This window comes from Methylobacterium sp. 285MFTsu5.1 (genome assembly GCF_000383455.1).
GTDB lineage: Bacteria > Pseudomonadota > Alphaproteobacteria > Rhizobiales > Beijerinckiaceae > Methylobacterium.
In genome coordinates this window covers 112,254-306,629 of sequence record NZ_KB911274.1, presented here as the reverse complement: position 1 = coordinate 306,629, position 194,376 = coordinate 112,254, and the positions used below count along the sequence as shown (strand labels likewise).

General features: G+C 72.3%; 180 protein-coding genes and 1 pseudogene (1 of these 181 cut by a window edge). 97 read left to right on the top strand and 84 right to left on the bottom strand.

The genetic code is table 11. From position 1 onward, the window contains the following. Nucleotides 1–407 (top strand): annotated as a pseudogene (locus H288_RS0111590) (sugar transporter); the annotation flags it as partial. Nucleotides 408–557: 150 nt separating this feature from the next. After that, entirely contained in the window at nt 558–1,694 is a 1,137-nt protein-coding gene (locus tag H288_RS0111585; RefSeq protein WP_026604861.1) for a branched-chain amino acid ABC transporter substrate-binding protein, read from the top strand. Nucleotides 1,695–1,718: 24 nt separating this feature from the next. Here the strand turns inward: H288_RS0111585 and H288_RS0111580 are convergent, their stop codons facing one another. Further along, nucleotides 1,719–2,288, bottom strand: coding sequence for a protein-tyrosine-phosphatase (locus H288_RS0111580; protein WP_020092750.1), 570 nt, complete (start codon nt 2,286–2,288; stop codon nt 1,719–1,721). Between the two features lie 147 nt (nt 2,289–2,435). On the opposite strand from H288_RS0111580, the gene H288_RS0111575 reads away from it, so the two are divergent. From H288_RS0111575 to H288_RS0111550, 7 genes are all read left to right on the top strand, one after another. Next, on the top strand, nt 2,436–3,569 hold the full coding sequence (locus H288_RS0111575; protein WP_234081260.1) for a TRAP transporter substrate-binding protein: 1,134 nt from the start codon (nt 2,436–2,438) through the stop codon (nt 3,567–3,569). 136 nt (nt 3,570–3,705) lie between these two features. Beyond that, the gene (locus H288_RS0111570; protein WP_020092748.1) at nt 3,706–5,118 is read left to right on the top strand and encodes a phosphatase PAP2 family protein; all 1,413 of its coding nucleotides are present in this window, start codon (nt 3,706–3,708) and stop codon (nt 5,116–5,118) included. Nucleotides 5,119–5,714: 596 nt separating this feature from the next. Beyond that, nucleotides 5,715–7,103: a deoxyribodipyrimidine photo-lyase gene (locus H288_RS0111565; protein ID WP_020092747.1), complete on the top strand. Its 1,389-nt coding sequence runs from the start codon at nt 5,715–5,717 to the stop codon at nt 7,101–7,103. A 268-nt stretch (nt 7,104–7,371) separates the two neighbouring features. Beyond that, a complete protein-coding gene (locus tag H288_RS33900; protein ID WP_081636466.1) occupies nt 7,372–7,689 on the top strand; it encodes a hypothetical protein in 318 nt (105 codons plus the stop codon). A 119-nt stretch (nt 7,690–7,808) separates the two neighbouring features. Beyond that, nucleotides 7,809–9,188: a chloride channel protein gene (locus H288_RS0111560; protein WP_020092746.1), complete on the top strand. Its 1,380-nt coding sequence runs from the start codon at nt 7,809–7,811 to the stop codon at nt 9,186–9,188. A 136-nt stretch (nt 9,189–9,324) separates the two neighbouring features. Continuing rightward, complete coding sequence (locus tag H288_RS0111555; RefSeq protein WP_010685332.1) at nt 9,325–9,504, top strand: DUF1328 domain-containing protein; 180 nt, start codon at nt 9,325–9,327, stop codon at nt 9,502–9,504. A 10-nt stretch (nt 9,505–9,514) separates the two neighbouring features. Then, a complete protein-coding gene (locus tag H288_RS0111550; RefSeq protein ID WP_020092745.1) occupies nt 9,515–10,369 on the top strand; it encodes an SDR family oxidoreductase in 855 nt (284 codons plus the stop codon). Nucleotides 10,370–10,396: 27 nt separating this feature from the next. Here H288_RS0111550 and H288_RS0111545 read toward each other — a convergent pair whose 3' ends face one another. Together H288_RS0111545 and H288_RS0111540 are read right to left on the bottom strand one after the other, a co-directional pair. Beyond that, the gene (locus tag H288_RS0111545) at nt 10,397–10,795 is read right to left on the bottom strand and encodes a nuclear transport factor 2 family protein (RefSeq protein WP_020092744.1); all 399 of its coding nucleotides are present in this window, start codon (nt 10,793–10,795) and stop codon (nt 10,397–10,399) included. A 53-nt stretch (nt 10,796–10,848) separates the two neighbouring features. Continuing rightward, nucleotides 10,849–11,571 carry an SDR family oxidoreductase gene (locus H288_RS0111540; RefSeq protein ID WP_020092743.1) on the bottom strand — a complete coding sequence of 241 codons (723 nt, stop codon included), beginning with the start codon at nt 11,569–11,571 and terminating at the stop codon, nt 10,849–10,851. A gap of 107 nt (nt 11,572–11,678) precedes the next feature. Between H288_RS0111540 and H288_RS0111535 the strand changes: the two genes are divergently transcribed. Further along, nucleotides 11,679–12,638: a LysR family transcriptional regulator gene (locus H288_RS0111535; protein WP_020092742.1), complete on the top strand. Its 960-nt coding sequence runs from the start codon at nt 11,679–11,681 to the stop codon at nt 12,636–12,638. A gap of 34 nt (nt 12,639–12,672) precedes the next feature. Here the strand turns inward: H288_RS0111535 and H288_RS0111530 are convergent, their stop codons facing one another. After that, nucleotides 12,673–13,632: a cation diffusion facilitator family transporter gene (locus H288_RS0111530; RefSeq protein ID WP_020092741.1), complete on the bottom strand. Its 960-nt coding sequence runs from the start codon at nt 13,630–13,632 to the stop codon at nt 12,673–12,675. Between the two features lie 161 nt (nt 13,633–13,793). Between H288_RS0111530 and H288_RS0111525 the strand changes: the two genes are divergently transcribed. Continuing rightward, nucleotides 13,794–14,231, top strand: a complete 438-nt coding sequence (locus tag H288_RS0111525; RefSeq protein ID WP_020092740.1) for an HIT family protein — start codon at nt 13,794–13,796, stop codon at nt 14,229–14,231. Nucleotides 14,232–14,247: 16 nt separating this feature from the next. Here H288_RS0111525 and H288_RS0111520 read toward each other — a convergent pair whose 3' ends face one another. From H288_RS0111520 to H288_RS0111510, 3 genes are all read right to left on the bottom strand, one after another. Beyond that, nucleotides 14,248–14,658: a PilZ domain-containing protein gene (locus tag H288_RS0111520; RefSeq protein WP_020092739.1), complete on the bottom strand. Its 411-nt coding sequence runs from the start codon at nt 14,656–14,658 to the stop codon at nt 14,248–14,250. A gap of 272 nt (nt 14,659–14,930) precedes the next feature. Next, entirely contained in the window at nt 14,931–15,161 is a 231-nt protein-coding gene (locus tag H288_RS0111515; protein ID WP_020092738.1) for a hypothetical protein, read from the bottom strand. A gap of 115 nt (nt 15,162–15,276) precedes the next feature. Next, entirely contained in the window at nt 15,277–17,340 is a 2,064-nt protein-coding gene (locus H288_RS0111510; RefSeq protein WP_020092737.1) for an NAD(+) synthase, read from the bottom strand. 485 nt (nt 17,341–17,825) lie between these two features. Here H288_RS0111510 and H288_RS0111505 point away from each other — a divergent pair, with 485 nt between their 5' ends. Next, nucleotides 17,826–21,152, top strand: a complete 3,327-nt coding sequence (locus H288_RS0111505) for a DNA translocase FtsK (protein WP_020092736.1) — start codon at nt 17,826–17,828, stop codon at nt 21,150–21,152. Nucleotides 21,153–21,420: 268 nt separating this feature from the next. Beyond that, nucleotides 21,421–22,329, top strand: a complete 909-nt coding sequence (locus H288_RS0111500) for an outer-membrane lipoprotein carrier protein LolA (protein WP_020092735.1) — start codon at nt 21,421–21,423, stop codon at nt 22,327–22,329. Nucleotides 22,330–22,341: 12 nt separating this feature from the next. Here H288_RS0111500 and H288_RS0111495 read toward each other — a convergent pair whose 3' ends face one another. Further along, the gene (locus H288_RS0111495) at nt 22,342–23,076 is read right to left on the bottom strand and encodes a lysophospholipid acyltransferase family protein (protein ID WP_020092734.1); all 735 of its coding nucleotides are present in this window, start codon (nt 23,074–23,076) and stop codon (nt 22,342–22,344) included. Nucleotides 23,077–23,235: 159 nt separating this feature from the next. Here H288_RS0111495 and xth point away from each other — a divergent pair, with 159 nt between their 5' ends. The 7 genes from xth to H288_RS0111450 all read left to right on the top strand — a co-directional run bounded on the left by xth (nt 23,236) and on the right by H288_RS0111450 (nt 28,207). Then, nucleotides 23,236–24,045 (top strand): exodeoxyribonuclease III, encoded by an 810-nt coding sequence (gene xth, locus H288_RS0111490; RefSeq protein ID WP_020092733.1) that lies wholly within the window; start codon nt 23,236–23,238, stop codon nt 24,043–24,045. 268 nt (nt 24,046–24,313) lie between these two features. Continuing rightward, the gene (locus H288_RS0111480; RefSeq protein ID WP_020092731.1) at nt 24,314–25,192 is read left to right on the top strand and encodes an SDR family oxidoreductase; all 879 of its coding nucleotides are present in this window, start codon (nt 24,314–24,316) and stop codon (nt 25,190–25,192) included. A 315-nt stretch (nt 25,193–25,507) separates the two neighbouring features. Next, on the top strand, nt 25,508–26,290 hold the full coding sequence (locus tag H288_RS0111470; protein WP_026604859.1) for an SDR family oxidoreductase: 783 nt from the start codon (nt 25,508–25,510) through the stop codon (nt 26,288–26,290). A gap of 105 nt (nt 26,291–26,395) precedes the next feature. Then, a complete protein-coding gene (locus H288_RS0111465; RefSeq protein ID WP_020092729.1) occupies nt 26,396–26,662 on the top strand; it encodes a hypothetical protein in 267 nt (88 codons plus the stop codon). Between the two features lie 101 nt (nt 26,663–26,763). Continuing rightward, the gene (locus H288_RS0111460) at nt 26,764–27,078 is read left to right on the top strand and encodes a hypothetical protein (RefSeq protein WP_020092728.1); all 315 of its coding nucleotides are present in this window, start codon (nt 26,764–26,766) and stop codon (nt 27,076–27,078) included. A gap of 139 nt (nt 27,079–27,217) precedes the next feature. After that, on the top strand, nt 27,218–27,538 hold the full coding sequence (locus tag H288_RS0111455) for a hypothetical protein (protein WP_020092727.1): 321 nt from the start codon (nt 27,218–27,220) through the stop codon (nt 27,536–27,538). Nucleotides 27,539–27,739: 201 nt separating this feature from the next. Further along, the gene (locus H288_RS0111450) at nt 27,740–28,207 is read left to right on the top strand and encodes a hypothetical protein (RefSeq protein ID WP_026604858.1); all 468 of its coding nucleotides are present in this window, start codon (nt 27,740–27,742) and stop codon (nt 28,205–28,207) included. A gap of 193 nt (nt 28,208–28,400) precedes the next feature. Here the strand turns inward: H288_RS0111450 and ssb are convergent, their stop codons facing one another. Next, nucleotides 28,401–28,970, bottom strand: a complete 570-nt coding sequence (gene ssb / locus H288_RS0111445; RefSeq protein ID WP_020092725.1) for a single-stranded DNA-binding protein — start codon at nt 28,968–28,970, stop codon at nt 28,401–28,403. A gap of 168 nt (nt 28,971–29,138) precedes the next feature. Beyond that, nucleotides 29,139–30,158: an NADP-dependent oxidoreductase gene (locus tag H288_RS0111440; RefSeq protein WP_020092724.1), complete on the bottom strand. Its 1,020-nt coding sequence runs from the start codon at nt 30,156–30,158 to the stop codon at nt 29,139–29,141. A gap of 123 nt (nt 30,159–30,281) precedes the next feature. On the opposite strand from H288_RS0111440, the gene H288_RS0111435 reads away from it, so the two are divergent. Together H288_RS0111435 and H288_RS35620 are read left to right on the top strand one after the other, a co-directional pair. After that, nucleotides 30,282–30,680 carry a DUF4174 domain-containing protein gene (locus H288_RS0111435; RefSeq protein ID WP_026604857.1) on the top strand — a complete coding sequence of 133 codons (399 nt, stop codon included), beginning with the start codon at nt 30,282–30,284 and terminating at the stop codon, nt 30,678–30,680. A 137-nt stretch (nt 30,681–30,817) separates the two neighbouring features. Next, on the top strand, nt 30,818–30,994 hold the full coding sequence (locus H288_RS35620; RefSeq protein WP_012320668.1) for a hypothetical protein: 177 nt from the start codon (nt 30,818–30,820) through the stop codon (nt 30,992–30,994). A gap of 14 nt (nt 30,995–31,008) precedes the next feature. Here H288_RS35620 and H288_RS35090 read toward each other — a convergent pair whose 3' ends face one another. The 3 genes from H288_RS35090 to H288_RS0111420 form a co-directional block, all read right to left on the bottom strand. Next, on the bottom strand, nt 31,009–31,401 hold the full coding sequence (locus H288_RS35090; protein ID WP_139307692.1) for a hypothetical protein: 393 nt from the start codon (nt 31,399–31,401) through the stop codon (nt 31,009–31,011). Between the two features lie 110 nt (nt 31,402–31,511). After that, nucleotides 31,512–31,910, bottom strand: a complete 399-nt coding sequence (locus H288_RS0111425) for a hypothetical protein (RefSeq protein ID WP_020092722.1) — start codon at nt 31,908–31,910, stop codon at nt 31,512–31,514. 68 nt (nt 31,911–31,978) lie between these two features. Beyond that, a complete protein-coding gene (locus H288_RS0111420; protein WP_026604856.1) occupies nt 31,979–32,908 on the bottom strand; it encodes a protein-methionine-sulfoxide reductase heme-binding subunit MsrQ in 930 nt (309 codons plus the stop codon). Nucleotides 32,909–33,115: 207 nt separating this feature from the next. Between H288_RS0111420 and H288_RS0111415 the strand changes: the two genes are divergently transcribed. The 10 genes from H288_RS0111415 to H288_RS0111370 all read left to right on the top strand — a co-directional run bounded on the left by H288_RS0111415 (nt 33,116) and on the right by H288_RS0111370 (nt 47,075). Then, nucleotides 33,116–34,126: an aldo/keto reductase gene (locus H288_RS0111415; RefSeq protein WP_020092720.1), complete on the top strand. Its 1,011-nt coding sequence runs from the start codon at nt 33,116–33,118 to the stop codon at nt 34,124–34,126. A gap of 337 nt (nt 34,127–34,463) precedes the next feature. Continuing rightward, on the top strand, nt 34,464–35,225 hold the full coding sequence (gene rimP, locus H288_RS0111410; RefSeq protein WP_020092719.1) for a ribosome maturation factor RimP: 762 nt from the start codon (nt 34,464–34,466) through the stop codon (nt 35,223–35,225). A 64-nt stretch (nt 35,226–35,289) separates the two neighbouring features. Beyond that, nucleotides 35,290–36,915 carry a transcription termination factor NusA gene (nusA, locus tag H288_RS0111405; protein WP_020092718.1) on the top strand — a complete coding sequence of 542 codons (1,626 nt, stop codon included), beginning with the start codon at nt 35,290–35,292 and terminating at the stop codon, nt 36,913–36,915. A gap of 25 nt (nt 36,916–36,940) precedes the next feature. After that, nucleotides 36,941–37,663: an RNA-binding protein gene (locus tag H288_RS0111400; protein ID WP_020092717.1), complete on the top strand. Its 723-nt coding sequence runs from the start codon at nt 36,941–36,943 to the stop codon at nt 37,661–37,663. A 76-nt stretch (nt 37,664–37,739) separates the two neighbouring features. Continuing rightward, on the top strand, nt 37,740–40,658 hold the full coding sequence (infB, locus tag H288_RS0111395) for a translation initiation factor IF-2 (protein WP_020092716.1): 2,919 nt from the start codon (nt 37,740–37,742) through the stop codon (nt 40,656–40,658). 104 nt (nt 40,659–40,762) lie between these two features. Beyond that, the gene (rbfA, locus tag H288_RS0111390) at nt 40,763–41,191 is read left to right on the top strand and encodes a 30S ribosome-binding factor RbfA (RefSeq protein ID WP_020092715.1); all 429 of its coding nucleotides are present in this window, start codon (nt 40,763–40,765) and stop codon (nt 41,189–41,191) included. 54 nt (nt 41,192–41,245) lie between these two features. Further along, nucleotides 41,246–42,274 (top strand): tRNA pseudouridine(55) synthase TruB, encoded by a 1,029-nt coding sequence (gene truB / locus H288_RS0111385; RefSeq protein ID WP_103984957.1) that lies wholly within the window; start codon nt 41,246–41,248, stop codon nt 42,272–42,274. A gap of 128 nt (nt 42,275–42,402) precedes the next feature. Continuing rightward, the gene (locus H288_RS0111380) at nt 42,403–43,788 is read left to right on the top strand and encodes a dihydrolipoyl dehydrogenase (RefSeq protein ID WP_026604855.1); all 1,386 of its coding nucleotides are present in this window, start codon (nt 42,403–42,405) and stop codon (nt 43,786–43,788) included. An 84-nt stretch (nt 43,789–43,872) separates the two neighbouring features. After that, nucleotides 43,873–46,485 (top strand): histidine kinase dimerization/phosphoacceptor domain -containing protein, encoded by a 2,613-nt coding sequence (locus H288_RS0111375; RefSeq protein ID WP_020092712.1) that lies wholly within the window; start codon nt 43,873–43,875, stop codon nt 46,483–46,485. Then, a complete protein-coding gene (locus tag H288_RS0111370; RefSeq protein WP_020092711.1) occupies nt 46,482–47,075 on the top strand; it encodes a biliverdin-producing heme oxygenase in 594 nt (197 codons plus the stop codon). The genes H288_RS0111375 and H288_RS0111370 overlap by 4 nt, the downstream gene beginning before the upstream one ends. 5 nt (nt 47,076–47,080) lie before the next feature. Here the strand turns inward: H288_RS0111370 and H288_RS0111365 are convergent, their stop codons facing one another. Then, the gene (locus H288_RS0111365; protein WP_020092710.1) at nt 47,081–47,974 is read right to left on the bottom strand and encodes a LysR family transcriptional regulator; all 894 of its coding nucleotides are present in this window, start codon (nt 47,972–47,974) and stop codon (nt 47,081–47,083) included. Between the two features lie 100 nt (nt 47,975–48,074). Between H288_RS0111365 and H288_RS0111360 the strand changes: the two genes are divergently transcribed. Next, nucleotides 48,075–48,521, top strand: a complete 447-nt coding sequence (locus tag H288_RS0111360; RefSeq protein WP_020092709.1) for a DMT family transporter — start codon at nt 48,075–48,077, stop codon at nt 48,519–48,521. Between the two features lie 109 nt (nt 48,522–48,630). Here H288_RS0111360 and gmk read toward each other — a convergent pair whose 3' ends face one another. Both gmk and H288_RS0111350 read right to left on the bottom strand, forming a co-directional pair. Continuing rightward, nucleotides 48,631–49,293, bottom strand: coding sequence for a guanylate kinase (gmk, locus tag H288_RS0111355; protein WP_020092708.1), 663 nt, complete (start codon nt 49,291–49,293; stop codon nt 48,631–48,633). Nucleotides 49,294–49,357: 64 nt separating this feature from the next. Beyond that, nucleotides 49,358–50,215, bottom strand: coding sequence for a YicC/YloC family endoribonuclease (locus tag H288_RS0111350; protein ID WP_042671436.1), 858 nt, complete (start codon nt 50,213–50,215; stop codon nt 49,358–49,360). Nucleotides 50,216–50,568: 353 nt separating this feature from the next. On the opposite strand from H288_RS0111350, the gene H288_RS0111345 reads away from it, so the two are divergent. Continuing rightward, on the top strand, nt 50,569–51,204 hold the full coding sequence (locus H288_RS0111345; RefSeq protein WP_043712453.1) for a PAS domain-containing protein: 636 nt from the start codon (nt 50,569–50,571) through the stop codon (nt 51,202–51,204). A 49-nt stretch (nt 51,205–51,253) separates the two neighbouring features. On the opposite strand, the gene mltG is transcribed toward H288_RS0111345, so the two are convergent. The 5 genes from mltG to H288_RS0111320 all read right to left on the bottom strand — a co-directional run bounded on the left by mltG (nt 51,254) and on the right by H288_RS0111320 (nt 56,394). Then, a complete protein-coding gene (gene mltG / locus H288_RS0111340; protein WP_020092705.1) occupies nt 51,254–52,669 on the bottom strand; it encodes an endolytic transglycosylase MltG in 1,416 nt (471 codons plus the stop codon). A 150-nt stretch (nt 52,670–52,819) separates the two neighbouring features. After that, nucleotides 52,820–53,710, bottom strand: a complete 891-nt coding sequence (gene mutM / locus H288_RS0111335; protein ID WP_020092704.1) for a bifunctional DNA-formamidopyrimidine glycosylase/DNA-(apurinic or apyrimidinic site) lyase — start codon at nt 53,708–53,710, stop codon at nt 52,820–52,822. A 124-nt stretch (nt 53,711–53,834) separates the two neighbouring features. After that, nucleotides 53,835–54,467, bottom strand: coding sequence for a Smr/MutS family protein (locus H288_RS0111330; protein ID WP_020092703.1), 633 nt, complete (start codon nt 54,465–54,467; stop codon nt 53,835–53,837). After that, the gene (locus tag H288_RS0111325) at nt 54,464–55,648 is read right to left on the bottom strand and encodes an MltA domain-containing protein (protein ID WP_026604853.1); all 1,185 of its coding nucleotides are present in this window, start codon (nt 55,646–55,648) and stop codon (nt 54,464–54,466) included. The genes H288_RS0111330 and H288_RS0111325 overlap by 4 nt, the downstream gene beginning before the upstream one ends. A gap of 32 nt (nt 55,649–55,680) precedes the next feature. Next, nucleotides 55,681–56,394 carry a Tim44/TimA family putative adaptor protein gene (locus tag H288_RS0111320; RefSeq protein WP_020092701.1) on the bottom strand — a complete coding sequence of 238 codons (714 nt, stop codon included), beginning with the start codon at nt 56,392–56,394 and terminating at the stop codon, nt 55,681–55,683. A 346-nt stretch (nt 56,395–56,740) separates the two neighbouring features. Between H288_RS0111320 and secB the strand changes: the two genes are divergently transcribed. Next, nucleotides 56,741–57,241, top strand: coding sequence for a protein-export chaperone SecB (gene secB, locus H288_RS0111315; RefSeq protein WP_026604852.1), 501 nt, complete (start codon nt 56,741–56,743; stop codon nt 57,239–57,241). A 22-nt stretch (nt 57,242–57,263) separates the two neighbouring features. On the opposite strand, the gene H288_RS0111310 is transcribed toward secB, so the two are convergent. Then, entirely contained in the window at nt 57,264–58,142 is an 879-nt protein-coding gene (locus H288_RS0111310; RefSeq protein WP_020092699.1) for a LysR family transcriptional regulator, read from the bottom strand. Between the two features lie 87 nt (nt 58,143–58,229). On the opposite strand from H288_RS0111310, the gene H288_RS0111305 reads away from it, so the two are divergent. From H288_RS0111305 to H288_RS0111295, 3 genes are all read left to right on the top strand, one after another. Next, a complete protein-coding gene (locus H288_RS0111305) occupies nt 58,230–58,790 on the top strand; it encodes a DUF4865 family protein (RefSeq protein WP_020092698.1) in 561 nt (186 codons plus the stop codon). Nucleotides 58,791–58,816: 26 nt separating this feature from the next. Beyond that, nucleotides 58,817–59,209, top strand: a complete 393-nt coding sequence (locus H288_RS0111300) for a tautomerase family protein (RefSeq protein WP_020092697.1) — start codon at nt 58,817–58,819, stop codon at nt 59,207–59,209. 114 nt (nt 59,210–59,323) lie between these two features. After that, on the top strand, nt 59,324–60,556 hold the full coding sequence (locus H288_RS0111295) for an MFS transporter (protein WP_020092696.1): 1,233 nt from the start codon (nt 59,324–59,326) through the stop codon (nt 60,554–60,556). A gap of 152 nt (nt 60,557–60,708) precedes the next feature. On the opposite strand, the gene H288_RS0111290 is transcribed toward H288_RS0111295, so the two are convergent. The 8 genes from H288_RS0111290 to H288_RS0111255 all read right to left on the bottom strand — a co-directional run bounded on the left by H288_RS0111290 (nt 60,709) and on the right by H288_RS0111255 (nt 69,109). Then, complete coding sequence (locus tag H288_RS0111290) at nt 60,709–61,584, bottom strand: RNA polymerase factor sigma-32 (RefSeq protein WP_012320644.1); 876 nt, start codon at nt 61,582–61,584, stop codon at nt 60,709–60,711. 315 nt (nt 61,585–61,899) lie between these two features. Continuing rightward, entirely contained in the window at nt 61,900–62,505 is a 606-nt protein-coding gene (locus H288_RS0111285; protein ID WP_020092694.1) for a CarD family transcriptional regulator, read from the bottom strand. A 503-nt stretch (nt 62,506–63,008) separates the two neighbouring features. Further along, nucleotides 63,009–63,347: a ferredoxin FdxA gene (gene fdxA, locus H288_RS0111280; RefSeq protein WP_020092693.1), complete on the bottom strand. Its 339-nt coding sequence runs from the start codon at nt 63,345–63,347 to the stop codon at nt 63,009–63,011. Nucleotides 63,348–63,564: 217 nt separating this feature from the next. Continuing rightward, nucleotides 63,565–63,873, bottom strand: a complete 309-nt coding sequence (locus tag H288_RS0111275; protein WP_020092692.1) for an RNA-binding S4 domain-containing protein — start codon at nt 63,871–63,873, stop codon at nt 63,565–63,567. 10 nt (nt 63,874–63,883) lie between these two features. Continuing rightward, on the bottom strand, nt 63,884–67,111 hold the full coding sequence (locus tag H288_RS0111270) for a helicase-related protein (RefSeq protein ID WP_020092691.1): 3,228 nt from the start codon (nt 67,109–67,111) through the stop codon (nt 63,884–63,886). A gap of 212 nt (nt 67,112–67,323) precedes the next feature. Beyond that, nucleotides 67,324–67,638 (bottom strand): hypothetical protein, encoded by a 315-nt coding sequence (locus tag H288_RS0111265; protein ID WP_020092690.1) that lies wholly within the window; start codon nt 67,636–67,638, stop codon nt 67,324–67,326. Between the two features lie 157 nt (nt 67,639–67,795). After that, nucleotides 67,796–68,086, bottom strand: a complete 291-nt coding sequence (locus H288_RS0111260) for a DUF1330 domain-containing protein (RefSeq protein WP_020092689.1) — start codon at nt 68,084–68,086, stop codon at nt 67,796–67,798. 81 nt (nt 68,087–68,167) lie between these two features. Then, entirely contained in the window at nt 68,168–69,109 is a 942-nt protein-coding gene (locus H288_RS0111255; RefSeq protein WP_234081223.1) for a DUF3108 domain-containing protein, read from the bottom strand. 354 nt (nt 69,110–69,463) lie between these two features. Between H288_RS0111255 and rpmB the strand changes: the two genes are divergently transcribed. Continuing rightward, entirely contained in the window at nt 69,464–69,766 is a 303-nt protein-coding gene (gene rpmB, locus H288_RS0111250; RefSeq protein WP_012320636.1) for a 50S ribosomal protein L28, read from the top strand. Between the two features lie 349 nt (nt 69,767–70,115). Here the strand turns inward: rpmB and cobT are convergent, their stop codons facing one another. The 4 genes from cobT to H288_RS0111230 all read right to left on the bottom strand — a co-directional run bounded on the left by cobT (nt 70,116) and on the right by H288_RS0111230 (nt 74,356). Continuing rightward, nucleotides 70,116–72,020: a cobaltochelatase subunit CobT gene (gene cobT, locus H288_RS0111245; protein ID WP_020092686.1), complete on the bottom strand. Its 1,905-nt coding sequence runs from the start codon at nt 72,018–72,020 to the stop codon at nt 70,116–70,118. A 5-nt stretch (nt 72,021–72,025) separates the two neighbouring features. After that, a complete protein-coding gene (locus H288_RS0111240) occupies nt 72,026–72,532 on the bottom strand; it encodes a DUF29 domain-containing protein (RefSeq protein WP_020092685.1) in 507 nt (168 codons plus the stop codon). 5 nt (nt 72,533–72,537) lie between these two features. Next, nucleotides 72,538–73,521 (bottom strand): cobaltochelatase subunit CobS, encoded by a 984-nt coding sequence (cobS, locus tag H288_RS0111235; protein ID WP_012320633.1) that lies wholly within the window; start codon nt 73,519–73,521, stop codon nt 72,538–72,540. 208 nt (nt 73,522–73,729) lie between these two features. Then, nucleotides 73,730–74,356 (bottom strand): DnaJ domain-containing protein, encoded by a 627-nt coding sequence (locus H288_RS0111230; protein ID WP_020092684.1) that lies wholly within the window; start codon nt 74,354–74,356, stop codon nt 73,730–73,732. Between the two features lie 108 nt (nt 74,357–74,464). On the opposite strand from H288_RS0111230, the gene H288_RS0111225 reads away from it, so the two are divergent. Then, nucleotides 74,465–74,761: a BolA family protein gene (locus tag H288_RS0111225; RefSeq protein ID WP_020092683.1), complete on the top strand. Its 297-nt coding sequence runs from the start codon at nt 74,465–74,467 to the stop codon at nt 74,759–74,761. A 168-nt stretch (nt 74,762–74,929) separates the two neighbouring features. Beyond that, nucleotides 74,930–75,361, top strand: coding sequence for an alternative ribosome rescue aminoacyl-tRNA hydrolase ArfB (gene arfB, locus H288_RS0111220; protein ID WP_020092682.1), 432 nt, complete (start codon nt 74,930–74,932; stop codon nt 75,359–75,361). Nucleotides 75,362–75,388: 27 nt separating this feature from the next. Here the strand turns inward: arfB and H288_RS0111215 are convergent, their stop codons facing one another. Then, a complete protein-coding gene (locus tag H288_RS0111215; protein ID WP_020092681.1) occupies nt 75,389–76,183 on the bottom strand; it encodes a YoaK family protein in 795 nt (264 codons plus the stop codon). 69 nt (nt 76,184–76,252) lie between these two features. Then, nucleotides 76,253–77,200 carry a methyltransferase domain-containing protein gene (locus tag H288_RS0111210; protein ID WP_020092680.1) on the bottom strand — a complete coding sequence of 316 codons (948 nt, stop codon included), beginning with the start codon at nt 77,198–77,200 and terminating at the stop codon, nt 76,253–76,255. A gap of 68 nt (nt 77,201–77,268) precedes the next feature. On the opposite strand from H288_RS0111210, the gene H288_RS0111205 reads away from it, so the two are divergent. The 4 genes from H288_RS0111205 to H288_RS0111190 all read left to right on the top strand — a co-directional run bounded on the left by H288_RS0111205 (nt 77,269) and on the right by H288_RS0111190 (nt 81,446). Continuing rightward, nucleotides 77,269–78,324, top strand: coding sequence for a ligase-associated DNA damage response exonuclease (locus H288_RS0111205; RefSeq protein ID WP_020092679.1), 1,056 nt, complete (start codon nt 77,269–77,271; stop codon nt 78,322–78,324). Then, entirely contained in the window at nt 78,321–80,039 is a 1,719-nt protein-coding gene (locus H288_RS0111200) for a cisplatin damage response ATP-dependent DNA ligase (protein WP_020092678.1), read from the top strand. Before H288_RS0111205 ends, H288_RS0111200 begins: the two co-directional genes overlap by 4 nt. Beyond that, the gene (locus H288_RS0111195; RefSeq protein WP_020092677.1) at nt 80,036–80,518 is read left to right on the top strand and encodes a secondary thiamine-phosphate synthase enzyme YjbQ; all 483 of its coding nucleotides are present in this window, start codon (nt 80,036–80,038) and stop codon (nt 80,516–80,518) included. Before H288_RS0111200 ends, H288_RS0111195 begins: the two co-directional genes overlap by 4 nt. A 136-nt stretch (nt 80,519–80,654) precedes the next feature. Then, a complete protein-coding gene (locus tag H288_RS0111190) occupies nt 80,655–81,446 on the top strand; it encodes a flagellar hook basal-body protein (protein WP_020092676.1) in 792 nt (263 codons plus the stop codon). Nucleotides 81,447–81,456: 10 nt separating this feature from the next. Here the strand turns inward: H288_RS0111190 and H288_RS0111185 are convergent, their stop codons facing one another. From H288_RS0111185 to H288_RS0111175, 3 genes are all read right to left on the bottom strand, one after another. After that, a complete protein-coding gene (locus tag H288_RS0111185; RefSeq protein WP_020092675.1) occupies nt 81,457–82,992 on the bottom strand; it encodes an efflux transporter outer membrane subunit in 1,536 nt (511 codons plus the stop codon). Between the two features lie 143 nt (nt 82,993–83,135). Next, on the bottom strand, nt 83,136–86,285 hold the full coding sequence (locus tag H288_RS0111180; protein ID WP_020092674.1) for a CusA/CzcA family heavy metal efflux RND transporter: 3,150 nt from the start codon (nt 86,283–86,285) through the stop codon (nt 83,136–83,138). Nucleotides 86,286–86,296: 11 nt separating this feature from the next. Beyond that, complete coding sequence (locus tag H288_RS0111175; RefSeq protein WP_020092673.1) at nt 86,297–87,619, bottom strand: efflux RND transporter periplasmic adaptor subunit; 1,323 nt, start codon at nt 87,617–87,619, stop codon at nt 86,297–86,299. A 293-nt stretch (nt 87,620–87,912) separates the two neighbouring features. Between H288_RS0111175 and H288_RS0111170 the strand changes: the two genes are divergently transcribed. The 3 genes from H288_RS0111170 (at nt 87,913) to H288_RS0111160 (ending at nt 93,686) form a co-directional block, all read left to right on the top strand. After that, nucleotides 87,913–88,920, top strand: coding sequence for a GTP-binding protein (locus H288_RS0111170; RefSeq protein WP_020092672.1), 1,008 nt, complete (start codon nt 87,913–87,915; stop codon nt 88,918–88,920). Nucleotides 88,921–89,029: 109 nt separating this feature from the next. Continuing rightward, nucleotides 89,030–90,304, top strand: coding sequence for an O-antigen ligase family protein (locus H288_RS0111165; protein WP_020092671.1), 1,275 nt, complete (start codon nt 89,030–89,032; stop codon nt 90,302–90,304). A 46-nt stretch (nt 90,305–90,350) separates the two neighbouring features. After that, on the top strand, nt 90,351–93,686 hold the full coding sequence (locus H288_RS0111160) for a GAF domain-containing hybrid sensor histidine kinase/response regulator (protein ID WP_020092670.1): 3,336 nt from the start codon (nt 90,351–90,353) through the stop codon (nt 93,684–93,686). 136 nt (nt 93,687–93,822) lie between these two features. Here H288_RS0111160 and H288_RS0111155 read toward each other — a convergent pair whose 3' ends face one another. The 4 genes from H288_RS0111155 to maiA form a co-directional block, all read right to left on the bottom strand. Next, nucleotides 93,823–94,140, bottom strand: coding sequence for a hypothetical protein (locus H288_RS0111155; RefSeq protein ID WP_020092669.1), 318 nt, complete (start codon nt 94,138–94,140; stop codon nt 93,823–93,825). Then, the gene (locus H288_RS0111150; protein WP_020092668.1) at nt 94,137–94,448 is read right to left on the bottom strand and encodes an EthD family reductase; all 312 of its coding nucleotides are present in this window, start codon (nt 94,446–94,448) and stop codon (nt 94,137–94,139) included. The genes H288_RS0111155 and H288_RS0111150 overlap by 4 nt, the downstream gene beginning before the upstream one ends. Before the next feature lie 65 nt (nt 94,449–94,513). Further along, nucleotides 94,514–95,845: an NAD(P)/FAD-dependent oxidoreductase gene (locus tag H288_RS0111145; protein ID WP_020092667.1), complete on the bottom strand. Its 1,332-nt coding sequence runs from the start codon at nt 95,843–95,845 to the stop codon at nt 94,514–94,516. 140 nt (nt 95,846–95,985) lie between these two features. Further along, the gene (maiA, locus tag H288_RS0111140) at nt 95,986–96,633 is read right to left on the bottom strand and encodes a maleylacetoacetate isomerase (protein WP_020092666.1); all 648 of its coding nucleotides are present in this window, start codon (nt 96,631–96,633) and stop codon (nt 95,986–95,988) included. Nucleotides 96,634–96,774: 141 nt separating this feature from the next. On the opposite strand from maiA, the gene moaB reads away from it, so the two are divergent. Next, nucleotides 96,775–97,332, top strand: a complete 558-nt coding sequence (gene moaB / locus H288_RS0111135; protein WP_020092665.1) for a molybdenum cofactor biosynthesis protein B — start codon at nt 96,775–96,777, stop codon at nt 97,330–97,332. Nucleotides 97,333–97,341: 9 nt separating this feature from the next. Here the strand turns inward: moaB and H288_RS0111130 are convergent, their stop codons facing one another. Together H288_RS0111130 and H288_RS0111125 are read right to left on the bottom strand one after the other, a co-directional pair. After that, nucleotides 97,342–98,790, bottom strand: coding sequence for an amino acid permease (locus H288_RS0111130; RefSeq protein ID WP_020092664.1), 1,449 nt, complete (start codon nt 98,788–98,790; stop codon nt 97,342–97,344). 163 nt (nt 98,791–98,953) lie between these two features. Next, a complete protein-coding gene (locus tag H288_RS0111125; protein ID WP_020092663.1) occupies nt 98,954–99,484 on the bottom strand; it encodes a hypothetical protein in 531 nt (176 codons plus the stop codon). A 158-nt stretch (nt 99,485–99,642) separates the two neighbouring features. On the opposite strand from H288_RS0111125, the gene H288_RS0111120 reads away from it, so the two are divergent. Together H288_RS0111120 and H288_RS0111115 are read left to right on the top strand one after the other, a co-directional pair. Then, nucleotides 99,643–100,758 carry a PA0069 family radical SAM protein gene (locus H288_RS0111120; protein WP_020092662.1) on the top strand — a complete coding sequence of 372 codons (1,116 nt, stop codon included), beginning with the start codon at nt 99,643–99,645 and terminating at the stop codon, nt 100,756–100,758. 671 nt (nt 100,759–101,429) lie between these two features. Beyond that, nucleotides 101,430–103,532: a HAMP domain-containing methyl-accepting chemotaxis protein gene (locus H288_RS0111115; protein WP_020092661.1), complete on the top strand. Its 2,103-nt coding sequence runs from the start codon at nt 101,430–101,432 to the stop codon at nt 103,530–103,532. A gap of 13 nt (nt 103,533–103,545) precedes the next feature. Here H288_RS0111115 and H288_RS0111110 read toward each other — a convergent pair whose 3' ends face one another. From H288_RS0111110 to H288_RS0111100, 3 genes are read right to left on the bottom strand one after another with little or no spacing between them, the layout of a single operon-like run. Further along, nucleotides 103,546–104,220, bottom strand: coding sequence for a ribonuclease HII (locus H288_RS0111110; protein WP_020092660.1), 675 nt, complete (start codon nt 104,218–104,220; stop codon nt 103,546–103,548). Nucleotides 104,221–104,258: 38 nt separating this feature from the next. Beyond that, on the bottom strand, nt 104,259–105,305 hold the full coding sequence (locus tag H288_RS0111105) for a glycosyltransferase family 1 protein (RefSeq protein WP_020092659.1): 1,047 nt from the start codon (nt 105,303–105,305) through the stop codon (nt 104,259–104,261). Between the two features lie 10 nt (nt 105,306–105,315). Further along, nucleotides 105,316–106,131 (bottom strand): UDP-2,3-diacylglucosamine diphosphatase, encoded by an 816-nt coding sequence (locus H288_RS0111100; protein WP_020092658.1) that lies wholly within the window; start codon nt 106,129–106,131, stop codon nt 105,316–105,318. A 519-nt stretch (nt 106,132–106,650) separates the two neighbouring features. Between H288_RS0111100 and H288_RS0111095 the strand changes: the two genes are divergently transcribed. From H288_RS0111095 to H288_RS0111060, 8 genes are all read left to right on the top strand, one after another. Then, on the top strand, nt 106,651–107,859 hold the full coding sequence (locus H288_RS0111095) for an aminotransferase class V-fold PLP-dependent enzyme (protein WP_020092657.1): 1,209 nt from the start codon (nt 106,651–106,653) through the stop codon (nt 107,857–107,859). A 103-nt stretch (nt 107,860–107,962) separates the two neighbouring features. Beyond that, the gene (locus H288_RS0111090) at nt 107,963–108,907 is read left to right on the top strand and encodes a D-2-hydroxyacid dehydrogenase (protein ID WP_020092656.1); all 945 of its coding nucleotides are present in this window, start codon (nt 107,963–107,965) and stop codon (nt 108,905–108,907) included. A 209-nt stretch (nt 108,908–109,116) separates the two neighbouring features. Further along, a complete protein-coding gene (locus H288_RS0111085) occupies nt 109,117–109,980 on the top strand; it encodes an NADP-dependent methylenetetrahydromethanopterin/methylenetetrahydrofolate dehydrogenase (protein WP_020092655.1) in 864 nt (287 codons plus the stop codon). 10 nt (nt 109,981–109,990) lie between these two features. Further along, entirely contained in the window at nt 109,991–110,632 is a 642-nt protein-coding gene (gene fchA, locus H288_RS0111080; RefSeq protein WP_020092654.1) for a methenyltetrahydrofolate cyclohydrolase, read from the top strand. Between the two features lie 400 nt (nt 110,633–111,032). Then, nucleotides 111,033–112,211 carry a malate--CoA ligase subunit beta gene (locus H288_RS0111075; RefSeq protein WP_020092653.1) on the top strand — a complete coding sequence of 393 codons (1,179 nt, stop codon included), beginning with the start codon at nt 111,033–111,035 and terminating at the stop codon, nt 112,209–112,211. 16 nt (nt 112,212–112,227) lie between these two features. Further along, entirely contained in the window at nt 112,228–113,118 is an 891-nt protein-coding gene (gene sucD / locus H288_RS0111070; protein WP_010687110.1) for a succinate--CoA ligase subunit alpha, read from the top strand. 167 nt (nt 113,119–113,285) lie between these two features. Then, entirely contained in the window at nt 113,286–116,036 is a 2,751-nt protein-coding gene (locus H288_RS0111065) for a phosphoenolpyruvate carboxylase (RefSeq protein ID WP_020092652.1), read from the top strand. A 187-nt stretch (nt 116,037–116,223) separates the two neighbouring features. Further along, nucleotides 116,224–117,195: a CoA ester lyase gene (locus H288_RS0111060; protein ID WP_012320599.1), complete on the top strand. Its 972-nt coding sequence runs from the start codon at nt 116,224–116,226 to the stop codon at nt 117,193–117,195. 187 nt (nt 117,196–117,382) lie between these two features. Here the strand turns inward: H288_RS0111060 and H288_RS0111055 are convergent, their stop codons facing one another. The 4 genes from H288_RS0111055 to H288_RS0111040 form a co-directional block, all read right to left on the bottom strand. Next, entirely contained in the window at nt 117,383–118,234 is an 852-nt protein-coding gene (locus H288_RS0111055; protein ID WP_020092651.1) for a galactosyltransferase-related protein, read from the bottom strand. Further along, entirely contained in the window at nt 118,231–118,824 is a 594-nt protein-coding gene (locus H288_RS0111050) for an SAM-dependent methyltransferase (RefSeq protein ID WP_020092650.1), read from the bottom strand. Before H288_RS0111050 ends, H288_RS0111055 begins: the two co-directional genes overlap by 4 nt. Then, a complete protein-coding gene (locus tag H288_RS0111045) occupies nt 118,821–119,558 on the bottom strand; it encodes a PIG-L family deacetylase (RefSeq protein WP_020092649.1) in 738 nt (245 codons plus the stop codon). The genes H288_RS0111050 and H288_RS0111045 overlap by 4 nt, the downstream gene beginning before the upstream one ends. A 192-nt stretch (nt 119,559–119,750) precedes the next feature. After that, complete coding sequence (locus tag H288_RS0111040; RefSeq protein WP_020092648.1) at nt 119,751–120,074, bottom strand: XRE family transcriptional regulator; 324 nt, start codon at nt 120,072–120,074, stop codon at nt 119,751–119,753. 222 nt (nt 120,075–120,296) lie between these two features. Here H288_RS0111040 and H288_RS0111035 point away from each other — a divergent pair, with 222 nt between their 5' ends. Then, complete coding sequence (locus tag H288_RS0111035) at nt 120,297–120,812, top strand: META domain-containing protein (protein ID WP_026604848.1); 516 nt, start codon at nt 120,297–120,299, stop codon at nt 120,810–120,812. Between the two features lie 94 nt (nt 120,813–120,906). Then, nucleotides 120,907–121,071, top strand: coding sequence for a hypothetical protein (locus H288_RS35615; RefSeq protein ID WP_020092646.1), 165 nt, complete (start codon nt 120,907–120,909; stop codon nt 121,069–121,071). Between the two features lie 29 nt (nt 121,072–121,100). Here H288_RS35615 and H288_RS0111025 read toward each other — a convergent pair whose 3' ends face one another. Beyond that, nucleotides 121,101–121,316, bottom strand: coding sequence for a hypothetical protein (locus H288_RS0111025; RefSeq protein WP_020092645.1), 216 nt, complete (start codon nt 121,314–121,316; stop codon nt 121,101–121,103). A gap of 108 nt (nt 121,317–121,424) precedes the next feature. Continuing rightward, complete coding sequence (locus tag H288_RS0111020) at nt 121,425–121,703, bottom strand: hypothetical protein (protein WP_020092644.1); 279 nt, start codon at nt 121,701–121,703, stop codon at nt 121,425–121,427. Between the two features lie 158 nt (nt 121,704–121,861). Here H288_RS0111020 and H288_RS0111015 point away from each other — a divergent pair, with 158 nt between their 5' ends. Next, on the top strand, nt 121,862–122,395 hold the full coding sequence (locus tag H288_RS0111015) for a gamma carbonic anhydrase family protein (protein WP_020092643.1): 534 nt from the start codon (nt 121,862–121,864) through the stop codon (nt 122,393–122,395). 40 nt (nt 122,396–122,435) lie between these two features. Here H288_RS0111015 and ppa read toward each other — a convergent pair whose 3' ends face one another. Continuing rightward, nucleotides 122,436–122,969 carry an inorganic diphosphatase gene (ppa, locus tag H288_RS0111010; protein ID WP_020092642.1) on the bottom strand — a complete coding sequence of 178 codons (534 nt, stop codon included), beginning with the start codon at nt 122,967–122,969 and terminating at the stop codon, nt 122,436–122,438. A gap of 111 nt (nt 122,970–123,080) precedes the next feature. Continuing rightward, nucleotides 123,081–123,587, bottom strand: coding sequence for an N-acetyltransferase (locus H288_RS0111005; RefSeq protein WP_020092641.1), 507 nt, complete (start codon nt 123,585–123,587; stop codon nt 123,081–123,083). A 205-nt stretch (nt 123,588–123,792) separates the two neighbouring features. Here H288_RS0111005 and H288_RS0111000 point away from each other — a divergent pair, with 205 nt between their 5' ends. Then, nucleotides 123,793–124,518, top strand: coding sequence for a tyrosine-protein phosphatase (locus H288_RS0111000; RefSeq protein ID WP_020092640.1), 726 nt, complete (start codon nt 123,793–123,795; stop codon nt 124,516–124,518). A 3-nt stretch (nt 124,519–124,521) separates the two neighbouring features. On the opposite strand, the gene H288_RS0110995 is transcribed toward H288_RS0111000, so the two are convergent. After that, nucleotides 124,522–125,379: a prephenate dehydratase gene (locus tag H288_RS0110995; RefSeq protein WP_020092639.1), complete on the bottom strand. Its 858-nt coding sequence runs from the start codon at nt 125,377–125,379 to the stop codon at nt 124,522–124,524. 24 nt (nt 125,380–125,403) lie between these two features. Further along, nucleotides 125,404–126,147, bottom strand: coding sequence for a 3-deoxy-manno-octulosonate cytidylyltransferase (locus H288_RS0110990; RefSeq protein ID WP_020092638.1), 744 nt, complete (start codon nt 126,145–126,147; stop codon nt 125,404–125,406). Between the two features lie 323 nt (nt 126,148–126,470). On the opposite strand from H288_RS0110990, the gene H288_RS33895 reads away from it, so the two are divergent. Beyond that, a complete protein-coding gene (locus tag H288_RS33895) occupies nt 126,471–127,442 on the top strand; it encodes a cytochrome c family protein (RefSeq protein WP_020092637.1) in 972 nt (323 codons plus the stop codon). Between the two features lie 143 nt (nt 127,443–127,585). Continuing rightward, nucleotides 127,586–128,767 (top strand): multidrug effflux MFS transporter, encoded by a 1,182-nt coding sequence (locus tag H288_RS0110980; protein ID WP_234081219.1) that lies wholly within the window; start codon nt 127,586–127,588, stop codon nt 128,765–128,767. Nucleotides 128,768–129,035: 268 nt separating this feature from the next. Here the strand turns inward: H288_RS0110980 and H288_RS0110975 are convergent, their stop codons facing one another. Both H288_RS0110975 and H288_RS0110970 read right to left on the bottom strand, forming a co-directional pair. After that, entirely contained in the window at nt 129,036–129,539 is a 504-nt protein-coding gene (locus H288_RS0110975) for an N-acetyltransferase (protein WP_020092635.1), read from the bottom strand. Nucleotides 129,540–129,603: 64 nt separating this feature from the next. Then, nucleotides 129,604–130,800, bottom strand: a complete 1,197-nt coding sequence (locus H288_RS0110970; RefSeq protein ID WP_020092634.1) for an MFS transporter — start codon at nt 130,798–130,800, stop codon at nt 129,604–129,606. Between the two features lie 62 nt (nt 130,801–130,862). Here H288_RS0110970 and H288_RS0110965 point away from each other — a divergent pair, with 62 nt between their 5' ends. Then, nucleotides 130,863–131,678: a helix-turn-helix transcriptional regulator gene (locus H288_RS0110965; protein ID WP_026604847.1), complete on the top strand. Its 816-nt coding sequence runs from the start codon at nt 130,863–130,865 to the stop codon at nt 131,676–131,678. Between the two features lie 7 nt (nt 131,679–131,685). Here H288_RS0110965 and hmpA read toward each other — a convergent pair whose 3' ends face one another. Continuing rightward, entirely contained in the window at nt 131,686–132,927 is a 1,242-nt protein-coding gene (gene hmpA, locus H288_RS0110960; RefSeq protein WP_020092632.1) for an NO-inducible flavohemoprotein, read from the bottom strand. Nucleotides 132,928–133,119: 192 nt separating this feature from the next. Between hmpA and H288_RS0110955 the strand changes: the two genes are divergently transcribed. Beyond that, nucleotides 133,120–133,611 (top strand): Rrf2 family transcriptional regulator, encoded by a 492-nt coding sequence (locus H288_RS0110955; protein WP_020092631.1) that lies wholly within the window; start codon nt 133,120–133,122, stop codon nt 133,609–133,611. Nucleotides 133,612–133,630: 19 nt separating this feature from the next. On the opposite strand, the gene H288_RS0110950 is transcribed toward H288_RS0110955, so the two are convergent. The 7 genes from H288_RS0110950 to H288_RS0110920 all read right to left on the bottom strand — a co-directional run bounded on the left by H288_RS0110950 (nt 133,631) and on the right by H288_RS0110920 (nt 145,839). Continuing rightward, nucleotides 133,631–134,734, bottom strand: a complete 1,104-nt coding sequence (locus H288_RS0110950; RefSeq protein ID WP_020092630.1) for a microcin C ABC transporter permease YejB — start codon at nt 134,732–134,734, stop codon at nt 133,631–133,633. A gap of 4 nt (nt 134,735–134,738) precedes the next feature. Then, a complete protein-coding gene (locus H288_RS0110945; RefSeq protein WP_020092629.1) occupies nt 134,739–136,586 on the bottom strand; it encodes an extracellular solute-binding protein in 1,848 nt (615 codons plus the stop codon). A 14-nt stretch (nt 136,587–136,600) separates the two neighbouring features. Next, nucleotides 136,601–138,526 (bottom strand): extracellular solute-binding protein, encoded by a 1,926-nt coding sequence (locus H288_RS0110940; protein WP_020092628.1) that lies wholly within the window; start codon nt 138,524–138,526, stop codon nt 136,601–136,603. A gap of 151 nt (nt 138,527–138,677) precedes the next feature. Beyond that, nucleotides 138,678–140,759, bottom strand: a complete 2,082-nt coding sequence (locus tag H288_RS0110935; RefSeq protein ID WP_020092627.1) for a membrane protein — start codon at nt 140,757–140,759, stop codon at nt 138,678–138,680. Between the two features lie 334 nt (nt 140,760–141,093). Further along, a complete protein-coding gene (locus H288_RS0110930; RefSeq protein ID WP_020092626.1) occupies nt 141,094–143,913 on the bottom strand; it encodes a DUF4159 domain-containing protein in 2,820 nt (939 codons plus the stop codon). A 7-nt stretch (nt 143,914–143,920) separates the two neighbouring features. After that, entirely contained in the window at nt 143,921–144,832 is a 912-nt protein-coding gene (locus H288_RS0110925; protein WP_020092625.1) for a DUF58 domain-containing protein, read from the bottom strand. Nucleotides 144,833–144,834: 2 nt separating this feature from the next. Then, on the bottom strand, nt 144,835–145,839 hold the full coding sequence (locus tag H288_RS0110920; protein WP_026604846.1) for a MoxR family ATPase: 1,005 nt from the start codon (nt 145,837–145,839) through the stop codon (nt 144,835–144,837). A 336-nt stretch (nt 145,840–146,175) separates the two neighbouring features. On the opposite strand from H288_RS0110920, the gene H288_RS0110915 reads away from it, so the two are divergent. The 5 genes from H288_RS0110915 (at nt 146,176) to H288_RS0110895 (ending at nt 153,706) form a co-directional block, all read left to right on the top strand. Continuing rightward, nucleotides 146,176–149,310 (top strand): rhamnan synthesis F family protein, encoded by a 3,135-nt coding sequence (locus H288_RS0110915; RefSeq protein WP_026604845.1) that lies wholly within the window; start codon nt 146,176–146,178, stop codon nt 149,308–149,310. Nucleotides 149,311–149,329: 19 nt separating this feature from the next. Continuing rightward, nucleotides 149,330–150,862: a glycosyltransferase gene (locus H288_RS0110910; protein ID WP_026604844.1), complete on the top strand. Its 1,533-nt coding sequence runs from the start codon at nt 149,330–149,332 to the stop codon at nt 150,860–150,862. 132 nt (nt 150,863–150,994) lie between these two features. Beyond that, nucleotides 150,995–151,498 (top strand): cupin domain-containing protein, encoded by a 504-nt coding sequence (locus H288_RS0110905; protein WP_020092621.1) that lies wholly within the window; start codon nt 150,995–150,997, stop codon nt 151,496–151,498. A 133-nt stretch (nt 151,499–151,631) separates the two neighbouring features. Further along, on the top strand, nt 151,632–152,678 hold the full coding sequence (locus H288_RS0110900; RefSeq protein ID WP_020092620.1) for an acyltransferase: 1,047 nt from the start codon (nt 151,632–151,634) through the stop codon (nt 152,676–152,678). Between the two features lie 74 nt (nt 152,679–152,752). Then, entirely contained in the window at nt 152,753–153,706 is a 954-nt protein-coding gene (locus H288_RS0110895; protein WP_020092619.1) for a phosphatase PAP2 family protein, read from the top strand. 21 nt (nt 153,707–153,727) lie between these two features. On the opposite strand, the gene H288_RS0110890 is transcribed toward H288_RS0110895, so the two are convergent. Then, a complete protein-coding gene (locus H288_RS0110890) occupies nt 153,728–154,993 on the bottom strand; it encodes an FAD-dependent monooxygenase (protein WP_020092618.1) in 1,266 nt (421 codons plus the stop codon). Between the two features lie 98 nt (nt 154,994–155,091). Between H288_RS0110890 and tesB the strand changes: the two genes are divergently transcribed. The 3 genes from tesB to H288_RS0110875 all read left to right on the top strand — a co-directional run bounded on the left by tesB (nt 155,092) and on the right by H288_RS0110875 (nt 158,211). Further along, nucleotides 155,092–155,991, top strand: coding sequence for an acyl-CoA thioesterase II (gene tesB / locus H288_RS0110885; protein ID WP_020092617.1), 900 nt, complete (start codon nt 155,092–155,094; stop codon nt 155,989–155,991). Nucleotides 155,992–156,291: 300 nt separating this feature from the next. Next, nucleotides 156,292–156,630, top strand: coding sequence for a P-II family nitrogen regulator (locus H288_RS0110880; RefSeq protein WP_010683623.1), 339 nt, complete (start codon nt 156,292–156,294; stop codon nt 156,628–156,630). Nucleotides 156,631–156,711: 81 nt separating this feature from the next. Further along, entirely contained in the window at nt 156,712–158,211 is a 1,500-nt protein-coding gene (locus tag H288_RS0110875; protein WP_026604842.1) for an ammonium transporter, read from the top strand. Between the two features lie 213 nt (nt 158,212–158,424). On the opposite strand, the gene H288_RS0110870 is transcribed toward H288_RS0110875, so the two are convergent. Both H288_RS0110870 and trmD read right to left on the bottom strand, forming a co-directional pair. After that, entirely contained in the window at nt 158,425–159,594 is a 1,170-nt protein-coding gene (locus H288_RS0110870; protein WP_020092614.1) for a phosphoserine transaminase, read from the bottom strand. Between the two features lie 351 nt (nt 159,595–159,945). Continuing rightward, nucleotides 159,946–160,710: a tRNA (guanosine(37)-N1)-methyltransferase TrmD gene (gene trmD, locus H288_RS0110865; protein ID WP_020092613.1), complete on the bottom strand. Its 765-nt coding sequence runs from the start codon at nt 160,708–160,710 to the stop codon at nt 159,946–159,948. Between the two features lie 75 nt (nt 160,711–160,785). On the opposite strand from trmD, the gene H288_RS0110860 reads away from it, so the two are divergent. Further along, on the top strand, nt 160,786–161,520 hold the full coding sequence (locus H288_RS0110860) for a methyltransferase domain-containing protein (protein ID WP_020092612.1): 735 nt from the start codon (nt 160,786–160,788) through the stop codon (nt 161,518–161,520). 7 nt (nt 161,521–161,527) lie between these two features. Here H288_RS0110860 and H288_RS0110855 read toward each other — a convergent pair whose 3' ends face one another. Beyond that, nucleotides 161,528–162,661, bottom strand: coding sequence for an aromatic ring-hydroxylating dioxygenase subunit alpha (locus H288_RS0110855; protein ID WP_051123736.1), 1,134 nt, complete (start codon nt 162,659–162,661; stop codon nt 161,528–161,530). Between the two features lie 340 nt (nt 162,662–163,001). Next, on the bottom strand, nt 163,002–163,631 hold the full coding sequence (locus H288_RS0110850; RefSeq protein ID WP_020092610.1) for a hypothetical protein: 630 nt from the start codon (nt 163,629–163,631) through the stop codon (nt 163,002–163,004). 300 nt (nt 163,632–163,931) lie between these two features. Between H288_RS0110850 and H288_RS0110845 the strand changes: the two genes are divergently transcribed. From H288_RS0110845 to rimM, 5 genes are read left to right on the top strand one after another with little or no spacing between them, the layout of a single operon-like run. Next, nucleotides 163,932–164,150: a glutathione S-transferase gene (locus H288_RS0110845; RefSeq protein ID WP_026604841.1), complete on the top strand. Its 219-nt coding sequence runs from the start codon at nt 163,932–163,934 to the stop codon at nt 164,148–164,150. Between the two features lie 18 nt (nt 164,151–164,168). Further along, complete coding sequence (gene ffh, locus H288_RS0110840; RefSeq protein ID WP_020092608.1) at nt 164,169–165,728, top strand: signal recognition particle protein; 1,560 nt, start codon at nt 164,169–164,171, stop codon at nt 165,726–165,728. Further along, nucleotides 165,725–166,057 (top strand): chorismate mutase, encoded by a 333-nt coding sequence (locus H288_RS0110835; protein ID WP_012320554.1) that lies wholly within the window; start codon nt 165,725–165,727, stop codon nt 166,055–166,057. Before ffh ends, H288_RS0110835 begins: the two co-directional genes overlap by 4 nt. A gap of 7 nt (nt 166,058–166,064) precedes the next feature. Further along, nucleotides 166,065–166,427 carry a 30S ribosomal protein S16 gene (rpsP, locus tag H288_RS0110830; RefSeq protein WP_020092607.1) on the top strand — a complete coding sequence of 121 codons (363 nt, stop codon included), beginning with the start codon at nt 166,065–166,067 and terminating at the stop codon, nt 166,425–166,427. 12 nt (nt 166,428–166,439) lie between these two features. After that, a complete protein-coding gene (rimM, locus tag H288_RS0110825; protein WP_020092606.1) occupies nt 166,440–167,135 on the top strand; it encodes a ribosome maturation factor RimM in 696 nt (231 codons plus the stop codon). Between the two features lie 66 nt (nt 167,136–167,201). On the opposite strand, the gene H288_RS0110820 is transcribed toward rimM, so the two are convergent. Further along, the gene (locus H288_RS0110820; protein WP_103984984.1) at nt 167,202–168,872 is read right to left on the bottom strand and encodes a DHA2 family efflux MFS transporter permease subunit; all 1,671 of its coding nucleotides are present in this window, start codon (nt 168,870–168,872) and stop codon (nt 167,202–167,204) included. A 5-nt stretch (nt 168,873–168,877) separates the two neighbouring features. Further along, complete coding sequence (locus H288_RS0110815) at nt 168,878–170,155, bottom strand: HlyD family secretion protein (protein WP_020092604.1); 1,278 nt, start codon at nt 170,153–170,155, stop codon at nt 168,878–168,880. 194 nt (nt 170,156–170,349) lie between these two features. Here H288_RS0110815 and H288_RS0110810 point away from each other — a divergent pair, with 194 nt between their 5' ends. Both H288_RS0110810 and H288_RS0110805 read left to right on the top strand, forming a co-directional pair. Then, nucleotides 170,350–171,012 (top strand): DUF308 domain-containing protein, encoded by a 663-nt coding sequence (locus tag H288_RS0110810; protein ID WP_020092603.1) that lies wholly within the window; start codon nt 170,350–170,352, stop codon nt 171,010–171,012. A gap of 160 nt (nt 171,013–171,172) precedes the next feature. Then, complete coding sequence (locus tag H288_RS0110805; protein WP_020092602.1) at nt 171,173–173,632, top strand: PBP1A family penicillin-binding protein; 2,460 nt, start codon at nt 171,173–171,175, stop codon at nt 173,630–173,632. Between the two features lie 4 nt (nt 173,633–173,636). Here H288_RS0110805 and H288_RS0110800 read toward each other — a convergent pair whose 3' ends face one another. Beyond that, nucleotides 173,637–174,065, bottom strand: coding sequence for a DUF1810 domain-containing protein (locus H288_RS0110800; RefSeq protein ID WP_020092601.1), 429 nt, complete (start codon nt 174,063–174,065; stop codon nt 173,637–173,639). A gap of 113 nt (nt 174,066–174,178) precedes the next feature. On the opposite strand from H288_RS0110800, the gene H288_RS0110795 reads away from it, so the two are divergent. Then, entirely contained in the window at nt 174,179–174,559 is a 381-nt protein-coding gene (locus tag H288_RS0110795; protein ID WP_020092600.1) for a hypothetical protein, read from the top strand. Here H288_RS0110795 and H288_RS0110790 read toward each other — a convergent pair. Further along, nucleotides 174,546–174,815 carry a hypothetical protein gene (locus H288_RS0110790; RefSeq protein ID WP_026604840.1) on the bottom strand — a complete coding sequence of 90 codons (270 nt, stop codon included), beginning with the start codon at nt 174,813–174,815 and terminating at the stop codon, nt 174,546–174,548. The genes H288_RS0110795 and H288_RS0110790 overlap by 14 nt on opposite strands. Before the next feature lie 206 nt (nt 174,816–175,021). Here H288_RS0110790 and H288_RS0110785 point away from each other — a divergent pair, with 206 nt between their 5' ends. Further along, nucleotides 175,022–175,294 (top strand): DUF2061 domain-containing protein, encoded by a 273-nt coding sequence (locus tag H288_RS0110785; protein ID WP_020092598.1) that lies wholly within the window; start codon nt 175,022–175,024, stop codon nt 175,292–175,294. An 89-nt stretch (nt 175,295–175,383) separates the two neighbouring features. Then, nucleotides 175,384–176,181, top strand: coding sequence for a 3-oxoadipate enol-lactonase (gene pcaD / locus H288_RS0110780; protein ID WP_020092597.1), 798 nt, complete (start codon nt 175,384–175,386; stop codon nt 176,179–176,181). 58 nt (nt 176,182–176,239) lie between these two features. Here pcaD and H288_RS0110775 read toward each other — a convergent pair whose 3' ends face one another. The 7 genes from H288_RS0110775 to H288_RS0110745 form a co-directional block, all read right to left on the bottom strand. Further along, on the bottom strand, nt 176,240–176,554 hold the full coding sequence (locus H288_RS0110775; protein ID WP_020092596.1) for a hypothetical protein: 315 nt from the start codon (nt 176,552–176,554) through the stop codon (nt 176,240–176,242). Nucleotides 176,555–176,903: 349 nt separating this feature from the next. Then, the gene (locus H288_RS0110770) at nt 176,904–177,317 is read right to left on the bottom strand and encodes a histidine kinase (RefSeq protein WP_020092595.1); all 414 of its coding nucleotides are present in this window, start codon (nt 177,315–177,317) and stop codon (nt 176,904–176,906) included. Nucleotides 177,318–177,511: 194 nt separating this feature from the next. Further along, nucleotides 177,512–177,757 (bottom strand): hypothetical protein, encoded by a 246-nt coding sequence (locus H288_RS0110765; protein WP_020092594.1) that lies wholly within the window; start codon nt 177,755–177,757, stop codon nt 177,512–177,514. Between the two features lie 98 nt (nt 177,758–177,855). Continuing rightward, nucleotides 177,856–179,475: an ABC transporter substrate-binding protein gene (locus H288_RS0110760; RefSeq protein ID WP_020092593.1), complete on the bottom strand. Its 1,620-nt coding sequence runs from the start codon at nt 179,473–179,475 to the stop codon at nt 177,856–177,858. A gap of 153 nt (nt 179,476–179,628) precedes the next feature. Then, nucleotides 179,629–180,690 (bottom strand): MBL fold metallo-hydrolase, encoded by a 1,062-nt coding sequence (locus H288_RS0110755; protein ID WP_020092592.1) that lies wholly within the window; start codon nt 180,688–180,690, stop codon nt 179,629–179,631. Nucleotides 180,691–180,831: 141 nt separating this feature from the next. Next, entirely contained in the window at nt 180,832–181,068 is a 237-nt protein-coding gene (locus H288_RS0110750; protein ID WP_020092591.1) for a hypothetical protein, read from the bottom strand. 308 nt (nt 181,069–181,376) lie between these two features. After that, entirely contained in the window at nt 181,377–182,633 is a 1,257-nt protein-coding gene (locus tag H288_RS0110745) for a transglycosylase SLT domain-containing protein (RefSeq protein ID WP_043712477.1), read from the bottom strand. A gap of 349 nt (nt 182,634–182,982) precedes the next feature. On the opposite strand from H288_RS0110745, the gene H288_RS0110740 reads away from it, so the two are divergent. From H288_RS0110740 to H288_RS0110690, 11 genes are all read left to right on the top strand, one after another. Beyond that, nucleotides 182,983–184,173 carry an inositol-3-phosphate synthase gene (locus H288_RS0110740; RefSeq protein WP_020092589.1) on the top strand — a complete coding sequence of 397 codons (1,191 nt, stop codon included), beginning with the start codon at nt 182,983–182,985 and terminating at the stop codon, nt 184,171–184,173. A 40-nt stretch (nt 184,174–184,213) separates the two neighbouring features. Next, nucleotides 184,214–185,143 carry a hypothetical protein gene (locus H288_RS0110735; protein WP_020092588.1) on the top strand — a complete coding sequence of 310 codons (930 nt, stop codon included), beginning with the start codon at nt 184,214–184,216 and terminating at the stop codon, nt 185,141–185,143. Between the two features lie 44 nt (nt 185,144–185,187). After that, entirely contained in the window at nt 185,188–186,369 is a 1,182-nt protein-coding gene (locus tag H288_RS0110730) for a methyltransferase domain-containing protein (protein WP_020092587.1), read from the top strand. Then, nucleotides 186,369–187,364 (top strand): Gfo/Idh/MocA family oxidoreductase, encoded by a 996-nt coding sequence (locus tag H288_RS0110725; protein WP_020092586.1) that lies wholly within the window; start codon nt 186,369–186,371, stop codon nt 187,362–187,364. The genes H288_RS0110730 and H288_RS0110725 overlap by 1 nt, the downstream gene beginning before the upstream one ends. Nucleotides 187,365–187,583: 219 nt before the next feature. Then, complete coding sequence (locus H288_RS0110720; RefSeq protein ID WP_020092585.1) at nt 187,584–189,185, top strand: YcaO-like family protein; 1,602 nt, start codon at nt 187,584–187,586, stop codon at nt 189,183–189,185. Continuing rightward, complete coding sequence (locus H288_RS0110715) at nt 189,182–190,054, top strand: sugar phosphate isomerase/epimerase family protein (RefSeq protein WP_020092584.1); 873 nt, start codon at nt 189,182–189,184, stop codon at nt 190,052–190,054. Before H288_RS0110720 ends, H288_RS0110715 begins: the two co-directional genes overlap by 4 nt. A gap of 85 nt (nt 190,055–190,139) precedes the next feature. Further along, on the top strand, nt 190,140–191,378 hold the full coding sequence (locus H288_RS0110710) for a glycosyltransferase family 4 protein (RefSeq protein WP_026604838.1): 1,239 nt from the start codon (nt 190,140–190,142) through the stop codon (nt 191,376–191,378). Nucleotides 191,379–191,418: 40 nt separating this feature from the next. Beyond that, the gene (locus H288_RS0110705; RefSeq protein WP_020092582.1) at nt 191,419–192,177 is read left to right on the top strand and encodes a PIG-L family deacetylase; all 759 of its coding nucleotides are present in this window, start codon (nt 191,419–191,421) and stop codon (nt 192,175–192,177) included. Further along, a complete protein-coding gene (locus H288_RS0110700) occupies nt 192,167–192,796 on the top strand; it encodes a uracil-DNA glycosylase (protein WP_020092581.1) in 630 nt (209 codons plus the stop codon). Before H288_RS0110705 ends, H288_RS0110700 begins: the two co-directional genes overlap by 11 nt. Nucleotides 192,797–192,948: 152 nt before the next feature. After that, a complete protein-coding gene (locus tag H288_RS0110695; RefSeq protein WP_020092580.1) occupies nt 192,949–194,037 on the top strand; it encodes a lysylphosphatidylglycerol synthase domain-containing protein in 1,089 nt (362 codons plus the stop codon). A 19-nt stretch (nt 194,038–194,056) separates the two neighbouring features. Then, on the top strand, nt 194,057–194,376 hold the start of the coding sequence (locus tag H288_RS0110690; protein WP_020092579.1) for an ATP-binding protein. 952 nt of this gene lie beyond the right edge of the window; the window shows 320 of its 1,272 coding nt (coding positions 1–320); the start codon lies at nt 194,057–194,059; its stop codon lies beyond the right edge, outside the window.

Below are 194,376 nucleotides of genomic sequence, written 5' to 3'. Positions count from 1 at the left end.
ACCCGCAGACCTTCATCGCGGTGGGCGCGCTGGGCAACAGCACCGAGCTGCCGTTCCAGGCCGACGGCATCACGCTGGCGCAGGCGCTGGCCAAGGCGCGCGGCCTGTCGGACTTCGCCGCCGACCCGGCCGGGACGTTCATCTTCCGGTTCGAGCCGGCCAGCGTCGTGCGCCGGCTCAGCCCCGGCTCGAAGCTTCTGGGCACGCCTCTGGTGCCGGTGGTCTACCGGATCGACATGCGCGACCCCAACAGCCTGTTCGTGTCCCAGGCGTTCCGGATGCGCAACCGCGACCTGATCTACGTGTCGAACGCGCCCTTCACCGAGGTCCAGAAGGTCCTCACCGCCTTCAACGGCGTCACCGGACCGGTCGCCTCCGCCGCGACGGCCTACGCCTACGCCAAGTAGGGACCGGGTCGTCGACAGGACCGCCGCGGAAAAAAATCGCGTTTCGCCGCGTCCTCGCGTATGGGCACTGGGTGCGGGGCGGGATCGAGGCTATGGAGCCGCATCCGCCGTCGCGCCGACGTGTCGCGCAAGGATGCCCAGAAGAGCCCGATGAAGATCGGACGTTTCGTCCCCGCCCACGGGCCGCTCCGGCCCGCACTGATCGCCCTGAGCCTGTGTCTCGCGCTCCTGCCGGCCACCCAAGCGGTGGCCGACGTGGTGGTCGGCGTCGCGGTTCCGCGGTCTGGTCCCTACGTGGCGGTCGGCGAGCAGGTCCTGCGCGGCGTCGAGGCCGCCGCCCGGGACGCCAACGCCATGGGTGGCCTCGACGGCCAGCCCGTGACCCTCGACGTGCAGGACGATGCCTGCGACTCGAACACCGCCATGGCGGTGGCCAACCACTTCGTCCGGTCGAACGTCCGTCTCGTCGTCGGCCATGTCTGCTCCAACGCCTCCATCGCGGCCTCCGACATCTACGCCCAGAACGGGGTGGTGATGATCACCGCGGCCTCGGTGGCGGCCCGGCTCACCGACCGGGGGCTGCCGAACATCTTCCGGGTCTGCGGCCGCGACGACGACCAAGCCCGCCTGTCCGCCGCCGTGCTGGCCGAGCGGTTCCGCGACCGGAAGATCGCGCTGATCCAGGACCAGACGCCGGCGGCGCGCAGCCTCGCCGCCGCCACCAAGGACAACCTCAACCGCATTGGCGTGAACGAGGCGCTGTTCCTGTCGTTCTCGCCGAGCGACGCCGACGACGCCGCCCTGGTCGACCGCCTCAAGGGCGCGGGGATCGAGGTCGTCTACTACGGCGGCGACGCCGCCGAGATGGGCCGCCTCGTGAAGATCGCGGCGGACCGGGGCTTCCGGCCGCAATGGTTCGGTACCTCGGCCATCGCCACGCCGGACTTCGCCAAGATCGCCGGATCGGCCAGCAACGGCGTGCTGATGACCTTCTACCTCGACCCGAGCCGGCAGCCCGCCGCCGCGGCCGTCGTGAAGGCCTTCAAGGCCGAGGGCGTCGATCCCACGGGCTCGACGATCTACGGGTACGCGGCCATGCAGGCGCTGGTGGCGGCCGGCAACTTCGCCCACTCCACCGAGCCGAGGCCGATCGCGCAGGCGCTGCACACCGAGCGCTTCGATCTCGTGCTCGGCACCGTCGGCTTCGACGCTAAGGGCGACGTCACCGCCCAGGGCTACGTGCTCTACGTGTGGAAGGACGGGAGCTTCACGCCGGCCGGCAAGTGAGGGGCGGACCCCGCACAGGCAACCTCACAAGGTCTCTGCGGCCTCGACCTCCGCGCCGCGGCCGAGGCCGCGCAGCAGCTCTGCCAGATGCGGGCGGACCCGCAATTGCAGGGCGTGCAGCCGCCGCACCGCCGCGCTGAGTTCCCCGTCCCGCCCGAGCATCGCGTCGGCGTAGCCGATCATGCGCGCGTTCGGCCAAGCCGGCTCGCGCAGGGCGTGGAGCCGCTCCACCAGGGCGGCGGCGGACGCGTCCGGCTCGGCCTGCGCGAACAGGGTCAGCAGCGCCGCCGTGGAGCGCGACAGGCCGTAATGGCAGTGGACCAGGAGATGGCCGGCCCCGTCGAGCGCCCGCCCGAAATCCAGGATCGCCGCGACGTGCTCCGGCTCGGGCGGGACGAGACCGTCGCCCGGGCCGAGGCAGTCGTGGAACCGGAGGGTCGTGCGGGCGTGGGCGCCGTAGGCGGTGAAGGCCGCGGGCTCCGGCGTGCCGGGATCGAGCAGCGACAGGACGTGGCTCACGCCGCGCGCGCCGTGGCCGGCCAGTTCCTCCAGGCCGCAGACGGTGTGCAGGGTGACGGCTGGCTCGGTTCGCATCCCGGGCGCCTAGCACGGGCACGGTCCGGTTTCGAGGCGCCACGGAACTGCCCGGGCCGCCCGCGGCTTTCGAGAACCGGCACGCACGTGCTACCTGCGACCCCCGATCCGGCCCGGACGGGTCGGACCTGCTCGGACGAGATGCCGTTGGACGAACCTCACCTCGCGCGATCCCCCGCGGCCGGGACGCGGCGCCGCAGCGTGCTGACCGCCAGCCTCGGCGCCGCCGCGGCCCTGACCGGGCCGCTCGCCGCGCCGGCCCGGGCCGAGTCCGCCCCGGAGCTGCGCTGGCGCCTGTCCTCCGCCTACCCGAAGACCCTCGACATCCTGTACGGCGCCCCCGAGGCGCTCAGCCGGATCGTCGCGGAGGCCACCGACGGGCGCTTCCAGATCCAGGTCCAGGGCCCCGGCGAGCCGGTCCCGGCCGAGGGCCTGCTCGACGCCGTGGCCGCCGGCACTGTCGAGATGGGACACGGTCCTGCGACCCTCGGCATGGCCAAGGATCCGACCTTCGCGCTGGCCACCGCGGTGCCCTTCGGCCTGAACGCCCGGGGCGCCGCCGCGTGGTGGCAGGCGGGCGGCGCCGCCGAACTCTTCGCCGAGGTCTTCGCCAAGGCCGGGCTGGTCTGCCTGCCGGGCGGCAACACCGGCGCCCAGATGGGCGGCTGGTTCCGTCGCGAGATCAAGACCCTCGCGGACCTGCAGGGCCTGAAGTTCCGGATCGGCGGCATGGGCGGCCAGGTGCTCGCCAAGTTCGGCGTCCAGCCGCAGGCGGTGCCGGGCCCGGAGATCTACGCGGCCCTGGAGAGCAAGAAGCTCGACGCCGCCGAGTGGATCGGGCCCTACGACGACGAGCGGCTCGGCCTGCAGAAGGTCGCACCGATCTACCATTATCCCGGCTTCTGGGAGGGCGGCGCCCTGCTGCACTTCTGGTTCAACGCCGAGAAGTGGAAGGCGCTGCCGAAATCCTACCAGGGGATCCTCCGGGCCGCGGCGGCCGAAGTCGGCGCCGACGTCCAGGCCAAGTACGACGCCCGCAACCCGCAGGCCCTGCGCCGGCTGGTGGCCGGGGGCGCGCAGCTGCGGCCGTTCCCCCAGGACGTCATGGAGGCCGCCCTCAAGAACGCCAATGACGTCTACGCCGAGATCGCCGCCAAGAACGCCGATTTCCGCCGCGTCTACGAGGCGATGCGGACCTTCCGCAACGAGGAGTACCTCTGGTTCCAGGTGGCAGAGTACACCTACGACAACTTCATGATCCGCGCCCGGGCGCGGGGCTGAGGCGCGCGCCGCCGCCGGAGGCCGGCGCGGCGCCCCGGGGGCGCTTCAAAGATGGGGACGTCGGGGCCGCGCCCGATTGCCACGCGATCGGGAACGGCTCTAGCGTCCGGCACGGCATCGGCGAGGGGAGGGCTGCATGTTCGGGACGCTGCGGGTCGGATTGGCTCTGCTCGGGGCGGCGCTGCCCCTCCAGGCCTTCGCACAGTCGGCCGCCAACCTGTCGGCCCTGCGCGGGCTGGTCCCGGTGGCCCGGCTGCAGACGACGCCCGACGGCAAGGCGGCGCTCGACGCGAACCTGCGGGTCACCGGCGACATCCAGAGCGGCGCGCTGCAGCAGCCGACGCTCCTGCCGTTCCCCGAGCAGCAGCAGCTCGCCCTCCGGGACTGCTTCATCACCGACGGCAACGCCGCCAACCTCGCCGACGGCCTCGGCACCACGCTGGCCCAGGCCTACTACGCCAAGGCGACCTACAGCGACTACAAGACCTTCACCAGCATCGCGCCGGCGGTCGCCAACCTGATCGGCTACACCAACAACGTGACCAAGTCGGATTCGAATTCCGGCAAGTACTTCTTCGCCAACGCCACGACCAACGGCAAGCATCCGGTCTCGGACGAGGCCGCCGCGATCCTGTCGAACGGCGCCGTCACCGACGTCTTCGGCAAGGCCTACGACCGGCCGGCCGGGAGCCCCGGCGCCGACCGCTACGGCAATTCGCGGCCGTTCCAGACCCTGCCACGCCTCCTCTCGTATCGCGGCAAGGACTATTTCGGTGACGCGTCCGACAGCCTCGACTGGCTGCGCGGCCCCTCGCAGGACCTCGTGAACAGCCCGTCCTACCCGAGCGGGCACACCACCTACGGCTACACCGAGTCCATGGTGCTCGCGCTCCTCGTGCCCGAGCGCTACCAGCAGATGGTCGCCCGCGCCGCCGAGTACGGCAACGACCGGATCATCGTCGGCGCCCACTACGCCATGGACGTGCTGGGCGGCCGGGCGACCTCGCTGCACGCCCTCGCGCACCTGCTCGCCAACGATCCGGCCTATGTCGGCCAGATCCGGAAGAACCCGGCCGTCCTCGACAAGGCGTCCGCCGAGGCCGACAGGACGGTCGGCGTGACGGATTACCGGGCGCTCCTGACGGAGGCCCGCGCGGCGATGACCGAGGCGCTGAAGGCCGGCTGCGGCGACACGGTGGCGGCCTGTGCGGCGAAGGATAGCGGCCGGTTCAAGGACGCGGCCGCCAACGCCGCCTTCTACGCGGCGACCCAGACCTACGGCCTGCCCGTGGTGCATCCGGACACCGCCGGCCGGCGGGAGGACGTGGGCAAGATCGCGCCGGAGGCCGGCCACCTGCTGACCGCGGCCTTCCCGGCGCTGACGCTCGACGAGGCCAACGCGATCCTCACCGAGACGCAGGGGCCGGGCGGCGGTTTCCTCGACGACGGCTCGGAATTCGGCGTCTACGCGCGCCTCGACCTCTACACGGCGGGCGGCAAGGCCGCCGCGCTGGCGGCGAGCCGGGCGGGGTCCAGCGCGACGCGCTGACACGCCGTGGCCGAGGGCCTGTCGGATCGCCGGCGGGCGCGGATGTCCTAGAGAGGCAGAGCCGCCGGAGAGGGGTCCGTCGCGCCCCGGGCGCCCCGCCTGCGCGGGAAGCGCGCTGCCCCTCAACGCGCCCGTAGAAGGGCCGGACCGGGGCCCGCGCCTGCTCCGGACAGAAAAAAGGCCACTCCCGAAGGAGCGGCCCGAAGTCTAGGGAGGAAACGCCCAAGAAGGGCTGCGGAAGGGCGACGCCATCGCCTTCCCGCGCTGCACAATCTGCGCTCCTCGACGGAAAATTCAAGAGCATCAGGACAGCAGGGCTGTCCTTTCGTGCGCTCGCGCACGCGTCACTTCCCGCCTGTGTTGAAAATGTCGCAGGCCGTCGAGCGCGATCGAAACCTGCATTGTCGCGGGCGGGACCGATCGATCGCCGTGCAAGTCCCTGATGAGGCGGGGTTTTGGCGGCTGGCGCCGGAGTTCGGCCCGTCGCCTCGACTGCGGCTTTTCATCCGTCCGGTCCGGACGGACGAAAATCCCGCCCGCTCTACCTTCTCCGGCCAAGGTTCCGGCGCGGCGCGCCAAGCAAGGAGCAGGTGAGCATGGCGATCCAGGGCGAACGGATCCGGATCCTCAACGATGTCGAGCCGCGCGAAGACGGCGCCTACGTCCTGTATCTCCTGCAGCAGGCCAACCGGGCGACGTTCAATCCCGCTCTCGAACTCGCCATCGAGGAGGGAAACCGCCTCGATCTGCCGGTCGTCGCCTGCTTCGGCCTGCTGGACGGCGCGAGCGGCTTTCCCGAGGCCAATGCCCGGCATTACGCCTTCCTGCTCCAGGGTCTCGCGGACGCGAAGGCAGGCCTGGAGAAGCGCGGGATCGGCTTCGTCATGCGCAAGTGCTCGCCCGCCAAGATCGCCATCGCCCTCGCCGAGGACGCCGCGCTCCTCGTGCTCGACCGCGGCTACCTCGCGATCCAGAAGGGCTGGTACCGGGAGATCGCCAAGTCGGTGAAGACGCGGATCGTCCAGGTCGAGGGCGACGTCGTCGTGCCCGTCGAGACGGCCTCGCCGAAGCACGAGTACGCCGCCCGGACGCTGAGGCCGAAGCTGAACCGGCTGTGGGACCCGTTCCTCGCGGCGCTGAAACCCCGCCGGGTGAAGTGCGCGGCCGATCGCCTGACGCTGAAGAGCGCGATCGACGTCTCCGATCCGGAGGCGGTGCTCGCCGGGATGACCCTCGACCGGGAGGTCGGCCCGGTGAAGCGCTTCACGGGCGGCGAGACGCAGGCCCGCAAGCGCCTGAAGGCGTTCCTGAAGGACGGGTTCTCGGGCTACGGCGCGGGGCGCAACATGCCGGAGGCGGCCGCCGCCTCGCACATGAGCCCCTACCTGCATTTCGGGCAGATCTCGCCGGTGGAGATCGCCCTGGCGGTGCGGGAGGCCAAGGTCGGCGATGCCGACGACCGCGGCGCCTACCTGGAGGAGCTGATCGTCCGGCGCGAGCTCGCCATGAACCACGTCTTCTACACGGAGGGCTACGACGCCTACGACAGGGCCGTGCCGGACTGGGCGCGCAAGACCCTGGCCGAGCACGCGAAGGACGAGCGCCCCCACGCCTACTCGGAGGCGCAGCTCGCCGCCGGCGAGACCCACGACCGCTACTGGAACGCCGCGATGCGCGAGATGCGCGAGACCGGCTACATGCACAACCAGCTGCGGATGTACTGGGGCAAGAAGATCCTCGAATGGTCCCCGTCGCCCGAGGAGGGCTTCGCGCGGACGCTCCGCCTGAACAACCGCTACTTCCTCGACGGGCGCGATCCGAACTCCTTCACCAACGTCGCCTGGGTGTACGGCCTGCACGACCGGCCCTGGCAGAGGCGCGAGATCTTCGGCACGGTCCGCTATCAGAGCGAGAACTCGCTCAAGAAGTTCGACGCCAAGGCGTATGTGCGGGCGGTGGAGAAGCTCTGCGCCGCCGAGGGCTGAGGCGGGACGGCCGCGCGGCCGCTGGGGCGCTTCGGTATCCTCGCAATCGTCGCACGATGACCGGACCGGGCGGCAGCGTATTGCGACGCTTATCTCCGCGGAGGCTCAGTCGTCTCGCGCGCACAGGTTCGTGAAGAAACGCTTCCCCGGCCTCGGATGTTTCGAGCCCACTTCCGGCCCGTCGCGGACGGCCGGACATGATCCGGCGACAACTCGGTCGGACCGGGGCCGGATCATCGCGCTGCTCGAAACTGAACGGAGGACGACGATGCGGATGAAGCTGGCAGGCGCAGCACTCCTCGCGCTCGGAACCTTGGCCGCCACGGCCGGTACGGCGGAGGCTGCCCAGGGCTGCGGCCCGGGCTTCCACCGGGGCTGGTCAGGCTGGTGCAAGCCGAACTGGCGCCCCTACGCGTACCGCCCGGTCTACTACGCCCGGCCGGTGGCCTACGGCTGGGGCCGTCCCTGGGGCCGTCCCTGGGGCTGGCACCATCGGTGGGGCTGGCGCCACGCGGGCTGGCATCGCCCCTGGGGCTGGCACCATCACGGCGGCTGGCATCGGGCCGCCTGGCACCACAGGTGGTGATCGGTTGAGCGGCGGGGCCGGCACGCCGGTGCCGGCCCTCGGCCGTCCCGCGCAGGGGGCCTTTCCTTGACCATTGCGCTATAGCGTCCGCTCTCACTGCGCGGACGAGGTGCTCTTTCATGGTCGAGAAGCGGGACGAGGTGCGGGACACGACGGATGCTCCGCCCCCGCAACGGTCGCGCTACCGCCGCTCGATCATGCGCCTGCGGTCGGCCTCGATGGAGGCCTATCCGCTCTGGCGCGGGCGGCTGCTCTTCCTCGTGGGCGGCATCGGCGTGGGCCTCGCCGCCGTGCTGATGGCCAAGGGCGCCGACCTCGCGCAGGACGGGTTCCGGCGGCTCACCGCGCCGTCGCCGCTCATCGCCCTGGTGCTGACGCCCGCGGGCTTCGCCCTCGCGGCGCTGCTCGCCCTCACGGTCTTCCCGAACTCGCAGGGCTCGGGCATCCCGCAGGTGATCGCCGCCCGCCACGCCCGGGATACCGGCTTCCGCTACTCGCTGATCTCGCCGCGCGTGGCCTTCGGCAAGGTGCTGGTCCTGTTCCTGGGCCTGTTCTGCGGCGCCTCCGCGGGCCGCGAGGGGCCGACCGTGCAGGTCGGCGCCGCGATCATGGCCGCCTTCGGCCGCCTGACCCCGGAGCGCCTGCCCGGGCTGCTCCTCGCGGGCGGCGCGGCCGGGGTCGCTGCGGCCTTCAACACGCCCCTCGCCGGCATCGTGTTCGGCATCGAGGAGCTGGGACGCGCCTACGAGGCGCGCTCCTCCGGCCTGATCGTGGCCGGGATCGTGGCCGCGGGCCTGACCTCGCTCGGGCTCCTCGGCAACTATACCTATTTCGGGACGACCGACGCCGCCCTGCCGCTGGCGGCCAGCTGGATCGTGCCGCTGATCGCCGTGGTCGGCGGCCTCGCGGGCGGCCTGTTCAGCCGCCTCGTCATCCTGTTCGCCCGCGGCCTGCCGGGCGCGGCCGGACGGATGATCCGGAAGCGGCCCGTGATCTTCGCGGCGGCCTGCGGGCTGTGCGTCGCCCTGTGCGGCCTCGCCTCCGGGGGCGCCGCCTACGGGACCGGCTACGAGGAGGCCAAGGCCATCCTCCACGGCGACGCGACGGCCGGCTGGACCTACGCGCCCCTGAAATTCGCCGCCACCGTGCTCAGCTCGATCAGCGGTATCCCGGGCGGCCTGTTCGCGCCGTCCCTGGCGGTCGGGGCCGGCCTCGGCGGCACGGTCCACGGATTCCTGCCGGGCATGCCCGTCGGCGCCGTCGTGCTGATCGGGATGGTGGCCTACCTGACGGGCGTGCTGCAGGCGCCGATCACCAGCTTCGTCATCGTCACCGAGATGACCCAGAACCACGCGATGGTGATCCCCCTGATGGTCGCGGCGCTCCTGGCCGACGCGGCCTCGAAGGCGATCTGCCGCGGCGGCCTCTACCACACGCTGGCGGAGATCATGCTGGAACGGGCCGACGTGCCGGCGCAGCCCGTGGCGAAGACCGGCTGACCGCGTCCCCGACCGAGCGGCCGGACGCGGGTAAGAATAAAAGCGGACCGGTCCGGAATCCGCGGAACGGTCTCGCTTGGCGTCGGTTGAGGCAGCAGCATCAGGCCCCGCGCCGGGGCGCAGCCGGAGTGACGCCATGACCCTTCTGAAATGGGCCCTCATCTGCTTCGTGATCTCGCTGATCGCCGGCGGTCTCGGCTTCACCGGCATCGCCTCCGGCGCCGGCTCGCTGGCCCGAATCCTGTTCGGCCTGTTCCTGCTCATCGCCATCGTGATCGTGGTCATTGCCTTCGCGGTCGGCCAGGCGGTGTTCTGAGGCCGGCGCGGTGCGCGGCGCGGTCTGCCTCGTCACCGGGGCGACCGGCGGCATCGGCTACGAGACGGCCCTCGGTCTCGCGCGCCTCGGCGCGCGGGTCGCCATGGTCGGCCGGGACAGCGGGAAGCTGCAGGCCTGTGCCGACAGGATCCGCGCCGCGGTGCCCGGCGCCGCCGTGGAGCCGCACCGCGCGGACCTGTCCGCGCAGGCCGAGATCCGCCGGCTCGCCGGGATCCTGCGGGCGGCCTATCCGCGCCTCGACGTGCTGGTGAACAATGCCGGCGCGATCTTCGACCGGCGCACGCTGACCGTCGACGGGATCGAGCGGACCTGGGCGCTCGACCATCTGGGCTACGTGCTCCTGACCCTCGAACTCCTCGACACGCTGAAGGACGCGGCGGCGGCGGGCGGGAAGCCGCGGATCGTCAACGTCGCATCGGCGGCCCATTACCGGGGGCACATCGACTTCGACGACGTCGAGGGCGCCCGGCGCTACCGGTCGATGGGCGCGTATGCCCAGGCCAAGCTCGCCAACGTGCTGTTCACCTACGCGCTCGCCCGGCGCCTGCGCGACAGCGGCATCACGGCGAACGCCGTCCATCCGGGGGTGGTCAATACCGGCTTCGCCAAGAACACCGGCGGCCTGCTCGGCGCGGCCTGGGCGCTGATGCGGCCGTTGCTGATCACGCCCGAGAAGGGCGCGCGGACCTCCCTCCACGTGGCCAGCGACCCGGGCCTGGACGGGGTCACGGGCCGATACTTCTCCCACGGTCGGCCGAAGGTCTCCTCGGCCGAGAGCCGCGACGAGGCCGTCCAGGAGCGGCTCTGGGCGCTGAGCCTCCGGCAGGTGGGCCGGAGCGACTGAAGATCGGAGCGTTCGGTGGCGGCGGTCTCAGGGGGGCGGCGGGTCGAGCAGCACCCAGAGTCGCGCGATCCTGCCGTCCACGATCTCGGCAACGTCCGTCCCGGTGACCGCGACCGGGCCGCCCGCCGGACCGGCTTCCCAGCGCAGCGATCCCACGCCGTGGTGTCCGGCGGCCGTGCCGACGGGCACGAAGCGGAAGGTCGGCCCGAACCGGTCCAGGAGCGCCCCGGCGACCGCGGCGATCGCGGCCCGCCCGCGCACGACGTTGTCCGGCTCGAACAGGGTCGGCTCGGCCACGTAGAGCTCGGCCAGGGCGGCCGCCCGCGCGCCGGCGTCCCGCGCGTTGAAGATCCGCGCGAGATTGGCGCGCAGCAGCCGGTCGTAGTCGGGCTCTGCCGCCGGCGCGGCCTCCGTGCCGTCGGACATCGCGCGTCTCCTTCGAAGGGGGTTGTCGGGCGTGCCGCGCGGCGGCCGGCGGCTCATATCAGGCGGCCGCCGCCGTCGATGTGCAGGGTCTCGCCGTTCATGAAGCCGTTGCACATCAGGAAGACGACGGCGGCACCGGCCTCCTCGGCGGTGCCGAGGCGTCTCTGCGGCAGCCTCTCGGTCAGCCCGGCCACGTAGGCGTCGCGGTGGGCGCCGAGTGTGCGGGCCAGGAGCGGGGTGTCGGTGGTGCCGGGCGAGAGCGCGTTCACCCGCACCGGTGCCAGTTCGAGCGCGAGGCCGCGGGCGAAGGCCTCCATCGCGGCCGACGCCGCCGCCAGCACGGCGGTCCCCTGCGCGCTCGGGCGGTCCGCCAGGGCGCCGGAGATGAGGGTGACCGAGCCGTCCCCGGCGAGCCGGCCGCCGAGGGCGCGCAGGGCATGAATGGCAGCCCAGATTCGCTCGTCGAAGGCCCGCGCGAGGTGCTCGACCTCGGCCTCGAGGACCCTGCCGGCCACGAAGGTCCCGGCCAGCAGCGCGAGGTGGTCGACGCGGGGGATGTCGGCCAGAGCGGTCGCGATCGTCTCGGGCCGCGTCACGTCGGCGGCGCGCCAGCCGGCGAAGCCGTTCTCCGCCGCGGCGCGCTCGGCGCCCGCCGCTTGGCGGCCGATGACGACGACCTCCGCGCCCGCCGCCCTGGCCTGGCGGGCGGCCGCGAGGCCTATGCCCGAGGTGCCACCGAAGACCACGACGGTGCGATCCTGAAGGGTGCTGCTCATGGCGGGAAACCTGGCCGGTCGTCGCCAGCGCGGCGCCGATGGACGGGAGATTGGGCCAGCGACCCCTCCTTGATAATCGGTCCGCTCTTCGCTTCAGTCGTGCCGTCATGGAACAGATCGGCCTCGACCGGCTCACGGGCATCGTCGCCTTCGCCCGCTCCGCCTCCCTCGGCAGCTACTCGGCGGCCGCCCGCTCCCTCGGCATCTCGCCCTCGGCGGTGAGCAAGAGCGTGCAGCGGCTGGAGGCGCGGCTCGGCGTGAGCCTCTTCACCCGGACCACCCGCTCGCTGACCCTGACGCCGGAGGGGCGCGACCTGCAGGAGCGCGCGCTGCGGCTCCTCCGCGAGGCCGAGGCGATCGAGCAGGCGGCGGTCGCGGCACGCTCCGAGCCCGCCGGCACCCTGAAGGTGGCGGCGTCGATCCCGGTCGGCGTCCACCTGCTCGCGCCGGCCCTGCCGCGCTTCCGCGCGCGCCATCCGAAGCTGTCGGTCGACCTGCGCCTGAGCGACCGCTTCGTGGACCTGATCGAGGAGGGCATCGACGTCGCGATCCGGGTCGGCGACCTCGCGGATTCCCGGCTGGTCTCGCGCCGCCTCGCGCCGCACCGGGTCTGCGCCTTCGCGGCCCCGGCCTATCTAACGCGGCGCGGCACGCCGCGGCATCCAGACGATCTGGTCCACCACGACTGCGTGAACTTCCGCTTCCAGAGCACGGGGCAGGCCCTGCGCTGGCCGTTCCACGTGGGCGGCCGCAGGGTCGAGATCACGCCGGATACCGGCATCGTCGCGGATTTCAGCGACGCGGTGACGGCGGTGCTGGTGGCCGGTGGCGGTATCGGCATCTCGCCGACCTACATCGCCGCACCGCATGTCGGGCGGGGCGCGCTCATCCCGATCCTGCAGGACTTCGCGGTCGAGCGCTCGGCCTTCACGGCGCTCTGGCCGGAGAGCCGGCGCGGCAGCCCGAACGTGCGGGCGTTCCTCGCTTTCCTCGACGAGGTCTTCCCGTCGCCTGTCCCCTGGGACGGCGTGCTCGCGCCGGCCCCGACGCCCGGTGCGGCCGCCTGACAGAGGTCCGTGCGCGCCGGCGAGGCGGCACCCCTCAGGCCGCCGCCCGGACCTTGTGGTCGCCCTGCTGCTGGATCTCGATGAAGACCCGGGTCACGTCGGGGCTGCGCGCCTTCAGCGCCCGGTCGAGGCGCGTGACGAGGCTCTCGACCTCGCCGGCGCTGAGATCGTCGGTCATGTCGATGCTGAGATTGACCAGGATGTCGGACGGGCCGAGGTGCTGGGTCAGCACCTCGTTGACGTGGACCACGCCCGGCTCGCCGCGGACCAGCTCCGCGATCGCCGCCACGACCTCGGGATCGGCCGCCTCGCCGATCAGCAGGCCGTGGGTCTCGACCATCAGGAACGCCGCCATGCCGATGAGCACGAGGCCGATGCCGACCGACGCCCAGCCGTCGAGGCTCGGCATCTCCAGGAGGTGTGACAGGGCCACGCCGGCGAGCGCGATCAGGAGGCCGATCAGGGCGGCGGTGTCCTCCGCGAGCACGGTGAACAGGGTCGGATCCTTGCTGCGCCGGATCGCCCGCACGGCCGAGTGCTTGCCCTTCTCGGCCCAGAACTGGCGCATCGCAACGAAGAACGACGTACCCTCCGCCGCGATGGCGAAGCCCAGGATCGCGACGTTCACCCAGAGGCCGGGCAGGCGGTAGCCGAACAGCTCGGCATCGACGTCCGGCTCGGGATGGCGGACCCGCTCGATCCCCTCGTAGACGGCGAACAGTCCGCCGCCGAGGAAGATCATCAGCGCGACCACGAAGGCGTAGAAGTAGATCTCGCGGCCGTAGCCGAACGGGTGGCGGGCGTCGGCCGGGCGCTCGGCCCGCTTCATGCCGACGAGGAGCAGCACCTGGTTCGCCGTGTCGACCACCGAGTGCACGCCCTCGGCGAGCATGGCGGTCGAGCCGGTCAGCGCCCCGCCCACGAACTTCGCCGCCGCGATGGCGAGGTTGGCGCCCGCCGCCGCGTAGATCGCTCCCGTGCTCTCGTGCGCCATCCGGAACTCCCTGCGCGGTCTGGGGGACACCGGGCTCTCGGACCCCGGCACGGCGCCGCCGCCGCGGCGATGCAAGCGTCGCGGCGCGCAGGTTGTTCCCGTGTGGACGCGGGCCGGTGCCCCGTGCAACCTGCGGCCGCTCAAGGAGTCCCGGAGGCAGCATGGCCGACGCCCGCTACGATCCCGACAACATCTTCGCCAAGATCCTGCGGGGCGAGATCCCCTGCCACCGCGTCTACGAGGACGCCCACACCCTGGCCTTCATGGACGTGATGCCCCAGGGCGAGGGCCACACGCTGGTGATCCCGAAGGCGCCGGCCCGGGGCCTGCTCGACGCCGACCCGGACTCGCTCGGCGCCCTGATGGCGAGCGTCCAGAAGGTCGCCCGCGCCGTGAAGGCGGCGTTCCGGGCCGAGGGTCTGACCGTGTTCCAGTTCAACGAGCCGGCCGGCGGCCAGACCGTCTTCCACCTGCACGTCCACGTCATCCCGCGGCGCGAGGGCGTGCCGCTGAAGCGCCACGAGGGCGGGATGGCCGATAGCGGGGTCCTCGCCGAGCACGCCGCCCGCATCCGCGCGGCGCTCGAGGCTCAGGCCTGACGCCCAGGCCTGAGGATCAGGCCGCGCTCGCCGAGTCGCCCGACTGGGCCATGCTGGCGAGCAGCCGGCGCAGGGCGGCGTTCTCGGTCTCGAGCTCGCTGATGCGCTTCAGCAGCAGGGTCACGGAGGCGTCCGTCGCGGCCGGATCGGGCGAAGCGGGCGCGGTGCCGGCCCGGGCCGGCGCCTCGAAGGTCACGCCGATTCCGTCCTCCCGGCGCCAGCGCAGGGTGGCCCGGTAGGTCCGGTCCTTCTGCGGGATGTAGAGATCGAACGCGTCCGGAAGCGTGGTGGCCTCGCTCATCACGAGGCGCGCGCCGGTGGGGGACATGTCGCGCACCAGGCAGTCGAGGCTCGACGACCCGTTGTTGAAGACGATGCGGCCCTTGAGGAAGACCCTCTGGCGCGCCTCTCTGCGATGCTCCGACATGCGGGTGGCTCCGGACAGCTGACGGTTCCGCGAAACCTGCACGCGAGCCCTTAAGGAATCTTGGTCGCGATCGCCGAGTCGAGGCCCGCTATAGGGCTCGATACCGGTAACGTGCTGCCGCCAAGGCTCCGGAAGAGCGAGTCCGCGCCCCGGGCCGGTCCAATTTACCCGCGACGACTTCGGTTCGTCGTTCCGTGGCCGGAGCGGCGACCCGGCAGCGCCGCGCCGATCGTCCCGACGCCGGCCTGCTCGCCGTGACGGACGGGGCCCGCTCAGGCGATAAAGCGCCGGTCCACGGTCTGGAACAGGTAGAAGCCGTTGAAGCGCACCGCGGTGTCGGCGGCCCGCCCGTCGAAGTCGAGGGGCTGCCGGCCGCCGTCGCCCAGCTTGCCGCCGAAGGTCCAGCGACCCGCGCCGATGAAGGGCGGGACCGTGCTGGCCTCCGGCACCGCGCAGCAGAGGCCCTCCTCGCCTTTGAGCTGGAACAGGTTGTAGCTTCGCATCCGAAGTCCTCCGCCTGGCCGCCCTCGAAGCCAATTTTCCCAATACAAGATTTCGCATTGCGAAGAATCGGCTTGACCGTGCTCATAATGGCACAATCGGTCGAGTTTGTGACGGTCAAGTTTCAGGGACGTTTCGGTTCAACTCGTCGATCCAGATCCGCGCCGACCCGTCGGAGGGCGCGCGCCAGTCGCCCCGGGGCGACAGGGAGCCCCCCGCCGAGACCTTCGGCCCGTTCGGGAGCGCCGAGCGCTTGAACTGGCTGAAGCCGAAGTAGCGGCTCAGGAACACCCCGAGCCAGCGGCGGATCTCCGGGAGGTCGTAGGCGACCCGCTTGGTCTCCGGGAAGTCGGGCGCCCAGGTGCCGCGCTCCCGGTCGCCCCAGGCGTGCAGCGCCAGGAAGGCGATCTTCGAGGGCCGGAACCCGTACCGGAGCGTGTAGAACAGGTTGAAATCCTGCAGCGCGTAGGGGCCGATCGTCCCCTCGGTGCTCTGCGGGCTGTCGTCCTGGTCGACCGGCACCAGCTCGGGGGAGATCTCGGTGTCGAGGATCGCCTGGAGCGTGCGCGCCTCGTCCGGGCCGACCTCGCCGTTGCCGATCACCCAGCGGATCAGGTGCTGGATCAGCGTCTTCGGCACGCCGGCATTGACCGCGTAGTGGCTCATCTGGTCGCCGACGCCGTAGGTGCACCAGCCGAGCGCCAGCTCCGAGAGGTCGCCGGTGCCGACCACGATGCCGCCGGCGTGGTTGGCGAGCCGGAACAGGTAGTCGGTGCGCAGGCCCGCCTGCACGTTCTCGAAGGTCACGTCGTAGACCGCCTCGCCCTTGGCGAAGGGGTGGTCCATGTCGGCGAGCATCTGCTTGGCGGCCGGGCGGATGTCGATCTCGGCGGCCGTGCAGCCCAGCGCCTTCATGAGCGCGTGGGCGTTGGTCTTGGTGGCGTTCGAGGTGGCGAACCCCGGCAGCGTGTAGGCCAGGATGTCCGAGCGCGGGTATCCCAGGCGGTCGAAGGCCTTGGCGATCACGATCAGCGCGTGGGTCGAATCGAGGCCGCCCGAGACGCCGATGACGGCCTTCCGGGTGCCGGTGGCCTCCAGGCGCTTGGCGAGGCCGGCGACCTGGATGTTGTAGGCCTCGTAGCAATCCTGCGCGAGGCGCGACGGGTCGGCCGGCACGAACGGGAACCGCTCGATCCGCCGGATCAGGCCGAGATCGGCCTCGGGCGGGTTGAGCCGGAACGGCACCCGGCGATAGGGCAGGGCGCGGCCGCGCGCGTCGTCGTCGAAGCTGCCCGCCTGCAGGCGCTCCTGGGCGATCAGGTCGAGGTCGATGTCGGCCAGCGTCGTCACCGGCTTCTCGGGGAAGCGCTCGCCCTCGGCGAGGCGCACGCCGAGCTCGTCGACGCTGGTCTGGCCGTCCCAGGACAGGTCGGTGGTCGATTCGCCCTGGCCGGCCGCCGCGTAGACATACGCGCAGGCGCCCCGCATCGAGGCCGCCCGGGACAGGAGCGCCCGCGACTCGGCGCGGCCCACCGTGATCGGGCTGCCCGAGAGGTTCGCCAGCACGGTGGCGCCGGCGAGCGCGGCGCGCATGCCGGGGGGCTCGGGCACCCACAGGTCCTCGCAGATCTCCACCCCGACCACGAGGCCCGGCAGGTCCTCGGCCGGGAACAGCAGGTCGGTGCCGAACGGCGCGTCCTGACCGGCGACCCGGACGGTCTCGCCGACGATCCCGGCGCCGGAGGCGAAGTGGCGCTTCTCGTAGAACTCCCGGTAGTTCGGCAGGAAGGTCTTCGGGACGACGCCGAGCAGGCGGCCGCCCTGGATGGCGAGCGCGCAATTGTAGACGCGGTGCCGCCAGCGCAGGGGCGCGCCGACGATCAGCAGCGGCCGGAGACGGGCCGAGTCGGCGATCACGCGGGCGGCCGCGGCCTCGACCGCGTCGAGCAGGGTCTGCTGGAGCAGCAGGTCCTCGATCGCGTAGGCCGAGAGGCCGAGCTCGGTGAAGACCGCCAGCACCGCGCCCGAATCGTGGCAGGTCCGGGCGAGGTCGAGGACGACGTCGGCGTTGCGCTCGGGCTCGGCCGGATGGCTCCGGCCGGTGCAGGCCGCGACCCGGGCGAAGCCGTGGCGGTAGAGGGAGCGGAAGCGCGCCGGCGATTCGGAGGTGGCTGGAGACACGGGCACCTGTCCGGGTGAGGGGTGGCTGCGGGTTACTATAGCGGACGCGGGCGGGGGGCAGCGCGGAGTCTGTTCGCGCCCTGGCCGGTTCCCGACGTCATCGCGAGAGACTGCGCTGCGGCGGATCGGGACGGGGCCCAGATCGCGATTTCCAGTCCATGGGGCGTCGTTACCTCGAAATTTCGTGGTCGAAACGGCCCCCGGCGGCGGTCACGGCACGGTCGCGGCGATGCGGGGGCCGGCCGGAGCGCCGGGCCGATCGTCCCGCATGGTTTCCGCACCGCGACCGGCGGCAAGCCTCCATTAACGACGAATGGCCTAACTCAGGAACAGCCGCCGCGCGTCGGCGGATCCCTGTTTCGAGTATCGTCTGAGAACCCATGCGCGCATCGGGACGGCCTCCGTACTCCCACCGTGACCCCGCCCGCCCTGTCCGCGGCGGCGACCGCTCGGGCCTCTCCCTGGGAGCCCTGGCGCACCGGCTGATGGCGCTCCGCGCGAGCCTCACCCGCCGCCTCTCCGGCTCTCCCGCGGGCCTGCCCGCCCGTCCGTCCTACGGCGCGCCCGGGCGCCGGGCCGAGCCGAGCTGGCTCACCCCGCCGGGCGCGATGGTCGGCCGCGAGGGCTCCGAGCGCGCCCCGCGCGCCGCGGCACCCGAGCCGCACTGGCCGGCCCAGGTCTTCGACGACCGGGCGAGCCTCGACGCCCTGGACGCCCCGATCTTCGAGAGCCGGATCGACCGCAGCGCCTCGTCGCCGGGCGTGCTGGTGCGCCAGCCGCGCCGCCCCGCCGCCATCGCCCCCGACTACGCGCCGGCCGCGGCTCCGCTCGCGGGCCATGCGGCCGGCCATGTGGCCCACCAAGTGACCGACCACGTCGCGACGCCGGCCGCCGCGCCGGCGCCGGCCGCGCCCTCGGCGGTGCGCTACACCCGCACCCCCGATTCGGTTCTGCAGGAGCGCCGCCAGCGCGCCCTCGAGGCCGAGCGCGTCGCCCTGGAGCGCGCCCGTGCCGAGGCGCAGGCCGCTGCCCTCGCCCTGGAGACCGAGCGGGCCGCCCGCGAAGAGGCCGAGCAGGAGCGGGTCGAGCGCGCGCGGATCTCGGCCGAGGCGGCCGAGCGCGCCGCAGCCGTGCCGGCCCTGCCCGAAGCCGCCGCGCCGGACGCGGAGCCGGTGCCGCTGTGGCGCCAGCCCTTCGTCGCGCCGCCGGGCGTCCGCTTCTTCCGCACGCCGGACCGCCGCCCGGTCCGGCCCGCGGTCGAGCTGGCCGCCTCCACGGCGGCGATCGCCCCGGTCGCGGCCGCGTTGGTCGCCGCCGCGCCGGTCGAGACGGTCGCCGAGGCCCCGGCCCGCGACTGGTCGGACCTGCCGGACTGGTCCGAGGTCCAGCCCTGGTTCGACGGCGCCGACTGGTCGTCCGTCGATGCCTGGTCGGCCCTGGAGGCGCAGCCCGCCGAGGTCGCGCCGACCCCGGCCGCCGTCTCGGCGCCGGCGGCGTCCGACGAGCGCTTCGTCTCCATGCCCCTCGATATCTCGCACCTGCGGTCGCTGCCGCCGCGGCCGGTCTACGTGCTCGACCGGCTCGTCCGGTTCGACCAGCCGCCGCGTCCCGCCGACGGGCAGGATAACGGGACGGAGACCGGCCAGCGGATGGACGAGGCCGCCTCGATCCGGAGCGCCTTCCTGCCGCCCGTCGCGCCGCCGGCCGCGTCCGGCCTGTCGCTGGTCTTCGGCCCCGGCAGCGCCGCGGCGGAGCCTCCGGCCGCCCCCGCGTCCGAGGCGCCCCGCCGCGCGCCGGCTCTCAGCGCCATGGCGGCCCGGGCGGCGATCCGCGCGGCTGGCCAGCCGACCGCCGTCCCGCCAGCACCCCCGGCCGTGCCCGAAGCCGGTCCCGCCCCGGTCGTTGCCGCGCCGGTCGCCGCGCGCGCCGAGGCCGAGCGCGTTGTGATCCCGATGACGCCGCGCCCGGTCCTGCTCCGCGGCAAGCTGGCGCCGCAGCCGGAGCCGGTCGAGACGGAGATCGAGGCGGAGATCGGGGTCGAGGCCGAGCCGGTCGCCGCTGCCGTCGAGGCGATCGAGGTCGCGACCCTGCCGGCCCCCGCGCCGGCGTCGGTCCCCCTGGTGGCGCCGCGGGCACACCTGATCCCGGCCGGCCGCCACCTCGAGATCGCGCCGATCGAGAACGCCGATTACGAGCTGCCGTCCCTCGAACTGCTCGCCCTGCCGGCCCCCGGCGGCAGCGAGGAGGTCGACGCCGACGTGCTGGAGCAGAACGCCCTCAACCTGCAGCAGACGGTCCAGGATTTCGGCGTGCGCGGCGACATCCTGGCGGTGCGGCCGGGCCCGGTCGTCACCCTCTACGAGCTCGAGCCCGCCCCCGGCACCAAGTCCAGCCGCGTGATCGGCCTGTCGGACGACATCGCCCGGTCGATGTCGGCGGTCTCGGCCCGCGTCGCGGTCGTGCCCGGCCGGAACGTTATCGGCATCGAGTTGCCGAACGAGACCCGCGAGACCGTGTTCCTGCGCGAGCTGCTCTCGTCGGCCGACTTCGCCGAGAGCAAGCACAAGCTGGCGCTGTGCCTGGGCAAGAACATCGGCGGCGAGCCGATCATCGCCGACCTCGCGCGCATGCCGCACCTCCTGGTCGCCGGCACCACCGGCTCGGGCAAGTCGGTGGCGATCAACACCATGATCCTCAGCCTGCTCTACCGGCTGAAGCCCGAGGAGTGCCGCCTGATCATGGTCGATCCGAAGATGCTGGAGCTGTCGGTCTACGACGGCATCCCGCACCTGCTCTCCCCGGTCGTCATCGACCCCAAGAAGGCGGTCATCGCCCTCAAGTGGGCCGTGCGCGAGATGGAAGAGCGCTACAAGAAGATGGCCAAGATCGCCGTCCGGAACATCGACGGCTACAACGCCCGCATGAAGGAGGCCCGCGACCGGGGCGAGACCATCACGCGCACAATCCAGACCGGCTTCGACCGCCACACCGGCGAGGCGGTGTACGAGGACGAGGCGATGGACCTGGCGCCGCTGCCGTACATCGTGATCGTGGTCGACGAGATGGCCGACCTGATGATGGTGGCCGGCAAGGACATCGAGGGAGCGATCCAGCGCCTGGCGCAGATGGCGCGGGCGGCGGGCATCCACCTGATCATGGCGACCCAGCGCCCGTCGGTGGACGTGATCACCGGGACGATCAAGGCGAACTTCCCGACCCGGATCAGCTTCCAGGTGACGAGCAAGATCGACAGCCGCACGATCCTGGGCGAGATGGGCGCCGAGCAGCTTCTGGGCCAGGGCGACATGCTGTTCATGGCCGGGGGCGGGCGCACGACGCGGGTGCACGGGCCGTTCTGCTCGGACAGCGAGGTCGAGAGCGTGGTCGCCCACCTCAAGCGCCAGGGCCGCCCCAGCTACCTCGACGCCGTCACCGCCGACGATTCGCCCGAGGAGCCCGCCAAGGAGGGCGGCCGGTCCGGCCGGGGCAAGGCGGCCGCGGCCGACAAGGCCGAGCGGTCCGACGAGCCCGAGGAAGAGGCCCCCGTCTTCGACATCGGCGCCTTCGCGGCGGCGAGCGGCGGCGACTCCGACGACCTCTACAAGCAGGCGATCGAGGTGGTGCTGCGCGACCAGAAGGCGTCGACGAGTTACATCCAGCGCCGCCTGCAGATCGGCTACAACCGCGCCGCCTCCATCATGGAGCGGATGGAGATCGAGGGCATCGTCGGCCCGGCCAACCACGCCGGCAAGCGCGAGATCCTGGTCGCCGGGGCGACGCACAGCTCGGCCGGGATGTACGACGACGAGTGAGACGCTGTCAGGGCCGCCTCGCCACGGGGCGGCCCGGACGTCGCATCTTCGCCACAGGGCGAGGTTCTAAAAAGGGGGCTGCGAAACCCGCCCCGTCTCTGCGAGCGGAGCGAAGCAACCCAGAGTAGCGCTACCTCCGGTATCGTGGCGCACCTGGATTGCCTCGCTCCGCTCGCGAAGACGAGGGGACGGCAAGGCGTCCGCAGCGGCCCGCCCACCTCTGTTTCGCCGCCGGAGCTTGCCCGCGGCTCCTCAGGAGACTCTGCCGATGATCGGCCGCCGCACCCGCACAGCCGGCTCCGTGATCGCCGCCGGGCTGTGGCTCGCGACAGCCAACCCGGCCCACGCGCAGGTCGGCGCCTTCATCGACAGCCTGTTCGGCCACAAGGAGGAGCCCGCCCCGCAGCCGGAGGCCGCCCCGGCGGCCCCTGCGCCGGCCAAGAAGGCCGCGCCCAAGGCCAAGGAGGCGAGCAAGGAGACGAAGCCCGGCACGGCCAAGTCCGGCAAGGGCGGCGACAAGGCCGCCGATAAGGCGGACCACAAGGCGCCCGAGCCGAAGGTCGCGGCGGTGGGCGCGCCGACGGCGATCGTCACGGCCGACTCGGCCGATCCCGCCGCGCTGCTGGCGCAGGCCAACGCCTACTTCAACGGCATCAACACCCTGACGGGCAATTTCGTGCAGATCGGCGCCGACGGCCGCCGGATCGGCGGCAAGCTGACGCTCGTCAAGCCCGGCCGCCTGCGCTTCGACTACGACCAGCCCTCGCCGCTGGAGGTGGTCGCCGACGGGACCTCGGTGGCGGTGCGCGACCGCAAGCTGAACACCCAGGACCTCTACTTCATCGCCCAGACGCCGCTGAAATTCCTCCTGCGCGAGAAGATCGACCTCGCCCGCGACCTCACCGTCACCGACGTGGCGAGCGATCCAGGCAGCGTCCGCATCAGCCTGGAGGACCGCGCCACCCTCGGCGGCACCTCGAAGATCCAGCTGTTCTTCGACGCCGAGATGAAGACCCTGTCGCAGTGGCGGATCACCGACCCGCAGGGCTACGTCACCACGGTGACGCTCTCGAACCTGCAGAAGGGCAAGAGTGTCGACGGCAGCCTGTTCTTCATCAATTACGGACGGTCCGAGGACAAGGCGATGCAGCAGCAGATCCAGCAATCGCAGAAGTGACGGGGTCGCCCCTCAGGGGGCGCCGAGCCCGGCCGCGGCGCCCGGCCGCCACCGGTTCAACTCCCGATCGATCGCGCCCTCCGTCCCGTGCAGGAACTCCGCGGTCGACAGGCCGGGGGCCAGGGCCGCGAGGTAGCTCACCACCACCGTGCCGGACCGGGTCGCCGCGCCCCCGGGCCAGAACAGGCCGGAATTGAGCGCCACCGGCACCACCGGCAGGCCGAGACGGCCGTAGAGCAACTCGACGCCGCGCTTGAAGCGGAGCGGCTCGCCGATCGCGCCGCGGGTACCCTCGGGGAAGATCAGGACCGACCGCCCCGCCGCGACCGCCTCCCGACCGCCGTCGATCATGGTGCGCAGGGCCTGGGTGCCCTTGGCCCGGTCAATGACGATCATCGGCGAGCGTCGGAGGAACCAGCCGACCACCGGGATCGCCAGCAGCTCCCGCTTCGCGACGATCGCCACGTCCGGCACCAGGACCAGGAAGGCCAGCGTCTCCCATGTCGACTGGTGGTTGGCGACGATCAGGCAGGGCTCGTCCGGCAGGTGCTGGCGGCCCTCCTCGACGTAGCGCAGCCCCACGATGCGCCTGAGCCCGCCCAGGATCCCGCGCGCCCAGAGCCGCGTCGCCCGGCGGATCGGCCGCTGCGGCGATCCGGACAGGAGGAAGATCGCCAGCGGCGCGAGGAACAGGGTCGTCCAGGCGGCCCAGTAGACGGCGAACAGGAGCGAGCGGGCGTGCGCCATGACGGGCCTCGACGAGGGGCCCGGGACAGGGCAGGGCCCGGACATAGCGCCTGCCGGCCGGGCGCGCACGGCCTTTCGCCGGGCGGGCGGTGAGCGGACTGTCGCGGGCCGCGAAATCGGCTATCGGAGCGCAACGCCGTCAGAACCCCAGCGCCGCCCGTGCAATTCACCGTCACCACCTGGAACATCAACTCGGTGCGCCTGCGCATCGACCTCGTGCTGCGCTTCCTCGCCGAGCACAGGCCGGACGTGCTCTGCCTGCAGGAGACCAAGTGCCCGGACGACGCCTTCCCGCTGAAGGCCCTGCGCGGTTCGGGCTACGAGCACGTGATGTTCGCCGGCCAGAAGGGCTACAACGGCGTCGCGATCCTCTCCCGCTTCCCCCTGCACACCCGCGCCGTGATGGGCTTCTGCGAGCGTCAGGACGCCCGCCACATCTCGGCGGTGCTGGGGCCGGAGGCCGGGGCGGCCTCGGGCATCGTGCTGCACGATTTCTACGTCCCGGCCGGCGGCGACGTGCCGGACCGCGACCTGAACCCGAAATTCGCCCACAAGCTCGACTTCCTGTCCGAACTGCGCGCCTGGGGCGGCAGGCGCATCTCCGGGCCGGCGATCCTCGTGGGCGACCTCAACGTCGCGCCCCTGGAGCACGACGTCTGGTCGCACAAGCAGCTCCTCGACGTGGTCAGCCACACGCCGGTGGAGACCGAGGCGCTGGAGGTGCTGCGCGGGGAGGCGGGCTGGATCGACGCGGCGCGCCACCTCACCCCGGAGCCGGAGAAGATCTACACGTGGTGGAGCTACCGCTCCCCCGACTGGTCGGCCGCCAACAAGGGGCGGCGCCTCGACCATGCCTGGGTGTCGCCCGACCTCGCCGGGACCGTCCGCAAGGTCGAGGTGCTGCGCGAGGCCCGCGCCTGGGAGCGCCCCTCCGACCACGCCCCGGTGACCCTCACGCTGGAGCTGTGACCGGGCGCGGAACTGCGGCGCGGTCCGAGCATTGCCCGCTCACGAACCCGTGACGCGAGCGAGCCCCGATGCGCAAGATCCTGATCGCTTTCCTGCTTCCCAAGGTCGTGTCCTACCTGCGCCGCCGCTACGGCGGCCCGCACGCCAACCGCAACCGGGCCTTCTGAGACGGCCCGGTCGCGGCCACCGCCTGTGACCCCCGGGCGCAGGCGGTGGCCGCGGCGACGGCCCTAGATCCTGCGGGTCCCAAGCCGAGGAGCCGCACCCGATGACCCAGGACCCGCGCGAGGCCGGCCCCCGGCCGCCCTTCCCCCGCGACCAGCAGCAGACCCGCCCGGGCCTCACCACGAAGATGACGCCGCGCCCCGACCACGGCGAGGAGAGCTACGTCGGCAAAGGCCTGCTGACGGGTCAGGCGGCGCTGATCACCGGCGGCGATTCCGGCATCGGCCGGGCGGTGGCCATCGCCTACGCCCGCGAGGGCGCCGACGTGGCGATCTCCTATCTCGAGGTCGAGCAGGAGGATGCCGAGGACACGAAGGCCTGGGTCGAGAAGGCCGGCCGCCGCTGCCTGCTGCTCCCCGGCGACATCCGCGACGAGGCCCGGTGCCGAGATCTCGTGGCGCGCACCGTCGCGGCCTTCGGGCGCCTCGACATCCTCGTGAACAACGCCGCCGCCCAGGTGGTGAACGAGGGCCTCGACGATCTGGCGGCGTCCGACATCGAGGGCTCGTTCCGCGCCAACGTCTTCGCCATGTACTACCTCGCCCAGGCGGCGGTGCCGCACATGAAGCCGGGCGGCGCGATCGTGAACAGCACCAGCGTGCAGGCCAAGGTCGCCGGGCCGAACATGCTGATCTACGCCGCCACCAAGGGCGCGATCGCGAGCCTGACCATCGGCCTGTCGAACCTGCTGGCGCCGCAGGGCATCCGGGTGAACTGCGTCGCCCCCGGGCCGGTCTGGACGCCGATCCAGCCGATCGTGAAGAGCCCGGAGCAGATGGAGCAGCTCGGTGCGCAGACGCCGCTCGGCCGCGCCGGCCAGCCCGCGGAGCTGGCCCCGGCCTACGTGCTGCTCGCCTCCCGCGAGGGCAGCTACATGTCCGGGGCGCTGGTGCCGGTCACCGGCGGCATGCCGATGCTCTAATCCCGCACCCGTCGCCGCTCTTTGCGGCGGCACCACGCCGTCGTCCCGAGCGCTGCGACGTGCCCCGGACCCGCGGGACATCCGCCGGGCGTGGCGCTCCCGGGCCGCTTCGCTGACGCGGGTCATCGCCGGGCGGATGTTCGGGCAGACCCTCGACGGCGCGCGCGCGATCCATCAGACGTTGAGGGCGGATCGGTTCACAACGGCGGGACGGCCCGGAAGGCCGCCCGGGTCCGGCGCGCGGTGATGGCACCGCCGCGGACCCGAACGCTGACCCGCGCCATCCGGGCGCCGCCGATCCCGACGGAGACGACCATGAGCGACGCCCAGGCCCGGACCGCGCTGGTGACGGGGGCCGCCCGCGGCATCGGCCTCGCCACCGCGACCCGCTTCCTCGCCGACGGCTGGAACGTCGCCCTTCTCGACATCGACGGCCCGGGCGCGGCGGCGGCGGCCGAGCGGCTCGGCCGTCCGGAAGCCACGCTCGCGGTGACGGCCGACGTCTCCGACCCCGAGGCGGTGGCGGCGGCGATCCAGCAGGTCGCCGACCGGTTCGGCCGCCTCGACGCCCTGGTCAACAATGCCGGCATCGCGATCTTCAAGCCGCTGACCGAGACCACCTTCGCCGACTGGTCGCGGGTGCTCGCCGTCAACCTGTCCGGCCCGTTCCTGTGCACGCAGGCGGCCGTCCCGCTCCTGTCCGAGCGCGGCGGCGCCATCGTGAACATCACCTCGATCTCGGGCCTGCGCGCCTCGACGCTCCGCACCGCCTACGGCACCAGCAAGGCGGGCCTCGCGCAGCTCACCAAGCAGCAGGCCGCCGAGCTGGCGCAGTACGGGATCCGCGTGAACGCCGTCGCTCCCGGTCCGGTGGACACCGCGATGGCCAAGGCGGTGCACAGCCCCGAGATCCGGGCGGATTACCACGACGCCGTCCCGCTCGGCCGTTACGGGCTGGAGACGGAGCTCGCGGAGGCGATCGTGTTCCTCTGCTCGGAGCGCGCCTCCTACATCACCGGTCAGCAGCTCGCCGTCGACGGCGGCTTCGAGTCGACGGGAATCGGCCTGAAGACGCTGCGCGGCGCGCGCAACATCTGAACGCGTCGGCCCGATCCGCCGGGTTCGGACAGGGTTCGTTAACCCTGCCGCCGTAGCCCGGAGGCTTGGTCAACAGGCGCGGGCACCATGCCGAGACTCGGCTCCATGATCGTCGACGGTCTAGCGTTCGTCCTCGTGGCGATCGCCCTCGCGGCGGTCGTCGCCGGCTACGAGCGGAACCTGCCGGATCCGTCCGCGTCACCCGCGCTGGTCGCCGCGGGCGCCCCCGTCTGGACCGACCCCGAGACGACGGGCTCGATCGCGCCGGCCGCGGGCCCGGTCGCCCGCTGGGCGGACGCGCGACCCCCGTTCGCGGCGCCGGAGTCGGATCGCGCCGCCGGCGGAACCTGGGTGAGCCCGCCCCGCCGCTGAGGCGCCGCGGGGCGGCTCACCGAGGCTCCCGCCGCGATCACAACTGATCGTTAACTATGGTTGCCGAACCTTCCACCGCACAGCGAAGCGGAGAGGCACCCATGGCGCGCGACGGCAACCGACCCCACCCGAGCGCCCTGGCGCGGTATCCGGTTCCGATCGAGCTGATCTCGGCCCTGTTCCGCGCCGACGACGCGGAGCGCGACCGGCTGCTCGCGCCGATGCCGGCCTACGGCCGCGCCCGGATCGCCGCCTACTGCGCCGAGCACGCGCGGCTCGAGGCGCTCGGCCTGAAGGTCGCGCGCTCCTGCGACGAGGCCACGCTGGTCAGGGCTGCGGGCGTGACGGTCGGCGCCGACCTCTTCGCGCGCTCGCGGGCGCCCGCACCGGCGCCGATCCAGCTCCAGGCCGCCTGACCGACCCGCCGCGCGGAGGCCCGGCCGGCCGAGAGTGTCGGCTCGATGAATGCCCGAGCCTGTCCGGGTTCACAGCGGCCGGCGCATCCTCCTGTCATCGGCCCGGCGCGTCCGGGCCGCAGGTTCAGGAGATCGTGTCATGATGCGCGCCAAGGTGATCGGCCTCGTCGCGGTGGCCGCCGCGGCTCTCGCGACCGCCACGACGGCCAACGCGGCGCCGTTCGGCTACGGGCCGCCCGATGCCGGATCGGTGATCGAGCGCGTGGCCGGAGGCTGCGGTCCGGGCTTCCATCCCAATCCCTGGGGCCATTGCCGGCCGAACGATCGCGGCTGGGGCTGGGGCGGACCGCGGGGACCCTACGGCGGCCGGCCCGGCTACGGCGGCTACGACCGCGGTTACGGCGGCTATGGCGGCTATGGCGGCTACGAGGGCCCGCGCCGGTCCTACGGCGGCTGGTGATCCGCGTCGGCGACCCGAGTTCGGGTCGCCGCGTCCAGAGCTCGGCCCGCCGCGCGCGATCCGGATCCGCGGCCGGCCGGTGCCGGGTCAGTGCTCGGCCATCGCGTTGTCCCCTGGAACGGACAAACCCATATTCACGACGGCATAGAGCCGTATTAATCTCTTTCGGGACGCAACATAGTGTCCCGGAGATTCTTCGTCATGAGTCGCTATGTATTTGCATCCCTGATGATCGCCGGCCTGGTGGCCGGCGCCGCGCCGGCTTCCGCGCTCTCCGCGAAGGATTGCTCGGTCAAGTATCAGGCCGCCAAGCAGGCCGGCACGCTCAACGGCCAGAAGTGGAACGACTTCCGCAAGGCCGAGTGCGGTGCGGCGGCCGACAACGCCCCGACGACCGCGCCGAACCCTGTCTCGCCGACCGCGACGACAGCTCCGGCCGCGCCGCCGGCCGCCCCGCGCGCCGGGACGACGTCCGCCGCCGCGGCGTCGGCCACGTTCCCCCGCGCCGTCGATCCGAAATACGCCAAGGAATCGGCCGGCAAGGCCCGGATGCACACCTGCCTCGACAGCTACAACGCCGCGAAGGCTGCCGGCACGCTGGGCGGCATGAAGTGGATCGAGAAGGGCGGCGGCTACTACTCGGCCTGCAACCGGCAGCTCAAGGGTTGAGCGGCGGCGCTCCGGGGCGCCGAAGGCGGGCGGCCCGAGACGTACGCCGGCGGATCTGGATCCCGGGCACCGCCGCGCGGTCCCGGGATGCTGCCTTGAAACGGCTGCGCTGACGCAGCCCAGATGTCCGCGTCACCCGGGTCGGGCAGGCCGACCCGGGTGACGGTACAGGGCCTCCGGATCGTGGGCGGTCCTAGAAGGGGATGTCGTCGTCGAGGTCGTAGCCGCCGCGGCTGCCACCGCCACCGCCGCCACCCGAGGAGGCCGGGGCCGGACGCCGCTCGCCGCCCTGGGCCCGACCGCCGCCGAAATCGCCGCCGCGATCACCACCCCGACCACCGCCGAAGTCGCCGCCACGGCTGATCTGGCCGCCGCCCTCGTCCTCGCCGGCGAAGTCGCCGCCGCCGCCGCCGCGCCCGTCGAGGATCGTCATCTCGCCGCGGAAGCGCTGGAGCACCACCTCGGTCGTGTACTTCTCGACGCCGGAATTGTCGGTCCACTTCCGGGTCTGGAGCTGGCCCTCGATGTAGACCTTCGAGCCCTTGCGCAGGTACTGCTCGGCCACCCGGGCGAGGTTGTCGTTGTAGATCACGACCGAGTGCCACTCGGTCTTCTCCTTGCGCTCGCCGGTCGCCTTGTCCTTCCACGACTCCGACGTCGCGAGCCGGAGGTTGCAGACCGGGTCGCCCGAACCGAGGCGGCGCATCTCGGGATCGCGCCCGAGATTGCCCACCAGAATCACCTTGTTGACGCTGCCCGCCATCGCTCTCTCCTAGTCGTACGGATCTCACAGGGCATCTGCCCGGCGGCGCGCGAACCATGCGCCCGGGCCTCCGGAGCGGCAACCGGCGGGGCGGGCTTGTGCCCGCTTTCCGCAGCGCCGACGGATCGATTTGTTCTATATCTGTTCCGTTTGGGCAGCAAGCCGCTCTCAGGCGACGCGGACGACGAGCTTGCCGAAATTCCGACCTTTCAACAGGCCGATGAACGCCTCGGCGGCGTTCTCCAGCCCCTCGACCACGTCCTCGCGGTAGCGGACGCGCCCGTCCTGGATCCAGCCGGCGACCTCCTTGCGGAATGTGTCCGCCTGCTCGGCGAAGTCCCAGACGATGAAGCCCTGGATGTGCAGCCGGTTGGTCAGGACCGCGCGCATCAGGCTGGGCAGGCGGTCCGGGCCGGGGGGCACCTCGGTGGCGTTGTAGGCGGAGACGAGGCCGCAGACCGGGATCCGCGCGAACGGGTTGAGCAGCGGCAGCACGGCGGCGAAGACCGCGCCGCCGACATTCTCGAAGTACACGTCGATGCCCTTCGGGCAGGCGGCCGCCAGCGCGCCCGGCAGGTCGGACCCGCGATGGTCGATCGCGGCGTCGAAGCCGAGCTCCTCGGTGAGGTAGCGGCACTTCTCGGGGCCGCCCGCGATCCCGACGGCGCGGGCGCCGTGGATCTTGGCGATCTGGCCGACCAGGGAGCCCACGGGGCCGGCGGCGGCGGCCACCACGACGGTCTCGCCGAATTTCGGCCGGCCGATGTTGAGGAGGCCGGTATAGGCGGTCATGCCCGGCATCCCGAGCACGCCCAGCGCCGTGGAGGGCGGGGCGGCATCGGGGTCGACCTTGCGCGAGCCCTTGGCGTCGGTGACGAAGTACTCCTGCCAGCCCGCGAAGGCTGTCAGCAGGTCGCCCACGGCGTGATCCGGGTGGTTGGAGGCGACCACCTCGCCCACCGTCTCGGCGGTGATCGGCGCGCCGATCTCGACGGGCGCCGCGTAGGATTTCGCGTCGCTCATCCGGCCGCGCATGTAGGGGTCCAGCGACAGCCAGCGGGTGCGCAGGAGGACCTGGCCGGGTCCGGGCTGCGGCACCGGCACCTCCTCCAGGCGGAAATTCTCGGGCCGCGGCTCGCCGTGCGGGCGCGAGGCCAGGACGATGCGGCGGTTCATGGCGGTGGTCATTCCGGACTCCGGGACACGGGCTTCCGCCCCGATCTGGGGCGCCGGGCCCGCGAGGCAAACGCGCCGCCGCGATCGCGCGGCCGAGTCGCGCGTTGTCCCGACTCGAGAGCGCGGAGCGGCGGCATGCGGGAGACGGCACTGGGACTCGGGCTGGCAGCTATGGCGGCGGGGGCCGCCCTGGCCGGTCCCCTCGATAGCTATCGCGACCGGGCGCGGGTGCTGGTGCTGTCGGCGCCCGAGGCCGGGGACGCGCAGCTCCGGGCGCAGCGGGCGGCGCTGGCCTCGGTCCGCACCGGCGTCGCCGAGCGCGACCTCGTGGTGCTCGAAGCGGTCGGCGCGGGGGCCGAGGCGCGGGCCCTGCGCGAGCGCCTCGGCCTGCCCGCGGACAGCTTCCGCGCGGTCCTGGTCGGCAAGGACGGGGGTGCCAAGATCACCGAAGCGGCGCCGATCGCGCCGCAGAGGCTGTTCGCCACCATCGACGCGATGCCGATGCGCCGCAGCGAGATGCGCGAGCGCCGCTAGGGCCCGATCCCCTGTGAACGGCGGGGCCGCGGACACCATCGGTTAAGCCTACCGGCCTATCACCGAAACGTGTCGACGGCCGCGTACCGGCCGTCCGTTGAGGCCCGCCAGGACGCTCGGACGAGACGCTCGAATCGATGACCCGACAACAAGTCGCCACCGCCATCCGCCGCCTCGTCGACCTGCAGGTCGAGGATATCGAGCGCGCGGTCCGCGACGGCCACAAGACCATCGCGCTGAACGAGCTGGCGGATCTGAACCGCCAGCTCAAGGCCTTCGCGGCCGCCCTCAGGAAGGCGCCGGCCCGCATCTGAGCCGGATTCCCACGCTACCAGCGCGGCCCGCCCCAGCGACGGGGCGGGATGTCCTCCGGCGGCGGGGGAGGCGGCGGCGGCCCGCGGTCGACGACCGGCTCGTCGCAGACCCGCACTCGTCGCAGCACCGGCTCCCCGTCCGGACCGAAGCGCCGCCGCACGAATTCCCGGCACGCCTCCGGGGACGCTTCTGGGGGCGCCGCTGTGAAGCGGGGACCGCGGACTTCGGATTCGGGCCGCGGTCCCGGAGAGGGCGGCGGTGGCCGGCGCTCCGGCTCGTCGTCCTGGGCGGGCCCGCCGTCGCCGTGCGGCGGGTAGGGGCCGTCGAAATCGGCGGCCAGGGCCGGGCCGGCGGCGAGGAGCAGGGCGCAGAAGCCGGTTCGTAAGAGGAGACGACGAGCGGGCACGGTGGCCTCGGCGTGAGCGGGCACGCGGGGATCGCGGCCATCATCGCCGGAGGATGCGACCGGGCGCATGAACCGCCTCCGAGCCGCGGTGTCGGCCGCCGTTCAGCCGGCTACTTCTGCATCGCGTTCACTTCGCACTGGGCGTAGTCCGCGCTCGCCTTCACGTAGGCATTGAGCTTCTGCAGGTAGGCCTCGGCGATCGGCCGGAAGGCCTGCGCCTGCAGGTTATAGGCCTTGATCGCGTCGTTGTAGCTGTAGGCCTCCCAGCCCGGGCAGCCCTCCTTGGCGTCGAGGCAGGCGGGCTTCGGCGGCAGCTCCGGCTTGGCCGGGCGCGCGGAGGCCGGCGGCGGCGCGGGCGGCGTGCAGGCCGCGGCTGCCGGTGCGGCGGCGGCCGGCGGCGCGGCGGGCGCCGCCTTGGCGGCCGGCTTCGCGGCCTGGGTCGCGGGGGGCGTCGCGAAGGCGAGGGTCGGCGCGAGCAAGCCCGCGATCAGGAGAGGCGTGCCGCGCATGGCGTCTCGAAAGCTCCGCTGGGCCCGGGGCCGCCGGCGGCGGAGGACCGGGAGCGGGTTCTGCGGCATCAGGCCGACGGCGACAAGGGCTCCCGGACGGGCTCCCGGATAGGCTCCCGGCGGGCCGCCCGGGCCGGTCGCCTGCCCGGTGCCGGGGCCTTCGGGCAGCGCACGAGCGCCACGAGCGGGAGCGACAGGCCGACGGCCAGCACCCACCAGGCCGGCCGGATCGGCCCGGAGAAGTCCAGGTTGGCGGCGAGGACGAGGTTGGCCGGCACACCGCTGGCGAGGCCGTACCACGCGGCCTCCAGGCCGGCGGTCGCGAGCCCGGCGACGATCGCCAGGAGGAGGAGCGACCAGGGCCGCTCCGGCCACTGGAAGCGCCGCATCACCCGCCAGCCCATCAGCAGCAGGAACAGGCCCGCCGAGAAGACCGGGTCGGTGACATCGATCTTCGACTGCAGGAAGTAGTGGACCAGGGCCGCCACGGCGATCGTGTAGGTGAGGCGGTGCAGGCGATTCCAGTTCGGGCCGAGGTTGCGGATCGCCGCGTCCGTGGAGGTCAACCCTAAAGCGATCAGGCCGATCAGGGCCACGAAGCCGATCGTCAGGTAGAGCCGGAGCGCGATCTCGGAGATCACCTTGGTGAGGATCAGGTTCTGGTCGACGGCGTAGAGGGTCAGATGGGCCACCGCGTAGGCCATCACGGTGACGCCGAGCATGCGCCGCACGACGAGGACCTTCGGCCAGTCCGCGAGGCGGCGCAGCGGCGAGATCGCCAGCGAGAAGAGCAGGAAGCGCACCGCCCACTCGCCGGTGGCGTGGATCAGCGCGGTGATCGGCTTCGCCCCGAGGGCGTCGAGCCGGTAGGCGGCCGCGAGGTAGAGCGCGGGCGCGACGCAGCACGCGAACACCGCGAGCTTCAGCCAGGAGAGGCGGCCGGCCCGGTCGAGCCAGGGGAGGGGGATGCCGAGGGCGGCGGCCGAGCGATCGATCATGGGTCCGAACGGAAGCTTCGCGGTGGACGACGGCGCCGCGCCGGTGGCCCGGGCCACCGGCGGGAACGGCTGCCCGGGCCATCGGTGCCGTCACGGGTCGGTTCGCCGCGGGCGTTCGCGGGTTACAGGGCGGCGTTGACCTGTGTTGTGGTTGACCGCGCCGTTCCCGCGGCGAGATAGCGGGACGACGGACGTTGGAGGGATCCCATGCAGTATCGCACGCTCGGCCGCTCGGGCCTCAAGGTCTCGCCGATCTGTCTCGGCACGATGATGTTCGGCGGCCCCACCGACGAGGCCACGGCCGGCCGCGTCGTCGCCAGCGCCCGGGAGGCCGGGATCAACTTCATCGACACGGCCAACGTCTACACGGAGGGCCGCTCGGAGGAGATCACCGGCCGGGCGATCCGGGCAGAGCGCGACGCCTGGGTCCTGGCCACCAAGGTTGCCAACCCGACCGGGCCGGGCGTCAACGACCGCGGCCTCTCGCGGGTCCACGTGATGAAGGCCGCCGAGGACAGCCTGCGCCGCCTCGGCACGGATTTCATCGACATCTACTACCTCCACAAGGAGGACCACGACACGCCGCTGGCCGAGACGGTCCGGGCGATCGCCGACCTCGTGCGGGCGGGCAAGATCCGCCATTTCGGCGTCTCGAATCACCGCTCCTGGCGGGTCGCCGAGATCTGTCGGCTCTGCGACGAGGCCGGGATCGACCGGCCGGTGGTGAGCCAGCCCTACTACAACGCCTTCAATAGGATGCCGGAGACCGAGCACCTGCCCGCCTGCGCGCATTTCGGGCTCGGCGTGGTGCCGTACTCGCCGCTCGCGCGCGGCGTGCTCACCGGCAAGTACGACCCCGACGCGCCGCCGCCGGCCGAGTCGCGCGCCGGCCGCCAGGACGCCCGGATGATGCAGACCGAGTGGCGCCCGGAATCCCTGCGCATCGCCCGGACCCTGAGGGAGCACGCCGAGGCCCGCGGCATCACGGCCGGCCAGTTCGCCACCGCGTGGGTGCTGAACAACCGCCTCGTCACCGGCGTGATCGCCGGGCCGCGCACGGAGGCGCAGTGGCAGGAATATCTCGGCGCCCTGGACTACGCCTTCACCCCGGAGGACGAGGCGCTGGTCGACGGGTTCGTGGCCGCGGGGCATCCGACGACGCCGGGCTACAACGATCCGGCCTATCCGCTGGAGGGGCGGGTGCCGCGCAGCGGCTGAGCAAAGGCGATCTCCGACCGAACCCCTCGTCCCGGGGTGCAAGCGCGGCGAGCCTCGAAGGAGGGCTCCTTCGAGGCCTCCGCGACGCTCCGGCACCGCGGGATAAGGCCGAGGACGGGACGAGCGGGCTCGCGCGGCGCGGCGGATCCACCTTGCGCTCCGGGCCGAGGGCCGCTATCTAGCTCTCAACAGTTCTGATGGCAGTCGAGAGGCTGCGGTTCGGGAGTGGGCCCCACCGGGTCCGCTCTTTTTTTTCGCCGCACATCCTCTCGCCGCACGAGGCCCCACGCCGCGGGCGGCCAGGCAGAACGCCGCGAAGGTTGCGCGCTGAACACCCATGTCGTCCGAGATTGAAGCGGATCTGTCCGAGAAGCGCCTCGTCCGCGAGGCCGGAGTCGCCGCGCGCGTCGCGCAGGCGATCGAGGGGCCGCTCGCGGGCCTCGGCTTCCGGCTGGTCCGGGTGCGGATGTCCAACGTCAACGGCTGCACCGTGCAGATCATGGCGGAGCGTCCGGACGGCACCTTCACGATCGACGATTGCGAGGCGGTGAGCCGCGCGATCTCGCCGATCCTCGACGTCGACGATCCGGTGGGCGGTGCCTACAACCTCGAAGTATCCTCGCCGGGGATCGACCGGCCGCTGGTGCGGGTCTCGGACTTCGCCCGCTGGGCCGGCTACGAGGCCAAGGTCGAGCTGAGCCCGCCGCTGGACGGGCGCAAGCGCTTCCGCGGCATCCTCGGCGCGCCGGACCCGACGGGCGCGACCGTCCCGATCGACCTGCCCGACGTGAAGGAAGGGCTGCCGAGCCGCATCGACCTGCCGCTGAAGGACCTCGCCGAGGCCCATCTCGTCCTCACCGACGAGCTGATCTGCGAGTCGCTGCGCCGCGGCGGGCCGCCCGCCACGGATGAGGCCGACGAGGCCGAGGACGAGGAGGACGCCGCGGAGAGCGCGCCGCCGGCGCGCGCGCCCTTCCAGCCGAAGGGCCCCCGCAAGGCCAGCCCCGCGGCGAAGCCCAAGCATCCGGCCCGGACCGGTCCCAAGAAGCCGGTCGTGACCAAGGCATCCCGGCTCAAGGACCGCGACTCCCTGCACTGAGACCCCAGCGTCGGCCGCCCAGCGGCCGGCCCGAAGATTTGACGGAAGAGAAGGACCGACACCGATGGCCGTCGTCAGCGCCAACAGGCTCGAACTCCTCCAGATCGCCGACGCGGTCGCCCGCGAGAAGGTGATCGACCGCTCCATCGTGATCGACGCGATGGAGGAGGCGATCGCCAAGGCGGCCCGCTCCCGCTACGGCGCCGAGACCGACGTTCACGCCGAGATCGACTCCAAGACCGGGGCGCTGCGCCTCTCGCGTCACCTCCTGGTCGTCGATCAGGTCGAGAACGATGCCCGCGAGATCACCCTCGATCAGGCCCGCCGCTACAACCCGGGCGCGCTGGTCGGCGACGTGATCTCTGACACCCTGCCGCCCTTCGATTTCGGCCGCGTGGCCGCGCAGTCGGCCAAGCAGGTCATCGTCCAGAAGGTCCGCGACGCCGAGCGCGCCCGCCAGTTCGACGAGTACAAGGACCGGATCGGCGAGATCCTCAACGGCATCGTGAAGCGCGTCGAGTACGGCAACGTGATCGTCGATCTCGGCCGCGGCGAGGGCATCGTGCGCCGGGACGAGATGATCCCGCGCGAGACCTTCCGGCCGGGTGACCGGATCCGCTCCTACCTGTTCGACGTGCGCTCGGAAGTGCGCGGCCCGCAGATCTTCCTGTCGCGCTCGCACCCGCAATTCATGGCCAAGCTGTTCGGCCAGGAAGTGCCGGAGATCTACGACGGCATCGTCGAGGTGAAGGCGGTGGCCCGCGATCCGGGCTCCCGCGCCAAGATCGCGGTGATCTCGCGCGACGGCAGCATCGACCCGGTCGGTGCCTGCGTCGGTATGCGTGGCTCGCGCGTGCAGGCCGTCGTTGGCGAGCTGCAGGGCGAGAAGATCGACATCATCCCGTGGTCCGAGGACGAGGCGACCTTCATTGTCAACGCGCTCCAGCCCGCCGAGGTGGTGAAGGTGGTGCTCGACGAGGAGGCCGACCGCATCGAGGTGGTGGTGCCGGACGACCAGCTGTCGCTGGCGATCGGCCGCCGCGGCCAGAACGTGCGCCTCGCCTCGCAGCTCACCGGCTGGGACATCGACATCCTGACCGAGGCCGAGGAATCGGAGCGCCGCCAGAAGGAGTTCGCCGAGCGGACCCAGGTCTTCATGGAGGCGCTCGACGTCGACGAGACCGTCGGCCAGCTGCTCGCCGCGGAAGGCTTCCGCAACGTCGAGGAGATCGCCTACGTCGACATCCAGGAGCTCTCCGGCATCCAGGGTCTCGACGAGGAGACCGGCACCGAGATCCAGGCCCGCGCCCAGGACCACCTCGCCCGGATCGAGCAGGCGCACGACGCCCGCCGCACCGAGCTCGGCGTCGCCGACGAGCTGCGGGAGATCGAGGGCATCACCACGCCCATGATGGTCGCCCTCGGCGAGAACGACGTGAAGACCGTCGAGGATCTGGCGGGCTGCGCCACCGACGACCTCGTCGGCTACACGGAGGGCCGCGGTCCCGAGGCCGTGCGCCACGCCGGCTACCTCGACGGGTTCGACCTGTCCCGCGCCGAGGCCGAGGCCCTGATCATGGCCGCCCGCCTGAAGGCCGGCTGGATCGAGGCCCTGCCGGAGCCGGAGGCCGAGGAGGGTGCCGAGGCGGCCGAGGGCGACGAGGCCGCCCCCGCGCAGGTTGAGGCCTGAGGCGGGCGCCGGCGGCGGAGGCGCGATGGTCGCGGTCGACACGACCCTGCCCGAGGACGGGCTGGATGCCGGGGGGCTCGATGCCGGCCCCGGCCGCCGCTCGCCCGAGCGGACCTGCATCGTCACGCGCGTCGTCCAGGCGCCGGACGCGATGATCCGGTTCGTGCGCGGGCCGGACGGCAGCGTCGTGCCCGACCTGCGCGCCAAGCTGCCGGGCCGCGGCGCCTGGATCAGCGCCCGGCGCGAGGCTGTCGCGACCGCGGTGCGGAAGAACCTGTTCTCGCGGGCGTTCAAGGGGCCGACCCCGGCCGCCCCCGACCTGCCGGACCGGATCGCCGCCGGGCTGCGGGACGACCTGCGGCAGGCCATCGCCATGGCCAACAAGGCGGGCTGCGTGGTCGCGGGCTTCTCGAAGGTCGAGGCCGCGATCGGCGGGCAGCCGGGCGCCATTGCGGTGATTCATGCCGCCGAGGCGAGCCCGGACGGCCGGCGGAAGATCGCGTCGGCCTTGCACAGGCGCCACGGCGGGGCCATGTCAAGGATCCCGATCATCGATGACCTGTCCGAGGACGAATTGGACATGGCCTTAGGTCGGGATCATGTGATACACGCTGCGCTCGTCGCAGGAGCCGGAGCCGCCGGCTGCCTGTCGCGTTGGCGTCGGCTACGCTCCTTCGAGGGCGCCGCCGCGGCGACCGGGGAGCCCGATCCAGCCCGAATCGGCGGGATCGACGAAGCCTCACGTTGACGACGCAGGACTATTTTGACCGGCGCCACCGGGTGTCGGTTCACGGGACGATGGAAACCCTCAGGGTTCAGGCTGAATGAGCGATACGAACAACCCGGGCGACAAGACTCTGAACCGGACTTCCCCGAAGCCGCTCGGCCTCAAGCGGCCGATCGAGGCGGGCACCGTGCGTCAGAGCTTCTCCCATGGCCGCTCCAAGCAGGTCGTGGTCGAGACGGTGAAGCGCCGCGTCATCGGTGCGGCGCCGGCCGCCCCTGCCCGTGAACCCGCGCCGGCCCCACGCCCGGCGGCCCCCGCGCCGACGGCGCCGGCTCCGCGTCCGGCGCAGCGCGCCGCTTCGGGGGTCGTCCTGCGCACCCTGAGCGAGCAGGAGAGTGCGGCCCGCGCCGCCGCCCTCGCCGACGCGCAGCGCCGCGAGGCCGAGGCCCGCCGCAAGGTGGAGGCCGAGGCCGAGGCGCGCCGTCGCGAGGCCGAGGAGCAGGCCCGCCGCGAGCGCGAGGCCGCCGAGGCCCGCCGTCGCGAGGACGAGGAGCGCAAGGCCGCGGCTGCGGCCGCCGCTGCCGCGGCGGCTGACGCTGCCAAGGCCGCCGAGGCTCAGGCCGCCGCCCCCGCACCCGCGGCCGACGCCCCCGCCGCGACACCGGCCCGTCCGGCCGAGGTGCCGGCCCAGCCGGCCGCTGCCCGTCCCGCCGCCGCGGCGCCGGCGCGCCCCGCGGCAGCGCCGGCCCGTCAGCCCGAGGCGGCCCGTCCGGCCGCCGCGCGCCCAGCTGCCTCCGCCGCGGCTCCGGCCGCTCCGCGCCCGCCGCTGACGCCGCGCCCCTCCACGGGCGAGCCGCGCAAGACCATCACGGCCGACTCGCGCAAGCCGCGCGACCTCAACTTCATGGCCCGTCCGGCTCCGGCGCCCGAGCCCGAGAAGAGCGCGACGCCGGCGACCGCCGCGCGTCCCGCCGGCGCGGGGGCCGCGGCGCGCCCCGCCGGTCGCGGTGCCCAGACCAACGAGGACGAGTCCGAGACCAAGCGGGTGATCCGCCGTCCCGGCATGCCGCTCAAGATCATCGCGCCGCCGAAGACCCCGAAATCTCCGGGCGGCGACCGCAACCGCGGCCGCCTGACCATCGCCAACGCGACCTCGGGCGAGGACGAGCGCACGCGCTCGGTCGCCTCGTTCCGCCGCCGCCAGCAGCGCATGAGCGGCCGCGGCCACGTGGAGCAGAAGGAGAAGCTGTCCCGCGAGGTGACGATCCCCGAGACGATCACCATCCAGGAACTCGCCAACCGCATGTCGGAGCGGGCCGTGGACGTGATCCGTCTGCTGATGAAGCAGGGCCAGATCCACAAGATCACCGACGTGATCGATTCGGACACCGCCCAGCTCATCGCCGAGGAACTCGGCCACACGGTGCGCCGCGTCGCCGAGTCCGACGTCGAGGAGGGCCTCTCCTCCGACGAGCCGGATCTGGAGGAGGATCTCGATCCCCGTCCGCCGGTGGTCACCATCATGGGCCACGTCGACCACGGCAAGACGTCGCTGCTCGACGCGATCCGCAAGGAGAACGTGGTCGAGGGCGAGGCCGGCGGCATCACCCAGCACATCGGCGCCTATCAGGTCGCGTCGCCCTCCGGCGACATGATCACCTTCATCGACACCCCGGGCCACGCGGCGTTCACGTCGATGCGCGCCCGCGGCGCCAAGGTCACCGATATCGTGGTGATCGTGGTGGCGGCCGATGACGGCGTCATGCCCCAGACCATCGAGGCCATCCAGCACGCCAAGGCAGCCGGTGTCCCGATGATCATCGCGGTCAACAAGATCGACAAGCCGGATGCCAAGCCGGAGCGGGTCCGCACGGAGCTGCTGCAGCACGACATCCAGGTCGAGTTGATGGGCGGTGAGACCCTCGAGTTCGAGGTCTCGGCCAAGACCGGCGCCGGCCTGCCGCAGCTCCTGGAGGGCATCCAGATCCAGGCCGAGATCATGAACCTGCGCGCGAACGAGAAGCGCGACGGCGAGGGCACGGTCATCGAGGCCCAGCTCGACCGCGGCCGCGGCCCCGTGGCCACGGTCCTGGTCCAGCGCGGCACCCTGTTCACCGGCGACATCGTCGTGGCGGGCGCCGAGTGGGGCCGCGTGCGCGCCCTGATCGACGATCTCGGCGAGAACGTGCAGTACGCCGGGCCGTCGGTGCCGGTGGAGGTGCTGGGCTTCAACGGCACGCCGGATGCCGGCGACCGCGTGATCGTGGTGCCGAACGAGGCCCGCGCCCGCGAGGTCACCGAGTACCGCGCCCGTCAGAAGCGGGAGCGCCAGAACGCGCGGACCGGCGGTGCCAACCGCTCGCTGGTCGATATGATGCGCGACCTCAAGGAAGGCGCCGGCCGCAAGGAGCTGCCGGTCGTCATCAAGGGCGACGTGCAGGGCTCGGTCGAGGCGATCTCGGGCGCCCTGGAGAAGCTCGGCAACGACGAGGTCGCGGCCCGCATCCTCCTGGCCGGCGTCGGCGGCATCACCGAGTCGGACATCACCCTGGCGCAGGCGTCGAAGGCCGTCGTCATCGGCTTCAACGTGCGCGCCCACAAGGAGGCCCGCGAGGCCGCCGAGCGGGCGGGCATCGAGATCCGCTACTACAACATCATCTACGACCTCGTGGACGACATCAAAGCCACGCTGTCGGGGATGCTGCCGCCGACGCTCCGCGAGGAGCGCCTGGGCGAGGCGACGATCCAGGAGGTCTTCGAGGTCTCCAAGGTCGGCAAGGTCGCGGGTTGCCGCGTCACCGACGGCATCGTGGAGCGCGGCGCGCATGTCCGCCTCATCCGCGACAGCGTCGTGATCCACGAGGGCAAGCTCAAGACGCTCAAGCGCTTCAAGGACGACGCGAAGGAAGTCACCTCCGGTCAGGAGTGCGGCATGGCCTTCGAGAACTTCGAGAACATGCGCGCGGGCGACGTGATCGAGTGCTACCGGGTCGAGGAGATCCGCCGCACCCTCTGACGCTCCGGACTCATCCGGACAGGGCGGCCGCGGCACCTGCCGCGGCCGTCTTTTCTTTTTTCAGGACGTGCGCCGTCCGCTCCGGCGGGCCGGCCCGAGACAGAATGGCCCAGAAACCGACCTCCACCGGCCCCTCGCAGCGCCAGCAGCGCGTGGCCGAACTCGTGCGCCACGCGCTGGCCGAGGTGCTCCAGCGCGGCGATATCCAGGATCCGGTGCTCGGCACGCATGTCGTGACCGTGCCGGAGGTGCGGATGTCGCCGGACCTGAAGCTCGCCACGGCCTACGTGATGCCGCTCGGCGGCCTCGACGAGGCGCCGGTGATCGCCGCCCTGGAGCGCCACCGGAAGGTGCTGCGCCAGGAGGTGGCCCGGCGGGTGAACCTGAAATTCGCGCCGGAATTGCGGTTCCGGCGGGACGAGACCTTCGACGAGGCCGCGCGCATCGACCGGCTGCTGCGGGACGAGCGGGTCCAGCGGGACCTCGAGTCCGGGCCCGAGGACGACGAACCGGAGACCGGGACGGGGCATTGAGTCCCGATACCAAGCAGAAAGGGACGGGGCATCGACCCCGGGGGACACGCGGACATGACGGTTTCCATGGAAGATTTTCCGCCGGCCGAGCGCCAGGCTCCCCCGCCGAGCGCTGAGCGCCGCGGGCCGGAGGGGCGCCGTCCGCAGCGCGGGCCGCGTCCGGACCGGCCGAAGCGCCGGGACGTCTCGGGCTGGGTGATCCTCGACAAGCATGTCGGCATGACCTCGACCCACGCGGTCGCGGTGGTGAAGCGCGCCTTCAACGCCAAGAAGGCCGGCCACGCCGGCACCCTCGACCCGCTGGCCTCCGGCATCCTGCCGATCGCCCTCGGCGAGGCGACCAAGACCGTCCCGTTCGTGATGGACGGCCGCAAGGCCTACCGGTTCACCGTCCAGTGGGGCATCGAGACCGACACCGACGATGCCGAGGGGCGTCCCGTCGCGACGAGCGACGCCCGCCCGGACCGGACGGCGGTCGAGGCGGCGCTGCCGGCTTTCGTGGGCGCGATCGAGCAGGTACCGCCGCGCTACTCGGCCATCAAGATCCAGGGCGAGCGCGCCTACGACCTCGCCCGCGAGGGCGAGACCGTGGAGCTGGTCGCCCGGCCGGTGCAGATCGACCGACTCGCCATCGTCGAGCACGACGGCGAGCGCACCGTGATCGAGGCCGAGTGCGGCAAGGGCACCTACGTGCGGGCCCTGGCCCGCGATCTCGGCCGGATGCTCGGCTGCTACGGCCACGTGGCCGCCCTGCGCCGGACCCGCGTCGGCCCCTTCTCGGAAGCCGAGGCCTGCCCGGTCTCGGCCCTGACCGACGGCAGCCCCGAGGCGGCCCTCGCCTACCTGCGACCGGTGGAGACGGCCCTCGACGCCATCCCGGAGGTCGCGGTGTCGCGCGATCTGGGCCTGCGCCTGATGCGGGGGCAATCGGTCATCCTGCGGGGCCGCGACGCCCCGGTGGAGGGCAAGGCCTTCGCGACCTGCGCCGGGATCCTGGTCGCCGTAGGAGATGTGGAGCGCGGCGAGCTGGTCCCGCACCGGGTGTTCCACCTCGGCGGCACCGCCCCGGGCCGCAGCGCCTGACACGCCGGCTCCGCGCCGCCTGAGCGCGCGGGGCCCCGGCCGGTCCAGGCCGGGCTGAGACGAGAGCGCGCAGGCGGAACGAACCTGAGCCGTGACGCTTTGGCCCCGGCGGACGGTCCGGAATGCTGATGCGTGAACTCGACTACGACGTGGCAGTGATCGGTGCCGGGACCGCCGGAATCGCGGCCCATCGCGCCGCGACGGCGGCGGGGGCGCGGTCGGTCCTGATCGAGCGCGGCCCCGGCGGCACGACCTGCGCGCGGGTCGGCTGCATGCCCTCGAAACTCCTGATTGCCGCGGGCACCGCCGCCCACGTCGCCCGCACCGCCGACCTGTTCGGCATCCGGGTTCCGGACGTCGCGGTGGACGGGCCCGCCGTGCTGCGGCGCCTCCGCGAAGAGCGCGACCGGTTCGTCGGCAGCGTCCTCGAAGGTCTCGACGATCTCCCCGAAGACGAGCGCCTCGGCGGCACGGCGCGGTTCGAGAGCGACCGCACCCTGCTGATCGACGACGCGATCCGGATCCGCTTCCGGGCCGCGGTCATCGCCACGGGCTCGAGTCCGATCGTCCCGGAGCCCCTGCGGGTCCTCGGGGCGCACGTCCTCACCACCGACACGCTCTTCGAGATCCCCGATCTCCCGGCCTCGCTGGCCGTTCTCGGGGCCGGTGCCGTCGGGATCGAGATCGCCCAGGCCATGGCCCGGCTCGGCGTCGCCGTCACGGTCATCGACGCGGGCGACACCGTCGCCGGCCTGACCGAGCCCGACCTCGCCCGGCAGGCCGCCGCGATCTTCGGTTCGGAGATGGATCTTCACCTCGGCGCCGAGGTTCGGGACGCCGTTGCGGACAGCGACGGCGTGCGTCTCGGCTGGGTCGACCGCCACGGTCGCGACCAGGTCACGCGGGCGGCGCGGGTGCTGGCCGCCACCGGCCGTTCTCCGAACCTGGAGCCCCTCGGGCTGGAGGCGACCGGCCTTCGAATCGGCGAGACGGGCGTGCCGGACTTCGACCGGCGCAGCCTCGTCTGCGCCGGGGCACCGATCCTGATCGCCGGCGACGTCGACGGCTGGCGACCGGTGCTGCACGAGGCGAGCCGCCAGGGCACGATCGCGGGCGCCAACGCGGCCGCCCTCGTGGCGGGCCGCCCGGTCGCGACGCCGGAGCCGTGGACGAGCCTCGCGATGGTCTTCACCCATCCCCAGGCGGCGGTGATCGGCGCGCCCTACGACCCGGAGGACGATCGACGGATCGTCGGCGCCCTGGATTTCTCCGACCAGGGGCGCGCCCGCGTGGAGGGACTGAACCGCGGCGGCATGCGGATCTGGGCCGATCGGTCCGGGCGACTGCTCGGGGGCGAGATGCTCGGGCCGGCCGTGGAACACCTCGCGCACCTGCTCACGTACGCCGTCGCCGAGAAGCAGACGGCCCAGGCCGTGCATGATCGCCCGGTGTACCATCCTACGGTTGAAGAAGGGCTTATCAGTATTATGTCTAAGATCATACAGAGAAGCTGAGGCGTTGATCTTGCTGACATCACTAGCATTGCGCTCGGCCATTTCGGTCGCCATACCCGTCTGAATGAGCCGGTTTCGCTCCTGATGCCGCCCAGCCAGGCCCCCGATACGGACGTCGATCTCGACGTCATCGCGCCGGACGCGCTCGACCGCCTCGACCAGGGGGTGATCGGGCTCGATGCGGCCGGCACCGTCGTGGCCTTCAGCGAGGGCGCGAGCGCGATCTCCGGGCTGTCGCGCGATGCCGTCCTCGGGCGCGACTATTTCCGCGACGTGATGCCGGGCACCAACGTGCCGAGCTTCCGCGGCCGGTTCCTCGCGGGCGCGCGCCGCGGCGCCCTGGACGAGACCTTCGACTACGTCTTCGGCCGGCTACCGCAGCCGCTCCGGGCCCGGATCCACATGCGTCACGGCCGGATCGGCGGCACGCGCCCGGTGACGTGGCTGACCATCGATCCGGTCGAGAGCCTCGGCGCCGACCTGTCGCGCGAGGCCGTGATGGCGGCGATCGGCCGGCGGGTGCGCGCCGAGCCGGTGGATGCCAGCCTCTGCGAGCGCGAGCCGATCCACATCCCGGGCTCGATCCAGCCCAACGCCGTGATGCTCGCGGCCGATGCCGGAACCCTCCTGGTCGCGGCCTACTCGGCCAATGTCGGCGAGATCATCGACCCGATCGAGCCGCCGCTGGCGGGCCGGCCCCTGGCGGACGTGCTGCCGGCGGAGGTCGTCGCGGCGATCCGCGCGCGGCTCGCGAGCGGGACCCTCGAGGACGGCGCCTCCATCCGCCGGACCCTGACCTTCCCGGATCGCGGCGCCTATCACGCCGTCGTCCACGCCCATGCCGGCCGCGTCATCGTCGAGATGGAGCTCGAGCCGGACTCGGCCGACGATTTCGCTACGGCAAGTCAGGTCGATACCGAGCTGGCCGTCGGTCGCCTGCGCGAGGCCGGGACCCTGGCCGAGGCCGCCCGGATCGCGGCTCTCGAGATCCGGGCCCTGACCGGCTTCGAGGCGGTGCTGGTCTACCGCTTCGACCCGGACTGGAACGGCGAGGCCGTGGCCGAGGACAAGGTGCCGGGCTGGTCGCGCAGCCTGCTGGGCCTGCGTTTCCCCGCCTCCGACATTCCCGCCCAGGCCCGGGCCCTCTACACCAAGGCCAAGAGCCGCTTCGTCATCGACCGTGACAGCGTCCCGGTCGGGCTGGTCTCGGCCCCTGGCGCCGGCAACGGCCCGATCGACCTGACCTTCGCCCAGCACCGCACGCTCTCGCCGATCCACTTGGAGTACCAGCGCAACCTCGGCGTGAACGGGTCCATGTCGATCTCGATCATGGTCGAGGGGCGGCTGTGGGGCCTGATGATCGGCCACCACCGCCGCCCGCACTACGTCACGCCGGAGACGCGCGCGGCCGCCACGGTGCTCACCGACGCCTTCGCCATGCGGGTGCAGGAGATCGAGTCGCGCCGCCTCTGGGCCGAGCGGCAGGCGCATCTCGACGTCGAGGGGCGCCTCGTGCGCGGCCTGACGCGATCCGACGACTTCGTGGCCGCCCTGACGGCCGGGACGACGACGCTGCTCGACCTGTTCAGCGCCACCGGCGCCGGCATCGTCTCGGGCGAGCGGGTCACGCTGATCGGCCGGACGCCGCCGGCCGAGATGGTGGCGGCGATCGCTAGCTGGCTGCGGGCGCGCGTGCCGGAGGGCGAGGTCGTCTACAGCAGCGACAGCTTCGGCGCCGATTTTCCGGAGGCCGGGCCGCATCGCGAGATCGCCAGCGGCCTGCTCGCGGCCTTCGTGGACGATTCGCGCGAGAACTTGCTGGTTTGGTTCCGGCCCGAGGTGCCCAGCACGGTCACGTGGGGCGGCGACCCGCGCAAGCCCGTGCTCGCCGGAAGCGGTCCCGTGGCGGTGCTGCCCCGCCGCTCGTTCGAGCGCTGGGTCGAGGAGCGCACCGGCTTCGCCGCGCCGTTCGCGGAATGGCAGGTCCAACTGGCTGGCTCCCTGGCCGAGGCGGTCGAGGGCGTGGTGCTGCGCCAGCGGCGCAAGATCGACGAGCTCACCGGCCTGCTCGCCGAGAAGGAGCGTCTGCTCGAGCAGAAGGACCTGCTCACGCGGGAGATCGACCACCGGGTCAAGAACTCCCTGCAGATCGTCTCGGCCTTCCTGCAGATGCAGCGGCGCCAGATCGCCGACGGCGAGGCCCGGCAGGCCTTCGCCGACACCTCCGCGCGGGTGATGAGCGTCGCGCGGGTGCACGACAGCCTGTACCAGGCGGATCGGTTCGACGAGGTCGATCTCGGCCAGACCATCGAGAGCCTGTGCAACGACCTCGCGGGGCTGGCCGGCGACGGGCACGCGGTCGACCTGTCGGCGGAGCCCGGACTGATGGTGCCCTACCGCAAGGCCGTGGCGCTCTCGCTGATCGCCACGGAACTCGTCACCAACGCCTTCAAATACGCGGCCAACCCGGCGGGCATCGGCCGCGTCGAGGTCAGAGTCTCGGCCTCCGGCCCCGGCGAGATCCAGCTGCGCGTCTGCGACGACGGGGCCGGCCTGCCCGACGACTGGGCGGACGCCAAGGCGCGGAGCAAGGGCTCCGGCCTGGGCATGAAGCTGATCCGGGCGATGCTCGACCAGATCAACGCCAAGCTCACCGTCGCCAACACTCCCGGCGCCTGCTTCACGATCACCGCGTGAGATCCCGCGAAGGCCTGCACGCGCGGCTGCGCGCCGCGACCGATCCGGCCCACCGGGCGCTGGAGGCGTCCCTCGACTGGCAGGCGCGGGTGGCGACGCTCGGCGGCTACCGGGAGCTGCTGGGACGCCTCTACGGCTTCCACGCGGTCTGGGAATCGGCCATCGGGTCCGGGCTCGCCGACGAGCCGTTCCTGGCGCCGCGCCGCCGACTCGCGCTCCTCGCGGCCGACCTCGTCCATCTCGGCCTTCAGCCCGGCGCGGTCGCGGCGCTCCCGAGACCGGCCGCTCCGGTTCTCCGCGGGCCGGCCGCCGCCACGGGCGCGCTCTACGTGCTGGAGGGATCGACCCTCGGCGGGCAGCTGATCGGCCGCCACATCGCCGGCCTGCACGGCTTCTCCGACGCGGGGCTCGCCTATTACCGGGCGCACGGGCCCGCCGCGGGGGCGATGTGGGCCGCCTTCCGCACGCGCCTGGACGCGTTCGGCGACGACCCGGCCGCGGAGGCCGCGCTCACCGGCGCGGCCTTGTCGACCTTCGCGGCGATGCGCGCGTGGCTCTGCCCGGTCCCGGAGCTGCCGGCCGCCGCCTGAGCCGCTCAGGCGGCGACGAGGGCGTCCCGCTCCGCCGCCAGATGGAGCATCAGCCGCTCGACGAGCCGCCCCGGTGGCCGGCCCGCCGGCCGGAGCAGCAGCGTCTCGATGGGAATCTCGGGCCGGAACGGCCGCAGCACGATGGGCAGCCCGCCGAGCGCCCGTGCCGGGACCGGATCGACGATGGCGGCGCCGAGTCCCTCGGCGACGAGGCCGCAGCGGGCCGCCGTGTACTCGGCCATCAGGGCGAAGCGCGGCGTCGCGCCGGCGCTCGCGAAGGCCGCCTCGGTGGCCGCCTGCACGGGGCTCGACCCGGCCGCGATCAGCGGCACCCCGGCGAGATCCGCCGCCGTGACGACGCGCCGGCGGACCAGGGCGTGCCCGCGGGGCAGCGCGCACACGGCCGCGACCCGCAGGAACGGCTCGGCGCTCACCCCGGCATGGCCGGAGCGCGGCCGGGCGAGGCCGAGGTCACACTGGCCCGAGGCGGTCCACGACCAGATCGTGTCTGGGCTGGGGACGTGGACCGAGATGCGCAGATCCGGGCATTCCGCGTCGAGGCGGCGAATGGCGCGCGGCAGCAATCCGGCGGCCAGGGAGGGCTGGCAGGCGACGCGCAATCCGCCGGTGCCGCGCTCGCGGATCCGGCGCGCGGCCTGCTGCAGGTGATCGAGGCCCGCGTAGGTCTGCGCGACCTCCTGGGCGAAGGCCTCGCCCTCCGGGGTCGGGAACGCGTTGCCGTGCCCGCGCACGAACAGCGCGAAGCCGAGGGCCGCCTCCAGCTGCGCGATGGCGCGGCTGATATGGGGCTGCCCGATGCCCAGGACCTCGCCGGCCCGCGTCATGCCGCCGTGGCGCATCACGGCGCGGAAGAGGTCGAGATGTGCGGGGTTCATCATGCCGAAACTGCATGGACGCGGGTCAGCGCGGCATTTGACGGCATCGGCCGGGACGGTTGTCAATGCCGCCCGCCGTCCCGACCCCGAGGCCCGTCCCGCAATGCTCGCCTTCGCGCTCTCCGCCCTGCTCGCCGTGCTGGCGGGCGCCGGACTCGTCTTGCAGCAGATCCTGAACGCGAATCTCCGCGCGGGCCTCGACTCCGCGTCCTGGGCCGGCGTCTCCAGCTACGCGGTCGGGCTCGCCTGCATGGCGCTCCTCGCCGCCGCCTTGCGCGACCCGGTGCCGACGGCCGGCGTGGCGGAGCGCATCCCGTGGTGGACCTGGAGCGGCGGCCTGTTCGGCGCGGTGTTCATCGGCCTCGCGATCCTGCTGGTCCCGAAGCTCGGCGCCGCGACCTTCTTCGCGCTCCTCGTCACGGGCCAGATGGTCGCCTCGGTGCTGTTCGACCACGCCGGCCTGCTCGGCCTCGCGCAGCGGCCCGTCGACCTGCCGCGCCTCCTGGGGATCGCGCTCCTGATCGGCGGCGTCGTGCTGATCCGCCGCTAGAGCCGTGCGCGATCGCGCTGCAACCGAGCACGGCTCCAAGCCTTTGTCTTGACACGCTCTCTTGCGCCGGACCGGTATCCACTTCGGCGGAGAGCGCTCCAGGGCCGGATCACGGCGTCTCGGCCAGCAGGCCCTCGACGAAGGGGGCGAGGCCGGTGCGGCGCGCCCGCCGGAGGCGCTCGGCCGCCAGGATCCCCTGGAGGGCCCGGAAGGCGTTCTGCAGATCGTCGTTGACGATGACGTAGTCGTACTCGACCCAGCGCTGGATCTCGGTCCGGGCGTTGGCGAGACGCTTCTCGATCGTCTCGGCGGAATCCTCCGCCCGGCGCTCCAGGCGCTGGCGCAGCTCGGCCATGCTGGGCGGCAGGATGAAGACCGTCACCACGTCCTGGGCGAGCTTGGAGCGCACCTGCCGCGTGCCCTGGTAGTCGATGTCGAAGATCATGTCCCGGCCGGAGCCGAGCACCTTCTCCACCGGCCGCCGGGGCGTGCCGTAGAAGTTGCCGTGGACCTCGGCCCATTCGAGCAGGTCGTCGCGCTCGCGCAGGTCGTCGAACGCCTCGCGCTCGATGAAGTGGTAGTGCCGCCCGTCGATCTCGGAGGGCCGCCGCCCCCGCGTGGTCACCGAGATCGACAGGTCGAGCGCCCAGCTCGGATCCTGCGCGATCGCCCGCGTCAGGGTGGTCTTTCCCGCGCCCGAAGGCGAGGAGAGGATCAGGATCAACCCGCGCCGCGCGATCGAGTCGGAGACGCTCCCGGCCGGCTCGGTCATGCGCGTGGCTCCCCGACGTTTCGCATCCGTATCCTCACGTCCCGATCCGGCATCGTGCCCGGCATCATTCGATGTTCTGCACCTGCTCGCGGAACTGCTCGACCACGGCCTTCAGGTCGAGTCCGATCCGCGACAGGCTGATATCGTTGGCCTTGGCGCACAGGGTGTTGGCCTCGCGGCCGAATTCCTGGGCCAGGAAGTCCAGCCGCCGGCCGATCGCGCCACTGGCCGCCAGCAGGTCCCGGGCGCTCGCCACGTGGGCGCGGAGCCGGTCCAGCTCCTCGCGGACATCTGCCTTGCCGGCGAGCAGCATCGCCTCCTGGTGCAGGCGGTCCGGGTCGAGGCCGCTGCCGCCGAGGGCCGCGACGGCCGCCTCCAGCCGTGCCCGCACGGCCTCGGGCTGGCGGGCCGGGTTCTCCTCGGCCGCCTGGGTCAGCGCGGCGATCCGGTCGACCTGAGCGGTGACGACCTGCTCGAGCTGGCGCCCCTCGGCGCGGCGCGCCTCGACGAGATCCGCGACCAGCTGGACCACGCCCGCGGCCAGGTCCCGGGCGAGGGTGTCGGTGTCGGCCGCCTCGTCCTCGACCTCGATCACGCCGCGCACGCCGAGCAGCCCGTCCATCGTGGCGGGGGCCACGCCCTCGGGGACCGGCACCCGGGCCACCGCCTGGGCGAGGCTCGCCAGGAGGGTCTCGTTGATCCGCACCCGCGCGGTCGTCTCCGGCTTGGTGAGGGTCAGCGTCAACTGGCACTGCCCGCGGGTGAGTGTCTTCTGGAGCGCGGTGCGCGCGGTCTCGCCGAGCCCGTCATAGCCGGCCGGCACGCGGGTGCGCACGTCGAGGCCGCGCCCGTTGACGCTGCGGACCTCCCAGGCCCAGTGCACCGGTCCGGCACTGCCCGCCGTCCGGGCGAAACCGGTCATGCTCGCGATCTGGGCCACGCCGACCCCCGTCCCCGTGAAGATCGGGGCCTGTAGCACGGATCACTCCGGTGGGAAGAGGCCGGTCGCCGCCGTCGCCGCGTCGCGAGGCGCGTCGGGCGCGCGTCGGACGCGCCGCGCGCCCGGCCATCTCGGGCGGCGCCGTGCAGTCGAGCGGCACCCGGCACGCTGTTGGGACCGGTAGGGCCGCCCGCCCGCGACGCGGGCCCCGTCCGCCGTCGCCCGCGCGGTCGCGGTGGTCACGTTTTCACTTTCGTGTCGCGCGGCCGACGTTGCATTCCGCAGTGAAGGTGTGCTCGAAATCCCGCTCGTCTGCACATGAACTCGGATGGCGCATGCCGCGATCAGTATTGGGGAGGACCGCGCTCACGCCGTTCGGGATGTCCGCGCTGGGCGTCGGCATCTGGGAGGATGCGCCGCACACGGGATGCGTGCGCGGGGACGCGACGATGGCGCGGATCTTCGGCCTGACCGAGACCGAGGCGGCGGACGGCATCACCTGGGAGCAGCTCTCCGCGCTCTTCCACCCGGAGGACCTCGCCCGGGACCAGAGCGAGCGCCGTCGCGTCCGCGAGGAGGGCGGTCTCTTCGCCTGGGAGCACCGCATCGTGCCCGCGCCGGGCGTCGTGCGCTGGGTCCTGGCGCGGGGCCGGTTCGAGCGCCGCGCGGACGGGCACATCTACGGTCGGGGCATCGTGATCGACATCACCGACAGCCGGGTCGACGGCCCGTACGAGCCGCCGGTCGGTTTTCTCGGGGCTCCGACCGAGCCGGGGACCGCCGTCGAGCGGATGGCCGATTACGCGATGCGCCTGTGGGAGCTGGTCGGCGATCTTGGGCCCGGGGAGGCGACGCGGGTGCAGCCGCTGCTCGAGGCGCTGCTCTACGAGCTGGGACGGCAGATCGCGGCCTCGCTGTCGGGCGAGCCGCCAGAGGCGCCGCGGCGCCCGCGGAACCCGCGGGCGCATTGAGGGCGGCCCCGACGGCGCCGAAGCCGGCGGCGCGGACCGGCGCCGCTGCCTAGCGGCGGCCGCGCGGCGCCGGTGCCGGCTCGCTCAGGGTCGGGACCGTCTTGGGCGAGCCCAGATCGTAGCTGCGGTTCTTGAGGGGATCGAGGCGGGTGCCCTCGGACGCGTCGAAGGCGCGCGTGCCCGGTGTGCCGGTATCCAGGGCGAAGGCCGCGTTGGTGTTGATCCCGTTGCCCGCGGGGGCGCCGCCCGGCGCGTAGGCCGAGGCGCGGCCCGGCGTGGTCGAGTCCGGGCCCGGCTCGACCTTGTCGACGGCGTCCGGCGGCGCCTGCCGGCTCTTCTCGACCGCCCGCCAGCGGGCGACGTTGCGCTGGTGCGCCTCGAGGGAATCGGCGAAGGCGTGGCCGCCGGTGCCGTCCGCGACGAAGTACAGGTCCTTGGTCCGGGAGGGGTTGGCCACTGCCTCCAGGGCGGCGCGGCCGGGATTGGCGATCGGCCCCGGCGGCAGGCCCTCGATCACGTAGGTGTTGTAGGGGGTCGGCCGGTCGATCTCGGAGCGCAGGATCCCGCGGCCGAGGGTGCCGCGCCCGCCCACGAGCCCGTAGACGATCGTGGGATCGGATTGCAGCTTCATCCGCTTGTTGAGGCGGTTGATGAAGACGCCGGCCACCCGGGGCCGCTCGTCGGCGCGGCCGGTCTCCTTCTCGACGATGGAGGCGAGGGTCACCATCTCGGCCGGGGTCCGCACCGGCACGTCGGCGCTGCGCCGCAGCCAGATCTGGTTCAGGACCTCGCGCTGCTTGGCCTTCATCAGGTTGACGATCTGCTGCCGGGTGGCGCCGCGCTCGAACTTGTAGGTGTCCGGCAGGAGCGAGCCTTCCGGGGGGATCTCGTTGATCTCGCCAGCGAGCACGTCGTTGTCGTTGAGGCGGGTGACGATCTGCTCGGAGGTCAGGCCCTCCGGGAAGGTGATGGCGTGCTGGACCTGCCGGCCCGTGGCGATCGTGTCGAGCGCGTCGGAGATGCTCGCGTGCGCCTTGAAGACGTACTCGCCGGCCCGCAGCGCCGGCCGGCCGCCGAAGCGGGCGGCGAACTCGAACAGGCCGGTATGGTCGATCACGCCCTCGCGCTTCAGGGTCTCGGCGATCTCGGCCGTTCCGCTGTGGGTCGGGATGACCACGACCTTGTCGGCCGCGAGCGGGCCCGGCTCGCGCACCTGCCGCTGGAACAGCGTGATCCCGATCATCGCCGCGATGGCGATGACGACCGCGAAGGTCAGGGCGCCGCTGATCAGGCCCACGAGGCCGCTCCGCTCGCGCTCGGGCTTCTCCGGCGGCGGGGGCGCGACGGTCGGCTTGATCGCCTCGCCGGGCGAGCGCGGCGACAGCCGCTGCGGCAGGGCGGGCTCGTCCGTCGGATCCTGCGCGGCGGTCTCGGGCGCGGGCGTCTTTGAGCGGCGGAAGAACATCGGGATCCTGTCTGGGCCCGCGCGACCCGTCACGCGTCGCGGGCCGGGATCGGCTGCCCGCAACCGGGTGCGCACGTCGAGGGGCGTAACCCTAGTCGGGTTTGTGGCGAAATTGCCGTTCCGCGGCGCGATAGGCGCCGATCGGCGCGCTCAGCCTGGAGGCTGGCAGGTGGCGCAGTAGAAGGTCGAGCGGTTCGCCTGCACGATGCGGGTGATCGCGCCGGCGCATCCGGGCCGGCTGCAGGGCAGGCCGACCCGGTCGTAGACCCGGAAGGCGTGCTGGAACGCGCCCGCGCTGCCGTCCGTGTGGGCGTAGTCGCGCAGGGTCGAGCCGCCGGCCTTCACGGCCTCCTCGAGGACCTGCACGATCGCCTTGGCCAGGGCGTTGGCCTTGGGCGTCGGGCGCCCGTCCGGCCGGGCGAGGCTCCCGGCCGGCGCTTCCGGATGCAGGCGCGCCCGGTGCAGCGCCTCGCACACGTAGATGTTGCCAAGGCCCGCGATCAGGCGCTGGTCGAGCAGGGCGGCCTTCAGCGGCGCGATCTTGTGGCGGAAGAGCTGCGCGATCACAGCCCCGGTCAGCCCGTCGAGGGGCTCCACGCCCATCCGGGCGAAGTGGCGGCAGGCCGCGAGCTCCGCGCTCGGGACCAGATCCATGAAGCCGAAGCGGCGGGCGTCGTTGTAGGTCACCGTGGCGCCGGTGCTCATCGCCATGACCACGTGGTCGTGCCGGGGCGTGCCCTGGGCGCCTTCGAGGTAGAAGTCTCCCGGCGACAGGTTGCTGCCGTCGGGCAGAGCCACGTCGAACCGCCCGCTCATGCCGAGATGCATGACCAGCGTCTCGCCCGAGTCGAGGGCGGCGGTGAGGTACTTCGCCCGGCGCGCGAGGCTCGTGACGGTCCGCCCCTCGAGGCGGGCGGCGAAGCGCTCGGGGAACGGGAAGCGCAGGTTGGGCCGGCGCAGGGTGACGCGGCTGAACCGCGCGCCGACCAGGGCGGGCGCCAATCCCCGCCGCACGGTCTCGACCTCGGGAAGCTCCGGCATCTCTCTCGCGATTTCTGCGTCCGCGGCGCCCCGTGCGCCGGATCCGGATATCGGCGGGATCGGTCCGGGCCGCAACCGCGGGGAACCGGCGCGGTTTGCCGCGCGTCCCGCGCCGAGGCCCGTCCTAGCGGCGGCGCAGGCGGACGTAGAGGGCGCCGCCGCCGCCATGGTGGCGGGCGGCCTCCTCGAAGCCGAGGACGATGCCGCGCAGATCCGGCCCCCGCAGCCAGTGCGGCACGCTGCGGCGGAGGACGCCCCGCTCGGAGAAGGCGTCCGCGTGGCCCGGGCCGCCCTTGCCGGTGACGACCAGCACGTAGGAATGCCCAGCGGCCCGGGCGCGGAGCAGGAAGCCCGTCAGCGCGGCGTGGGCCTCGGCCTGCACCATCCCGTGCAGGTCGATCCGCGCCTCGATCGCGAGCCGCCCCCGGCGCAGGCCGAGCTTGGCGTTCCGCTCCAGCCCGGCACTCGGCGCGTGCCGCTGGGGCGGCGCCTGGTAGGGAGCGGCGGTGGCCGGGCGCGCCGGCTCCGAGGCCGGCTTCGGCGGGTGCTTCGCCCGCGGCCTCTTGGCGGCCGGCGGCGCGCTGGGCTTCAGGATCGGCGCCGAGAGGGCCGGCATGGTGGCGGTCGGGCCCGGCGGCGGAGGTGTCTCGGGCACCGGGGCGGCGCGGCCCGGCAGCGGCGTGACCAGCTTGGCGATCGCGTCCCAGAGGCGGGTCTCTCCCGCGGTGAGGCGGCGCCCGCGGCGCGGGGCCCTCACGGCGCGGCTCCGGGCACCGCCGCGCGGCGCGGCAGCAGGACCACGAAGCCGATCGCGTCGCGGAGGTTGCCGGCGGCCACGCCGGCCTCCGCACCGGTACCGACGAAGAGGTCGCCGCGGGCGGGGCCGACGATCGCCGAGCCGGTATCGGCGGCGATGACGAGGCGCCCGGCCTCACCTGGTGTCGCGCCGGGGAGGGGGCCGGCGAGCCAGAACGGCAGGCCGTACCGCCAGAGGGTCGAATCCACCGCCAGGCTGCGGCCCGGGTTGAGGGGGGCGTTCGCGGCGCCCGGTGGCCCGAGGGCCGGATCCGCGACCGGAGCGAGGCGGAAGAAGATGTAGGAGGCGTTGGCGCGGATCAGGCGCTTGGCGGTCTCGGGATGGGCGCGCAGCCAGCCGGTCCAGCGGGCGAGCGTCAGGCCCTCCAGGGGCAGGTGGCCCTCTTGGACGATCAGCTTGGCCACCGCCGTGTAGGGGCGGCCGTTGCGGCCGTCGTAGAGCACCCGCACCGCGCGCCCGTCCGGCAGCCGGACGCGCCCGGAACCCTGGACCTGCAGGACCAGCAGGTCGACCGCGTCGCGCAGCCACAGGATCGGCTTCGCCCGCGCGCCCAGGGCGCCGTCGTCGATCGCGGCGCGGTCGGGGTAGGGGGCGAAGCCGTCCGCGGTGGCGCGGGCGGCGCGCAGGCCCGGGTCGAGCCCCGGGCGGGTCTCGCCGGGGCCGAGGGAGATCAGGTCATCGGGGCGGGCCAGGACCGGCGTCGGGAAATCCGGGCCGGGCTCCAGGGAGCCGGTGAGTTCCGGCTCGAAATAGCCGGTCAGGAAGCCGGGCCGGTCCGCGCCGGGCCGCGCGACGCGGAACGCCTCGAACCGCTCGCGGAAGAAGGCGGCGGCGTCGGGCACGGGGCCGGCGGCGGCCGCGCAGGCCTCGGCGAGGGCGGCCGGATCTCCCGCGACGCCGTCGGGCTGGGGCAGGGCGGGCGGCGGGGCCGCGCAGACGCGGCGGAAGGCGTCGAGCGCCGCCTCAGCCCCCGCGCCGGGGAAGCCCGGCAGGTCCGCCGCGGCCACGGGGGTCAGCACCGCGCCGCCGACTGCCGTCGGCGCGGCGGACACGGCATGACTCAGGAGGGACGCGAGGAGGGCGGCCGGGACTGCTCCGGACCGGGCGCGGGACATCGGCACGGCAAGATCGTCACGGAACGCCGGTCACGGACTCAGGCGCCGGCCTCGGTGGCCACGAGCTGCCAGTTCGGGTCCCGCGAGCCAAGCGTGCGGGCGAAGGTCCAGACATCCGGCACCTCGACCACCGTCTCGGCGCTGCCGTCCACCACCTTGCCGTCGGCGTCGCGGGTGGCGGTGATCAGGTTCGACAGGAAGCGGACGGTGACGTGCGCCACGCGGTTGCGCACCTCGACGGCGACGATCTCGGCCTTGTCGATCGACACGAAGGTGGTCTCGAGCGTCTGCCGGTTGCGCTCGCGCTCGGCGATCGCCCGCTCGAACGCCTCGCCGACCTCTTTCGAGAGGAGGCCGCGCAGGGTCTTCCGGTCACCCTTGGCGAAGGCGATCATGATGGCTTCGTAGGCCGACTTGGCGCCCTCGATGAAAGCGCGGGGATCGAAGCTTGGCTCCGCCTGGATGCAGGCCTCCAGGCCGCGCGCGACCTCGGATCCCGGCTCGGCGATCCCGCGCCAGTCCCGCGGGGCGGCGGCGGGCTGCGGCGCGGCCTGGACCCGGTCGGCGCCGGGCAGGCGAACGACGTTGTCGCCGTCGGAGCGCGCCTGGGGCTCAGTCCGGCTGCGGTCGACCGGTTTGAACGGCGAGCGCTCGGCCCCCGTCTTCTGACCGAGCACCGAGCGCAGACGCCAGATCACGAAGACGGCCAGCGCGAGGAAGATGATCGTCGTAACGTCGAAACTGTCCTGCATCACCGATCCGATGGTGGCCGCGGCGAGACCCTGTGCCCCTTGCTCAGGTCGCGCGCGGTGCGGCGCCGGCTAAGCGCGCAGAGGTCTGGCCGACTCATATCCGACCAACGCGTCGGGAGCGAGCCGGTTGTGTCGGCCGGACGATCGAACCCACGCGTCAATTGCGATCCGGTCGATATGGGTCGTGGGGGCCGCCGGCGCCAGCGCCGCGCCCGCTCGCTTGTCCAGGCCCGGCCCGCGTGTTAGCGGCCCTGCCGTTTGGGCAGTTCCGCGGCGTGATCCAGCCGCTCCCGCCGCGACAACAACCCGCGCCGGCCCTGCCGGTCGATCGAGAAGGATGATCCGCATGGCCGATTCCCCGGCAGCGAACGGCAACGGCGGCGGCATGCCGCAGGGCGATGCGCCGACCATCAACGCCCTGGCGCAGTACACGAAGGACCTGTCCTTCGAGAATCCGAACGCACCGCGCTCGCTCCAGCCCAAGGAGGGCCAGGGGCCGCAGATCAACATCCAGGTGAACGTCAACGCGCAGCAGCTCTCGGAGACCGATTTCGAGGTCGAGTTGAAGCTCGAGGGCGACGCCAAGATCCAGAACGAGGTGCTGTTCGCCTTCGAGGTGACCTATGCCGGCGTTTTCCGGCTCCTCAACATCCCGGCCGACCAGATCCATCCGGCGGTGATGATCGAGTGCCCGCGCCTGCTCTTCCCCTTCGCCCGCCAGATCGTGGCCGAGGCGGTGCGCAACGGCGGCTTCCCGCCCCTGTACATCGACCCGATCGATTTCGTCGGCCTCTACCGGCAGAAGGTGATGGAGCAGCAGGGCGCCCAGGGCCCGCTCGCCTCCTGAGGCAGGACGAGCCGGCGGCCGCTCAGCGGCCGCCGGGACCGCGATACGCCGCCGCCAGGGCGCGCAGCGCCTCGGCGGGGCGCCCGGCCAGGCGGCGGGCGCGCAGGACCACGAAGGTGCGCGGCAGTTCGGGTAGCCCGAACCGGCCGCCGACCTCCACGGCGCCGGCCGGTGCCGTGCTCGGCGCCAGGGCCGCCACCGCCAGCCCCGCCATCACGGCCGCCCCCACCGCCAGCACGCCGCCGCCGACGAAGACCTCGGTCCAGGGGAGCCCGGCCGCGTCGAGAACCCGCGTCGCCGCGCCCCGGACCGTGCAGGGGCCCGCGAGTCCCGCCAGCCGCAGCGTCTCGCCCGGCCGGGGCGCCGGGAAATCCGGTGCGGCGAACCAGCCCAGCCGCTCCTCCGCCAGGACCGCGCCGCCGTGGCCGGCCTCGTCTTCCGTCCGGAAGATCACCGCGTCGTAGCCGCCCTCGCCGGAGGATCCGAACGCGGCCGCGAGATCGCGCGACGGGACGATCCGCACCTCCGTGATCAGCCCGGCCCGATCCAGGCCCAGGCGCCGCAGCAGCACCGGCAGATCGGGGCCGGCGACGTGGTCGCTGATCCCGAGGCTGAGCCGGGCGGGCTGCGCCGTCGCCGCGTCGGCCACGGCGCTGTCATGGGCGTCCAGGAGGCGCCGAGCGGCCGGCAGGAACAGGGCGCCCTGGCGCGTCAGGTCCACGTGCCGCGGGGTCCGGTCCAGGAGGCGCGTGCCGAGCCGGTCCTCGAGCCGCTTCAGCCGCAGGCTGATCGCCGCCTGCGACGTGGCGAGCGCCTCGGCGGCACGGGTGAAGCTGCCGAGATCGACCACGCGCACGAAGGCCAGGACGCCTTCGAGGTCGAGGGGACGATCGGCGACCATAACGCACTCTTATCGTAGATATCAGCGCCGATATGTCCCCGTTATCGAGGCGGCGTGCAAGCCTGCGGGCCTCTTCGGGAGTGCCCCATGCTGATCACCCGCTACCGCCATCGTCTGCCGGCCGACTACGCCATGGACAGGATCCGCGCGCGCGTCGCCGCCCGCGCGCCGGCCTGGGACGCGGTGCCCGGCCTCGTCTTCAAGGCCTTCACGGTCGAGGACCGGGCGCGCGGGGCCGCCGCCAACGCCTACAGCTCTCTCTATCTCTGGCAGGATGCCGGCGCCGCCGCCGCGTTCCTGGCCGGGGCTGGGTTCGGCGCCGTGATCGCGAGCTTCGGCCGGCCGCGCATCGAGACGTGGCTGGCGGTCGCAGCCGCGTTCGGGCCGGGGGACGCGGCGGGCGCCCTCTCGGAGGAGACGCGTCTCGTCGGGCCCGCGGAGGATCTCGCCGCCCTGCGCGACGACGAGCGGGGACGCGGGCGCGACATCGCGGCCGGGCGCGACGTCCTCGCCACCGTGGCCGGGCTCGATCCCGACGGATGGCGCCTCACCCGCTTCACCCTCCGTGCCGAGGCGGCCGCCGGACTGTCCGGAACCGCGATCGCCCATCTCGCCGCGCCGGGCCTCGCCGCGGCGCGCGGCCGCTGATTTCCCACTCATCGAGGAGCCAGACCATGCCTCTGACCCGCATCTCCCTGCGTGCCGGGACGACCGAGACCTACCGGGCCGCTCTCGTCGCGGGTGTCTACGACGCCATGCGCGAGACCTTCGCGGTGCCGGAGGGCGACCTGTTCGCCCTGGTGCACCAGCACGACGCGTCGGACTTCGTCTACGGTCCCGACTATCTCGGGATCCGGCGCAGCGACCGCCTCGTGATCGTCCAGATCACCGCCAACGCGACGCGCGGCACCGCGCAGAAGCGCGCCCTCTACGCCGCCGTGACCCGCAACCTCGCCCGCGATCCCGGCGTGGCGCCGGGGGACGTCTTCATCAACCTCGTCGAGGTCAACCCGGAGAACTGGTCATTCGGGGAGGGGCTGATGCAGTACGGCCCGCGGGAGCCGTGAGGCCGGTGCAGCGAGTCCGCCGCGGGAGCGGTGCGGCGATGATGGCGGCGATCCGGGCTTGACCGTTCCGGGGGGGGAGTACAGGTCCGGGGCCCGAAACGGCTCCAGGATCGCATGGCCCCCACCGCAAACCTCGCCCTGATCAACCTGTTCATCGGGGACATCCAGGGCGGCCTCGGACCCTTTCTCGGGACCTGGCTGGCAGAATCGGCCTCGTGGAGCCCCGCGCGGGTCGGGTTCGTCATCACGCTGGTCGGCATCGGCACGCTGTTCCTGAGCGGACCGTTCGGTGCCCTGGTCGATCGGTTCCCGCGCCCGCGCCTGCTGATCGCGCTGGCCTGCGGGGCGATCCTGGTGGGAACGCTGCTGCTCCTGCCGGCCCGCAGCTTCCCGGCGGTGCTGTGCGCGCAGCTGTTCGCGGCGGCCGGCGGCACCCTGCTGCTGCCGGCCGTCGCGGCGCTGACTCTGGGTATCGTCGGCAAGGACCGGTTCCCCGCGCAGCAGGGGCGCAACCAGGCCTTCAATCACGTCGGTATCCTGATCGCGGCGGGCGCCATCAGCCTCGGCACCGGCTATTTCGGCCCGGCGATCGCCTTCTGGGTGCTCGGCGGCATGGCGCTGGCGGCGATCGCCGCGACGGCGACGATGCCGGCCAAGGCGTGGAGCCGCCGCCGCGCCGTCGGCTGGAAGGAGGACGACTCGGACGAGCCGGAGCGCAGCGGCCTCCGCCAGGTCCTGGGGAACCGTCGCCTGCTGGTGCTGACCGTGGCGCTGACCCTGTTCAATCTCGGGAACGGCGGCATGCTCTCGCTGCTCGGCCAGAAGCTGGTCGCGACCGCGGCCGACGCCACAACCTGGACGGCCCGCTACGTCATGGTGGCCCAGCTGGTGATGGTCCCGGTGGCGCTGTTCGCCGGATCGCTCGCCGACAAGCGCGGCCGCCGCCAACTGCTGATGGTCGCCTTCGCGGTCCTGCCGGTGCGGGCGCTGCTGTCCGGCCTCATCGACGATCCGGTCTGGCTGATCGCCGCCGAGGTGCTGGACGGCGTCGCCTCCGGCATCGTCGGGGTGGCGGTGCCGGTCATCGTCGCCGACCTGACCTGGGGATCCGGCCGGACCCAGACGGCCATCGGCAGCGTCAACGCCGTGCAGGGCGTCGGCGGCGCCCTGTCGGGCTGGTACGGCGGCCTGTCCTACGGGATGTTCGGCTGGACCGGCGCCTTCCTGGCTCTCGGCCTGCCGGCGCTCATCGCCCTCGCGCTGGTGATCTGGCTCGACGCGACGCCCGAGCCCGGCCGGCGCAGCCGCCGGCGGGAGCGGCGCAGCACCGCCGCTCAGGGAGCCTGAACCGGCCGCGCGACCGAAGCCCGCGTCGACCCGCTATAGGACCGGATCGGGGCGCCCCCGCGCGTTGCGGTGCCGCCGGACGCGGGGCCCTCTGAAACGCGAAAACCCGGCCTCGGGGCCGGGCTTCGCGTCGGTGTCGCTACCGCGTGGGCTCAGCCGATATGCGGGCTGCCGGTCGCGGCGGGGAAGCGGTCGGCCAGGGCGCGGCGCAGCTTCTCCAGGGCCCGGTTCTCGATCTGGCGGACGCGCTCCTTGGAGATGCCGAGCCGCTGGCCCAGGGCCTCCAGGGTTGCCTGATCCTCGGCGAGGCGGCGCTCGCGCAGGATGCGCAGCTCGCGCTCCGACAGCACGGTCAGGGCCTGCTGGAGCCAGCTCAACCGACGCTCGCCGTCGACCGTGGCGCTCACGGTCTCGTCCGGCAGGTCGGCGCCGTCGACGAGGAAGTCCATCCGCTCCGACGAGGCGTCGCTGTCCTCGCCCACCGGGGCGTTGAGCGACATGTCGGGACCGGAGAGGCGCGCGTCCATCAGGGCGACGTCGTCCCGCGACACGCCGATGGCGCTGGCGATGCGGCGGTGGATCTCGTCGCCGACATGCTCCTCGGTGGATTGCATCAGCCGGGCGCGCAGCCGCCGCAGGTTGAAGAACAGGGCCTTCTGCGCGGAGGACGTGCCGCCGCGCACGATCGACCAGTTGCGCAGGATGTAATCCTGGATCGACGCGCGGATCCACCACGTCGCGTAGGTCGAGAAGCGGACGTCCCGCTCGGGCTCGAACCGGGCGGCGGCCTCCATCAGGCCGACATGCCCTTCCTGGACGAGGTCGGCCATGGGCAGGCCGTAGTGACGAAAACGCCCCGCCAGGGCGATGACGAGGCGCATATGGGCGGAGATCAGACGGTGGAGGGCCCGCTCGTCGCGCTCGTCCTTCCAGCGGACGGCGAGGCCGCGCTCTTCTTCCCGGGCCAGGAAGGGTGCCTCCATGGCAGTCCGTATGAACTGCCGTCGAATTCCCGCGATCTCAGCCATCCGCCTGCCTCTTGTTGTCGAGTGCTGTTGCGGCGTCGAGCCGATAGCCCGACGCGCAGGCGCCACCGAGAGGCGACGCCAGGCAACCGACAACGGAAGGCAAAACGCGAAAGTTCCGTCCCGATGCCCCACAATGCGACAACCGGGCGGCCACGAAATCGTGTTCCGTTCCGATCAGATGGGATCCGGCCGCGCGCCGTCCAGCCCGGATGTCCCGAAACGACCGGGCCGGCGCGCCGGGTCGGAACGGTCCGGGCACAAAAAACCCGGCCAAAGGGGCCGGGTTCGATGTCGTCCGCGGGGGGGAAGCGCGCCTCAGGCGGCCTCCTCCTGAATGTCGTCGCCCTCGCTGTCACCGTCGGCCTCGGCCTCGGGCTCCGCCTCGTTCTTCGCCCTACGGGGCGACTTGGCGAGGCTCTGCTCGATCAGCTTCAGGGCCTCGGTCTCGGTGATGCGGTTCACCGACGAGATCTCGCGCACGATCCGGTCCAGGGCAGCTTCGTAGAGCTGGCGCTCGGAGTAGGACTGCTCCGGCTGAGCCTCGGACCGGAAGAGGTCGCGCACGACCTCGGTGACGGCGAGCAGGTCGCCCGAGTTGATCTTGGCCTCGTATTCCTGCGCGCGGCGCGACCACATGGTGCGCTTGATCCGGGCGCGGCCGGTCAGCAGGTCGAGCGCCTTCTTGACCAGTTCCGGCTCGGCGAGCTTGCGCATGCCCACGCTGTTGGCCTTCGCGGTGGGGACGCGCAGGACCATCTTGTCCTTCTCGAACGATACGACGAACAGCTCAAGCTTGTAGCCGGCGATCTCCTGCTCCTCGATCGCGGTGATGCGACCGACGCCGTGGGCCGGATACACGACAGCCTCGCCGGTCTTGAAGCCCTGCCGGCCTGCGGTCGTCGTCTTCTTGGCTGTGGTCATGCGAGAAGGGCCTCCACTGGCGCGCAGCGTTCGGCGCCGCGCGAAACCGTGTTCTTCCGGGCGGGACACCCGGTCTGCCTCGCCGCTCCCGGACCCGGCGCCGAGCGCACGAATCCGGGCGTTCCCCGGCGCGGCCGTGCGAACGCCTAGCCCGCCCGCCGAAGTCGCCTCCAGCGGTCGAGCGCGTACTACTCCTAACCCACGAAAAGCGAAGGCGTTTCAGCCGGAGGGAGCACGTCAGGCGCGAGCGACGGCAGGCGGATTGTCTACCACAATCCGGCGCGCAGATCAAAGCATCCCTGAAGACGCACGCGCGGACCAAGCGCGGCGCCAAAGAGTTTTACACTGGTGCGGCGGGACAGGAATGACCTGGCCGCGTATCAGGCCCTCGTATGACGCAGCCCCGCCGCGGGGTTCAGCGGCGGCAGGGGCCCGACAGATCTTCCCGCAATCTGGGAAGCGGGCCGCGGGCCGGCGTCAGAACCTGCGGGGCCGGCGCGGGGTCAGTCGCCCGAGCCGGGGTTGGGCGAGAAATGCGCCTCGAGCTTCCCGCTCTTGCCGTCCCAATCCTTGGCGTCGGCCGGCGCTTCCTTCTTCTGCGTGATGTTGGGCCAGGACTTGGCGTAGTCGGCGTTCAGCTTCAGCCACGTGTCGAGATTCGACTCGGTGTCGGGCTTGATCGCCTCGGCGGGGCATTCCGGCTCGCAGACGCCGCAATCGATGCACTCGTCCGGATGGATGACGAGCATGTTCTCGCCTTCGTAGAAGCAGTCCACCGGACAGACCTCGACGCAGTCCGTGTACTTGCACTTGATGCAATTGTCGGTGACGACGTAGGTCATCGGATGTCTTCGTCCTAAAACTCGACTTGGCCCGGGCGGAGCCTGGAGACGGCCCGCGCGCCCGGAGGGTGCTGCGAGGGGAACGCCGGTGAGACCCGACACGGGGACGGATCTCGGAGGCCCACGGCTCTAGACGCTGCCTCCCGGACTGACAAGCGTGCGGGCGCCGCAAGGGTTCGCGTCGGGTCGCTCGCGCGGCCGCTGTGGCGCGACCTCATCACTCGGACGGCCCGTCCGGACCGTCCTCGACCGACAGGGTGCCGCCCGACAGGTCGTCGTAGAGGAGCCGCGCCTCCGACGCCGGGCCGCGGCGCAGGCCGAGACCGAGGACCCGCACGGCCAGGGTCGCGTGGGGCGCCGCCACCGTGACCACGTCACCGATGCCGATGGCCTTCGCGGGGTTCTCGGCCCGGCTGCCGTTCACCCGCACGAAGCCGTCGGAGGCCAGCCGCGCCGCGAGCGACCGGGTCCGCGCGAAGCGCGCGAACCACAGCCACTTGTCGAGGCGCTGCCGGTCCTCGCGCATCCGCCGCGGATCAGCGCTTCCCGCCGTCGCCGGCCTCGAGCTGCGCCTTCAGGGCCGCGAGCTTGGCGAAGGGCGAGTCCGGATCGGGCGCCCGCTCGCGCCGCGGCGGCCGCTGGTCGGGCCGCGGGCCGGAATGGCGCTGCTCGGCGCCGCGCTGGTCGTCGCGGCGTTCCGGACGGCCGCCCTCGAAGCGGTCGCGGCGCGGGCCGCGGTCCCGGCCGGGGCGCGGGCCACCGTCGCCCTCGGCCCGGCGCTGCTCCGGCCGGCCACCGTCGGGACGCCCCTGTCCCGAATGCTGGCCCTGCTGGCCGCCGTCGCGCCCCCGACCAGCCCCGCGGGGACGGTTCTGCGGGCGCTGGTGGGCCGGGCGCTGGTGGCGCTGCAGGCGCCAGACCTCGATCTGCGGGATCTCGGCTGCGCCCTCGCCCTCGGCACCAACGGCCTCGGCCGTCTCGGCCGACTCGGCCGCGTCGGGCTCCACCTCGGCGGCCGCGTCGGGCGCGGTCTCCTCGGCGATGGGTTCGGCCGCCGGCGCGGCGTCCGCCTCGGCCGGCTGCTCCGCCTCGGCGTGGGGCGACTCGGTCGCAGATGTCTCGGTCGCGGGCGCCTCGGTGGCCGCGTCGACCGGCGTGCCGGCCGACTCGTCCGCAGTCTCGCCCTCGGCGGGCTCCGCCTCGAGGGCGGCCGGGGCTTCCTCGGCCGCGTCAGCGTGATCGGCGGTGGTCTCGACACCCTCGGCGGCCGGGGCCTCGTCGCCGACCGGCTCGGCGGCATCAGCCTGCGCGGCGACAGCCTCCTCGGAGGAAGCCTCGGCGGCGGTCGGCGCCGCCGGCGCGGTGGCGGCAGCGGGGACGAGCGGCACCGTGATGGCCGGGCCGGGGCGCGCCTCGGAATTGTAGCCGAGCGACTTCAGGATCGAGGCGAAATCCTCGCCCGAGCATCCGACCAGCGAGGTCATGCCGACGGTGGCCACGAAGCCGTCGCCGTCGGCGGTGCCGTCCGGCGGGGCGCCCGGGGTGGTACCGGGCCGGTAGGCGATCGCCGGGCGGATAAGGTCGGCGAGCCGCTCCAGGATGTCGACCCGCACCGCCCGCTCGCCGCTGACCCGGAAGCCGGCCGCGCGGTAGAGGCCCTTGGCGATCTCGCGGTCGACCTTGATCGAGGTGCGGCCGGAGCCGGCGAGATGCGCGATCTCGTCGAGGCCGCGCTGGTCGAGGCCGCCGTTGCGCAGGGCCCAGAGCTGAGCCGCGAGCGTGCGGGGCGCCGGCTTCAGCAGCGCCGGCAGGAAGATGTGGTAGGCGCCGAACCGGACGCCGTGGCGGCGCAGGGCGCCGCGGCCCTCCTGGTCGAGGCTGCGCATCTCGTGCGCCACCTTCGAGCGCTCCAGCACGCCGAGCGCCTCGACGACTTGGTAGCCGATTCCCTTGGCGAGGCCAGTCAGGTCTGCCGCGGTCTCGATCTCCATCAGCGGCCCGAGCAGCCGCACGATGTAGGCCTTCAACCACGCTTCGAGGCGCGCCTCGACCTTCTCGCGATGCGCGCCGGTCAGGCTGTCGTCCGCCAGCAGACGGATCTGCGGGGCGAACAGCTTCTCGCCGGGGGTGAGCTTGGCGACGGGCGCGCCGGTCCAGCGGATCGTGCCGTCGTGCGAGAGCACGAGGGTCGAATCGGCCGTTGCCGAAAACCGCTCGGCCCGGGACTCGATCTCCCCGGCGAGCGCCTTCTCGGCGGCGCTCCTCAGGGTTTTGGCCTCGTGCCCCTCGGCGCTGGCATCGGGAACGAACAGAAATCCGTGAAGGTGGCCGACATGCTGACCCTCGACGGTGACGTCACCGTCGGCGGTGATCTGGGCTTCGAGCATCGTGTTCTCTCTCAGGCGCCGCATCAGGACGCTTGTGCGCCGGTCGACGAAGCGGCTCGCGAGGCGTTCGTGCAGGGCGTCGGACAGCCTGTCCTCTACCCGACGCGTCTCGCCCTGCCAATGTTCTGGGTCGCGCAGCCAGTCGGGACGGTTCGCCACGAAGGTCCAGGTGCGTCCCTGGGCAATCCGGCGGGACAGCGTGTCGATGTCGCCGTCGGTCCGGTCGATCATCGCGACCTGCTCGGCGAACCACGTGTCGGGGATGCGGCCCGCCATGCCCTTCATGAGGAATCGGTAGAGCTGCGCCACGAGGTCGGCGTGCACCTGCGGGTGGACCTTGCGGTAATCCGGCACGCCGCAGACGTCCCACAGGCGGCGCACCGTAGCGGCGCTCCGCGCCATGTCGCGGATGTCGTCCTCCTTCATGAGGATCTCGAGGGCCTGCTGGTCCTCCCCCATGGGCGCGCGCGTCAGGCCCGATTCGCGCGGGTGCTCGTCGAGGCTCGCCTGCAGGCCCTCCAGGCTGCCGAAGCTGAGATCCGGATTGCGCCACTGCAGGATGCGCAGGGGATCGAAGTCGTGGCTCTCCAGCCGCTCCACCAGCTCGGCCTCGAAGGGCGGGCAGCGTCCGGTCGAGCCGAAGGTACCGTCCGCGAGGTGGCGGCCGGCGCGCCCCGCGATCTGGCCCATCTCGGCGGGGGTGAGCTTGCGGAAGCGGGTGCCGTCGTACTTCCAGTTGGCCGCGAACGCGACGTGATCGACGTCGAGGTTGAGGCCCATCCCGACCGCGTCGGTGGCCACGAGGTAGTCGACGTCCCCCGCCTGGTACATCTCGACCTGGGCGTTGCGGGTCCGCGGCGACAGGGCGCCCAGCACCACCGCGGCGCCCCCGCGCTGGCGGCGGATCAGCTCGGCGATCGCGTAGACCTCCTCGGCCGAGAACGCCACGATGGCGGTGCGCCGGGGCAGGCGCGACAGCCGCTTCTCCCCCGCGAAGGTGAGCTGCGAGAGCCGCGGCCGGGTCGTGGTGTGAACGTTCGGAATCAGGTCCTGGACCAGCGGCAGCATGGTCGAGGAGCCGATCAGCAGGGTCTCCTCCCGGCCGCGGACGTAGAGCAGGCGGTCGGTGAAGACGTGGCCGCGATCCATGTCGGCGGCGAGCTGGATCTCGTCGATGGCGACGTACGCCACGTCGAGGTCACGCGGCATCGCCTCGATGGTGCAGATCCAGTAGCGCGGACGGTCCGGCTTGATCTTCTCCTCGCCCGTGACGAGGGCGACCTTCTCGGGGCCGACCTTCGCGACGACGCGCAGGTAGACCTCGCGGGCGAGCAGCCGCAGGGGCAGCCCGATCATGCCGGTCGGGTGGGCGAGCATCCGCTCGATGGCGAGATGCGTCTTGCCGGTGTTGGTCGGCCCGAGGACCGCGGTGACGCCGCGGGCGCGGGCCTCGCGGGACAGCGAGCGGCTGGGCGTGGGGCGGAGCAGCGCGTCGATGGTCGGCGGTTCCTTCGAGCGGGAAGGCCGTCGCGGCGCCGTCGCGGCGCGGGCGGGGAGGCGGGTTCGACCGGCCGACCGCGTCAGGGACGCTAGGGCCGGTACGGTCCTCCCCCATATGGGATGCCGCCGCCGCCAGGTCCAATCTGCGGCGTGATCATCGGGTAGACGTCGATCTGCGTCGTCGGCGTGCCCGGCTGCGGCGCGAGGTCGGCGCAGAGCGTGTCGGGGGTCGCGACGAGGGGGCCGCGGCGGGGCGGCCTGTTCTCGACGACCTCGGCCGACGAGAAGGCGTCACCGCCGCACCCTGGATCGGCGGACCCGGCACTGAGGGACTGCGCCGCGGCCGGCCCCGCGAGCGCGGCCAGGGCGAGGGCGAGGGCGATTCGGAGGGCAGGCGAGCACATCCGGGCATTATCGCCGGGAACGTGAAGATTCCCTCCACCCGCGCGGCCGCGGTCCCCGCCGCGAGGGTTCCCACCGGCCCGGCGCCTCCCTGGGTCATCTCGCAGCACGCGCCGATGGCGCGGGCCGCGTCGAGCCCGGCTGCGACCGGTACGTCGATCAGTCGACGCCCTCGACGAGCACCACCTCGCCGATGCCCGCGGGCCGGCGCTTGGCTACGGCAGCCTGGTACTCGGGCGAGAAGTAGTAGGTGCGCGCCGCCTCGTAGGACTCGAATTCCAGCACGACGTTGCGCGGACGGCCCTCGCCCTCCAGCGCCTCGCAGCGGCCGCCGCGCACCAGCGGCTTGCAGCCGTACTTGCGCATCGCCTCGGAGGCCATGGCGGCGTAGTCCTTGTAGGTGTCCGGGTCGGTGACCGTCATCCGGACGATGATGTAGCCCTTGGGCACTGCTGACCTCCCCGCGCGGCTGCCGCGCCGCGCCGAGGTGCCGGGAAACCGGCCGCCGGTCAAACGCTCCCTGACGCGCCGCTACTGCCCGGACAGGCTCGCCTGCGCGACACTGTTGCCGGCGGCGCCGGCCGTGCCGGTGGTCGTCGGCGTGCCGCTCTGGCTCCAGCGTGTGGCCTCGATGATGTTGGTGCCGATCGTGGTGAGCACCGAGATGCGCAGCGGGATCAGGACGCGCGTCCCCTCGACGGGGGCGAGCCAGACCGACATCTCGCGGTTCTCCTCCATGAACTTGACGCCCGGCCGGTCCGGCCGGTGGCCGGCGACCGCCTGGTAGCGGGCGTTGCATACGAGGACTTGCCCCGCATAGCCGGGCTTCTGCACCGGGCGGGTCTCGGCGTAGCTCAGCACCACGTTGAAGCGGGTGGCGCCGTCGAAGACCGGCAGGGTCCGGTTGCAGTTCTCCGGGTCGAGGGGCTCGCCGCGCCCCTGGGTCGGCATCAGCAGCGCGCTCACCGGGTCGATGATGCCGCGCTTGTTGGCCGGGGTGACCGGCACGCGGTCCTGCATGTCGACGAGCGGCGGCGTGATCTCGGCCTGGACGACGTTGCCGCGCGCCAGGGCCATGCGCACCGCGATGCCGGAACTCGCCGTCTGGGTCGCGATGGCGAAGGCGCCGGGCTGCGGCGCGGCCGAGAAGCTTCCCGAGGCCCGGGCGGAGCCCTTGCCGCCGGTGATCGCGCCGACGAGGCCGGTGAGCACGGCCGACACGTCCATCATGTAGCGGTCGCGGTCGAAGGAGCCGGCCAGGCGGGCCGTGCCGATCGGGAGACCGGCGAGGTTGATACCGTAATCCACCGCCACGGTCGCGGCGGCGGGCGCGGCCCGCTTGGCCCGCGACGTCCGCGCGCCGGCATCGGTCGGGGCCGCGAGGACCGCGACCGCGAGGAGGCTGCCCGCGAGGCGCCCGGCAGCGTGCTTCTTCGACGGCTTGATCATTCGACGGATTGGCGTGGCGCTCATGATCCGGATCGCATCCCAGGGCGGGCGGGCCAAGACACTCGCTCGAACGCACCCTCTCGAACACACCCGCTCGCCGACGTCCTCTGCGACGCACGGAGCGGGGAGAGGCGCCTTCCTGCAGGTGGAAGAAGGCTATATCCCGGCATCGTGGTTAACAGACCGTTGGTCGTCCGGCGCGATGCTGAACCCCGCCGGCACCTTGACGCACCGCGCCTTCGTCGCCTATAGGCTCGCGCCTTCAACAGGACTCCGCCGGACCTGGAACACGCAATGGGCGCCGCCCGCTGCGACGATGATCGCGCCGGCCGCGATCGGGTCTTCACCGGGCGGAACGAGACGGGATCGTTTTTTATCATGGCGCGCCGCTGCGAACTCACCGGCAAGGCCGTTCAGGTCGGCCACCTCGTGAGCCACTCGAACCGCAAGACCAAGTGCCGGTTCCTGCCGAACCTGTGCAACGTCACCCTCCAGTCCGACGCGCTGGGCAAGCGCGTCCGCCTGCGTGTCACGGCGCACGCCCTGCGCTCGGTGGAGCACCGCGGCGGCCTCGACGCCTTCCTGATCAAGGCCGGCGAGGGTGACCTGTCGCAGACTGCCCGCCTCCTGAAGCGCGAGATCCATAAGAAGCTCGCCGAGACCCCGGCCGCCGCGGCCTGAGTCGTCGGGCTTCACGCCCCTATCGGACGGTTTGAACCGCCGTGGCCGTCGAGGCCGCGGCGGTTTCCGCTTGTTTGCGGCTGGCATGCCACTTCAAGCAATCCAGAGCTCGGCCGCAGGCTGCCGTCAATGTCCGGCCGATGCCCCTGCGCCGTCGTTGCGAGCGGAGCGAAGCAATCCAGGCGGCGCCACGTGGACAAGCCCCGCGCCGCCCTAGGTCACTTCGCTGCGCTCGTGATGACGGAGGGGGCTTCGCCGTCCAAGTTGCGAACATGAACCGTGTCGAGGTTCGGATCTGCCAGCTTCCTCGACGCGGATCGTCTGTTGCGCGCGGCAGCGCGCGGCGTGATTACCGCCGCCCGCCCGCTGCGCGCAGCATCCGCCCCGTCGGCGCCGCGCCGTCCTCCTCGAACAGCTCGGCGAGCTTCTCGGTCATCGCCCCGCCGAGCTCCTCGGCGTCGATGATCGTCACGGCGCGGCGATAGTACCGGGTCACGTCGTGGCCGATGCCGATGGCCAGCAGTTCCACCGGCGAGCGCGTCTCGATCTCCTCGATCATCCAGCGCAGGTGCCGCTCCAGGTAGTTGCCGGCATTCACCGACAGGGTCGAATCGTCCACCGGCGCGCCGTCGGAGATCACCATCAGGATCTTGCGCTGCTCCGGCCGTCCGAGCAGGCGCTTGTGCGCCCAGTCCAGGGCCTCGCCGTCGATGTTCTCCTTGAGCAGCCCCTCGCGCATCATCAGCCCGAGGTTCTTCCGCGCGCGCCGCCAGGGCGCGTCGGCCGACTTGTAGACGATGTGGCGCAGGTCGTTCAGGCGGCCGGGATTCGGCGGCTTGCCGGCGGCGAGCCACGCCTCGCGGCTCTGGCCGCCCTTCCAGGCGCGGGTGGTGAAGCCCAGGATCTCCACCTTCACGCCGCAGCGCTCCAGTGTCCGCGCCAGGATATCGGCGCAGGTCGCCGCCACGGTGATCGGCCGGCCGCGCATCGAGCCCGAATTGTCGAGGAGCAGCGTGACCACCGTGTCGCGGAAATTGGTGTCCTTCTCCTGCTTGAAGGAGAGCGGCTGGTACGGGTCGATGACCACGCGCACGAGCCGCGCCGGGTCGAGCTGCCCCTCCTCTAGGTCGAACTCCCAGGCGCGGTTCTGCTGGGCGAGGAGGCGGCGCTGGAGCCGGTTGGCGAGGCGGCCGACCACACCCTGCAGGTGCGAGAGCTGCTTGTCGAGGTAGGAGCGCAGGCGCGACAGCTCGTCGGCGTCGCACAGCTCCTCGGCGTGGATGACCTCGTCGAACCGCGGATTGAACACTTTGTACTCGGGCCCGCGCGCCTCGTTGCCCTGCCGCTGCGGCGGGCGCGAGGCCTCCGAGGCCTCCTCCGACTCCGCGTCCTCGGCCTCCTCGGGCAACTCACCAGACGGTGCGTCGGCGGATTCCTGGGCGCCCTCCTCGATCTCGTCGGAGGCCTCCTCGGAGGTCTCGATCTCGGCGCGCTCGCCCTGGCTCTTCTCCTCCGAATCGCCCTCGCTGGGGTTCTGCTCGTCGTCCTGGGCGTCGTTCTCGTCGTCGTTCTCGTCGTCCTCCGCGTCGAACGGCGTCTCGTCCGACATGTCGAGGGAGGTGAGGAGGTCGCGCACCGAGCGGGCGAACTTGCGCTGATCCTCGATCGAGCCGAGCAGCCCGTCGAGGTTCGGGCCGGCCTTGGCCTCGATATGCTCGCGCCACAGCTCGACGATCTTGGTCGCGGCCTCGGGCGGCTTCTGGCCGGTCAGGCGCTCGCGCACCATCAGGGCGACGGCATCCTCCATCGGAGCGTCGGCCCGGTCGGTGATGGACTCGTACTTGCCGCCGCGATGGTAGCGGTCCTCCAGCATCGCCGAGATGTTGCTGGCCACGCCCGCCATCCGGCGCGACCCGATCGCCTCGACCCGGGCCTGCTCGACCGCGTCGTACACGGCGCGCGCGGGTGCGTTCTCGGGGGCGAGACGGCGGTGGACGGCCACGTCGTGGCAGCCCAGCCGCAGCGCCATGGCGTCGGCGTTGCCGCGCAGCACCGCGACGTCCTGCGCCGAGAGCTTGCGCGGGGGCTCAGGGAGGCGGGCCTTGTCGCCGGTGAGCGCCGGCCGGTCGGTCGCGTAGGTGACCTCGACCTCGGAGCGCCGGGCGATGGCGCGCAAGCACCCGGCCACCGAGCGCTTCAGGGGCTCGGCCACGGGTTCGCGGCGCTCGCCGGGCTTGCGGTTGGAGATGGACATCAGCGCTACCGGTCGTCCTCGAACGCGAAGGGGCGGTTCAGGATCTCGTCCCAGCTGTAGGGACAGTCCGCGGGCAGGGTTTCGGGCGATCGCTTCATCTCGCGAGCGGCTCGGATCCGACCGACCCGGTAGCCTTCGCTGGCGGCTTCGGCGATGCGCGGCTTGAGACCTGGATTTTTGCGCACCTGCCTGTCGATCCGCACGCGCTGTTCCGCAATCGTCAGCGACCCGCTTCGGCTGCGCCGCTCGGGCTGGTGATCCCATTTGAGGGCGTGGGCGAGAAGCACCTCGATCGCGCTCTCGAGCTTATCGTACTGCTCCGAACCCACGTCGCTCAGCTCCTCGGCGATGTTGTCGAGGTCGAGCGCGTCCACCCGGCCGGCGCGGAGCAGCGCCACCTGCTCCTGAACCCAGGTGTAGAGATCGTCCGCGTGGCGGGTCCGTCCCCGCGCGTGCGCAGTCGCCGGGGCGTCCTCGCGCGTCGGGGCCGGATGCGCCATCGCGTCCTCCATGCGGGTCAGCTCAGCGCGACGTTCACCGCGCTCTCGGGCAGCTCCTTGCCGAAGGCGCGCTGGTAGAACTCGGCCACCAGCGTCCGCTCCAGCTCGTCGCACTTGTTGAGGAACGTCACCCGGAAGGCGAAGCCGATATCCTTGAAGATGTCGGCGTTCTCGGCCCAGGTGATCACCGTGCGCGGGCTCATGACGGTGGAGAGGTCGCCGTTCATGAAGGCGTTGCGGGTGAGATCCGCCACGCGCACCATCCGGTTGACGATGTCGCGGCCCTGGTCGCCCCGGTAATGCGTCGCCTTCGAGAGCACGATGTCGACCTCGCGGTCGTGCGGCAGGTAGTTCAGCGTGGTGACGATCGACCAGCGGTCCATCTGGCCCTGATTGATCTGCTGCGTGCCGTGATAGAGGCCCGACGTGTCGCCGAGGCCCACCGTGTTGGCGGTGGCGAACAGCCGGAAGGCCGGGTGCGGGCGGATCACGCGCTTCTGGTCGAGGAGCGTCAGCCGGCCCGAGAGCTCCAGCACGCGCTGGATCACGAACATCACGTCCGGGCGGCCGGCGTCGTACTCGTCGAACACGAGCGCGACGTTGTTCTGCAGCGCCCAGGGCAGGATCCCGTCCTGGAAGGCGGTGACCTGCTTGCCGTCCTGCAGGACGATGGCGTCCTTGCCGACGAGGTCGATGCGCGAGACGTGGCTGTCGAGGTTGATCCGGATGCACGGCCAGTTCAGCCGGGCGGCGACCTGCTCGATATGGGTCGACTTGCCGGTGCCGTGATAGCCGGTGACCATCACGCGGCGGTTGCGGGCGAAGCCGGCCAGGATCGCGAGCGTCGTCTCCCGGTCGAAGATGTAGTCCGGGTCGACATCCGGCACGTGCTCCTCAGGCTCGGCGAAGGCCGGCACCTTGAGGTCGAGGTCGATGCCGAAGACATCGCGGACGGAGACGGTGCGGTCGGGCAGCGCGGCGGGCGTAGCGTCAGAGAGCATTCGGAACCTCGTGAGGCGCGGGCGCTCCACTCCCAAACAGTGAAGCATCCGCGCGGAAGGACGTCGAGCCGGGCCTCCGCGGCGGGGCGGAGCCATCCTTAGACGGCGGCGCGCTCGCGCGCCACCGACCGGCATGGATCCCATATAGGGCCGCCCCGCGCGGTTTGCCCTATCCTGGGTGCGAACCGGCGTGCATCGTTCGTGCCGCTCAGCAGAGACCGGCCGCGCGGAGCACGTCGTGGGCGCGGATGATGTCGCGCAGGCGCTCCTCGAAGGAGCGGTCGCCGCCGTTGGCGTCCGGGTGGAAGCGCTTCACCAGCACCTTGTACTGCGCCTTGATGGCGGCCGCGTCCGCGCCCTCCTCGAGGCCCATCACGTCGAGGGCGCGGCGCACCGTCGCCGAGTGCTTGGGCTTGCGCGGCTCCTCGGGCTGGCGGGCACGCCGGCGCGCGTCGCCGACGCCCTCGCCGCGCAGGATGCCGAGGGGATCGACGTAGGCCCAGTCCCGAACCGGCTCGTCCGCCGGCTTGGCCTCGCCGGTCCGGTTCACGCCCATCGCCCAGGTTGGGCGATGACCGATGATCGCGTCCTTCTGGTAGGCCTGAACGGCGGCGTCGTTCATGCCATCGAAGTAATTGTAGGTGGCGTTGTAGGCGCGGACATGGTCGATGCAGAAGCGCCAGTACTGGCCCTCCGCCTTCCGCCCCTTCGGCGCCCGGTACAGGCCCGGATGGGTGCAGCCGGGGCTCTCGCAGCCGGCTTCCGCGGCGGGCTTCGGCTCGTCGCAGGTCGGCTTGATCCGGATGCTGTCGAACAGGCGCGAGTTGAGATCCATGACGGGCCGATTATGAGGGGGCGGACCTGAGACACAAGGGCACCGGGCCTGATGACGCATGCGCGGGATCGGGCTTGACGGCGCCCACGGACACGACGCGAGGGCACGATGACGGACGGTGCGGGCGCGGGCGGCACCCTGCGGGACTGGATGGAGGCGCGGCTGCGGGAGCAACTCGCGCCGGCGCGGCTCGACGTGATCGACGAGTCGCATCTGCATGCCGGCCACGCCGGAGCGCGGCCGGGGGGCGAGACCCATTACCGGCTCGACATCGTCGCGTCGGCGTTCGAGGGCAAGAGCCGCGTCGAGCGGCACCGCTTGGTGAACGCGCTGCTCGACGACGCGTTCAAGCGGGGTTTGCACGCCCTCGCGCTCCGCGCCCGCACGCCGGCCGAGGCGGCCTGAATCGGGGCCCCGCTGGGGACGCGGGCGGGATCGCGCCGACGGGGTACGGGACGGGAGGCACGGGACAGATATGGTGACGGAGCCGCCGATCCGCATCCGCCCGCTCGCGGGCTGCGCACCCGACGCGGGGGCGCGGCGCGCCGTCGTCGCGCGGCCGGGGAGGGCGCCATGGCCCTGCGCGTGACGCCGCGCATCGCCATCGACGAGGACGAGATCGAGCTGTCCTTCATGCGCGCCTCGGGGGCCGGCGGACAGAACGTCAACAAGGTCGAGACCGCGGTCCAGCTGCGCTGGGCGGCGCTGGCCTCGCCCGCCATCGACGAGCGGGTGCGGGCCAACCTGGTGCGGCTCGCCGGGCGGCGGATGACCAAGGACGGCGTGCTCGTCCTCGCCGGGCAGCGGCACCGGACGCAGGAGCGCAACCGGGCCGACGTGCTGCAGCGGCTCGTCGATCTGGTGGCGGAGGCGGCCAAGCCGCCGCCGCCGATCCGCCGGCCCACGAAGCCCACCCGGGGCTCGCAGGAGCGGCGAATCGGCGCGAAGAAGAGCCGCGCCGCGATCAAGCAGGGCCGGGGCAGCGTCCGGGATTCGGACGGCTGACCCCGATCCCGCCGCCGCGGCCGGGTCTCAGTGGATCGCGTCGATGACCTCGGCCTTCGGGCTGGCGTCGGGCGCCGGGGAGGAGCCCGCCACCAGGGTGCTGCCCGGCTTGGCGATGGTCAGGACGATCGCGATCATCGCCAGGATGGCGGCCAGAGCCGCCGGGAACAGGAAGGCCGATTCGCCGTAGCGCATGTCGAGCAGGCCGCCGACGACGGCGCCGGTGCTGAGCCCGGCCCAGAGCGGCGCCTGGATCCAGAAGGACGGCGCCACCGTGCCGAGCAGCAGGTTGGCGCAGCCCGTGCCGAAACGCACCACGGCGCCCGTGACGTAGGTGAGCGCCAGGGAGCGGCCGCCCTCGTCCTGCAGCGTCGCGTTCTGGAGGCCCAGCGCCAGGACGATCGGATAGGCGTGGAGCGGGTACGCGAAGGTACCCCAGGGCATCAGCAGGCCGCCGGCGAGCAGCAGGGCCTGGAGCGTCAGCAGCACGGCGAGGCGCCAGCGCCCGACCCAGGCGGCGATCAGCGTCCCCAGGAAGGCGCCGAAGCAGAACATGCAGATGGTGCTGGCGACGCGGCTGACGTTCTCCCAGTCGGCGTTGGCGACCGCCACGCCGAAGCGGGTGGTGTTGCCCGACATGAACGACATGAAGAGCTGCGAGAATTCCAGGAAGCCGATGGAGTCGGCGCAGCCCGCGAGCGCCGCGAGGGCGATCGCGAAAGGGATGCGGGTTCGCGGATCGGCGGGAAACGACTTGTCGGCCGGTGGCTCAGGTTTCTGCTCCGGTGCTGCACCACCTGTCCGACTTCCGTATTCCGCCATGCTGATCCCCCGATCGAGCCGCCGCGCCTAGTCGCGGTCGACTGACAATGGACGAATAGCGGAGCGGTTTCATGCCGATGTGCGCCGCAACACAACGACGCGCCCCGGCACTGGCCGTCCGCCCTCGCGACGGACTTCCGCCGGTCTCGTCGTCAGCAGCTCCAATCCGGACGCGGCTGCCGTCGCCGCGATGTGGGCCTCCGCGTGGGCGTAGCGGCCGTCCTCGCCCAGGACGGAACCGGGGCCGTCGTGGGATTGCACCGTGACGGCACCGAGCCCGCCCGGCCGCAGGACCCGCCCCACCCGCGCCAGGAACGTCGCGAGGTCCGCGACGTAGATCAGGACGTCCGCGGCGAGGCAGAGGTCGGCCGACGCCTCCGGCAGGTCGGTCAGGGCGGCGCCGATGTCGCCCTCGACGAGGCGCTCGTAGAGCGGCCGACCCCGCGCCGTCTTGGCCCGCGCCAGCGCCAGCATCCCGGGTGAGAGGTCGATCCCGGTCAGATGGTCGACCCGGTCGCGCACGACCTCGCCCATGAGCCCCGTGCCACAGCCGAGATCGACGGCGACCGCGAAGCGCTCCGGAACGCGCGGCAGGGCGTCGCGGACGAGTTGCGGGCCGACATAGCCGAGGCCGTCCACGAGGTGGCGCTCGAACCGTGGCGCGTAGTCGTCGAACAGGGTGCGGACATAGGCCGGCGACAGGACCGGGAGAATGTCGCCGCCGCCCAGGCGGACGAGATGCGCGCGCACGCCCAGCCGGTCCTCGGGATCGATGTCGAGGGCGCGGGAAAAGGCCTGCGCCGCGGCGTCGCGCAGGGCCGGATCGGGGCCGGCGGCGGCCAGGCCCGCGCGCGCCCGGCCCAGCAGGAGCCAGGCCGGCGCGTAGCGCGGGGCGCGTTCCAGGACCTGCTCGGCGAGGTCGGCGGCGGCCGCGTGGTCGCCGTCGGCGAGGCAGGCCTCGGCGTAGCGGTAGCGGCGATCGGCGAGGAGGTCGCCGGAACTGAGCTGCGAGGCCATGCGTCTGCCGGGTCGGGGGCGCCTATATACCGGGGCCACCGGCGGACTCCACCGGCAGCACGGACCCGATGCCGATACGCGCCAGCGATCTCCTCACCCTGACCCGCGAGGGTCTCTACTGCCCCCTCGGACGCTTCCACGTTGATCCGACCTGGCCCGTGGAGCGCGCGCTGATCACGCACGGGCACGCCGACCACGCCCGCGCGGGCCACGGCCAGGTGCTGGCGACGCCCGAGACCCTGCGGATCATGGCGGTCCGCTACGGGACGGATTTCTGCCGCCAGCGGCAGGAGGCGCAGCTCGGCGCGGCGCTCCGCGTCGGCGACGTCACCGTGCGCTTCGCCCCGGCCGGCCACGTCCTCGGGTCGGCGCAGATCGCCATCGAGCGGGACGGCGTCCGCGTCGTGGTGTCGGGCGACTACAAGCGCGCGCCGGACCCGACGTGCCTGCCCTTCGAGGTCGTGCCCTGCGACGTGTTCATCACCGAGGCGACCTTCGGACTGCCGGTCTTCACCCATCCCGACACGCGGGGCGAGGTCCGCAAGCTCCTCGAATCGGTCCGGCTGTTCCCGGAGCGCGCCCACATCGTGGGCGCCTACGCGCTCGGCAAGGCGCAGCGGGTGATGGCGCTCCTGCGCGAGGAGGGCTGGGACCGCCCGATCCACCTGCACGGCGCCATGGAGAAGCTGACGACGCTCTACAAGGAGGAGGGCGTGCCGCTCGGCGACACGCCCAAGGTCGTGGCCGCCGAGCGGAAGGACCTGCACGGGGCGATCGTGCTCTGCCCGCCCTCGTCGATCCAGGACTTGTGGTCCCGCAGGTTTCCCGACCCGGTGACCTGCTTCGCCTCGGGCTGGATGCGGGTGCGCGCCCGCGCCCGCCAGAAGGGCGTCGAGCTGCCGCTGGTGATCTCCGACCATTCCGACTGGCCGGACCTGGGCCGCACCATCCGCGACACCGGCGCCGGGGAGGTCTGGGTGACCCACGGCCAGGAGGACGCGTTGGTCCACTGGTGCGGGACCCAGGGGATCCGGGCGAAGCCGCTCCACCTGCTCGGCTACGGCGATGACGGCGAGGTCGAGGGGACCTCGGAGGCGGGCTCCGGGGCGGAGGCGGCGGCGTGAACGACTTCGCCCACCTGCTCGACCGCCTCGCCTACGAGCCGCGCCGCAACGCCAAGCTGCGCATGCTCCAGGACTACTTCGCGCGCACGCCCGATCCCGAGCGCGGTTACGCGCTCGGTGCCATGACCGGCACGCTGAGCTTCCGCGAGGCCAAGCCGGCCCTGATCCGGGGACTGGTCGAGGAGCGGATCGACCCGGTGCTGTTCCGGCTGTCGCACAATTACGTGGGCGACCTCGCGGAGACGACGGCGCTGATCTGGCCGGGACCGGCGGAGGCGCCGCGGGAACCGGGCCCCGGCCACAACAACCCGCCGCCGCACGTCCCGACCCTGGCCGAGGTCGTGGAAACCCTCGCGACCATCCCCAAGCGCGATCTGCCCCGCCATCTTGCCGACTGGCTCGACGCCCTCGACGAGACCGGGCGCTGGGCGCTCCTGAAGCTGGTCACCGGCAACCTGCGGGTCGGCGTCTCGGCGCGGCTCGCCAAGACGGCGGTGGGCGCGCTGGGCAACCACGACGCCGACGCCGTCGAGGAGGTCTGGCACGGGCTGACCCCACCCTTCGAGACCCTGTTCGCCTGGGTCGAGGGCCGGGCCGAGCGGCCCGAGACCCTGAACCCCGCGCCGTTCCGGCCGCCGATGCTGTCGCACCCGATCGAGGAGGAGGCCGACCTCGAGAAGCTGGAGGCCGGGGCGTTCTCCGCAGAGTGGAAGTGGGACGGCATCCGCGTCCAGCTCGTCGGCGGTCTCGACCGGGCCGGCCAGCAGGTCGGGAAGGTCTATTCGCGCACCGGCGAGGACATCACCGGGGCGTTCCCGGACCTCGCCGAGGCCATCACCTTCGCGGGCGCCCTCGACGGCGAGCTGCTGATCCTCCGCGAGCGGCGGGTGCAGAGCTTCAACGTGCTGCAGCAGCGCCTGAACCGGAAGGCCGTGACGGGCAAGCTCCTGGAGGAGTTCCCGGCCCACGTGCGGGCCTACGACCTCCTCACCCTGGAGGGCGACGACCTTCGGGCAGAGCCCTTCGCGGAGCGGCGGCGGAAGCTGGAGGCGCTGGTCACGCGCCTCGACCACGCGCGGATCGACATCTCGCCGCTCGTGCCCTTCGCGGACTGGGAGGCTCTGGCGGCCGCCCGGGCGGACCCGGCCTCGGTGGGCGCCGGCGCGGATGCCGACGCCATCGAGGGCGTGATGCTCAAGCGCCTCAACAGCCCCTACCTGCCGGGACGCCCCAAGGGACCCTGGTGGAAGTGGAAGCGCGAGCCGCACATCGTCGACGCCGTGATGATGTACGCCCAGCGCGGGCACGGGAAGCGCTCCTCCTTCTACTCGGACTACACGTTCGGCGTCTGGCGGGAGGCCCCCGAGGGCGGCGACGAGCTGGTGCCGGTGGGCAAGGCCTATCACGGCTTCACCGACGTCGAGCTCGCCAAGCTCGACCGCTACGTCCGCAACAACACCACCAAGCGCTTCGGTCCGGTGCGCGAGGTCGCCCACGGCCGCGAGGCCGGGCTCGTCCTTGAGATCGCCTTCGAGGGCGTGCAGCGCTCGACCCGGCACAAGTCGGGCGTGGCCATGCGCTTCCCCCGGGTCAGCCGCATCCGCTGGGACAAGCCGCCCGCGGAGGCCGACCGGATCGACGTGCTGGAACGGATCCTCGCCCGGGGCGAGCGCGAGATCGCGCCGGGCGCGACGCTGATGGAGAAGTCCGCATGAGGCAGGGACACGGACGGGAGGGCAGGATCGGGTCGGTCGAGGCGCTGGCCTCCGGTCCGGTGGAGCGTCACGCCAGCGCGCGCCTCACCGTCGCGACCCCGGGACCGGGCTTCACGGACTTCACCGCCGCGGTGGCCGCGTTCGTGCGCGACAGCGGCGTCCGGGACGGGCTCCTCACGGTGTTCTGCCGGCACACCTCGGCCTCGCTGACCATCCAGGAGAATGCCGATCCCGACGTCCAGACCGACCTGATGACCGCGCTCGACGGCTTCGCGCCGCGCCACGCCGGCTACGTCCACGGCGCCGAGGGGCCGGACGACATGCCGGCCCATATCCGCACCCTGGTCACCGATTCGGCCCTGACCATCCCGCTGGTCGGCGGGGCGCTGGCGCTCGGCACCTGGCAGGGGATCTACCTGATCGAGCACCGCGACCGGCCGCACCGGCGGGAGATCGTGCTGAGCGCCCTCGGGGCGTGACGCGTCCGCCGGCGTCGCGCGGGCGGCGCGGGCCGGCTCAGCAACATGCGGTCACACACCGTCGGTTAACCATAGTGGGTCCTTATCGGCTTCCGTCGGATCGGGGACCGTGCCGCTCCGGCGAACGGAGACCCCGATGGGCCTTTACACCGCGCTCTCGAACTCGATTTCCGGCGCCTCGGCGCAGTCGCTGGCCCTGAACAATATCTCGGGGAACATCGCCAACACCCAGACGGTGGGCTTCAAGTCCACCGAGACGCGGTTCGCCGACATGCTGGCCGAGACCCGGGACGGCACGCAGCTGACCGGCGGCGTGCTGCCGAGCACGCGCAACAGCCTCAACATCCAGGGCACGATGCAGTCGACCGGTGTGGCGACCAACCTCGCGATCTCGGGCAACGGCTACTTCGTCGTCAAGAAGAACACCGGGACGCCGGACAGCCCGGCCTTCGCCGGCGACACCGGCTACACGCGGCGCGGCGACTTCGCTCCGGACGCCAGCGGCTATCTCGCGAACGGCGCGGGCTACTACCTGTTCGCCGGCCCCTCGGCGACGACCCCCGTCCAGGTTCCGACCGGGGCGAGCACCCTGGCGAGCCTCGCGGTCTCGCCCGCCGGCACCCTCACGGGCACGGCCGCGGACGGCAGCACCCTGGCCCTCGGCACGCTGCAGCTGGCGCAGTTCGGCATGCAGGACAACCTCGCCTCGCTCGATGGCGGCACTTACGTGGCCACCGGCCAGTCCGGGACGCCGAGCTACGGCCTCAACGGCGCGACCATCACGGCCGGCTCGGTGGAGCAGTCCAATGCCGGGATCTCGGATCAGTTCTCGAAGATGATCGAGACCCAGCAGGCCTACACGGCCAACACCAAGGTCATGAGCACCACTGACCAGATGCTGCAGGACGCCATCGCGATGTACACCTGAGGCGGCCCCGTCAGAGGAACTTCAGCGGGTCCTTCTCGGGTGGGGGCGGCGCCACGTCGGCGCGGTTCCACCAGCCGCCGCCGAGGGCCACGAACAGCGCGGCGGTGTCGGCGTACTGGGTGGCGCGCGCCGCCGCCGAGGTCACCAGCGCCGAGAGGTAGCCCTGCTGGGCGATCAGCACCTGCGAGGAGGTGATCGCCCCGGCCGTGTACTGCTTGCGGATCAGCGCGAGGCTCTGGTTCGTGGCGCTCACCGCTGCGTCGGCGGCGGCCACGGCCTTCGCGTCGGCCTGGAGCGCGCGCAGCGCGTCCGCGACGTTCTGGAAGGCGGTGATCACCGTCGCCTTGTACTGCGCCTGCGCCTCCGTCAGCGATTCCTCGGCGGCCTGCTGGCGCCGGAACAGGGTGCCGGCATCGAAGATCGGCGCCGTCGCCTGCCCGATGATCGTGAAGAACGCCGCGCCCGGATTGGCGATCTGGGCGATCCGCGTGGCGCTGGAGCCGCCCGTGGCGGTCAGGCTGAACTGCGGCAGGCGGTTCGCCACCGCGACGCCGACATTGGCACTCGCCTGCTGCACCAGGGCCTCCGCCGCCTTCACGTCGGGGCGCTGCTGCACGAGCCGCGAGGGCAGGCTCACCGGGAGCCGGGTCGGCAGGCGCAGGGCGGCGAGGTCGAAGGTCTCGGAGACCTCGTCGGAGGGCAGGCGCCCCACCAGGGCGGTCAGCAGGTTGCGCTGCTGGGCGAGCGCCTTCTCCAGCGGCGGCAGGAGCTGCTGTGACAGCGCCAGCGCGGCCTGCTGCTGCACCACGTCGGCCCCGGCGATCTGACCCAGCGAGAGCTGCTTGTTGTAGAGTTGCAGGACCTCGGTCTGCGCCTGGATCACCTTGCGGGTCGCGTCGATCTGCGCGCGCAGGGACGCTTCCTGGATCGCGGCGGCGACGACGTTGGCGGTCAGGCTCAGGTAGGCCGCCTCCAGCTGGAAGCGCTGGTTCTCGGTGGTGGCCTCCAGCGACTCGATCTGCCGGCGATTCCCGCCGAACACGTCGGGATTGTACGAGACCACCGCCTGCGGCGTGGACAGGCTGTAGAGGTACCGGCTCTGATTGTTGAGGGGCGATTGCAGGTCGAGGCCGGGCGCCAGCGCCCCCTGGACCTGCGGCGTCGCGGTCAGGCTCGGGTAGAGGGTGCCCTTCTGGGCCAGCACGTTCTGCTGCGCCACCCGCAGGGAGGCCTGCGCGGCCTCCAGCGTTGGGTTGTTGGCGAGCGCCTGCTCGACGACGCGGTTCAGGGCCTTCGAGTGGAACAGCCTCCACCACTCGCCCGGGATGTCGGCGCCGGACACGAAGCTCTGGTCGGCCGAGCCGCCCTGCCGGGTCCGGATGTTGTCGGCCGCGGAGGGGTTCTGCAGCGGCTCCTTGGTGTAACGGCCGACCGGCGGAGCCTCGGGCGCCACGAAGTTCGGGCCGACCGCGCAGGCCGACAGGCCCAGGGAGGCCGCCAGCCACGCGGTCGCCCGTCCGCACCGTCTCGGCGCAAAGCTCACCATCCCGCCCCCGAAAACCTCACCTCGGTAGAGCGGCGCGACCCGCTGCCAAGTCAATCCGACCATCCCCGGGCGGCGCGCGCGGCGCGGCCGTTGTGGCCCCCCTGCAACGGGCCGCGCGCCGGCCCGCGTGGTCGTGAGCCGGCTCACGCGGCGGCCCGGTGCGCGGGCCGCGCCTGGGCGTCCGGGTTCGGGCGGCGTCGGGAGAACAGTGAGATCAGCACCGGGACGATCACGAGGATCAGGTTCGGCGCCAGGATGATGCCGCCCACCACCACGAGCGCCAGCGGCTTCTGCACCTGCGAGCCGATGCCGGTGGAGACCGCGGCCGGCAGCAGGCCGACGCAGGCCGCCACGCAGGTCATCATCACCGGGCGCATGCGGACCACGGCGGCGTGCCAGACCGCCTCCTGCCGCTTCCAGCCCTCGTCGAGCAGCTGGTTGTAGTAGGCGAGCAGGATCACGCCCTCCATGGTCGAGATCCCGAACAGCGCGATGAAGCCGATCGCCGCCGAGATCGAGAACGGCGTGCCGGTCAGCGCCAGGGCGAAAATGCCGCCGATCATCGCCATCGGGATGACCGACAGGGTCAGCAGCATGTCGGCCACCGATGAGAAGTTGATGTAGAGGAGCAGCGCGATCAGCAGCAGCGTGATCGGCACCACGAGGCTGAGGCGGGCGGCCGCCTCCTTCAGGTTGGTGAACTGGCCGACCCATTCCAGCCGGTAGCCTGGCGGGAGGTCGACCGCGTCGGCGACCTTGCGCTGGGCCTCGAGCACGGCGCTGCCGAGGTCGCGGCCGCGCACCGAGAACTTCACCGGGATGTAGCGCTGCTGGTCCTCGCGGTAGATGAACGAGGCGCCGGAGACGAGGTCGACGTCGGCGATCTCGGAGAGCGGCACCTGGATCACGCCGCCGTTGGGGTTCTGGGCGCCGACCGCGATGTTGCGGATGCCGGCGAGCGAGGAGCGGTACTCCTTGGCGAGCCGCACCCGCATCGGGAAGTGCCGGTCCGAGCCGTACTCGTAGAGGTCGCCCGCGGTCTGGCCGCCGATCGCCGCCTGGATCGTGGTGTTCACGTCGCCGATCGAGAGGCCGTAGCGGGCGGCCTTGTGGCGGTCGACGTCGATCCGCACCGTCGGCTGGCCGAGGGATTCGAACACCGACAGGTCGGTGACGCCGGGGACGGTGGCGAGCGCGGCCTTGACGGCGTTGGCGGTCTTGGTGAGCTGCGCGAGGTCGTTGCCGTAGATCTTGACCGAGTTCTCGCCCTTCACGCCCGAGGCGGCCTCCTGGACGTTGTCCTCGATATACTGTGAGAAGTTGAACTCGATACCGGGGAATTCTGCCTCCAGCTTCTTGCTGAGGTCCTGGATCAGCGTCTCCTTGTCGAGGCCCTTGCGCCACTGGTCGATGGGCTTGAGCGGCGCTAGGATCTCGACGTTGAAGAATCCCGTGGCGTCGGTGCCGTCGTTCGGGCGGCCCTGGTGCGACAGGACGGTGGTGACCTCCGGGACCTCCTGGAAGATCTTGCGCATGCGCTGGACGTAGGCGTTGCCGGCCTCCAGCGAGATCGAGGACGGCATCGTCCCGCGCACGTAGAGGTTGCCCTCCTCGAGACGCGGCAGGAATTCGAGGCCGAGGTTGCGGGCCGTGAGGCCCGAGACCAGCAGAACCGCCAGCATCACGGCGACCGCCAGGATCCGGTTGCGCAGGCCGAAGCGCAGGGCCGCCTCGTGGCCGACGCGCAGCACCCGCACGATCAGGGTGTCGCGCTCCTCGAGCTTCTTCGGCAGCATGAGGGCCGAGAGCGCGGGCGAGACGGTGAAGGTCGCCAGCAGGCCGCCGAGCAGCGCGTACGCGTAGGTCTTGGCCATCGGGCCGAAGATGTGGCCCTCGACGCCGGTCATCGTGAACAGCGGCAGGAAGCCGACGATGATGATCGTCGCCGAGAAGAAGATCGCCCGGTTCACCTCGCGCCCGGCGATCGCGATCGTGCCGAGCCGCCCGGTGAGGCCGTCGGGCGGATCCTCGCCCTTCACGTGATCGGGCTCGGCGATGTGGCGGAAGACGTTCTCCACCATGATCACGGTCGCGTCGACGATCAGGCCGAAATCGATCGCGCCGAGCGACAGCAGGTTGGCCGAGTCGCCGCGCACCACCAGGATCAGGATCGCGAAGCCGAGCGCGAACGGGATCGTGGCCGCCACGATGATCGCGCTCGTGAGCGAGCCGAGGAACAGCCACTGCACCACGAAGACCAGCACCACGCCGAAAACGAGGTTGTGCATCACCGTGTGGGTGGTGGTGTGGATCAGGCCCGAGCGGTCGTAGATCCGCTCGATCTTCACGTCGGGCGGCAGGATCGTGGAGCTGTTGATCTTGTCGATCTCGGCCTCGACCCGCTCCAGCGTCGGCAGGCTCTTGCCGCCGCGGGTCATGAGCACGATGCCCTCGACGATGTCGGGCTGGTTGTCGTGGCCGACGATGCCGAGGCGCGGGGCGTTCGACACGCGCACCTCCGCCACGTCTCGCACCAGCACCGGGGTGCCGTTGACGAGGCTGATCATCGTGTCGCGAATGTCGTCCATGTCGCGGATCAGGCCGATGCCGCGCACCACCGCCGATTGCTGCCCGACGTTCAGCGTCTGGCCGCCGACGTTGATCGAGGCGTTGTTCAGTGCGTTGGTCAGCTGCACCAGGGTCAGGCCCTGGGCCTGGAGGCGATTCAGGTCGACCGCGACCTCGTACTCCTTCGCCTTCCCGCCGAAGGCCGTGACGTCGACGACGCCGGGGATCGCCTTGAACCGGCGCTGCAGCACCCAGTCCTGCAAGGTCTTCATGTCCATGGGCGAGTAGCCCGCCGGGCCGACGAGCTTGTAGCGCATGATCTCGCCCACCGGGCTCGTCGGCGAGATCTGCGGCGTGGCGCCGTTGGGCAGGGTCGGCGCCTGCGACAGGCGGTTGAGCACCCGCTGCAGCGCCTGCTCGTACGTGTACTCGTAGTTGAACTGGACCTTCACGTCCGAGAGGCCGAACAGCGAGATCGTCCGGACCACCTGGGCGTTCGGGATGCCGGCGAGCGCCACCTCCAGGGGGATGGTGATGTAGCGCTCGATCTCGTCGGCCGACTGGCCCGGATTCTGGGTGATCACGTCGACGAGCGGCGGGACCGGATCCGGGTAGGCCTCGATGTTGAGCTGCGTGTAGGCGCCGTAGCCGACGCCGAGCATCACGACGAACAGCAGCACCACCAGCACGCGCTGGCGCAGCGAGAAGGCGATCAGGGCGTTCATCGGATCCCCGCTCAGGACGCCTTGTCGCCGGTGGCCGCCCGGTCGATGAACAGGGCCCCGCGCGTGACGACCTGCTCGCCCGCGCTCAGGCCCTGGACGACCTGGGCGTTGTCGCCGTTGATCAGGCCGAGCTTGATGTCGCGCGCCTCCACGGCGCCGTCGGGCCGCGCCACCCAGACGTGGGTGCGGTCGCCCTCGTACACGATGGCGGCCACCGGCACGCTCGGGCTCGGCTCACCCTTGCCGGTGATGATCGTGTAGGTGGCGAACATCTCCGGGCGCAGCACCCGGTCCGGGTTGTCGACCTCGCTGCGCACCGCGAGGCGCCGCGTCGCCGGGTCGAGGCTGGAGGCCATGTAGTTCACCCGGGCCTTGAACACCCGCGCGCCGAAGCCCGCCACCTTCGCCTCGACCTCCTGGCCGATGCGGATCTTGGGGATCTCGCTCTCGCGGACGTTGGCCACGAGCCAGACCGTCGACAGGTCGCCGATCACGAAGACCGGGTCGCTGGAGGCCGAGAGGTACTGTCCGATGCCGACCTTGCGCTGGACGATCGTGCCGGCGATCGGCGCCCGGATCTGCGTCTCGGCGCTCATCGTGCCGTTCTTCTCGAAGGCGGCGATCTCGGCGTCGGTCTTGCCCAGCAGGCGCAGGCGGCTCCGCACCGCGTCGAGGGCGCCCTCGGCGGTCTTCAGGTCGCTCTGGGCGGCGATGACGTCGTTCTGGGCCGACTGGTAGTCCTTCAGTGCCGTCGCGCGGGCCTGGAACAGCTCCTGCTGGCGCTGCGCGATGGTCTGGTCGAGCTTCAGGAGCGCCTGCTGCTTCTGGAGGTTGTTCACGGCCGCCTGATAGTCGTTCTGCGCCTGGACCATGTCGGTGGCCTCGAGCGTCAGCAGCACGTCGCCGGCCTTCACGTCGTCGCCGGCGCGGACCAGGACCTTCGTCACCCGGCCGGCATAGGGCGAGACCACCGGGACGTTGTCGTCCTCGTTGAGGGCGATCCGTCCCTCGGCCGAGCCCTCGGGCCGGAATACGAGGTTGGCGACCGGCAGGATCTCGAAGGCGGCCCGCTGTTCCTTGGAGGGCCGGAACACCCGCTCCACCGGGCCGGCCTTCTCCACGTCGATGCCCGGGTCGGGGTTGCCCGGGGCGAACAGCCCGGTCACGGCCGCGACGAGGTGCGCGGCGGCCTCGCGGGTCCGGTCGGGAAACGCGATGGCGGCGCCCAGGGCGGCCGCGAGCAGGACGGCGGCGATCAGCAGGCCGGGCCATCGGCGCCCGCGCGCGGGGCCGGCGACGGCCTCGTCCTGGTCCAGCGGATTTCGGGCGTCCATGCGGATGATCTTCTAGGTCCGGACCGAGAGTCCGGGCTGGGTGACGAGAGTACGATACGTGCCCGGACGACGCCTACATCAATGCGGTCGCTGGTGCTTTTCTATGGCGCGCCGCGGGAAGATTCGGGCGGTACGGCGTGCCTAGAGCAAAGCTTGTCCGACAGGCAATCGATCCGGCGCCCCGGTCGCGAAACCGTGTGGCCCCGTCTTCCTTTGACGGGATTTGTTACAATATGACAACGCTCGCGGGTCCAGGCCCGCGCGATCCCGCACCCGTCACCGAAGAAGCCGTCATGTCCGATACGAGCAACGCTTCCGCCCCGGCCGCTCCCGGTTCCGCCTCCGGCAAGATCCCGGTCACCGTGCTCACCGGCTACCTCGGCGCGGGCAAGACCACGCTCCTCAACCGGATCCTCACCGAGAACCACGGCAAGCGCTACGCCGTGATCGTCAACGAGTTCGGCGAGATCGGCATCGACAACGACCTCGTCGTCGGCGCGGACGAGGAGGTGTTCGAGATGAACAACGGCTGCGTCTGCTGCACGGTGCGCGGCGACCTGATCCGGATCATGGACGGGCTGGTGAAGCGCCGGGGCAAGTTCGACGCGATCATCGTCGAGACGACCGGCCTCGCCGACCCGGCCCCCGTGGCGCAGACCTTCTTCGTCGACCAGGATGTCGGCGAGGCCGCCCGCCTCGACGCCGTGGTGACGGTGGCCGACGCCAAGTGGCTGTCCGACCGCCTGAAGGACGCGCCGGAGGCGAAGAACCAGATCGCCTTCGCGGACGTGATCCTGCTCAACAAGAGCGACCTCGTGTCCCCGGCCGACCTCGACCGCGTCGAGGCCGAGATCCGCACGATCAACCCGCTGGCCAAGCTCCACCGCACGCAGAAATGCGCCGTGCCCCTCGACGCGGTCCTCGAGCGCAACGCCTTCGACCTCGACCGCATCCTCGACGTCGAGCCCGACTTCCTCGAGGCGGGGCACCACCACCATCACGATTCCGACATCCGCTCGATCTCGGCCAAGATCGAGGGCGCGGTCGACCCGGACAAGTTCATGCCGTGGATCTCGAACCTCACCCAGTCGCAGGGTCCGGACATCCTGCGGTGCAAGGGGATCGTGGCCTTCCCCGACGAGCCGAAGCGCTTCGTCTTCCAGGGCGTGCACATGATCCTCGACGGCGACGTGCAGGGGGACTGGGGCCAGGACGAGGAGCGGATCTCCCGGGTGGTCTTCATCGGCCGCAACCTCGATCCGGCGGCGATCAAGGAGGGCTTCGAGGCCTGCCGCGCCTGAACGGGCGCCGCCTCCCCGGCGCCCCGCGCCGGGAAGGCGATTCTCAACGTTTCCGTGGCATCACGGACGGCGCGGGCCCGCGTAACCGGCCCGCGGAGCCCGCGTATCCATGGCCCACACCGCAGCGCCCGCAGGCCCGGTCCCGTCCGGGTCGGCGGGCGGAATCCCGCTCATCGCGGCCGTCGAGGGGCTGGCCAAGGCGCTGTTCGCGGCGTTCGTCTTCTTCGCCTGCTTCGCCTTCTCGGAGACCTCGCCCTACGACGCGGTCGCGATCCCCACGATCCTGCTCTGGCTCTGCCTCGGCGTCCGGCTGCACCGCGGGGCGGTGCCCCTGGTGGCGCTCCTGCTCCTCTACCTCGCGGGCATCGTCACCGCGCTGCTGCCCTACCTGAACGAGGAGTTCCCGGTCACCTGGACGGTGCAGCTGGTCTATCTCTCGATCACCTGCATCTTCTTCGCGATGTTCTTCGCGGACGACACCCACGCCCGGATGGAGCTGGCGCTCAAGGCCTACACGGCGAGCTGCGTGTTCTCGGCGGCTCTGGGCATCGTCGGCTACCTGCAATGGCTCGGGATCGAGGACCTGTTCTACAAGTACGACCGGGCCTCGGGCACGTTCCAGGACCCGAACGTCTTCGGCTCGTTCCTGACGCTCGGCGCGCTCTACCTGATGCACGGCCTGCTCACCGGCTCCACGCGCCGGCCGCTCGTGTCGCTCGCCGGCCTGCTGATCATCGTGGCCGGCATCTTCCTGTCGTTCTCGCGCGGGTCCTGGGGCGGGAGCGCCGTCGCGGTGCTGCTGATGGTGGGATCGGTCTACGCCGGCAGCGACTCCCCGCGCCTGCGCCGCCGCATCGTGCTCCTGACCCTGGCGACCATCGTTCTCGGCACCGTCGCGGTGATCGGGCTGCTCTCGGTCGACCACGTCCACAAGATGTTCGAGACCCGGGCGGCCCTGACCCAGGACTACGACCAGGGCGAGACCGGCCGCTTCGGCAACCAGATCCGCGGCTTCGCCATGCTGCTGGAGCGGCCGTTCGGGATGGGGCCGATGCACTGGCGGCTGATCTTCGGGCTCGAACCGCACAATTCCTACATCGGCTCCTTCGCCAACGGCGGCTGGCTCGGCGGGGCCGTGTTCATCGGCCTCGTGGTGGCGACCGGCCTCGTCGGCTTCCGGCTCCTGGCGCAGCCGTCGCCGGTCCGGGCGCACGCCCAGATCGTCTGGCCGGCGCTGCTGATGTTCTTCCTGCAGGCCGTCCAGATCGACATCGAGAAGTGGCGCCACGTCTACATGATGCTGGGCATGGTCTGGGCGCTGGAGGCCGCGCGGTTGCGCATGGGCACGCGGCCGCAGGCGGGCGCGCTTGAAACGCGGCGCTAGGCGCGGCATCGCTCGGTCGCGGCCGATCGGCACCCGGAGACGGTACGTGAGCACACAGCCGGAGAACGAGCGCGACCGGCTCGCGGCCCTCGAGGCCCTCGCGATCCTCGGGACACCGCCGGAACCGCATTTCGAGGCCGTCTGCCGGACCGCCCGGCGCCTGTTCGGCGTGCGCAGCGCGTTCGTGGCCTTCCTGGGCGACACGCACCAGTGGCTGAAGACGCCCTGTGCCGGGGTGCCGACCACGATGCGGCGGGACGAGAGCTTCTGCCAGCACACGATCCGCAGCGACGCCCTCGTGGTCGTCCCCGACGCGCGGCTCGACGCGCGCTTCCGCGACCTGCCCGTGGCCGCCGCGCCGGACGGGATCCGGTTCTACGCGGGCATCGCCCTGAGCCTCCAGCCGGGCCTGCCGGTCGGAACCCTCTGCCTCGCCGATCCCGAGCCCCGCTCCGACTTCTCGCCCGAGGATGCGGCCGCCTTCCGCGACCTCGCCGAAATCGTCGTGGCGCATCTGCGCCTCACGGAGGCCAACGCGCGGCGCGACCGGGAGATCGCGCAGGCGGCGATCCGCGAGGCGCTGATCCGCGAGCAGCACCAGGAGATCAACGCTCGGGCCCGCGCCCAAGAGGCGGCGAACCACCAGCTCACCATGGCCGAGCAACTCGCCAGCGTCGGGAACTGGCGCGTGGATCTCGCGGACGGGCAGCCGGTCTGGTCGGCGAGCCTCTACGCCATCGCGGGCCGCGACCCGGCGACCCCGCCGCCGCATCTCGACGCCTTCTCGCAGATCTACCATCCCGACGACCGCGCCCGGCTCGAGGCGATCGTCGCCGACGCGATCGCCCGCGGGGTCCGGTTCGATTTCGAGGCCCGGCTGCTGCGGCCGGACGGCGCGCTGCGCGACGTGGTCGTGCGCGGCATGGCCCGGGGGGAGGGGGCGGGCGCCGGCCTGTTCGGCGTCCTGATCGACGTGACCGAGCGCCGGCGCGCCGAGGACGAGGTTCGCCGCAGCGAGCTGCGCTACCGGGGCCTCGCCGAGGCGCTGCCGCTCCTGGTCTGGACCATGCGGGTCGGGGACGGTCAGGCGACCTACGCCAACGCGCAGTTCCAGTCCTATTACGGGCCGATCGGGCCCGAGCGCGCGGAGCGCCTCGTCCGGAACCACCCCGAGGATGCCGCCGCCATGGAGGCAGCCTGGATCCGGGCGGTCGAGACCGGCACCGGCTACAGCGGCCAGTGGCGGATCCGGCGCCAGGACGGCGTCTACCGGTGGCACAAGCTCTCCCTGATCCCGATCCGCCTCGACCCGGCGGACGGCGCGGTGGCGGAGTGGCTCGGGACCGCCCTCGACGTCGACGACATCGTCACGGCGCGGCTCGCCGTCGAGGAGGCGAGCGGCCTGCTCGACATCGCCCTCGACGCCGCGGAGGCCGGCACCTGGGACTGGGACATGCGCACGGGGCTCGCCGTCCTCAGCCCGGAGAGCGCGCGGATGCACGGCCTGCCGGAGACCGGCGGCGCCCACACGATCTCGGCCTCCGCGTGGACGGCGCTGATCGATCCGGACGACGTCTCCGATGTCTGGAACGAGATCCGGCGGGCGGTCGAGTCCGGCACCCCCTACGCGGCCGAGTTCCGGGTCGGCGCGCGCTGGCTCTACGCGCGGGGCCGGACGCTCGGCGGCACCGACGGGCAGCCCCAGCGGATGGTCGGCCTCCACCTCGACATCACCGAGCGCAAGGCGGTCGAGGCGGCCCTGCGCACCGCCACGCGCGACGCCGAGGCGGCCCGCACCGAGGCGGAGCGCGCGAGCGCGGCCAAGAGCGAGTTCCTGGCCGCCATGAGCCACGAGATCCGCACCCCGCTGAACGGCATCCTGGGCTATGCCGAGCTGCTCCTCGACGGCGACGCGATCCAGAACGAGGACCGGCGGCGCCTCGAGCTGATCCAGAGTTCCGGCGCGGCCCTGCTCACGGTCGTCAACGACATCCTCGACTTCTCGAAGATCGAGGCTGGCGAGCTGACCCTCGATCCGGTCACCTTCCCGCTGGCCTCGACCGTCGACAGCACGGTCTCGATCGTGCGGGGCAGCGCGCTCCGCAGCGGCCTCGCCATCGAGGCCCGGATCGACCCGGCCCTGCCGACCTTCGTGGTCGGCGATGCCGGGCGCCTGCGACAGGTGCTGCTCAACCTGCTGAACAACGCCGTGAAGTTCACGCCCGAGGGCTCGGTCACGGTGACCGCGGAGCGGGAGAGCGACGGCGTCGCCCCCGACGGGCGCCCCGGCGACGCGGTCCGGTTCTCCGTGGTCGATACCGGCATCGGCATCGCGCCGGCGCAGCAGGACCGGCTGTTCAAGCGGTTCAGCCAGGTCGACGGCTCGATCAGCCGGCGCTTCGGCGGCACCGGCCTCGGCCTCGCGATCTCCCGGCACCTCGTGTCGCTGATGGGCGGCGAGATCGGGGTCGAGAGCCGCGAGGGGGCGGGCTCGACCTTCTGGTTCCGGCTGGTGCTGCCCCGCGGCGAGCGGGACACCGCGGCCCCGGGCGCCGCGGCCGACGCGGGTGGGCCGTCGCGGCCGCCCCCGGCCGCGGCTCCGGCGGCCGGCGAGGTCCCGGGCGCGCCGCTGCGGCTGCTCCTCGTCGAGGACGTGCCGCTCAACCAGGAACTCGCCTGCGCGGTGCTCGAATCCCAGGGCTACGCGGTGGACGTGGCCGGGGACGGCGCCGAGGCGATCACGGCGGTCGGGTCGTCGGTCGCGGCCGGCCGGGCCTACGATCTCGTGCTGATGGACGTCCAGATGCCCCGCGTCGACGGGCTCACGGCCACGCGCCGCATCCGCGCCCTCGCGCCGCCCGCCTGCGACATCCCGATCGTCGCCATGACCGCCAACGTCCTGCCGTCGCAGATCGAGGAGCTGCGCGAGGCCGGGATGGACGACCATGTCGGCAAGCCGTTCCGGCGGGCCGACCTCTTCGCCACGATCAGCCGCTGGACGGCGCCGGGCGCGCGGCGGCCGGCGCGGGCCGAGGTGCCGCGCCGCCTGCCGCAGGTCGATTCGGCCGTGCTCGACGCGGCGGTCCTGACCGAGATGGAGGCGAGCTTCGGCACCGATCGCGTCGGGGCGCTGCTCGATCTCCTGGCGAACGAGCTGTCCGAGCGGTTCCGGCCGAGCGAGACCGACCGCCTGCAGATCGCCCACGACGCGCACGCCCTGGTGGCGGCGGCCGGGCTGCTGGGCTTCGTCGGCCTGTCGAGCCTGTGCCGGGAGGTCGAGGCCGCCGCCCACGCGGGCGCCGACCTGATGCCGCTGATCCGGCGCCTGGAGATCCAGCGGGCGACCGCGCTCCGCGCCATCCGGCAGCTGCGCGCGGCGTGAGTCCGCGCGCGGGTATCGAGGACCCTTTCCGTCATCGCGGGCGGAGCGAAGTGACCCAGGGTCGGCGCGCCGCCGGTGAGCGCCGCGTTGCCCTGGATCGCCTACTCCGCTCGCCGAGACGGCGGCCCCGGAGCCGTCAGTCGGGAAGAGAATCCCCCGGCTCCTCCGGCAGCGGGTCGCCGGTCCAGGTCGTCGCGAAGGCGGCGAGCTCCCGCGCGTCGGCGAAGGCCGCCACGGTGACCTCGCGCGCGGCCGGCTCCGCCCCCGGATAGGGGGCGAGCAGGACGCGCACCCGGGCGAGCCGGCCGCTCGGCGCCTTCTCGGCGATCCAGGCCTGCGCCTCCGGCGTGAACCGCTCCGGGCCGTCCAGGGCCCGGGCGTCGGTGCGCAGCACGACCACGTAGGTGCCGAGGCTCGGATCGGCCTCCTGCACCGCCTTGACGATGTCGATCACGGGTTCTCCGCGAAGTCGTTGATCTGCACCTGGGCCTGCGCCGCGGTGAAGTTCGGGATGTCGGCGAAGATCTCCTCGCCGTGGGCGGCGACGGCCTTCTTGAAGGCGTCGACCGACTCGAAGGTCAGGAGGGCCATCACCTGGAACGGGGCGGCGCCGCCGTCCGGCGTGCCGGCGCCCTTGACGACCTTCGCGTCGTGGAGGCCGAGGGACGACCAGCGCTCGCGCACCAGCGGCATGTGGTGGCCGAGGTAGTAGCCCATGTCGAAGCTCGGGCCGGCCGGGTACATCACGCTTACCAGGATCATGGCGTTTCCTTCCTGTGTGGCGCCCGGTCGATCCGGGCGCCCGTCCTCGGGTCGTACGGCGACGGTCAGTGCAGCTTCACCCGCGGCTCGGTGCGCCGGGTCAGCGCGCGGGCCAGGGTGTCGAGGGCGGTCTTGGCCGTGCCGTGCAGCGCCCGCTCGTGCATCTTGTAGAGCGAGCGGTACATCATCCGGGCGAACAGACCGGCGATGAGCATGTTCTTGCCGCGCACGAACCCCATCAGGCTGCCCACGGTCGAGTACTCGCCCAGCGAGACCAGCGAGCCGAAATCCTTGTACCGGAACGGCTTCAGCGGCTTGCCGTCGATCTTGGCCGGGATCTGGGCGATCAGGTGGCTCGCCTGCTGGTGGGCCGCCTGCGCGCGGGGCGGCACCGGCGTGTCGGAGCCGGCCTCGACCAGGTAGGCGCAGTCGCCGATGGCGAAGATGTCGGGGTCGCGGGTGGTCTGCAGCGTCGGCGTCACCACCAGCTGGTTGGTCCGCGTCGTCTCCAGGCCGCCGATGCCCTGCAGGAAGGGCGGCGCCTTCACGCCCGCCGCCCAGACGACCAGCTCGGACGGGATGAAGGTGCCGTCGGCGAGCTGCACGCCGTCCGCGCGGACCTCGGTGACCCGCGCCTTCACGCGCACGTCGACGCCGATCTTGCTGAGCAGCTGCATCACCTCCGCCGAGAGGCGCTGCGGCACCGCCGGCAGGATCCGGTCGGCGGCCTCGACCAGGGTGATGCGGATGTCCTTGCCCGGGTCGATCTTGTCGAGCCCGGTCGAGACGACGTGGCGCAGGGTCCGGTGGAGCTCGGCGGCGAGTTCCGTCCCGGTCGCGCCCGCGCCGATCACCGTGACGTGGAGCTGGCCGGGCCGGACCGGGCCGGCCTGCGTGTGCGCGCGCAGCGAGGCGTTCACGAGGCGCTGGTGGAAGCGCACCGCCTGGTCCTGGGTGTCGAGGGCGATGGCGTGCTCGGCGACGCCCGGCGTGCCGAAATCGTTGGTGGTGGAGCCCACCGCCATCACCAGCGTGTCGTAGGGGACGGCGCGCTCGGGCGTGATCTCGCGCCCTTCCGCGTCGTGGCTCGCGGCGAGCTGGATCGTGCGCGCCTCCCGGTCGAGCCCGGTCATCCGCCCGATCCGGTAGCGGAAGCCGTGCATGTGGGCGTGGTGCAGGTAATCCACCGCGTGGTGGCCGACGTCGAGGCTGCCGGCCGCCACCTCGTGGAGCAGCGGCTTCCAGATATGCGTCCGGGCGCGGTCCACGAGGGTGACGTGCGCGCGCTTGCCGCGCCCGAGCTTGTCGCCGAGCTTCGTGACCAGCTGCAGTCCGGCTGCGCCGCCGCCGACCACCACGACGCGATGAAGGCCCGACTCGTTCTCGACGGATGCCATCGACACTCTTTCTCCCCCCGGACCGGGATCAGTCGCCGGCCTCCTTACACGGCCTGGGTTGCCGAATACCACATCGCCGGCCGCGACCCCCGGTCACGAGTGCGACGTCGCGCACCGGACGGGCGGCGCGCGGAGCCCGGTCACGCCGGCGGGGCGCCCGGCTGGCGCAGCGGATGCGCCTCCGCGACCGCCGGCAGGGCGAGGCAGGCCTCGGCGATTCGCGCGACCGTCGGGTAGGCCGCCGTGTCGATGCCGAAGATGCCCGTCCCGACCCAGAGGCTGACGAGGCAGAGGTCGGCGTGGCTCACCGAATCGCCCTGGCAGAACCGGCCCGTCCCCGGCTCGGTGGCGAGGCGCGTCTCCAGGGTCCGGAGGCCGGTCTCGAAGGCGTTGCGCAGGAAATCCAGCATGCGCTCCCGGGGCAGGCCGTAATGCTTCATCAGGAAGGTGCGCACCCGGGGCACGTAGAGCGGGTGGGTGTCGCACGCGACCACCTGCGCCAGCGAGCGGGCGCGGGCCCGCGCCCGGGGCTCCTCGGGCAGGAGGCGGACGCCGCCGCGCGTCTCCTCCAAGTAGTCGAGGATCGCCAGCGACTGGGTGAGCGGCGGCCCGTCGCCGTCGAACAGCGCCGGCACCGCGCCCTGCGGGTTGATCTTCCGGAACGCCGGCTCGTGCTGGTCGCCGGCGTCGAGGTCGATGAAGGTCTCCTCGTAGGCGATGCCCTTCAGCTTCAGGGCGATCCGCACCCGGAAGGCCGCGGCCGAGCGCCAGTTGCCGTACATGTGCATGGGTCAGCGGTCTCCGACGGGGTCGAGCGAGCACAGCCGACTTCGCCGCGGCCCGCAAGGGGGCTGCGCGCGCGGCGGCCCGGGGGCGACAAGCAGTCCCGCCGGGCCCATATCGGTCTCCCGCCCCGGAGAGCCCGCACGATGGCCGATCAGACCGACGCCCGCCGCTTCATCCCCCTGAACATCGCGGTCCTGACCGTCTCCGACACCCGCCGCCCGGAGGACGACCGCTCGGGCGACACCCTGACCCAGCGCCTCACCGAGGCGGGGCACATCCTGGCGGCCCGGTCGATCGTCCCGGACGAGGTCCCGGCGATCCGCGCGCGGGTGGAGGCGTGGCTGCGCGACCCCGGCGTCGACGTGGTGATCACCACCGGCGGGACCGGCTTCACCGGCCGCGACGTCACCCCCGAGGCGCTGGAGCCGCTGTTCGAGAAGCGCATGGACGGCTTCTCGGCCGTGTTCCACCGGATCTCGTACGACAAGATCGGCACCTCGACCCTGCAATCCCGCGCCACCGCGGGGGTCGCGCGGGCGACCTACGTGTTCGTGCTGCCGGGCTCGCCCGGCGCCTGCCGCGACGCCTGGGACGGGATCCTGGCCCAGCAGCTCGACTACCGGCACCGGCCCTGCAACTTCGTGGAGATCATGCCGCGCCTCGACGAGCACCTGCGGCGCGGCGCGAGCCTCACGGTGTGAGGCCGCGCGCTACGCGAGGTTCCCCTCCTTGCGGCGCAGGACCGAGTGCTTGCGGCCGTAGAAGAAGTACACGACGAGGCCGAGCGCCATCCAGATCACCAGCCGCAGCCACGTGTCGAGGGGCAGGCCGATCATCAGGAGCAGGCAGGACAGGATGCCGAGGATCGGCACGACCGGCACGGCGGGCGCCCGGAACGGCCGCTTCATGGTGCGCTCGGCCCGCCGCAGGTAGAGGACCGAGCCGCAGACGAGGATGAAGGCCGCGAGGGTGCCGATGCTCACCATCTCGCCGAGGATGTGGATCGGCACCAGCGCCGCCACCACGGCGACCGCGGCGCCGATCATCGCCTGGCTGCGATACGGCGTCTGGTAGGTCGGGTGGACGTGGGAGAACATCTTCGGCAGCAGGCCGTCCTGCGCCATGGTGAAGAAGATCCGGCTCTGGCCGTAGAGCAGGACGAGGATCACCGTCGTCAGCCCGGTCAGCGCCCCGAGCTTGATCAGGAGGCTGAACCAGCCGATGCCGATCACGTCGACGCCCTTGGCGATCGGGTCCGGGACGTTGAGGTCCTTGTAGGGCACGAGACCGGTGAGCACGGCGGCGACGAGCACGTACAGGATCGTGCAGACCGCGAGCGAGCCCAGGATGCCGATGGGCATGTCCTTCTGGGGCTTGCGCGCCTCCTGGGCGGCGGTCGAGACCGCGTCGAAGCCGATGAAGGCGAAGAACACCACGCCCGCGCCGCGCAGAACGCCGCTGTAGCCGAAATGGCCGAAGGTCCCGTCGTTGTCCGGGATGAGCGGGCTCCAGTTCGCGGCGTTCACGTGGCCCCAGCCCAGGGCGATGAAGGCGACCACGACGGTGAGCTTCACCGCGACCATGATGTTGTTGAAGAGCGCCGATTCCTTCGTGCCCCGCATCAGCAGGATCGTGATCAGCGCCACGATCAGGACCGCCGGCAGGTTCAGCAGCGCGGTCCCGCCGCCCTCGATCGGCGTGCCCGGCGCGTTGGCGAACTGCGCCGGGATCACGATGCCGACGCTCTTCAGGATGCTGGTCACGTAGCCCGACCAGCCGACCGCCACGGTGGCGGCGCCCATGGCGTATTCGAGGATCAGGTCCCAGCCGATCAGCCACGCGAAGAACTCGCCGAGCGTCGCGTAGGTGTAGGTGTAGCTCGATCCGGCGACCGGGATCAGCGCGGCCATCTCCGAGTAGCAGAGGCCGACGAAGGCGCAGGCGATGCCGCCGAGCACGAAGGACAGCATGATCCCCGGCCCGGCATACTGGGCCGCGGCCGTGCCGGTCAGGACGAAGATGCCGGCGCCGATGATCGCCCCGATGCCCATCGCGGTGATCGAGAGGGCGCCCAGCGACTTCGAGAGCTGTTGCTCGCCCTCGCCGCTCTCGACGATGTCCTCGACCGACTTGCGCCCCATCAGGCCCGACGAATCCATTGCACCATCCTTCCAGATCGGGGTGGCTCAGCGCGTCGACATGTCCGGAGACGGCGACGATCCTGCCGCGCTTCCAGAGTTGTAGAGGCGGATCGACCGACAACAACGTGAGCGGGCGCAAGATTCTTCCGGAGCAAGATTCTCCCGAGCAAGATCTTTCCGGTCAGGCGCGCTCGATCCGAGCGATCAGCGGCCTGACCTTGAGGCGACCCGTGAACGCGCCCTCGGCACGCAGGGCCTCGCGCCGGACGACGTCGCCGGCCCGGGCCTGCCGGGCGCCGACGACGGTCTCCGCCCGTCTGACGAGCCGGCCGAGCCAACGCCCGGCCGGGCGGTGCAGGCGGCCGAGCGCCGTCTCCGGCCGCGCGGTCCCGACGAAGCGGTCGAGGGTGCGGATCCAGCCCTCGGCCGGGACGTCGCCGGCCTCCAGGCACAGGATCCAGTCCCGCCGGGCCGCGGCGGCGCCCGCCGCGTAGGGATTGCCGCCCCGGTGCAGCACGAGGGTCGCGCCCGTGGCCTCCGCGACGGCCGCCACGGCCTCGCTCTCGCGGCCCGCGACGATCACCGCGTCGCCGACGAGGCCGCCGGCCACGCCGGAGACGAGCACGCTGAGCGTGTCGGCCAGGCGATCGATCGCGTCCGGATCGGCCGGTTCGGCCAGATAGGTCACGGCGGAGAGCATGAGCGCGCGCATAGACGATTCTGCGGCGCCGTAAACTGCCCCGCGGCCCGCGCGCCGACGCGTCGCCGTTCGGACGGGCTGCAGAACCGCATTTGCCTGAAAAAAAGGCGCCCGTCGCCATCGCGTTCGCTCTATGTTCTTATATGGATGCGTGAGGGAGGCGAGTCGTCATGGGGGGCACGCGCGACGGGACCGCCTCCGGGGCCGCGCCGCGACTCGGGCCGAGCGTCGCGGAACCGGCCGCCCGGCGGGGGCGCGGCGCGACGGCCAACCCGACGGGCCGATACGAATCCGCCCGGCGCGAGGCGTTCCATGACGAGACCTGGACGGCGGAAGCTCCGGCACCCCTGCGCACGGAGGTCACGCCAGAGCGGTCCGCCCGGATCATCGCGCGCAACAGCTCGCCCGACATCCCGTTCGACCGGTCGATCAACCCGTACCGGGGCTGCGAGCACGGCTGCATCTACTGCTACGCGCGCCCGACCCATGCCTGGCTCGGCCTGTCGCCGGGGCTCGACTTCGAGTCGCGGATCTTCACCAAGCCGGACGCCGCCCGGCTCCTCGCCCGCGAGATCGCCGCGCCGGGCTACCGGCCCGACACGATCGCCCTCGGCACCGCCACGGATCCCTACCAGCCGGTCGAGCGGGAGCACCGGCTCACCCGCGCGGTTCTGGAGGTGCTGCGGGAGGCCCGCCACCCCGTCAGCATCACCACCAAGTCGGACCTCGTGCTGCGCGACCTCGACCTCCTGGCAGAGATGGCGGCGGAGAACCTCGTGCTGGCGGCGATCTCGCTGCCGACGCTGGATCCGGACCTCGCCCGCCGCCTCGACCCGCGGGCGCCGCGGCCGGGCAAGCGGCTCGCGGCGATGCGGGGCCTGAGCGCGGCGGGCGTGCCCGTCATGGTCAACGTCTCGCCGATCATCCCCGGCCTGACGGACCACGAGATCGAATCGATCCTGGCCGAGGCGCGCGCGCGCGGGGCGAGCCGGATCGGCCACGCGCTGCTGCGCCTCCCGGGCGAAGTCGCGGACCTCGTGGCGGACTGGTTCACCGAGCATTATCCCGAACGCAGGGCGCGGGCCTTCGCACTCCTGCGGGAAGCCCGGGGCGGGCGCGAGAACGACCCGCGCTTCGGCCACCGCTTCCGCGGGGAGGGCGCCTACGCGGCGATGATCGGCCAGCGGGTCCGGCTCGCCGGCACGCGTCTCGGTTTCGCCTTCGGGCGCATCGCGCTGAATCGCGACGCCTTCCGGAAGCCCGGCGCGCAGCTGGCGCTGTTCTGACACGCGACCGACGCGGCGGCGCGCGCGAGGCGGCGGACCTGTCCCACAGTACGGTTCAGCGAAAATTCCAGTCATTTTGGCCGGAAGCGGCGTAAAAATACATTTCCAAAGATAGAAAACGACTCAAATGTTGCTCCCAAAGTGGATTTTTAGATGTCTAAGGCGTGAGTAAAATCGCAGAACGTAAGATTGACATCTGTGCCATTGTGGTTCAAATGCCTGAGATCGCGAGGGTTACTGCGAGATTTTGACCAAGTTTGATTGAGTTATCGAATTTCAGTTCTATATTGAGGGTCGTTCTGTGCGTAAGAGCGCGATTTTGTCCGGCGTCCGTGTCCGCAGATCCCGCCAATGGACGCTGTGCGCCGTGATCCGGTCGCGGGCGAGCCTCGCGCCGCGGCCCTGCTCGGTTCTGCCGGTCGCGACTGCCGTCCTTCCTTGAGACGGTAGCGTGTCGGGGTTTCGACCTTCGATGCCGACCGGGCGAACTCCCGGACTCGCCGCGCCCTCGCCGCGCCCTTCGAGCGAACCGGGCCGGCGCCGCGTCGGGGTGCCTGTCGCGTCGCTCAGCCTTTCCGTCGACCGAGGCCGACCGGCCGCCCTGCTCGAACCGGGCAGCCCGGCGGCGGGCCGCGCGCCTCGACGCACCGCGAAGAGAGATCCCGACCCTCATGCTGCGTCTTCCGCGTCCGTCCATCGGCACGATCCTGTGCGCGATCCTGTTCTCACTCAGCGCCATGCTGCTGGCCGCGGGCGCCCGGACGGCGCTGGAGGCCGGGGCGCAGGAGCGGGAGAGCCGCCGCGTCGTCGCGCTCACGGAAGGCAGCCGTATCCTCCTCGAGATCCTGCTCGCCGTGCGCCTCGAGCGGGGGCGGACCCTGCAGGCGCTGATCGCCGCGGACAGGATCCCGCCCGCCGACGCGGCCCTGATCGCCCGACAGCGCGCGACCCGGATCGACCGGCTGGCGGCGCTCCTGAGCCTGGTGCGCGCGATCGACACCGCCGCGGTGGCGAAGACGGTCGATCCGCTCCGACGGGCGCACGAGGCCGTCACCGGCCTGACGTCGCGGATCGACGCGGCCCTCGCGGTCCCGGTCGCGGAGCGCGAGGCCGCGACCGCGGAGGTCGCCGCGACCGCCTTCCGGGATCTGCTCGACGCCCTCACGGCGACCAGCGGGGCCGTCGACGTCACGATCCCGCGCCGGGACGCGGCGCTGGCCCGCGCCCTGGACATCAAGCGCGCCGCCTGGATCACGCGGGTCGCGATCGGCGGCAACGTGGCGCGGGCCGAGACGGCCGTGACGCGGGGCACGGGCTGGTCCGAGGAGGAGCGCCTCGCGGAGGCCGAGGAGCGCGGCCGCGTCGCGGCGAGCTGGGCGAATCTCGTCGATCACATGGACGACACGCTGCCGCGGGCGGTCCAGGACGCCTTCGTGAGGGCGGGCGCCAGCAACTTCGAGGGTGAGGTCGCGGCGCGGCGGCAGGCCTTGCGGGCGGCCCTGAGCCGGGGCCAGCCGCCGGGCGTCGCGATCCAGGACCTGCGCGACCGCAACACGCGGGAGGTCAACACTATCGCCGACCTCGCCGAGGCGGCGCTGAACGCGATGGTCGCCCGCGCGCAGGCACTCTTCGCTGAGGCGGGGGCGACGCTGCTGCACACCGGCCTGTTCCTGGCCGCATCGGTGCTGCTCGCCGGTGCCGGCGCCGTCGTCGTCGTCCGCCGCGTGCTCGGGCCGCTCCGGGCCATGATCCAGGCGATGCGGGCGCTCGCCTCCGGCGACGTCGCCGTGGAGATCCCGGCCCGCGGGCGGCGGGACGAGATCGGCGCGATGGCGGCGGCCGTGGAGGTCTTCCGGGACAACCTCGTCCGCACCCGCGCCCTGGAGGCAGAGGCGGACGAGGCGGCGCGCGCCGCGGAGGCGCAGCGCCGGACCATGACGCACACGATGGCGCAGACCTTCGAGGCGGCGGTGGCCGGCATCGTCGGGCAGGTCTCCGCCGCCGCGGCCGAACTGCAGACCACGGCCTGGGAGATGACCACCACAGCCCAGGAGACGGCCAGCCAGTCCGATACCGTGGCCGCGGCCGCCGAGGAGGCGTCCGCCGGCGTCAGGACGGTGGCCGCCGCGGTGGAGGAACTCGGCACCTCCGTCCAGGAGATCGGGCGGCAGGTCCAGGGCTCGTCCGAGCTGGCCCGGAGCGCGGTCGGCGAGGCCGACCAGACGGCCGCCCTGGTGGCGGCGCTGAACGCGTCCGTCGCCCGGGTCGACGCCGTCGTCGAGCTGATCGCCCGCATCGCCGCGCAGACGAACCTGCTGGCGCTCAACGCCACGATCGAGGCGGCGCGGGCCGGCGAGGCCGGGCGCGGCTTCGCGGTCGTCGCAACCGAGGTCAAGGACCTGGCCGCCCAGACCGGTCGGGCCACCGACGAGGTCGGCCGGCAGATCGGCGAGATCCGGGCCGTGACCGGTCAGGCGGTGCGGGCGATCGGGACGATCACCGGCCGGATCGGGGAGATCGACGCCGTGGCCGCCGCCATCGCGGCCGCGGTGGAGCAGCAGGGGGCGGCGACGCAGGAGATCGTCCGCAATGTCGCCCAGGCCAATGCCGGCACGCAGGAGGTCACCGGCAACATCGCCGGCGTGGCGCAGGCGGCCGACCGAACCGGCCACGCGGCCGACCACGTGCTGACGGCCGCCACCGCGCTCACGCGTCAGTCGGAGGAACTCGCCGCGGAGGTCGAGCGCTTCCTCACCGGCGTCCGGGCCGCGTGACCCGTCGCCCGGCTCAGTCGAAGCCGCGGGTGAAGCTGAGCCGGTGGTGGGGGCTGCGCCCGAGCTGCGTCAGGCCGGCGCGGTGGACGGCCGTCCCGTAGCCGACGTTGCGCTCCCAGCCGTAGCCGGGATGGCGCCGGGCGAGCCGCCGCATCAGCTGGTCCCGGAGCACCTTGGCGACGATCGACGCGGCGGCGATCTGGGGCACCAAGTGGTCGCCGCCGACGACGGCGCGGCCGGGCAAGCCCGGCAGAGCGTCGCGCCCGTCGACCAGCACGGGCGCGGCGAGGCCGAGCCGCGCCACCGCCCGCGCCATGGCGTCGAGGGTCGCGCCGCGGATGTTGATCCGGTCGATCAGGGCGCGCGACCCCGCCGCCACCGCGACCCGCGCGTGGGCGCGGATCAGGGGGGCCAGCCGGTCGCGCACGGGCTCGGGGACGCGCTTGCTGTCGTCGAGGGCCGCGAGCAGGTCGGCCGGGATCGCCGCCGGATCGAACCAGACCGCGGCCACCACCACGGGTCCGCAGAGCGCGCCGCGCCCGACCTCGTCGCAGCCGATCGCCGCCGGATAGGCGGCGGCCCGGGCGGGATCGAACGGCCCGGCGACCGGGGGCCGGGCTCTGGCGGACCCGGCCGGTCCGGCGGGCGATCCGGCTGGCGGCTTGGCGGGTGGCTTGGCGGGCGGCATCGCGCCCTCCTGCCATTCCGCGCGGACGCCGTCACGCGTCAGGCGGCGTCGCGGGTGCTCCGGGCGCCCCCATGCGCCTCGACGATGTTACCGAAGAACTGCCGCGCGCTCACGTCCCAGCCGCGGCGCAGGGCCTCGGCCCGGCACTCGGCGCGCGACAGGCGCAGGGCCGCCAGCGCGGCGACCCGCAGGTCCGGGTCGAGCACGCCGACCCGCGTGCCGCCGACGACGTCGTTCGGACCCGGCACCGGGAAGGCCGCCACCGGGAGGCCGCTGGCCAGGGCCTCCAGGAGCACGATGCCGAACGTGTCGGTGAGGCTCGGGAAGACGAAGACGTCGCAGGCCGCGTAGACCGCCGAGAGGTCCGCGCCGGTGCGGGTGCCGAGGAAGTGCGCCGCCGGCGCGAGCGCCTGCAGCCGCGCGCGGTCCGGGCCGTCGCCGACCACCACCTTGGTGCCGGGCAGGTCGAGGGCGAGGAAGGCCGCGACGTTCTTCTCCACCGCCAGCCGCCCGACGTAGAGGAACAGCGGCCCCGGCAGGCCGGCGAGTTCCGCCGGCACGGGCGTCCCGGGCTCGGCCGGCCGGAACCGCTCCGTGTCCACGCCCCGGGTCCAGCGCATCAGCCGGCCGAAACCCCGCGCCGCGAGCTCGCCCTGGAGCGAGGCGGTGCTGACCATCGTCCCGCGGGCGGCGCCGTGGAACCGGCGCAGGTACGCGTAGGACCACGCCTCCGGCACCGGGGCGCGGGCGGCGAGGTATTCCGGGAAGCGCGTGTGGTAGCTCGTCGTGAAGGGCAGGTCGTGCGCGAGGCAGTGCCGGCGCGCCGCGAGGCCGACCGGCCCCTCCGTGGCGATGTGCACGTGGCTCGGCCGCTCGGCCCGCCAGCGCGCCGCCACCCGCTCGCGCCCGGCATAGGCGAGGCGGATCTCCGGGTAGCCCGGCAGCGGCAGCGAGCGGAAATCCGCGACGGACAGCAGCGTCGTGGCGAAGCCGTGCTCGGGCGCGCGCCGGACCATCTGCTCGAGGGAGCGCACGACGCCGTTCACCTGGGGGTGCCACGCGTCGCTGGCGATCAGGAGCTTCACGGCGGCGCCCTCACGCCACCGCGCGCCGGCCCGGCAGGGGCTGCGGCACGACCTCGGCCTCCCGCGCCCGCAGGAGGCTCGGGTAGTGCAACACCTCGATGCGGCCGTCGTAGTGCTCCACGAGCCCGGTGCAGGATTCCACCCAGTCGCCGGTGTTGAGGTAGCGCAGGTCGCCGATCGGCCGGTCCGCGGCGTGGTGGATGTGGCCGCAGATCACCCCGTCGGCGCCCTGGCGGCGGGCCTCCTCGGCCAGGATCGTCTCGAAGCGGCCGATGAAGCTCACCGCGTTCTTCACGCGCAGCTTCGCCCAGGCCGACAGCGACCAGTAGGACAGGCCGAGCCGCCGCCGCACCTTGTTGATCAGCGTGTTGAGGGAGAGCGCCAGCGTGTAGGCGCCGTCGCCCAGATGGGCGAGCCACGGCGAGTGGCGCACGACCATGTCGAACTGGTCGCCGTGGATGACGAGGTAGCGCTTGCCGTCTGCCGCCTCGTGGATCGCGGTCTCGGCGAGTTCGATGCCGCCGAAGCTCGTGCCCACGTAGTCGCGCAGGAACTCGTCGTGGTTGCCAGGCAGGTAGACGATCCGCGCGCCCTTGCGGACCTTGCGCAGGAGCTTCTGCACCACGTCGTTGTGCTCCTGCGGCCAGTACCAGCCCGAGCGCAGCTGCCAGCCGTCCACGATGTCGCCGACGAGGTAGATCGTGTCGGCGTCGTAGTCCTTCAGGAACGACAGCAGCAGGCCGGCCTGGCAGCCGCGCGTGCCGAGATGCAGGTCGGACAGGAACAGCGTCCGCACGCGGACCGGCATCTCCTCAACCTCGGCCACGGCACCCTCTCCCGGCGGCTGAACGGTGCCGGGATCCAGAGCGCGATCCGATCTCAGTTTGATGACGCGGGTTCCGACGGGGCGGAAAGACTTCGGTGTGCGGTGCCGCGAAGCCTCTCAACCGGAGCGTAGCTTCGTTGCGTCGCACAAAAAATTTTTTTGGCAAGTTCCGGAAGTTTTTCCGGTTTTCCTTTCGAGCTTCACCGCCTCATAATACCAAGAACCGGCCGCTCGGCACGAGCACGGCCGGACCTTGACAGGAAGGCGGCGAGGACGGCCCTGGAGCCGTTGGACGGGACGGCAATTCGGAGGCGACCGGCGCGCGGGGGCGCGCCGCGACGCGAGCGGCGTGAGGCCGCCTGCCGCTCCGCGGAGACCCCCCGATCACGGCAGAGGATGGCGTTCGAGGGGGTGCGGCGCGAGCCGCTCTCGACGGCGCCGGACCGACTCCCTGAGGACGCTTGGACAACCCGGTGCGGGTTCACGCCCGCGCGCAATGGACTTTTCGGAGGAAACATCATGGCCGCAACCCGGCGCCCCGGTCGCAACCACCTCTTCATCCCGGGCCCCACCAACATCCCGGAGCGCGTCCTGCGCGCCATGCACGTGCCGTCGGAGGATCACCGCTCGCCGAGCTTCCCCGAGCTGGTGAAGCCGCTCCTGCAGGACTCCAAGATGGTGTTCGGCTCGACCGCCGGGACGGTCATCCTGTTCCCGTCCTCGGGCACCGGCATCTGGGAATCGGCCCTGTCCAACACCCTCTGCCGCGGCGACACGGTGCTGACCTCGCGCTACGGCCAGTTCAGCCACCTCTGGGTCGACATGGCCCAGCGCCTCGGCCTCGACGTGGTCGTCCAGGAGGAGGAGTGGGGCACCGGCGCCGATCCGCAGAAGATCGAGGAGGCCCTGCGCGCCGACAAGGACCATAAGATCAAGGCCGTCATGGTCGTCCACAACGAGACCGCCACCGGCGTCACCAGCGACATCGGCGCTGTGCGGAAGGCGATCGACGCCGCCGGGCACCCGGCTCTGCTGTTCGTGGACGGCATCTCGTCGATCGGCTCTCTGCCGTTCGAGATGGACGCGTGGAAGGTCGACTGCGCCATCGCGGGCTCGCAGAAGGGCTTCATGCTGCCGGCCGGCCTCGGCCTGATCTGCATCAGCCCGAAGGCGCTCAAGATCGCCGAGAGCGGCACCGGCCGCAACGACCGGCTCGGCCACGCCTACTTCGCCTGGAAGGACCAGCTGGCCGCCAACGCCACCGGCTACTTCCCCTACACCCCCGTCCTGCCGCTGCTCTACGGCCTGCGCGAGGCCCTGGCGGTCGTGAAGGAAGAGGGGCTGGAGAACGTCTACCACCGCCACCACGTCCTCGCCGAGGCGACCCGCCAGGCGGTCGCGGCCTGGGGCCTCAAGCCCTGCGCCAAGGAGCCCAAGTGGAACTCCGACACGGTCACGGCGATCGTGGTGCCGGAGGGCGCCGACGCCGCCAAGGTGATCACCCACGCCTACGAGCGCTACAACCTCTCGCTGGGCGCCGGCCTGTCCAAAGTCGCCGGCAAGGTGTTCCGCATCGGTCACCTGGGCGACCTGAACGAGCTGTCGCTGCTGGGTGCCATCGCGGGCGCCGAGATGGCCATGATCGATTGCGGCATCAAGGTCACGCCGGGCTCGGGCGTCGCCGCGGCCTCCAGCTACCTGCGCGAGAATCCGCTGCATAAGGCGTGATCTGCGCACGCGATCGGGGCGGGACCGGGTTGCCGGGCCCGCCCCGACGCGCAAGTAAGAACAAGACTATCGAGGAAACCGCCCGTCGTACGAGAGGGGTCCTATGACCAAGAAGATCGTGTTCCTGGATCGTGAATCCCTCGATGCCAGGGTCCGACCGTTCAATTTCCCCCACGAATACGTCGAGCACGAGTCGACCTGGACGCCGGAGGAGATCGTCTCCCGCCTCCAGGGCGCGGAGATCGCGCTGATCAACAAGGTCCCGATGCGGGCCGAGACGCTGAAGCAGCTCCCCGACCTGAAGCTGATCGCGGTCGCCGCCACCGGCACCGACGTGGTCGACAAGGCCCAGGCCAAGGCCCAGGGGGTCACGGTCGTCAACATCCGCAACTACGCGTTCAACACCGTGCCGGAGCACGTGGTCGGGCTGATGTTCGCCCTGCGCCGGGCGATCGTGCCCTACGCCAACTCGGTGCGGCGCGGCGACTGGGCGAAGTCCAAGCAGTTCTGCTATTTCGACTATCCGATCTACGACATCGCCGGCTCGACGCTCGGCATCGTCGGCTACGGGGCGCTGGGCAAGTCGATCGCCAAGCGCGCCGAGGCGCTGGGCATGAAGGTCATCGCCTACGACGTGTTCCCGCAGGACGGGCTGGTCGATTTCGAGACGATCCTGACGCAGTCCGACGTGATCACGCTGCACGTGCCGCTGACCCCCGACACCAAGGGGATGATCGGCGCCGCCGAGCTCAAGAAGATGAAGAAGAGCGCCATCCTCATCAACACGGCCCGCGGCGGCCTCGTGGACGAGGCGGCCCTTCTCGAGGCGCTCAAGGACGGCACCATCGCGGGCGCCGGGTTCGACGTGGTGGCGCAGGAGCCGCCCAAGGACGGCAACATCCTGTGCGACGCCGACCTGCCGAACCTGATCGTCACGCCGCACGTCGCTTGGGCGAGCAAGGAGGCGATGCAGATCCTGGCCGACCAGCTCGTCGACAACGTCGAGGCTTTCGTGGCGGGCAAGCCGCAGAACGTGGTGGAAGCCTAAGCTCAAAATCAGCAACGGGCGTTCCCCTCCCCCCTGCGGGGAGTGGCCAGGGGTGGGGGTGGTGCAGGAGGCACTGCTCCGCTCAATTCTCCACCACCCCCACCTCCGGCTCCTCCCCGCAAGGGGGAGGAGAGGGGCTGCGTCCACGCACCGACCCAACCAACATCAGCGCCGGCGCCCCACGGGCGCGACGGAAAGGTCCCAAGAAAATGACGAAAAAACTGCTGTTCCTGTTCGACACCGATGCCGTGCCGAACGTGTTCGACACGGTCGTCGGCTACGACGGCGGCGCCGACCACATCACCGGCTACGGCGGCGTGAATCCCGACAATGTCGGCGCCCTGGTCGACGGCACGATCTACACCCGCGGCGGCTCCGAGAAGAAGTCGACGGCGATCTTCGTCGGCGGCGGCAGCATGGCGGCGGGCGAGGCGCTGTTCACCGCCGTCAAGAAGCGCTTCTTCGGCCCGTTCCGGGTCTCGGTGATGCTCGATTCCAACGGCTCCAACACCACGGCCGCCGCGGGCGTCGCGCTGGTGGCCAAGGCCGCGGGCTCGCTCCAGGGCAAGAAGGCCGTCGTGCTGGCGGGCACCGGCCCGGTCGGCATGCGCTCGGCCGCTCTGCTCGCCGGCGAGGGCGCCGAGGTCACCATCGCGGGCCGCGCCCTCGACAAGACCCAGGCCGCCGCGGACCAGATCAACACGCGCTTCAAGGTCAACGTGAAGGCCGCCGCGACCCCCGACGAGGCCTCCCGCGTCGCCCTGGTGAAGGGCACGAACCTCGTGTTCACGGCCGGCGCCATCGGCGTCGAGCTGCTGCCGGAAGCCGCCTGGGCGCAGGAATCGTCGATCGAGTTCGTCGCCGACTACAACGCCCAGCCCCCGACGGGCATCGGCGGCATCGACGTGATGGACAAGGGCAAGGAGCGCAACGGCAAGCAGGCCTTCGGGGCGCTGGGCATCGGCGGCCTGAAGCTCAAGCTGCACCGGGCCTGCGTCGGCCAGCTCTTCGAGAGCACCGACAAGGTGCTCGACGCCGAGGAGATCTACGCCCTCGCCAAGACGATGGGCTGAGGAGGCGCCGGTGACCGAGACGCATCGCCCCGAGACCGACAGCATCGAGAAATTCCTGACGGAGCTGGCGAGCGCTGCCCCCACCCCCGGGGGCGGCGGCGCGGCGGCGATCTCCGGCGCCATGGGCGCGGCCCTTGTGTCGATGGTCTGCAACCTCACCATCGGCAAGAAGAAGTACGTCGAGGTCGAGGCCGAGCTGAAGGAGGTCCTGGCCAAGTCCGAGGGCCTGCGGGTCGTGCTCACCGGCATGATCGGCGAGGACGTCCAGGCCTTCGACGCCGTCATGGGCGCCTACGGCCTGCCCAAGAACACCGACGACGAGAAGGCGGCCCGCGCCGAGAAGATCCAGGCGGCGCTCAAGACCGCCTGCGACGTGCCGCTCGCCTGCTGCCGGGCCTGCCGCGCGGTGATCGACCTCGCGGCCATCACCGCCGACAAGGGCAACCTCAACGTCGTGTCGGATGCCGGCGTGGCGGTGCTCTCCGCCTATGCCGGCCTGCGCAGCGCGGCGCTGAACGTCTACGTGAACGCCAAGGGTCTCGAGGACCGCGCGTTCGCCGAGGAGCGGCTGAAGGAGCTGGAGGATCTGCTCGGCGAGGCCGGCGCACTCACCGAGAAGGTCTACGCGGTCGTCAAGGACAAGGTGAACTGAACCGGCGACTTGGGTCAGCACCGCGCGTCACAGCGTGCTCGGTCGGCCCCGTCGACGCCGCCGTCTCTGCGAGCGCAGCGAAGCAATCCAGTTGGCGCCACGATCTCAGAGGTCGCGCTGCCCTGGGTCACGTCGCTGCGCTCGCGATGACGGACAGCGCGTCCTGAACGAAGCGTTCCGGCGTACTTTGTAGCGATTCAACAGTCGAGGCCGGGTGCATCGTGCTCCCGGCCTCGCTGTTTTCCTGTATGCTGCATCGCAATATGAAATACGATCTGTGTTGCGACCGCGAAAAAGTCGCGGTCAATCAGGAGCTTAAAAAATTTGACGGGCGTAATCTTTCGACTCAACTAAAGTAGAGAGCGTCAACGGCGGCAACGAACCGCGGAGGAGGCGCCGAATGGACGTCCACGAGTATCAGGCCAAGGAGCTGCTCGCGAGCTTCGGCGTGGCCGTCCCGAAAGGCGCGATCGCCTTCAGCCCGGACCAGGCGGTCTACGCGGCCACCGAGCTCGGCGGCTCGTTCTGGGCCGTGAAGGCGCAGATCCACGCCGGCGCCCGCGGCAAGGCCGGCGGGATCAAGCTGTGCCGGACCTACAACGAGGTCCGCGACGCCGCGAAGGATCTCCTCGGCAAGCGCCTCGTCACGCACCAGACCGGCCCCGAGGGCAAGCCGGTGCAGCGGGTCTACGTCGAGACCGCCGACCCGTTCGAGCGCGAGCTCTACCTCGGCTACGTGCTGGACCGGAAGGCCGAGCGCGTGCGGGTCATCGCCAGCCAGCGCGGCGGCATGGACATCGAGGAGATCGCCGCCAAGGAGCCCGACTCGCTCATCCAGGTGGTGGTCGAGCCGGCGGTCGGCCTGCAGCAGTTCCAGGCGCGGGAGATTGCCTTCCAGCTCGGGCTCAACATCAAGCAGGTCTCGGCCGCGGTGAAGACGATCATGAACGCCTACCGGGCGTTCCGCGACTGCGACGGCACCATGCTGGAGATCAACCCGCTCGTCGTCACCAAGGACGACCGGGTGCTGGCGCTCGACGCCAAGATGAGCTTCGACGACAACGCGATGTTCCGCCGGCCGGGCATCGCCGACATGCACGACCCGTCCCAGGGCGATCCCCGCGAGGCGCAGGCCGCCGAGCACAACCTCAGCTACATCGGCCTCGAGGGCGAGATCGGCTGCATCGTCAACGGCGCGGGCCTCGCCATGGCCACCATGGACATGATCAAGCACGCAGGCGGCGAGCCGGCGAACTTCCTCGATGTCGGCGGCGGCGCGTCCCCTGAGCGGGTGGCCACGGCCTTCCGGCTGGTCCTGTCGGACCGCAACGTGAAGGCGATCCTCGTCAACATCTTCGCCGGCATCAACCGCTGCGACTGGGTCGCCGAGGGCGTCGTCCAGGCCGCCCGCGAGGTGAAGATCGACGTGCCGCTGGTGGTCCGGCTCGCCGGCACGAACGTCGAGGCCGGCAAGAAGATCCTGGCCGAGAGCGGCCTCGATCTCATCACCGCCGACACGCTGGCTGAGGCGGCCAAGAAGGCGGTCGACGCCTGCTCCGCCGCCAAGACGCAGCACTGAGAGGGGAGACCGCGCCATGAGCATCCTCATCGACGAGACCACCCCGATCATCGTCCAGGGCATCACGGGCGACAAGGGCACCTTCCACGCCAAGGAGATGCTGGATTACGGCACGAACGTCGTCGGCGGCGTCACCCCGGGCAAGGGCGGGCGCACCCATCTCGGCCTGCCGGTGTTCAACACCGTCAAGGAGGCGGTGGCGGCGACCGGCGCCACCACGTCGATCACCTTCGTGGCGCCCCCCTTCGCGGCGGACGCCATCATGGAGGCGGCCGATGCCGGCCTGCGGCTGGTCTGCTCGATCACCGACGGCATCCCGGCCCAGGACATGATGCGGGTGAAGCGCTACCTGTACCGCTACCCCAAAGAGAAGCGGACCATGGTGGTCGGCCCGAACTGCGCCGGCATCATCTCGCCCGGCAAGGCGATGCTCGGCATCATGCCCGGCCACATCTACCTTCCGGGCAATGTCGGGGTGATCTCCCGCTCCGGGACGCTGGGCTACGAGGCCGCCTCGCAACTCAAGGAACTCGGGCTCGGGATCTCGACCTCGGTGGGCATCGGCGGCGACCCGATCAACGGCTCGTCCTTCCTCGACCACCTCGCCCTATTCGAGACCGACCCGGACACCGACGCGGTCCTGATGATCGGCGAGATCGGCGGCCCGCAGGAGGCCGAGGCCTCGGCCTGGATCCGCGAGAACATGTCGAAGCCGGTAATCGGCTTCGTGGCCGGGCTGACCGCCCCGAAGGGGCGCCGCATGGGCCATGCCGGCGCGATCATCTCGGCGGCCGGCGACAGCGCCGCCGAGAAGGCCGAGATCATGCGCTCCTACGGGCTGACGGTGGCGCCGGATCCGGGCTCCTTCGGGCAGACGGTGGCCGACGTGCTGGCCCGGGCCGCGTAGCGCGGCCGGCCCGCCTTACGTCCCGGAACGCGGCGCGGGTCCTCTCTCCCGAGCGGGAGAGGGCGCGCGTCGCGCTGGGCACCGGCCGATGCGCGCCTCCCTCCCGGAGGTGACGGCGCATCGCGCTGAACATCCTCGAGAAAGACCGTGCGCCACGAGGTGGCTCCATGACCCGCACCCTTCACGCAACCCCCGGTCTCGTCGATGCCACGGCCTTCGCGCCGCCGGTGATCGTCGGCACGTCGTCGGAACAGGCGCTGGACATCCTGTTCCAGGCGCTGCTCGACGTCGCCCGCCGGCACGACCCCGACCTCGAGGCGGTCCTGCACGGGACGGCCGACATCTCGCGCTTCTCGCCGCAGATGCTGGCGCGCGCGCTGCAGGTGCAGGGCATCTGGTTCCAGCTGATCTCCATCGCCGAGCAGAACGCCGCGATGCGCCGACGCCGGCACGTGGAGCGCACGGAGGGGCGGGCCGCGCTCGGCGGCTCCTTCGCCAAGGTTTTTTCCGACGCGCGCAAACAGGGGGTGCCCCCTGAAAAAATCCAGGCGCTGCTCAGCGACCTGCGCATCCGCCCGACGCTCACCGCCCACCCGACCGAGGGCAAGCGGGTGACGGTGCTGGAGAAGTTCCGCCGGATCTACCTCGTCCTGCGCGAGCTGGAGATGCCGCGCTGGACCGACCGTGAGCGCAACGGGCTCATGAACGAGCTGCGCGACCAGATCGAGCTGGTCTGGATGACGGGCGAGCTGCACCTGGAGAAGGCGACCGTCGAGCGGGAGGTGGCCTGGGGGCTGCACTTCTTCGACGAGACCCTGTTCGAGATGCTGCCCGAGACCCTGGAGACCCTGCACGAGGCGCTGGCCGAGACCTATCCGGGCACCGAGTTCAGGGTGCCGCCGTTCTTCCAGTTCGGCTCCTGGATCGGCGGCGACCGGGACGGCAACCCCTACGTGACGGCGGCGGTCACCCGGCAGACCCTGCACCGCAACGCGCTCGCCTCGCTCACGCGCTACCGCGACGGCGTCCGCGAGCTGGGGCGGACCCTCTCGCTCACCGAGCGCTCGCTGCCGCTGCCCGAGAGCTTCCGCGCGGAGCTCGACCGGAATCTCGCCGAGAGCGGCCAGGCCCGCGCCATCACCCGGCGCAACCCGGGCGAGCCCTATAGGCAGTACCTGTCCTGCGTCCTGCGCAAGATCGAGGCGACGATCGCCCGCAACGAGGGCGAGCACCCGTCCGGCCCCGACTACGCGAGCGCGGACGGGCTCATCGAGGACCTGCGCACCCTGGAGCGCGGCCTGACCGAGGCCAAGTGCGGGGCACTGGCGCGGGATCTCGTGCGTCCGGTCCGGCGCATGGTCGAGATCTTCCGCTTCTCGACGGTCCGCCTCGACCTGCGCGAGAACACGACCCGGACCACCGACACGCTCCACGCCCTCTGGCGCCAGCGCAACGGCGACGGCGAGCCGCCGGCCCTCGGCTCGGCCGCGTGGCGCCAGTGGCTCGACACGGAGCTCGCCCGGCCGCGCGATCCCGAGCGGTCCTTCGAGGACTTGCCCGACGCCGCCCGCGAGACGCTGGCCACCTTCGCCCTCGTCGCCGAGATGCGCGAGGCCCTCGACCGCGAGGCGTTCGGCGCCTTCGTGCTGTCGATGACCCGCTCGGTGGAGGACGTGCTCGGCGCGTACCTGCTGGCCAAGGAAGCGGGGGTGTTCCTCGACGCCGCCGGGACGGAGATCTGCCCGCTGCCGATCGTGCCCCTGTTCGAGACCATCGACGACCTGCGCGCCGCCCCGGCGATCATGCGGGCGCTGCTCAACGTGCCGGTGGTCCGCCGCTCCACCCGCTGGCAGGGCGGCGTGCAGGAGGTGATGATCGGCTACTCCGACTCCAACAAGGACGGCGGCTTCGTCGCCGCCAACTGGGAGCTCTACAAGGCGCAGAGCAAGCTGACCCGGCTCGGCGAGGAGCTCGGCGTCGGGATCGCCTTCTTCCACGGGCGCGGCGGCTCGGTGAGCCGCGGCGGCGTGCCGACCCAGAAGGGCATCATGGCCCAGCCGCCGGGCTCCATCCGCGGTCGGTTCCGGACCACCGAGCAGGGCGAGGTCGTCTCGTTCAAGTACGCCAACCGCGGCACGGCCGCCTACCAGATGGAGCTGCTGGCGGCCTCGGTGTTCGAGCACGCGCTCGCCGGCGACGGCGAGCGGGTGGGCCCCGGCCACGACGACGCCCTCGAGGCGCTCGCCGGTGCCTCGCGGGCGGCCTACGTCCAGCTGCTCCAGACCGACGGCCTCGTCGACTACTTCCAGGCGGCGAGCCCGCTCGACGAGATCTCCCTTCTCAACATCGGCTCGCGTCCGGCCCGCCGCTTCGGCGCGCGCTCGCTCTCGGACCTCCGCGCGATCCCCTGGGTGTTCGCGTGGTCGCAGAACCGGCACGTGATCACCGGCTGGTACGGCGTCGGCTCGGGGCTGGCGAGCTTCATCGACGTGCGCGGCCGCGACGGCGAGGCGACCCTCAAGCGGCTGTTCAACGAGTCCCGCATCCTCCGCCTCGTCCTCGACGAGGTCGAGAAGACGCTGATGATGGTCGATCTCGACATCGCCCGCGCCTACGCGGGCCTCGTCCAGGACGCGGGCGTCCGGGACCGGATCTTCTCGATGATCGAGGCCGAGTACGCGCTCACCCGCGAGATGGTGCTGCGGGTGAGCGGCGGCACGGAGCTGGCCGAGCGCTTCCCCCTGTTTCGGGACCGCCTGAAGGGCCGGCTCCCGACGATCAACCAGGTCAGCCGCGAGCAGGTCGAGCTGCTCGCCCGCTACCGCGCGGAGACCGACGAGGACCGGCGCGAGGCGGTGAAGTCGGCCCTGCTCCTGTCCATCAACTGCATCGCGGTCGGCTTCGGGGCGACCGGATAGGGGAGGGTCCAGCGGGCTCCCTCTCCCGCGCGGGAGACGGGACCCGTGCCTCGATCCCGTACCGGGGACCCGGTCCATTCGTGCAGCCGCGCCCTGTCAGCGACCCACGCGCGCGCCATTTGCCGCCGATGAACGGGACCGCATCCCGCAACGGCACCAGAACCGTCACCAGGAGAGAGAACCCAAGATGAGCTTCACCCTGATCCAGCAGGCCAAGCCGCGCCTGCACCGCTCCGAACTCGCCGTGCCCGGCTCCAACCCGACCTTCATGGAGAAGTCGGCCTCCTCGGCGGCGGACGTGATCTTCCTCGATCTCGAGGACGCGGTCGCCCCGGACGACAAGGAGAAGGCCCGCACCAACATCATCCAGGCGCTGAACGACCTGGATTGGGGCAACAAGACCATGATGATCCGCATCAACGGTCTCGACACCCACTACATGTACCGCGACGTGGTCGACATCGTCGAAGCCTGCCCGCGGCTCGACATGGTGCTGATCCCCAAGGTCGGCGTGCCGGCCGACGTCTACGCCATCGACGTGCTGGTCACCCAGATCGAGCAGGCCAAGAAGCGCGAGAAGCAGATCGGCTTCGAGGTGCTGATCGAGACGGCCCTCGGCATGGCCAACGTCGAGGCGATCGCCCAGTCGTCGAAGCGGCTGGAGGCGATGTCCTTCGGCGTCGCCGACTACGCCGCCTCGACCCGCGCCCGATCCACCGTCATCGGCGGCGTGAACCCCGACTTCTCGGTGCTGACCGACAAGGACGAGTCCGGCAGCCGCCAGACCCACTGGCAGGACCCGTGGCTGTTCGCCCAGAACCGCATGCTGGTCGCCTGCCGCGCCTACGGACTGCGCCCGATCGACGGACCGTTCGGCGACTTCTCGGATCCGGACGGCTACCGCTCGGCGGCCCGCCGCTGCGCGGCCCTCGGCTTCGAGGGCAAGTGGGCGATCCACCCGAGCCAGATCGAGCTCGCCAACGAGGTGTTCACCCCCTCCGAGGCCGAGGTCACCAAGGCTCGGCGCATCCTCGAGGCCATGGAAGAGGCCGCCAAGGCCGGCCGCGGCGCCGTGTCCCTGGACGGCCGCCTCATCGACATCGCCTCGATCCGCATGGCCGAGGCGCTGATCGAGAAGGCGAACGCCATGAAGGGCTGAAGACGGCTCCGACGCGGGCGGATCCCAGCCCCCTGGCCGGGATCCGCCCTCCGCACGGCGAGGAACGTCTCGTCCTAGCGAGCGCAGCGAAGCAATCCAGGGTCGCGGCTACGGCGACATGCGTGTCGCTGCCGGGTTGCCTCGCTGCGCTCGCGAGGACGGCGGCGCCGCGTGGCCCGAAGTCCCGTCAGAACGGCTGATCGTCCGGTAGCCGCGCCGCTTCCATCTCGTCCGGCGTCGGGTCCCGGTGAACCACGATCCCGGTGGAGCGGTCCGCCGCGATCAGCCCGAGCCGGGCGAACCCGTCGAGCCAGCCGTCCATCGGCCAGATCCCGTGCCGGTCGTGGAAGCGCGCCGCGTTGGCGACGATGTCGCGGAAATGCTGCAGCGGCGGGTCGTAGCCCGGATGATGCTGGTGGTAGGCCCGGGGGCCGCCGAGGAACAGGATCGGCACGCCGGCCCGCTCGGCCCGGAAGGCGAGGTCGGTGTCCTCCGCGCCGTAGCCTGAGAAGGTCTCGTCGAAGCCGCCGAGGCGGTCATAGGTCGCGGCCCGCACCGCGAAGGCGAGGGACCAGAACAGGCCGGGCTGCGGCGCCGGCGCCACCGTGCCGGCGGGCGGGAAGGCCCGCACCGGGTGCGGCGCGCCGAGACGCGCCAGATCCGTCTCGCGCCACCCGTCCGCGACCGCGCCGGCCGGCAGGTAGCCGATCTCGCAGCAGATCAGGCCGTCCCGCTCGGCCACCGCCCGCGACAGGCCCGCGACGAGCCCCGCCGAGGGGATGCAGTCCACGTCGAGGAAGATCAGCGTGTCGGCACCGGCGGCCCGGCGCCCGGCATTGCGCGCCGCGGCGAGCGGCAGGCCGGCACGCGGGAACGGCACGCGCTCCACCGGGAAGGGCAGGGCCGGGTAGGGCGCCGCGTCGTCGCCGATCTCGACGACGACGCAGCGGTCGGGCGGGTCGCCGCGGCCGAGGCCTTCGAGCAGACGGGTCAGGTGCGCGCGCCGGCCCTTGTTGAGGGTGATGACCGCGACGCTCACGGGGCGGTTCCGGCGCGCAGGACGTCGATGCGGTACTTGTCCGTCCGCGCCTGACTCAGGACCTGTGCGAAGGGTGCCGACAGCCGGATGAAGCCCTCGGCGGCGCCGTCACCCGAGAGCGGGTAGTCGGTCTCGCCCAGCCAGTGCACCAGCACGATGTCGCCGCCGGGCGCGATCGTCGCGCCGGCCCGGCGCACGAGCGCGGCGAAATCCTCCGGGGCCAGGAAGTACAGGAACTCGGAGAGGACGATCAGGTCGAACCGCTCCTCGGGCCAGTCCGCCGGCATCGTGCCCTGCCGGATCTCGACGTGGGGGCGATCCGCGCAGCGCGCCCGGGCGTCCTCCAGGGCGGCCGGAACCAGATCCGTGGCGAGCAGACGCTCGCAGCGCTCGGACAGGGCGTGGGTGAAGACGCCGATGGAGCAGGCCGGCTCGAACGCGGCCCGGTAGCGCGCCTGCGGCAGGGCCGCCAGCGTCGCCGCGTACTTGTCGCGCTCGTAGGACGACGAGGTGAAGCGCCAGGGATCCGGGTCGCTGGCGTACATGCCGAGGAAGTAGTCTTCCGGCAGGGTCTTCGTCCGGCGGCTCATGCGGGGACCGCGACGAAGCGCTCGTAGGGGCCGCAGAGCCGGTCGATCATGGCAGGCTCGAGCCGGAAGCCCTGGGGATCGTCCGCGATCAGGTCGGTGGTCTGCGATTCGTGGGCGGCGACGGCGCGCGCCTTGGTCTCGCGATAGGCGGAGACGTCGAGGCGCAGGCCGGCGGGGCTCGGCCCGACCTCGGTCTCGGGCGGCAGGGTCCAGCCCCAGACGGGGTACTCGTAGACGCGGACCCCCGGCATCTGCGGCCGCGCGAGGGCGACGATCGCCGCGGCCGCCTTGTGGTCGCAGTGGGGATCGTGGCGCCACGTGACGAAGACCGCGCCGGCCCCGATCGCCGCGGCCGCGCGGGCGACCGCGGACGCGGCGGCCTCGGCCCCGGGGCCGTCGCTCGGGACGTGCGCGTCCGGGAGGCGCAGGAAGGTGACGGCCTCGGGCCCGAGGCCGAGGACCGCCACGGCCCGCCGGGTCTCCGCCTCGCGCAGGGCGCGCAGTTTCTCGGGCGGGTAGAGACGGGAATGCGTGTGCGACCCGCAGCCGTCGCTGACCACGACGAGATGCACGGGCCGTCCCGACGCCCGGGCGGCGGCGATCAGCCCGCCGCATCCGAGGCTCTCGTCGTCGGGATGGGGCGCGACCACCACGAGCCCCCGGCTCCCCAGGAGGGCGTCGAGGCTCGCCACGGGCAGCGCGTCGGCGGCGGCGAGGAAGGCGTCGGCGCGCATCAGCGGCCTCCGATCCGGTCGGAGGCCGACAAGACGAAGGCCAAGGGAAAGCGCCGGTCGCACCGCGACGGGCTGCTGACGGGATCGATCACGGGACGCTCCACGGACGGTGCGCGGGTTGTGGCGTCCCGGGTTGTCAGGCGCAGCGCATGAACGCGCCATGAGCGGCGCGTTCGGGCCGGCCGGCGGGTGTCAGCGATCGTTCTCGGTGGTGAGCGCGTCGGCGCGGGTGCCCTCGTCGACGCCCCGGCCCGCCGCGAGGTGGACGCCCGGCGTCGGCGCGTCGCGGAAGACCGCACCGGCGGCGCTGAGGGCGCTGCGCAGGGCCTCGACTTGGCCACTAGGCGCGTCGCTATAGCCGCCCTCGAAATCCCGCACGAATCGCTCGTCCAGGCCGACCTTGCCGGCGAGATCGGCCTCCGACCAGCCGAGCAGCCCGCGAGCCGCCCGCGACTGCGCCGGGGTCATGGCGAGCGCCCGGGTCCCGCTCTGCGCGCCCTCGTCCGATCCTGCCAAGGTGATCCTCCTGCTTCGCACTGATCAACAACGATCGCGGTCCCGGATCGTTTCCGGGCGGTCTTCGGCCGAGCGCGACCATAATTGTGCTGAAATCCTGTCGCATCCGGCAAGGCGCAAGGATTCGGAGCGGCCCACGCGAGGGGCCGGACCGCGCGGCCCGCGCGGCGCTTCCGGACCGGGATGACCTGCGCGCGGCGCGCGCGACATGGGGACTGGACGATGAGAGGGGTGCTGATCGCGAGCTTGGCCTGTGCCGTGCTGGCCATGGACCTGACCGCGGCGACGCAGGCGCAGGCGCAGATGGGCGGCTCGCCCACGGGCTTCGGCCGGGGCAACCGCCGGCCGGGCGGCGAGGAGGAGAAGAAGCCCCAGTACGTGCCGGGGACCAAGGCCAGCGAGAAGATGTTCCCGCTGGACTCGACCTGGACCGCCGTGAGCCTGAACGGCAAGCCGTTCACGGGCGGCGACCGGCCGAGCTTCATCATCGACAAGCAGTACCGCGCCCGCGGCTACGGCGGCTGCAACACCTTCGCGGCGACCGCCTTCCCGCTCAAGGAGCAGCACATCGCCGTCGGCCCGCTCGCGCTCACCAAGAAGAGCTGCGACAAGGGCCTCGCGGCCGCCGAGCAGGCGTTCTTCATCGCCCTGCGCACCTCGGCGGTGTGGGACATGGTCGGCTCGCAGCTCGTTCTGAAGAGCCCGAACGGCGAGCTGAAGTTCGACCGGGCCCTTTAAGGGCCGGTTCACCACGCCGAACGACGACGGCCGCCGATTCAGACGCTCTTGAGGGACGTCGGCGCTCACTCCTCCGGTATCGAGGAGTGCGCGGATGCCAGTCGGGATCGGGATCGGACGCGGGGATCCCCTGCGTCCCGCGGTGACGAGGACCGCGCGCTTCTCGGGACCCGAGGGCTTCCATCCGGGCGCCCTCTGGCTCGCCGCGGCGTCGCCGCTCCTGGCGACCCTCCTCCTCCTCGTCCGGCTCGCGGCCTGAGGGGGAGCCTGCGCCGACCGGTCCTAGCCTCAGCGGGTGCCGGTCGCGTCCGGCGCCCGCGAGGTCTCGGAGGCGCGGTGCGTCTCGGGCGAGGCCTCCGAGCGCAGCATCACGGGCGGGAACAGGGCCGCCAGACCCGCGGCCACGCCGTACAGGACGGGATCGGCGTTCGCTCCCGCTTCGGGCGGACGGAGATCGCTGGTCAGCTTCGTGCGCCGGCGGGCATCGCGCGCGTTCGCGAGCATCTGTCCGCGTCTCCGTTGTTAGCGTGTTCGAAACGGTCAATGCCGCGTTCCGCGTTTCGTTGCCGCGGACGTCCGATATTTCTCCCGGCCCTCGATCGCGGCCGATTCTCAGCCGCGGCGCCGGAGGATCGGCACGGACCGACCGTCCGGCAGCGGGCAGGCGGCCGGGACGACCTCGACGATCGACGCGCTCGGACAGCGCGCCCGGCAGCCCTCGGCCGCCGCGATCTGATCGCCGCCGCAGGCGTCGGCGAAGCAGAAGGTCCCGAGATCCTCGCACGTCGCCCGGAACCGGCCCAGCGCCGCCGGCCCCCGCAGGTCCGCGGCCCCGGCCCCCTGCGTCAGCAGGAGAAGCGTCAGACCGATCAGGGCCGGGAGGCGTGCCATCTCTGTCTCCGATCCGGGTCACGACCGCTTGCGGAGCCAGCCTAGCATTGGCAGCCTGGACGCGCCGTACCATTCCCGCGACACGTGCCGCGCGTCATCTGTCGCGATCCCGGCCGCGCCGCGCGGCCGATACCACCGCTCTTCCGTGAAAGGCCGCCATGCCGCTCTATGCCCTCGACGAGCACGTCCCCGACCTCGCCGACCCGGCCCGGGTCTGGATCGCGCCCGACGCGCAGGTGATCGGCCGGGTGCATCTCGGCCTCGATGTCGGCATCTGGTTCGGCGCGGCCCTGCGCGGCGACAACGAGCCGATCCGCATCGGCGACCGCACCAACGTCCAGGAAGGCGTGATCATGCACGTCGATCCCGGCTTCCCCCTCGTGATCGGGACCGACGTCACGATCGGGCACGGCGCGATCGTGCACGGCTGCACCATCGGGGACGGCAGCCTCGTCGGCATGGGGGCGACGGTTCTGAACGGGGCCCGGATCGGCCGCGGCTGCCTCGTCGGCGCCAACGCGCTGGTCACCGAGGGCAAGGAGTTCCCGGATCACAGCCTGATCGTCGGGGCGCCGGCCAAGGCCGTGCGCACCCTCGACGAGGCCGCGATCGAGGGTCTGCGGCAGGCCGCCCTGCGCTATGTGGAGAATGCCCGGCGCTACCGGGCCGGGCTGCGCCGCATCGACGGCTGACGGGTACGGGCCGCTCCCCGGAGGAGCGGCCGGAACACCCTTACTTCTTGGCCTTGCCGCGCTCGATCGCTTCCTCGATCAGCCGGTGGGCCTCCTCCTTGTCGCCCCAGCGGACGAACTTGACCCACTTGCCGGGCTCCAGATCCTTGTAGTGCTCGAAGAAGTGCTGGATCTGCTGGATCGTGATGTCGGGCAGGTCGGTGTAGTTCTCGACCCGGTCGTAGCGCTTGGTCAGGTGGCGCGAGGGCACCGCGATGATCTTCTCGTCCTCGCCGCCCTCGTCCTGCATCACCATCACGCCCACGGGACGCGCGCTGATGATCGCGCCCGGCAGCACGGCGCGGGTGTTGGCCACCAGCACGTCGCAGGGATCGCCGTCGCCCGACAGGGTGTGGGGGATGAAGCCGTAATTGCCCGGGTAGAACATCGGCGTGTACAGGAACCGGTCGACGACCAGCGCACCGGATTCCTTGTCCATCTCGTACTTGATCGGCTCGCCGCCGAGCGGCACCTCGACGATCACGTTGACGTCGTGCGGCGGCTTCTTGCCGAGCGGGATGGCGTCGATCTTCATGGCCTGTCGCTTCCGGAATGCGGTCTCGTCCGCTTCCCGGATCTCTTAGAGGCGCCGCCTGGCAAAGCAAATCAGTCGATGGTACGGCCCGGCAACGAGCGCTGGAAAACGTTAGCCGAAGAGAAACCCGACCTTCGGGAGCGGGAGGCCCGCCACGCGGTCCAGCACCCGCGGGCCGGCGACGCCGCCGAGCCCCTCGTAGAAGGCGCTCGCGCGGGCGTTGTCCTCCAGGCTCCACACGCCGAGCCGCGCGAAGCCGTGATCCGCGAGGTCGTTGCGCACCGCCCGGAACAGGCGGCGGCCCAGGCCGACGCCCTGGTACTCCGGCAGCAGGTAGAGTTCGTCAATCTCCGCCTCGGTGCCGAGGGACCGGCTGCGCGTTCGCCCGTAGGCCGCGTAGCCGACGACGAGTTCGCCCGTCTCGACCACCGCGATCGGCCGGCCGCGGCGCAGGGCGCCCCGCCACCACGCCCGGTCCCGGGTCGAGATCAGCCGCTCCAGGGCGACGCCCGGGATGATGCCGCGATAGGCCTCGCGCCACGACGCGTCGAACACCTTGGACAAGCCGCCGAGGTCGGCCTCGCGGGCCCGGCGGATGCTCGTGGTGCGCGTGCTCATGGGCCTCGGGCCTCCCATCGTCCGACCGGCGGATAACTCGCGCGGTCCGCGCAGGTTCGATGCCGATCCGGGCGGAGTGAAGGCAAGAACGGCGCCGGATCGCGTCGGTGTGGTCGACCGCGTGCCGGTCGGGGGCCGGGCCCGCGAATTGCCGGGCCGCCGGGTGGCTGGTAGAGCCCGGGCTCGTTCCCTCGGCAGCCTGGCCTTGTTCAACCGCTTCCTCAAGCCCGAGACGCGCTACGCGCGCCGCATGGCCCGGATCGCCCGCTTCGAGCGGCCGATCGCCGGCCCCGGCGACCGGCTGATGGCCTGGGCCAGCATGCTGCTGATGGACCACGGCGTGTTCCGCCTCGCCTACCTCAACCGGCACCGGGTCGGCACCGGCGCCGTCTGGCGCTCGGCCCAGCCCGGTCCCCACCAACTCGCCCGCTTCCGGGCCGAGGGCGTGCGGACGATCATCTCCCTGCGCGGCGGGCGCGAGCACGGGTCCTGGCCGCTGCAGCGCGAGGCCTGCGAGCGCCACGGCCTCAAGCTCGTCGAGTTCGTGCTCCGCTCGCGGGAGGCGCCGGACCGCGCCACCATCCTCGGCGCCAAGGCGTTCTTCGCCGGCATCGAGTACCCGGCCGTGATGCACTGCAAGTCCGGCGCCGACCGGGCCGGCCTCGCCTCGGCCCTGTACCTGATCCTGCACGAGGGCCGCCCGGTGGCCGAGGCCGCCCGGCAGCTCTCCGCCCGCTACGGCCATCTCCGCTTCGCCAAGACCGGGATCCTCGACGCGTTCTTCGCCCGCTACCGCGTCGAGGGCGAGGCGCAGGGCCTCGACTTCCTGACCTGGGTCGAGACCGTCTACGATCCCGAGGCGCTCAAGCGGGATTTCCGGCCGGGCTTCTGGTCGGATCTGGCCGCCGACCGCATCCTGCGGCGGGAGTGAGGATCACTCCGCGGGCGGCCGCGCCGCCTCGCGGAACGGGTGGGCCGGGTAGGTCCCGATCACCCGCAGCTCGCGCGAGAAGAAGCCGAGCTCGTCCAGCGCGCGGCGGAGGCCCGTATCCTCCGGATGGCCGTCGACCTCGGCGTAGAACTGCGTGGCGGTGAACTCGCCGTCGACCATGTAGCTCTCGAGCTTCGACATGTTGACGCCGTTGGTCGCGAAGCCGCCGAGCGCCTTGTAGAGGGCGGCCGGGATGTTGCGGACGCGGAACACGAAGCTCGTCACGCAGGGCTCGGCGCCCTGGGCGACCGGCTCGGGCTCGGGGGAGAACACCACGAACCGGGTGGTGTTGTGCGCCTCGTCCTCGACGTCGCGCTCGAGGATGTCCAGGCCGTAGACCTCGGCGGCGAGAGCGGGCGCCAGGGCCGCCCGGCTCGGGTCGCCGATCTCGGCGATCTCGCGGGCCGCCCCGGCGGTGTCGCCGGCGACCACGGCCTTCAGGCCCAGCCGGCGGATTATGCGGCGGCACTGGCCCAGCGCGTGGACGTGGCTGTGGACGCTCCTCAGCGCCTCGAGCTTCGTGCCCGGCAGGACCATCAGCTGGAAGTGGATCGGCAGGAAGTGCTCGGCCACGATGTGCAGCGGCGAGATCGGGATCAGGTGGTGGATGTCGGCGACGCGGCCCGCGATCGAGTTCTCGATCGGGATCATCGCCCGCTGCGCGCGCCCCTCCGTCACCGCCGCGAAGGCGTCCTCGAAGGTCGGGCAGGGCAGCGGCGTCCAGTCCGGGTAGGCCTCCGCGCAGATGATGTGCGAGTTGGCCCCGGGCTCACCCTGGTAGGCGATGGTGCGGTCGGTCATGGCGGCGCGGATTCGTTCGTCGGGTCAGTTCAGGCGCCGACCCTGCAGCAGGGCGCGGGCCCGTTCCAGGTCGGCGGGGGTGTCGACGCCCAGCGGCAGGTCGTCGACGATGGCGGCATCGATGCGCATGCCGGCCTCGAGGGCCCGCAGCTGCTCCAGCTTCTCCCGCACCTCCAGCTCGCCGGGCGGCAGGGCCACGAACCGGCTGAGCGCCGTGCGCCGGTAGGCGTACAGGCCGATATGGTGCCAGAGGGGCCCGTCGCCCCAGGGCGCGCGGGCGCGGGTGAAGTAGAGGGCGCGCAGGCGCCCGGGACCGACCGCGTGGCCGACGAGCTTGACCACGTTGGGGTTGTCGGCCTCGTGCGGATCGGTGATCGGCGCGCAGAGGGTGACGATGTCGACGGTGCGGTCGGCGAGCGGCGCGACGGAGGCGCCGATGATCGCCGGGTCGATGGTCGGCAGGTCACCCTGCACGTTGACGACCACGTCGTGGCGGCCCTCCGGATCGACGATCTCCAGGGCCTCGGCGAGGCGATCGGAGCCCGACGGGTGGTCGGCCCGGGTCATCACCGCGAGGCCGCCCGCGGCCTCGACCGTGCGGGCGATCTCCGCCGTGTCGGTGGCGACCACCACCGGGCCGATCCCGGCCTCGACGGCCCGGCGCCAGACATGGACGATCATGGCCTCGCCGGCGATGTCGGCCAGCGGCTTGTTCGGCAGGCGGGTCGCGGCGAGGCGCGCCGGGATCAGGACCAGGGGATCGGACATCGAGATTCGGATCCGGATGCGCGGATCGAGCGGCCGCGACGGGAGGCGGCCGGCTGCTTAACAGGCCGGCCCCTGGTTGTCGTCCCCCGGGAACGGGCCTGCGGAAACGGGCCGGGCCGCGGTGGAGAAAAGGTGCCACCCGGTGACAAGCTGGACAATTCAGTGGAACAATCCTGCGCCGGAGCGACGCGGAACGCCCCTGCGGCATTGTCAGGAGCCGCCCGGAACCGCTAAGGCAACCTCGAAATCTTCCAATGTCCGGTGTCCGAGCCCGCTCGCCCGTGTCAGGCGCGCGTTCGGCACGGCCGAGTTGCGAGAAGAGCATGAACTCGTTCGAGGTGAACAAGGTCCTGGGTGCGGTCCTCGGCGCCCTTCTGTTCGCGGCCGGATCGGGTTTCGTCGCCGAATTGATCTACCACCCGAAGCCGGCGGGCAATGCCGGCTACGACTTGCCCGAGCCGCAGCCCGAGGCCGCCTCCGCGGCGCCCGAGGCCAAGGTCGAGCCGATCGCCGTCCGCCTCGCGAGCGCCAATGCCGAGAAGGGCGAGGCCGGCACCAAGGCCTGTCACGCCTGCCACAGCTTCGAGAAGGGCGGCCCGAACAAGGTCGGCCCCGACCTGTACGGCATCGTCGAGCGGCCGAAGGGCGCGCATGCGGGCTTCGACTACTCGGCGGCCATGAAGGAGAAGGGCGGCACCTGGACCTACGCCGACCTCGACGAGTTCCTGACGAACCCGAAGGCCTACGTGAAGGGCACCAAGATGGCCTACGCGGGCATCGCTGCGCCGCAGGAGCGGGCCAACGTCATCGCCTACCTGCGGACGCTAGCCGAATCGCCGAAGCCGCTGCCGGCCGTCGAGAAGACCGACGCCGCGCCGGCGGCCGCGCCCGCCGCGGCCAAGCCCGAGGACAAGCCCGCCGCCGACAAGCCGTCCGCCGACAAGCCCGCCGCCAACAAGGCGTCCGAGGGTAAGGACAGCCCGGCCAAGCCCGCCGATACCGGCACCGCCAAGCCGGTCGAGGCGAAGTCGCCCGGCAGCCCGCGGACGACCGGCGAGTCGAGCGACCGCAACGCGCCGGCTCCCCCGGCCAGCGCCCATGACAGCGACCAGCAGGGTCAGCCCTCGAGCCTGATCCCCGCCGAGCCGACCGCGCCGACGGCGCCGGCCGCCAAGGAGCCGGCCGCGAAGGCCAATCCCGAGGCCGTCGAGCGGGCGAAGGATCTGGAGGTCGGCGGCCCGACCAAGGATCTGAACGCGCCGCTGCCGACCCCGCAGCCGCTGCCGAAGGAGTAGGCGGCACGGCCGGGTGCGGGGCCGGGCACGGTCCCGCCCCTCGCGTGCCTGGCGCGTTCCGCCGGCATGGCTCCGGGCGTGACCCTTGCTCTAAGGCGGCTGCGCCCCGGCATCCGGCCGGATCGAGAACCGCGTAGGGCCCCTTGACTGATCGACGTCCCGCCGTGCCGGAGCGCCGGGCCCCCCTGCCGCTCCTCGTCGCCGTGACCATGACCGGGACGGTGGCGCTTCACATTTTCGTGCCGGCGCTGGCGGCGGCGGCCGTCGACCTCGGCACCAACGCCGCCGGCGCGCAGCTGACGATCACCGTCTACCTGATCGGGCTCGCGGGCGGTCAGCTCCTCTACGGGCCGCTCTCGGACCGGTACGGGCGGCGCCCGATCCTGATCGGGGGACTCGGCCTCTACCTCGCCGGCCTGCTGCTCGCGATCCCCGCGCCGAATATCGGGGTCCTGCTCGTCGCCCGCGTCCTGCAATCCCTCGGCGCCTGCGGCTCGCTGGTGATCGGCCGGGCGATGGTCCGCGACGTCTCGACCCGCGAGGACGCCGCCCGGAAGCTCGCGATCCTCACCACCGCGATGACGCTCACGCCCGCGCTGGCCCCGGCGATCGGCGGCGTGGTGAACGAGGCCTTCGGCTGGCGCGCGGTGTTCGTGGTGCTGGCCGGCCTCGTCGCCGTGCTGGGCGCGCTCGTGGTCTTCACCCTGCCCGAGACCAACCGCCACAAGGTGGCGCTGCCGGGCTTCGTCGCCGTCCTGTCCGGCTACCTGCGGCTGGTGCGGGTCCCGGTGTTCCGGGCCTACCTGGTGGCGGGGGCCTGCGGCGGCACCAGCCTGTACGCGTTCCTGGCGGTGGCGCCGTTCCTCCTCGTGGACCGGCTCGGGCGCTCCTCGCAGGAGGTGGGCTTCGACTGCCTGATCGTCGTGTTCGGCATGGTCGGCGGCGCCGTCCTGGCGAGCCGGCTCGCCGCCCGGGTGCCGATCCGCAAGGCGGCGCGGAGCGGCAATCTCCTCTGTATCGGGGCGGCGCTGTCGCTGCTGGTCGTGGACCGCACCGGCATGCTCGGCGTGGTCAGCCTGATCGTGCCGCTCTTCGCCTACGCGGTGGGCGTCGGTCTGCTCAGCCCCAACGCGGTGGCGGGGCTGATGAACGTCGACCCGCACGCCGCCGGGTCGGCCTCCAGCCTCTACGGCTTCACCCAGATGACGTTCGGGGCGCTGTTCACGGCCGCCGCCTCCGCTTGGCCGGCGACCTCGGCGACGCCGGTGGCGCTGGCGCTGCTCGCGGCCGGGCTGATCGCCGCGCTGGCGCTCCGGCGGGCCTGAACGGGGTTTCGAACGGTCGAGCGCCGGCCCCGGCGGCGCTCGCTGCTCGGCGGAGCCGTCGGCCCCCTCCGTCATCGCGAGCGCAGCGAAGCGACCCAGGTCCAGCGCGCCCTCCGTAAGTGTGGCGCTACTGGATTGCTTCGCTTCGCTCGCAATGACGGCGGCTGCGTGTGGATTGAGCTGAGCCATTCACGCGCATGCAGAAGACCAGCCCGGTGCGGATCGAAATCACCGTCAGAGAGCTGAGGCACGCCCGCCGGGCCCCGTTTCAGGTCCTGACCGCCTCGATCGGGCCCGTCACGCCCGCACGGAACTCCTCGGCCAGTTCCAGCCACAGCAGGCGCGCCGGGTCGACCGGCCCCGGCAGGGTCAGGCGCCCGGGCGGAACCGGTGTGAACCCGAAGCGGGCGTAGTAGGGCGCGTCGCCGACGAGGATCACCAGACCCTCGCCCGCCCGCCGCGCCCCCTCGATCGCCGCGCGGGTCAGGGTGCCGCCGATGCCGCGGCCCTCGAAGCTCGGATCGACCGCCAGGGGGCCGAGCATCACGAAGGGCGTCGCCCCGGTCCGCACCGGACCCATCCGGACCGAGCCGACGAGGAAGCTGCCGACCGAGGCGGTGATGCCGAGGTCGATCCGCTCGGCCGCGCCCTCGCGGAGGCGGTAGGCGGTGCGGGCGAAGCGGCCGGGACCGAAGGCCCGGGCGTGGAGGCGCTCGATGGCGGGGGCATCCTCCGGCCGCTCCGGCCGGATGACGAGGGACAGATCGGTCACGGGGTACTCGCGGGTCGGACGGGCGCCGCGTAGCAGCGCCGGGCCGGACCCGCAAACCGTCGCGCTACTCGGCGGCGGCCAGGGCGTGCCGCGCGCCGCCCTGCGTCAGCCTCAGGAAGCCCAGGGCCGCGAGCCAGATCACCGCGCCGCAGGCGGAGGCGGCGCCGAGGACCAGCGCGAAGCCGCCGCGGTCGTGCAGGAGGGCGATCGCCGGCACCACGAAGCCGCTCGCCGTGAAGCCGACGAAGTAGCGCACGCTGTAGGCGCGGGCCCGGTAGGCGGGCGGCACGTAGCGGGCGATCATCGCGTCGTTGATCACCACCTGCCCGTAGATCGCCGTCATGGCGAGGACGAGCCCGGCGAGCAGCGGCAGGCCGGTGGAGACGGCCGCGATCCCGAGCCCCAGCGGCTGCAGCACCGACAGGGCCACGAACAGGGACGGCAGGCTGTAGCGGTCGATCAGCCGGCCCATGGCGAGCTGCATCAGCGCGCCGAACAGGAAGACGCCGGTGGCGATCGAGCCGGTCAGCGCCAGGGGCAGCGCCTGCCCGACGCCCTCGTCGATCACCTTGGGCAGGCTGATCGTCGTCAGGTTGAAGGTCAGGCCGCCCGCGAAGATCGACAGGGCGAACATCGCCATGAGCGCCCAGGGCCGGGTGACGGGGATCACCGCCGCGCCGCCGGCCTTCCTCCCCGCGGCGTCGCCGTCCCCCGGGACCAGGGCCACGAAGGCGGCCCCGCAGGCGAGGCAGACGAGGCCGGGAACGATGAAGGCCGCGCGCCAGCTGACCGTGGCGGCGAGCAGCGCGGTCAGGCCGGAGGCCGAGGCCGCGCCGAGATTGCCCCAGACGCCGTTGATGCCGAGATCGTGCCCGAGCCGGCGCGCATGGGTGACCAGCATGGCGGAGCCGACCGGGTGGTAGATCGCCGAGGCGAGCCCGAGGACGCAGAGCCAGAGGGCGAAGCCCAGCGGCGTCGAGGCGCTCGCCACGCCCAGGCAGGACAGGCCGTAGCCGAAGAAGAACACCGCCAGCATGTTGCGCCGCCCGAAGCGGTCGGCCAGCGAGCCCATCGGCAGCGAGCACAGACCGAAGGCCACGAAGGCGCCGGTGGCGAGCCCGATCAGCTCGCCGTAGCCGAGCCCGGTCTGGGCTGCGATGGCGATGACCGCGGTCGGGTAGATCAGCAGCACGAAATGGTCGAGGGCGTGCGCGACGTTGACGAAGCGCAGGGTGCGGCGGGACAGCGTGTCCGAATCCATCGCGGCGTATCCTCCGGGACGGCACCCTGATAGCCTGACCCGATGGCGGTATTGGGCCGGATATGTACGCGAACGGGCCAATGTTGACGGAGGCGCGCGGCGCCGTCGGGCGGTCGACCGAGGCGGCCGACTATCAGGACGTGCCGCGCCCGGTCGCGGTGATGCCCAAGACCTACGCGGCCGGGATGCACCTCGCCCGGCACTTCCATCCCCGCGCGCAGCTGCTCTACGCCACGTCCGGGCTGATGATGGCGTTCGCGGAGGACGGCACCTGGGTGGTTCCCGAGGGGCACGCCCTCTGGATCCCGCCGCTTCTGCCGCACGCGGTCGCGACCCACGGCGCGGTCGCGATGTGCTCGGCCTATCTCGATCCGGCCGCGGTCCGGTCCTTCCCGGCGAGCTGCCGGGTGATCGCGGTGTCGCGGCTCCTCGCCGCCGCGCTCACCGCGCTGGCGGAGGAGCCGGTGCTCTACGCAGAGGCGGGTCGCGGCGGCCACCTCGCCGCCCTGGTGCTCGACGAGATCGGCCGGGCCCCGGCGACGCCGCTCGCGCTGCCGCTCCCCCGGGACCCGCGCCTGCGCCGCGTCTGCCTCGCGCTGATCGAGAATCCGGCCTCGGAGGCCGATCTCGACGCCTGGGCCGACCGTGCCGGGGCGAGCCGGCGCACGCTCACGCGCGGGTTCCGCGCGGAGACCGGTCTCAGCTTCGGCGACTGGCGGGCGAGAGCCCGCGTGATCCGGGCGCTGGCGCTGGCGGCCGAGGGGCGGCCGCCCCGGGCGGTCGCGGCGGCCGTGGGCTACCGGAGCGCGCAGGCGCTGCGCACGACCGTGGCGCGGGTGCTCGGCGCCGCGCGTCCGCTCCGCGGCGGGACGCCCTGAGCGCCGCCTAGGCTGCCTGTCGGGGCTCCTCGAAGAGCTCGTCGGCCGGGCCGAAGAACTCGAACTTCACCCGCTCGGCCGGGACGCCGCGGCGCAGCAGGCCGGTGGCGAGATCCCGCAGGAACGGCTTGGGACCGCACAGGTAGTAGGTCGCGCGGTCGTGCGGCGTGTGTTCCGCGAGCCAGTCCGCCGTGATCAGGCCCTGGACGTCGTAGTGCTCACCCGGCCGGTCCGCGGCTTCGGGCTCCGCGTAGAACGTCACGAGCGTCGCGGCGCGGGCCCGCGCCGCGAGCGCCCGGGCGTGGTCGCGCAGGGCGTGGACGCGGCCGAACAGGGCGCCGTGGACGTACCAGGTCGGCCGGTCCGGGCTGTCCGCCGCGATGGTCTCGAGCATGCTGATCATCGGGGTCAGCCCGACGCCGCCGCTGACCAGCACCACGGGCGCGTCACTTTCGGTGTCGAGGCTGAAGTCGCCCGCCGGTGCGGCGACCTTCAGCACGGTGCCGGGCCGCGCGTGGTCGTGCAGCCAGTTCGAGGCAATCCCGGCCGGACGGCCCGGCGCCGCCTCGCGCTTGACGGTGATGCGGTAGGCCCGGTCGCTCGGCGCGCAGGACACCGAGTAGTTCCGCTTCAGCACACCGCGGCCCGGCAGGTCCAGGAGGAAGCCGAGATACTGGCCCGGCCGATGCCGCAGCACCGGGCCACCGTCGGCCGGCACGAGGACGAAGGAGCGGATCGTCTCGCTCTCCTGGGTCACGCTGTCGACCACGAAGTCGCGCCAGCCGTTCCAGCCGCCCGGCTTGGAGGCATGGTCGCGGTAGATCGCGGCCTCCCGGCCGATCAGCAGTTCCGCCAGGAACCAGTAAGCCTCCCCCCAGGCCGTGGCGATCTCCGGCGTGGCGGCCTCGCCGAGGACATCCCCGATCGCGCCGAGGAGGGCGTCGGCCACGTGCGGGTAGTGCTCCGGCAGGATGTTCAGGGCGACGTGCTTCTGCGCGATGCGCTCGACCGCGCCCGCCAGGACGCCGAGATTGTCGATGTTGCGGGCGTAGGCGAGCACGGCCTGGGCCAGGGCCTTCGGCTGAGAGCCGGTCTCGCCGTGATGGGACTGGTTGAAGAGGTCGCGTATCTCAGCGTTCTCGAAGAGGCGCTCGTACATGCGCTTGGTGATGGTGAGGCCGTGGGCCTCCAGGGCCGGCACGGTGGCCTTGATGAGAGCGACGGTGGCGGGGGAGAGGGGCGCGGGCATGGCACAGCTCAAAAGGTGCATACGACATGCTTCTTTTAGCGCCCCCTCGAAAAGATGCAAGGGAAATACATCTTATAGGGACGAAGCCTGTTCGCCTGCCAGCGGTGGTGCCGGTCCGCGGCTGCGCGTACGGACTCGGACCGCGGCGGATATCGCATCGCCCCACGGCAGGGATCGTCTTCTGGAGTTGAGATGCGCCTGACCCGCTACACAGATTACGCGTTGCGCACGCTGATCTACGTCGGGCTCCACGAGCCCGAGCAGAGTTCGATCGCCGGGATCGCGCGCGCCTACGGCATCTCGGAGAACCACCTGACCAAGGTGGTCCACCAGCTGGGACGGCTCGGCCTGATCCGGACGATCCGCGGGCGGGGCGGCGGCCTTCGGCTGGCGAAGCCGCCGGAGGAGATCGTCGTCGGTGCAGTGGTGCGCCAGACCGAGGACGACCTGGCGCTGGTCGAGTGTTTCGGCGGCGGCGCCTGCGCCATCACGGCCCCGTGCCGGCTCCGGCGGGTGCTGGGCGAGGCCCTGGCGGCGTTCCTCGCCGTCCTCGACCGCTACACCCTGGCGGACCTCCTCGGCGCGCCGGACGGCGACGCCATCGCGGCGCTGCTGGGCCTGGCCGGCCCCCCGCGCGACGAGCCGCCGGTGCCGGCCGGCGCCGCGAGCCTCCCGGAGGCCTGAGGCTCCGCGCGTCGCGCGGTCAGGTCGCCCGCGCCGAGAAATCGATCCGCGGGTCGATCCAGACGTAGATCAGGTCGGACAGCAGGTTCACCGCGAGCCCGAGCAGCGAGAAGATGTAGAGCGTGGCGAACACCACCGGATAGTCGCGCCCGACGATCGCCCGGAACGACAGCTCGCCCAGGCCGTCGAGGGAGAAGATCGTCTCGATGAGCAGCGAGCCGGTGAAGAAGGCCGAGATGAAGGCACCGGGGAAGCCCGCGATCACGATCAGCATGGCGTTGCGGAAGACGTGCCCGTAGAGCACGCGCCGCTCGGACAGCCCCTTCATCCGCGCGGTCAGCACGTACTGCTTGCGGATCTCGTCGAGGAACGAGTTCTTGGTCAGCAGGGTCGAGGTGGCGAAGGCGCCGATCACCAGAGCGGTCAGCGGCAGCACCATGTGCCACGCGTAGTCGGTCACCTTGTGCCAGGGCGAGAAGCTCTCCCAGCCCTCGCTGGTCAGGCCGCGCAGCGGGAACCACTGGTAGAACGAGCCGCCGGCGAACAGGATGATGAGCATCAGCCCGAACATGAAGCCCGGGATCGCGTAGCCGATGATCACCACGAAGGAGGTCGCGCGGTCGAAGCGCGTGCCGTCCGCCACGGCCTTGCGGATCCCGAGCGGGATCGAGATCGCGTAGGACAGCAGCGTCATCCACAGGCCCAGCGAGATCGAGACCGGCAGCCGCTCCTTGATCAGCTGGATGACCGTGACGTCGCGGAAGTAGCTGCGGCCGAAATCGAACCGGACGTAGTCCCAGAGCATCTTGGCGAAGCGCTCGGGCGCCGGCTTGTCGAAGCCGAACTGCTTCTCGAGCTTGGCGATGAATTCCGGGCTCAACCCCTGGGCGCCGCGGTAGCGGGAACTGGCGTCGCCGCCGCCCGACGGCCGGCTGGCGCCGCCGAGGTCGCCCGAGCCGCCGGTGATGCGGGACATGGCCCCGTCGCGCTGGCCCTGGAGCTGCGACAGCACCCGCTCCACCGGTCCGCCGGGGGCGAACTGCACGATGGTGAAGGTGATCAGCATGATCCCGAACAGGGTCGGGATCATCAGGCCGATGCGGCGCAGGATGTAGGCGAGCATGGCGTCAGTCCCGCCCGATCCGCTTGGCCTTGTCGGCGTCGAACCACCACGTCCCGGGGGCGCCGAGATCGTATTTCGGCGGCGTCGCCGGGCGGCCGTACACGTCCCAGAGGGCGAGGCGATGGGTCGAGGCGTACCACATCGGCACCCAGTAGCGCCCGGCCCGCAGGACCCGGTCCAGGGCCCGGCAGGCGGTGGTCAGGTCCGCCCGCGACGTCGCGTCGGCGACGGCGGTGAGCAGCGCGTCGATCGCCGGGCTCGCGATCCCCGACAGGTTGTTGGAGCCCGCGGTCCCGGCGGAGCGGGACCCGTAGGTCTCGCGCAGCTCCGCGCCGGGGGTGAGCCCGCTGCTGTAGCGGCGCGGCGTGACGTCGAAGTCGAAATCCTTCAGCCGCGCCTGGTACTGAGACGGGTCGACCGTGCGCAGGCTCGCCTTGATGCCGAGCAGCCCCAGGTTGCGGATGAAGGGCTGCGTGACCGCCTGGAAGACCGGATCCTCGTCGAGGAACTCGAGGGTCAGGGGCTGGCCGCCGGGCAGCAGCAGGTTGCCGCCCTGGCGGGTGCAGCCGGCCTCCCGCAGGAGCGCGTCGGCGCGCTTCAGCAGCGCCCGGTCCTGGCCCGACCCGTCGGAGACCGGCGGCGCCCAGGCCTCGCCGAACACCTCGGGCGGCAAGTCCTTGAACGGCTCCAGCAGGGCGAGCTCCTGGGCCGAGGGCTTGCCGGTCGCCTTGAGGTCGGAATTCTCGAAGAACGAGGCCGTGCGCGCGTAGGCGCCGTACATCAGGTTGCGGTTCGACCACTCGAAATCGAAGCACAGGCCGATCGCCTCGCGCACCCGCGGGTCGCGGAACGCGGCGCGGCGGGTGTTGATCCACCAGCCCTGCGTGCCGCTCGGCCGCGCGTCCGGCACCGTCTCGCGGACCACGCGGCCCTCGGTCATCGCCGGGAAGTCGTAGCCGGTCGCCCAGACCCGGGCGGTGAACTCCTCGCGGAACGTGAAGGCACCGCTCTTGAACGCCTCGAACGCCACGGTGCGGTCGCGGAAATACTCGTAGCGGATCGCGTCGAAGTTGTTCTGGCCGACATTCACCGGCAGCTCGGCGGCCCAGTAATCCGGGACGCGCTCCAGGCCGATGGACCGGCCCGGATCGACGGTGCCGACCCGGTAGGGACCGGAGCCGAGCGGCGCCTCCAGGGTCGAGGCCTCGAAGTCCCGGCCGGCGTAGTAGGCGGCGGAGAAGAGCGGCAGCTGCGCGACGAACAGCGGCAGGTCCCGGGCGCGGCCCGGCTCGAAGGTCACCACGAGCCGCCCGTCGCCCTCGGCCCGGGCGTCGGTCATGGGCCGGATCACCTCGGCGATCTCGGGGTGGCCCTTGTCGCGCAGGAGCTTGAGGCTGAAGGCCGCGTCCCGCGCGGTCAGCGGCGAGCCGTCGTGGAACCGCGCCTGCGGGCGCAGCGCGAAGGTGTAGGTCAGGCCGTCCGGGCTGACCGTGACGGCGCGCGCCACCAGCCCGTAGAGGGCGTCCGGCTCGTCGAGGGCGCGGACCATCAGGCTGTCGAAGGTCAGGGGCATGCCGGCGGCCCCGTCGCCGCGCAGCACGTAGACGTTGAGCGTGTTGAAGGTGTTGAGCGACTGGTTGCCGGTCGTCGCGGCGAGCTGCGCCGAGAAGCGCCCGCCGCGGGGCGCCATCGGGTTCACGTAGTCGAAATGCGCGAAGTCCGGGCCGTATTTGAGCTCGCCGAAGCTGGACAGGCCGTGGCGCTCCTGCGCGTCAACCGCCCGGGCGGGGCGCCACGGCGGCATCGCCGCGAGCGCGCCGGCCCCGAGGACCAGCCCGCGCCGGGTCGGCATCCCGGGACCGCCCGTCAACGGGGCGCCCCGGTCTTGGCGGCGAGCGTCTCGTCGTACCACCACGTCGTCGGGAAGCCGGAGCTGGCGTAGAGCGGCAGGATCGCCGGGTGGCCGAACCGGTTCCAGCGCAGCGTCCGCTGCTGGTCGGAGGACCATTGCGGGACGACGTAGTCGTGGGCGAGGAGCACCCGGTCGAGGGCGCGCGTCGCCGCGACCACGGTGTGGCGGTCCTTGGCGAAGATGACCTTCTCGATCAGGGCGTCGATTCCGGGATCCTTGATCCCGATCAGGTTGCGCGAGCCCGGCTTGTCGGCCGCCGCCGAGCCCCAGTACTCGCGCTGCTCGTTGCCCGGCGAGAGCGACTCGCCCCACGACGCCGTGGTGACGTCGAAGTCGAAGTTGCGGATGCGGTTCTGGTACTGCGCCTGGTCGATGACCCGCAGGGTGGCGTCGATGCCGATCAGCTTCAGCTGCGCCGAGAACGGCAGGATGACCCGCTCGAAGGTGTTCTGGAACTCCAGGAACTCGACGGTCAGCGGCTCGCCGGTCGCCTTGCTGACCATCTTGCCGCCGCGCAGCTCGTAGCCGGCCTCGCGCAGCAGGCCGACGGCCTCGCGCAGGTTCCTGCGCACCGCCTCGGGGCCGTCGTTGACAGGGTTGGCGTAGGGGGTGGTGAAGACCGAGGCCGGGACCTTGTCCCTGACGCTCTCGAGGATCGCCTTCTCCTCGCCCTCCGGCAGGCCGGAGGAGGCCAGCTCCGAGCCGAAGAAGTAGGAGTTGATGCGCTTGTACAGGCCGTAGAACAGCGCCTTGTTCATCTCCTCGTAGTTCATCGCGAGATTGAAGGCCCGGCGCACGCGCGGGTCCCTGAACTTGTCCCGGCGCGTGTTGAACGCGAAGGCCTGCATGATGCCCATGCCGCGCTCGGGGAACGCCTCCTTGATCAGGCGGCCCTCCTTCACGGCGGGGAAATCCTCGTAGGCGGTCGCCCAGTTCCGGGCGATGTTCTCGACCCGGAAATCGTAGAGATCGCCCTTCAGCGCCTCGACCAGCACGGTGCCGTCGCGGAAGTACTCGTAGCGCTCGGTGTCGAAGTTGTAGCGCCCGGCATTCACCGGCAGGTCCTTGCCCCAGTAATCGGGCACGCGGGTGTAGGTGGTGGTGCGGCCCGCCTCGAATTTCGCGAGCCGATAGGGGCCCGAGCCCAGCGGCGGCTCCAGGGTCGTCTCGGTGACGCTGCGCGCCTTGCCGTTGGAATCCTTGGCGGTCCACCAGTGCTTGGGCAGGACGCGCAGCTGCCCGATCACCTGCGGCAGCTCGCGGTTGCCGGTCTCCGTGAAGGTGAAGGTCACCTCGTGCGGCCCGGTCACCTCGGCCTTGGCCACCGTCTGGTAGTAGGCGGCGTAGAACGGGCTGTTGGCCTTCAGCACGTCGAAGGACCAGACCACGTCCTCGGGCGTGATCGGCTTGCCGTCGTGCCAGCGGGCGTTCTCGCGCAGCCGGTACGAGACGGAGCCGAGATCGGGGGCGATCCGCACCGCCTCGGCGAGCAGGCCGTAGGAGGTGAACGGCTCGTCCGACGACTCGGTCATCAGCGGATCGTAGATCTGCTGGATGCCGTTCTCGAGGTCGCCCTTCAGGCCGGCGACGACGATGTTGAAATTGTCGAACCCGCCCTGGGCCCCGAACCGGACCATGCCGCCCTTGGGGGCTGCCGGGTCGGCGTAGTCGAAATGCTTGAAGTCCGGGCCGTATTTCGGCTGGCCCATCAGCGTGATCGCGTGGGTCCACTGGCCGTTGGCGGCCGGCAGGGTGGCCGGCACGGTGGGCGGCGTCGACGGCATCGCGGCCGGTTCCTGCGCAAGGGCCGGGGCGAGCTGGAGGCAGGCGACGAGGAGTGTCGCGGCGAGGAGGCGTCCAGTCACGGTCTGCGCTGTCACGGGCAGGCTGTCTCCGTTGGTTCGAGCCCGCGCCGGACGCGGACTCTCTCGACATGTCAGGGGGTCATAGGACGCGGACCGCCGCCCGTCGACCATGCGGGAGCGCACAGGGCCGCGCGGGGCCGAAGGCGCGCCCAGCCGCAAGTCCGCGTCACGCCGCCCGCCCCCGCCGGCCCTCGACCAGCCACATGGCGAGAAGGGCGGCCGCCAGCGTGGCCAGCGCCGCGAGGCCGAGCGCCAGCGGGTAGACCTCGACGCCGCGGATGTTGGCGCTGTCGCTCGGCCGGAAGCCGATCCAGTCGCTGCCGGCGAGGCGGCCGCCGCGCACCAGCGCGAGGCGCGGCACCTGGATGCCGCCCGACTCGGCGACCCGGCGGACCGAGCCGCCCGACCCGTCGGCCGCGGCCTTCAGGCGCTCAGTGTCGCTGAACACGTCGGCGAGCTCGCGCGGGTTGGCCGGCCCGACGCTGACGAAGGCCACGAGGTTGCCCGACCGCAGGGTGTGCAGGCCCAGGGTCTCCGCGTCGAAGGTCGCGGTGAACAGGCCGGGCTCCTGGGGCTTGAGCGTCAGCGTCGTCACCTTGCCGGTGGGGCCCGTCACTGTGACCGGCTCGGCCTGGTCCGCCATCGTCTGGCGCTCGACCCGCACCTCGCGGCCGCGCCCGGTGGTCTGGGCGCGCAGCGCCTCCTCCTCCAGGGCCGGCTCCTTCATCAGCCAGTGGCCGAGGCGGCGCAGCAGGTCGAGATAGGGGCCGCCCTCCTGGTAGCCCCGCGCCCAGAGCCAGGCGTGGTCGGACAGGAGCAGGGCGACGCGGCCCTTGTCCTCGCGCGACAGCGCGAGCAGCGGCAGGCCCTCGGCCCCCGACAGGATCGGCTGGATCCCCGGCCGGGTCTGGGCCTCGACGATGCGCAGCCAGTCGCCCCAGGCGGGCGGGTTCGCGTCCGAGCCCGGCAGGGCGCGGGTCACCGGGTGGCGCTGGCCGACCTGCGTCGGCGTCGCCTTGTAGGGCTTCTCGACGACCCGGCCGTCGGGGTCGCCGGGCAGGATGCCGGCGAGCCGCGTGCGGGCGAGGCTGGCCGGTCCGGCGAATTCGGGGCCGGCGGCGATCAGCAGGGCGCCGCCCTCGCGGACGTAGCGGACGATGTTGTCGAAATAGGCCTGCGGCAGCACGCTCTGGTTGGCGTAGCGGTCGAAGATGATCAGGTCGAAGTCCTTGATCTTCTGGACGAACAGCTCGCGCGTCGGGAAGGCGATCAGGGAGAGTTCCGAGATCGGCGTGCCGTCCTGCTTCTCCGGCGGCCGCAGGATGGTGAAGTGGACGAGGTCGACGTTGGCGTCCGACTTCAGGAGGTTGCGCCACGTGCGCTCGCCCTGGTGCGGCTCGCCGGAGACGAGCAGCACCCGGAGCTTCTCGCGGATGCCCTCGATCGGCAGGACCGCCCGGTTGTTGACCGTGGTGAGCTCGCCCGGCAGCGGCTCGACCTCGATCTCCACCACGTTCGGGCCGCCGTGCTCGATGCGCAGGTTCAGAGCGAACGGCTTGTCGGTGGCGACGTCCCGCCGGCCGATCTCCTCGCCGTCGCGGCGCACCGTGACGACGGCGTGGCCGGTCCCGCCGCGCTCCATGACCTCGGCGCGGATCGTCAGGTCCTTGCCGACGATGCCGAAGCGCGGCGCCTCCAGGAGCTTGATCTGCCGGTCGCGCTCGTCCGGGTGACCGGTGACGAGGACGTGGAGCGGCGCCTTGATGCCGAGCTGGGCCAGGGAGGCGGGGACGTCGTGCACCACGCCGTCGGTGAGCATCACGATCCCGGCGAGGCGTTCCGGCGGCACGTCGGCGAGCGCCTGACTCAGGGCCGTGAACAGCTTGGTGCCGTCGTCGCCGTCCTTGGAATCCGGCACGTCGATGAAGCGCGGCTCGATGTCGGTGAGCGCGCCGAACCGGCGCTGCAGCTCGGCGCGGACCGCGTCGGTCATCTGCGGCCGGTCGCCGAGCTGCTGGGACCCGGACCGGTCGACCACGATGGCGGCCACGTCCTTCACGGGCTCCCGGTCCTCGCGCACCAGCGCGGGGTTGGTGAGCGCCGCCAGGACCAGGGCGAGGACGAGGACGCGCAGCAGCGCGGTGCGGCCCCGGGCCAGGACGGCGAACACCGCCAGGACGGCGACGATCGCTCCGAGGACGGCGATGGCCGGCCAGGGCAGGAGCGGGGTGAAGCTGAGGCTCAGCATGGGGCGGAGCGCTCCGGATCCGTGAGGCGGCGCCGCGCCTCATTCCATGAACCGCCACGCTCACGCGGCGGCGCGGGCAGGCGCGACGGGCTCCTTCTCCCGCGCGGGAGAGGGCTGGGGTGAGGGTCGGGAAGGTACAGGCTCGAGCACGCCGTCGATGTGCCGGCAGGGAGCGCCGCGTCCGGGGAGATCTGGCCCCTCACCGTGTCCCTCTCCCGCACGGAAGAGGGGACCCGCGCCCCGTCCTGCCGACGCGGCGCCGCGCGCGCGCTTCGAATCTGCAGGCATGCAGAGGAGGGAGGGAAGGCGGCCGCGCGCCGTGTGTCCGAACCCATCACTGCCCCAGCCGCTCCAGCAGCGCGGGCACGTGGACCTGGTCCGCCTTGTAGTTGCCGGTGAGCGTGTACATCACGATGTTCACGCCGCCGCGGAATGCCATCTCGCGCTGGCGCTGGTCGCCGCCCACGACCGGGTAGAGCGGCTCGCCCCGGCGCCCCACCGCCCAGGCGGCGGCGAGGTCGTTGCCGGTGATGATGATCGGGCTCACGCCGTCGCCGGCGCGGGCCGGGCGGCGCTCGGCGCCCTCGGCGGCGGGCGGCAGCGCCTCCACCCAGGTCTGGCCCGTGGCGTAGCGGCCGGGGAAGCTGTCCACGAGGTAGAAGGCCTTGGTCAGCACGTGGTCGAGGGGCACCGGCTCCAGTTCCGGCACCTCGAGCGTCGCCAGCATCTTCCGGAGATAGGCTCCTTCCGGGGTGGGCGGCCCGCCCGGCCGGGCGGTGAGCGCGTCGCGGGTGTCGAACAGGACCGTGCCGCCGTTGCGCATGAACGCGTCGATCTTGCGGATCGCGACGTCCGAGGGCTGCGGCCGGTTCGGGGCGATCGGCCAGTAGATCAGCGGGTAGAAGGCCAGCTCGTCCTTCGCCGGGTCGATCCCGGCCGGCTCGCCCGGCTCCAGCGCGGTGCGCGCGGCCAGCATCTGGGTCAGGCCGGTGAGGCCGGTGCGGCTCGCCTCGTCGACGGCGGCGTCGCCCGTGATCACGTAGGCGAGGCGCGTGACCAGCGCCGATTCGATGCCGTTCGGCCGGTTGGCCGGCGGCTCCTCCGCGCGGACCGGGCGCGCCGGCAGGGCGGCGAGCAGGACGAGGCCGGCGAGGGCCAGCACGGCCGGACGGCCGCGCAGGCGGGCCGCCAGACCGCCGCGGCGCAGGAAGCCGCCGAGCCACAGCCCCGCCAGGGTGTCGAGCGCCAGCAGCAGCAGCGCCAGGGTGAACAGGCTCGGCCGCAGGTCCAGGGTCTCGGCGCCGGCGAGGGATCCGAACCGGGCGCCCTCGAGCGCGGCGGTGTCGAGGGGCTTCAGCCGGTCATCCGGTTTCAGGGCGTTCACGCTGATGCCTCCGTCCGGCGGGCCGTAGAAGCCCGGCGGATGTTCGAGGTTCGCCCGGTCGGCGTAGTCGGCCGACACCGCTGTGGCCGAGGCCGGCGGCGAGCCCAGCGCGCCGAACCCGTCCAGAGTCACCCGCGGCGCGAGCACCGGGGGGGCGGCCCGGGTGGCATCGCCCTGGACCGGCGCGGAAGCGCCGGCCAGCGCCACGACGCGCCGGAGCATGTCGATGAACAGGCCGGACAGCGGGAGGTTCGACCACGTCGTGTCGGCGGTCACGTGGAACAGGACGATCGTGCCCTGGCCGCGCTTCTGCGCGGTGACGATCGGCGTGCCGTCCTGGAGCGACGCCCAGGTCCGGTTCGGCAGGTCGCCGTCCGGCTCGGCGAGGATCTGGCGGCGCACGCCGATATCGGCCGGCGGCGTCAGGCCCGCGAACGGGCTCTCGGGCGGGAACGGTGCCAGGGTCTTGGGGCTGTCCCAGGAGAGCGTGCCGCCGAGCGTCCGGCCGCCCCGGCGCAGCCGCACCGGCACCAGCGGATCGTTGCCGGCGGCGAGCCGCGGGCCGGCGAAGCGCAGCAGCATCCCGCCGTCCTTCACGAAGCTCTCGATCCGCGCGGTGGTCTTCTCGTCGAGCGCGCCGACATCGGCCAGCACGAGGACCGAGACCTGATTGTCGAGAAGCTGGTTGATCGAGTCCGCCGTGCCCTTGGCGCCCCGCGGCTCCTGCACGTCCGCGAAGGGCTGGAGCGCCCGCGACAGGTAGTAGGTCGGCGCCAGGAGCGGCTGCGCCTGGTCGAGGGTGCCGCCGAACACGAGTCCGACCCGGCGGCGCTTGCCGCGCTCGTCCTGCAGCACCACGGCGCCGGCCGAGCGCTCGCCCGCGATCTCCAGCCGGCTGATGCTGTTGCGCAGCTCCACCGGCATCTCGAAGGTCGCGTCCGCCTCGGTGGCGTCGGCCGCGAAGGCGAAGTCGCGCTCGGCGAGCGGCAGGCCCTTCTGGTCGAGCGCCCGGATCACGCCCGCGTCGCGCCCGTTCGGCGCCGCCCGCAGGGCGTGGGTCACGAGCTTGCCGGCGTTCTCGGTGGCGGTCAGGGCGAGGGCCGGCGGCCTGTCGGCCCGCAGCACCGTGAGGGCCGCGCCCCTGTCGCCCGCGAGGTCGGCCAGCCCCTTGGCGAAGCGCGTGTCGCTCGCGCCGGCGACGCCGTCGCTGATCCAGACGAGGCCGGCGCCCCGGTTCTTGTCGAGGAAGGTCTCGATCGTCGGGAGATGCGCGTCGCGGGCGGGGAGGATCGGCCGCGGCGCGAGCGCGCGCAGCCGCTCCAGGGCGGCGGCCGGCGTCTTCGCCTCGAAGGCCGCGGGGGCGTCGGCGAGGCCGATCACTGCGACGGGCCGTCCGTCGCGGGCGGCGCCCTCCACCGCGTCGGTGGCGACGCGCAGGCGGTCGCGCCAGTCGTGGGCGGCCGGGAAGCCGTTGTCGAGGAGCACGAGGAGCGCGCTGCGGCCGCCCCCGGCCCCCACGCCACCGGCGTTCCAGACCGGGCCGGCCACCGCGAGGATCAGGGCGGCGGCGATCAGGAGCCGGAGGATCAGCAGCCAGGGCGGCGTGCGCGCCGGGGTCTGCCGCTGCGGGATCAGGTCGGCGACGAGCTTCAGCGGCGGGAAGTTGATCCGGCGCGGGCGCGGCGGGGTCACCCGCAGCAGGAACCACAGGGCCGGCAGGCCGATCAGGGCGGCGAGCGCCAGCGGCGCCGCGAAGGTCAGACCCAGCATGGCGGCCTCACTCGGTGCCGCGGGCGGCGATGAGCGTGGCGAGCCGCAGGGCCGCCTCGCTCGCCGGCCGGTCCGTGCGGTGGATCGTCAGCGTCCAGCCCTGGCCGCGGGCGATGGACGCGAGGGCGGCCCGGTGCTCGGCGATCCGGGCCCGGTAGCGCGCGCCCCAGGCGTCGGCGTCGCCGATGTCGAGGCTGAGGCCGCCCTCGAGATCGTGCAGGACGGCCTGGCCGGTGAACGGGAAGGTCTCCTCGATCGGGTCCGCCACCATGAGGAGATGGCCGCGGCTGCCGCGGCCGGCGAGGCTCTGAATGGAGGCCGCGATCCGGTCGGGCTCGGTCAGGAAGTCGCCGATCAGCACCACCTCGTCGAAGCGGGCGGGGCTGGCCCGGGGCGGCAGGTCCTGGGTGAGGCCGGCCGTGTCGGCCACGAGCGCCTGGGCCAGGCGCTCGACGATCCCGCGGGAGGCGCTCGCGCGGGTCAGGCCGAGCAGGCCCACCCGCTCGCCGCCCTCCACGAAGGCGTCGGCCAGGGCGAGGCCTAGGATCAGCGCGCGCTCGATCTTCGGGGCCGAGGCGAGGTCCGAAACGAAGCCCATCGAGGCCGAGCGGTCGATCCACAGCCAGATGTTGTGGGCCGCCTCCCATTCGCGCTCGCGCACGTAGAGCCGGTCGTCGCGGGCCGAGCGGCGCCAGTCGACGCGGGCCGCGGCCTCGCCGGTGACGAAGGGGCGGAACTGCCAGAAGCTCTCGCCCGGCCCGGCGCGGCGGCGGCCGTGGAGGCCGTGGGCCAGCAGGCTCGACACGCGGCGCGCCTCCAGGACGAGGCGGGGCATCTTGTCGGAGAGGGCGGTCGCGCCCTCGCTCTCGCGCCGGCCGGGGGTGCGCCTGCCGGCGTCGAGGGCGTTCGTCGCGACCAAAGTCAGAGCTTCTCCGCGAGCTTGGCGATCAGGCCCTCGATGGTCTCGCCGTCGGCGCGGGCAGTGTAGCTCAGCGCCATCCGGTGCTTGAGCACCGGCTCGGCGAGCGCCTTCACGTCGGCCACCGACGGCGCGACCCGGCCCTCGATCAGCGCCCGGGCGCGGGCGGCGAGCGTCAGCGCCTGGCTGGCGCGGGGGCCGGGACCCCAGAGGAGCTTGTCCTTCACGATGGCGTCGCCGCTGTCCGGCCGGGCGGCGCGGACGAGGTCGAGGATCGCCTCGACCACGGCCTCGCCCACCGGCAGCCGGCGCACGAGGCGCTGGGCGGTGAGCAGCTGCTCGGTGGACATCACGGCCCGCGGGCGCGCCTCGTCCACGCCGGTGGTCTCGATCAGGATCCGCCGCTCGGCGGCGCGGTCGGGGTAGCCGACGTCGATCTCCAGGAGGAAACGGTCGAGCTGCGCCTCGGGCAGGGGATAGGTGCCCTCCTGCTCGATCGGATTCTGGGTCGCCAGCACGTGGAACGGCCGCGGAAGGTCGTGGCGGGCGCCCGCCACCGAGACGTGGCCCTCCTGCATGGCCTGCAGCAGCGCCGACTGCGTGCGCGGGCTCGCCCGGTTGATCTCGTCGGCCATCAGGAGCTGGGTGAAGACCGGCCCCTGCACGAACCGGAAGGCCCGGCGGCGCTCGGCGTCCTCCTCTAGGATCTCGGTGCCGAGGATGTCGGAGGGCATCAGGTCTGGCGTGAACTGCACGCGCCGCGCGTCGAGGCCCAGCACCGTGCCCAGCGTCTCGACCAGCTTGGTCTTGGCGAGGCCCGGCAGGCCGACCAGCAGGCCGTGGCCGCCGGCCAGGATGGTCACGAGTGCGAGATCGACCACTTTCTCCTGGCCGAAGATCACCCCGTGGATCGCCTCCCGCGCCGCGCCGACATCGGCGAGGCAGCTCTCCGCCGTCGCCACGATGCCGTCGTCCAGGGTGGTGGCCGGGCTGATCCCCTGCGTCATGCCGATATCCATCTCCTGCCCGGGCCCCGCGGGACCCGCCGGCCAATCCCGCAAGTGTGGGGCTTCAGGTGCCGGGCTGGCAAGGTCGGGATCGCCGCACGCCCGTTCGCGGCCGCGTTGGCGGCGTCCGGCGCCCTCGCCGAGACCGGAGCCGCCCGCGATGGGTCGGACGCCGATCCCGCCCCGCTCTTGGCGTGGGCGACCCGGACCTTTAGGAAGGCGCCCAAGCCGGGGCGATCCTCACCCGCGACCGCCGGACCGGCCGAACCCTCTGATGTCTCTCGCGGATCGCGGCGTGGGCAGCTTTGCGGGCTTCCCGCGTATCCGGACCTGACCATGCGCCTTCGAGATGTGTTCGTCGTCGGATCGTCGGAGAAGGCCGGCCTCGCAGGCGCGGCGCAGTCCCTCGCGCGCCCGCTGACCCGGCGCCTCAAGGGCCGCCGCCGCACCGAACCCCGCCAGGCGGACCTCGTCCGCGCGGTCAAGGAATCCGGCCTGTTCGACCCGGCCTGGTACGCGAGGCGCTACCCCGACGTGGTCGGCGAGGGGATCGATCCGGCGGTGCACTACGCGGTCCACGGCGGGCGCGAGGGGCGCTGGCCGCACCCGCTCTTCCACGGCGACCTCTACCTCGACTCCGTCCCGGGCCTCCGGGCCGAGGGCACCAACCCGCTGCTCCACTACCTCGACCGCGGCGCCGCGGCGGGCATCCGCCCCAACCCGCTGTTCGACCCGGACTGGTACGCGACGCGCTACCTCGGCGGCGCGGAGCACCGCGCCTGGGCGTTCTCCGACTTCCTGTCGCGGGGCGACACCGACCCGTCGCCTCAGTTCGACACCGCCTGGTACTTGTCCCGCTACCCGGATGCCCGCGCGGCCGGCGGCAACGCGCTGAGCCACTTCTTCGAGACCGGCCGGAAGCAGGGCTACCTGCGCAACCCGGAGGAGTTCGCCGGCCTGTCGCGGCACGTCGACCTGATCCGGCGGTCGGGGCTCTTCGACGCCGCGTTCTACCGCGAGCGCTGCCCCGAGGCCGAGACCAGCGGGCTCGAGCCCCTGGAGCACTACGTGATGGCCGGCGGCTACCGCCGCTACGCGCCCCACCCGCTGTTCGATCCCGACTGGTACGCGGCCCAGTCCGCCGCGGTGCGGGCCGACAGCCTCAACCCGCTGGTCCATTACCTGGAGCACGGCGCCGCCGAGGGCCTCGACCCGGGGCCCTGGTTCGCCACGCGCTGGTACACCGAGACCTACCTTGAAGACGACGCGGCCGGGCAGAACCCGCTGGCGCATTTCCTCGCCGATGGCGGGCGCACGACGAGCCCGTCGCCGCGCTTCGACGCGCCCTGGTACCGCGCCCGCTACCCGAAGGTCGCGGCGCTGGGCCTCAACCCGCTGATCGACTACGTCACCACCGGCCTGGAGGCGGGCCGCCTGACCCGCCGCGTCCCCGGGGCCGCGGTGCCGGAAGCCTCCGACGCGCGCCTCTCCTGCCTGAAGCGCGAGCCCCGGCGGCACGGCCGCACGGCCCTGTTCATCACACACTGCCCCGAGGGGCGGATCCGCGGCCACGTCGAGCCCTACCTCAAGGCCTTCGCGGAGAACGGGACCGACCTCGTCCTGATCATCGCCGCCGACCAGCACAAGAACGCCGTGCCGCAGGCGATCCTGGATCTCTGCGCCTCGGTCTACCTGCGCGAGAACAGCGGCTTCGACTTCGCCGCCTGGGCGCATGTCCTCCTGGAGGACACCGACCTCCTCGATTCCGAGACGCTCTACCTCGCCAACGACAGCCTCGTCGGCCCCCTCGACCGCGACGACTTCGCCGGCCTGCTCGCGAAGATCGACGCCTTCCCGGAGGCGGTAATCGGCCTCGCCGACAATTTCTACTACAGCCACCACCTCCAGAGCTTCTTCCTGGCCCTGAAGCGGCGCTGCCTGTCCTCGTACGCGTTCAGCCACTTCCTCCTGTCGGTGGCGAACTGGCCGGACAAGAACGCGGTCATCACCGAGTACGAGCTGACCTTCTCGCAGCGGATGCGGGCGGCCGGGCTCGGGATGCGCAGCCTGTTCTCGGCCCAGAACAAGCACATGTCGCTGGTCAACGACCCGCGCAACAACCGCACCCTGTTCGACTGGGAGAACATGCTCAGCCAGGGCTTCCCGTTCGTGAAGCGCTCGCTGCTGGGCGAGCACGCCGCGATCGGCGGGGCGGCGGTGCGGGAGGCGATCGCCGAGCGCGGCTTCGACCTCGACCGGCTCGACGTGACCTACACGTATCCGGGCGCCAAGATCTGGGCCGACCTGCGCCGGCCCCGGGCGCCGGAGCGGCCGCTGCGCGTCGCCTACGTCTCGCCGATGAACTACGCCAACGGCCTCGGCGTCGCGGCCCGCAGCTACGCCCGCGCCCTGCATCGGACCCCCTTCGCGCTGAACGTCCACCCGATGGAGCGGCCGTTCCACGTCCACGCCCGGGTGGCGCCGGCGTGGCAGGCCCGGACCTTCTCGGGCCCCGCCGACGTCGCGCTGGTCCATTTCAACGGCGACAGCTGGCACTCGCTGATGAGCGACCGGCAGCGGGCGATCGCCGCCGAGGCGCGGCTGAAGATCGGGCTGTTCGTCTGGGAGACCTCGCACGTGCCCGGGGGCTGGCTGCCGACCGTCGACGGCCTCGACGCGATCTGGGCGCCCACGGAGTTCTGCGCGGCGATCTTCCGGCAGATCACCGACATCCCGGTCGACGTCGTGCCCTACGTGGTCGAGAACGAGGCCGGCGAGCCGGTGAGCGCCGCCGCCAAGGCGAACCTGCGCAAGGCCTTCGCGATCGACCCGTCCAAGCGGGTGATCCTCTACGCCTTTGACGGCTCCAGCTACCTCGCCCGCAAGAATCCGCACGCGCTGATCCGGGCCTTCCGGGCGGCGGGTCTCGGGCAGGCCGGCTGGCAGCTCGTGCTCAAGACCAAGCACGTGTTCGACCTGCCCGAGGAGGGCAAGAAGCTCCTCGACCTCGTGGGCACGTCCGGCGACGTCGTGGTGATCGACCAGCCGCTCTCCCAGAACGAGCTCGGCGCGCTGTTCGATCTCTGCGCAATCTACGCGTCGTCGCACTCCTCGGAGGGCTTCGGCCTGACGATCGCCGAAGCGATGGAGATGGGCAAGGTCGTGGTCGCCACCGATTACGGCGGCTGCCGCGACTTCCTCGACGCCACCTGCGGCTTCCCCGTGAAGGCCGAGGTCACGGCCCTCGACCAGACCTACGGCCCGTACCTGCGCGGCGCCGAGTGGGGCCAGGTGGACGAGGCGGACCTGACCCGGGCCCTCAACGACGCCGCCCGGGCGGTGACCGGCGGCGACGCGGCCCGGATCGGCGCCGCCGCCCGGGCGCGCATCCGCGAGCGCCTGTCCATCGGCGCGGTGGCGCGGGCCATGGAGGCGAGCCTGACCCGCCTCCTGGCCGCCGAACGGTCCTGAATCCCCGGAGACGCGACCCGTGTTGAAGAAGAAGCCGGTCCCGGCCCCGTCGGCCTCGTGGGGCACGCTCCCGTGGCCGGACGCGATCCTGCCGCTGCCCCTCGACGGGCAGCTCCGTCCCCTCGACGAGCGCCGGCTCGCCCAGGTCGCTTCCGGCCAGTTCCCCGCCTGCCGGGCGATCTTCGTCGCGCCCGCGGCCTCCGAGCTGCGCCCCGACCTCGCGGCGCACCTGACGCGCGCGCTGGCGGAGCGGCCCGATATCGGCATCTTCTACGGCGACGACGCCGTGGTGGACGGCGCCGGCCAGGTCCGCAGCGTCCACTGCAAGCCGGCCTTCAACCCGGCCCTCCTGATGGCCGACGACTTTATCGGCTTCCCGCTGCTGATCCGCGTCTCGGCCCTGGCCGGCCTGAGCCCCGATTTCGGCCTGCGCCACGGCAGCGCCGCGTGGTTCCGATTCCTGCTCGGCGCGATCTCCGCGGGGATCGGCATCGACCGGATCCCCCAGACCCTGATCGCCTCGCCGCTGGAGCGCCCGAAGGCGACGCGCACGGCGCGCGCCCACGCCCTCGACCGCTGGTTCGAGGCCTCGGGCATGCCGCTGCGCACCGCCCCGGGGCTGACCCCGGACACGCTGGAGATCCGCCGGAGCTTCGACGCGCGGCCGGCCGTGACCCTGGTCGTGCCGACCAACCAGAGCCGCCCGAAGGACGATCAGGGCCGCGCCGTCGAGGGCGCGAAGCCCCACGTGATCAACCTGCTCGACAGTCTCGGCCGCAGCACCTACCCGGCCGACCGGATCCGCGTGCTGATCGGCGACGACGTGGCCGACGACGCGATCTACCGCGGCCGCTCCGACCGCTTCACCGTGACCCGCCTGCTGACGACCCGGGCGCCGGGCGAGCGGTTCAACTACGCGGCCAAGATGAACACCCTCTGGCGCGCGGCCGAGACCGACCTCGTCATCCTGATGAACGACGACCTCGTCGTGCGCCGCCCCGGCTGGATCGAGGCGCTCCTGACCTTCGCGCTGGACCGCGGCGTCGGCGGCGCCGGCGGCCGGCTGCTGTTCCCCACCGGCAAGATCCAGCATGCCGGCATGACCGGCGGCATCTTCGACGTGTTCGCCCACCCCTGGTACAACCGGGACGCGGCCGAGCCGACCTACGGCGACTGGGCCCTGACGCAGCGCGACTGCTCGGCGGTGACCGGGGCGCTCTTCGCCACCCGCAAGGCGGTGCTCGAGGCGGTCAACGGCTTCGACGAGGGCTTCGCCCTCGACTTCAACGACGTCGACCTGTGCCTGAAGATGCGGCAGCTCGGCTACCGCATCGTCTACACGCCCTTCGCCGAGCTGGCGCACCACGAGAGCGCCTCGCGGCAGACCAGCTTCGCGCCGGGCTCGCAGATCGCCCGCTTCCTGCGCCGCTGGGGTGACGTCATCGCGGAGGATCCGGCCTACAGCCCGCAGCTGCGCATCGACACCGACGTGGTCGCCCCGCGGGCCGACGCGACGCGCTGGATCGCGGAGCGCCGGGCGGACGCCGCCTGAGCGGCCGGCGCGCCCGGGTTAAGCTAAACGCGCGAAGTTCGGCGCGGCGGCCTGGAACGGGGCAGTCCGAGCCTCTACCCATCGTGGCGGATGCGCGGACGGAACCGTCCGCGCCGGGGTGGGGAGCCCGACGTGAAGAAGCCGCTCACCGCCGCCGCCCTCCTCGTCGGCCTCGCCCTGGTCGGCCTCGCGGCGGAGATCCGGCTGCACGAGCGGGGCCGTCCCGTCGCCAGCACGGCGGTCCGGTCGGGCGGCGCCGCCTTCGCCCCGGCGCCGATCCCGGCGGACTGGGTCGTCTCCGGCGACCCCGTCACCGAGGTCGCGGAGGTCTCGCAGACCCATGACGGCAGCGCTCAGGTCTACCTCTGGCGCACCACGGCCAGCACGTTCCGCTGGACCCACCACGCCGACGAGATCATCACCATCCTCGACGGCGAGGTCTTCGTCACCGACGCCGACGGCAGCCGCCACCACCTGACGCCGGGCGACGTGGCGCATTTCCCGGTCGGGTCCGTCCAGCTCTGGGAGGTGCCGAGGACGCTCCTGAAATCGGCGATCCTCAAGCACCGCAGCCCGACCCTCGTCGAGGCGTCCCTGCGGTGGCTGCGCCGAGCGCGGGCGCTCGTCGCCGGCTGAGGCGCGGGCGCCGGCGGCGTCCGCCGCGCCGCGCCGACGAGGCGTAATCTAGGTTGAATCCCGCGATCCGGTGACACGGCTTGCTAAGGCTCGGCGCGGCATCATCGGCGCTCCGACGCCGCGAACCGACCCGATGCCCCCACCCCGCGACCTGCAGCTCGACGCCGCGCGCGGCCTCGCCGTGCTGCTGGTCCTGTCCGGCCACCTGCTGCAGCCCGTCTTCTACGGCCCGTCGGGGCCGGAGCCGGGACCGGCCCTCGCGGTCTGGCGGGTCATCTACGCCTTCCACATGCCGTTCTTCTTCCTGCTCTGCGGGATGGTCGACCGGATCAAGGGCGAGGCGAAACTCGGCGAAGCCTGCCGCTCCGCGCTGCGGCTCGTGGCGGTGACGCTGGCGTTCGGCACCCTCGCGCTGGTGCCCCAGGCCCTCGCCGGCACCCTGTCGCCCGGGGACGCGCTGGGCGACGCGCTGTGCGGCCGCGACTTCGGTCTGGGCGTGCTCTGGTTCCTGGTCGCCCTGGGGCTTGTACGGGTGATCGACGCCGCGGCGCGCGCGGCGACCTTCCCGGGCGGCTACTGGATCGTCCTGGGCGGCGCCCTGGCCCTGTCATGGACCTGCAGCGCGCGGGCGTTCCCGTACTGGCAGGTCCACGCGCTCGTGGGCGCCCTGCCGTTCTACGTCGCGGGCCTGAGGCTCGGGCCACGGGCGTTCGACGTGTCGGCGCTGCTCGGCGCCTGCGGCCTCGCCGTGCTCCTGCTCTGCGCGCCGCGGAACTTCGTCCACGTCGCGACCGGGCAGTACGGCGACCCGGCGCTGTTCGCCGTGACGGCCGCGGCGGGCTCGGCGTTCGCGCTGGCGATCGTCGGCCGGCTGCGCGGCCCGTCGCGCGCCGCGGCGGCCGTGTTGGGGCGGGCGAGCTTCGAACTCTACATCGTCAGCGGCGTCTTCCTCCTCCTGGCGCCGCACTGGCCCGCCTGGGACCGGTGGGACGGCCTGGTGCTGCTCGCCGCAATCGGCCTGCCCCTGCACCTGATCGCGGCTCGCGGGCTGCGCGGGCCGATCCGGGCCGTCCGCGCGGCCGCCGACAGTGTTGTCGACAGCGCGGTCGACGGCTTGGTCGACGGGCTCGCCGGCCGCCGGCGTCGCGCGCGGCCGGGCTTGTCCGGGGCGGATCCTTAAGACTTGTGCGGGACGATCCGCCGGCATTCCGGCCGCAAGACCCTCGATGACAGCGCCACACGCCAGGGGGCCCGATGTTCGCTGAGCGCCCGCGCGGCGGCGTCGGCGCGTGGCCCCTCATCGCCGCCACGCTGGTCGCCACGATCGTCTGGATGGCGGTCGCCGGGCTGCACTTCGCCTGGGACAGCGCCCTCGTCACCCTCGCGGCCTGCGGCGGGCTCGAGGTCCTGGCGCAGGTCTACCGCACGCGACGCCCCGAGCCGCGCATCGCCGCGACGCTCAGCGCGCTGGCGCAGGTCATCGCCTTCAGCGCCTGCGCGGCCGCGCTGTCGTACACCGTCGCGAGCACCGGCGGCCCGCTCTGGGATTCGACCTTCGACGCCTGGGACCGGCGGCTCGGCCTGGACTGGCGTGCCTACCTGGCCTTCGTGGACGGCCATCCGCGGCTCGGGCTGGCGCTCTCGCTGGCCTACCGGAGCCTGATCCTGCAGACCATGCTGGCGGTCATCCTGCTGGGCTTCAGCGGCCGGCTGCGGGCCCTGCGGGACTTCGTCCTGGCCTTCGCCCTCGCCGGCACGGTGACGGTCCTGATCTCGGCGCTGACGCCGGCCCTGGCGAACTTCGTGTACCTGGGCCTGTCCCCGGCGGACTTCCCCAACCTGCACCCGGCCGCGTCCTACGTCCACGTCGCGGACCTGACCGGCCTGCGCGACGGCACGCTCCGGACGATCTCCCTCGACCACGTCGAAGGCATCATCACGTTCCCGAGCTTCCACGCGGCGCTGGGCGCCCTCTACATCTGGGCCTTCTGGCACCTGCGCGCGGCCCAGATCCCGGCCCTCCTCGTCAACGTCCTCCTCATCGCCGCCACGCCGATCGACGGCGGCCACTACTTCGTCGACGTGATCGCCGGGCTGGTCATCGCCGTCCTGGCGATCTGCGCCGCGCGGGCGCTCGGGCGGCGGTGGGCCGCGGACGCGCCCAGTCCCGGAGCGCCCGAGGGCGGACCCGCACCCGGGCGGGCCTGACGCGCGCGGCCCGCGGGCACCTCAGAGCGGCTCGCCTCGCATCAGCCGGGGCCGCGAGTCGCGCGCGGCCGCGGCCTCGCCGATGAAGAAGCGCTTGAGCCCCGGCAGCCGGTCCACGATCCCGAGGCCGAGGTCGCGGGCGAGGCGCAGCGGCAGGGCGTCGTTCGAGAACAGCCGGTTCAGCCCGTCGGTGGCCGCCGCCATGGCGAAGCTGTCGAAGCGCCGGGCGCGCTCGTAGGCGCGCAGCACGTCGGGGCTGCCGGGATCGAGGCCGAGGCGCAGCGCGCCGGTCACGGATTCGGCCAGCGCCGCGGCGTCCGCGAGCCCGAGATTGAGGCCCTGGCCGGCGATCGGGTGGATCACGTGCGCCGCGTCGCCCAGCAGGGCGAGGCGCTCGGCGCGGAAGGCGCGGGCGATGCCGAAGGCGAGGGGGTGACGGCTGGGGCCGTGCTCCAGCGCGAGCGCGCCGAGATCCAGGGTGAACCGGCGCTCGATCTCGGCGAGCACCTCGTCGGGGCCGCCGGAGAGCAGGGCCTCGGCGTCGTCCGACCGCTCGGTCCAGACGATTGAGGAGCGGTGCCCCAGGGAGCCGCCGTCCCGCAGCGGCAGGATCGCGAACGGGCCAGCGGGCAGGAAGTGCTCGAAGGCGCGGCCTTCGTGCGGCCGGGCGTGGCCGATCGTCGCCACGATCCCGACCTGCGGGTAGGACCAGCCGACCCAGCCGATCCGCGCGGCCTCGCGCAGCCGCGAGCGCGCGCCGTCGGCGGCCACCAGCAGGTCGCCCCGCAGGGTCTCGCCGGTGGTGAGCGCCGCGCGGATCGCGGCCCCCTCCGGCACCGCGCGCACGACCCCGGCGGCGACGATCGCGACCCCCGCCGCCCGGCAGGCCTCCGCGAGGGCCGCGGCGAACGGCTCGGCCTCGATCATGTGGGCGAAGGGCTCGCCGTCGTCGCGCTCCGCGTCCGCCTCGCGGCCGAATGTCAGGAAGACCGGCCGCACCGGGTCGGCGAGGCGGCTGTCGCTGATCACCATCTCGGTGATCGGCTCGGCCGCGGCGGCGACCCGGGCCCACAGGCCGAGGCGCTCCAGCATGCGCCGCCCGCCCGCCGCGAGGGCGTAGGCGCGGCCGCGATGCCGGGCGGGGTCGGCGGCGCCCGGGTCGATCACCGTCACGGCCAGCGCCGGCCCGTGGGCCTGCTTCAGGGCGAGGGCCAGGGCGAGGCTGGGCAGGCCGCCGCCGGCGATCAGGAGGCTGCGGCTGCCGGGGCGGGGCGTCTCGGCCGTCATCGGGGCGGATCTCCTAGGGGTCCCGCGCGGGACGCGTGGATTGGTTCGTCCGAAAAGCCTATGTCGCACGCGGGCAACGAACGGAAACCCCGCGGGTCATGACCGACGCCAACACCGACGCGATGACGGACGCCGTCGCCGAGCTGATCGCCATCCTCGACCTGGAGCGCCTGGAGGTCGACCTGTTCCGCGGCCAGAACCCCAGGACGGGCTGGCGGCGCGTCTTCGGCGGCCAGGTGGTGGCGCAGGCCCTGGTCGCCGCGACCCGGACGGTGCCGGACGACCGTCCCGCCCACTCCCTCCACGCCTACTTCATGCTGCCCGGCGACCCGCGCACGCCCATCGTCTACGAGGTCGAGCGGATCCGGGACGGGCGGAGCTTCACGACCCGCCGGGTCAAGGCGATCCAGCACGGGCGCGCGATCTTCGCCACGACGGTCTCCTATCAGGTCGTCGAGGAGGGGCTGACGCACCAGCCGGCGATGCCGGCGGTGCCCGGACCCGAGGGGCTCCTCGACGGCAAGGCCCTCGCGGCCGCCGGCGGCACCGGGATGCCGGAGGCGATCGCCGCCTATTTCGGCCGCGAGCGGCCGATCGCGCTGCGGCCGGTCGACCTGAACCGCTACCTGCCCGCCGGCGCGGGCGGGCGGGCCCCGGACCCGATCTTCAATGTCTGGCTGCGCGCGGCCTCGGCGCTGCCGGACGATCCGGCGCTGCACCGGGCCGTGCTCGCCTACGCGTCCGACATGACCCTGCTCGACGTCTCGCTGATCCCGCACGCGCGCTCGGTGTTCGACCCGACGATCCAGGCCGCGAGCCTCGACCACGCGCTCTGGTTCCATCGGCCCGTGAAGATCGACGACTGGCTGCTCTACGCCCAGGACAGCCCGGTCGCGGGCGGCGCCCGCGGCTTCGCCCGGGGCCAGATCTTCGACCGGGCCGGCAACCTCGTGGCGTCGGTGGCCCAGGAGGGTCTGATCCGCCCGACGCGGGATTAAAACGCGTTCCCGCGCGTATGTTGCCGACACGCAACGGGGCGAGATGCACGGAATTGGGCAGATTGCCTCGTCTTTGTGCGGCGTCGCGGCGCGACCTGCCCGCGATCTGGCCGCGTCGGGCTAATCGATGGGCAAAATGGCGACCGGCGAAAATGTTCCCGGCCAAGCTTGTCTGGCATAGTCCTTGAATAGCGGCCTTCGACCGCGGGTCATCCCGAGCCTGCGGACGGTCCGGGTCGGCTCGTCCCGCAGGTCGGGTGACGGCAACGGTTCCCGAGGACTTCGAAGGGGGCGTCGCCCATGAAAATCGTGATGGCCATCATCAAGCCGTTCAAGCTCGAGGAGGTGCGCGACGCGCTCACCGGAATCGGCGTGCACGGCCTGACGGTGACGGAGGTGAAGGGTTATGGCCGCCAGAAGGGCCACACCGAGATCTACCGCGGCGCGGAATACGCCGTCAGCTTCCTGCCGAAGCTGAAGATCGAGGTCGCCGTCGCCTCGGACCTGACGTCCAGCGTGATCGACGCCATCGCGGGGGCCGCGCGGACCGGCCAGATCGGCGACGGCAAGATCTTCGTGATGCCGCTGGAGAAGGCGGTGCGCATCCGGACCGGCGAGACCGACGCCGACGCTCTCTGATCCGCGGCCCGGTGCGCCCGGGCCCGCCGATCCCCAGACCTCCTGAAACACTACGGACTTGAGACCGGGAGCCACGTGCCCATGAAACTTCGTCATGCCCTCATGCTCGGCTTGGGAGGGGCGGCGATCGCCGCCCTCCTGATCGAGCCGTCCCTCGCGCAGACCCCGACACCCGAAGCCGCCTCGCCGCCGCCCTCGCCGATCCCCAACAAGGGCGACACGGCCTGGATGCTGATCTCGTCGGCCCTGGTGCTGATGATGAGCATCCCGGGCCTCGCGCTGTTCTACGGCGGCCTCGTGCGCACCAAGAACATGCTGTCGGTGCTGACTCAGGTGTTCGCGATCGTGTCGATCGTCGGCCTGCTCTGGGTGTTCTACGGCTACAGCCTCGCCTTCACCAGCGGCGGCGGCCTCAACGACTTCGTCGGCGGCCTCTCGAAGGCCTTCCTGAAGGGCGTCGACGCGAACTCGACGGTCGCGACCTTCTCGAACGGCGTCGTGATCCCGGAATACGCCTATCTGTGCTTCCAGATGACGTTCGCCATGATCACGCCCGCGCTGATCGTCGGCGCCTTCGCCGAGCGGATGAAGTTCTCCGCGCTGGTGGTGTTCACGATCCTCTGGGTCACGATCATCTACTTCCCGATGGCCCACATGGTCTGGTACTGGGCCGGCCCGGACGCCGTCGGCAACGCCGCGAAGGCGCTGGCCGCCGCCACCGACGACGCCTCGAAGGCGACCGCCCAGGCGGCCCTCGACGCGGTCAACAAGGATGCCGGCTTCCTCTTCCAGAAGGGCGCCCTCGACTTCGCGGGCGGCACGGTCGTGCACATCAACGCGGGCATCGCCGGCTTCGTCGGCTGCCTGATCATGGGCAAGCGCATCGGCTACGGCCGCGACCTGCTCGCCCCGCACTCCCTGACCATGACGATGATCGGCGCCTCGCTGCTGTGGGTCGGCTGGTTCGGCTTCAACGCCGGCTCGAACCTCGAGTCCAACGGCACCGCCGCCCTCGCCATGCTCAACACCTTCGTGGCGACCTGCGGCGCCGCGGTGGCGTGGCTGTTCGCCGAGTGGGCCCTCAAGGGCAAGCCGTCCCTGCTCGGCATGCTGTCGGGCGCGGTCGCCGGCCTCGTCGCGGTCACCCCGGCCTCCGGCTTCGCCGGCCCCATGGGCTCGATCGTGCTCGGCCTCGTCGCCGGCGTGGTCTGCTTCGTGATGTGCTCGACCGTGAAGAACGCGCTCGGCTACGACGACTCGCTGGACGTCTTCGGCGTCCACTGCGTCGGCGGCATCCTGGGCGCGCTGGCGACCGGCATCCTGGTCGACCCGAACCTCGGCGGCGTCGGCATCCCCGACTACACCTCGAAGCCGGGCGAGCTCGCGGTCGGTGCCTACGACATGATGAGCCAGCTCATCGTCCAGGCCGAGGCGGTCGGCCTGACGCTCCTGTGGTCGGGCATCGGCTCGGCGATCCTCTACAAGCTCGTCGACGTGACGATCGGCCTGCGCGTCACGCAGGAGGAGGAGCGCGAGGGTCTCGACATCGCCGATCACGGCGAGCGCGCCTACAACTACTGAGACGGAGGGCGCGGCCCCGCGGGGCCGCGTCCCCCGAACGAGAAAACCCCGGCTCCGTGAGGACCGGGGTTTTTTCGCGTCAGGCCGTCATCGCGAGCGCAGCGAAGCGACCCAGGGCAGCGCTGCGGTCGGAATCGGAGCGAAGCCCTGGATTGCTTCGCTCCGCTCGCAAAGACGATGCGGGGCGGCGACCGGGCATCGACCCCGAAGCATTCACGCCGCCCGCGTCAGCGCCGCCTTCTCCTCCGCGAAGGCCCAGTCGAGCCAGGGCGTCAGCGCTTCCAGATCCGAGGTCTCCACGGTGGCGCCGCACCAGATCCGCAGGCCCGCCGGCGCGTCGCGATAGGCGCCGATGTCGAGGGCGACACCCTCGCGGTCGAGGCGCTCGACGATCCCCGCCGCGTAGGCCGAGACCGCCGCGTCGCCGCGGGCGAGCACATCCGGATCGGCGATCACGAGGCAGACGCCCGTGTTCGAGTAGGTCGCGGGATCGGCGGCCAGCGGCGCGATCCAGGGCGTGCGCGCGACCCAGTCGTAGACGACCTTCGCGTTGGCGTCGGCCCGCGCGTGCAGCGCCTTCAGGCCGCCGATCCGCTCGGCCCAGTCCAGGGTGTCGAGGTAGTCCTCGACGGCCAGCATCGAGGGCGTGTTGATCGTGTCGCCCTTGAAGATGCCCTCGATCAGCTTGCCGTCCTTGGTGAGGCGGAAGATCTTCGGCAGGGGCCAGGACGGTGTGTGGCTCTCCAGTCGCGCCACGGCGCGGGGCGAGAGGATCAGCATGCCGTGCGCCGCCTCGCCGCCCATCACCTTCTGCCAGGAGAAGGTCACGACATCGAGCTTGTCCCAGGGCAGGGGTTGGGCGAAGGCCGCCGAGGTCGCGTCGCAGATCGTCAGGCCCTCGCGGTCGGCCGCGATCCAGTCGCCGTCCGGCACCTTCACGCCGGCCGCGGTGCCGTTCCAGGTGAAGACCACGTCGCTGTTCTTCGTGTCGATCGCCGCGAGGTCCGGCAGGATCCCGTAGGGCGTCTGGTGAATGCGCGGCGCGATCTTGAGCTGCTTCAGCGCGTCCGTGACCCACTCCTTGCCGAACGCCTCCCAGGCGGCGACCGCGACGGGCTTCGGCCCGAGCATCGTCCACATCGCCATCTCGACGGCGCCGGTGTCGGAGGCCGGCACGATGCCGATCCGGTAGTCGGACGGCACCTGCAGGACCGTGCGGGTCAGGTCGATCGCCCGGCCGAGCTTGGCCTTGCCGAGGGGGGAGCGGTGCGACCGGCCGAGGGCGGCGTCGGCCAGGGCGGCCGGGGTCCAGCCGGGGCGCTTGGCGCAGGGGCCGGAGGAGAAGTGGGGCACGCGCGGGCGCTGCGTGGGGCGGCTGGTCATGGCGGATCCATCCTTGCAGAGGGCCGCGCTCCCGGGGGAGGCGCGTCCCGGCTCGCGCATGCGCCGAAACCGGCCGGCTTGCAAGCGCCCGTCCCGGCGGCAGTCTTCGCGGCGCTGCCCCCGGTCGGGACACGGCCCCGGGCGGCGGGGAACAGTCGATTAATCCCGGCCCGTTAGCCTTAATGAGGTGCCGCGTAGCGTTTGAGGTGCGCCGATGACTTTCCACAGCGCCGCGATATTGGCGGTCTGGTCCGTTCTACTCTTGGTTATTGGGGCCTTAATTCCCCGCCTCCTGCAGGCGAGCCGGACACCGCGGCTGGTGCCGCAGCCGCTGCGGCTCGACCCGCCGGATTACGACCGCGACGGCCCGGTGATCGACCTCGAGCCGGCCTGACCGGGGCTGCCCCCGGGGCGCAGGTCCGGGCGCCGCTCGGCGGTGATCCGCTCGGCCTCCGCCCGCCGCCAGCGGGCGATGGCGGCGTGGTTGCCGCCGGAGAGGACGTCCGGGATCGCGCGGCCCTCCCAGTCGCGGGGGCGCGTGTAGTGCGGGTACTCGAGGAGCCCGCCCTCGAAGCTCTCCTCGACGCCGGATTCCACCTTGCCCATCACGCCGGGCAGCAGGCGCACGCAGGCGTCCAGAACCACCAGCGCGGCGATCTCGCCGCCGGACAGCACGTAGTCGCCGATCGAGACCTCCTCCAGGCCGCGCCCGGCGATGACGCGCTCGTCGACGCCCTCGAAGCGGCCGCAGACGATCAGCGCGCCCGGTCCCGCCGCGAGGTCGCGCACGCGGGCCTGGGTGAGCGGCCGGCCGCGGGGCGACATCAGCAGGCGCGGGCGCGGGTCGTCGGCCCCGGTCGCGGCGTCGTAAGTCGCGGCGTCGATGGCGGCGCCGAGCACGTCGCAGCGCAGGACCATCCCGGCCCCGCCGCCGGCCGGCGTGTCGTCCACCGAGCGGTGGCGGCCGAGGCCGTGCGCGCGGATGTTGCGGGCCTCCAGGGTCCAGTCGCCCCGCGCCAGGGCGTCGCCCGACAGGGACACGCCCAGCGGGCCCGGGAACATCTCCGGGTAGAGGGTGAGGATCGTGGCCCGCCAGGGCGTGTCCGCGCGCGTCATGGCGCTTGATGGCGCGCGGGGTGCGGCACGGTCAACGGGCCCGGCACCGTCGGCGCGCCCCGCGGGTTGTCGGCCATGATCTGCGCCCTCGCCCTCCTCGCGGCCGCTGCCGCCACCGCCGCCCTGGCCGGCCCGGCCCGCGCCGCCGAGCCGCTGGCGCCCCTGGGCGCGCCCGCCGCCGCCTTCCCCAGGCCCGACCGGCCCGTGGCCGAGATCGTCGCGCCGCGCTGGTCCTCGGAGGCCGAGCGCGACAGGGCGGGCGAGTTCGAGCAGGTGGCCGAGGGGATGGGCATCGCGCCCGGCGAGACGGTGGCGGATATCGGCGCCGGCAGCGGCTACTACGCGGTGCGGTTGAGCCCTCGGGTCGGGCCGCGGGGCCGCGTGCTCGCCGAGGACGTGACGCCGTCCTACCTGGCGGCCTTAGAGAAGCGGGTGAAGGCGCTCGGGAACGTCACGGTCGTGCGCGGCGAGCCGCACGACCCGCGCCTGCCCCCGGCCTCGGTGGACGCGGCGATCCTCGTCCACATGTACCACGAGATCACCCAGCCCTTCGGCCTGCTCCACAACCTCGCCGCCGCGATGCGCCCGGGCGCCCGGGTCGGGATCGTCGACGCCGACGCGATCCCGTCGCGGCACGGCACGCCGCCGGCGCTCCTGCGCTGCGAGCTCGCCGCCGCGGGCTACCGGGAGACCGGCTTCCGGCCGCTCGCGGACGGGGCCTACCTGGCAATCTTCGCGGCCCCCGCCCCGGAGGCGCGCCCGCGGCCGGAGACGGTCCGGCCCTGCCGCGACGACTCGACGGCGCGGTAGCGGCACCTCAGGAGCGCCAGCGCAGCTCGCGGCGCTCCAGCGGGTTGACGAACGGGCGCCCGTCGCGGGCCGATTCCAGGGCCTCGCGCTTCAGCCGGAAATACCATTGCGAGGGCAGGTCGCCCTGGCCGAACAGCACCATGGTGGGCTTGCGGTCGAGCCCGTCCTGCGCGTGCTGGAGCACCTGCTGGTCCTGGGTCAGGAACTGCCGCATCAGCGGGCGCGCGACCGGCTTGAGCAGGTTCAGGGCCGGCATGCTCCAGTAGAGGGCGTTGGTGAGCAGCGTCCGGTCCGGCGTCAGCGGCGTCGCGAAGGTGTAGTTCGCCACCCGCTTCTCCCCCGCGCGGATGCGCTCCAGCCGCACGCCGGGCAGGCGGAACTCGATCTCGACCTCGGGGATGCCGCCGAGCAGGCGGTAGACCGGCGAGCTCGTCGTGGTCGCGTGGCTCGTCATCACGAAGCCGTGCGGCACCGGCTGGAAGGTCTTCACCTTCTCGCGGAGCTGCTTCGAGGGCCGGAACCACCACGAATCGTGGACGAAGGCGACGTGCCCGGGATCGACGAGGCTCAGCGTCGTCAAGTCGAAGGAGGCCTCGACCTCCAGCTCGACCACGAGGGATCCGGCGGGCTCGAAATCCAGCGCCGGCACCTCCGGCACCGCGCCGGCGGCCGGGCCGAGATGCGGGTTGACCCAGAGGAAGCCGGCGCTCTCCCGCACGGGGAAGCGCTGCACCTGGATGCGCGAGAAGTCGGCGGCGTCGTGCTCCGACAGGGTCGGGACGTCGCGGCAGCGCCCGTCGGTGCCGAAGCGCCAGCCGTGGAACGGGCACATCAGGGTGTCGCCGTCGAACCGGCCCTTCGACAGGGCCATGCCGCGGTGAGGGCAGCGGTCGCGCAGCGCGAAGGGCGCGCCGTCGGGGGCGCGGCCCAGGACGATCTGCTCGCCGTTCAGCGCCACAGCCCGCAGGGCCGACCGGCCGCCCACCCTGCCGAGGCTCCGGGACTGCCCGACGCAGTACCACGCGTTGCCGAGCGGCTGGCGCATCGCGTCGGGATCGAGCGCGGCCTCGTCGGCGGGGCGCGGCGGGTTGGCGAAGGGCGCGTTCAAGGCGGTTCGGGCAGACCTCGGGGCGCCCGTCATACGCCCGGCCGCCGGGACGGGGAAGCGCCGGGCCGGGGAGGACAAACGGGCGCAGGCGCGGGGCTTCACAAGCCGGGCGCGGCCACCTACCTTCGCCTCACCCGCAACCAACGAAAGGAGGTGATCCAGTGTCTCATTGTCATCAGCCGTGTGTCTCGGCTCATCGGACCTGGACCGTCGCCTCCGGCGCGTCGCTCTAAGACGCGTCAGAGACCCGATCTCGGGACAGTTCCGCCGGACAACACGGTTCGGCAATGGAAGGGCCACCCTCTCGGGTGGCCCTTCGGCGTTTCAGGGTCCGGACATGCGGTCGGCGCCGCTCAGCGCCGCTCAGCGCCGCTCAGCGCCGCTGGGACTGGAACAGCGGCTGGGCCAGCGCCTCGGTCCGGGCGCGCCACAGGTCGCGCTCCTCGCGCAGGGCGTCGCGCTCGCCGGCCAGGGTCAGCCGCTCGGCCCGCAGGGCGTCCCGCTCGGCGATCGCCCGGTCGCGCTCGGCGCGCAGCTCCTCGCGCTCGGCCCGGAAGCGCTCCCGCTCGCCGCGGAACTCCTCGCGCTCGACGCGGACGTCCTCCTGCTCGGCCCGGAGATCCTCCAGGGAGCCGATCTCGTCGCGGATATGCTCACGGAGCGTCCGGATCTCGTCGGCCAGGATGGTCTGCAGCTCGTCCTGGCGCTCGGCCTCGACGCGGAGCCTGGCCTTCAGCATCAGGTTCTCGGCCATCAGCTCGGCGATGTCGGGATCCTCGGCGGCGGCCCGCGGCGCCTCGGGGGCCGGGACGACGCGGGGCGACCACGCCGTCTCCCCGCCGCGAGGCCGCTTCGCCTCGGGCAGGGTCTCCTCGGGCCGGGCATCGCCGCGGGCCTCGGCCGGCGCCTGGGCCTTCATCGCCGTCAGCCAGTCGCGGAGCGGACCGGTCGCGGGAAAGCTGCCGGACTCGGTCGGCGAGTGAGAGCGGGCGGGTTCCGACATCGGCGGGCGTCCTGATCGAATATGGCCCGAAGACAATCCCAACATGCTTAACGATCGGTAAAAGTTAACACCGATCGGCGGCCCGTTTCGGCACCGCCGCGGCGCCGGGCCGGCCGAAAAATTGACTTTCCGGCCGGCTGCCGCTACGCCCCGGCCTCCCGATCCGTAGCAGATCGACCGATGCCAAGCCGACCGGTCCCGCGAGGCCGGAGGTCAACGCCCGACAGCGCGTCCGCGCCCTCGGGCGCGATGGGCGTTGGCCGATATGCGAGGACGGGATCCGCCGGCCGAGGCACCCGCATGACGCGAGATCAAGAAGCGTTGAAGATCGAGGACGCGATCAACGAGACCTGCCCGTGGTCGGGCAAGCCGATCTCGGCGGACTCGCTGACGCTCTACAACGGCGCCGTGGTGGGCTTCTGCAACCCGGACTGCCGGGACAAGTTCGCCAAGGCTGTGCGCGGCTTCGAGGCCGCCCTCCAGGCGCGCCGCGTCGAGCGCGCCGGGCTCGAGCAGTAACGGCGGGGCGTCAGGAACATGTTCGAAGGCCTGTCCGACCGCCTCTCCGGCATCCTCTCGGGGCTCACCCGTCGCGGTGCCCTGACCGAGGCCGACGTCACCGCCGCCATGCGCGAGGTGCGCCGCGCCCTGCTGGAGGCCGACGTCGCCCTCGAGGTGGTCCGCGGCTTCACCGACCGGGTGAAGGAGAAGGCCGTCGGCGCCGTTGTGCTCAAGTCGGTGACGCCCGGCCAGATGGTCGTGAAGATCGTCAACGACGAGCTCGTGGCGATGCTCGGCACCGACGCCGAGACCGTCGATCTCAACGCCCCCGCCCCGGTGCCGATCCTGATGGTCGGCCTGCAGGGCTCGGGCAAGACCACGACCACCGCCAAGATTGCCCGGCGCCTCTCCGACCGCGAGAAGCGCAAGGTCCTGCTCGCCTCGCTCGACACCCGCCGCCCGGCCGCCATGGAGCAGCTCGCGGTGCTGGCCAAGCAGGTCGGCGTGGAGAGCCTGCCGATCATCGCCGGCCAGTCGGCGGTGCAGATCGCCAAGCGCGCCATGGACGCGGCCCGCCTCGGCGGCTTCGACGTGGTGATGCTCGACACCGCCGGCCGCACCACGGTGGACGAGGGCCTGATGGCCGAGGCCGCCGAGGTGAAGGCCGCGACAAGGCCCCACGAGGTGCTGCTCGTCGCCGACGCGCTCACCGGCCAGGACGCGGTCAACACCGCCCGCGCCTTCGACCAGCGGCTCGGCGTCACCGGCATCGTGCTGACCCGCATGGACGGCGATTCCCGCGGCGGCGCGGCGCTGTCGATGCGCGCCGTCACCGGCAAGCCGATCAAGCTCGTCGGCGTCGGCGAGAAGGTCGACGCGCTGGAGGAGTTCCACCCGGCCCGCGTCGCCAACCGCATCCTCGGCATGGGCGACATCGTCTCGCTCGTCGAGAAGGCCGCCGAGACCATCGACCACGAGCAGGCGCTCCGCACCGCGGAGAAGATGCGCAAGGGCAAGTTCGACCTCGAAGACTTGTCCATGCAGCTCGCCCAGATGGAGAAGATGGGCGGCATCGGCGGCCTGATGGGCATGCTGCCCGGGATGGGCCAGATCAAGAAGCAGGTCGAGGGCGCCAACCTCGACGAGAAGATGTTCAAGCGCCAGCGGGCGATCATCTCTTCGATGACCCCGCAGGAGCGGAAGAACCCCGACCTCCTCAAGAACAGCCGCAAGAAGCGCATCGCGGCGGGCTCGGGGGTCGACGTCTCGGAGATCAACAAGCTCCTGAAGATGCACCGGACCATGGCCGACATGATGAAGGCGATGGGCCAGGGCAAGCGCGGGATCGGGCAGGCGCTCGGCTCCATGTTCGGCCTGGGCGGCGGGATGAGCGGTGGAATGCCCGGTCTCCCGCCCGGCATGCCGGAGCCGACGCCGGAGCAGATCGCGCAGCTCGAGAAGCAGTTCGGCGGCAAGCTGCCGCCGATGCCGCCGGGCCTGGGCGGGGGCGGGATGCCCAAGCTTCCCGGACTTCCGGGCCTCGGCGGTCCGAAGCTGCCGGGTCTCGGTGGGTTCATGCCGGGGAAGAAGAAATGAGCGTGCTCGCGGCCCAGGCCGTCGATCCCGAACTCGCGCGCCTGCGGGACAGCATCGACAATTTCGATGCGGCGCTGATCCACCTCCTCGCCGAGCGTTTCCGCTGCACGCAGCGGGTCGGCGAGCTCAAGGCCCGAAAGGGGATCCCCCCTTCCGATCCGGACCGGGAGGCCCGTCAGGTCGCCCGGCTCCGCAAGCTCGCGGTCGAGGCCAAGCTCGACCCCGACTTCGCCGAGAAGTTTCTGGCCTTCGTGGTCAAGGAAGTCATTCGGCACCACCAGTCGATCAAGGCGGACCACGAGTCCCAGATCGAGCAACAGCGAAAGTAGTCAGACCATGGCCCTCAAGATCCGTCTCACCCGCGGCGGCGCCAAGAAGCGCCCCTACTACCGCATCGTCGTCGCCGACGCCCGCGCCCCGCGCGACGGCCGCTTCATCGACAAGGTCGGCGCCTACGACCCGATGAAGGCCAAGGACGATCCGGCCCGCATCGTGCTCGACAACGAGAAGATCCAGAGCTGGCTCGCCAAGGGCGCGCAGCCGACCGACCGCGTCCTGCGCTTCCTCGACCAGGCCGGCCTCGCCAAGCGCCCGACCCGCAACAACCCGCAGAAGGCCGAGCCGGGCGAGAAGGCCAAGGAGCGCGCCGCCAAGCGCGCCGAGAAGGCCGCCGCTCCCGCCGAGGACGCCGCCGCGTAAGGCGCACCGGTCATGGCGCGCCGCCCCGCAGGTCCCACCTCCCGCGACGGCGGCCGCCGAGGCCGCACGAGCTCGGCGATCGGCAAGATTGCGCCCGACGCGGCGACCTCGCCCAAGGCACCGGCCCCCAGGCCGGCGCCGCTGCCCGTGCCGCCCGATCCGAGCCTCGTCCTGCTGGGCGAGTTCGGGCGGGCGCACGGCCTCAACGGCGAGGTCCGGCTCAAATCCTACACCGGCGATCCGCAGGCGATCGCCGGCTACGGAACCCTTCTGACGGCCGACGGCCGGACGCTGACGCTCGCCGACGTGCGTCCCGCCCCCGGCCCGTCGCCCGACATGCTGATCGCCCGGGTGAAGGGCGTCTCGGGCCGCAGCGCCGCGGAGGCGCTCAACCGCGTGGCGCTGTACGTTCCCCGCGACCGTCTGTCCGCGCCCGAGGACGACGACGAGGTCTACGCCGCCGACCTGATCGGCGCCGCGGCGGTGGACGAGGCCGGGACCCTGATCGGGACGATCGTGGCCGTGCCGAATTACGGCGGCGGCGATCTCCTGGAACTGCGACCGCCGAACGGCGGCGCCACGGCGCTCCTGCCCTTCACGAAGGCCTTCGTGCCGGTCCTCGACGTGGCGCAGCGCCGCGTCACCGTGGCCGCGCCGGAGGACCTGTTCGCGGCGCCGGGCGAGAAGCCCGCCGACGATCCGGGCTAGGGGCGGCCGGCCCGTCGCGCAGGCGGGGCGTCCGGCGTCCGGGCAGTGCCCCGGCCGCGACCGCCCTCAGTGCCCCCCGGCCGGCGCCCCGCCGCCGAGCTTGACACTTTTCAGGCTCAGGGCCAGCGGGACCGCGCAGGCGGCGACGAGGCCGAGCACCCAGAACACGTCGATATAGGCCCAGTAGGCCACCTGCGTGCTGAGCACGCTCCCGATCCACGCCGTCGCCTGGTTCTGGGCCTCGACGCCGGCGTAGCCGTGCTCGGAGAAGTACTGCGTCGCCTGCCGCATGGTCTCCTGGTAGGCTGGCGCGGCCGGGTTGACGCTCTCCACCAGGCGGCTCTGATGGAACTGGCTCCGGTAGGCCAGGATGTTCTGCGCCAGCGAGACGCCCATCGAGCCGCCGACGTTGCGCGCGACGTTGATCAGCGCCGAGGCCTGATCGGTCTGGTCCTTGCGGATCCCCTCGTACGAGGCCGAGGTGATCGACAGGAACACCATCGGCAGGCCGATACCGATATAGACCCGCGACCACGCGAAGAACGCGAAGGTCGTGCTGCCGTCGATCCGCGTCAGGTCGTACATGCCCAGCGCCACGATGGTCATGCCGATGGCGATCAGCCATTTCGGCTGGACGTAGGACGAGACCCGGCCGGTGAGGAACATCATCACCACCGTGACGATGCCGCCCGGGCCGAGGACGAGGCCCGACAGGGTGGCGGTGTAGCCGTAATATTCCTGCGTGATCTGCGGGATGAACTGCGTGGTCGCGATCAGGATCGCTCCGGTGAACATCATCACCAGGAAGCACGAGCCGAACTGCCGGTTGCCGATGAGGCGGAGATCGACGGCCGGGTTCTCGCGGGTCAGCAGCCACGGGATCATGGCGATGAACGAGACGACCATCAGCACGCCGGACACGTTCATCAGCGTCGAGGTGCCGAACCAGTCCTTCCGCTGGCCCTCGTCGAGGATCACCTCCAGCGAGCCGAGGAACAGGGCGACCAGCACGAAGCCGACGATGTCGAAGCGGATGCCCTTGCGCACCAGGGCGCGGCGCTCCTTCTTGGCCGCGTCGCTGTCCTCGATCAGCCAGTACATCAGCCCGAGGGCGATCACGCCCACCGGCCCGTTGATCAGGAAGCACCAGTGCCAGGAGGCGTTGTCGGAGAGCCAGCCGCCCAGCGTCGGGCCGATCACCGGTGCCACCACGATGGCGACCCCGTAGAGCGCGAAGGCCTGGCCGCGCTTCGCCGGCGGGAAGGAATCGGCCAGGATCGACTGCGCGAGCGGTGCCATGCCGCCGCCGCCGAGCCCCTGCATCACCCGGAACAGCAGCAGCGATTCCAGGCTCCAGGCGAAGCCGCACAGGATCGACGAGACGGTGAACAGCGCCACCGACCACATGAAGAACGCCTTGCGGCCGTAGCGCTTGGCCAGGAAGCTCGACGCCGTCAGGGTGATCGCGTTGGCGACGAGATAGCTCGTCACCACCCAGGCGGCCTCATCGGGGCCGACCGCGAGGCCGCCCGAGATGTAGCGCAGGGCCACGTTGGCGATGGTGGTGTCGAGCACCTCCATGAACGTCGCCAGCGCGACCACGCCGGCGATCAGCCACGGATTGTGGCCGCCCGGCGCCTTCCCGGACGCGGCCCTGCCGCCTGCCGCCTTGCCGCCTGCCGCCTTGCCCGCACCCGGCCTACGCCCGGGCGCGGCCGCGCTCCCCCGGCCGGCCACCGCGCTCACCGCACCGTGACGGTCGGGACGATCGACATGCCCGGGCCGATCGACACGTCCGTCGGCCAGGTCTTGACCACGATCTTGACCGGGATGCGCTGGGTCACCTTCACGTAGTTGCCGGTGGCGTTCTGCGCCGGCAGCAGGCTGAAGGCCGTGCCCGAGCCCGGCTGCACCGAGGCCACCGTGCCCTGGATCTTGCGGCCGGGATACGCGTCGATCTCGATGTCGACCGGCTGGCCCGGCCGCATGTCGGTGATCTGCGTCTCCTTGAAGTTCGCCGTCACCCAGATGTCGTCGGGCACGAACATCGCCAGGGTCTGGCCGGCCTGGGCGAGCTGGCCGACGCCGCCGGTGAGCCGCACGACGCGGCCGGCCTGCACGGCGCGGACCGTCGTGTAGCCGAGGTTCAGCTCGGCCTGCTCGACCTGCGCCCGGTCGCGGCCGAGCTGCGCCTGGGTCGAGGCCTTCTGAGCCTGGAGCGAGCCGACCTGCTTCTGCGCGGCGACCACGCTGGCATTGGCGCTCTGGACCGCCGCCTGCCGCTGCTGCAGCGTCGAGGTCGCCGACTGCGACTGCTGGACCGAGCCGGAGCCGCGCTCGGCGAGGTCCTTGTAGCGGGCCGCGTCCTCCTGGGCGAACTTCAGCGCCGCCTCGGCGGTGGCGACCTGCGCCTTGGACACTTCGATGTTGGCGTACTGCGCCTGGATCTGCGCGTCGATGTTCTTGATGCCGGCCTCGTCGGCGGCGACCTGCGCCTTCGCCTGGTCGAGGGCGATGTCGTAGTCGCGCTGGAAGACCTGGAAGAGGATCTGGCCGGCCTCGACGTGCTGGTTGTCGGTGACCGGCACGTCCACGAGGTAGCCGCCGACCTTCGGCTGGATCGAGATGCTGCGCGCGTCGACGAAGGCGTCGTCGGTGCTCTCGTAGGGGTGCATGTAGAGCAGCCAGTAGAAGAACACGCCGACGCAGAGCGCGACGACCGCGAGCCCGCCGAGCAGGAACGCGAGCGGGTGGCGCCGCAGGACGCTCGGGCGCCGCGCCTCGTCCCCGTCGTCGTCGGAATCCGCCGCGTCGTCGCCGGCCTGCCCGTCCTGCGCCTCGGGCGCGCCGTCGGCCTCGTCCGCGCCGGGCTTGCGCGCGGTCTCGCGGTCGGTCTCGAGGTCCGCGGCCGGCGCGGCGCGGTTGAGATCGAGCACGTCGCGCTCGCGCGCGACGGCCCGGCCGTCGGCCGGCCGCGGGCGCGCCTCGTCCTCGGAGAGGTGCCGCTGATCGTCGAACATGGAAAGTCGTCGCCCGATGGGCCGGCCACCCGGGGGTGACCGGGCTTGTCGCATCGCCCGCCTCAGGCAGCAAAAGCCGGCCGCAGGCCCAAGGTTCCACGCGCGGATCAGCCCGCCTAGGAACGCATGCCGCACTGCGGCGTTCTGCGCCCGGAACCTTTGCCGTTCCCGGCCTCAAGGCCCAGGAGTTCGCCATGACCAGCAGCCCATCCCCGACGCCGAACCGCCCCGGTTCCGGCCCCGCGACCACCCCCACCGGCATCCCGCTCGTCGGCGCGGCGCGCCTCGACGCCATGAGTGCGGCCCTGGCGCGGAACTGGTGGCTCGTCGCCCTGCGCGGCGTCATCGCGGTCCTGTTCGGGGCGATCGCGTTCATCGCGCCGGGCGCCTTCGTGCTGTCCCTGGTCCTGTTCTTCGCCGCCTACATGCTCGTCGACGGCGTCGTCGCCGTCGTCGGCGCGGTCCGGGCCGCGCAGCGCCACGAGCGCTGGGGCTTCATGCTGGTCGAGGGCCTCGTCGACATCGTGGTGGGCGTCGCTGCGGTGCTGGTGCCGGCTGCGGCCGTCTGGGCATTCGTGCTGCTGCTCGCCGCGTGGGCGCTGGTCACCGGCGGCCTGATGATCGCCGCCGCCTTCCGCCTGCACCTCCATTACGGGCGCTGGTGGCTGGGCCTCGGCGGCGTGGTGTCGATCCTGTTCGGCCTCGCGCTGCTCATCAACCCGGGCATGTCGGCCCTGGTGCTGACGTGGTGGATCGGCTCCTACACCTTCGCCTTCGGCATCCTCCTGCTGATCCTGGCCTTCAAGCTGCGCGCCCAGCACGGCGCCGTCGGTCCGGGAGCGCCGCTCGGCCGGTGAGCCGGCCGGGACCGGATCGTGCCCCGTGGCCCGATCCACACGGTGGCGGCGCGATCGACGCGCCGCCCGTCCCGCGACCCAACGGCTGCGGGACACCGCGACGGATGCGGCTTAGAAGGCTCGGTCGGCCGGATCGGCCGGTCCCGGAACACGCACCACGATGACGCCCGACGCGCCGGAACGCGCCCCGGCCGACGGGCCGAAACCGCCGAAGCCGGACCCTGCCGCCGACGCCCCGGACCCGCGGCTCGCCGCCCGGGAGGCCGGGCGGGCCGCGCGCGACCTCGCGCGCCATCTCCGGACCCTCCTTGCCGCGGCCGGGCTCGGCCTCGCGCGGACCGGCCGGGCCCTGTCGGCGCGCGCGGCGGAGCGCGCGGCGCGGGCGCGACGGGCACCGGCGGAGCGCCCGCCCGCCGTCGAGGAGACGGACGCGCGCGCCCTGAACCGGCGTTCCCGGCCGATCCTCGGCCGCCGGCACCCGGCCCTGCTCGCCGCCGCCCTGGTGGTCCTGCTGCCGGCCCTGGCGCTGGCGATCTACCTGTTCGCGGCCTTCGTGAGCCTGCCGCGGCTGGGCGGCGCCGTGGTCGAGACCGGCCAGCGGGCGATCACCGTCGAGGCCGACGACGGCCGGGTCTTCGCCACCCGCGGCAGCTTCCGCGGCCAGAAGCTCACCGCGGCCGACCTGCCGCCGCACCTCGCCCAGGCGATCGTAGCGATCGAGGACCGCCGCTTCTACAGCCACTGGGGCATCGACCTGCGCGGCCTCGCCCGGGCGGCGTGGCGCAATCTCCGCGGCGGCGGCGTGCGCGAGGGCGGCTCGACCATCACCCAGCAATATGTCCGCCTGACCTCCCTCAACCAGGAGAAGACGCTCTGGCGGAAGGTGCAGGAAGCCTTCCTGGCGCTGCGGGTCGAGTCGACCATGAGCAAGGACGCGATCCTGCTCGGCTACCTCGACTCCGCGTATTTCGGCGCCGGCGCCTACGGGGCGGACGCGGCGGCGCGGCGCTACTTCGGCAAGCCCGCCAAGGCGCTGAACCTGCCGGAATCGGCGATGCTGGCCGGTCTGGTGCGGGCGCCATCGCAGCTCGCCCCGACCCGCAACCTCGGGGGCGCCAAGGAGCGCGCCGACGTGGTGCTCCAGGCCATGGTCGAGACCGGCGCGATCTCGCAGGCCGAGGCCGACGCCGCGCGCAAGCAGAGCGTGACCCTGAAATCGCCCCCCGAGGCGCCGCCCGGCACCAACTACTTCCTCGACATGATCGCGGGCGACGTGAAGCGCCTCGCCGGCACCGACGGCGACATGACGGTGCGCTCGACCCTCAACCTCGACCTGCAGAGCCTCGCCGAGGGCGTCGTGGCCCGCCGCCTCGACAAGGACGGCGCCCGCCGCAAGGTCGGCCAGGCCGCCATGGTGGTGCTGTCGAAGGAGGGCGCGATCCTCGCCATGGTCGGCGGCCGCGACTACGAGGACAGCCAGTTCAACCGCGCCGTCCAGGCCAAGCGCCAGCCCGGCTCCCTGTTCAAGCTCCTCGCCTACCTGACGGCCTACGAGAAGGGCTACACGCCGGAATCCGTGATGGTCGACCGCCCGGTCCAGATCGGCGACTGGCAGCCCGAGAACGACGACGGCCGCTACCGGGGGCCCGTGCCCCTGCGGACCGCCTTCGCGCTGTCGATCAACACCGTGGCGGCCCAGCTCGGGCAGGATGTCGGCATCCCGGCGGTGATCGCCACCGCCCGCAAGCTCGGGATCCAGTCGGACCTGCCCAACGTGCCGAGCCTCGTCCTCGGCTCGGGCGCCGTGAGCCTCCTGGAGATGACCCGCGCCTACGGCTCGGTCCTGTCCGGGCGCACCCCGCTCCAGTCCTACGGCATCCAGGCGATCCGCGGGGCCGCGCCGCAGCCGCTCTACGTCCGCGCCGACGCGGCCCCGGGCCCGATGCTGGCGCAGGAGCCGCGCACCATGATGCTCGACTCGCTGCAGGCGGTGGTGGAATCCGGCACCGGCCGCGCCGCGCGGGTGCCCGGCCAGATCATCGGCGGCAAGACCGGCACGAGCCAGGATTTCCGCGACGCGTGGTTCGTCGGCATGACCCCCGACCTCGTGGTCGGGATCTGGGTCGGCAACGACGACGACAGCCCGATGAACCGCATGTTCGGCGGCGAGATGCCGGCCGGGATCTTCCACGACTTCGTCCAGCGGGCCGCCGAGAAGCTCGCGAAGGGCAAGGCCCGCCTCTCGGCGGAGCGGGCCGAGCCGGCCCGGGCCGCCGCCGCGCCCGCGGCCGAACCCGTCGTGGCCGGCGAGGTCCGCGGCGTGCCGGAGGTGATCGATACCGGCACCCTCAACCTGCGCGGGCGGGTCGTGCGCCTCCTCGGCGTGGTCGGCGAGCGCGGCCATCTCGCCCGCCAGCTCGCCAGCTACCTGCGCCGCCGCGAGGTGGTCTGCACCGGCCTGTCCGACGGGGCCACGGCCCGCTGCCGCATCGAGGGCGACGACCTCGCCGGGCTGATCCTGGCCGCGGGCGGCGCCCGCGCCTCCGAGGACGCCCCGCCGGACCTCCTGGGCGCGGAGGAGCAGGCGCGCGCCGAGCGGGTCGGGCTGTGGGGCCGGTGAGGCGCTAGCCTGCCCCGAGCTTCGCCAGCGTCCGCGGGTCGGGGACGCCGTCGAAGTAGCGCGCCAGCGCGTCGGCGAAGACCGGCTCGCCCGGCACGGCGCGGGCGAACAGCGTCATGCTGGAGCGGAACTTCAGATCGTCGGGCGAGCCGAAGATCGCGTGGGCCGAGCGCCCGGCGACGGCGTTGACGGCCGCCGTGCAGGCGCGCAGGCGCGCGCCGAGCACCGGGTGCGCCGCGTAGGCCTGCGCCTCCGCGAGAGACCCGATGGCGTAGCGCTGCGCCATCGGGCTCGCGCCGAGCCCGGCGATCTGCGGGAAGATGAACCACATCCAGTGGCTGCGCTTGTCGCCGGCCTGCAACTCCGCCAGGGCGCGCCCGTAGACGCCCTCCTGCGCGGCGACGAAGCGGCCGAGGTCGTAGGTGTCGCTCATGCGCGGCTCCGTTGTTCCGGTCCCGCACCGTCAACCGCGCGGCGCCCGCGGGGATGCAGGCGCGGGTCCGGAGTGCCGCTGACGCCGCGCCGGGATTGGTGTAAGCGCCGCCCATGCTCGCAACGCTCGTCGCCTTCATGGTCGCGAACCCGGCGATGAGCCACGCCCTGACGGCGATCCCCGAGACCGCCGGAATGGCGGCCGTTCTGATCCTGCTGCGCAGTCCCCGACCGGAAGGCGTCGCGGCGCTCGTGGTCTCGACCTACTATTACGGCCGCGAGGCCGGGCAGCGGGAACACGTCCTCAAACACGCGGGCTGGGACGCCGTTCAGGCGCATCTCGGCGCCGAGTTCCTGTACGGCTGGTCCCTGCCGAATCTGCAGCAGTGGGTGGCGCCGACCTGCGCGGCCTGGGCGGTCGCGGCCGCGATCTATCTGGTCCGGTCGCGGATGGCGCGGGCGGCTCCGCCGGGTGCCCGGCTCAGGCGCGGGTGAACGGTCCGTCCGACGGCCCGATCTCGCTCCGGTCTCCGAGGAGCCGCCGGCCCGAGGCGATGATCTGGACCGTCTCGCGGCTGGAGCACTGGCGCCGCGCCAGGGCCTCCAGGTCGCGCAGGTAGTCGATGAGGGGACCACGCTGCTTGTCGGCTCGGCCGATCACCGGCTCGACCTTGGCGGTCACGAGGCCGCCGACCGTGTCCCAGAACTCCGCCGGTTGGATCGCGGCGTCGCCCATCGCAGGCTCGTGCATCCCCGGTCTCCGCTGTGCTCGCACCACTCTTGTCGAGCGTTTCGGCCGCCGGCGCATTGACCCATGTTGAAGACGCTCCTCCGGAGCGCGGGGCTCGCGGCATCGTCATCCGCGCGCCGGGCGATCCGGCGGGGCAGCATCCGGTGCGCCGCCCCATAATGGACCGCGCCACCGCGCGCGTTTCGGATCGACCGCAGGGAGCCCGCATGCCCGCCGACGACGTCCCAACCCGCGATGCCCGCGCACCCGAGCCCGCACGGACGCGCGCGCCCCCGGCCGGGGAGAGCCGCCTCCGCTCGATCGCCAAGGCCGTGAGCTGGCGCGTCGTCGGGAGCCTCGACACACTGCTGCTGTCCTACCTGTTCACCGGCAGCGTGCTGGTCGCCGGCTCGATCGCCTCGACCGAGACCGTGACCAAGACCGTGCTGTACTACCTCCACGAGCGCGGCTGGGGCCTGATTCCCCTCGGTCGCGCCTGAGATCCGTCCGGGAGGCCGCGTTGCCCGCCAGCTCCGCCCCGCCGCCCGGCGGCCTGACATCCTCGAGAGCCCGAACCGGAGAGAGCCGCATGCCGCAGATCACCGTCGGAGGACTCGGCCTCCGCTACCACCTCGCGGGCCCGGAGGACGCCCCGGTCGTCGCTTTCTCGAACTCGCTGGGGGCGACCCTGGAGATGTGGGACGCGCTGGTGCCCGCGCTGACGGGGCGTTACCGGACGCTGCGCTACGACACGCGCGGCCACGGCGGGTCGGAGACGCGCGACCGGCCGGTCGCGATCGCGGATCTGGCCGGCGATCTCGCGGGCCTTCTGGACGCCCTCAGCATCGGACGCGCCCATCTCGTCGGCCTCTCGCTCGGCGGGATGACCGTGCAGGCGCTGGCGAGCGCCGATCCCGGACGCGCGCTCAGCGCCACCCTGATGGCGACGGCGGCCTTCCTGCCGAGCCTGCAGAGCTGGGACGAGCGCGCCGCGACCGTGCGCGCCCAGGGGACGGCGGCCGTGGTCGAGGCGACGCTGGGGCGCTGGTTCACGCCGGGTTTCGCGGAGCGCGCCCCCGAGACGGTGCGGGCTGTCCGCGAGCGATTCCTGGCCTGCGATCCGGCCGGCTACGCGGTGTGCTGCGGGGCGATCGGGCGCATGGATCTCCGTCCGGCGCTCGGAGCCATCACCGCGCCGACCCTGGTGATCGCCGGCCGCGACGATCCCTCGACGCCCCCGGCCATGGCCGAGGAGATCTGCGGCGGCATCGCCCAGGCCGAACTCGTCGTGCTGCCCCGGGCGGCGCACCTGCTCGCCGTCGAGCGCGCCGAGGCGGTCGGCGGCTACCTGCGCGCCTTCCTCGACCGCGCCGCGCCGGGCGCGTAGGCGGGCCGCGGCGGCGCCGTCCCGTCAGTCGCCCGAGCGTCCGGGACCGCGCGCCGCTTCAGTGGCAGGCGATCCCGACATCGGCGGGCGACATCCCGCGCGCCAAGCGCCGCCCGGTCCGCAGCAGCGCCTGCCCGAGCAGCGACACGGTCAGCGCGTCGCCGTCCTGCTCGGCCAGCCGATAGGCCGCGAGCAGGGCGTCGCCGAGATCGCCGAGCGTTGCCGTCGGCTCCGCGTCCGCGCGCTCCGGCCGGCTCTCGGCAATCCGGTCGCGTCCGTCCGCCGCCGCCGCGCCGTGCGGTCCCTCGGTCAGCGCGACCGGTCTCGCGCGGCGTCTCGCGTTGCCGTCGTCCTCTGGTGAGCCGTTCCGCATCGTCTTGATCCCTCAACCACCTCGAGGGTGCACCTACAGGTTGCGGACCGTCAACTCCCTCCGATCGCGCCCGGCGAGCGGTCGAGCGTCGCAGCCGCGGCGGCGGCCGGACTGGGTGTCGTACTGAGTGTCGGACGGGGTGTCGGACGGGGTGTCGGATGTTCCGCCGGCGCGGGAGCGGCCGGAGCCCGCAGAACAATCGCCGCGATCCACAACTTTTACGTGCAGGCCCCATGGATCGGCGCGTCCGGGCGAAGGTTCAGGGTCGCCATGAACGCAGCAAGGCCCCCGCGGTCAGCGCCGCGGAGGCCTCGCTCATCCACGCTCCATCAGGAGCGCGCGGACGGTTTTACTTGATGAGGGCCAGGAGAGCCTTGCCGGCCTTGGAGTTCAGCTCCTTGGCGTCGAGGGTGCCGTCGTTGTCCGGGTCGGCCAGCTTGAAGCGCTCGCCGACGGCCGCGAGGTACTCCTTCTTGTCGAGCGTGCCGTCGCTGTCCGGATCGGCCTGCTTCACGCCGGAGGCGCTCAGGCGGCCCTTCAGCTCCTTGGCGTCGAGGGTGCCGTCGGCGTCCTTCTCGAGACGGTCGAAGGTCGCCGAGGCCACCGCCTCCACTTCCTTCATGTCGACGGTGCCGTCGTTGTCGGTGTCGATCATCTTGACGGCGCTCGTTCCGCTCATCGGCTTGGCGAAAGCGGCCGGAGCGGAGAGGCCGCACACCGCGAGGGTGACCGCCGCGAAGCCACTGATGAAACGTGAGGTCATTGCCAGATGCTCCCGAAATTTGATGCTCGATCTTCCTAATCTCCGACTCACCGTGCCGCAAGTGCGAAATTCGACCCTGTGGGTTGCGTGCTGTCCCGGGCCGCGCTTCGGAGACGCGGCATAGAAAAAGGGGCCGGCGCGAGCCGACCCCCGAAGAGAGCGCACAATCGCCGGCAGGCGATTCGCGCGGTGATTCAGTATCCGTAGCCGCGCCGCGTCACCGGGCGGTCGTCGTCGAACCGCTGGCGTCGGTAGAGACGATCCTCGTCATAGGCGCGGTCGCGCCGATACTCTTCGCGGCGGAAGTCGCGATCCCGCTGGGCGCTGGAGCGCAGGTCGACGCTCGGCCCGTCGGGACCGATATCGATTCGCTGCGCCGCAGCGGGGACGACGCTCGTCAGGGAGGCGGCCAGGACGGCGCCGGCAAGCAGGGTCTTCATGGGACTCTCCTTCGTGCGTTCGGAGTCCAACCCGTCCTCGCGCCGATCGTTCCCGATGTTCTCCCGTTCTTCCCGGAGCCGACACAGATCCGGGCTGATCAGGCCAGCGTCGCCAGGTCCTGAAACCAGTGCTGCGCCTGGACGTAGTTCTTCACCCGCGACGACAATGCGTGCGGATTGGTGTCGTGAACGACCCAGACCTGCACGGCATCGTCGACGACGATTTCGTGGATGCGCGCGAGCAGCCGGTTCTGCTCGGCCACGTCGAGGCTCGCCTTCACCTTGTCGCAGAGGGCGTCGACCTCGGGGTTGCGGTAGTGGCTCCAGTTCACGCCGTTCGGCGCGATCTGCCGCGAATCGTAGAAGCGCAGGATCGCGTAGAACGGGTCGGAGGTGACGTAGGCGATGTTGCCGGCGCTGACGCCCTTGAGGCTCGGATCCGCGGCGCCCTGGCGCCACGCCGTGTAGGCCACCTCCAGCTCCACGGTCTTGAACGCCACCTGGATGCCGATCTCGGCCCAGCTCTGCTGGACGAACTCGTTGATCGGGAGCGACAGCATCTGCCCGGTGCCGCCGGTCGGGATCAGGACCGTGGCCTTCACGGGGTTCTTCACCGAGTAGCCGGCCTCCTCGACGAGCTTGCGCGCCGCCTCGACGTCGGTCCGGATCTTGAAGCCCGGCTTGCCGAACCACGGGCTCGATTCCTGGACCTGACCGACGGCGGGCTGGGCGAGGCCGCCCATCAGCTCGACGACGCCCGCGCGGTCGATGGCGAGGTTGGCGGCCTTGCGCAGGCGCAGGTCGCGCCAGGGCGAGCCCTCCACGATCGACAGGTGGTAGTTCCAGACATGGGGCGTCTCGTTGCCCACGACCCGCATGCCGGCGGCCTTCAGGCGCGGCACCGCGTCGGGCGCGGGCGTCTCGATCAGGTCGACGCTGCCGGACAGGAGCGCGTTCACCCGGGCGAGGTCCTCGGGCACGCAGGCGAGGGTCAGCTTCGCGAGCTTCGGGACCCGCTTCGGGTTCCAGTAGCCGATGTTCGGCAGCAGCTCGAGGCGCACCCGCGGCACCAGCTGCCCCATCCGGAACGGCCCGGTCCCCGAGGGCTCGAAGGCGAACTTCGCCCAGTCCTTCCCGACCTTCTCGTACTGCGCCGGCGACGAGATCAGGAACCAGAGCATCTGGTAGGGGAACAGGCTGTCGGGCGTCTTGGTAACGACCTGGACGGTCTTGGCGTCGACCTTCCGGTAGCTCGCGACGCCGGGCAGGCGCGGGCGGACCTGGGACGCCTGCCGCTGGTCGAAATGCGGCGCCTCCTTGTTCAGCACCTTGTCGAAGTTCCAGATCACCGCGTCGGCATCGAAGGCCGACCCGTCGTGGAAGGCCACGCCCTCCCGCAGGTGGAAGGTCCAGACCTTGGGGTCGGCCGGGTCGGCCTCCCAGGCGGTGGCGAGGCCGGGCACCATCTTGCCCGGCCGGTCGGCGACGTCGAGTTCCCAGGCGACCAGGGGATCGTAGAGGGTCAGTCCGGTGAACTGGTAGCCGCCCGCGCCCCGGTCCGGCTGGCCGGTCGTGAGCGGCAGGTCGGTCATGGAGATGCCGTAGGTCAGGGTGCCGGGGGCCGCGCCCTGCGCGCCGGCGCGGCCCGCCGCCCCCAGCGCCGCCAGGGCGACGCCCCCGGCCATCAGGGATCGGCGTGTCGGCTTGATCGGGTTCATCGTGTCTCTCGGCTGAAGGCGCGGGCGCCGCACGGAACGGCACCTGCCCTCGGGCCCGCGGCGGCGCGGCCCGGGCCTCCACCCCATGCTGCATACAGAATGATGCACGCATCGTGCCCAATGGCCGCCGGCGTTCCCCGGATAGCCCGGGGGTCAGGCCTCCCAGACCTGGCCGGGCCTCAGGGCGACGAAGCGCTCGGCCGGGATGCCGGCCCCGCCGAGGGCCGCCGCCAGCGCCTCGGCGGGGCGCTCGACGCCCTCGTCGGTGAGCTGGAACGTGCCCCAGTGGTGGCCCAGCGCCTGCTCGGCGCCGAGCAGGCCGAAGACCTTCACCGCCTCGGCCGGGTCGACGTGCTGCGCCTGCATGAACCAGCGCGGCTCGTAGGCGCCGATCGGCAGCGTCGCGAGGCGCGGCGGCCCGAACCGCGCCCGCACGTCGGAGAAGAGGGCGCCGTCGCCGAAACCGGTGTCGCCGACATGGTAGTGCACGCCGCGGGGCGAGGTGATCACGAAGGCGCACCACAGCGCCATGCGCCGGTCGTTGACGCCCCGGGCCGACCAGTGGTTCGCGGGCGTCAGATGGACCTGCAGCCCGTCGCCGAGATCGACCGACTGTCCCCAGTCGCGGGTCTCGACATGCATCGTGTCGTCGTAGCCGCGCAGGATCGTGTCGTTGCCCAGCGGCGCTACGATCAGCGGCTGGTGCGCCTGCCAGAGCCGGGCGAGGCTCGGCCCGTCGAGATGGTCGTAGTGGTTGTGGGTGACCAGGATCGCGTCGATCGGCGGCAGGTCGGCGAAGGCGATGCCCGGCGGGTTGACGCGCTTCGGCCCGGCGAAGCGGACCGGGCTCGCGCGCTTGGCGAAGACCGGGTCGATCAGGATGTTCCGGCCGGCGACCTGCACGAGGTAGCTCGCGTGGCCGATCAGCACGACCCGCAGGCCCTCGACGCGCTCGGGCGGCCGGTCGGCCGGGTAGGGGCTGGGGAAGCTCTTGGGCCAGGGCTCGCGCTGCCGCTTGGCCTGCCAGCGCAGCACGTCGGGGAGCGCCTTGTCGGTGGACTGACCGGGCAGGAAGAACCGCAACCCGTCGAAATGGTCGGAGGTCGGGCCGCGGTAGTACGGGTTCCGGCCGCGCCGGTGCGCGGCGTAGCCGACGCCGCCGAGCGTCATGACCGTGGCCGCACTCGCGACCGTGAGCAGGCTGCGCCGTTTCATGGGTCCGAGATGGCCGGAACCGGGGGCCGGTCAAGCACTGCCGCGGCGCGGCGGGGAGCCTCAGGGCGGTTTCGGCGCCGTCTCAGGGACGTCGCTCAGCGACGTCTGCAGGGACGCATCAGGCGGCCGGAGCGCGCCGGCTCACTCCACCATCTCGGCAGCGAGGGACAGGCGCGCCCGGTAGACCACCTTGCCGACGCCGTCGCGGACGCAGGCCACGTAATCCTGGCGCTCGACCTCCGGCAGCATGTCGCGGGCGATCGCCGACATGATCCGGGTGACCTTGGCGCGGGCCGCCGGAAGGTCCGGCAGGTCGAATCCGACCTCATCGTGGATCGGCTGGGAGCCGTCGTGCAGGTCGATGAAGTAGCGGGGCATCGGCGCCAAGCATCTCTAAGAGAAGTAGTCTGCCGATAGGATTGGTCTTGCTATGGTTAACAGTGCCTTAAAAGCCGAGCTTTGAGGCCGCTCGACGGTCGGGCGAAAGCCGCTTCCGGCCTCGCTGCGCCGCGCCCGACCCGCCCCGGCGCTTCGGGACGCCGCGGGCCGGCGCGGCCCGGCGCGGGAGGCTTCCTCGGCGGCCGCGGCCGGGAGAGCCGCCCGTCCGACGGATCCGGCGGGCCGGATTCTTCGGGCCGATGCCGCGAGCCGGCCCGCTCAGGCGGGCCGGCGCCGCGATCCGGTTCTCACACGCCGTCCGGCGGCAGCGCCTCCGTCACCTCGACGCGGCGGTTGCCGGCCACCGGAACCGTCTCCTCGGTGGCGGCGACGTCGCTCTGAGCCGGCGCCCTGTCGAGCGCCTCGGCGACCGCCGCCACGCCCTGATAGCGGGTCAGCCGCCGGTCGATCATGCCGTCGATCCGGTCGTGCAGCTCGGACACGGTCAGGCTGCGGCGCTTGCCGCCCGTCTTCTCGGTGAACAGGCCGCGATTGGCCCGCGCCGCGGTGCGAAACTCGCGGCCGGCGACCTCGTCGGGCTTCTCGGAAGAGAGCGACAGGAAGCGCCCGGCGCTCGCGGTGCCGAGGAAATGGGCGAGGTACAGCTCGGTCGTGGTGAGCGCGCGCCCGACCCGGGCCTCGATCCGGTCGCGGTCGCGCTTGATCAGCTCGGCCGCCATCAGGGCGGCGACGCGCGGGTCGTTGCGCAGGCCGAGCACCCGGGCGCGCATGCTGCCCGTCACGGTGATCGCGGCGCCCCGGCCCTTCACGGCGGCGGCTTCCTCGGCGAGCCCGTAGCGCGCGCCGTAATCGCGGATCATCTCCAGCCAGGTGCGGGCAACGAACTGGAACAGGCCCTGCGCCGAGGAAGTCGCGGCCTTCGCCGCGGTGTCGAAGCTCGATTCCTTGTCGGCCAGCGCCATCATGTAGACGGGATCGACGCCGGCCTCGTCAGAGGCCTTGACGATCGTGTCGACCACCTTGCGCGGCACGCTGCGCTCGCCGAACTTGACCGCGTCCTGCTCCTGCGTCACCCGCGGCAGGGCCGCGAGGTCGTCCTGAATCAGGGCCGTGGTGGCGGGCTCCTGCTCCGGCAAGGGCAGGCCGTTCCAGGCATCCTTCGCCGGTGCCGGTGCCGGTGCCGGTGCGTCTGCCGATGCCGCGGGCGCCTCGGCGGGAACCGCGGGCTCGAACGCGCGTTGAGCGAGTTCCTGAGCGGCGCGCGGGCTGGTGTCGACCCGGTCGTGGGCCTGGGCAGCCGGCGCGAAGTAGGCGGGCGCGAAGGCGGCCTGCGGCAGGCCGAACCCGGCGACGAGCCCGAGGGCCAGCGTCCCGGAGATCCGGCCGAGGCCGGTGCGGCGAAGTGACCGGCGCCCTGCGTCGCGACCGGCCCGCGGCAGCCACGCCACGGCTTCATCCTCGAAATGCCCCGTGCCGGTCAGGGTCTGCGGCACGAGTCGGTTCACGTCGTCGGCGCAACGCGCCGGCTCCGGGAAAACCCCCATCATCGGTCCTCTTCTAGATCGGTCCTTGCGTCCGCCCGGCTCTGACGGCCGGGTTTTTTCTGGAAGCGGCGGCCCTATCGACGCCGGCCGTGACCAGAATGGGACGGCCCCGTGATCCAAGCGTGGCACGGTCAAGGAAGGGTTAACCCTCCCGCTTAGGGTCCCGTTAACGCCGCCGACCGGCGGCCGACCGGCCGCGCGCGGGACGACGGCGGGGCGATGTTGTCGCATTCGGGTTGGAACGGAGCACCGCCGAGCCAGTTAGGTACGGCCCCGGGGGGGTGAATTTCCGTCCCAGGACGGACCCTTCAAGACGCCACCCGCGTCCGCACAAGGACATCAGTTTCCGATGAGCATGCAGTCCGGTCGCCGCGTCGGTGTCGCCTTCGTTGGCATGGGAGGCGCCGTCGCCACCACCGCCATCGCCGGCATCGAGATGATCAAATCCGGCTCCAACCGTCTCGACGGGCTGCCGCTCGCCGGTCTCTCCGTGGCCGGCATGGCCGACTACAAGGACCTCGTCTTCGGGGGCTGGGACCTGAACGGCGACGACCTCGCCTCCGCGGCGAGCGGGCACGGCGTGCTCTCGAAGGACGACATCGAGAACGGCGCCCAGGTCCTGAAGGGCATCACGCCCTGGCCGGCGGTCGGCAGCGCGAAGTTCTGCAAGAACATCGACGGTCAGAACCGGATCGTCGCCAAGGACCACCGCGAGGCGGTCTCGGTGATCGCCAACGATCTCCGCCGCTTCCAGAAGGAGAGCAACCTCGACGACGTGGTCGTGGTGAACCTCGCCTCCACGGAGCGCTGGCCCGACCTCAACGACCCGACCCTGAACTCCACCGCCGCCTTCGAGAAGGGCCTGGATTCGAGCGACGAGGCGATCTCGCCGGCGATGCTCTACGCCTACGCGGCGATCAAGAGCGGCATCCCCTACGCCAACTTCACCCCGAGCGTCGCCGCCGACGTCCCGGCGCTCCTCGACCTCGCCAAGGAGCTGAACGTCCCGGTGGCCGGCAAGGACGGCAAGACCGGTCAGACCATGATGAAGACGGTGCTGGCCCCCGCCTTCAAGGCGCGCGCCCTCCACGTCGACGGCTGGTTCTCGACCAACATCCTTGGCAACCGCGACGGCCTCGCCCTGAACGATCCGAACTCGCTGCAGTCGAAGCTCAACACCAAGGGCACGGTGCTCGACTCGATCCTCGGCTACCCTGTCGAGGACCACCTCGTACACATCCACTATTACCGCCCGCGCGGCGACGACAAGGAGGCCTGGGACAACATCGACGTCACCGGCTTCATGGGCCAGCGGATGCAGATCAAGGTGAACTTCCTCTGCAAGGACTCGATCCTGGCCGCGCCGCTCGTCATCGAGATCGCCCGCGTCCTCGATCTCGCGAGCAAGCGCGGCGACGGCGGCGTGCAGGAGCAGCTCTCGACCTTCTTCAAGGCGCCGATGGTCAAGAACGGCCACGGTCCGGAGCACGCCTTCGGCAAGCAGGAGCAGATGCTCCGCGACTGGCTGGGCGTGCACTAGGCTTCGTCAGAACCAGGGGGCGGCTTTTCGGAACGAGACGATGCCAAGCGAGACTGAGCCGCCCCGTTCCGGCGCCGCCGCGCCGGAAGCGCTGCGCGACCTTCTGGTCGAGATGAACGACCTCAAGCGCGTCCGCTCCGCGGGCCGTACGGGCTCGATCGCCGAGCGGCTGTTCGCGCAGGGCTGGGGGCTGCTGACCGGCGGCGCCGCGCCGGACGACGTCGCCCTCGACATCGCGGCCGTCACGCTGGCCGCGACGCGCCTCTGCGACCTCGACGCGGCCTTCCTGACCGCGGCGGGGCTCTCGGATGAGGCCGCCTCCGCGGTGCTCGTGGCGGGGTTCGACGCCGTTACCGGAGAGCTCGATCCGGACCTCCGCGACCGCCTGCGCGCGCGGCTCGCGCCGCGTCCGGCCGGCCGGCCCGGGCCGCTGCCGGGCTTCGTCGGCGCCCTGGCGCAGCAGCCGCGGGCGGGCGTCACCTGCCCCAGCCGCGCCCGGATCCTGCTGGAGCCGCCGGAGAACCACGCCGAGCACTGCCTGATCGTGGCGGTCTACGGGGTCTGCCTCAGCCCGTTCTACCGGGCCGATCCCGGCACCGTGTTCCTGGCCGCGATGGCCCACCACTTCCACAACGCCGCCATGCCGGATGCCGGCTTCACCGGCGAGATGCTGCTCGGCGACCATCTCGGCCCGATCATGGCCACCACCACCGCGTGGGCCCTCGCCGAGCTCGACGCGCCCCTGCGAGCCCAGGTCGAGCGCGCCCGGGCGGTGCTGCCCGACGACGCCACCGCCGAGGGCCGCGCCTTCCACGCGGCCGACTGCATCGACCGCGTCCTCCAGATCGCCCAGCACCTGCGCGGGGCCTCGACCACGATGGGGATGGTGCTCGACGAGTGGGAGCTGGTCCATGCCGGCCCGGTGAAGGGCTTCCACGATCGTGTCCTCGCCGACATGCGCATCCCTTGATCGCCGGACCCGGTCGCCCATCTGCCCGGGCGGCCCCGAGAACCATGATCCCGTTCGAACTCAGATCGCCGGACACCGGCAACCCGCTGAAGGCCGATGGCCCGCACGCCCTGCGCGACGCGGAGACCGGCGCGCGCTGGCCCGTGATCGACGGCATCCCGTACCTGCGGATCAACCGCGCGGCCCTGGTCGAGCGGGTGCTCGCCCATCTCGACGCCGGCGAGCCCGACGAGGCGCTGGCCGCGCTGCTGGTCGATCAGGACGATTGGTGGAACGGGCCGCCGGCCGATCCCGCCGGGATCATCCGCCTGATCAAGACGCGCCGCGAGGCGACCCTCCGCGACGCGGTCGAGCTCCTCGGCTGGGGCCGCGTCGGCGACTACTTCCTGCACCGCTGGAGCGACCCGACCTTCCTGGCCGGCCTGTCGCTGCTGGAGGCGCACTGGAACGAGCCGGTCTGCGTCTTCGAGTTCGCCTGCGGCATCGGCCACTACCTGCGCGAGCTGCAGCGGCGCGGCTGCAAGGTCGCCGGCGCCGACGTAGTCTTCGCCAAGCTCTGGGTCGCGCGCCACTGGGTCGTGGCCGAGAAGGCGCAGCTCGTCTGCTTCGACGCCGGCTCGCCCCACTGGCCGATCCCTGGGGCGCCGGTCGACCTCGTCGTCTGCAACGACGCCTTCTACTTCCTCGACGACAAGGCGGCGCTCCTCGAGAACCTCCGCCAGAACGCCGGCGACGACGGCTGGCTGGCGCTGAGCCACATCCACAACCGCGACTGCCCGGGCTTCTCGGCCGGACGCGCGGTGACGGCCGAGGAGATCGCCGAGTTCTTCCCCGACGCCCTGGTCTACGACGACGCGGAGCTGACCCGGGCGCTGGTCGAGGCGCGGGCGCCGGGCCCGCAGGACCCCGCCGCCCTGCGGAGCTGCGAGGCGTTCTCGGTGGTGTGCGGTCCCGGGATGCGACCGGCGCCGCGCGCCCTGCTCGACGGCCTCACCCTGCCGAAGCCCGGCACCGTGCTGCGGCTCAACCCGCTCTACGTGCCCGAGGGCGGCGGTTACGTCATCCGCTGGCCCTCGGAGCGCTACGAGGCGGAGTATGCCCCCCGCGCCACGTACCCGCTGCACTCCCCGGGACCGGAGTCGCTGACCTTCGACGAAAGCCTCGATGCGTCGGAAACGCAGCGCGTGCGCGTGCGCGAGTTCGTCGACCTGCCGGAGCGGTGGTGATGGACGCGGTCGGCTGGGGCATCGTCGGTTACGGCTGGGTCGCCCGCGACTACATGGAGCCCGGCATCCGCGCGGCCGGACACCGGCTGGTGGCGGTCAGCGATCCGAACCCGGAGAGCCGCGCGGCCGCCGAGCGGGCCGGTGCCAGCGTCCACGCCGATCTCGCCGGCCTGATCGCCGAGCCCGCGGTCGAGGCGGTCTACGTGGCGACGCCGAACCACCTGCACCGCGGCGCCGTCGAGGCGCTGGCCGCTGCCGGCAAGGCGATCCTGTGCGAGAAGCCCATGGCGGCGACGCTGGCGGATGCCGAAGCCATCGCGCACGCCGTCGACTCCCAGAAGATCTTCTACGGGACGGCCTTCGACCAGCGGCACCACCCGGCCCACCGGACGATCCGCGCGCAGGTCGAGGCCGGCCGGCTCGGCACCGTGACGACCGTACGGATCGTCTACGCCTGCTGGCTCGGTCGCGACTGGTCGGAGGCCGGGCAGCCCAATTGGCGGATCGACGCCGCCCAGGCCGGCGGCGGCGCCCTGATGGACCTCGCTCCGCACGGGCTCGATCTCGTGGACTACCTGCTCGGCGAGCCGATCGCCGACCTCGCGGCCCTCACCCAGACCAAGGCCCAGGATTACGCCGTCGACGACGGCGCCCTGCTGATCGGGCGCACGCGGAGCGGCGCACTGGCGAGCCTGCACGTCGCCTACAATTGCCCCGACGCGCTGCCCCGCCGCCGCCTGGAGGTGGTCGGCACGAAGGGTCTGCTCGTCGCCGAGAACACGATGGGCCAGACGGCCGGCGGCTCGCTGACCTTCGTCGACGGCGCCAGCGGGCGCGGGGAACCGCTCGCCTTCGACGCCGACAGCTCGCCCTTCACCGAGCAGGTGCGCGCCTTCGGCTCGGCCCTGCGCCGGCCCGAGGAGCGGGCCGCGTACGCGGCGTCCCGGGACCTTCACACGATGCGGCTCGTCGCCCGCGCCTACGGGCAGGGGTAGCGGACACAGGATACGCAGCCACGGAACCACACCCCGGCATCTCCCACCCACGCCCTCATCCTGAGGTGCCCGCGTCAGCGGGCCTCGAAGGAGGGCTCCAGGGATCGCGCGTCCGGCTGGAGCCCTCCTTCGAGGCCTCCGCTGCGCTTCGGCACCTCGGGATGAGGGGATGAATGGGAGGGAGTGCGGCGCACGGTTCGAGGAAGACGGGAACACGACGTGACCAACGCAGACGCCTTCCACGACCAGGACGACCGCGCCCGCCACGAGCGGATCAAGGCGCCGCGCCCCTACCGTTTCGGCGCCAAGCGGCCGATCGAGGGCCTGCCCGAGACCCTGCCCGACCCGGTCAAGGCCTATCTCGACGTGCTGCCGGAGGGGCGCGTCGTCGGCTTCCCGCTGGCACCGCTCGATCGCACCGGCATCCCGGTCTGGTTCGTGGCCCTGTTCCTCGACGACCCGTTCTTCGTGGGCGCGATGCCGTCTGGGATCGGCTACGGCGCCACCGACGACGAGGCACTGATCGGCGCCGTGGCGGAGATTGCCGAGAACCTGATGCCGTCCCTCGCGGTGCTGCCCCGCGCGAAGGAGCGGGCGAGCTATACCGATCTCGCCCGCGTCTACGGCGCCAAGTCGGTCGCCGACCCGCTGACCCTGTGCCTGCCCGCCGGCTCCCCGGTCGGCCGCGACACGGTGCTGGAGTGGACGCCCGCGATCCGCCACGCCACCGGCGAGATCGTCCTGATGCCGCTCGACGTCGCCGCCACCGACTATTTCGAGCTGTCGGAGGGCTACAAGCCCTTCACCAACCTGATCACCAACGGCCTCGGCGCCGGGCCCGACGTGCCCTTCGCGCTGGGCCACGGCGTGCTGGAGCTGCTCCAGCGGGACGGCAACGGCCTGCTGTTCCGGGCCCTCGACCAGGGCGTGATGCTCGACCTCGACGGCATCGGCCCGGAGAACGCCGCCATGCTGGCCCGGCTGAAGGCGCTGGGCATCCGGGCGCTGCCGAAATTCGCCACCGACCAGTTCGGGCTGACCAACCTCTACGTCGTCGGCTACGACGAGGATCCGGCGCGCACCCCGGCGCCGATCGCCCTCTCGGCCTGCGGCGAGGCCTGCGACCCGGACCGGGAGCGGGCGCTCCGCAAGGCGCTGCTGGAGTTCCAGGCCGCGCGGGTGCGCAAGACCTTCGGGCACGGCCCCCTCGACATGGCCGCCACGGTGACGCCGCCCGGCTACGTCGACGCCTTCATCCAGAAGGCGCTGCCCAGCCTGGACCTCGAGGAGAGCCGCGCACTCCAGGCCATGCTCGAATGGATCGAGATGCCGGCGGCCGACCTGCGCGGCGTGCTGGCCGACACGGTCTATTCCGAGCGCAGCACGAAGCGATTTACGGAGTTGCCTTCCACTCCGGCCGCCGACGGCCACGCGCGGGGGAAGATCGCCTGCGACCGGCTGCTCGAAGCCGGGTTCGACGTGCTCTACGTCGACTGCACACCGCCCGGGGGTGGGGTCGGCGTGGTCAAGGCGATCGTGCCGGGGCTCGAGGTCGAGACCATGAGCTACTACCGGATCGGCGAGCGCAACACGAAGAAGCTTCTCGACCGCGACCATCCGCTCATCCAGTTCGGCACCGAGAGCGAGACTTTGCGGCCGGTGCGTCTGACCCCTGAAGCCCTGGAGCGGTTCGGCGGCCAGCCGCTGTTCGACGTGGCCCTGGCCGAGCGGATCGTCGGGCGGCACTATCCGCTCTACCGCGAGCCGGAATCGCACCACGCGCCGTTCCGCCTCGCCCAGCGGAAGGGGAGGGCGGCGTGACGCTCCGGTTCGCCTACAACACCAACGGCGCGGCCAACCACCGCCTCGACGACGCGATCCACCTGATCAAGGCGGCGGGCTACGACGGCGTGGCGCTCACCCTCGACATCCACCATCTCGACCCCTTCGCCGACACCTGGGCGGCGGAAGCCGGCCGGGTGGCCAGCCTGCTGGAGAAGCTGGAGCTGACCTGCGTCATCGAGACGGGCGCCCGCTTCCTCCTCGATCCGTCCGCCAAGCACGAGCCGACGCTGGTGACCGCCGACGCCGCGGGCCGCGCCCGGCGGGTCGGCTTCCTCAAGCGGGCGATCGAGATCGGCGCCATGCTCTCCGCCGAGGCGGTCTCGTTCTGGGCCGGCGTTCCGAAGCCCGGCGTCGATCCCGGCGAGGCCCGGCGCTGGCTGGAGGAAGGGCTGCACGAGGTCGCCTCGTTCGCCGCCGAGGCCGGTGTCGTGCCCTGCCTGGAGCCCGAGCCCGGCATGCTGATCGAGACGCTCGACGACTACGCTTCCCTCTCCGTGCCGGGCTTGAAGCTCGCCCTCGACACCGGTCACTGCCTCGTCACGGGCGAGCGCGAGCCGGCGGCCGCCGTGCGGGAATTCGCCGACCGGATCGGCACCGTGGCGATCGAGGACATGAAGCGCGGCAGCCACATCCACCTGCCGTTCGGCGAGGGCGACATGGACGTGCCGGGTGTCTTGGAGGCCCTGGAGGCGGTCGGCTTCGGCAAGCTGATCTGCGTCGAGCTGTCCCGCGAGAGCCACCGGGCCGACGTGATGATCCCGCAGGCGCTGGACTATCTCCGCGGCTGTCGGCGCCCCGGCCCGGTCCTGGCCGGCGAGCAGGAGACGCGGCGGCAATGGCAGTGAGAGCCGAACCGCGGCGAGGCGAGGATCGGGCACGGGAGAGGGGGCGCCTCGGCGCCTCGCCCGGTCAATGCGAAGGTGCGGCGCGATGAGAATCCTCTTCCTCAGCCGCCGCTATTTCCCGGCGATATCGGGCATGAGCGTCTACGCGCAGAACCTGCTGCGCGAGCTGGTCGGCGCCGGCCACGACGTCACGATGATCTCGCAGTACCGGGGCGACGCCTTCGGCACCCGGGTCTACGGGGGCGGGCCGCCCCCGCCGGTGCCGGGCGTTCGGGTGATCGGCCTGGAGCAGCTCGGCGAGCAGGCGTCGGGCGACTTCGAGCGCGACATCGCCGCGATGGTGGACGCGATCTGCCGCGAGCACGCCCGACAACCCTTCGACATCCTGCACGCGCAATACGGTTACCCGACCGGCTGGGCGGTGCTGCTCGCCGCGCGCGAACTCGGCGTGCCGAGCGTCGTCTCGATCCAGGGCGGCGACGGCCACTGGGTCGGCTCCTGCTGCGAGACCCACCGGGTCGCCATGTGCGAGGTGCTGGCCCACGCCAACGCGCTGCTGATCGGCGGCGCCTCCTTCGTGGACGAGGTCTGCGAGCGGCTCGGGTCGGACCCCGCCCGCTTCACCATCGTGCCCGGCGCGGTCGACACCGACCGGTTCGCGCAGGGCACGCCCGACGGGCTGCCCGCGCCCCATCCGGGCCCGGTGCGGCTGTTCTACCACGGCCGGGTCGACCGCCGGAAAGGCGTCCTCGACTTCATCGAGGCCCTGGCGATCCTGCGCGCGCAGGGCAGGCCGTTCGCCGCCACCATCTCGGGGATCGGGCCCGACGTGGATCCGGCCAAGGCGCTCGCCGCCGAGCGCGCCTTCTCGGAGCGGGAGATCGCCTTCACGGGCTACGCCGAGTACGCCACCGTGCCCGACCTCTACCGCCGCGCCGACGTGTTCGTCTCGCCGACCTACGCGGAGGGCTTCTCCAACACGATCCTGGAGGCGCTCGCAGCAGGGCTCGCCACCGTCTCGTGCCACGCGGTCGGCGTCTCGGACTGCCTGCGCGACGGGGAGAACGGGTTGCTGGTGAACCCGGGCGACGTCCCGGCGCTGGCCGCCGCGCTCACCCGGGTCATCGCGGACGCGGATCTGCGCCGCCGCATCGCGACGGCCGGCTTGGAGGAGTGCCGCCGCGTCTACTCGTGGCACGCGGTCGGGCGGCAGATCATGGACGTCTACGCCCGCGTGCGCGGCGAGCGACCGGCCACCGGCTTCTCGCCGGACCTGCCCCACGATCCGACCTGCCGCTTCCGCGCCGAGCCGCACCTGCTCTGAGCGCGGGTCGGAACCCATCGAGACCGTCGCACCCCGGACCATGCCCACCGCGCTCGCCCTCTCGCCCCATCTCGACGACGCGGCCTTCTCGTGCGGCGGCCTCCTGGCAAGCCTCGCGCAAGCTGGCTGGCGCGTTGTGATGGCGACCCTGTTCACCGGCAGCGTCGCCGAGCCGAGGGGCTTCGCGCTCGCCTGCCAGCTGGACAAAGGGCTCGGACCGGAGGTCGACTACATGGCCCTGCGCCGGGACGAGGATGTCCGGGCTGCCGCGGCGCTCGGCATCGCGCCGCCCGTCCACCTGCCGTTCCGGGAGGCGCCGCACCGGGGCTACGGCTCGGCGCCGGAGCTCTTCGCCGACACGCGCGCCGACGACGGCGTCGCGGCCGAGCTCGCACCGGCCATCGCGGGGCTGATCGCCGCCGGGAGTCCCGATCTCCTCCTGGCTCCGCAGGCGATCGGCGGGCACGTCGATCATGTCCAGACTGTGCGGGCGCTGCGCGGCCTCGCGCCGGCCCAGCCGATCCTGTGGTGGCGCGACTTTCCCTATACGGTGCGGGAGGCCGCCCCGAAGGCGCCCCTCGCCGACCTGTTCGCCGACCTCGCCGAGCCGGCGATGCGCCTCGCCCCGGAGGCCCAGGCCCGGAAGCGCGCCGCCTGCGCGGCCTATGCCAGCCAGATCGGCTTCCAGTTCGGCGGCGTGGCCGGCCTCGACGCGCGCCTAGCCCGGGAGGAGGGCACCGAGCGCTTCCGCCGGTCGGGCCGCCTCGGCCTCACGATCCCCGGCCTCGATGCCGGCTGAGCCGCGGGCGCCGAAGGCGCTGGCCGATCCGGAAGCCCTCGCGGCCCGCCGCGCCCTGATCGACAGCCCCCACATCGCACCGATCCGGGCGCTGGCGGCGCGCGTCGCGGCCGAGCGCGGCGCCCCGGTCCCGGCGCCCGACCCCCTGGACGGCGGCGTCGGCGCGCGGATGCTCCTCCTCCTCGAGACCCCCGGCCCGGCGGTCCTGCGCACCGGCTTCGTCACCCGCGACAGCGCGAACGGCACGGCCGCGAACCTGTTCCGCTTCCTCGCCGAGGCCGGGCTCAGCCGGGCCGACACGCTGATCTGGAACGCGGTCCCCTGGCTCATCCACGCCGAGGGCGCCCGCAACCGGGCGCCCCGCCGGGCGGAGGTGGCGGCGGCCGCGCCCTATCTGGCCCCGCTCCTCGACCTGCTGCCGCGCCTCGCCGTGGCGGTGCTGGCCGGCCGCTTCGCCGGCGAGGCCGCGCCCGCCCTCGCGGCGCTCCGCCCCGACCTTCCGGTGATCCGGGTGCCGCACCCGAGCCCGACCTATGTCTGCACCGCGCCGGAGGTGCCGGAGCGGATCCGGCGCGGCCTCGCGGAAGCGGCCGCGATCCTCGATCGGACCTCCGGCTGAGGATAGATCGCCCGTCACGGGCCTGCCTTCCCTGGCCTTGCGCCCCGGTTCGGCCTACATGCGGGGCAACGGGCCGCGGTCCGGGAAATTCCGGCACGGGCTGACGGCCTTCGGGCCGGGCCGCGCAGCCGGAAGGGCGGACGCCGATCGGCATGAATTTTCAGGGACAGCACCGGAGCCCGGCCGAGCCGGTCGAGCCGGTCCAGCACGATGCCGAAGCGGGCTCGAAGCGGAAGAGCCGGCGCAGCCGCTATGCCTGGATCGGCACGGCGGCCAGCATCGTGCTGTTCGCCGTCTCCCTCGGCGTCCTGTGGAAGCTCGTGCAGAGCGTCAGCTGGGCGGAGGTGCGCAGCGCCATCGCGGCGGCGACCGCCGAGCAGCTCGGGCTCGCCTTCCTGTTCGTCGGCATCAGCTACCTGTTCCTGACCGGCTACGACGCGCTGGCCCTGCGCCAGCTCAAGATCAAGGTGCCGTACCGGATCACCGCGCTCGCCTCCTTCACGAGCTACGCGGTGAGTTTCACTCTCGGCTTCCCGCTGCTCACTGCCGGGACGATCCGCTACTGGATCTACGCCCGGCAGGGGCTCTCGACGGCCAAGATCGCCGCGCTCACCGTCATCGCCGGCTTCACCTTCTGGCTCGGCATGGGCGTGGTGCTGGGCCTGAGCCTGATCATCGAGGCCGGCCAGCTCGCCGGCCTCGCCTTCACGTCGATCCGGATCAACCAGGGCGTCGGCCTCGCGGCGCTCGCCCTGGTGCTCGGCTACCTCGCCTGGGTCTCGGCCAAGAAGCGCAGCATCACCGTCAAGCAGTGGCGCCTGGAACTGCCGGGCGCCTCGGTCTCCATCGGCCAGATGATCGTCGGGATCGGCGACGTCTGCGCGGCGGCGGCGGTGCTCTACGTCCTGCTGCCGCAGGAGACGACGCTCGGCTTCACCACCTTCCTGGCGATCTACGTGCTCGCCGCCATGCTGGGGATCGCGTCGAACGCGCCGGGCGGGATCGGGGTGTTCGAGGCGACGATCCTGCTCGCCCTGTCGAGCCTGCCGCGCAACGAGGTGCTGACCTCGCTGCTGCTGTTCCGGGGCTGCTACTACGTCGTGCCGTTCGTGACCGCCCTGGCGATGCTCGGACTGTACGAGATCGTCAAGCGCGCGGGCGGCGCCCGCGATCCCGGGCCTCCGGAGGGCACCGCCGGCCCGTCCGGCCGGGCGTGGCACGACGAGTCCGAGCCCCGCTGATCGGCCGGCCGCGCCCGCCATGTCCGGCCGCCTGCGCAGCTCCCCCGCCTGGACCGGCGCCGCGATCGCCGCGGGCCTGCTCGGGCTCGCCACCGCCCTGGCCGGGCGGCTCGATCTCCCGCTGATCCTGATCGGCCTCGCGGCGGTCTGCCTGGGCGGCTGGCTCGGCGGACGCGGCCGCGAGGCGCCCGTGCCGCGCCCGGCCACCACCACGCCGCGCCACGCCGTCGCCGAGGCGCTGCTCGCCCACGTGCCGGACCCGGTCATCCTGGTCGACCGGCGCACCCTGGTGCTGGAGGCCAATCCCGCCGCCCGGGCGCTCCTGCCGGCCCTCCACCA

Excerpts from the sequence above, each read along its gene's own strand:
- H288_RS0111560 (WP_020092746.1), top strand. The coding sequence starts at position 7,809 with ATGGTCGAGAAGCGGGACGAGGTGCGGGACACGACGGATGCTCCGCCC.
- truB (WP_103984957.1), top strand. The coding sequence starts at position 41,246 with ATGACGGTTTCCATGGAAGATTTTCCGCCGGCCGAGCGCCAGGCTCCC.
- H288_RS0111275 (WP_020092692.1), bottom strand. The coding sequence starts at position 63,873 with ATGCGCGAGGACCGGCAGCGCCTCGACAAGTGGCTGTGGTTCGCGCGC.
- H288_RS35615 (WP_020092646.1), top strand. The coding sequence starts at position 120,907 with ATGCCAGTCGGGATCGGGATCGGACGCGGGGATCCCCTGCGTCCCGCG.
- H288_RS0111345 (WP_043712453.1), top strand. The coding sequence starts at position 50,569 with ATGCCGCGATCAGTATTGGGGAGGACCGCGCTCACGCCGTTCGGGATG.
- H288_RS0110955 (WP_020092631.1), top strand. The coding sequence starts at position 133,120 with ATGCGCCTGACCCGCTACACAGATTACGCGTTGCGCACGCTGATCTAC.
- H288_RS0111545 (WP_020092744.1), bottom strand. The coding sequence starts at position 10,795 with ATGTCCGACGGCACGGAGGCCGCGCCGGCGGCAGAGCCCGACTACGAC.
- H288_RS0111085 (WP_020092655.1), top strand. The coding sequence starts at position 109,117 with ATGACGAAAAAACTGCTGTTCCTGTTCGACACCGATGCCGTGCCGAAC.
- H288_RS0111455 (WP_020092727.1), top strand. The coding sequence starts at position 27,218 with ATGATGCGCGCCAAGGTGATCGGCCTCGTCGCGGTGGCCGCCGCGGCT.
- H288_RS0111020 (WP_020092644.1), bottom strand. The coding sequence starts at position 121,703 with ATGGCACGCCTCCCGGCCCTGATCGGTCTGACGCTTCTCCTGCTGACG.
- infB (WP_020092716.1), top strand. The coding sequence starts at position 37,740 with ATGAGCGATACGAACAACCCGGGCGACAAGACTCTGAACCGGACTTCC.
- H288_RS0111495 (WP_020092734.1), bottom strand. The coding sequence starts at position 23,076 with ATGGCGCACGCCCGCTCGCTCCTGTTCGCCGTCTACTGGGCCGCCTGG.
- H288_RS33895 (WP_020092637.1), top strand. The coding sequence starts at position 126,471 with ATGAACTCGTTCGAGGTGAACAAGGTCCTGGGTGCGGTCCTCGGCGCC.
- H288_RS0111440 (WP_020092724.1), bottom strand. The coding sequence starts at position 30,158 with ATGACCACCGCCATGAACCGCCGCATCGTCCTGGCCTCGCGCCCGCAC.
- H288_RS0111505 (WP_020092736.1), top strand. The coding sequence starts at position 17,826 with ATGGCGCTCCGCGCGAGCCTCACCCGCCGCCTCTCCGGCTCTCCCGCG.
- H288_RS33900 (WP_081636466.1), top strand. The coding sequence starts at position 7,372 with ATGCGGATGAAGCTGGCAGGCGCAGCACTCCTCGCGCTCGGAACCTTG.
- ssb (WP_020092725.1), bottom strand. The coding sequence starts at position 28,970 with ATGGCGGGCAGCGTCAACAAGGTGATTCTGGTGGGCAATCTCGGGCGC.
- H288_RS0110805 (WP_020092602.1), top strand. The coding sequence starts at position 171,173 with ATGACGCCCGACGCGCCGGAACGCGCCCCGGCCGACGGGCCGAAACCG.
- ppa (WP_020092642.1), bottom strand. The coding sequence starts at position 122,969 with ATGAAGATCGACGCCATCCCGCTCGGCAAGAAGCCGCCGCACGACGTC.
- rbfA (WP_020092715.1), top strand. The coding sequence starts at position 40,763 with ATGGCCCAGAAACCGACCTCCACCGGCCCCTCGCAGCGCCAGCAGCGC.
- H288_RS0110995 (WP_020092639.1), bottom strand. The coding sequence starts at position 125,379 with ATGACCGACCGCACCATCGCCTACCAGGGTGAGCCCGGGGCCAACTCG.
- cobT (WP_020092686.1), bottom strand. The coding sequence starts at position 72,020 with ATGTCCATCTCCAACCGCAAGCCCGGCGAGCGCCGCGAACCCGTGGCC.
- mltG (WP_020092705.1), bottom strand. The coding sequence starts at position 52,669 with ATGTTCTTCCGCCGCTCAAAGACGCCCGCGCCCGAGACCGCCGCGCAG.
- H288_RS0111065 (WP_020092652.1), top strand. The coding sequence starts at position 113,286 with ATGACCCGCACCCTTCACGCAACCCCCGGTCTCGTCGATGCCACGGCC.
- pcaD (WP_020092597.1), top strand. The coding sequence starts at position 175,384 with ATGCCGCAGATCACCGTCGGAGGACTCGGCCTCCGCTACCACCTCGCG.
- H288_RS0110815 (WP_020092604.1), bottom strand. The coding sequence starts at position 170,155 with ATGTTCGACGATCAGCGGCACCTCTCCGAGGACGAGGCGCGCCCGCGG.
- H288_RS0110810 (WP_020092603.1), top strand. The coding sequence starts at position 170,350 with ATGACCAGCAGCCCATCCCCGACGCCGAACCGCCCCGGTTCCGGCCCC.
- H288_RS0111310 (WP_020092699.1), bottom strand. The coding sequence starts at position 58,142 with ATGGTCGCCGATCGTCCCCTCGACCTCGAAGGCGTCCTGGCCTTCGTG.
- H288_RS0110945 (WP_020092629.1), bottom strand. The coding sequence starts at position 136,586 with ATGCCGACCCGGCGCGGGCTGGTCCTCGGGGCCGGCGCGCTCGCGGCG.
- H288_RS0110895 (WP_020092619.1), top strand. The coding sequence starts at position 152,753 with ATGTTCGCTGAGCGCCCGCGCGGCGGCGTCGGCGCGTGGCCCCTCATC.
- H288_RS0111400 (WP_020092717.1), top strand. The coding sequence starts at position 36,941 with ATGGTCGCGGTCGACACGACCCTGCCCGAGGACGGGCTGGATGCCGGG.
- H288_RS0111425 (WP_020092722.1), bottom strand. The coding sequence starts at position 31,910 with ATGCGCGGCACGCCTCTCCTGATCGCGGGCTTGCTCGCGCCGACCCTC.
- H288_RS0111145 (WP_020092667.1), bottom strand. The coding sequence starts at position 95,845 with ATGGCATCCGTCGAGAACGAGTCGGGCCTTCATCGCGTCGTGGTGGTC.
- H288_RS0111530 (WP_020092741.1), bottom strand. The coding sequence starts at position 13,632 with ATGGCGCACGAGAGCACGGGAGCGATCTACGCGGCGGCGGGCGCCAAC.
- H288_RS0110970 (WP_020092634.1), bottom strand. The coding sequence starts at position 130,800 with ATGGATTCGGACACGCTGTCCCGCCGCACCCTGCGCTTCGTCAACGTC.
- H288_RS0110915 (WP_026604845.1), top strand. The coding sequence starts at position 146,176 with ATGCGCCTTCGAGATGTGTTCGTCGTCGGATCGTCGGAGAAGGCCGGC.
- ffh (WP_020092608.1), top strand. The coding sequence starts at position 164,169 with ATGTTCGAAGGCCTGTCCGACCGCCTCTCCGGCATCCTCTCGGGGCTC.
- H288_RS0111350 (WP_042671436.1), bottom strand. The coding sequence starts at position 50,215 with ATGACCGGTTTCGCCCGGACGGCGGGCAGTGCCGGACCGGTGCACTGG.
- H288_RS0110800 (WP_020092601.1), bottom strand. The coding sequence starts at position 174,065 with ATGAGCGACACCTACGACCTCGGCCGCTTCGTCGCCGCGCAGGAGGGC.
- H288_RS0111520 (WP_020092739.1), bottom strand. The coding sequence starts at position 14,658 with ATGTCGGAGCATCGCAGAGAGGCGCGCCAGAGGGTCTTCCTCAAGGGC.
- H288_RS0111585 (WP_026604861.1), top strand. The coding sequence starts at position 558 with ATGAAGATCGGACGTTTCGTCCCCGCCCACGGGCCGCTCCGGCCCGCA.
- H288_RS0111015 (WP_020092643.1), top strand. The coding sequence starts at position 121,862 with ATGCCGCTCTATGCCCTCGACGAGCACGTCCCCGACCTCGCCGACCCG.
- H288_RS0111565 (WP_020092747.1), top strand. The coding sequence starts at position 5,715 with ATGGCGATCCAGGGCGAACGGATCCGGATCCTCAACGATGTCGAGCCG.
- moaB (WP_020092665.1), top strand. The coding sequence starts at position 96,775 with ATGGCCGATCAGACCGACGCCCGCCGCTTCATCCCCCTGAACATCGCG.
- H288_RS0110930 (WP_020092626.1), bottom strand. The coding sequence starts at position 143,913 with ATGCTGGGTCTGACCTTCGCGGCGCCGCTGGCGCTCGCCGCCCTGATC.
- H288_RS0111050 (WP_020092650.1), bottom strand. The coding sequence starts at position 118,824 with ATGAGCCGCCGGACGAAGACCCTGCCGGAAGACTACTTCCTCGGCATG.
- H288_RS0110790 (WP_026604840.1), bottom strand. The coding sequence starts at position 174,815 with ATGCACGAGCCTGCGATGGGCGACGCCGCGATCCAACCGGCGGAGTTC.
- H288_RS0111470 (WP_026604859.1), top strand. The coding sequence starts at position 25,508 with ATGAGCGACGCCCAGGCCCGGACCGCGCTGGTGACGGGGGCCGCCCGC.
- arfB (WP_020092682.1), top strand. The coding sequence starts at position 74,930 with ATGGCCCTGCGCGTGACGCCGCGCATCGCCATCGACGAGGACGAGATC.
- H288_RS0111285 (WP_020092694.1), bottom strand. The coding sequence starts at position 62,505 with ATGACCACAGCCAAGAAGACGACGACCGCAGGCCGGCAGGGCTTCAAG.
- maiA (WP_020092666.1), bottom strand. The coding sequence starts at position 96,633 with ATGCACATGTACGGCAACTGGCGCTCGGCCGCGGCCTTCCGGGTGCGG.
- H288_RS0111305 (WP_020092698.1), top strand. The coding sequence starts at position 58,230 with ATGCTGATCACCCGCTACCGCCATCGTCTGCCGGCCGACTACGCCATG.
- H288_RS0111420 (WP_026604856.1), bottom strand. The coding sequence starts at position 32,908 with ATGATCGATCGCTCGGCCGCCGCCCTCGGCATCCCCCTCCCCTGGCTC.
- H288_RS0111180 (WP_020092674.1), bottom strand. The coding sequence starts at position 86,285 with ATGAACGCCCTGATCGCCTTCTCGCTGCGCCAGCGCGTGCTGGTGGTG.
- H288_RS0110835 (WP_012320554.1), top strand. The coding sequence starts at position 165,725 with ATGAGCGTGCTCGCGGCCCAGGCCGTCGATCCCGAACTCGCGCGCCTG.
- H288_RS0111255 (WP_234081223.1), bottom strand. The coding sequence starts at position 69,109 with ATGAGCGCCACGCCAATCCGTCGAATGATCAAGCCGTCGAAGAAGCAC.
- H288_RS0111115 (WP_020092661.1), top strand. The coding sequence starts at position 101,430 with ATGCTGCGTCTTCCGCGTCCGTCCATCGGCACGATCCTGTGCGCGATC.
- H288_RS0110735 (WP_020092588.1), top strand. The coding sequence starts at position 184,214 with ATGCCAAGCGAGACTGAGCCGCCCCGTTCCGGCGCCGCCGCGCCGGAA.
- H288_RS0110990 (WP_020092638.1), bottom strand. The coding sequence starts at position 126,147 with ATGTCCGATCCCCTGGTCCTGATCCCGGCGCGCCTCGCCGCGACCCGC.
- H288_RS0111185 (WP_020092675.1), bottom strand. The coding sequence starts at position 82,992 with ATGGTGAGCTTTGCGCCGAGACGGTGCGGACGGGCGACCGCGTGGCTG.
- H288_RS0111270 (WP_020092691.1), bottom strand. The coding sequence starts at position 67,111 with ATGCTCGCCCACCCGACCGGCATGATCGGGCTGCCCCTGCGGCTGCTC.
- H288_RS0111320 (WP_020092701.1), bottom strand. The coding sequence starts at position 56,394 with ATGCAGGACAGTTTCGACGTTACGACGATCATCTTCCTCGCGCTGGCC.
- rimM (WP_020092606.1), top strand. The coding sequence starts at position 166,440 with ATGGCGCGCCGCCCCGCAGGTCCCACCTCCCGCGACGGCGGCCGCCGA.
- H288_RS0111360 (WP_020092709.1), top strand. The coding sequence starts at position 48,075 with ATGCTCGCCTTCGCGCTCTCCGCCCTGCTCGCCGTGCTGGCGGGCGCC.
- H288_RS0111035 (WP_026604848.1), top strand. The coding sequence starts at position 120,297 with ATGAGAGGGGTGCTGATCGCGAGCTTGGCCTGTGCCGTGCTGGCCATG.
- H288_RS0110760 (WP_020092593.1), bottom strand. The coding sequence starts at position 179,475 with ATGAACCCGATCAAGCCGACACGCCGATCCCTGATGGCCGGGGGCGTC.
- H288_RS0111130 (WP_020092664.1), bottom strand. The coding sequence starts at position 98,790 with ATGGATTCGTCGGGCCTGATGGGGCGCAAGTCGGTCGAGGACATCGTC.
- fdxA (WP_020092693.1), bottom strand. The coding sequence starts at position 63,347 with ATGACCTACGTCGTCACCGACAATTGCATCAAGTGCAAGTACACGGAC.
- H288_RS0111190 (WP_020092676.1), top strand. The coding sequence starts at position 80,655 with ATGGGCCTTTACACCGCGCTCTCGAACTCGATTTCCGGCGCCTCGGCG.
- tesB (WP_020092617.1), top strand. The coding sequence starts at position 155,092 with ATGACCGACGCCAACACCGACGCGATGACGGACGCCGTCGCCGAGCTG.
- H288_RS0111045 (WP_020092649.1), bottom strand. The coding sequence starts at position 119,558 with ATGCGCGCCGACGCCTTCCTCGCCGCCGCCGACGCGCTGCCCGTGGCG.
- H288_RS0111295 (WP_020092696.1), top strand. The coding sequence starts at position 59,324 with ATGGCCCCCACCGCAAACCTCGCCCTGATCAACCTGTTCATCGGGGAC.
- H288_RS0110710 (WP_026604838.1), top strand. The coding sequence starts at position 190,140 with ATGAGAATCCTCTTCCTCAGCCGCCGCTATTTCCCGGCGATATCGGGC.
- H288_RS0111535 (WP_020092742.1), top strand. The coding sequence starts at position 11,679 with ATGGAACAGATCGGCCTCGACCGGCTCACGGGCATCGTCGCCTTCGCC.
- H288_RS0110880 (WP_010683623.1), top strand. The coding sequence starts at position 156,292 with ATGAAAATCGTGATGGCCATCATCAAGCCGTTCAAGCTCGAGGAGGTG.
- H288_RS0110700 (WP_020092581.1), top strand. The coding sequence starts at position 192,167 with ATGCCGGCTGAGCCGCGGGCGCCGAAGGCGCTGGCCGATCCGGAAGCC.
- H288_RS0111230 (WP_020092684.1), bottom strand. The coding sequence starts at position 74,356 with ATGGATCTCAACTCGCGCCTGTTCGACAGCATCCGGATCAAGCCGACC.
- H288_RS0111150 (WP_020092668.1), bottom strand. The coding sequence starts at position 94,448 with ATGATCCTGGTAAGCGTGATGTACCCGGCCGGCCCGAGCTTCGACATG.
- H288_RS0111075 (WP_020092653.1), top strand. The coding sequence starts at position 111,033 with ATGGACGTCCACGAGTATCAGGCCAAGGAGCTGCTCGCGAGCTTCGGC.
- H288_RS0111210 (WP_020092680.1), bottom strand. The coding sequence starts at position 77,200 with ATGGCCTCGCAGCTCAGTTCCGGCGACCTCCTCGCCGATCGCCGCTAC.
- H288_RS0111005 (WP_020092641.1), bottom strand. The coding sequence starts at position 123,587 with ATGAGCACGCGCACCACGAGCATCCGCCGGGCCCGCGAGGCCGACCTC.
- H288_RS35620 (WP_012320668.1), top strand. The coding sequence starts at position 30,818 with ATGACCCGACAACAAGTCGCCACCGCCATCCGCCGCCTCGTCGACCTG.
- H288_RS0110920 (WP_026604846.1), bottom strand. The coding sequence starts at position 145,839 with ATGACGCAGGGGATCAGCCCGGCCACCACCCTGGACGACGGCATCGTG.
- H288_RS0111205 (WP_020092679.1), top strand. The coding sequence starts at position 77,269 with ATGCCGATACGCGCCAGCGATCTCCTCACCCTGACCCGCGAGGGTCTC.
- H288_RS0111415 (WP_020092720.1), top strand. The coding sequence starts at position 33,116 with ATGCAGTATCGCACGCTCGGCCGCTCGGGCCTCAAGGTCTCGCCGATC.
- H288_RS0111515 (WP_020092738.1), bottom strand. The coding sequence starts at position 15,161 with ATGCGAAGCTACAACCTGTTCCAGCTCAAAGGCGAGGAGGGCCTCTGC.
- H288_RS0110965 (WP_026604847.1), top strand. The coding sequence starts at position 130,863 with ATGTACGCGAACGGGCCAATGTTGACGGAGGCGCGCGGCGCCGTCGGG.
- H288_RS0111110 (WP_020092660.1), bottom strand. The coding sequence starts at position 104,220 with ATGCCGCCCGCCAAGCCACCCGCCAAGCCGCCAGCCGGATCGCCCGCC.
- H288_RS0110775 (WP_020092596.1), bottom strand. The coding sequence starts at position 176,554 with ATGCGGAACGGCTCACCAGAGGACGACGGCAACGCGAGACGCCGCGCG.
- gmk (WP_020092708.1), bottom strand. The coding sequence starts at position 49,293 with ATGACCGAGCCGGCCGGGAGCGTCTCCGACTCGATCGCGCGGCGCGGG.
- H288_RS0110745 (WP_043712477.1), bottom strand. The coding sequence starts at position 182,633 with ATGGGGGTTTTCCCGGAGCCGGCGCGTTGCGCCGACGACGTGAACCGA.
- H288_RS0110860 (WP_020092612.1), top strand. The coding sequence starts at position 160,786 with ATGATCTGCGCCCTCGCCCTCCTCGCGGCCGCTGCCGCCACCGCCGCC.
- H288_RS0110755 (WP_020092592.1), bottom strand. The coding sequence starts at position 180,690 with ATGAAACGGCGCAGCCTGCTCACGGTCGCGAGTGCGGCCACGGTCATG.
- H288_RS0110850 (WP_020092610.1), bottom strand. The coding sequence starts at position 163,631 with ATGTCGGAACCCGCCCGCTCTCACTCGCCGACCGAGTCCGGCAGCTTT.
- H288_RS0110740 (WP_020092589.1), top strand. The coding sequence starts at position 182,983 with ATGAGCATGCAGTCCGGTCGCCGCGTCGGTGTCGCCTTCGTTGGCATG.
- H288_RS0110950 (WP_020092630.1), bottom strand. The coding sequence starts at position 134,734 with ATGCTCGCCTACATCCTGCGCCGCATCGGCCTGATGATCCCGACCCTG.
- H288_RS0111120 (WP_020092662.1), top strand. The coding sequence starts at position 99,643 with ATGGGGGGCACGCGCGACGGGACCGCCTCCGGGGCCGCGCCGCGACTC.
- H288_RS0111450 (WP_026604858.1), top strand. The coding sequence starts at position 27,740 with ATGAGTCGCTATGTATTTGCATCCCTGATGATCGCCGGCCTGGTGGCC.
- H288_RS0110900 (WP_020092620.1), top strand. The coding sequence starts at position 151,632 with ATGCCCCCACCCCGCGACCTGCAGCTCGACGCCGCGCGCGGCCTCGCC.
- H288_RS0110765 (WP_020092594.1), bottom strand. The coding sequence starts at position 177,757 with ATGAAGACCCTGCTTGCCGGCGCCGTCCTGGCCGCCTCCCTGACGAGC.
- H288_RS0110725 (WP_020092586.1), top strand. The coding sequence starts at position 186,369 with ATGGACGCGGTCGGCTGGGGCATCGTCGGTTACGGCTGGGTCGCCCGC.
- H288_RS0110705 (WP_020092582.1), top strand. The coding sequence starts at position 191,419 with ATGCCCACCGCGCTCGCCCTCTCGCCCCATCTCGACGACGCGGCCTTC.
- H288_RS0111570 (WP_020092748.1), top strand. The coding sequence starts at position 3,706 with ATGTTCGGGACGCTGCGGGTCGGATTGGCTCTGCTCGGGGCGGCGCTG.
- H288_RS0111460 (WP_020092728.1), top strand. The coding sequence starts at position 26,764 with ATGGCGCGCGACGGCAACCGACCCCACCCGAGCGCCCTGGCGCGGTAT.
- H288_RS0111555 (WP_010685332.1), top strand. The coding sequence starts at position 9,325 with ATGACCCTTCTGAAATGGGCCCTCATCTGCTTCGTGATCTCGCTGATC.
- sucD (WP_010687110.1), top strand. The coding sequence starts at position 112,228 with ATGAGCATCCTCATCGACGAGACCACCCCGATCATCGTCCAGGGCATC.
- H288_RS0110935 (WP_020092627.1), bottom strand. The coding sequence starts at position 140,759 with ATGCTGAGCCTCAGCTTCACCCCGCTCCTGCCCTGGCCGGCCATCGCC.
- H288_RS0111465 (WP_020092729.1), top strand. The coding sequence starts at position 26,396 with ATGATCGTCGACGGTCTAGCGTTCGTCCTCGTGGCGATCGCCCTCGCG.
- H288_RS0111170 (WP_020092672.1), top strand. The coding sequence starts at position 87,913 with ATGTCCGATACGAGCAACGCTTCCGCCCCGGCCGCTCCCGGTTCCGCC.
- H288_RS0110875 (WP_026604842.1), top strand. The coding sequence starts at position 156,712 with ATGAAACTTCGTCATGCCCTCATGCTCGGCTTGGGAGGGGCGGCGATC.
- H288_RS0110750 (WP_020092591.1), bottom strand. The coding sequence starts at position 181,068 with ATGCCCCGCTACTTCATCGACCTGCACGACGGCTCCCAGCCGATCCAC.
- H288_RS0111375 (WP_020092712.1), top strand. The coding sequence starts at position 43,873 with ATGCCGCCCAGCCAGGCCCCCGATACGGACGTCGATCTCGACGTCATC.
- H288_RS0110785 (WP_020092598.1), top strand. The coding sequence starts at position 175,022 with ATGCCCGCCGACGACGTCCCAACCCGCGATGCCCGCGCACCCGAGCCC.
- H288_RS0111060 (WP_012320599.1), top strand. The coding sequence starts at position 116,224 with ATGAGCTTCACCCTGATCCAGCAGGCCAAGCCGCGCCTGCACCGCTCC.
- H288_RS0111025 (WP_020092645.1), bottom strand. The coding sequence starts at position 121,316 with ATGCTCGCGAACGCGCGCGATGCCCGCCGGCGCACGAAGCTGACCAGC.
- H288_RS0111435 (WP_026604857.1), top strand. The coding sequence starts at position 30,282 with ATGCGGGAGACGGCACTGGGACTCGGGCTGGCAGCTATGGCGGCGGGG.
- mutM (WP_020092704.1), bottom strand. The coding sequence starts at position 53,710 with ATGCCGGAGCTTCCCGAGGTCGAGACCGTGCGGCGGGGATTGGCGCCC.
- H288_RS0111125 (WP_020092663.1), bottom strand. The coding sequence starts at position 99,484 with ATGCGCGCGCTCATGCTCTCCGCCGTGACCTATCTGGCCGAACCGGCC.
- H288_RS0111240 (WP_020092685.1), bottom strand. The coding sequence starts at position 72,532 with ATGGAGGACGCGATGGCGCATCCGGCCCCGACGCGCGAGGACGCCCCG.
- H288_RS0111215 (WP_020092681.1), bottom strand. The coding sequence starts at position 76,183 with ATGGCGGAATACGGAAGTCGGACAGGTGGTGCAGCACCGGAGCAGAAA.
- H288_RS0111290 (WP_012320644.1), bottom strand. The coding sequence starts at position 61,584 with ATGGCTGAGATCGCGGGAATTCGACGGCAGTTCATACGGACTGCCATG.
- H288_RS0111365 (WP_020092710.1), bottom strand. The coding sequence starts at position 47,974 with ATGATGAACCCCGCACATCTCGACCTCTTCCGCGCCGTGATGCGCCAC.
- H288_RS0110870 (WP_020092614.1), bottom strand. The coding sequence starts at position 159,594 with ATGACCAGCCGCCCCACGCAGCGCCCGCGCGTGCCCCACTTCTCCTCC.
- H288_RS0111265 (WP_020092690.1), bottom strand. The coding sequence starts at position 67,638 with ATGTGCTCGCCTGCCCTCCGAATCGCCCTCGCCCTCGCCCTGGCCGCG.
- H288_RS0110795 (WP_020092600.1), top strand. The coding sequence starts at position 174,179 with ATGCTCGCAACGCTCGTCGCCTTCATGGTCGCGAACCCGGCGATGAGC.
- rpsP (WP_020092607.1), top strand. The coding sequence starts at position 166,065 with ATGGCCCTCAAGATCCGTCTCACCCGCGGCGGCGCCAAGAAGCGCCCC.
- secB (WP_026604852.1), top strand. The coding sequence starts at position 56,741 with ATGGCCGATTCCCCGGCAGCGAACGGCAACGGCGGCGGCATGCCGCAG.
- H288_RS0110890 (WP_020092618.1), bottom strand. The coding sequence starts at position 154,993 with ATGACGGCCGAGACGCCCCGCCCCGGCAGCCGCAGCCTCCTGATCGCC.
- H288_RS0111580 (WP_020092750.1), bottom strand. The coding sequence starts at position 2,288 with ATGCGAACCGAGCCAGCCGTCACCCTGCACACCGTCTGCGGCCTGGAG.
- H288_RS0111480 (WP_020092731.1), top strand. The coding sequence starts at position 24,314 with ATGACCCAGGACCCGCGCGAGGCCGGCCCCCGGCCGCCCTTCCCCCGC.
- H288_RS0111525 (WP_020092740.1), top strand. The coding sequence starts at position 13,794 with ATGGCCGACGCCCGCTACGATCCCGACAACATCTTCGCCAAGATCCTG.
- cobS (WP_012320633.1), bottom strand. The coding sequence starts at position 73,521 with ATGCTCTCTGACGCTACGCCCGCCGCGCTGCCCGACCGCACCGTCTCC.
- rpmB (WP_012320636.1), top strand. The coding sequence starts at position 69,464 with ATGGCGCGCCGCTGCGAACTCACCGGCAAGGCCGTTCAGGTCGGCCAC.
- H288_RS0111380 (WP_026604855.1), top strand. The coding sequence starts at position 42,403 with ATGCGTGAACTCGACTACGACGTGGCAGTGATCGGTGCCGGGACCGCC.
- trmD (WP_020092613.1), bottom strand. The coding sequence starts at position 160,710 with ATGACGCGCGCGGACACGCCCTGGCGGGCCACGATCCTCACCCTCTAC.
- H288_RS0110770 (WP_020092595.1), bottom strand. The coding sequence starts at position 177,317 with ATGACCTCACGTTTCATCAGTGGCTTCGCGGCGGTCACCCTCGCGGTG.
- rimP (WP_020092719.1), top strand. The coding sequence starts at position 34,464 with ATGTCGTCCGAGATTGAAGCGGATCTGTCCGAGAAGCGCCTCGTCCGC.
- H288_RS0111090 (WP_020092656.1), top strand. The coding sequence starts at position 107,963 with ATGACCAAGAAGATCGTGTTCCTGGATCGTGAATCCCTCGATGCCAGG.
- H288_RS0110855 (WP_051123736.1), bottom strand. The coding sequence starts at position 162,661 with ATGACGGGCGCCCCGAGGTCTGCCCGAACCGCCTTGAACGCGCCCTTC.
- H288_RS0111225 (WP_020092683.1), top strand. The coding sequence starts at position 74,465 with ATGACGGACGGTGCGGGCGCGGGCGGCACCCTGCGGGACTGGATGGAG.
- H288_RS0110845 (WP_026604841.1), top strand. The coding sequence starts at position 163,932 with ATGACGCGAGATCAAGAAGCGTTGAAGATCGAGGACGCGATCAACGAG.
- H288_RS0111095 (WP_020092657.1), top strand. The coding sequence starts at position 106,651 with ATGGCCGCAACCCGGCGCCCCGGTCGCAACCACCTCTTCATCCCGGGC.
- H288_RS0110730 (WP_020092587.1), top strand. The coding sequence starts at position 185,188 with ATGATCCCGTTCGAACTCAGATCGCCGGACACCGGCAACCCGCTGAAG.
- H288_RS0111300 (WP_020092697.1), top strand. The coding sequence starts at position 58,817 with ATGCCTCTGACCCGCATCTCCCTGCGTGCCGGGACGACCGAGACCTAC.
- H288_RS0111195 (WP_020092677.1), top strand. The coding sequence starts at position 80,036 with ATGAGGCAGGGACACGGACGGGAGGGCAGGATCGGGTCGGTCGAGGCG.
- H288_RS0111540 (WP_020092743.1), bottom strand. The coding sequence starts at position 11,571 with ATGAGCAGCACCCTTCAGGATCGCACCGTCGTGGTCTTCGGTGGCACC.
- H288_RS0111165 (WP_020092671.1), top strand. The coding sequence starts at position 89,030 with ATGGCCCACACCGCAGCGCCCGCAGGCCCGGTCCCGTCCGGGTCGGCG.
- hmpA (WP_020092632.1), bottom strand. The coding sequence starts at position 132,927 with ATGCCCGCGCCCCTCTCCCCCGCCACCGTCGCTCTCATCAAGGCCACC.
- nusA (WP_020092718.1), top strand. The coding sequence starts at position 35,290 with ATGGCCGTCGTCAGCGCCAACAGGCTCGAACTCCTCCAGATCGCCGAC.
- H288_RS0110695 (WP_020092580.1), top strand. The coding sequence starts at position 192,949 with ATGAATTTTCAGGGACAGCACCGGAGCCCGGCCGAGCCGGTCGAGCCG.
- H288_RS0111500 (WP_020092735.1), top strand. The coding sequence starts at position 21,421 with ATGATCGGCCGCCGCACCCGCACAGCCGGCTCCGTGATCGCCGCCGGG.
- H288_RS0111175 (WP_020092673.1), bottom strand. The coding sequence starts at position 87,619 with ATGGACGCCCGAAATCCGCTGGACCAGGACGAGGCCGTCGCCGGCCCC.